Genomic DNA, 230686 nt, shown 5'->3' on the forward strand with positions numbered 1-230686 from the left:
CAGAATTTTGGAAATTATTGGTAATTTCTACGCTACCTATTTTCTTTACACGATTCAGCCGATTAAATTTAAATTTCTGCCGTTGATTGTCCTTTTATTGATAATAAATTGTTAAGTAATTGTTTTATTTTCACATTGGTTATACCAATTATCCCTCAACATCCCACTTACAGACCTCATCCGTTATAACGCAAAGTTTCAACAGTGTCTTAAAGTTATTTCGACATACTTGGCAACATATGTGACATGCGCGGCAGAACTTGGTAACACAGAACCAATCATGTTTACAGTAATGTAACCTTACCGTAAAATGCCCCTACACTTTAAACGCCACCAGGTCCCGTGGAATTGAGGTCGTTAAATGAGACTCAGGAAATACAATAAAAGTTTGGGATGGTTGTCATTAATTGCAGGCACTGCATTACTCAGTGGCTGTAATTCTGCGCTGCTGGATCCCAAAGGACAGATTGGACTGGAGCAACGTTCGCTGATACTGACGGCATTTGGCCTGATGTTGATCGTCGTTATTCCCGCCATCTTGATGGCTGTTGGTTTCGCCTGGAAGTATCGTGCGAGTAATAAGGATGCGAAGTATAGCCCGAACTGGTCACACTCCAATAAAGTGGAAGCCGTGGTCTGGACGGTGCCTATCTTAATCATCATTTTCCTTGCCGTACTGACCTGGAAAACCACGCACGCGCTTGAACCAAGCAAGCCGCTGGCGCATGACGAAAAACCGATCACCATCGAAGTGGTTTCCATGGACTGGAAATGGTTCTTCATCTATCCGGAGCAGGGTATCGCCACCGTCAACGAGATCGCCTTCCCGGCGAACACGCCGGTTTATTTCAAAGTGACCTCCAACTCCGTGATGAACTCCTTCTTTATCCCGCGTCTGGGTAGCCAGATTTATGCCATGGCCGGTATGCAAACACGTTTGCATCTGATCGCCAACGAACCCGGAACCTACGATGGCATCTCCGCCAGCTATAGCGGCCCGGGCTTCTCTGGTATGAAGTTTAAAGCTATCGCCACCAAAGACCGCGCAGAATTCGACCAATGGGTCGCAAAAGCGAAGCAGTCTCCGAACACCATGAATGATATGGCGGCGTTCGAGAAAGTGGCTATGCCAAGCGAGTACAACAAGGTGGAATATTTCTCCAGCGTGAAACCAGATTTGTTCAAGGACGTTATTAACAAATTCATGGACCACGGTAAGAGCATGGACATGACCCAACCTGAAGGTGGGCACAGCTCGCATGAAGGAATGGAAGGTATGGACATGAGCCACGCGGAATCCGCCAACTCCAAGGGTTGAGGAAGATAAGATGTTCGGAAAATTATCACTGGATGCAGTACCGTTCCATGAACCTATCGTCATGGTAACGATCGCTGCAATTATCGTCGGGGGACTGGCGATACTGGCAGCGATTACTTACTTCGGTAAGTGGACCTACCTATGGAAAGAGTGGTTAACGTCGGTTGACCATAAACGCCTCGGCATCATGTATATCATCGTCGCGATTGTGATGCTGTTACGTGGTTTCGCCGATGCCATCATGATGCGTAGCCAGCAGGCGCTTGCCTCCGCAGGCGAAGCGGGTTTTCTACCGCCGCACCACTACGATCAGATCTTTACCGCTCACGGCGTAATCATGATCTTCTTCGTGGCGATGCCCTTCGTTATCGGTCTGATGAACCTGGTGGTTCCGCTGCAGATCGGCGCGCGCGACGTTGCGTTCCCTTTCCTGAACAACCTGAGCTTCTGGTTCACCGTTGTCGGCGTTATCCTGGTTAACCTCTCGCTGGGCGTGGGTGAATTCGCTCAGACCGGCTGGCTGGCTTATCCGCCGCTATCGGGAATAGAGTACAGTCCCAGCGTCGGGGTCGATTACTGGATATGGGCGTTGCAACTCTCGGGTATTGGTACGACGTTAACCGGTATCAACTTCTTCGTGACGATCCTGAAGATGCGTGCGCCGGGTATGACAATGTTCAAGATGCCGGTCTTTACCTGGGCCTCTTTGTGCGCCAACGTACTGATCATCGCCTCTTTCCCGATTCTGACGGTTACCGTCGCGTTGCTGACCCTGGATCGCTATCTGGGCACCCATTTCTTTACCAACGATATGGGCGGCAACATGATGATGTACATCAACCTGATTTGGGCCTGGGGCCATCCGGAAGTGTACATTCTGATTCTGCCGGTCTTCGGGGTATTCTCCGAAATCGCAGCGACCTTCTCGCGTAAACGTCTGTTCGGCTATACCTCGCTGGTTTGGGCGACCGTCTGTATTACCGTACTGTCGTTTATCGTTTGGCTGCACCACTTCTTCACGATGGGCGCGGGCGCGAACGTTAACGCCTTCTTCGGTATCACCACCATGATTATCGCCATCCCGACCGGGGTGAAGATCTTCAACTGGTTGTTCACCATGTATCAGGGCCGTATTGTCTTCCATTCCGCAATGATGTGGACCATCGGCTTTATCGTGACCTTCTCGGTCGGCGGTATGACCGGCGTTCTGCTGGCGGTACCGGGCGCGGACTTCGTCCTGCACAACAGTCTGTTCCTGATTGCGCACTTCCATAACGTGATCATCGGCGGCGTGGTGTTTGGCTGCTTCGCGGGTATGACCTACTGGTGGCCGAAGGCGTTTGGCTTCAAGCTGAACGAAACCTGGGGTAAACGAGCCTTCTGGTTCTGGATTATCGGTTTCTTTGTAGCCTTTATGCCGCTGTACGTACTGGGCTTCATGGGCATGACCCGTCGCCTCAGCCAGCAAATTGATCCGCAGTTCCATACGATGCTGATGGTTGCCGCCGCCGGCGCCGCGCTGATTGCGCTGGGTATCCTGTGCCAACTGACTCAGATCTTCGTTTCTATTCGCGACCGCGATCAGAACCGCGATCTGACCGGCGACCCATGGGGTGGCCGTACGCTGGAGTGGTCAACCTCTTCTCCGCCGCCGTTCTATAACTTTGCCGTTGTGCCGCACGTTCACGAACGTGACGCCTTCTGGGAAATGAAAGAAAAAGGCGAAGCGTACCAACAGCCTGGACAGTATGAAGAGATTCATATGCCGAAAAATAGCGGTGCCGGTATTGTTATCGCCGCCTTCGCGACGGTATTTGGCTTCGCCATGATCTGGCATATCTGGTGGCTGGCGATAGTGGGTTTCGCAGGCATGATCATCAGCTGGATTGTAAAAAGCTTTGATGAAGATGTGGATTACTACGTGCCGGTCCCGGAAGTCGAAAAACTGGAAAACCAGCATTTCGATGAGATTACTAAGGCAGGGCTGAAAAATGGCAACTGATACTTTAACGCACGCGACTGCCCACGCGCACGAACACGGGCACCATGACGCAGGCCAGAACAAAATCTTCGGATTTTGGGTCTACCTGATGAGCGACTGCATTCTGTTCTCTATTCTGTTTGCTACCTATGCCGTTCTGGTGAACGGCACCGCTGGCGGCCCGACAGGTAAGGACATTTTCGAACTGCCGTTCGTTCTGGTTGAAACCTTCCTGCTGTTATTTAGCTCCATTACCTACGGCATGGCGGCGATCGCCATGCACAAGAACAACAAGAGCCAGGTTATCTCCTGGCTGGCGTTGACCTTCTTGTTCGGTGCCGGATTTATCGGGATGGAACTCTATGAATTCCATCACCTGATTGTTAACGGTATGGGCCCGGATCGCAGCGGCTTCCTGTCTGCGTTCTTCGCGCTGGTCGGCACGCACGGTCTGCACGTCACTTCCGGTTTGATCTGGATGGCAGTGCTGATGGTGCAAGTTGCCCGTCGCGGTCTGACCAGCACTAACCGTACCCGCATCATGTGCCTGAGCCTGTTCTGGCACTTCCTGGATGTGATTTGGATTTGCGTATTCACTGTTGTTTATCTGATGGGGGCGATGTAATGAGTCATTCTACCGAGAGCGGCGGCGCATCCCACGGCAGCGTAAAAACGTACATGACCGGCTTTATCCTGTCGGTCATCCTCACGGTTATTCCATTCTGGATGGTGATGACCGGCGCTGCCTCTCCGGCCGTTATTCTGGGATCTATCCTGGCAATGGCAGTGGTGCAGATTTTGGTGCATCTGGTGTGTTTCCTGCACATGAACACCAAATCTGATGAAGGCTGGAACATGACGGCCTTCATCTTTACCGTGCTGATCATCGCCATCCTGGTTGTGGGCTCCATCTGGATTATGTGGAACCTCAACTACAACATGATGATGCACTAAGAGCGGCGAGTATGATGTTTAAGCAATACCTGCAAGTAACGAAACCAGGCATCATCTTTGGCAACCTGATCTCGGTGATCGGGGGATTTCTGCTGGCCTCAAAGGGCAGCATTGACTATCCCCTGTTCATTTATACGCTGGTCGGGGTGTCACTGGTTGTGGCGTCGGGTTGTGTATTTAACAACTACATCGACAGGGATATCGACAGGAAGATGGAAAGGACCAAGAATCGGGTGCTGGTCAAAGGCCTGATTTCTCCTGGCGTCTCGCTGGTATACGCCACCCTGCTGGGTATTGCTGGCTTTATGCTGCTGTGGTTTGGCGCTAATCCTCTGGCCTGCTGGCTGGGGGTGATGGGCTTCGTGGTCTATGTTGGCGTGTACAGCTTGTACATGAAGCGTCACTCCGTCTACGGAACGCTGATTGGTTCTCTCTCCGGCGCAGCGCCGCCGGTGATTGGCTACTGTGCCGTAACGGGCGACTTTGACAGCGGCGCGGCGATCCTGTTGGCTATTTTCAGCCTCTGGCAGATGCCGCACTCTTACGCCATCGCCATTTTCCGCTTTAAGGACTATCAGGCGGCCAATATCCCGGTTCTGCCGGTGGTAAAAGGAATCTCAGTCGCTAAAAACCACATCACGCTGTACATCATTGCGTTTGCCGTTGCAACGCTAATGCTCACGTTGGGCGGTTATGCCGGTTACAAATACCTGGTGGTCGCCGCGGCGGTCAGCGTTTGGTGGCTCGGCATGGCGCTACGCGGTTACAAAGTGGAAGATGATAAGGTCTGGGCGCGCAAGCTGTTCGGCTTCTCTATCATTGCGATTACCGCGCTGAGTATCATGATGTCCGTTGATTTTATGGTGCCGAATTCGCAGAATCTGCTGACTTACGTCTGGTAAGTTCATCGTCACCTCTTCTATGCCGGATGGCGGCTTATGCCTTATCCGGCCTACAAAAGCACGTTACCTGTAGGCCGGATAAGCGACGTGAGTATCGCCATCCGGCATTTTTCGTCTCTCGTGGCCTACCCTCACCACCACAACATTTGTTAATAAAGCGCATATTTACCCAACCAACCTGGCGCTTTACACTAGGTGCGAATTTCATACAGAGGTGGCAATGAACGATTATAAAATGACGCCAGGGGAGCTGCGTGCCACATGGGGTTTAGGGACCGTCTTTTCGTTGCGTATGCTGGGCATGTTTATGGTTCTACCGGTACTGACCACATACGGTATGGCGCTACAGGGCGCCAGCGAAGCATTAATCGGCATTGCGATCGGCATTTACGGGCTGGCGCAGGCTATCTTTCAAATTCCCTTTGGGCTGCTGTCCGACCGCATTGGCCGTAAACCACTGATTGTCGGCGGACTGGCGGTATTTGTCGCGGGTAGCGTCATTGCCGCGCTCTCCCACTCAATCTGGGGCATTATTCTGGGGCGAGCGCTACAGGGGTCCGGCGCTATTGCCGCCGCCGTCATGGCGCTCCTGTCTGACCTGACCCGAGAGCAAAACCGTACCAAAGCGATGGCGTTTATCGGCGTCAGCTTTGGTATCACCTTCGCGATTGCGATGGTATTAGGGCCGATCGTTACCCATAGTCTGGGATTGAACGCGTTGTTCTGGATGATCGCCGCCCTCGCCACCCTGGGCATTCTTCTGACGATCTGGGTGGTTCCCAACAGTACCAACCATGTGCTGAATCGCGAATCCGGGATGGTCAAAGGCAGCTTCAGTAAAGTGCTGGCGGAGCCGAGGCTGCTCAAGCTCAATTTCGGCATTATGTGTCTGCATATTTTATTGATGTCCACCTTTGTCGCCCTGCCCGGCCAGCTTGCCGATGCCGGTTTTCCTGCCGCCGAACACTGGAAGGTGTATCTGGCAACCATGGTGATCGCCTTTGCCGCCGTCGTGCCTTTTATTATCTATGCTGAAGTCAAACGGCGGATGAAGCAGGTATTCCTGTTCTGCGTGGGGCTCATTATCGTCGCAGAAATCGTGTTATGGGGAGCGGGCCAGCATTTCTGGGAGCTGGTGATTGGCGTACAACTCTTTTTCCTCGCCTTTAATCTGATGGAGGCGCTGCTGCCTTCGCTGATTAGCAAAGAGTCGCCCGCGGGGTATAAAGGAACGGCGATGGGCGTCTATTCTACCAGTCAGTTTCTTGGCGTGGCGCTTGGCGGCTCGCTGGGCGGCTGGATAGACGGCACGTTTGATGGGCAAACCGTTTTTCTTGCCGGGGCCGTACTGGCGATGGTATGGCTGGCGGTGGCAAGTACCATGAAAGAGCCGCCCTATGTCAGCAGCCTGCGTGTGGAAATTCCAGCGGATATCGTTGCTGACGACAGGCTAAAACAGCGACTGTTGGCAATGAAAGGCGTAAGCGAAGCGCTGATCGTGGCGGAAGAGCATTCCGCTTACGTCAAAATCGACAGCAAAGTGACCAATCGCTTTGAAGTTGAACAGCTTATCAGCAAAGGATGAATGCAGCATTGCCGGATGGCGACGAAGCTCTATCCGGCATAACAACTTAATCGCGGAAGTTTTTGAACTGGAACGGCTGGCCCAAATCGCCGCCGCGAACCAGCGCCATTACCGATTGCAGATCGTCACGTGATTTGCCCGTCACGCGAATCTCTTCCCCCTGAATTTGCGCCTGCACCTTCAGTTTGCTGTCTTTAATCAGCTTGACGATTTTCTTCTGCACGGCGCTTTCAATGCCCTGCTTCAGCTTCGCTTCCACATACCAGGTTTTACCGCTATGCACGAACTCGTCCGGTACATCCAGCGAAGCGCCTTCAATACCGCGTTTAAGCAGCTTGGCGCGCAGAATATCGAGCAACTGATTGACCTGGAAATCGGACTCGCTCAGCACCTTGATGGTTTTATTGGCATCGTTCAGTTCAATAGTCGCCTCTACGCCACGAAAGTCAAAACGAGACTCAACCTCGCGAACCGCGTTATCCACGCCGTTACGCGCTTCCTGCAGATCAACTTCAGAAACAATATCGAAAGATGGCATCTTTTCTTCTCCCTTCATTTTCGTTGCGTTGCATAATACCTGCAACGAGGCTTAACGAGAAGCTTAGCTGATGACGCTATAATTAGCGCCATAACACCTGGCGCTGTTGCAGGTGAGGAGGAACAATGAAAATTACTGTACTGGGATGCGGAGCCTTAGGACAACTTTGGCTTTCGGCACTGTGCAAACACGGACATGACGTACAGGGCTGGCTACGGGTGCCACAACCTTATTGCAGCGTAAATCTGATCGATACCGATGGTTCCTTTTTCAACGAATCACTGACGGCAAACGATCCGGATTTTTTGGCGAAGAGCGAACTGTTATTAGTCACGCTGAAAGCGTGGCAGGTTTCCGACGCAGTACGAACTCTGGCGTCAACCCTACCGGTGACGTCGCCTATCCTGCTCATTCATAATGGAATGGGAACCATAGAAGAACTGCAAAATATCCAACAGCCGATGTTGATGGGGACTATCACCCATGCTGCGCGCCGCGACGGTAATATCATTATTCATGTCGCTAACGGTACTACGCATATTGGCCCGGCACGCGAGCAAGACGGCGATTACAGTTATCTCGCCGATATCCTGCAGGGGGTACTGCCCGATGTCGCCTGGCATAACAATATCCGCGCAGAGATGTGGCGCAAACTGGCGGTCAACTGTGTTATCAACCCGCTCACCGCGCTTTGGAACTGCCCGAACGGCGAGCTGCGCCATCATACTGATGAAATCAACGCGATTTGCGAAGAGGTCGCCGCCGTGATTGAACGTGAAGGCTACCACACATCGGCAGACGATTTACGCTATTATGTTGAGCAAGTGATTGACAGTACGGCAGAAAACATCTCATCCATGTTGCAGGACGTGCGCGCCATGCGCCATACCGAAATTGACTACATCACCGGTTATTTACTCAAGCGCGCCCGCGTGCACGGTCTCGCCGTTCCGGAAAATAGCCGCCTGTTTGAAATGGTAAAGCGAAAGGAGAGTGAGTATGAGCGCTCAGGCACTGGTATGCCTCGCCCCTGGTAGTGAAGAGACCGAAGCGGTCACCACTATCGATCTGCTGGTTCGCGGCGGAATCCACGTCACTACCGCCAGCGTCGCCAGCGATGGCAACCTGACGATTGTCTGCTCGCGCGGTGTAAAGCTGCTGGCGGATGCGCCGCTGGTTGAAGTTGCCGACGGCGATTATGACATCATCGTGTTGCCCGGCGGAATTAAAGGCGCCGAGTGCTTTCGCGACAGCCCGCTGCTGGTCGAAACCGTAAAACAGTTTCACCGCTCCGGGCGCATTGTCGCAGCCATTTGCGCCGCAGCCGCCACAGTGCTCGTGCCGCACGATATCTTCCCTATCGGCAATATGACCGGTTTTCCGGCGCTGAAAGATAAGATCCCCGCTGAACAGTGGCAGGATAAGCGTGTGGTGTGGGATGCGCGGGTAAAATTATTAACCAGCCAGGGACCGGGTACCGCTATCGATTTTGGCTTGAAAATCATCGACCTGTTGGCTGGTCGTGAAAAAGCGCATGAAGTGGCTTCGCAACTGGTGATGGCGGCGGGGATTTATAACTACTACGAATAAGAATGATTGCCGGATGGCGGCGTAAACACCTTATCCGGCCTACAAAACGGTACAGTCTGTAGGCCGAATAAGCGGCAGCGCCATCCGGCAGTTATTTTACGGGCGTTCGCCCTGCGCCAGACGCGCATTAATATGCGCAATCACCCCAGGTAAATCCGCCAGTGAATCCACCACGTAATGCGCCCCGGCGGCGTACAGCTTGCTGGCCGCGTGCTCGCGGCGGACCGCAACGTCCTCTTTCGACATTGTTTGATAGGCGTCCCATGTTGCGCCGAATTCGTTACCCGATACCGCCAGCCCCACCGTCCACATACCCGCGTTAAGCCCCTCGCTAATGCCCGGCGCGGCATCATCTACCTTCACACAGTGCGCGACCGCATCAATGCCCAGCGCAATCACGTTTTGCAGCGCCATCCACGGCCCCGGGCGACCACCCGCGGCCAGGTCGTCCGTTGCCACCCAATGATCCGGACGATAACCATGCTCAGCGGCGGCGGGGACCAGGCGCTCCATCACCGCTCGTGGGTAACCGGAGCAGGAGCCTATCTTAATGCCCTCGGCTCGTAGCGCCGCGATCGTGTCGATAACTCCGGCAATAGGAGAAGAAAAATCGACAACTTTAGCAATCTGTAACGGCATGAAGGCGGCATAGATGGCATCAATATCTGCTGCACTCATGGAGCGGCCAAACTTTGCCTGCCAGCGCGCGTCAACAGCAGGTAATTTTCCCAGCGCTTCAATGTGTTGCCATTTACCCAGCCCCATTGGCACGCGTGCTTCGGCGAGGGTGATCTCCACATCAAATGCCTGACGGAACGCCTCGACGAAAATTTGCGTCGGCGCGAAGGAGCCAAAATCGACGGTGGTGCCCGCCCAGTCGAGAATAACAGCGTGAATACGGTTCATCATGGTTCCTTATTTCGTCCAGTACATGGCGGTACGAATGGCGGTCAGCAGGGCAGTGATATCGGCGGCATATACTTCACCAATGTTGCCGATGCGAAAGCAGTCGCTTTGCGACACTTTGCCTGGATAGATAACAAAGCCCTGCTCTTTGAGGCGGCGATAAAATTCGCTAAAGCGATACTGCGGGTCTTCCGGTGAATAAAAGGCGGTGATAATGGGCGAATGAAGTTCGTCATCCAGCAGCGTGTTAAAGCCCAGCGCCCGCATTCCGGCCACCAGGCTGCGCTGATTTTGCTGATAGCGTTGATGACGTGCCGCCACGCCACCTTCTTCCGCCAGCTCTTTCAACGCCTGGGCAAACGCCAGGACGGTATGAGTGGGCGAAGTAAAACGCCATTTGCCGTGGTTATCCTCCATGCAGCGCCACTGGGCGTAGAGATCTAACGACAGCGAGCGGGAACGCCCTTTGCACGCGGCCAGTTTTTGCTCGCGGGCAATCACGAAAGCAAAACCCGGCACGCCCTGAATGCATTTATTGGCGGAGCTGATCAGATAATCGATGTGTAATGCTGCAATATCCATGGGGATGCCGCCGAAGCTGCTCATGGCGTCAACGATGTAGGTTTTGCCATAGCGATGCGCCAGAGCGCCCACCTCATCAATGGGGTTGAGCATCCCGGTGGTCGTTTCGCTATGCACCATGGCGATATGGCTGATCGTCGGGTCGGCGTTGAGGATCGCGTCGATCGCCTGCACGTCCGGGCGCGCAACTTCGCCGCAGTCGTAAGCGTGATGGGCGATACCCATAAGGCCGGCCATCTCGACCATTCGTGCGCCGTATGCACCGTTGCTGACGATCAGCACCTTATCCTGCGGCCCCAATGCGCTGCCCAGTACGGCTTCCACAGCATAGCTGCCGCTGCCTTGCAGCAGTACGGAGGTGTAGCCTTCGGAGGCCGTTGCCAGTGCGGTCAACTGCTGGCGGATCTGTTCTACCACGCCGATATTGTAATCATCATCCCAGGTACAGCTATCGAACAACATCGCTTCTTTCACGGTGCGAGAGGTGGTGAGCGGGCCAGGAGTCAGCAGCAGATAGTTACGCGAAGTCATGTTATTTACCTTTGGTCTATACCAGATTGCATTTATCATGACGATCTTTGCCGCGACGGGTCAAAGAGAAAATCGCGCTGCAACAAAAAATTCATCTCTGCTTGTATAATGGCGGCAGGCAAAACGGAAGCGAGTAAGCATGAAATCTATCCCGGGCGATATCCCGCAGTACCTGTTGATCAAGGCGCAGCTTCAGGCGCGTATTCAGAGCGGTGCGTTGAAAAGCGGTGATAAACTGCCGTCTGAACGCGAACTGTGCGCGATCTTCAACACCACGCGCATTACTATTCGCGAAAGCCTGGCGCAGCTGGAGTCCAGTGGGCTTATCTGGCGCGCCGATCGTCGCGGTTGGTTCGTTACGCCGGAACGCCTGTGGCTGGATCCGACCCAGAACACCAACTTCCATAAGCTTTGCCGCGAGCAGGGGCGGGAGCCAAAAACCGCGCTACTGAGCGGCGTGTTAACCACAGTGCCTGTCGAGGTCATGGAGCCCCTCCAGCTCCAGCCGTTTGATCAAATCTATCTGCTGACCCGTCTGCGTTACGCCGATGGCCGCGCCGTGTGCTACTGCGAAAACCATTGTTTGCCCGCCCGCGTGCCTGAGCTGCTGCAGTACGATCTCAACGGCAGCCTGACCGAGGTATACGAGTCGCACTACAACCTCGTCTATACCAGCATGCATCTGTCGTTCTACCCCACCGCCATGCCTGCGCAGGCCGCACAGGCGCTGGGAGTTATGGAAGGACGCCCGGCGCTGTTGCTGCGCCGTCTGAACTACGATCAACACGGGCGAGTGCTGGATCTGGATATCGAATACTGGCGTCACGACAGCCTGCGTATTGAGGTAGATACCCACTAGCGGATGCGCCGGATGTTGGCTGCGAGCCTTATCCGGCCTGTCAATCGTATCGTCTCACGGCTATCCGGATAAGCGCAGCATCCTCCGGCGTGGACTGATTTATTTCTCTTTCATCGTTTTGTCACATAAGCCGTTTAGCGTAAAAAGCAAACCTGGTATAGGCCAGAAAATGCAACGTACGCTATGAGGCTATTACGATGAAACTTTCCCGACTTACTCTGCTGTCTGTCTTCGCTCTCGCCAGCGCCCCGTCATGGGCGGAATCAGTGGTCACGGTGTACTCCATCGACGGGCTGCACGATGGCGATAACAGCTGGTACCAGGTGCAGTTTGACGCATTCACTAAAGCGACCGGCATTACCGTACGCTATGTTGAAGGCGGTGGTGGCGTGGTAGTGGAACGTCTGGCAAAAGAGCGTACGAATCCACAAGCCGACGTGCTGGTAACCGCGCCGCCATTCATTCAGCGCGCCGCCGCCGAAAAGCTGCTGGCGAACTTTAACACCGACGCCGCATCGGCTATCCCCGATGCCAACAACCTTTATTCGCCGCTGGTAAAGAACTATCTGAGCTTTATCTACAACAGCAAGCTGCTGAAAACTGCCCCGGCGAGCTGGCAGGATCTGCTTGACGGTAAATTCAAAAATAAACTCCAGTATTCCACGCCAGGTCAGGCCGCTGACGGCACGGCGGTAATGCTGCAGGCTTTCCACAGCTTCGGCAGTAAAGATGCCGGTTTTGCGTATCTCGGCAAGCTGCAGGCCAATAACGTCGGGCCATCTGCCTCTACCGGCAAGCTAACCGCGCTGGTTAATAAAGGTGAAATCTACGTCGCTAACGGCGACCTGCAAATGAACCTCGCGCAGATGGAACGTAACCCGAACGTGAAAATCTTCTGGCCGGCCAACGACAAAGGCGAGCGCAGCGCGCTGGCCATCCCTTATGTCATTGGCCTGGTCCAGGGGGCGCCGCAGAGTGAAAACGGTAAAAAGCTGATTAACTTCCTGCTGAGTAAAGAAGCGCAGACTCGCGTCAGCGAACTCTCCTGGGGAATGCCAGTACGCAGCGACGTGACGCCGAGCGACGAACATTACAAGGCCGCCACTGCCGCGTTAGAAGGCGTGCAGAGCTGGCAGCCCAATTGGGATGACGTAGCCGTTTCGCTGTCGGCAGATATTAGCCGTTGGCACAAAGTGACCGAAAGCGAGTAAGCCTGATGCTGATGAAAACGACCGCCGTTCACGCCCCTGCATCGCAGGGGACATCGGGGATAGTCCTCGACTCGCTGCGCGTTGCGTATCACGGCAACGTGGTGCTTAAACCGCTCTCTTTGACGATTGAACCTGGCGAAGTGCTGGCGCTGATTGGCCCATCAGGATCTGGAAAAACGACGGTGCTGCGTGCGGTTGCGGGCTTTGTGCAACCTGCAGGCGGTCGTATTCTGATTGGCGATACGGACGTCACCCATCTGCCACCCTATAAACGCGGGTTGGCGATGGTGGTGCAGAACTACGCCTTGTTCCCGCATCTGAAAGTGGAAGACAACGTCGCTTTTGGTCTGCGTGCGCAGAAGCAGCCAAAGGCGCTAATTAATGAGCGTGTCACGCAGGCGCTGAAAACGGTTGGCATGAGTGATTACGCCACCCGTTATCCGCATCAACTTTCCGGCGGCCAGCAGCAACGCGTGGCCATCGCCCGCGCGATTGCCGTGCGCCCGCGCGTGCTGTTGCTGGATGAACCACTGTCAGCGCTGGACGCACAGATTCGTCATAATATGGTGGAAGAAATCGCCCGTCTTCACCGTGAGCTGCCGGAACTCACTATTCTCTACGTTACCCACGATCAAACGGAAGCGCTCACCCTGGCCGATAAAATCGGCATTATGAAGGATGGCTCGCTGATTGCTCACGGCGAAACCCGCGCGCTATATCAGCATCCGCCCAATCGTTTTGCCGCCGAATTCTTAGGTCGCGCCAATATTCTCTCCGCCATTGCGCTGGGGATAACGGAGATTCCGGGGCTGGTGGACGTCAGCTGCGGCGGTGCGGTGATTCGCGCGTTCAGCCGGGGCAGCCACCACGGTTACAACAAACTGCTGTGCATTCGTCCTCAGCACCTCAGCCTGACGCCGCGTTCGGCCTACAGCAACCGCTTCACCGCCACACTGCAATCGGTGCACTGGCAGGGCGATTTAACCCATCTGTTGTGTGACGTTGCTGGCGAAACGGTGCGGATGGTGTTGACGCATGTCAATCCACTGCCGCGCGTGGGCGACAAGCTGGCGCTGTGGTTCGAACCGGATGATGCGGTCCTGATTGAGGTATAACCATGTCACTCATTTTACCACTGGAAAAACCGGCGCTTAACCTACGCCCGCTGCTGTGGCTGCTGCTCCCGTTGCTGGTGCTGGCGACGCTGTTTTTCTGGCCTCTGTCGCTCATCGTTGAACAGGCGCTACGCGGTGCCAATGGCGAGATCGGGCTCGAGACCTTCCGCCAGGTGGTCGACTCGAAACGCTTTGTCGGCGCGTTGCTGAACACGTTGCAAATCGCCTTTTTCGCCACCGCCGGTTGCCTGCTGCTGGGCAGCGTGATGTCGCTGATTCTGGTGTTTATTCCTTTCCCCGGCAGCGAGTTGATTGGTCGGGTCGTCGATACTTTTATTGCGCTGCCGACCTTCCTGATTACGCTGGCGTTCACCTTTATTTATGGGTCAGCGGGTCTGCTCAACGGTACGCTGATGAGCCTGTTTGCCTTTGAGCTACCGCCGGTAGATTTTCTCTACTCGATGCAGGGCGTCATTCTGGCGGAGATCACGGTGTTCACTCCGCTGGTGATGCGGCCACTGATGGCCGCGCTGCGGCAAATTGATAAAAGCCAGCTAGAAGCAGCCAGCATTCTGGGGGCGCACCCGTTACGGGTGATTGGGCAGGTGATTTTCCCGGCGGCGCTACCGGCGCTGATGGCTGGTGGCAGCCTGTGCCTGCTGTTGACCACTAACGAGTTTGGCATCGTACTGTTTATTGGCGCGAAAGGGGTTAACACCCTGCCGATGATGGTTTACAGCAAAGCGATTCTGGAGTCCGACTATACGGTCGCCTGCATGATTGCGTTGATTAACATTGTTTTGTCGCTGGGGCTGTTCTCCCTCTATCGCCTGGCGGCATCGCGTACCGGCGTAAGGAGCTAGCCATGCTAATTTGGTCACCTAAAGGACGCGCAGCGGCGGGCGTTGTGGCTAGCGTACTGTTTATCGTGTTCTTTTTCCTGCCGCTGGCGGTGATTCTGATGTCCAGCCTTAGCCAGCAGTGGAACGGTATTCTGCCGAGTGGCTTCACGCTGAACCACTTTGTTAACGCTCTGCACGGTGCGGCATGGGACGCCCTACTTGCCAGCCTCACGATTGGCTTTTGCGCCAGCCTGTTTGCGCTGCTTTGCGGCGTTTGGGCGGCGCTGGCGCTGCGTCAATATGGGGTGAAAACGCAGAAATGGTTAAGTATGGTGTTCTATCTGCCGAGTGCGATTCCGTCAGTGTCCGTGGGCCTGGGCATTCTGGTTGCTTTCAGCCAGGGGCCATTGCAAATGAACGGCACCCTATGGATTGTGCTGACAGCGCACTTTGTGCTGATTTCCGCCTTTACCTTCAGTAACGTGTCGACCGGACTGGCGCGAATTTCCGCCGATATTGAAAACGTCGCGTCGAGTCTGGGGGCATCGCCCTGGTATCGTCTGCGTCACGTGACGTTGCCGTTATTGATGCCGTGGATGATGTCAGCGCTGGCGCTGAGTTTATCGCTCTCCATGGGGGAGTTGGGCGCGACAATGATGATTTATCCGCCGGGCTGGACGACGCTACCGGTGGCTATCTTTAGCCTGACCGACCGTGGAAATATCGCCGACGGCGCGGCGCTGACCATTGTGCTGGTGGCCATTACGCTGCTGCTGATGATGAAGCTGGAGCGCATTGCAAAACGGTTGGGGCACAAATAAAACGGTAGGCCGGGTAGGACATAGCCGCCACCCGGCAAAGGAATTACGGACGATACACCTTCACATTGGCAAACCCCTGCTCGCGCAGATAGAGCGCCTGCAGGCGACTCATTACGCCGCGTTCGCACCATAGCAGCCAAGTTTTGCTCTGATCGAGGTCGCCAAATTTAGTACTCAGCTTGTAGAAAGGCAGCGAAACGACGTCGACGCCTTCCACTTTCAGCGGCTTGTCATCCTGCTCGTCGACAGAACGGATATCCAGAATCACATCGTTGGCGCCAAAACCGCTCACGGTTTCTACTTCCACCACCTCCTGCTGGGTCTGCTGGGCGATTTCACGAATATCGACGTTGTTCGCTTCTTCTACCACCTTATCGAGAATACTGAAGTCGAAATTTTCTTCTTCGGCTTCAATTTTCGCTTTAATGGCTTTCACCGTCGGACTTTTTGAAATCACGCCACAGTATTCCGGCATCGTACGGGCAAAATCTTCCGTACCAATCTGGCGCGCCAGGTTGATAATGTGCTCTTTATCGTAAGAGATCAGCGGGCGCAAGATCAGCGTGTCAGATACGTTATCGATCAAGCGCAAGTTGGTTAGCGTCTGGCTGGATACCTGGCCCAGCGCTTCGCCGGTCACCAGTGCCTGTACGCCGTAACGTTCCGCCACTTTCGACGCCGCGCGTACCATCATACGTTTGAGCACCACGCCCATCTGGCCGTCGTCAACTTTCTCCAGAATCTCGCCGACCACCGGTTCGAAGTTAATCGCCACAAAACGCACGCGATGGGAGCTGCCAAAGCGGTTCCACAGGTAATGCGCCACCTGGCGAACGCCGATTTCATGCGCCGCGCCGCCGAGGTTAAAGAAGCAGTAGTGTACGCGGCAGCCGCGACGCATCAGCATATAGCTGGAGACGCCGGAGTCAAAACCGCCGGAGATCAGCGACAGCACATCTTCCTGGGTGCCAATCGGGAAACCGCCAATACCTTCATAACGCCCTTTGATCAGCAGCAGGCGATCATCTTCCACTTCCAGATGCACCGTCACATCCGGGTTAGTGAGCTTCACGCGCGCCGATTCAATATGCTGATTTAATCCGCCGCCGACATAGCGCTCCACCTCAATGGAGCTAAACTCATGCTTACCGCGACGTTTTACGCGCACGCAGAAGGTTTTGCCTTCAAGCTGCTCGCGATACTGCGCCAACGCTTTCTCGAAAATGTCGTGCATATCGGTGAACGGCACATCTTCGACTTCAAGAATATGGTGAATCCCCGGAATGCGGGTCAGCGCGTCGCGAATCGCCAGACGCTGGTTTTCATCTTTGGCGCGAACTTCAATGTTATCCCAGTGACGGACAACCGCGAGGGTCTCATCGTAGTGCTTTAAAACGTTACGGATGTTCCCGGTTAAAATTTTTATAAAGCGCAAACGCACAGATTGGCTTTTGATAGTGATTTCCGGGAACAATTTAATGATAAACTTCATGGCGGCAATGGTTCTTTAGCAAGCTATCTAAGGCTTGTCGTGGAGAAATAGTACAGCAGCCCATACCTACGGCTGCATCCAGGCGCGGAAGTATATCACTATCACGGACATCTTGCGCATTTCCCCTTACCATTGCGCGTTATTTGCTTATCAGTGTGAGTCCGTTACCATAGACTTGTGCTGCCATTACAGAGAGTCAAACAGTCATCATGCCGAAGAAAAATGAGGCGCCCGCCAGCTTTGAAACTGCGCTGAGCGAGCTGGAACATATTGTTACCCGCCTGGAAAGCGGCGATTTGCCGCTGGAAGACGCGCTGAATGAATTCGAGCGCGGCGTACAACTGGCGCGTCAGGGGCAGGCAAAACTGCAGCAGGCGGAACAGCGCGTGCAAATTTTGCTGTCTGATAATGAAGAGGCTTCACCTGAGCCTTTTATCGCGGATAATGAGTAAATGGACTTTACGCAGCAGCTACAGGCTTGCGTAACGCAAGCGAATCAGGCGCTGAGCCGTTTTATCGCGCCACTGCCCTTTCAGAACACTCCCGTGGTCGAAGCCATGCAGTATGGCGCATTATTAGGCGGTAAACGCCTGCGGCCATTTCTGGTTTACGCCACCGGTCAAATGTTTGGCGTCAGTACGGCAACGCTGGATGCGCCAGCTGCGGCGGTCGAATGCATTCATGCCTATTCGCTGATCCATGACGACCTGCCAGCAATGGACGATGACGATTTGCGTCGCGGCCTGCCGACTTGCCATATTAAATTTGGCGAAGCCAACGCAATCCTGGCGGGAGACGCGTTGCAAACGCTGGCGTTTGCCATTATCAGCGACGCGCCGATGCCGGAAGTCGCCGATCGCGATCGTATCGCGATGATCGCCGAACTGGCGAACGCCAGCGGCATCGCCGGTATGTGCGGCGGTCAGGCATTGGATCTGGCGGCAGAAGGCCAGCGGATCACTCTGGACGCGCTGGAACGCATTCATCGCCATAAGACCGGCGCGCTCATTCGCGCCGCCGTTAGACTTGGCGCGTTGAGCGCGGGCGATAAAGGACGGAATACTCTGCCGATACTTGACCGCTATGCAGAGAGTATCGGCCTTGCCTTCCAGGTTCAGGATGACATTCTGGATGTGGTGGGCGATACTGCAACGTTAGGTAAACGTCAGGGCGCAGACCAGCAGCTTGGCAAAAGTACCTACCCTGCACTTCTGGGTCTTGAGCAAGCCCGGAATAAAGCCCGGGACCTGATAGAGGACGCCCGTCAGTCGTTACATCAGCTGGCCGCGCAATCACTGGACACCTCGGCACTGGAAGCGCTAGCGAACTACATAATCCAGCGTGATAAATAAACCCCATATCCAATGAGCTTGCGATGAGTTTTGATATAGCCAAATACCCTACCCTGGCATTGGTCGACTCCACCCAGGAGTTACGACTGTTACCGAAAGAGAGTCTGCCGAAACTCTGCGACGAGCTACGCCGCTACTTACTCGACAGCGTAAGCCGTTCCAGCGGGCACTTCGCTTCCGGGCTGGGCACGGTAGAACTTACCGTGGCGCTGCATTATGTCTACAACACCCCGTTTGACCAGCTAATCTGGGATGTTGGACACCAGGCTTATCCACATAAAATCCTTACCGGTCGTCGCGACAAAATCGGCACCATTCGCCAGAAAGGCGGTCTGCACCCGTTCCCGTGGCGCGGAGAAAGCGAATACGATGTGCTGAGCGTTGGGCATTCCTCCACCTCCATCAGCGCCGGTATCGGTATTGCCGTAGCGGCGGAGAAAGAAGGCAAAGATCGCCGCACCGTCTGTGTGATTGGCGACGGCGCCATCACCGCCGGTATGGCGTTTGAAGCAATGAATCACGCAGGCGATATCCGGCCCGACATGCTGGTCATTCTGAACGACAATGAAATGTCAATTTCGGAAAACGTCGGCGCGCTCAACAACCATCTGGCGCAGCTACTTTCCGGTAAGCTTTACTCTTCTCTACGCGAAGGCGGAAAAAAGGTCTTCTCCGGCGTACCGCCAATTAAAGAACTGCTCAAGCGTACCGAAGAACATATTAAAGGCATGGTTGTGCCGGGAACACTGTTCGAAGAGCTGGGCTTTAACTACATCGGGCCGGTCGATGGTCACGATGTCATGGGGCTTATCAGCACATTGAAGAACATGCGCGACCTGAAAGGCCCGCAGTTCCTGCATATCATGACCAAGAAAGGCCGCGGCTATGAGCCCGCGGAAAAAGATCCGATCACTTTCCATGCGGTGCCTAAATTTGATCCTTCCAGCGGATGTTTGCCGAAAAGCAGCGGCGGTCTGCCAGGTTATTCAAAAATCTTCGGTGACTGGCTGTGTGAAACCGCCGCCAAAGACAGCAAGCTGATGGCGATCACCCCGGCAATGCGCGAAGGTTCCGGCATGGTGGAATTTTCACGTAAATTCCCGGATCGCTATTTTGACGTCGCCATCGCCGAGCAGCATGCCGTCACCTTCGCCGCAGGCCTGGCGATTGGCGGCTATAAGCCCGTCGTGGCGATCTACTCTACTTTCCTGCAACGCGCCTACGATCAGGTCATCCATGACGTCGCTATCCAGAAACTGCCGGTCATGTTCGCCATCGATCGCGCCGGTATCGTTGGCGCGGATGGGCAAACGCACCAGGGCGCGTTCGATCTCTCCTATCTGCGCTGCATCCCGGATATGGTGATCATGACGCCAAGCGACGAAAACGAATGTCGCCAGATGTTATTTACCGGGTATCACTATAACGACGGCCCGACGGCAGTACGTTATCCACGCGGTAATGCGCAGGGCGTGGCGCTAACCCCGCTGGAAAAACTGCCTATTGGTAAAGGCCTTGTAAAGCGTCATGGCGAAAAACTGGCGATTCTGAACTTTGGCACCTTAATGCCTGAGGCGGCGAAAGTCGCCGAAGCGCTGAACGCCACGCTGGTCGACATGCGCTTTGTTAAGCCGCTGGACGACACGTTAATTCTGGAGATGGCCGCGCAGCATGACGCGCTGGTGACGCTGGAAGAAAACGCCATTATGGGCGGCGCTGGCAGCGGCGTAAACGAAGTGCTAATGGCCCATCGTAAACCTGTACCTGTGCTGAATATCGGTCTTCCGGATTTCTTTATCCCGCAAGGAACGCAGGAAGAAGCCCGCGCGGAACTGGGGCTCGACGCCGCAGGCATTGAAGCCAAAATCAAGGCCTGGCTGGCATAATCCCCTCTTTGCTCCTGCTATGCTTGAAGAGTGACGGGTATAACAGGAGCGGAGTCATGCAATACAACACGTTAGGAAATACAGATCTTCGGGTATCCCGCCTTTGTCTGGGCTGCATGACATTCGGCGAGCCGAGTCGCGGCAATCACGCCTGGACGCTTCCCGAAGAGAGCAGCCGTCCCATCATCAAGCGCGCCCTTGAGGGCGGCATTAACTTTTTTGATACCGCCAACAGCTACTCCGATGGCAGCAGCGAAGAGATTGTCGGCCGCGCGCTGCGTGATTTCGCCCGGCGCGACGAGGTGGTGGTAGCGACGAAAGTCTTCCATCGCGTCGGCGATCTGCCGGAAGGATTGTCCCGCGCGCAAATCCTGCGCTCTATTGACGATAGCCTCGCCCGTCTGGGAATGGAGTATGTCGATATCCTGCAAATCCACCGCTGGGATTACACCACACCAATAGAAGAAACTCTGGAAGCGCTAAACGACGTGGTGAAGGCGGGTAAAGCCCGCTATATCGGCGCTTCCTCAATGCACGCCTCACAATTTGCCCAGGCGCTGGCGCTACAAAAACAACACGGCTGGGCGCCGTTTGTCACCATGCAGGATCACTATAACCTGATCTACCGCGAGGAAGAGCGAGAGATGCTACCGCTGTGCTGGCAGGAAGGCGTTGCCGTGATTCCGTGGAGTCCGCTGGCGCGCGGACGCTTAACTCGCCCCTGGGGAGAAACCACGGCCCGGCTGGTCTCGGATGACGTGGGTAAAAATTTATACGATGAAAGCGATAAAAATGATGCGCAAATAGCGGAACGGCTGGCTGGCGTCAGCGAGGCGCTCGGCGCAACGCGAGCGCAGGTCGCGCTGGCCTGGCTGCTCAGCAAACGAGGCGTCGCCGCGCCGATTATCGGCGCTTCGCGTGAAGAGCAGTTAGATGAGTTGCTGAATGCCGTTGATTTAACGCTCAAACCGGAGCAGATTGCCGAACTCGAAACACCGTACAAACAACATCCGGTGGTGGGATTTAAATAATCTGCCATTGCCCGATGGCGCGGCGCTTATCGGGCCTGCGAAATCGACATATTGTTCGGGGAGAGGCCGGATAAGGCGTTTACGCCGCCATCCGGCAACCCCTTTAAATAATACCGAGCGGCCAGTGATGACCGATAAAATACAGTATGCCGGCGGATATCACCCCGGCGACGATATCATCGATCATTATCCCCGTGCCGCCGTGCACGTTGCGATCAAACCAACGAATCGGCCAGGGTTTCCACATATCCAGAATGCGGAAAATAATGAACCCGGCAGCCACCCACTGCCAGTCCGTCGTCGGCAACGCCATCAGCGTTATCCACATACCGATAAATTCGTCCCAGACAATACTGCCGTGGTCGTGTACGCCCATATCTTTCGCCGTCTGATGGCAAAGATAAACGCCAATGCAGATCCCAAACATCACGACCAGCGAATAAAGCTGCCACGGCAGAAACGTCATCAGATACCAGAAGGGGATCGCCGCCAGCGAGCCCATCGTGCCCGGCACCACGGGGCTCAGCCCGCTGCCAAAGCCGGTAGCGAGCAGATGCCACGGATTGCGCAAATTCAGGCGGCTTTTCGCAACATCTTTATGGCGTGGCAAAATGGTCATATCCTTTCCAGTCAAAGGTGACAGGCATTCCGTCACGTACAAAATTCAGCCCTTCAATATCTGCGCTCATTTGACCTATGCAGGTAAAGGGAACACCCAGTTGACCAATGGCGACATCCAGCGCGCCACGGTTCAGTTCCGGCACCGTAAAGCACAGCTCATAGTCTTCGCCGCCGGAAAGCGCCCAACGCAGCGCCTGCCCGTCATCAACATGGCGCATCATCGCATCGGATTTTGGCAGCGCATCAACTTCTACTCTTGCCCCACAGCCGCTGGCCTTGACGATATGCCCCAGATCGGAAATCAAACCATCGGAAAGATCGATAGCCGCGCTGGCGATATCACGCAGCGCCTGGCCGTGTAAAATCCGCGGCGTCGGGCGTAAATGCCGTTGAATTAAATAGTGAGCGTCTGTCTCCTCCGACACCTGTAGCCGGTTTTGCAAAACCGCCAGCCCGGCAGCGCTGTCGCCCGGCGTACCGGTGATATAAATCCAGTCGCCCGGCTTCGCGCCAGATCGCTTGAGCGCGCGCCCTGCCGGGATATAACCGTGGATACCCAGCGTCATCGACAGCGGTCCACGCGTGGTGTCGCCGCCAATGAGCTGCATATCGTAGTAATTCAATAGCGCAAACAGACTGTCGCTAAAAGCCTCCAGCCACGGCTCATCCACTTCCGGCAACGTTAACGCCAGCGTTAACCACGCCGGGTCGGCCCCCATCGCGGCCAGATCGCTTAAATTCACCGCCAACGCTTTATAAGCCAGATCGGCAGGATCGATATTGGGGAGGAAGTGGTTGCCCGCCACCAGCGTATCGGTACTGATCGCCAGGGTCTGCTTTTCAGGAATATTCAGGAGCGCGCAATCGTCGCCAATACCGGTTTCAACATCAAGACGAGAGCTTCTTACACGGTCAAAATAACGGGCAATCAGGGAAAACTCGCCACATGCCATACGTTATGCCTCAGCAGAAAAAAAGAAAAGGCCGGAGACGGCGGGTATCGAACGCCCGCTATCTTTCCGGCCTGTGAATCACTTTTTGTTAGGACGAATCACCGGAGCTGCTTTATCCAGTACGCCGTTGACGAATTTGTGGCTGTCTTCAGCGCCAAAGGTTTTCGCCAGTTCAATCGCTTCGTTGATGGCCACTTTATAAGGCACATCGCTGCGTTTTGACAGCTCAAACAACGCAATACGCAGCACGGCTTTTTCAACCTGTCCCAGCTCTTCAAGCAGGCGGGACAGATACGGTTTCATTAAACCATCCAGGTACGCGCTGTTAGTCGCCACCCCGGACAGCAGTTCACGGAAATAGAGAACGTCGACGTCTTTTACGTCCTGTTCCGCCAGGAACTGGTATTCAACATCAGCGATGTCGTTCTGGGACAACTGCCAGGAGTAAAGCGCCTGGACGGCACACTCACGGGCGCGGCGACGAGCAGCAGGTTTCACGGAATTCCCCTTACAAAAAATCAGGCCTTAATGGCTTTCAATACATTAATCATTTCAAGCGCGGTCAGCGCAGCTTCTGCGCCTTTATTACCGGCTTTTGTACCAGCACGTTCGATGGCTTGTTCAATACTCTCGGTGGTCAGAACACCAAAGGCTACCGGCACGCCACTGTCCTGGGCAACGCTTGCCAGGCCATTACTGGCGCCGCCTGCCACATATTCAAAGTGCGCAGTCCCCCCGCGAATCACGGTTCCCAGCGCAACCACGGCGTCATATTTACCGCTTTTCGCCAGCGCATCGGTCGCCAGCGGCAGTTCATAGGCGCCAGGCACCCACACTACGGTAATATTATCATCTTTTACCTGACCAATACGCGTCAGGGCATCAACCGCGCCATCCAGCAGGCTGTCGTTGATAAACTGATTGAAACGCGCAATAGTGATGGCGACACGAGCGTCAGGGGCTGCAACGTTAGCTTTAATAATGTTCATATTCTCTCTTCCAGGGTTCATTTGGCCCCGCAGGGGGGCGGATTTTATCATAATAATTTGAGCGCTGCTCCCCTTTCGACGGGAGAACTCATGCGCTCACCATATGCAGGCAAACATCCGGGCCGACATGTCGTATTTCGCTGAAGGTAAATTGCGGCGCGTCGGCGAGCCTCTCAAGCCCCGGCAATTCGCATAATCCCCGCGCCTGGGTTCCCAACAATTTAGGCGCGACATAGACAATCAGTTCATCCACCAGCCCGGCTTGCAGCAACGCGCCCGCCAGTCCCGGTCCGGCTTCAACCCATATGCTATTAATCTGCTGCCTGCCTAACTGCATCATCAGCACAACCAGATCCAAATGTCCGTTGTGCGCTGGTACGCTGATAGTACGAACCGCATCGGGCCACGCGCGGCTATCTTCCTGGGTACGCGCGATCCACGTTTCGCCAGGCTGCTGCACAATACGATGCGCAGGCGTTACCCGGTTTTGGCTGTCGATAACAATTCGCACCGGCTGGCGCAGATTTTCCTGCGGGTAAGACGCCTGCGTAGAAGCGTCTAACTCTGTCCAACGCACCGTCAAGGCCGGATCGTCAGCCAATACCGTCGCGCTACTGGTTAAGATAGCGTGGCTTTGCGCACGCAAGCGCTGAACGTCGCGCCGGGCCTGCGGCGAGGTGATCCACTGGCTTTCGCCGCTGGCCATCGCCGTCCGTCCATCCACGGAGGCGCCCAGTTTAAGCTGAAGATAAGGGAATCCGGTACGCATCCGCTTGAGGAAGCCTTTATTGAGCGCCTCCGCTTCACTCATCATTAACCCGTGGCTGACCGCAATACCCGCCTGTTGCAGGCGATACAGCCCGCGCCCGGCGACCTGTGGATTTGGGTCCTGCATCGCGGCGACCACGCGCGCGACGCCGGCCGCAATCAGCGCATCGCAACATGGCGGCGTTCGCCCATGATGGCTACAGGGTTCAAGCGTGACATAGGCGGTTGCGCCTTTGGCTTTTGCGCCCGCCATCCGCAGAGCATGGACCTCGGCGTGCGGCTCTCCGGCGCGATGGTGATAACCTTCGCCGACGATGTCGCCATTGTTAACAATGACACAGCCGACATTAGGGTTCGGGTGAGTGGTGAAACGTCCACGCTGCGCCAGTTTGAGCGCTCGCGCCATGTAAAACTCATCCTGCATGGCTTAGTCCTGTAGGCGAGCGATTTCTTCGCCAAAGTCTTTGATATCTTCGAAACTGCGATAGACGGAGGCAAAGCGAATATACGCGACTTTATCGAGTTTTTTCAGCTGCTCCATGACCAGGTTGCCAATCATCTTGCTGGGAACTTCACGCTCCCCAGTGGCACGTAATTGTGACTTAATATGGTTCAATGCCATTTCAACATCATCTGCGCTGACGGGTCTTTTTTCCAGCGCTCTCAACATGCCGCTACGCAGCTTATCCTCATTAAAGGGTTCGCGCACATCGTTGCTTTTTATCACGCGCGGCATGACCAGTTCAGCCACTTCAAAGGTCGTAAAGCGTTCATTACACACCAGACACTGCCGACGGCGGCGCACGGACGAGCCCTCGCCTACAAGACGAGAGTCAATGACTTTGGTATCTACGGCGAAACAAAATGGGCAATGCATACGGCGTCCTGACCAGATGATTTAGAAAACGCTATTTTACCCTGAACTGGCGCGACAACAAAGGCGGAGCGCTTTTGAGATAAAGGATCGGTGCCTTTGTGCGTATAGCGCACTACCATTACGCTATCGGACCACGAAGGAAATGATCGACATGACAAGACGTTACCTAAGAATTCTCCTGGTGGGAAGTCTCTTGAGCCTGACCGCCTGCGCGCCGCAGAGCGAAGTTCGCCAGATGCATCAAAGCATTAGCACCCTGAATAAAGAGATGACCCAACTGAATCAGGAAACGGTAAAAATTACCCAACAAAATAAGCTGAATGCGGAGTCAACCCGCGGCGTCTATTTGTTGCCTGGCGCCAATACGCCTGCCCGGCTGGAGAGTCAGATCGGTACGCTACGTATGACATTGCTGGAGATTACGCCTGTCGCAGACGGCGCTCACGCAACGTTACGCATTCAGGGCGAGTCCCGCGATCCGCTGCCGGCATTCAGCGCTACCGTAGAGTACGGGCAAATTCAGGGCACTACGGAGAACTATCAGGAGGTGAATGCACAGAGCCTTCTGGTAAATGCCCCTGCCAGCTTGCTGGCGCCCAGTGATGTCAATATTTCGTTACCGTTGAAGGGGATCACTCCGGCGCAGTTAGGCTTCATTCGCATCCATGATATTCAGCCTGTTAATCAATAAACGTTCTGGCGGAGCGTTTTGTGCGTTCCGCAACATCCCCCGCGCGACTTTTGTTGCCCTACTGACATTTTCGTCATTTATGACATAGATTGGTAATATTCATGAAAGACAGTACTGTCGCCGCACCTAAAATGCGCAAACGTGAACGCAATCGATTACGTAAATGATAGATATGTGAAACAAGACATATTTTTGTGAGCAATGATTTTTATAATAGGCTCCGCAGAAACACGAAATATTTAGAAACGCAAATTGCGTTCTTTTCACTCCCGTAAGGGATTTCAAACAGTGGCATACATATGAAAAAAACTTTACTCGCAGTCAGCGCAGCGCTGGCGCTCACCTCATCTTTTACTGCTAACGCAGCAGAAAATGATCAGCCGCAGTATTTATCCGACTGGTGGCACCAGAGCGTAAACGTGGTAGGCAGCTACCATACCCGTTTCTCGCCGAAATTGAACAACGACGTCTATCTGGAATATGAAGCATTTGCCAAAAAAGACTGGTTTGATTTCTACGGCTATATCGATATTCCCAAAACCTTTGATTGGGGTAACGGCAACGATAAAGGTATCTGGTCCGACGGTTCTCCGCTGTTCATGGAAATCGAACCGCGTTTCTCGATTGATAAGCTGACCGGCGCAGACCTGAGCTTCGGCCCGTTTAAAGAGTGGTATTTCGCCAACAACTACATCTACGATATGGGCGATAACAAAGCCAGCCGCCAGAGCACGTGGTATATGGGTCTGGGGACCGATATCGACACCGGCCTGCCGATGGGCCTGTCGCTGAACGTGTATGCGAAATATCAGTGGCAAAACTACGGCGCGTCCAATGAAAACGAATGGGACGGCTACCGTTTCAAAGTAAAATACTTCGTCCCCATCACCGATCTGTGGGGCGGTAAACTGAGCTATATCGGCTTTACCAACTTTGACTGGGGATCTGATTTAGGCGACGATCCGAACCGTACCAGCAACTCCATCGCTTCCAGCCATATCCTGGCGCTGAACTACGATCACTGGCACTACTCGGTCGTTGCACGTTACTTCCATAACGGCGGACAGTGGCAGAATGGCGCAAAACTGAACTGGGGCGACGGCGATTTCAGCGCGAAATCTACCGGCTGGGGCGGCTACCTGGTCGTGGGTTACAACTTCTAAACCTGCAAAAAAGGCCAGAGGTCGCCCTCTGGCCCGTTTCGGGCGCATGCTGCCATGCGGCGGCGAGTCGCGCCCACTTCACATTACTTCCGGCGATGCCACCCGCCTAAAAACAGACCTGTCGCAATCCCGACCAGCGTTGGTGCCGCCAGATCGTGCCAGATAGTAATGCTCAACTCTGTGAGCGTCATATTGCCGCCTTTGTTGCAATGGCAACGGTTCGCGGCTATCCTCAACTTGTCTGGAGTCAAGTTAGCCCCCGTAATGTTGCCGGTGAATACCGAACAATGTGCGGGGGTTTTCTCTTTCCAGCGACAAGGCCACCGGGGATCAAGCCCCCGCAACATTGCGCCTCACCGGGTTGCCCCGGCTTACCGCTGATTCTACTCTGCTCGCCAGTATCGGCAGGACTTAAAAACAAAAAAATCCCAACCTTGCGATCGGGATTCCAGTGACAATGTATGCGTTACAGGACGTTTGGGGCTGGCGACAAACTCCGAGGCTGAAAAAATGTCAGATTGCATCCGACCTACGAAAACCAATAATTCATTTATATTGCGGATTCCGTTGGGTGGAGCGAAGCGTAACCTAACATTCAACAGCACCAACAACTTTGTCAGCAGCCTGCTTATTTCTTTTTGTTCATCATCGCTTTCAGATCGGCAAACGGGTTATAAGTCGCCTCGCCGACATCTTTTTGCGCATCTTCCCCGGCAATGACCGTCGAACCATACTGATCGGCTTCGGTATATTTGGAATGCTCGTGATCGTGGCAGTAGAGGCACAATAGCTCCCAGTTGCTGCCGTCTTCCGGATTATTGGTGTGGTCATGATCGATATGATGCACCGTCAGCTCACGCAGATTTGAATACACAAACTCACGGGAACAACGTCCGCACACCCACGGAAACAGCTTCAGCGCTTTTTCACGATAGCCGCTTTCCAGGCGCGCGTAGTTTTTTGGGATGATAGCCATGATAGTTCCTCATGCAATCGAGTTTATTCTGGATAATAAAAAGCCGCAGCACCCTGCGATGTTGCGGCTTTTTTCAGTCATGTTAACGCCAGCTTACGGCAGAATGGACGGCTGATCCGCCCCTTCTTTTTCGACTTTCTGCTGCAGCATATGCTCGCGCTTCATACCGAGTTTCAGCGCCAGCGCCGATGCGACATAGATAGAAGATGCCGTACCAATAGAGACACCGATCAGCATCGTCAGCGAGAAGCCTTCCAGTACCGGACCGCCGAAGAGGTACAGCATCAGAATTACCACTAACGTCGTACCGGAGGTAATCAACGTGCGGTGTAGCGTCTGGGTCAGCGACACGTTAAAGATTTCGTAAGGCGTCCCGCGACGGATTTTGCGGAAGTTTTCACGAATACGGTCAGAGACCACGATACTGTCGTTCAGCGAGTAACCGATCACCGACATCAACGATGCCACAATGGTCAGGTCAATCTCGATATGGAAAAGCGACAGTATCCCCAGCGTAATGATTACGTCGTGCGCCAGCGCGATGACCACCCCTGCCGCCAGTCGCCACTCAAAGCGGAAACCGACATAAACGAGGATAGAGATCAACGCCACCAGCAGCGCCATGGCGCCGGTTTGCGCCAGATCGGCGCCCACGCTTGGCCCCACGAATTCAATACGCTTCACGGCCGCGTTCTGGTTGGTGGCTTCATTAATGATCGTCACCACTTTGCTACCCAGTACCTGACCGCCGGTTTCACCTTCGGTTGGCGGCATACGCACCATAATGTCGTGACTGCTGCCAAAGTTCTGCAACTGCGGCTCTTCATAGCCCGCTTTTTGCAGCGCTTCGCGCATCACGTCCATTTCAGCCGGTTTTTCCAGCGTGATTTCAATTACCGTGCCACCGGTGAAATCCAGCCCCCAGTTAAACCCGCGTACGCCCATAATGACAATGGCCGCGATCAGCAACAGCCCGGAGATGCCGAATGCCCAGAAGTCCCAGCGCATAAAGTCATAGACTTTACGGCCGTGGTTTAGTTGTTCAACAGTGTATTCCTGTGCCACATCGCACTCCTCAGATTGACAGCTTAGTGACGCGCTTGCCGCCATATAGCAGGTTTACGATAGCACGCGTACCGATAATCGCGGTAAACATCGACGTCGCCACACCGATACCGGTCGTAATCGCGAACCCTTTAATTGCCCCGGTACCGACAGCATACAGAATGATGACTTTAATCAGCGTCGTGATGTTCGCATCGAAGATGGAACTGAACGCGCCGGCATAGCCTTCGTTTATCGCCTGCTGTACCGTGCGGCCATTACTCAACTCTTCTTTGATACGTTCGTTAATCAGAACGTTGGCGTCGACCGCCACCGCAAGGGTTAACACGATACCCGCAATCCCCGGCATACTGAGCGTTGCCCCCGGCAACAGCGACATGATACCGACAATCAACACCAGGTTAGCCACTAACGCGCTGGTCGCAATCAGACCAAACTTCTTATAGAAGAAGATCATGAACAGGATGGAGACCACCAGACCGGCCAGACAGGCTTCCAGGCCCTGCTTGATGTTCTGCATACCCAAAGTCGGGCCAATGGTGCGCTCTTCAACGATCTGAATCGGCGCGATCAGGGCGCCCGCACGCAGCAACAACGAGAGCTGACGCGCTTCGTTCGGGTTGCTGATACCGGTAATACGGAAGCTGTTACCCAGCCGAGACTGGATGTTGGCAATGTTAATCACCTCTTCCTGTTTCACCAGTACAGCGCGACCGTTAGCGTCTTTCTTACCGCTGTCTTTATACTCCACAAACAGGGTCGCCATCGGTTTGCCGATATTGTCCTTAGTGAAGTTAGACATGATATTGCCGCCTGCGCTATCCAGCGAGATGTTAACCTGCGGTTGGTTATATTCATCCTGGCTGGACGTCGAGTCGGTGATATGGTCGCCGGTGAGGATCACGCGTTTGTACAATACCACCGGCTGACCTTCGCGGGTCTGTTTCACTTCGGAATCACCCGGTACGCGCCCGGCAGCAGCAGCGGCCTGGTCAACGTTGGTATTCACCAGACGGAATTCCAGCGTCGCGGTCGCGCCGAGAATTTCTTTCGCACGAGCGGTATCCTGGATACCCGGCAGCTCAACCACAATACGGTCTGCGCCCTGACGCTGTACGACAGGCTCCGCGACGCCCAGTTGGTTAACACGGTTACGCAGAATATTAATGTTCTGCTGAACGGCGTATTCACGCGCTTCGCTCAGGCGCGCATCGGTCATTACCGCGCGAAGTTGATTGCCGCTCTGGCTGGAAATCACCAGGTCACGATGACGCGGCGTCAGATAGGCGATCGCCTCATCACGCGCTTTGCTGTCACGGAACGTGATGCTCAGCCCATAATTATTTTCTTTACGAACGGTGGTATAAGGAATGCCTTTTTCACGCAGATCGCTGCGCAGGCTATCGATATTTTGTTCCTGGAGTTTACCTAACGCGGTATCCATATCCACTTCCATCAGGAAGTGAACGCCGCCGCGCAGATCAAGACCGAGCTTCATCGGATCGGCGTGAATAGCCGCCAACCAGCGCGGCGTAGCCGGCGCAAGGTTAAGCGCCACGACATATTTATCCCCCAGCACGCTCATCAGCGCTTCACGGGCGCGTAGCTGGGTATCGGTGGTGTCGAAGCGCGCAAGAATAGCGCCCTCTTCCAGTGCCACAGACTTAGCGGGAATTTTTTCTTCTTGTAACGTTTTCTGGACCTGGATCAGCGTTTGCTCACTGGCGGCGACGCCGCGCACGCCAGTGATTTGAACAGCCGGATCCTCACCATACAGGTTGGGAAGTGCGTAAAGCAGGCCGACGATAATCACGACGACCAGCATGATGTACTTCCACAAAGGATAACGGTTTAACACGGCAGTTCCCTTTGGGAAAACGAAATATTACAGCGCCTTCATGGTGCCTTTCGGCAGAACGGCAGCTACGAAGTCACGTTTGATAACCACTTCCGTGGTGTCATTCAGCGCGATGGCAATGTAGCCGGCTTCCGCTACTTTGGTCACTCGACCAACCAGACCGCCATTCGTCAGAACTTCATCACCTTTCGCAATGGAGTCCATCAGCTTTTTGTGCTCTTTGGTGCGCTTCTGCTGCGGGCGCAGGATCATGAAATAGAAAATCAGACCAAACACCACCAGCATTAAAATCAGAGACATCGGGCTGCCCTGCGCCGGAGCACCTGTTGCCGCTACCGCATCAGAAATAAAAAAGCTCATTCAAATTCCCTCATTATTAAAATTAATCAACGTTCAAAGGTGGAACGGGTCGCCCCTGACGTTGGTAAAACTCGGTTACGAAGCTCTCTAATTTACCCTCTTCAATAGCCTTGCGTAAACCCGCCATCAAACGCTGGTAGTAACGCAAGTTATGAATGGTATTGAGACGCGCACCTAATATTTCGTTGCAACGGTCGAGATGATGCAAGTAAGCGCGTGAATAATTGCGACAGGTGTAGCAATCGCACTCGGCGTCAAGCGGGCTGGTGTCGCTTTTATGCTTTGCATTACGAATCTTCACCACGCCGTCGGTCACAAACAGATGACCATTACGGGCATTTCGCGTTGGCATGACACAGTCAAACATATCAATACCGCGACGCACCCCTTCCACCAGATCTTCCGGTTTACCCACGCCCATCAGGTAACGCGGTTTGTCAGCCGGAATCTGCGGGCAAACGTGCTCCAGAATGCGGTGCATATCTGCTTTCGGCTCACCGACAGCCAAACCGCCGACAGCGTAGCCATCAAAGCCAATCTCTACCAGACCTTTCACCGAGATATCGCGTAAATCTTCGTAAACGCTGCCCTGAATGATGCCAAAAAGCGCATTCTTATTGCCAAGGCTATCAAAACGGTCGCGGCTACGCTTCGCCCAACGCAACGACATCTCCATCGAGCGTTTAGCATAGTCCCAGTCTGCCGGATACGGCGTACATTCATCAAAGATCATCACGATATCGGAACCGAGATCGTACTGGATCTCCATCGACTTTTCCGGATCGAGGAAAATCGGATCGCCGTTGATCGGGTTACGGAAGTGCACACCTTGCTCGGTAATCTTACGAATATCGCCGAGGCTGAAAACCTGGAAGCCGCCGGAATCGGTGAGAATCGGCCCTTTCCACTGCATAAAATCGTGCAGATCGCCATGCAGCTTCATGATTTCCTGACCCGGGCGCAGCCACAGGTGGAAAGTGTTGCCGAGAATAATCTGCGCGCCGGTCGCTTCCACTTCTTCCGGCGTCATGCCTTTCACGGTACCGTAAGTACCCACAGGCATAAAAGCAGGCGTTTCCACTACGCCACGATCAAACACCAGACGACCGCGACGCGCGCGACCATCGGTGGTATCTAACTCAAATTTCATTATCACTCCTGCGTCAGAAAAACAGTCCGACGTTTAACGACTCGCTACGGAATGATTCCATAGCTAATAAATTCCCGAAGGCGTCATCGGCGCAGCCAGTTTGGGGTCGACCAGCGCACAGCCACCGGAGCGTACACGCAGTACGTGAGGATGGCGAGCACTGCCCGGCGTCAAAATGGCAAGTGAGATAGCCTTCTTACGGACGCTCAGAAATAGCCTGCGGATTGTACGTGATAAACATCGCGTCCCCGTAGCTAAAAAAGCGATATTTTTGTTCTACCGCAGTCTTATAGGCATTCATGGTGTGTTGATAACCGGCAAATGCGGAAACCAGCATAATCAACGTCGATTCCGGCAGATGGAAGTTGGTGATCAGCGCATCAATCACTTTGTATTGATAACCTGGATAAATAAAGATTTGCGTATCGCCGAAGAATGGCTCAATCAAATCGCTTTTTGCCGCCTGCGCCGCGCTTTCCAGCGAGCGTACCGAGGTGGTGCCGACCGCAATCACGCGGTTGCCGCGCGCTTTCGCCGCCAGCACCGCGTCGACCACCTCTTGCGGCACCTCAGCATATTCGGAGTGCATGATGTGATCTTCAATGGTATCGACACGCACTGGCTGGAAAGTGCCCGCGCCTACGTGTAGCGTAACAAACGCCATTTCGACACCTTTCTCACGAAGCGCCGCCAGCAGCGGCTCATCAAAGTGCAGCCCGGCGGTCGGCGCGGCGACGGCGCCCGGTTTTTCACTGTAGACCGTCTGGTACAGTTCGCGGTCGGCGTCCTCGTCCGGACGGTCGATGTACGGCGGCAACGGCATATGGCCGATGGCGTTGAGAATATCCAGCACCGGACGCGGGTCATTAAACTCAACTTCAAACAGAGCGCCGTGACGCGCGGTCATGGTCGCGTGAATACTTTCGTCGTCGCCCAGCAGCAGTTCCGTACCCGGTTTTGGCGCTTTAGAAGCGCGAATATGCGCCAGGATGCGTTTATCATCGAGCATACGTTCGACCAGCACTTCTATCTTGCCGCCGCTGGCTTTACGGCCAAAGAGCCGCGCCGGGATCACGCGGGTATTATTGAAGACCAGCAAATCGCCAGGGTTGAGCTTATCGAGCAGATCGGTGAAAGTACCGTGCGTCAGCGCGCCCGTCGGCCCCTCTAATGACAGCAAACGGCAGCGACTGCGTTCCGGCTGTGGGTAGTGGGCAATCAGGGATTCGGGTAGTTCAAAGGAAAAATCGGTAACGCGCATGACTCTGACTCAGACTAAAATAAGAGGCGGGTAGTCTAGTGCCGGGGCGTTCCCGCTGCAACCGTTACCCGCTTTTTGGACAGAGAATCAATAATGAATTTTCTTGCTCACCTGCATCTGGCGCACCTTGCCGACAGCTCGCTTTCCGGTAATCTGCTGGCCGATTTTGTCCGCGGTAACCCGGCAACACATTATCCTCCTGACGTGGTAGAGGGTATTTATATGCATCGGCGTATTGACGTCATGACCGACAACCTGCCGGAAGTTCGTGAGGCGCGAGAGTGGTTCCGCCATGAAACGCGGCGCGTGGCGCCCATTACGCTGGACGTCATGTGGGATCATTTTTTATCGCGCCACTGGACGCAAATCTCTCCTGATTTTCCACTTCAGGCGTTTGTCGGCTACGCCCATGCGCAGGTCGCGACGATTCTGCCCGACTCCCCGCCGCGCTTTGTCAACCTGAATGATTATCTTTGGTCAGAAAAATGGTTAGAGCGGTATCGCGATATGGATTTCATTCAAAACGTGCTGAATGGCATGGCGAATCGCCGTCCCCGGCTGGATGCCTTGCGTGATTCCTGGTACGATCTGGACGCGCACTACGACGCGTTAGAAGAGCGCTTCTGGCATTTTTATCCGCGTATGATGGCACAGGCCGCCCGCAAAGCGCTGTGACGGCCTGATAGCGAGGGCGTGCGTCAGATCCGCCGTTGGCAGAAAGATGGTTCGCTGTCATAAAGGGGTCATCATTACGATTTATAATGACCCGATCGATAGGCAAAAGCTGTCTCATTGATTGTCAAGACCGCATTGTTTTGTCGCTTCGCCCTCCCTATACTGCCCGCGTTGCGTTCTAAAACCCTTAATATTGCAGGAGAATTATTATGGTATTGGTTACTCGTCAGGCCCCGGATTTCACCGCTGCGGCGGTACTGGGTAGCGGTGAGATTGTTGATAAATTCAACTTCAAACAGCACACCAATGGTAAAACAACCGTTCTGTTCTTCTGGCCGATGGACTTCACTTTTGTTTGCCCGTCTGAGCTGATCGCCTTCGATAAACGTTATGAAGAATTCCAGAAGCGCGGCGTTGAAGTGGTCGGCGTTTCTTTCGACTCTGAGTTCGTCCACAACGCATGGCGTAACACCCCTGTCGATAAAGGCGGCATTGGCCCGGTGAAATACGCAATGGTTGCTGACGTGAAGCGTGAAATTCAGAAAGCTTACGGTATCGAACATCCGGACGAAGGCGTTGCGCTGCGCGGCTCTTTCCTGATTGACGCTAACGGTATTGTTCGCCACCAGGTCGTAAACGATCTGCCGCTGGGTCGTAACATCGACGAAATGCTGCGTATGGTCGACGCGCTGCAGTTCCACGAAGAGCACGGCGATGTCTGCCCGGCGCAGTGGGAAAAAGGCAAAGAAGGCATGAACGCCTCTCCGGACGGCGTGGCTAAATACCTGGCTGAGAACATTTCCAGCCTGTAAGTCAGTGCATTGATAAAAGGCTCGCCATCGCGAGCCTTTTTTATGCGTGAGGTGTTACGAACCACCTCGCCTCAACGATTCATCCATACCGTCGCGGAAATCGCGGGTAAACTAAGTCTTCCCTTGCGGATGTCACCGCTCCCCGTTTTACATTGCCATCCGGCCACGTTCAGCAACGGCAACGCTTCCAGCACTACTTCACAGGCCTCGCCCCGGTTAATCGCCACCAGCGCCCGCTGCTGCTGATAAACTCGCACGAATACCACTACGTCACCTTCGGCATACAGCGCCTGGCATCCGCCACGACGCAGCGCCAGACTGCGCTGACGCAGTTTCGCCATACGCTGGTACAGCGCCAGCAAGTTGCCGTCCTGCTTGCGTTCATCCCACGGGAACGGTTTGCGGCACATGGGGTCATTTGCACCGTCCACGCCGACTTCATCGCCGTAATAAATACATGGCACGCCGGGCCAGGTAAACAGCCAGACCACCGCCAGCGGCAGGCGCGCCGCGTCTTTACCGAGCAAGGTTTTAAAGCGCGCAGTATCATGGCTGTCGAGTTGATTAAACATGCGTAGTTGTTGCTGATGTGACAGCCCGGCGCGGTAGTTATCCATCCACGCGATACAGGTCCGGGCATCGATATGCTGTGGTTCGTAAGCGATATCAGTATTGGCGAGAAATCCCCACAGCGGGAAGGTGAAGCCGCGATAATTCATGGCGGCATCTTCCGCATCGGCCTGTAGCCACTGCCGCGCATCGCCGAAATGTTCCCCCACAATATAGGCTTCAGGCTGCGCCTCTTTTGCCGCCCGGGTAATGCCGGCAACGTGCTGCAAATTATGGCGCGCCCCGCCCGCCTCGCCCAGCATATGTACGACATCCAGCCGCCAGCCGTCCATATTCCACGGAGCCTTTAGCCAGTGACGAACGATACTGTCCTCACCGCGATAGATCTCATCCACCAGCGTTTCTGATTGATAATCGAGTTTCGGCAGGCTCGGATAACCCAGCCAGTCCAGCGCCACGCCTTGTGGTGAAAAGGAGTACCAGTCGCGCCACGGCGAGTCCGGGTGATGGCACGCGCCGCCAGTGCTGCGGTTATGCCTGTCAAACCACGCATGCGAGTCGCCACTATGATTAAACACGCCATCCAGCACCAGTCTCATGCCCTGCGCCTGGGTTTCACGCCGCAGGCGTAGCAGTGCCCGATCGCCGCCAAATTGCGGATCGACATGGCGATAATCTTCCGTGTCGTACTTATGGACGCTCGGCGCGGTAAATACCGGATTCAGATATAGCGCTGTGGCGCCCAGTTTTTTCAGATACGGCAGCTTCTCACAAATGCCATTCAGACAGCCGCCGTAAAAGGTGGAACCGCCCGCCTGGGGAGTTAAAGGATCGTCCCAGTCGCGCAGCACAATCTCCTGACCCGCGGCATGGTGGTAGTACACCCGGTCCTGATCGGCTTCACGCGTCGCGCTGCGGGCAAAACGATCCGGGAAGATCTGATAAAAAATTTGATCGGCGACCCACTGCGGGCCGCTATCCGGCGCATCAACCGCAAATTGTTCCAGACGCGCAGGCGGAAAACGGCTAAATCCCTGTGGCGTAAACCAAAGCTGGCGGTCGTGCCAAAGCAATTTAAAGCTGTAACGGCGACGTGGCTGCCCTAACGCGATATTGAGCGTCGCTCGCCACGCCGTCACGCCCGGCTGCGGCTGGCGGCGCTGTTTGCGCATCGCCAGTGAGATTTCTTCATTATCGAATTCTGAGCGCAACGTCACGCGAGACGGCGGATTTTCTCCGCTCAGCCACAGCGTAATGGTTAATTTATCGTTATGTTGCTTCACAAATGGGGCAACCGGTAGGTGCCAGGCATTCAACATCTCGTATCCCCTCTACTGAAAATGGGGCCACCTTGCCATAGAGATTTAAAGGATAACTCATCATCCTGGGGTTTATTAGGGGAGGAGACTCCAGGAGGAGAAGCGGCTCCGCTTATCCGGCCTGCCGTTGCCTGCAGACCGGATAAGGCAGAGAAAAACGACTACGCCTGCGCCAATTGACGGTCGCGACGGCGTTTAAATATCCAGCCAATCAACAGCAGAACTATCCAGGCGAAGCCCACATACAGTGAGATGCGGGTATCCGGATGGTAGCCGATAAGCGCAATAATGAAGACCAGGAAAATCAGCCCAGCTATCGTCGTTACGACACCGCCCGGCACCTTAAACTTCAGCGCTTTTACCTCTTCCGGCGGTAAACGACGGCGGAAGGCGATTTGCGACAGCAGGATCATAATCCATACCCATACCGTCGCAAACGTCGCCAGCGAGGCAATCACCAGGAAGACGTTTTCCGGCATGATGTAGTTCAGGTAAACCGCAAACAGCAGCGCAATCGTCATCACCAGCACAGTGACCCACGGAATACCACGGCGTGACGTTTTGGCAAAGACTTTCGGCGCGCTCCCCTGCTCCGCCATACCATGCAGCATACGGCCTACACCAAACACATCAGAATTGATAGCGGAAAGCGAGGCGGTCAATACCACAAAGTTCAGAATGCTGGCGGCAAAGGTAATCCCCATATGCTGGAACGTCAGCACAAATGGGCTGCCGTTTGTGCCGACCTGATTCCACGGATAGATAGACATAATGACGAACAGCGTGCCGACATAAAATACCAGGATACGCATCGGTACTGAGTTAATGGCGCGCGGAATGGATTTCTCCGGGTCTTTCGCTTCCCCGGCGGTGATACCGATAATCTCAATCCCGCCGTAAGCGAACATCACCATTTGCAGCGACATGATCATTCCCAGCCAGCCATTGCTGAAGAAGCCGCCGTTGCTCCACAGGTTATGAATGCCGGTCGGCTGCCCGCCGTTGCCAATTCCCCACACAATGATGCCGATACCCGCGACAATCATGATAATAATGGTGGCGACTTTGAAGAAGGAGAACCAAAACTCCAGCTCGCCGAACACCTTGACGCTCATCAGGTTGATGGCGCAAATGATCAGCACCACGCTAAGCACCCAAATCCAGTGCGGCACGGCGGGGAACCAGACCCCCATATAAATGCCGAACGCGGTCACGTCGGCAATGGCGACGATCAGGATCTCAAAACAGTAGGTCCAGCCGGTAATATAGCCCGCAAGCGGGCCGAGGTTTTCCTGCGCATAGCGCGAAAATGAGCTGGCGGCAGGGTTGTGAACGGACATTTCCCCCAATGCGCGCATAATGATATATGCCGCGACCCCGCCAATAATATAGGCCAACAGCACGCTCGGCCCCGCCATTTTGATGGCGTCCGCCGAGCCGTAAAACAGGCCGGTGCCGATTGCCGAACCTAATGCCATAAAGCGAATGTGCCGGGTGCTCAGCCCACGCTTTAGCTTATTATTGCTTTCCATCAATTTCTGACCTATCAACACAATAAAAAACCACGGGGCGTTAAGCCCCGTGGTGTACACATATGTCAGCGATTTTAGTGAGCGCTGGAGGTCACCTGCCGACCCGCCGCGCGATCCCAGATAATCGCCAGGATCACCATCACCACCGTTGGCATCAACCACGCCAGTCCCTGTTCCGCCAGCGGCAAACGCTGACTCCAGGCTGGCAGCATATCGCCAAAGGCAGATGCTTTGATGCCGTCAAGGATACCAAAAAGCAGACTGATAAACATGGCCGGCGCGATGATGCGGGTGGAATTATGCCACCATGAGCGGGTAAAACTTAATACAACCAGTGCGATACACGGCGGATAGATAGCCGTCAGCACCGGAATGGAGATTTGAATCAGATGGCTCAGTCCAAGGTTTGACACCACCATAGAGAAGCCGCCGAGAATAAAGACCAGCGTGCGGTAAGACAGCGGAATATACTGCGCGAAAAACTCAGCGCAGGCGCAGGTCAGCCCCACCGCCGTCACCAGACACGCGATAAAGATCAGCGCCGCCAGCAGGAAGCTTCCCGCGCCGCCAAAGGTATGCTGAACGTAGGCATGAAGAATCGCCGCGCCGTTCGCTGACTGATCGACCAGCGTCGCGCTATCAGAACCTAAGCGGAACAAGGCAAGGTAAAGCAGCGTCAGCCCCACACCCGCCATCAGGCCGGCCCAGACCGTGTAACGCGTCAACAGGCGCGCTTCGGTAACGCCGCGAGAACGCGCCGCGTTCACAATAACGATACCAAACACCATCGCGCCCAGCGTATCCATCGTCAGATAGCCGTTCACAAATCCGTTAGAAAAGGCCGCATTCTGATAAGCGTCCAGGGCGTTGCTGATTGGACCGGCAGGCCAAACGATAGCCGCGACGGAAAGGATGACCAGCGCAATAATTTTCAACGGCGCCAGGAAATTCCCTACCGTATCCAGCAGCTTACCCGGATAGAGGGAAACCAGAATAACGATAGCGAAATAGACCACGCTGTAAATCAGCAACGGCATTGCAGAATCGCCGGTCAACGGAGCGATACCGACTTCAAACGACACCGTCGCGGTACGCGGCGTCGCAAATAACGGCCCGACGGCCAGATAGCAAACGGTCGCCAGCAGGAGTCCCGCCACTTTACCAATCGGCGTACTGAGGCTGTCTACCCCGCCGCCGACTTTCGCCAGCGCCACAACAGTAAGAACCGGTAGCCCCACGGCGGTAATCAGAAAGCCAATAGCGGCTGTCCAGACGTGTTCACCCGCCTGCAAACCGACCATAGGAGGAAAGATAATATTGCCTGCGCCAACGAACAGCGCAAATGTCATAAAGCCCAGGGCGATGATATCGCGCGATTTTAACTGATGGGTCATAAAGTCTTACTGCCTGTGGATGGTGATGTTGTAAACATTAAAATTTTTGCCTTTCCCGGAGGATTATAAAGCGGCGTTTTTTATCAATTTCAGCGGGAAAAGCTCCCGGACCGATGCGGCGAAGAATTGTTTTTCGATTTACCGCGCAAATGCAGTCGTAATGACAGCACCTGAAGCGCAATTTAAACGCTTATAACGTTTTAAAGCAAGGTGGGATCTAAAAACCAGATGAATATAGCGATATGAAATTTACAACCAGAATAAAACACCATTCTCATGAAAAAGTTATGGCTAATCATGCGAACAAAAAATCACCAAACGTTGAATGTTTCAACGAGCCCGTCTTAACTGCAAAGAAAATAAGCCAGCATCCGCTGGCTTATGGAAAGTTATACTTACGAAAGGCAATTAATCGCTATTTTTGGCAATTAAACGTTCCGGCAGCACAAAGCTAAATCGCGTTCCTTTGCCAGGCGAACTGTCGATTTCAAGGCGGCTTTCATGGTGATTCAACGCATGTTTCACAATCGCCAATCCCAGGCCGCTGCCGCCCGTTTGCCGCGAACGCGCTTTATCGACGCGGTAGAAGCGTTCGGTCAGACGAGGAATATGCTCGGCAGCAATCCCCGGACCGTTATCTTGAATGCAAAATTCAGCGCCATGCGCGGCACGTCGCCAGCTCACCGTAATATGCGTTCCCGCCGGCGTATGGTTTACCGCGTTATACACCAGGTTTGAGATCGCGCTACGTAGCTGCTCTTCATTGCCCAGAACGCTAAGACTATCGTCGACCTCAAACGTAAAGGTATGTTTCTGCTGGCTGAGCGTCTGCGCTTCACGCTCCACGACCCGCAGCATCATCGGTACATCCACTTTTTCATTTAATAACAGCGCCGGGGCTGCCTCAATTTTAGACAGCGTAAGCAGTTGTTTTACCAGCCCTTCCATACGATACGTTTGCTCGCGCATCGTATGCAGCGCTTTTTCTCGCGTTGCCCCTTCCAGCGCCTGTTCCTGCATCATTTCCAGATAGCCTTGCAATACCGTCAAGGGCGTACGCAACTCATGGCTAACGTTGGCGAAAAAGTTACGTCTGGCGCCTTCAAGCTGATGCATTTGCGTCACATCGCGCGCCACCATCAGGAGTTGTTTATCGGTATAAGGCATGACGCGGATCTCCAGGTGCCGCCCGGTATTGAGCACCAAATGAAGCGGACGGGTGAAATCACGCGTTTTTAAATACTGGGTAAACTCCGGATAACGCAGTAGATTGAGAATATTCTGCCCGTTGTCATCCGGCCAGCGTAGCCCCAGTATCTGTTGCGCCAAACCGTTACACCAAAAAATGCCGCCCTCTTCTGTGGTCAGTACCACGGCATCAGGCAGCGACTCCGCGCCGCTGCGAAAACGTTTAATCAGGTTCCCCAGCTCGCGGCGACGCTTCTTATTTCGCAACTGCATCTGGTGTAAACCGTATAACAGCGGTTCCCAACTTCCCCGTCCCGGCGGCGGCGTCATACTTCTGTCGACCCAAAGCCACCAGGAGAGGCGTAATAAATTCCAGAAATGCCAGACAAGCAGTCCCGTCACCGCCGCCAGTAAAAACCACGGCAGATAACCAAAAAAAGCGCTAAGGATAAGCGCGGGGATGCAACAGAGCACCAGCTCCAGCACCAGCCTTTTCCATGACAGCCGTTCCAGCACGCGTCATACTCCCTCAAGAATGGAAAGCCTTCCCCGCCAGAAACCTGTGTTCTACTGGCGGAAAAGGCATTAAAAGCGGGTCGAAAAACGATACCCTGTCCCGCGTACCGTTTGCACCATCCGGTCGTGGCCGCTGTGCTCCAGCGCCTTACGCAAACGGCGAATATGCACGTCGACCGTCCGGTCTTCAACGTACACATTGGTGCCCCAGACATGATTGAGTAGCTGTTCGCGGCTGTAAACCCGTTCCGGGTGCGTCATAAAGAAATGGAGTAATTTAAATTCGGTCGGCCCCATATCCAGCGGGCTGTCGCCGGTCATCACGCGGTGAGATCCAGGATCAAGGCTCAGTCCCTGCATCTCGATCACCTCTTCGACCGCCATCGGCGAAATACGCCGCATAACGGCTTTAATGCGCGCCACCAACTCCTTGGGGGAAAACGGCTTGGTAATGTAATCGTCAGCGCCGGTTTCCAGCCCGCGCACGCGATCTTCTTCCTCACCTCTCGCGGTCAGCATAACCACAGGAATATCCCGGGTCATGGCTTCACGTTTGAGATGTTTAATAAACTGTAACCCTGACCCGCCGGGCAACATCCAGTCAAGAAGGATGAGATCCGGCCAGGGTTCATTAAGTTTATTCACCGCACTGTCATAATCTTCGGCTTCTACGGGCTGAAAGCCATTTTGTTCGAGCACGAAGCACACCATTTCACGGATCGGCGCCTCATCTTCTACGACCAGAATACGTCTCGCCATAATTTGCCCTGTTAGTCGTTAGTTATCAATGCCGCGCCATTATGCGTCAGATTTATGACAGATTTATGAAAAAAAAAAGGCGGCATTGACAGCATGTTGATGATTTATGACACCGGTGAAACCGTGCATTACCGTGTACCGGCGGTAAATTGCGCCCAAAAATGGAGGGGATGACGTGTATAATCCCGTTCACGCTTTTTTTGCATGGAACAATTATGCGCATCCTCCACACCTCTGACTGGCATCTGGGACAAAATTTCTACAGTAAAAGCCGCGCCGCGGAGCATCAGGCTTTTCTGGACTGGCTGCTGGAGGCCTCGCAGGCCCATCAGGTGGATGCCATTATTGTCGCTGGCGATATTTTTGATACCGGTTCGCCGCCAAGCTATGCCCGAGAACTTTATAACCGTTTCGTCGTTAATTTACAGCAAACGGGCTGTCATCTGGTGGTGCTGGCCGGTAATCATGATTCCGTCGCCACACTAAACGAGTCACGCGACATTCTGGCGTTTCTCAATACAACCGTGATCGCCAGCGCGGGCTATGCGCCGCAGCTACTTCATCGTCGCGACGGTTCTCCAGGCGCCGTACTGTGCCCCATTCCCTTTTTGCGCCCGCGCGACATTCTTACCAGTCAGGCGGGATTATCCGGCAGCGAGAAACAGCAGCAACTTCTTCATGCGATTGCCGATTATTATCAACAGCAATATCGGGAAGCGTGCCAGCTACGCGGCGAACGAAAGCTGCCGGTTATCGCGACGGGGCATTTAACCACCGTCGGCGCCAGCAAAAGCGATGCGGTTCGCGACATTTATATCGGTACGCTGGATGCCTTTCCGGCGCAGCATTTCCCCCCAGCGGATTATATCGCATTGGGACACATTCACCGCGCGCAATGTGTCGGCGGCACAGAGCATATCCGCTATTGCGGCTCACCCATCGCCCTCAGCTTTGATGAGTGCGGCAAAAGCAAATGCGTGCATCTGGTGACCTTCGAGCAGGGGAAATGGCAAAGTACCGAAAGTCTGGCTGTCCCCGTGACTCAACCGCTGGCGGTTTTAAAAGGCGACCTGGCGTCAATTACCGAACAGCTTGAGCAGTGGCGCGGCGTGGAGCAATCACCCCCCGTCTGGCTGGATATTGAAATCACCACCGATGATTATCTGCACGATATCCAACGCAGAATACAGACGCTAACGGAGTCGCTACCCGTAGAGGTATTACTGGTGCGCCGTAGCCGCGAACAGCGCGAGCGCTCGCTGGCGAACGAGCGGCGGGAAACATTAAGCGAGCTTAGCGTGGAGGAGGTTTTTGCGCGGCGTCTGGCGCTGGAAGCGTTAGATCCCCCGCAGCGCGAGCGCCTGAATCAGCTCTTTTCCAGCACGCTCTACGCGTTGAATGAGGAGCATGAGGCATGAAAATTCTCAGTTTGCGTCTGAAAAACCTGAACTCGCTGAAAGGTGAATGGAAGGTCGACTTTACCGCCGAACCGTTTGCCAGTAACGGGTTATTCGCCATTACCGGCCCGACCGGCGCGGGAAAAACCACCTTACTTGACGCCATCTGCCTGGCGTTGTACCACGAAACGCCGCGCCTGAATACGGTATCGCAGTCGCAAAACGATTTGATGACGCGCGATACGGCGGAATGTCTGGCCGAAGTGGAGTTTGAGGTAAAAGGCGAGGCCTGGCGCGCGTTCTGGAGCCAGAACCGAGCCCGAAATCAGCCTGACGGCAATCTCCAGGCCCCACGCGTGGAGCTGGCGCGGTGTTCAGACGGAAAGATCTTTGCCGATAAGGTAAAGGATAAACTGGAGATGATCGCCACGTTGACCGGGCTGGACTACGGGCGCTTCACCCGTTCGATGTTGTTATCACAGGGGCAGTTCGCCGCCTTTCTTAACGCCAAAGCGAAAGAGCGCGCAGAGCTTCTGGAGGAGCTCACCGGCACTGAGATTTACGGGCAGATCTCCGCACAGGTATTTGAAAAACATAAATCAGCCCGTCTCGAACTGGAAAAGCTACAAGCGCAGGCCAGCGGCGTCGCCCTATTGGCGGACGAACAGTTACAGCAACTGGAAGCCAGTTTGCAGGCGCTTACTGACGAAGAGAAACGCCTGCTGGCCGACCAGCAGGGACAGCAGCAGCACCTTCACTGGCTGACCCGAAAAAACGAGCTCCACACTGAATTACACGCCCGACAGCAGGCGCTGTACGCGGCACAAGAGGCGCGAGAAAAAGCGCAGCCGCAGCTCGCGGCGTTGACTCTGGCGCAACCCGCTCGCCAGTTGCGCCCGCATTGGGAGCGCATTCAGGAACAAACCCGCGCCGTTGAGCGTGTTCGCCAGCACAGTGATGAAGTGAATGCTCGCTTACAAAGCGCGTATCGCCTGCGCCAGCGTATCCGCGCCTGCGCGCATCGACAATTCACGCAACTGAACGCCACAGGGCAGCGGTTGAAGACATGGCTGGCGGAACACGACGGCATCCGCGTCTGGCGCAGCGAACTGGCGGGTTGGCGAGCATTGTTAACACAACAATCCCACGACCGGGCGCAACTGAGCCAATGGCAACAGCAGTTGCTGAGCGATACGCGTCAGCGTGATGCGCTACCGCCGCTCACGCTCGACCTCACGCCACAGGCGCTAGCGGAAGCCAGAGCATTGCATACCCGGCAGCGTCCGCTACGCCATCGTCTCGCCGCGCTTCAGGGGCAAATTGTCCCGAAACAAAAGCGTCAGGCGCAGCTACAGGCAGCTATCGCGCGTCATCATCAGGAGCAGGCGCAATACACCCAACGTCTGGCGGATAAGCGCGTGAGTTATAAGACTAAAGCGCAGGAGCTTGCGGACGTTCGCACTATTTGCGAGCAGGAGGCGCGCATCAAAGATCTGGAAAGCCAGCGGGCGCACTTACAGTCCGGCCAGCCGTGTCCGCTTTGCGGCTCGACGACACACCCCGCCATCGCCGCCTATCAGGCGCTGGAGCTGAGCGCGAATCAAACCCGCCGCGACGCGCTGGAAAAAGAGGTCAAAACGCTGGCGGAAGAAGGCGCGGCGCTGCGAGGACAGTTAGATGCCTTAACGCAACAATTACAGCGGGATGAAAGCGAGGCGCAGTCGTTGTTACAGGAGGAGCAAGCGCTTACTGAGGAATGGCAAACGCTGTGCGCTACGCTGGGCGTTCAGCTCCAGCCGCAAGAAGACCTCGCGGGCTGGTTGACCGCCGCGGAAGAGCATGAGCAACAGTTGGATCAGCTCAGCCAGCGTCATGCTCTACAAACGCAAATCGCGGCGCATACTGAACAAGTAGCGCGCTTTACCGCGCAGATTGCGCAGCGTCAGGCCTCGCTGACGGCTGATTTGGCGCAGTATACGCTTTCCCTTCCTGCGCCAGAAAACGAGGCTTCGTGGCTGAATGAGCGCGCCGACGAAGCGAAAATATGGCAACAGCGTCAGACAGAGTTCGCGGATTTGCAAACGCAGATCGACAGGCTTGCCCCGTTGCTGGAGACGCTACCGCAAACGGATACCGCGGATTCCGACGACGACGTGCCGCTGGATAACTGGCGGCAGGCGCATGATGAGTGCGTGTCATTACAAAGCCAGTTGCAAACCCTGCAGGAACAGACGACGCAGGAACAGCAGCGCGCCGCCGAGGCGATAGCGCACTTTGATGCGGCGTTAAAAAATAGCCCGTTTGACAGCCAGGCAACGTTCCTGGCGGCGTTGTTGGATGAAGAGACCGTGACCCGTCTGGAAAAACAACAACAAACGCTGGAAAGTCAGCTACAACAAGCGAAGGCGTTAAGCGCGCAGTCCGCGCAGGCGCTGGCTGACCATGAGCAACAGCCGCCCGCCGGTCTGGACCCAACGTGTACGGCGGAGCAGCTCGCGCAGCGGCTGACGCAGTTGGCGCAACAACTGCGCGAGAACACGACACGCCAGGGGGAAATCCGCCAGCAAATTAAACAGGATGCAGATAATCGGCAGCGCCAACGCGCGCTGATGGCGGAAATGAAGCAAGCCTCTCAGCAAGTGGAAGACTGGGGCTATCTCAATGCGCTGATCGGATCTAAAGAAGGTGATAAGTTCCGCAAATTCGCCCAGGGACTGACGCTGGATAATCTGGTCTGGCTGGCGAATCATCAGCTCACCCGCCTGCATGGCCGTTATTTATTGCAGCGCAAAGCCAGCGACGCGCTGGAACTGGAGGTTGTCGATACCTGGCAGGCCGACGCCGTGCGCGATACGCGAACGTTATCAGGCGGCGAAAGTTTCCTGGTCAGCCTGGCGCTGGCGCTGGCGTTATCAGATTTGGTCAGCCATAAAACGCGCATTGATTCTTTGTTCCTCGACGAAGGCTTCGGCACGCTTGATAGCGAAACGCTGGACGCCGCGCTGGATGCGCTCGACGCGCTGAATGCCAGCGGGAAGACCATCGGTGTGATTAGCCACGTGGAAGCCATGAAAGAACGTATCCCCGTGCAGATAAAAGTGAAAAAAATCAATGGGCTTGGTTATAGCAAACTGGACAAAGCGTTTGCCGTGGAGTAACACGAGTGTCATCCTGCGCACAGCATACCGTCATGACATAGCATAATAATGAATACACAAAGACGGATAAGGAATGGTATTACCTCGCGCTTATCCGCAAGCTATACGTTGATTGGCTGTGACAATTCACAGCCACAGCGCGCAACATGCGCCTTTATTTTCGGCAGGTGGTATGAAAAAAGTTATTTTTTCTTTGGCGCTGGGTACGTTCGGACTGGGGATGGCCGAGTTTGGCATTATGGGCGTGCTGACGGAGCTGGCACGCGATGTCGGAATAACGATTCCCGCCGCCGGGCATATGATCTCGTTTTACGCCTTCGGCGTCGTGCTGGGCGCGCCTGTTATGGCGCTCTTTTCCAGCCGCTTTTCGCTTAAACATATACTGCTGTTTCTGGTCACGCTGTGCGTGATGGGCAATGCCATATTTACCTTTTCCTCGTCATATCTGATGCTCGCCGTCGGCAGACTGGTTTCCGGCTTTCCGCACGGCGCCTTTTTTGGCGTCGGCGCCATTGTCTTGTCAAAGATTACCCGCCCCGGGAAGGTCACTGCCGCCGTCGCGGGTATGGTTTCAGGGATGACGGTGGCGAATCTGGTGGGCATTCCGGTCGGCACTTACCTGAGCCAGGAATTTAGCTGGCGCTACACCTTTTTATTGATCGCGGTTTTCAACATCGCCGTGCTCACCGCGATTTTCTTCTGGGTGCCGGATATTCGCGACAAAGCCCAAGGCAGCCTGCGCGAGCAGTTCCACTTCTTGCGTAGCCCCGCGCCGTGGCTCATTTTCGCCGCCACGATGTTCAGCAATGCGGGCGTTTTTGCCTGGTTCAGCTATATCAAGCCATTTATGATGTACATCTCCGGTTTTTCGGAGGCGAGCATGACGTTTATTATGATGCTGGTCGGGCTGGGGATGGTGTTAGGCAATCTGTTAAGCGGCAAACTCTCCGGCAGATATACTCCACTGCGCATCGCGGTAGTGACTGACCTCGTTATCGTGCTCTCTCTCATGGCGCTCTTTTTCTTCAGCGGATACAAAACGGCATCGCTGACTTTCGCGTTTATCTGCTGCGCTGGTCTGTTTGCGCTCTCTGCGCCGCTGCAAATACTGCTACTGCAAAACGCCAAAGGCGGCGAACTGCTGGGCGCGGCAGGAGGACAAATCGCGTTTAATCTCGGTAGCGCGATTGGCGCCTGGTGCGGCGGACTGATGCTGACGCTAGGTTTTGCGTACCACTACGTGGCGCTTCCCGCCGCCCTGCTCTCGTTTTCCGCCATGTCGTCGTTGCTGGTATACGGACGTCTAAAACACAAGCAGCCATCGGTCACGCCGGTTGCCGGATGACACCATCCGGCTAGAAGCGTTACGCCAGCGGCCACAGCCAGGCCGCGCCGCGCACGCCGCTCGAATCGCCATGCCGCGCCTTACGTACCGGCGTCTCGCACTCGCCGCCAAAAACAAACGATTTCATCAGCGACGGAACCGTCTTGTACAGGCGCTCAACATTGCTCATACCGCCGCCCAGCACAATGACATCCGGATCCAGAATATTCACGACATGAGATAATGCTTTCGCCAGCCGCAGCTCATAACGGCTTAACGCCAGTTCCGCCACGGCGTCCTGCGCGTCGACCAGACGAATAATCTCATCGCCTTTTAGCGTGTTACCGCTCAAACGCTGGTAATCCGTGGCAAATCCCGTACCGGAAATAAAGGTTTCGATACAGCCTTGTTTACCGCAATAACAGGGAATTTCTTCGCGGTAACGCAACTCATCGTCATCCATCCACGGCAACGGATTGTGGCCCCATTCGCCTGCCGTACCGTTGCCGCCGATGTGCGCCCGGCCATTTAGCGCTACGCCCGCGCCGCACCCGGTACCGATAATCACCGCAAATACCGTTTGCGCCCCCGCAGCCGCGCCATCTACCGCCTCTGATACCGCCAGGCAATTGGCATCGTTGGCTAACCGCACTTCACGTTTCAGACGACGGCTCACATCGCTATCGAACGGCTGGCCGTTAAGCCACGTAGAGTTAGCGTTTTTTACCACGCCGGTGTAAGGCGAGAGAGAACCGGGAATGCCAATGCCGACGCTACCGGTCTGGCCGGTCGCCTGTTCCGCCATATCGACCAGCGTAGCGATGGTTTCTATCGTTTGCTGATAATCCTCCCGCGGCGTAGGCAGACGATGGCGAAACCGCTGCTCTCCTGCATCATCAAGCGCAATGACTTCCGTTTTTGTGCCGCCTAAATCGATACCAATACGCACATACCGCTCCTCATTTTTTGGGAATATCAACAGGGTAGAATTCACCGTTCTGATTGGCAATGCAAGCCTGCCGACAATTCGTTACTATACCGCCTGGATTTAACGACAAGGCCGTGGAAATTATCATGCTGTGGTTCAAAAATTTAATGGTTTACCGTCTTAGCCGCGATATCACATTACGCGCCGAAGAGATGGAGAAACAGCTCGCCTCAATGACGTTTACCCCATGCGGTAGCCAGGATATGGCCAAAATGGGCTGGGTTCCGCCGATGGGCTCTCACAGCGATGCGTTAACGCACACCGCCAATGGCCAAATTATTATTTGCGCGCGCAAAGAAGAGAAAATCCTGCCATCGCCAGTGATCAAACAGGCTCTGGAGGCGAAAATCCAGAAACTGGAAGCCGATCAGGGACGCAAGCTGAAGAAGACGGAAAAAGATTCCCTGAAGGATGAAGTGTTGCATTCGTTGCTGCCGCGCGCGTTTAGCCGCTTCAGTCAGACAATGATGTGGATTGATACCGTTAACGGCCTGATTATGGTTGACTGCGCCAGCGCGAAAAAAGCGGAAGATACTTTGGCGCTACTGCGTAAAAGTCTTGGCTCGCTGCCGGTCGTCCCGCTGGCGCTGGAAAACCCGATTGAGCTGACGCTCACCGAGTGGGTGCGCTCCGGTACGGTCGCTCAGGGTTTCCAGTTGCTGGACGAAGCCGAATTGAAAGCGATGCTGGAAGATGGCGGCGTGATCCGCGCGAAAAAGCAGGATCTGGTCAGCGACGAGATCGCCGTTCATATTGAAGCGGGTAAAGTGGTCACGAAGCTGGCGCTCGACTGGCAGCAGCGTATTCAATTCGTCATGTGCGACGACGGCTCCATTAAGCGTCTGAAATTCTGCGATGAGCTGCGCGATCAGAACGAAGATATCGACCGGGAAGATTTTGCCCAACGTTTTGACGCGGACTTTATCCTGATGACCGGCGAGCTGGCGGCGCTGATTCAAAGCCTGGTGGAAGGATTAGGCGGCGAAGCGCAGCGCTAACCAGAGGGTCCCTCTCCGCCGGAGAGGGGACTCACCGTTACAAATAGCGGCACAGATACGAGGTGGGCTCAGCGACCTGTAGATGAAACTCGCTGTGGCCAGGCACGTTAAACACCTCACCGGCTGTATACACTTTCCATTCGACAGTTCCCGGCAACAGTACCTTCAACGCGCCGCTCACAACCGTCATCTCTTCGGGTTCGGCGGTGCCAAAGGTATACTCCCCTTCCGCCATCACACCAACGCTGGCCCGGCCGGTGCTACTGCTGGTAAATCCAATAGACTTCACTTTCCCGGAAAAGTATTCATTGCTTTGTAGCATAATCAGGCCCCGTCTCATTATTAAATTAACACCCAATATAGAGTCCTGACGTTCGGCCTGTCACGTAAAATTAGACAAGCAGTTCTGAAGCTAACCGCGCAATCAAAACATTAGAGAGTAAAACCGGCACATCCAGCGCCTGCTGTAAAATATCCCGATGACGCTGATGAAAACCCAGACAATCCAGCATAATGACGTCCGCGCCTTGATCCAGTAGCGCCTGTCCGGCATCAATTAACTGTTGCTCAGAACCGTGAACCGGATTCGCCAGTGAATACACCGGCGGCATTTGCAATACCTGCCATTTTTTCTCCTGGGCCGCCAGAAGTTCTGCAACAGGCACAATCACGCCCACCTGATGCCCATCCACAATAGAGGCGACAAGCGGTGGAATAATACGCAGCGGTTCAAGCAAAATAGAATTACGAGCTGCCATACTTTTAATCGCCGCGGTGCTCATCAGTATAATGACGTCATAACCCTGGTTATCCAGCACCTCGACAACGCTCTGTAAATCTCGCTCCACCTTCTGGCGGGAAACATGGGCTATCTGGTTATCATTCAGCAACGTCAAAAGCGGATCGTCGCCAGGCTCTACAGCGTAATCCGCCATAACGTCTTCCCGGCTCATTTTTCCCAGCAGGCTATGATGGGTGATGTGTTGTTCGTCGATGTATTCCGTCAGAAGCGGTAACACTTCGCTCATTGGCACAACGCCGATTGTGAGGATTGCCAACGACGCACTCATTTTTATTCCACCTTATTACTTCGTCGTAATTCCCGGGCAAATATTCACACGCTCACCGCGCTACCTGCCCTACAAATCTCAGAAAGCGTAGCAGCAGATGAGCAACGTATTGTGTAAAGATTCCAAATAATTCCAATATTGTATTGTTATCGCTTAATTTACGGTTTTAGTTGCCAGTATAAATGTTTCAAGAATGTGATGGAGATACAATTTAGGGGTACCCGGAATCCCTTCCGAGTGGTTCATGCGTCTATGATTTATCCGGATCTTCGTAACGTTTTTTCGCATCCATCGCTTCTTCTGCGGTCGGATGCTCGCTGATGAGCGAATCAGGTTTCGGATGGTCAGCCCGTAGCTGATACCACGTCACCGTCTGGCCCGGCGTGCCTTTTTCAATGGTGACGATATAAGCTTCCCGCGGATAAGGTGGTCTGGTTGGCATAGCGTTTCCTTTATTCTGGGTGAGCGTTAAGTATAGACATCTCCCTGTAACCGTTGCGTCGACGGCGGCAACGCCGCAATAATTTCAGAAACGACCTGGGCCGGCGTTTTCGTCGCGTCAATAATGTAATGCGCCGTTTCGCGATACAACGCGTCACGCTGCTCAAGCACTTCCCGAACCTCTTCGCTCAACGGCTTGCCGGTGAGGGTCGGGCGCAGATCCGCTTCAGGTTCAGCCTCAAGCCGGTTAACCAGCGTGGATACCGGCGCGCACAGATAAATCACTACGCCAACATGGTGCATATAACGTCGGTTATACTCCGTGAGAATAATACCGCCTCCCGTCGCCACGACAGTCGAAGGCGCGCTTACCGCCTCCAGGGCCGCGGTTTCCCGAGCGCGGAACCCTCCCCAGCCTTCTTTTTCAACGATATCAGCGACGCTCATCTGCACGTGCGATTGCAGCCAGCGGTCGGTATCTGCAAACCGGAAACCGGTTGCCTGCGCCAGCGCCATACCGATGGTGGTTTTCCCACAGCCCCGCGGGCCAACAAGATAAAGAGGTTGCATCATAGCAGGCGTTCCCCCAGGAACTGCGCATACGCAGGATTTGATATCAGCAATGTTATAATCATATCATCTAACTAGTACAACGCATAAATGTAAACAATAATTTACATTAAAGTACTAAAGTCACAATATTAGTACTATAGCAAGAATCAGAAATGAATAAACTGTAAATTATTCATTACACGATTTATTTTTTACGCTGGCTTTCCAGCCACCACTTATCCAGCTCGGCGGCAAAATGCTGACGATCGCGCGGCGAGAGAGTGTTTGGTCCCCCCGTTTGTACGCCGCTGGCGCGTAGCGTGTCCATAAAGTCACGCATCGTCAGACGTTCGCGAATCGTGGCGTCGCTATAGCGTTCTCCCCGGGGATTAAGAGCCGCAGCGCCTTTTTCCAGCACTTCAGCCGCCAGCGGAATATCTGCGGTAATCACCAGATCGCCCGCTTCGCATTGACGCACAATTTCATTGTCCGCCACGTCAAACCCGGCGGCCACGCGGAGCGTGCGGATAAAACGCGAAGGCGGCACGCGCAAGGCCTGATTGGCAACCAGAATAAGCGGCAACTGCATCCGCTCGGCGGCGCGGTACAAAATTTCTTTAATGACATTCGGACACGCATCCGCATCCACCCAGATGGTCATAATGTCTCCCGTACGGTATACAATCTTTTATTGTCTCGCGCTTTTGCCTTTCATCAAAGTGCTGTTTCTCCTTCTGCCCGTTTTCAATCCGCGTTAAGCTAACCATTCCCCATAACACACAAACATAGGGAGTGACGAGATGGAGAAGAAAATCGGTTTTATTGGCTGCGGTAATATGGGCAAGGCTATTCTTGGCGGACTGATTGCCAGCGGTCAGGTACTTCCCGGTCAGATCTGGGTCTACACCCCCTCCCCCGATAAAGTTGCCGCCCTGCATGACCAGTACGGCATTAATGCGGCGCAAAGCGCGCAGGAGGTCGCTCAGGTCGCGGATATCGTTTTCGGCGCGGTAAAACCGGGCATTATGGTGAAAGTGCTCAGTGAAATCTCCTCCAGCCTGAACAAAGACTCGCTGGTGGTCTCTATCGCCGCAGGCGTAACGCTTGATCAGCTTGCGCGCGCGCTGGGACACGACCGTAAAATCATTCGCGCTATGCCGAATACGCCGTCGCTGGTCAACGCAGGAATGACCTCCGTCACGCCAAACGCGCTGGTCACACCGGAAGATACGGCTGATGTGCTGAATATTTTCCGCTGCTTTGGCGAGGCGGAAGTGATTGCTGAGCCGATGATCCATCCGGTGGTTGGCGTGAGCGGATCTTCGCCGGCCTATGTCTTTATGTTTATCGAGGCGATGGCGGACGCTGCCGTTCTGGGCGGTATGCCTCGCGCTCAGGCTTATAAATTCGCCGCGCAGGCCGTCATGGGATCGGCGAAAATGGTACTCGAAACCGGAAAACATCCCGGCGAACTGAAAGATATGGTGTGCTCGCCTGGCGGAACGACGATTGAAGCCGTACGCGTTCTGGAAGAACGTGGCTTCCGCGCTGCGGTAATAGAAGCGATGACGAAGTGTATGGAAAAATCAGAGGCGCTCAGTAAATCCTGAGGCCCGGCTGGACGTCATGCCGCCACTTCGGTGCGGTTACGTCCGGCATTCTTTGCTTTATAAAGCGCCATATCCGCAGACTTTAGCCATTCCCGATAATGACCGATTTGTGGCGTTAACGGCGCCACGCCCACGCTGATACGTAACATGACCTGCGGCGCGCCCGGCAAGCGTAAGGTATTTAGCCGTTCATGCACTCGCGACATGGCGGTAATCGCGCTGTCTGCCGGCGTTCCGCACATAATCACCGCAAATTCGTCGCCGCCAAAGCGCCCGATAATATCACTCCCGCGTAGCGTTATCTGTAATTGACGCGTCAGGGCGATAATAGCCTCATCCCCAACATCATGTCCCCAGGTGTCGTTAATGCTCTTAAAATGATCGATGTCGATAATCAACAATGTCGCCTCCCGATGGTGGCGTCGGCTGTGATCGAATTCATTACGTAATAAAATTTCCCAGTGGCGTCGGTTATAGACGCCGGTCATGCCATCCCGCGAGCTCATCGCCTGCAAGCGTCGCTTATGTTCCGCTAATTTAATGGCCGTTTGGTAACTTACCCAGGCGAACAGAAGCGGATACAACATAATGACGGGCAAAGAGAGCGTAACTTCCAGCGACGAGCTTCGCATCGCGACGGGTAGCCCGGTAAGCTGCAACGTCACCAGACATGACGCCAGCAAAAGCCCCATTCCGGCAGTGAATAGCCGCCGCCCGCCAGCCCCCATCAGATTCATGCTCATCATCATAAACAGCGCGGCGGCAGGCAACATATTGACGCCCATCAGCGCGATCCACATGCCGGAGAGGATCGCATCCACTTTCAGGTTGTAAATTTCCTGACGTAGCGGATCAAGGGCTTTCGCCGACCACTGCCACGCCAGATGCGGCCAGACAAAAGACCAGCCGACCAGCAACAGCCACCAGCCGCCAAAGACAGGTTGCGTCACTAACACGGCGGCCACCGGTAAAAACATCCCCCCTAACCCCACCGCGCGCGGTAGCCTGATGCGCCGGGCGAAGCGCAACCCGGAGCGCTGACGATCATCAGGAGAGTCAGGCGGCGCTACCGCCTGTTCAACCGCTTTTCGGTAAAAATTTTCATCATTCATTATTTTTGGGAACATTTAGAAACAATTTTCCCAAATTATAGAAACAGAGCGCATGGAGGGAGTATGAAATTTCGGGTGAGTGTTTTTCAGGGCTCACCCGATAGCACTACGCCGCTTTTTTCAGGCAGGCGCTCATAAACTTGCTACGGTCATCGCCTTTCAGGGATTGTTCCGTCGCCTGAACATTGCATTCACGCATTTTCTGCTGTTGCGGCGTCAGGCTTTTCTCGCCAGGGGCTGACTTACTATTTTTCAAGCAGTCGCTAAGGTAGGTTTTACGCGCATCGCCTTTCAACGCTTGCGCTGTCGCCTGCTGATTACAGGTCGTCATGCGCTGCTGTTGCGGCGTTAACGGTTTCTCGGTTGCGCCGACGGCGGTTAAAAAGACCAGGCCAAAAAGTAAAGTCACCAGTAATGTTATTTTCATAGCACCATCCTTTTGTCAGTGTACACATTACACGTTGTCCCTTTGGGAAATATCCCAGGGACTTTATATAAGTCTGGCTGTTACTGGCAAAAATACCACCCGGCTGTAAAAGTATTACTTACCGTGAGCAATAGATGTTTTATTGATTGACAAACCGTAGGCTAATGTGCAATTCGATTATCCACAGTCACACTGGCAGGATGCAGAAGAACAGCGCATAGCGTTACACTGTTATTACCATAGCCGCTTCGTTTTTATTTTCTTCTGGTTAATACAGAGCAAAATAAAAACGAAGCGGCCAGGGCTATTTTATAAAAGTAACGTTATAACAACTGTGTTGTTTTAAATACGATTAGTGCCGGGGGTGTCTCAGCAACTTTTTTACATATTGGCGCAGCAATTCCGTATCGTGATCAGGAACGCTGGCATCCGGCTTTACGCCTTCAAGTGCCCCCTCTACCTGACGTATCAACATCTCCTGCTCGTTTTGCGCCATGTTACGTAACATTGCTGTGACGATAATCTCTAACGCTTCTACCTGAGCAACCAGTTCTTTCGACTCTTCTTCTTTTTGGGCTAGCTTAAGCAACAACTCTGCTATGAGATTTTTCATGACCATATTTCCTTATTAGTTCCAGGGTGACGTTATCACTATGAAGAACCACTGCCTAGAGGCTGAAAGTACTATTTTTATGATACAGGAAGAACTTTACACAAATAATTATCACTGTCGCCGCAGCGAAACGTTTCTCAGACCGAAAACGAGACGATAATAAACCATCAAAAAACAATAATCACGCTATATCATAATTTAAGGTTATGCCATCTATAGAAAAACTTCACGGATAAAGAATATATCTTTTAATTTAAACCATATCGTAACGGCAGAAGCGCCGTTACGATGCACCGCTATTGGCCTTTCGCTTTTTGCGCGTTACGCCGACGACGTAACGCCAGGGTCAGTTGCCCAATATTGATCAACACGATCGCCGCCGTAGCGATAAAAACCCAGCGGAAACCGGCCATCGCCGATACCGTCGCGCCCATCAACGGCCCAACCACGTTGCCCAGGTACATAAATGACTGGTTGTAACCAAAAATACGTCCGGTAATTTGATCGCTGGAGTATTTCACCAATAACGTTTGTACGGCGGGTAACATCGCGCCATCGGCAAAGCCTAACAAGAAACGCAACAGCCCCAACTGGAACGGCGTGGTGACCCAGGACATCGCGAAGAAAAGCAGCACTGCGCAGATAAGCGTGGCCATCAGAATTCTTTCCGTGCCGATTCTGTCGCCAAGTTTTCCCAGGCGAGGCGCGGAGATAAGCGCGGAGATACCGGGCACCGAGGCAATTAACCCGCTAAGAAAGGCGATGTTATTACTGTCCGGCATCATTGATTTGATAAACAGCGCCAGGATTGGACTGATGGAACCATTACAGAGTTGAATGACCATCGTGGTAAAAAACAAACTGATCACCAGCGCAGGATAAGGTAACGACGCAAAAACGGCTTTACCGCTCAGGCGTTCGCTTTTCCTGATGACCGGACGTACGCCTTCTTTAATTAAAAATAGCGTGACCAGAAAGCTCACCACCAACAGCATGGCGGTAATCAGAAATACCGCCCGCAGCCCGATATGATCCGCGACAAAGCCGCCCATTAACGGCCCGCCGATAACGCCGCTGATTTGCGCGGTAGAAAGCGTACTGAGCGCCCAGCCGCTACGTTCGCGCGGTACCTGAGAGGCTACCAGCGCCATGGCATTGGGGATATAGCCTGACGTTAACCCCATGATTCCGCGCAGCAGGAAAAGTTGCCAGACATGGGTCGCGAATGCCTGCAGTAGAATAGCTATCGCCATCCCGAGCGACGCGCGCAATAGCATCAGTTTACGCCCTTTACGATCGGCGAGACTGCCCCACATCGGCGACACAATGGCGGAAATAAGAAACGTGATGCTAAACGTTAACCCGGACCACATTGATAACGCTTCATGGGAAGAGACGCCAAGCTGGGAAATATAAAGGGGTAAAAATGGCAGGATTTGGCTGATTGCCAGCCCGGTAAAAAAGCATCCAAACCAAACGGAAATTAGATTAACTTTCCAGGATTCCATAAGACTCGTAACGGTAAGTAGCTGAAAATACGCGTTAGCTTAGCAAGCTCTCATTTTCCTGGTGGTTCCAGAGGTGCGATACGTCACACTTTGCTATTTTGTCTCCCCGTTCATCATTTTTGTGAAACATATCACATTATATAGCCGCGCAAGGCAGACGTTTATGCTTTAACGACACACGCCGTAGCCCCGCATTCCAAGATGAAAATGGTTAGCATGAGCAGCGTTATAGTCAGGCCCGAGTCCATTGCCATAATAATGGCAACTGGCGTTTAACATAGCGCGTAACCAGGGCCCCGTCTCCTCACGCCCCCAGCCGCGCAGAACAGTGATTTTTCGGCCATCCGATAGCTGAAACCCGCTGACATCCAGCGCTTCTGCGCTGGCATGTTCACTGCGACGCGCATCCGGGCGGTGATAAATATTACGGCAGGCATAGCTGCCCAGATGTTCGATGCGGGTCAGGCGGCGCTTCATCCACGTTTCTGTTAAAGGTTTTGCCTGCTGTTCGACAAACAGCGCGGAGCGCAGCGCCAACGGGCAGGAGGCTAAAAAACTGCTGCTCAGTTTGACCTGGCCAAAATCTCTGACGCGCACAACATGGGACAAGGGACATTCACCAGTGCTATCCGCAACAGGTTGTGATGAAATTAATCCCTGTTGATTGGCCGCCGTCAAAAGCTCCCGGCACTGCGACAGCGTAAGGCGCTGTAGTTTGAAGGTAGTGATCCAGCCTGGCGGATCGGCAAGTTGTAGCGGAGCAAAAGGATTATAATAAGAGGGAAGATAACGATATCCCAGTCCGCCAATGCCGCCCAACAGCACAATAATCAGAAAACCCTTACCTCTCACGCGGCCTCCGTTCTCACATCCCATAAACATTATGGCAGAAGCCCGCGAAACCCGCGTTTTGTCGTGGTAATGTATACGCTTTGCATTCGATGGAATGGGTTTTTAAGATGGCGAAATTGCGGGTAGGAATAGTATTTGGCGGTAAGTCGGCGGAACATGAAGTGTCTTTGCAATCAGCGAAAAATATCGTTGATGCGATCGATAAAACCCGCTTCGACGTGGTGCTGTTAGGGATAGATAAGGCAGGACAATGGCATGTTAACGATGCGGAAAATTATTTGCAGAATGCAGACGATCCGGCACATATCGCGCTACGTCCTTCGGCAATCAGTCTGGCCCAGGTGCCTGGCAAACACCAACACCAGTTGATTAACGCCCAGAACGGGCAGCCGCTACCGACGGTAGATGTTATTTTTCCTATCGTCCACGGTACGCTGGGCGAAGACGGCTCATTGCAGGGGATGCTGCGCGTCGCAAACTTACCGTTTGTCGGTTCAGACGTGCTGAGCTCCGCAGCCTGCATGGATAAAGACGTCGCCAAACGACTGCTACGCGATGCAGGACTGAATATCGCCCCGTTTATTACACTCACCCGAACGAATCGTCACGCGTTTAGTTTTGCCGAGGTTGAATCCCGTCTGGGACTGCCGCTGTTCGTTAAGCCCGCCAATCAGGGCTCTTCGGTCGGCGTTAGTAAAGTCGCTAACGAAGCGCAATATCAGCAGGCGGTCGCGCTGGCTTTCGAATTCGATCATAAAGTGGTGGTGGAGCAAGGGATCAAAGGGCGCGAGATCGAATGCGCCGTATTAGGTAACGATAACCCACAGGCCAGTACCTGCGGCGAAATCGTACTGAATAGCGAATTTTACGCCTACGATACTAAGTATATTGATGATAACGGCGCACAAGTTGTCGTGCCTGCGCAGATCCCTTCCGAGGTGAATGACAAGATCCGCGCGATCGCGATCCAGGCTTATCAGACGCTGGGGTGCGCGGGTATGGCGCGTGTCGATGTCTTCTTAACGGCAGACAATGAGGTCGTGATTAACGAGATCAATACGCTGCCAGGTTTTACCAATATCAGTATGTATCCAAAACTCTGGCAGGCGAGCGGATTGGGCTATACCGATTTGATCAGCCGCCTGATTGAGCTGGCGCTGGAACGCCATACGGCGAATAACGCCTTAAAAACCACGATGTAATAGCGCACGCCCGATAGCGCAACGTTTATCGGGCGTCTTTTACCTCATCATCTTCGCGCCGGCGAATGATGAACCCCGCCAGCCAGAAGCTGATAATCCACGTTACCAGCCCAACGCCATAGGTTTGCCATCCTTTCGCCTCAAAACCCAGCAATCCTACGACGCCATTCAAAATAAAGATAAGGCCAATAGAGAAGGCATAGTAGTGCCAGTCACGACGAATTTTTACAGGCAAACGCATAACGACTCCGACGTATTAACAGCAACAAAAACGTATTTTTGCATACTTCTGGCGAGCGAGTCTGTGGGGGATACGGAATTTCTTAAATGTTAATTGATTTTGATAAAAGTGATCGTTTTGTGACAACTAACAAAAATTTACGCGATGGATACATTCCGTATGTGAAATTACCATGATTCTGATATTGACAAACACAATGACCTGTCAGACTTCACAGTAAGCCGATGGCATAACGCCAGATCGTAGCCGATCATCCTGGAGGTCTTTATGGCTGATTTCACTCTCTCAAAATCGCTGTTCAGCGGGAAGCATCGAGAAACCTCCTCTACGCCCGGAAATATTGCTTACGCCATATTTGTACTGTTTTGCTTCTGGGCCGGAGCGCAACTCTTAAACCTGCTGGTTCATGCGCCGGGCATCTATGAGCATCTGATGCAGGTACAGGATACAGGTCGACCGCGGGTAGAGATTGGGCTGGGCGTCGGGACGATTTTTGGCCTGGTGCCCTTCCTCACGGGCTGCCTCATTTTCGCCGTTATCGCCGCGTTTTTACGCTGGCGTCACCGTCACCAATAAACCTTAGCGCGCTGGAGAAAATATCCCAGCGCGAAATTTATCGCCCCATACACCGCGCCCGCCGCTCATCAACTCGTTTAGCAAACCAGGCGGTCGTCAGCTTGCGCGTGATCTTCGGGCTTTCCAGTTGAATACCGGGCAACATTTCCCGCGCAAGCGTCTTGCCCGTTTTGGCCTCGGCCAGTTTATAGACTTTCTTGTAGAGCGCCGTTTTTTCAAACGCCAGGCTATCGCCTTTCTCCAGTTGGCTGCGAATTTCGCGCTCACTCATTCCCAACTGCCCTGCCAGTTTGCGCACCGCTAACTCTGTTTTGCCCGGTTCCTTGCTGTTATAACGAATCAGATCGCCATCCAGCGCCAGTTTTACCCCACTGGCTTTACTGACGGCATTCTGGAACGCAGCGTTACGGCTGGCGTACCATCCCGCGTTGAAGTCGGCGAAGCGGAAAACAGGCGCGCTGTAGTTCGCCGGGTAATTCAGCAAATGGTAGGTTCCAAACCACAATCCGCCACGGCGCGTAAAGACCTCCTGACGTACCGTACCCGCCATCTTCCACGGATAACCTTTCGCGTGCTGTTCGGCAAAGGCAATGCTGACCTGCATCGGGCCGCCCGTATGCACCGGGTTATATGAGCCAAATAGCGTCTGCCCCATAGGAACCATATTGATAAAGTCGTCAAAAATAGCGCTAAGCTGTTTTTCGGTTTTTACCGTGTCCAGGCGTTCGCTATAGCTCTTGCCGTTAGGGGAGTTAATTTTCAGCGCGGTGTGCACCAGAAACAGCGGAATGTGTAGTCGTTCAGCACGGCGATCAATCTCCTGCCAGGCTATTTTACTTAGCCCCGGCACGACAGGATCCGCCTGATAACCGGACTCCTGCTGGGCGACAGCCAGCACCGAACAGATATTTTCTACCGTCGGCGCCAGCCCCTGGCTCTTAAACGTTGTCGCGATGTCTTTCGCCCAGGCCTCTCTGTCTTTGACACTGGCCGGCATTTTCTGACGTACTACGCTTGCCACGTCGACAGGCTTCTCGCCCTTGCTCACCGGCTGCCCGGATTGACTACTACAGCCAGCCAATATGGCGACCGCCAGAAAAGGCAGAGGATAAAGACGGGACGCCGTCGACATAACGTTTCCTTCTGTTAGCTAAAAGAGTGGCTCACTTCCTGAACTGGCTGACCATCCAACTGGCGTTCAAAGCTACGTAAACGTTTATAAATAGACATCAGCTCCACCAGAGTCGTCCAGGAGTTAATCAAATACTGGAACGAACCGCGCACCTGGCCAAACACGTTGGTGATTTGCGTCATCAGCCCCAGCGTAATCGTACCGGCAACAATGGAAGGAAACAGCAGGAACAAACCGAAAACGTTATCGACCTGCAAATAGAGAATGCGCGCGATGTTGAAATACATATAGTGAAAGTAGAGACGGAAGTAGTTATGGCGCACCGCGCTAAACAGTTCACGGACGGTTGGCGGCGTGGCGCGGCTGGCGTCATCTTCACCGTAGACCAGCTCCTTACGATAAGCGGCTTCCACTCGCTGATTTTTAAATTCCAGCCCCGGCAATTTGATCCCGACGACCGCCAGCAGGCCCGTCCCCATTAATGACCAGACTATGGCGGCAATGACCAGGCCGTAAGGGATATGCCCTACGATGGGTAAATCCGGCACATGCGCTGACAGGGTGACCAACACTGGCAGAAAGGCGATGAGCGTCATGATGGCATTGATAAAACTCACGCCCATATTCTCCAGTGTAGAGGCAAAACGCATGGTGTCTTCCTGTACACGCTGGGCGGCCCCTTCGATATGGCGCAGGTACTGCCAGTGCGCCATATAGTGCTCATTCATTGCGGTACGCCAGCGAAATACATAGTGGCTGACAAAGAAGTTGTTCAGCACACCGATCACCACGGCGATAAGCGCAATACCGAGAAACACCCCCACTTCATGATAAAATTGACCAAGAGTGACCTTGTGCGGCGAGCTGAGCGCCGTTTGAATCAAATCATAGAACGGCGCGTACCAGGCGTTAACCGCAACGCCAACCTCCACCAAAAACCAGGTGACAAAAATAATGAGCGAGGTGCCAAGTATCGACCAATACTGCCAGCGGTGCGGGCTATAGATGAACCAGAACGTTGCAAATAATCCCACACAAATCAGGTAATAAGCATAAAAAATCAGATAGTCCAGCGACCAGAAGCGCGCTGCGCTGATAGGCACTTCATCGGATGCCCCTACAAGTCGCGCCACCCAATCTCCTCCTCCCGCCTGCCAGAAAATGACGGCGATCAGCGCCCAAACAAACGCCGACATGAAAAACGGCCCTGGCTTTGGGAAAAAAGATTTAAACATCATGCTCTCCTGCTAACTTCTTCTCTTTATTACGGCTGCTGTAACGGCGGCAATATCACGCCATGCCCACGCAAATGAAAGGGCTAAACCAGGCATTGTGACCTACGTTGTGACGCTTAGTTCGCACTTCTGCTCAACAGAATTGTTTCGACGAGTTTCATTCTAAGCAGGCAGGCTGGCGCTATCAGGTTATCACAAGCGCTCTATCACAAAAGTAAACATTCTTCATCACGAAAACCCGCCGTTACGTTTTTTCACCCACTTTTTTCTCTTTAACGTTTTGCAATGTGCCGCCGGGTAGTATAAATACGCATAACCACCGTTATTTCACTTATGGACATCACCGTTGAAACGTAGTCTGCTTTTTACTGCCATGCTGTTTGCGGCATCACTTACTTCTGTCCAGGCGACTCAGCCGATTGCCGATCCGGTTTTTGCCTCTGATATCGTTGATCGTTATGCCGAGCATATCTTTTATGGTAGCGGCGCCACGGGCATGGCGCTGGTGGTGATCGACGGCAATCAACGCGTATTTCGTAGTTTCGGTGACACCAGACCGGGCAATAATGTTCGTCCACAGCTTGATTCGGTCATTCGTATCGCTTCGCTCACCAAGCTAATGACCAGTGAAATGTTGGTAAAATTGCTCGATCAGGGAACGGTAAAATTAAACGATCCGCTCAGCAAATATGCGCCTCCCGGCGCGCATGTCCCGACGTATCAAGGCACGCCGATTACGTTAGTCAACTTAGCGACCCACACCAGCGCGCTTCCGCGAGAACAGCCCGGCGGCGCGGCGCATCGTCCGGTATTTGTCTGGCCAACCCGCGAACAACGCTGGAACTGGCTCTCCACAGCAACGTTAAAAGTCGCGCCAGGCTCGCAGGCGGCCTATTCCAATCTGGCGTTCGACCTGTTAGCCGACGCGCTGGCGACCGCCTCCGGCAAACCTTATACACAACTGTTTGAAGAAAAGATTACCCGCCCGCTGGGAATGAAAGACACCACGTTTACCCCCTCTCCCGATCAGTGTAAGCGTCTGATGGTGGCAGAGAAAGGCGCAAGCCCCTGTAATAATACGCTGGCAGCCATTGGCAGCGGCGGGGTCTATTCTACGCCAGGAGATATGATGCGCTGGATGCAACAGTATCTGTCGTCAGATTTCTATCACCGTAGTCATCAGGCCGATCGTATGCAAACGTTGATTTATCAGCGCACACAGTTAAAGAAAATCATCGGGATGGACGTACCAGGTAAAGCCGACGCGCTCGGTCTGGGCTGGGTCTATATGGCGCCAAAAGACGGACGTCCTGGCATTATCCAGAAAACAGGCGGCGGCGGCGGTTTTATTACCTATATGGCGATGATCCCACAATATAATATTGGCGCTTTTGTGGTCGTAACCCGTTCCCCCCTCACGCGTTTTACCAATATGAGCGACGGGATTAACGATTTGGTTACTGAGTTAAGCGGCAATAAACCGATTGCTATTCCTGCATCCTGAGTCGTCGCGCCTCGCGCTATATCAGACGAGGCACAACATTTTTGTTAATATTCGGAGGGCAAACGGTTAATACTAATAAGTTTGCCTTTATTCATTTCAATGTAATTACCCTTACGCAGGGCCGCGAGAACTTCCGCCACCACCGATCGCGATACGCGCGTTCGTTGATGAATATAATTCATAACACCAATACGTGAGCGAAGTTCTTCATCCCACTCAATCATTGTCATTAACGTCGCACGAATCTGGTCGTAAGAATTATTACCAATGAGCTGCTTGTCACGAAGTTCCAGTACCTGGCTTTTCCATACTAACCAACAGAAGGCCTCACGCCACAGTTGGTTCTGCTCAATGATGGCGAGAGTTTGTGATGATGAGAGGCGATAACCGATGCAACCGCTCTCCGCAATTAATTTATATTGTGCCTCTTTTTTCGCCACACCATCGGCTAAGCCGAAAATAAAGGGGGCCTGCACAATACCAATAAGAACTTTATCACCCCGAACTAACGAAACAACCCCCTCTAAAATAACAAAGGTATGGGTATTACTTTCATCAGGTGAACAGATAATCTCTTTATCGTTAACAAACTCGAAACGCGTACCATGCTTAGAAAGGCATTTATCGAGTCTGTTGAATTCCTGTAGTGGCTTGCTTAAAGATAACATATGCATTCCTTGCAATAATGCCCGTCAAGTCCTTGACGGGCATTTTTAAGTTTAAATTACCTTTATTTCTCCTGAGAGAAAATGATTACCAGGTATATTTAACACCAACGTTTGCAGACCAGTCTTGATCAACATCACCGCCGCCGAGGTAGTTAGCATCGGTGTAGGCGCTGAAGTTCTTCGTGAAGCTGAACTGAGTACCCAGACCAACACGTACCGCAGAACCTTCTACGCCGTTGTCGATAGAGTCGCCGTTTACGTCAGCATCGTTGTTTGAGTCGTCGTAAACGTAAGCCAGTTTGAAGTACGGCGTCAGCGCCTGATCTTCGCTGTAAGTGAAGGTATAACCTGCATCTACACCGATTTCATAACGCATGCTGTCGTAGGACTGACCGTCAACTTTCATGTCGTTGCTCAGCTGGTAGTCGTCGCCAGACTGGAACAGACCGGATACGCTGCCGTAAGGCGTTACGTAGCCTGCATCACCCAGCTTCAGATCATAACCCAGTTTCAAGCCAAAGCCCCAGGCGTCAGAAGAGGTGTTGCCGTCAACGTAAGTACCGTCGCTCATGTTAGCAGACAAATCGTTGTTGAAGTGAGAGTAGCTCAAGTTACCATCAACAAAGATGTTGTTTGCGAAACGAGCGGAAGAGTAGATGTAGGCAGACTGGCTGTCCTGATCCACCTGACCGGTACGATCGCTCAGATCGCCTTTCGCGAAGCCTGCTGCCGCACCAACGATCCACTTAGCGTTGTTACCGTCAACTTTGGTATCAACACCGACCATGATGCCATTAACATCCTGATCGTAGTTAATGGTGCCGTTGTCGCCGTTGAAGTTACCGCCGAAGTAGCTTACCCATGCGCCGCCGTTATCCGCCAGGCCATGACGAGCGTTGGTCAGACGAGTACCAACGGTGTCTTGTTCCAGGTTCCAGATATTGGTGTTCGCAGAAGGAATGCTCAGCGCCATGTTAGCGTAGTCGGTCAGTTCCATCTGTTCCAGCACGACAGTGTTGCCTTCCTGCTTAGCCTGATAGGTGTAAGCACCCAGGTCAGCTTTGTTTGCTGCAGAGAAGGTAGCGTCGGTGTTTACGTCATTGACATAAATCAGCTCGTTGCCTTTGTAATCCGCAACAGAACCGGCACCAGTAGCGTTGTCGATGCGAACTTTATAGTTACCAGTGGCCGCTACAACATTATCAACAGAGCTGTTATCCAGTTCGTCGCCGTTGTTGATATCGCCATTACCGTTGATGGTCAGGTGACCGTCAGAGTTCATCGCGATAGTACCGTAACCATAGTTAGCCTGAGTGGTATCCCAGGTACGGTCGTTCACCAGGTCAGCATTCAGAACATAATCGCTGCTATGGATATTGAACACACCAGAAACAACATTACCGTTGTGATCAGCAGTATTGCCGCTGGTCAGTTCCAGTTTATCAGTGCTGAATACACCATTATCAAACTGATCAACGTTAACATCCAACATACCACCATTAGTTACAGTGATAGTATTGGCATACAGTGAATAATCACCATAATGAGTCACATCATCATTCAGCGCAACAGTACTGTAGCTATCGATAGTCAGATGATCAGTTGCTACCTGACCATCTTCACCGATATTCATACTAGAACCGTTGGTCAATCCAATGGTGTCTGATACCAGGGTAGAGTCTGTAACATTTACCTGAGAGCCATTATTTACAGCTAAGGTATCAATAACGGAAGTGTTGACAGTATCCCACTCAGAACCATTGTTTAATGCAACGTTAAATACTCCACTTTGGAATACTTTGTTGTCAATAACACGATCCCAATCGTTATCTTCAATAACCGCGCCAGGGGTAAGGCTATTATATGCAACATCGTACATATTAGCCGGAGCAATGGCATCGGCAGTAATATTAGCCGAACCAATCCATTTACTACCATTATCCAGAGTAATATTCAGCTCATCAACATTCTGACCGTCATCAATCCAGCCGCCGTTGGTATCCTTAACACCATCGCCGTTGCTGTCATAGCCTGTTGAATAGAAGAATTCACCATCATTATTCCAGTGGCTAGAAAACTCTACATCGCCCAATAAGGTAGAATGGTCGAAGTAAACATTGTTCTTCATGGAGTAATTAGAATCAGCGTTGTCAGAGAAAGACAGTGCTACATCATTTACACTACCATCACCATTATAGTCACTAGGTTCAGCAGAGTTACCAAAGAAGTATTTTGCTCCGTCATAGTCATCTTCCAACGGAATTTCTGAACCAGAAGTCACAGTAGAGTTGGAGACGCTAATATTATTGTCCCATTGATGGTACTCGGATGTATACGCAGTATTGGTTGTATCCCCCTGAGACAAAGCAATACCCGCAACACGAGAATTATTAGCAATATTGATATTGCTCTCTACGTTCAGATTTACTGCAACCCCTAAAGCCGTATAGAACGACTCATTAGTCGTTTTAGTTGTAGTACCATCATCGCCGCTCAAATAAGAGTCAGTGAAATAAAGCGCTTCATAATCATCATCAATAGTAGAATTTGAAATATTCAGCGTAAATACATCACCGTCGTACCAATTTGTATCAGTAATGGTAGTACCATTGTTAAAGGTATAACCATTATAAGTACGAGGGGTAATAACAGATCCAGTTACAGGGTCAATAGAAGCTGGTGTAATACCCCAGTAGCCGAAAGGCTGCTCTGAAGTAATTGAACCATGTATATTCGAATTCGTGATGTTCAGCGTGTTATCTGAATCAGTGGCATAATCATGGTTCAGATAATAGGTAGAAATCGTACCGTTAACAGTGTCACTGTTGAACGACTGATCGAAATCACCATTAGCGTTGTTGTAGTAAACAAAGCCGCTATAGTTTACATAGTTACCGTCGACTGTACCCGGAGCATCCATATTGGTCCAGTCAAGAGCCGTAGTAGGGTTATCAACGTAATTCCAGGTATCGTAAGTAGTAGCATTCGCCTGAGAAGTGATTGCCAGAGTGCAAGCCAATGCTAATTGTGAGACTACAAGTTTCTTTTTCCAGGAGTGCATTTGTCATCCCTCCTCAGGGACGTAATATAGTTGATCCATCAATTATCAATGCATAAAAACATATAGATGTTTAGCAAGGAGGATTATGCGGCGTCATTGCTAAAAGGTTCAATTATTCTTTATCCTCAGTCCGGATTCGGACATGAATTAAAAAGACGTAATAAAAGGAAAATGGATAATTAAAAATCATTCTTTTTCATGAGGTTACAAGAAAATAAAAAAATAAAATACATATGAGATAAATATGGATTAAAGAAAAATAAAATAAATATGAATAATGTTAAAACCCACATTTACTTAAATGACGATGAAATAAAACTAAAAACAACGTAAAACTAATTCTTATTTAAAATGATATAGTACCTGAGATATTAATCTCCGGTATATAAAAGAAGCGCCATGTTCTGCCGCCGCTGGGGCTGCGCCTGCTACGTTAAGGACCGTTTTCGTAAAACATCTGCCTGCAGATTCAGGTATACTGGGCCTTCGATTCCACAAACATCAGGCAGACCATGACAGACCTTATCCATCGCCCTCGCCGCCTGCGCAAATCCGCTGCGCTGCGCGCTATGTTTGAAGAGACAACACTTAGCCTGAACGACCTGGTGTTGCCGATCTTTGTTGAAGAAGAACTCGACGATTACAAAGCTATTGATGCCATGCCCGGCGTAATGCGTATCCCGGAAAAGCAGCTGGCGCGAGAGATTGAACGTATCGCAAATGCTGGTATTCGTTCCGTTATGACCTTCGGCATTTCCCACCATACTGATGACACCGGCAGCGATACCTGGAAAGAAGACGGCCTGGTGGCAAGAATGTCCCGCATCTGTAAGCAAACCGTGCCGGAGATGATCGTCATGTCCGACACCTGCTTCTGCGAATACACCTCGCACGGCCACTGCGGCGTGTTGTGCGAACACGGTGTGGATAACGATGCGACGCTGGCCAACCTCGGCAAGCAGGCCGTTATCGCGGCGGCGGCTGGAGCAGATTTTATTGCGCCCTCCGCGGCCATGGATGGACAAGTCCAGGCTATCCGCCAGGCGCTGGATGCCGCCGGTTTTACCGATACGGCAATAATGTCCTACTCCACCAAGTTCGCCTCTTCTTTCTACGGCCCCTTCCGTGAAGCAGCGGGTACCGCGTTAAAAGGCGACCGCAAGACGTATCAAATGAATCCGATGAACCGCCGTGAAGCGATTCGCGAATCACTGCTCGACGAAGCCCAGGGCGCGGATTGCTTAATGGTGAAACCGGCCGGCGCGTATCTGGACGTGCTGCGTGAAATCCGCGAACGCACAGAGTTGCCGCTTGGCGCTTACCAGGTGAGCGGTGAATACGCCATGATTAAATTTGCTGCTATGGCTGGCGCCATTGATGAAGAAAAGGTCGTGCTGGAAAGTCTGGGCTCGATTAAACGCGCCGGCGCCGATTTGATTTTCAGTTACTTCGCGCTGGATCTGGCTGAGAAAAATATTCTGCGTTAATTCTGTTACAGGGCGGCGCGCTGCCGCCCTTTCCCAACTTTACACCCCACTATTCAGTCGCTGACGCTAACCCGTTGCCGGACGCGGCTTATCCGGCTTACGGCTATTCCTCGATCGCCTGGCGAATTTGCTGCAACGACGCGGGATCGTCAATAGTTGTCAGATCGCCCGGATCGCGGCCTTCACAGATCGCCTGGATCGTGCGGCGAAGCATCTTTCCGGAACGCGTTTTGGGGAGCTGCGAAACAAACCAGACATGCGCCGGACGACCAAAGTGACCGATCTGGTTGTCCACCAGCGCCATAATCGCTTTTTCCTCGTCGCGCGCCGCCTCGCGATCCGCCAGCGTATCGCTCTGCTTCGGAATGACAAACGCCACCGCTACCTGCCCTTTCAGAGCGTCCTTTATCCCCACCACCGCCACTTCCGCTACGTTCGGGTAACCGGAGATACTTTCTTCTATTTCTCGCGTCCCCAGCCGATGGCCCGCAATATTAATCACATCATCGGTACGGCCCAGAATAAAGTAATACCCCTCGGCATCGCGGATTCCCCAGTCGAAGGTGGCATAAACCTGACGGTTAAACAGCGACCAGTAAGTCTTCACAAAACGCGCATCGTCGCCCCAAATAGTCTGAATACAGCCCGGCGGCAGCGGCCCCTCAATCACCAGCATGCCTTTTTCATTTATGCCGCAGGGGTCGCCGGTGACTTCATTGAGTAGCTGGACGTTATAACCGTACATCGGCACCCCCGGGCTTCCCAGACGCGACGGCCTGTCGTCCAGCGCGCGGGCCAGCGCCATGATCGGCCAGCCGGACTCCGTCTGCCAATAATTGTCGATAACCGGCACACCCAGCGTCTCCGTTACCCAACTGGCCGTCGGCTCGTCCAGCGGCTCACCGGCCAGATAAAGCGCCTCCAGCGAGGAGAGATCGTGATTGCGGATTTGCGCCGTCGGGAATTTTTTCAGCACGCGAATCGCGGTCGGGGCGGAAAACATCCGGTTAACCTGGTATTTCTCGACAATTTTCCACCAGACCCCGCAGTCCGGGTACGTCGGCAGTCCTTCGTAAACAATAGTCGCCATGCCTGCGAGCAGCGGCGCGTAAACGATATAGGAGTGGCCGACGACCCAGCCGATATCCGATGCGCAAAAGAATACGCCGCCCGCCTTGCCGCCAAAAATGGTGTCCATCGAGGTTGCCAGCGCCACCGCATAACCGCCGACGTCGCGCTGGACGCCTTTCGGTTTGCCGGTAGTGCCGGAGGTGTAAAGAATGCATGAGGTTTCATTGGATTCCAGCCACGCCACCGGCACGCTCGCGCCGAGATGCTGCTGGCGCAACGTGGCAAAATCCAGATCGCGCCCATCCACCCACGCCATTTTCGCCAGCCCTCTGTCCACCAGCAGAACATGTTTCGGCTGATGCTGCGCCTGCGCAATAGCGTCATCAAGCAGCTTTTTATACGGCAGGATTTTACCGCCCCGCGCTCCGGCATCCGCCGACACAATCAGCGCCGGTCTGGCATCGTCAATGCGCGCCGCCACGCTGTGCGAGGCAAAACCGCCAAAGACCACCGAATGGATCGCGCCAATGCGCGCGCAGGCCAGCAGGGTTATCTGCGCTTCGGCAATCATCGGCATATAGACCAATACGCGATCGCCACGCTGCACGCCCAGCGACAGCAGCATAGCGGCCACAGCGTTGACTTCATCATGCAACTGGCTGAAGGTAAATGCGCGCTCTTCATCGGTCTCTGATGAGACGGCAATCAGCGCCAGCGCCTCCGGCTGCTTATCCCGCCAGCGGTCGACGGCGTTATGACATAAGTTAGTGGTGCCGCCGCAAAACCAGCGGGCAAAAGGTGGACGGCTATGATCCAGCGTCTGCGTAAACGGCTGTCGCCAGTCGATACGCCGGGCCTGCTCGGCCCAGAACGCCTCCGGTTCGTTAATGGAACGCTGATAAAATTCGCTAAAAGACATCACGCTCTCCTGTTGAACTTACGCCTTACTGCTGGCTGGCTCAGATGACATATAAATCGAGGTATTCGTTAACCGGCATCTGCTCCAGGCGGGCTCTGTCCAGGGAGACATCCAGAATGCGTTGCTGCTGGCGAGTCGGGAACTGACGCGCCAGGTTTATTTTAAATTTTTCGATAAGCTTCGGAATACCGTCGGCGCGGCGACGCGCATGACCAATCGGATACTCCACGACAACCTCGCCAAAGCGTGAGCCATCAGTAAACTCCACGGTGATCGCATTGCCGATAGCACGTTTTTCCGGGTCGTGATAGTCGGCGGTAAAAGCCGGATCCTCATAACACACGATTTTCTCGCGCAGGGCGTCAATACGCTTGTCCTGCGCCACCTCGTCTTCATAATCCGCCGCGGTTAACCGTCCGAACAGCAACGGCACGGCGACCATATACTGGATACAGTGATCGCGGTCCGCCGGGTTATTGAGCGGGCCTTTTTTATCGATAATGCGGAGACAGGCTTCGTGGGTGCGGATGGTCACTTTCTCGATATCCGCTGCCGTTTTACCCGCGGCCTGCATCTGCTCATACAGCGTCATCGCCGCTTCGACGGCGGTTTGCGAGTGGAATTCTGCCGGGAAAGAAATTTTGAATAGCACGTTTTCCATCACGTAGGAGCCATAAGGACGCTGGAAACGGAACGTTTCACCTTTGAATGAAACGTCGTAGAAGCCCCAGGTTTTGGCGGTGAGCGCCGAGGGATAGCCCATCTCGCCGGTTTTCGCCATCAGCGCCAGACGTACCGCGCGCGAAGTCGCATCGCCCGCCGCCCAGGATTTGCGCGTACCGGTATTCGGCGCATGACGATAAGTGCGCAACGACTGCCCATCCACCCACGCCAGCGATACCGCGTTGAGGATCTCATCGCGCGTCAGCCCCAGCATTTCAGCGACCACCGCAGTCGAGGCCACTTTCACCAGCAACACATGGTCAAGTCCGACACGGTTGAAGGCGTTTTCCAGCGCGATGCAGCCCTGAATTTCATGGGCTTTGATCATCCCACTCAATACCTGTTTCATGGTCAGCGGCGCTTTGCCGGCGGCGACGGCGTTACGTGACAACCAATCCGCAATCGCCAGAATACCGCCGAGGTTATCAGAAGGATGGCCCCACTCGGCGGCAAGCCAGGTATCGTTAAAATCGAGCCAGCGGATCATCGCGCCAATGTTAAAAGCTGCCTGTACCGGATCGAGCTGGAACTGGGTGCCCGGCACGCGTGCGCCGTTGGGCACCGCCGTGCCTGGCACGATCGGCCCAAGCAATTTTTTACAGGCCGGGTATTCCAGCGCTTCCAGACCACAACCGAGCGTGTCGAGCAGGCAATAATGCGCGGTGTCGTACGCCACCTTTGAGGTGATGTCGTAGTTCATCACGTAATCCACGATATCGACGATTTCGCGGTCAAATTCCGGGCGGATGTTCAGTTCTTGGGTAGACATAGGGTACGTTTCCTGCGTTTTATTTTTAATAAGAGTGAGTTAGCAACGATCGTCTATCGAGACAAACGGACGATCTTCCGGCCCGGTATAGTTGGCAGAGGGGCGAATAATCTTGTTGTCCTGACGCTGTTCAATAATGTGCGCCGCCCAGCCGGTAACGCGGGCGATGACAAACAGCGGGGTGAACATTTCGGTAGGGACGCCCATCATGTTGTAGGAGACCGCCGAAAACCAGTCGAGATTCGGGAACATCTTTTTGGTTTCCCACATCACCGTTTCCAGACGGTCGGCGATGTGGTACATCTTCAGCGAGCCGCCTTCTTCTGAAAGCTGTTTCGCCACCCGTTTGATCACCTGATGGCGCGGGTCGGCGATGGTGTAAACCGGATGTCCAAAACCAATCACCACCTCTTTGTTTTCCACGCGTTTACGGATATCCGCCTCTGCCTCGTCCGGCGTTTCATAACGCTGTTGAATTTCCAGCGACACCTCATTCGCCCCGCCGTGTTTCGGGCCGCGCAGCGCGCCAATCGCGCCGATAATCGCGGAGTAGACATCCGAGCCGGTCCCGGCAATCACCCGGCTGGTAAACGTCGAGGCATTGAACTCATGCTCGGCATACAGCACCAGCGAAATATGCATCGCCTTTTCCCAGCTTTGGGTTGGCTTTTCACCATGCAGCAGATGCAGAAAATGGCCGCCGATGGAATCATCGTCGGTTTCCGGCTGAATACGTTCGCCGTTGTGGCTGTAGTGATACCAGTAAAGAAGGATAGAGCTGAGCGAGGCCAACAGCTTATCGGCAATATCGCGCGCGCCGGAGACGGTATGTCCCTCTTTTTCCGGCAGGGTGCAGCCCAGCGCGGAAACGCCGGTACGCATCACGTCCATCGGGTGCGAGGCCGCCGGTAACGCTTCCAGAACGGTACGGACATTGGCGGGTAATCCGCGCAGCGCTTTTAACTTGCTTTTATAAGCGTTCAGCTCGTCGCGGGTCGGTAATTTTCCGTGGATCAGTAAATGCGCGACTTCTTCAAATTCGCAGTGCTCCGCCAGATCGAGAATGTCGTAACCGCGATAGTGCAGATCGTTACCGCTTTTTCCCACGGTACACAGAGCGGTATTTCCGGCTGGTACGCCAGACAAGGCGACGGATTTTTTGGGCTTAATGACATGGTTATTATTTTGCAGGATCGTGGTGTCGCTCATAGTGTCCTCGTCATTTTTTTAATGTGTAGGGTATTGAGGCGTGTAAGCCGGATAAACGTAGTGCCATCCGGCATTGCCTGATGGCGGCTTCGCCTTATCAGGCCTACAGGCTACGATTTTTTATTCCTGTACAGCGCGTCCAGCTTCTCTTCGAACTGGTAGTAATTGATGCTTTCGTATAGCTCGTTGCGGGTCTGCATGATGTCGATCACGTTCTTTTGCGTCCCTTCCTGGCGCAGCACGGTATAGACTTTTTCTGCGGCGCGGTTCATGGCGCGAAACGCCGACAACGGATAGAGCGCCATCGCCACGTGTGCACTGCGCAACTCGTCGGTCGTAAACAGCGGCGTCGCGCCAAACTCAGTGATGTTGGCGAGGATCGGCACCTGCGCCACGTCGGCGAACTGGCGGTACATCGACAGTTCGGTGATCGCCTCCGGGAACAGCATGTCAGCCCCCGCGTCCACGTAAGCCTGCGCGCGATCGAGAGCCGCCTCCAGCCCTTCCACCGCCAGCGCATCGGTACGCGCCATGATCACAAAGTTCGGATCGGTGCGCGCATCCACTGCCGCCCGAATTCTGTCTACCATCTCCTCTTTCGAGACGATCGCTTTGTTTGGACGGTGTCCACAGCGCTTAGCGCCAACCTGGTCTTCAATATGCAGCGCGGCGGCGCCCGCTTTGGCTATGGACTTTACCGTCCGCGCGACATTAAAGGCGGAGGAGCCAAAGCCAATATCCGCATCCACCAACAGCGGCAGCGGGCAAACATCCGTGATGCGCCGGATATCGGTTAACACATCATCCAGCGTCGAAATCCCCAGGTCCGGCAGTCCAAGCGAGCCTGCCGCTACGCCGCCGCCAGAAAGATAGATAGCCTGATACCCGGCCCGTTGGGCCAACAGAGCATGGTTAGCATTGATCGCGCCGACAATTTGTAATGGATTCTCTTTAGCGAGCGCGGCGCGAAATGCCTGCCCCGGCGAATGTAAAGACATATCTCGTCCTCATGTTAGTAAATTGTTACTCAAGATGTATTCACCAAAGCAAAGGCTATGCCAGGCAAAGAGGCAGCGAGAAAATTAAATACAATGAGATTTAAAAACAGGTGATTACAGTCATTTCTGTTATGAATAAGCGCGATTAAGGGAAAAGAAAAACGTGTCAGCTAACGTTTCATGAAACGAATCGTTCCGTTTCATTGCAACATTTATGAAACACGTTTAAAACAAAAAATCGCCCCTTAAAGATGAACCTACTGCGATGACGACTGCCCACAGCGCTCCGCGCGATAATAGCGATAAACCGGTGATCTGGACGGTCTCCGTAACGCGTCTGTTCGAACTGTTTCGGGATATCAGCCTGGAATTCGATCATCTGGCGACCATCACGCCTATTCAACTCGGCTTTGAAAAGGCGGTGACCTACATTCGCAAAAAACTGGCGACCGAGCGCTGCGACGCGATTATCGCGGCGGGTTCGAATGGAGCCTATTTAAAAAGTCGCCTGTCAATACCGGTGATCCTCATCAAGCCCAGCGGATTCGATGTATTACAGGCACTGGCGAAAGCGGGAAAGCTCACCTCGTCTATCGGTATCGTGACCTATCAGGAGACCATTCCGGCTTTACTTGCCTTTCAGAAAACGTTTCACCTCCGTCTTGAACAGCGAAGCTATGTCACCGAAGAGGACGCGCGCGGGCAAATTAACGAACTTAAGGCCAACGGTATTGAGGCTGTCGTCGGCGCGGGATTAATTACCGATCTGGCGGAAGAAGCGGGAATGACCGCCATCTTTATTTATTCCGCGGCGACCGTTCGTCAGGCTTTCCATGATGCGCTGGATATGACCCGTCTGACACGGCGACAGCGCGTGGATTACCCATCCGGCAAGGGATTACAAACCCGGTATGAACTGGGCGATATACGCGGCCAGTCGCCGCAAATGGAGCAGCTCCGCCAGACGATTACACTCTATGCCCGCTCCCGTGCGGCAGTGCTAATTCAGGGGGAAACAGGGACCGGAAAAGAGCTGGCGGCGCAGGCGATTCACCAGACGTTCTTTCACCGCCAGCCTCACCGTCAGAATAAGCCATCCCCTCCCTTTGTCGCCGTCAATTGCGGCGCGATTACCGAGTCGTTGCTGGAAGCGGAACTGTTTGGTTATGAAGAGGGCGCGTTTACCGGTTCACGACGAGGAGGCCGGGCGGGGCTGTTTGAAATCGCACACGGCGGCACGCTGTTTCTGGATGAAATCGGCGAAATGCCCTTGCCGTTACAAACCCGACTTTTGCGCGTACTGGAGGAAAAAGCCGTCACTCGCGTCGGCGGACACCAGCCGATCCCGGTGGATGTCCGGGTGATCAGCGCTACGCATTGCGATCTGGATCGGGAGATAATGCAAGGACGTTTTCGCCCCGATCTCTTTTATCGCCTGAGTATTCTGCGTCTGACGCTTCCTCCTTTGCGCGAGCGGCAGGCTGATATTTTGCCGCTGGCGGAAAACTTTTTAAAACAGTCGCTGGCGGCGATGGAAATTCCGTTTACCGAATCGATACGTCATGGATTGACACAGTGTCAGCCGCTTTTGCTGGCCTGGCGCTGGCCCGGTAATATTCGCGAACTGCGTAATATGATGGAGCGCCTGGCGCTTTTTTTAAGCGTCGATCCCGCGCCAACGCTGGACAGGCAATTTATGCGGCAGTTATTACCTGAGCTTATGGTGAACACAGCAGAGCTGACGCCTTCAACCGTGGATGCGCACACGTTACAGGATGTACTGGCGCGCTTTAAGGGCGATAAGACCGCGGCGGCGCGTTATCTGGGGATTAGCCGCACCACTCTGTGGCGTCGTTTAAAAGCAGGTGCCAAAGACCAGTCGGGTAATTAAGACAAATGACAGCGTCCTGAATGCCTGATGGCGCTACGTTTACTGCAGGCCGTCATCCGGCAAAACGGATGCCGGTTGCCAGGAATAAATATACCCGCCGGAAACCCAGGCGGGTATTTTTATGATGCAACGCTTTTATTTCTTTTTATAAATATCAGCCGTACCATGAATTTTATTTTCTGTCTGCCCGGACGTCAGCACCACCACATCCGCCCCTTTTTCATCCGCCTTTTTGATTAAATCTTCTCTGGCGTCCAGCGGCGACATTTCCCCGGTGGTGGAAATCGTGCCAATTTTCGTGTATTCGGAGGCGACTTTATCAAAGTCCGTTTTTTTCATGATTTCTGCGGCATAAACGTTTGTCACGACAAACGCTAATGCGCCAAGCATAACCTTGTAGCCAGTTTTCATAGCAAAACCCTCGTTTTATTATTACGCCATCATCGCTTTATCAGAACAAAAAGGCCGTTCGGACTGATTAAATAAGTAGTGTAGATTGCTGGAAAAATCCAGTCAGCCCCCGCTCTGTCGGCGTAACAACGCGGATTAAAACGCCCCTGCTTTGTGATCTCACTCGCAATCATCTGGTTTGACTATTAATAAGATGAACGTTATTTCTTGAGGCTATGGGAAGAGTTGCCTATGGAGCCGTTTCATGCCGTTGTGCTTACCGTCAGTCTGTTTGTGTTAACCTTTTTTAATCCCGGCGCGAATCTGTTTGTGGTGGTGCAAACCAGCCTCGCATCAGGACGCCGGGCGGGAGTCATCACCGGCCTGGGCGTCGCCACGGGAGACGCCTTTTATTCCGGGCTGGGGCTTTTCGGTCTGGCGACGCTCATTACGCAATGCGAAGCGGTATTTTCTCTTATCAAAATTGTCGGCGGCGCCTATTTATTATGGTTCGCCTGGAACAGTATTCGCCACCAGGCGACGCCGCAAATGAGCACGCTCCAGACGCCGATTGCCGCCCCGTGGACAATTTTCTTTCGCCGGGGATTAATGACCGATTTATCCAATCCGCAAACCGTACTGTTTTTTATCAGTATTTTTTCCGTAACACTTAGCGCAGAAACGCCCACATGGGCAAGGTTAATGGCCTGGGCCGGAATTGTGCTGTCATCCGTTATCTGGCGTATTTTTCTCAGCCAAGCCTTTTCGCTCCCCGCAGTCCGCCGCGCTTATGGGCGAATACAGCGCATTGCCAGCCGTGTTATCGGCGCCATTATCGGGATGTTTGCGCTCAGACTTCTCTATGAAGGCGTGACGCACCGCTAATGTTTGCCCGGTAGCCTTTGCTACCGGACGATAAGCGTTATCAAAACGCCCATGAAACGCTGCCTACAATGCTACGCTCGGCACCAAAATAACAATAAGAGAGCGAATTACAGGCAGCGACATAGCGTTTGTCCGTCAGGTTATTTACGTTGAGCTGGGCGCTCAAGCCATTTAACCCAATGCTGGATAAATCATACCCTACCACCATATCGACCAGTGTATAGGACGGCAAGGTGTGGGTATTCAGGCGATCGCTGGTCACGCCGTTGACGTACCGGATGCCGGAGCCCAAAGTCAGCCCCTCTAACAGACCGCTTTTCACATCGTAACTTAGCCAGGCGCTGGCCTGGTTCCGTGGAGCATAAACCGCGCGCTTACCCTGCTCTTGCGGGCTACTTTTCTTATAACGGATATCAGTATAGGTATATGCCGCCTGCAAACGGACGCTATCCGACAAATGGCTAATGGCCTCCAGTTCAACCCCTTTAGACTCAATTTCACCAATCGAGCGGTACGGATCGGTAGGTTCTTCTTTGGTCGCGATATTGGTCTGGTTAATACGATACACGGCGGCGCTAAACTGGCTGTTCCCCCCCAGCGGTTCGTATTTTACCCCCGCCTCCCACTGCTTGCCTTTCATCGGTTCCAGCACATTGCCGTTTTCGTCGGCGAAGCTGGTTGGCGTAAACGCGGTAGAATAACTGAGATAGGGGGCGACGCCATTGTCGAACAGATAAAGCAACGCGGCACGGGTGCTGACGTTGTTTTTATCGAGATCGCTGCGTGAATCATGAAGTTTGTCGATGTTAGACACGCTGACCCGATCGTAACGACCGCCCAACGTAAAGCGCCAGCGATCCCATGACATCTGATCCTGTAAATAGTATCCGGTCTGCCGCAGCTTATGTTTTTCACGGCTATACAACGTAATGTAATCCGGCTGAGCGCCATAAACAGGGTTGAAAGCGTCAATCGGCGGAAACGCGCCATAATAGCCAGTAGTATGGTTACTGCGATCCTGATAATCGATCCCCACCAGCAGACGATGATTAATCGCCCCGGTATCCACGCTGCCGTCGAGCTGATTATCCAGCGCGATAGCCGACATTTTCTCCCCGGAGCCGGAATAGCCGCGATTCAGCGCCGTTTCATTCAACCAACCTGCGGCATAGACCTGATTCAACGTCACTTTGGTATGCAAATAGCGCAATTTTTGCCGTACCGACCAGCCGTTATCGAACAGATGCTCAATGTTATAACCCACCATATTTTCACGGCGATCGTATTTGTCGTAGTCATCTTCACCTTCAAAGAAAGTGTTAGAAATTTTTCCGCCGTTATAAGGTACAACCGTGCCTTGATAAGGCAGTCCGGAGTGGCTACCGCCTTCCGGATCACGGTGCAGATAGGCCATAAGATCAAGACGCGTCCGATCGGTAATTCGCCAGGTCAGGCTCGGCATCAGCGCATAACGTTCCTCTTTCAAGGGGGTAAACTGCGAATCGGCGTAACGTGTCATGCCGCTAAGACGCGCCGCCACACGTTCATTGTCATCCAGTGGGCCGGTCACATCAAAAGCCGCCCCGCGCTGGTTGTGATTGCCGGCAAACAGCTTCACCTCTCCCCCGGCATCAAACGCCGGTTTTCGCGACGTCAGCGCGACAATGCCGCCTGGCGATGAACGTCCATACAGAACGGACGCCGGGCCGCGTACCACCTCGATATCTTCCAGAAACCAGGGGTCAACCACCAACGAACTGTGCGAATTGGTGTCGCCCATCATTTTTAACCCGTCGAGATAGACGTTATCCAGACTACCGTCCGAAAAACCACGCAATACGATGTAATCAAAGCGGTTAGAGGCACCTATCTGATTACTGTATACGCCTGGGGTGTAGCTGACCGCCTGACGCACGCTGGTTGCGCCCTGCTCTTCAAACTGCTGGCGGGTAATAATGGATACCGACTGCGGCGTTTCAATATCTGGCGTCGCCAGCTTGGTCGCGCCACTCTGAACGGGCGAGGTGACAATGACGGTATCATTTTTTGTGGTTTCCTGGGCAGAAAGAGGAAAAGTCGCGCCGCCGATAGCTCCGCCTATCAATAGCGCCATACGCGTTGTCGCAAACATGAACATCTCCAAAGGCATCTTTATTGTAAATAAGAATTATTACCTTTTAGAGATAACGGACCACTATGCGTAACGCCAGATTGCCTATGCGCAATGATAAAAAATCACCCAAAGCGGCAGAAAACCGGGTTAGCGGCGGATATTACCGCTCTGGCGGGGCGCGTTACGCACAGTGGCGGGACGCCGTCAGAGACGCGTCACGCAGCTCGCCGGGCGAGCAGCCATAACGCCGACGAAATGCCGTCGCAAAGTTTGTGGCATGTTGATAGCCTGACATCCAGGCGGCCTGCTGCACGCTGTATCCCTCCATCAGATAACGACGCGCGCGCGCCAGGCGGCAATCGCGCAGATAATCAAACACGGTACACCCATAGGCATGGCGAAACTTGCACCGCAGACTACTTGGACTCATTGCCGCCCGACGCGCCAGTTCGTTCAGCGTGTAGGCTTTTTCCGGCGTCTGCTCCAGTAAACGCCGAATGAGCTCCAGCCGCTGATATTCACCGGTGACGGGAAGCCCGCGTTTTTGCGTTGCGGGCTGACATAGATTTAGCGCATAGCCCAGCAATTGCAGCATGATGCCTTCCAGCATTAACTGACGTGACGCCGTATGAGGTCCGGGCTGCTGCGCATAACGTAGCCCTGAAAGCAGAAACTCCGGCACCTGCCAGACCCTCGCCGAGGCCGCGCTATTTTCCCACTCGTCTGCCAGCGAGACAGGCAAACGCTCCCGCCATCCGCCGTCCGGGTACATTCCCAGCGATAAGGTGCGCAATTTACTGTCTGCGCCGTGATGGGCGCGTATCGTCTGCTGCTCACTCAGTTGCGAGCAAAACGCCATCCCCGCGCTCAACAAAAAGGTCTGCTCATTGACAGCCAGCGCAACGTTACCTTCCAGCACCACCAGCATATACAGCGGACTGCTATGGCGAGAGGTGGTTTCATAAGGTTGTAACACGTGAACATCCGAGCGTGTAATGCAAATCCCGCCGGGAAGCGCTATCTCTTCGATATCGCCATGAAGTACGGGACTACTCTGCGTATACTGCGGTAACGCAGGGAAGCGGTAATCAATGCCATAACGCTCGCCAAACGCGATGAAGTCGCTGACGGAAAAGATCTTTTTCATCGCCGGGGCGGCGGAAGAGTGACAGGAGATCGGAGACATTATCAATACCGTTTATCTGCGTTATACCAGAGCGTTAGCCACTGTGTAACCATATCACTGCGGCCCGGGAACGACAATAAAGATGAGAATAATTATCAACCGCTATTGAGGGGAGAGATAAGGCGAGCAAAGGTGATCGATAAACGCCGATCTGTCGATAAAAACGCGCTTTCGCCAGAGACGAAAGCGCGTCCGGGGGGTATCAGTCAGGAGCGAAATCCTGCGGAGGTCATGAGCAGTCTGAACAACATTCCGACGCCCGCCAGCAGAAGCACGCTGGCGCACCATATCGCGACCATCCATACGACTCGCCGCGACCATTTTTTCACTTTAACCATCAGTGATATCCCTCACCATGTCGCACTTTTCCACGGAAGACGTAGTAGCTCCAGAAGGTATAAGCCAGAATAATCGGGATGATTATCAGCGCCCCAACCAGCATAAAGCTTTGACTTTGCGGCGGCGCGGCGGCGGCATACAGCGAAATATCCGGTGGAATAATATTCGGCCAAATACTGATGCCTAACCCGCTGAACCCCAGAAAAATCAACCCTAGCGTGAGAATAAATGGACGCGCATGGGATTCTGGTTTTTTCACGCTGCGCCATAGCCAGATGCTAAAAGCCAGCACCAGCACAGGCACCGGCAGGAAGTAGTATAAATTGGGCAGCGTGAACCAGCGCTCGGCGATGTCGTCGTGGGTGAGCGGCGTCCACACGCTGACGCCTCCCATCACCAGCAACAAGACGATCAACAACGGGCGCGACAGCGCGCACATCCGGCTATGCAGTGGATCTTCGCTTTTCATAATCAGCCAGGTAGCGCCCAGCAGCGCATAGGTGACGACCAGACCGACGCCGCAGAACAGGTTAAACGGTGTCAGCCAGTCAAGCTGCGAACCGCTAAAGGTTCGCCCTTCCACCTGAAAACCGCTCACCACCGCCCCCACCACAACCCCCTGGGCAAAGGTCGCCAGGATTGACCCGACGATAAAGGATTTATCCCAGAACGCGCGATGCGACTCGGTGGCTTTAAAACGGAATTCAAAAGCGACGCCGCGAAAGATAAGACCAAGCAGCATAACCACCAGCGGGATAGTCAGCGCGTCGGTGATGACGGCATAAGCCAACGGGAACGCGCCAAAAAGCCCGGCGCCGCCCAGCACCAGCCAGGTTTCGTTCCCGTCCCATACCGGCGCGACCGAGTTCACCATAACATCGCGATCGTGTTTATCGCGAATAAACGGAAACAGGATACCGACGCCCAGATCGAACCCATCCATTACGATATACATCAGCGTGGCGAACACGATAATAGCAAACCAGATAACCGGAAGATCGATGGTCATTCGCGTTTCTCCTGCTCAAGCGATTCTCCCACGGCAGAGATAGGACGCGCTGGTCTGCCATCGGTTTCAGCGGTCGGTGTCTCCGCCGGCTGCGGCCCTTTCTGGATAAGGCGAATCATATAAATATAGCCAACCCCAAAGACCAGGGAATAGACCACAAAGAAGGCCAGCAAACTGATGCTCATCTGCAAGGTGCTGTGCGCGGAAACCGCATCACGCGTTCGCAGCAGGCCATAGACCACCCACGGCTGACGTCCTACTTCAGTCGTCACCCATCCGGCAAGGATGGCGATAAGCCCGGACGGCCCCATCCACAGCGCAAAGTGCATAAAGGGCCGCGAATGATACAGTCGGCGTCGGTAGCGTAGCCACAGGCTGGCCAGCCCCAGGAAGATCATCAGTACACCCATGCCCACCATCAGACGGAAAGACCAGAACACCACGGTAGAGTTGGGGCGATCCTCTTTGGGATAATCTTTTAGCGCAGGCACCTGTTTGTCCAGGCTATGCGTCAGGATCAGACTGCCCAACGCCGGGATCTCAAGCGCATAGCGGGTCCGTTCCGCCTCCATATCCGGCCAGCCTACCAGCGTAAGCGGCGTTGGCTCGCCGGGCGTATTTTCCCAGTGCCCCTCAATCGCGGCGATTTTGACCGGCTGATGCTTCAGGGTATTAAGGCCGTGCATATCGCCAATCAATGCCTGAACGGGCGCCACCACGACCGCCATCCATAACGCCATCGAGAACATACGGCGGATAGCCGGCGTATCGTTACCTTTCAGTAAATGCCAGGCAGCGGACGCGCCGACAAACATCGCGCTACTTAAAAACGCCGCAACGGACATATGCAACAGGCGATACGGGAACGACGGGTTGAAAATCACCGCGAACCAGTCCACCGGGACCACCTGACCGTTGTGAATTTCAAATCCCTGCGGGGTATGCATCCAGCTGTTAGACGCCAGAATCCAGAACGTCGACATTAACGTGCCCAACGCCACCATACAGGTAGACAAGAAATGCAGGCCCGGCCCGACTTTGTTCCAGCCAAAAAGCATCACGCCTAAGAATCCCGCTTCCAGGAAGAATGCGGTGAGCACTTCATAGGTTAATAAAGGCCCAGTGATACTGCCGGCGAACTGGGAGAAACCGCTCCAGTTCGTTCCGAACTGGTAAGCCATGACCAGACCGGAGACCACGCCCATCCCGAAGTTGACGGCAAAAATTTTGAGCCAGAACTGATAGAGCGAGCGCCAGACAGGATTACGCGTTTTTAGCCATAAACCCTCCAGTACCACCAGGTAACTGGCTAAGCCAATCGTAATCGCGGGGAAAATAATATGAAAAGAGACGGTAAAGGCAAACTGGAGTCTCGCTAAAAAGAATGCATCAAACTCCATATTCCCTCCCGTTTATATATAGTCACTTCGTGTAAAATATTCACTGTTCGCAACCAGGTTGAAACGAAACGGTTATTTTCCCCAAACGTAAAAACGTCGGGGAATATCCAGATAAATTACGATTTTTTTTGCGGCTGGCTGTCAGGCTTATCGCCCGACTCTGGCGCTTCGGAGGGGTCGTCTTTTTCGACAGCGAAACGGTAGTATCTATTTAGCATAACATGTCTCCCTTAGTTACATTCAATTGGCAATATCTACCTGGCCGTTATAAAAATAACGGCAAAACAAAAAAACAGCGTCCTCAAGACTATTTGCAATTTCAGCAAAATACGCTTAGCTGAAAGTTAAGAATAGACGTAAAACGATAACCTTCAAGTCAACGCGGTTTACGGGACGGGGGATTAGCACAGGGAGAATGACCGCAACGCTCGCTGCGCGGCGGCCATTTTATATGGTCTATCAAAAAGATAACCGTTAAGGTCCATTCAAACCCGTTAGTTTACCTTCCCCTCAATCAAACCATTGATCGTAGAAAATACCGCCGGCGCGCTGGTCGCTTCCGCAAACTCGACATTGATATTTTGCCGACGCAGCATATCGAAGAATTTACGTTGCGCATCAAGAATAACCTGATCGCCTACGCGCATATTTTCTGCTTTAGTTTCAACCAGTAAATAAACACTGTCGGCGTCCTGACGCTCAATACGGTACACAAAATCCGGCGTAGTAGAGCCCCCCGTATATTTGGGGATCTGAATGGCCCGCTTAGGCAGTTTGCCAAACACAGAAACCTGTTGCGGATAATCGTATTTTAATAGCGGCAATTCTGGATCGACGCTGTCATAACGCAACGGCGGTATTTGATAGAGAGAACGGGGATCGTCTATCGCATTCTCATCCACATTTTTCCCCACAATTTCAGCGCTAATCTCCTCTCTGAACTGCCGTGCCGTGGAATCAAATACCGACGTTGAAGCCTGAAAATCGAGAGGCAGATAATCGTGGCGCTGCGCAAAATGCGCATTAATCCGCGCCTGTAATGCGCGGGTCATATTGTCCAACGAGATCTCGCTTAAATAACGTGAATCTCCGTGCAAAACATCACGCAGCATCGCCATTAACACCGGGTGCAGGACGTTAACCGGCAGACTGGTACGTAACGCCAGTTGCTTAAGAAAATGGCCATATTTCATGCCCGCCATAAATTCGCTGGCGGCTAATTCGCCTTCCCGCTGCGCCACTTCAAAACGGCCATTATCTTCATTCGATACCAGCCGTTGTTGCACCTGGCTTGGCTTCTGGCGTATATACAGCGCCGGATCGCGCAGCACCTCGGCGGCAATCTGTTCCAAAGAAGCGCCGCTACGCTCGAATTGCAGCATATAACGGCGGGAAAACTGCTCCCAGATACTGCTAAGTTGTTCCCAATTCTCTTTGCGTAACCTGACTCGCAGTCGGGAGGCGGGCTTATTGTCACGAATGCGATCCGCTCGCACCCGCGCCTGCGTCAGCTCAGGATAGAACTCCAGTAGCCACGCAAAACCACTTTTAGTTTCCCCGTTAAGCGTTACGCTGGGTTTAAACTCATTACTCCGGTTGATCAGTTTTTTATCATCCAGATCTTCCAGCAAACGAAGCTCCGTAAACGCAGGATCGACTTTTTGTCGCTCGGTGACGATGAGTGTGATCATCGCCTCATCCAGTTTCTGCTCGTTAAGCTGAACTTTGCTGTCGCGATTAATCTCATCAACCAGCATACTGGCAAACGCTTTTTCATCATAACCAATCAGAAACGACAGCCGGGACGGCCACTCTTCCTGATGAACGCGATGGCCGTTTTCATCTACCGGTAGCCGCAGGCCGCGCCCCACTTCCTGAATTTTGCTCGACTCGCTACCGGAAGAACGTAATTTAGCAATGACAAAAACATTCGGGTTATCCCAGCCTTCGCGAAGCGTCCATTTTGAAAACAGAAAGCGGCGCGTTTCCCAGTTGCCGTGATGGTCTGAAAAACTGAGCAACTTCTCTTTATTTTTCAGAATATCATCTACCTCAGCCTGGATCGCCTCATCGCCGCTTCCGCGGTCTTCGCCAAAGTAACCAGCGTGGACGTTTTGGTTATCCGAGTGCAGGCTGGCGAGCGTGGCCTGCAGAAACGACAGATACTCCACTTCTCGCGGCAGGGTCTTGCGCTGATAATCGTCAATCAGTTGCATCAGTTTCTTTTTCAGTAAACACTCAAACTTCAGTTTCAACCAGCCTTCGTCATCACGATAGCTTTTAATACTGTCAATAAAGAAAAGGCTTAAGGTCTTAATACGCGGGGCATTATTTTCTGGCTCATTGCTGCGTAAGAAATTTGCCTGCTCGGTATCAAAATGCTTATCAATGGCGTCCTGAATAATCAGTTCCTGGTAGCTCGCGCCAAAGGTTCCTGGCACCAGCGCCATCCCTGCCTCCAGCTCCAGATCGTTCGACAACATTTTACTGCCGGCATATTCGATACTGCCTTCAAATCCTGCATCGACATCGGCGAGATTTTCGCCCACGCCAACCTCGGCAATTTTGCCCCCCCGTCGGAGGATTAATTTCTTTGCCGTGACGCTGTCAACGATATAACGATTGTTGGCCTGTTCTTCGGGGAGATTTGGGTAATAAATATCAATACCTTTCACCAAACCATCGTTAAAACTGTCCACCGCGTTGAGATCAAACTGCGGTTGCCGGCGATAGTAATCTTTACGTACACATTTATTTTTACCCTTACCTTCGACAATATCCGGGAAGGTAGCGCCAAAGCGGACGATCATTTGCGGCTGAATAGCCTGAATCGCTCGATAAAATTTGTTATCTCGCGCAAAACGATGCGGTTCATCAATAATGACCACCGGTCGCGTCATTTGCAGCCCTTTAACAGGCGACGTCAGCCCACCCAGGAGCGTTTGATCGTAATCGTCTCGCGTCATACTGGCGGAATTGAGCATTTGCGCATTGATCAGCAAAACCTGAATCGTATGGCTATCACGACGGCTGGCATCGGTAAAACTTAATAGCTGGGCCGGAAAATTTTTACGCCCCGACTTTACTTTAAAATCACCGGCGTTAATGGTGCAAAGTTCCATCCGCGTATTTTCGTAGAACTGTGAAAAATGCTGTCTGGCGTAATCGCTGGTGATAAAGTTCCGCGCGCCTTCTTTAATGGCTGGCGTCGGCACCACCAGCACAAATTTGAAGAGGCCGTAGTTCTGATGCAGTTCATACATCAACCGGGTATAGACATAGGTTTTGCCCGTCCCGGTCTCCATTTTAACGTCAATATTGGCCTTATCGTCGTAACGTTCCTTAATCAGCGGATTAGCATAGTGATTATGATCGGCCTGCGCGTGATCGATACCGGTGAAACTCGCCAGAATCGCCGCTAACGCCTGTTCCTGATGGGGAAGTTCTTCCAGTAAAATATTCATCATCATCCCCTCTTAATAACGCTTCACCAGGTTCACTTTTTGATCAAGCTGTTTTAAGCCGATTTCCAGTTCACGAATGGATTCAAGGTCGAAAGAGTAGCCGTAAATGACAATGGTCTGAACCGGAAGCTGGTGCGTACCAATGTGGTTGAGAAGATCGCGGGTCTGCTCGGTTCCCCATCGTTCATCAATCAGATACAGGCGCGTATTATCAACATACCTGGCGCAATAGCCGGAAAAATCAATGGCCTGTACGTCAATATCCATTTTATAACCATCGGCGACCAGCCATGTCGTTAATAAGGTCTCTTCGCCGCTTGCGCCGCCCGGCACGCCCAATCCTCTGGCGGAAAAAGGATTGATCATGTCGGTAAATCCTGACTCGGTGAAAGCGGCCAGTTGACCGCTGGTATTGATAAAATGGCCGGTAGCAATATCGAAGCTATCCAGATCGTCCAGCGTCTGCTGTGTCGGAGTGGCAAAACGATAATGTTTAAAACCGAGGTCGCTATTGGTCGTGGGATTGTTGGCGCGGATCTTCGCCGCAACGCGTGTAATTCGCTCACGGCTGATTTCATCAATAGTGTTATAACCTGCTTTTTTCGCGATAGTGTTATTGCTTAATGCCTGATCGATAGTACACAGAATAAACGTGCGCTGCCCCCCATCTTCTTCATTCAGCGCCATTACCGCATGGGCCGTAGTGCCGGAACCGGCAAAAAAGTCCAGAACGACGCCGTCTTTATCGATAGCGAGCTTGATGATTTTCTTCAATAATGCGGTCGGTTTCGGCGTATCAAAAACGTTGTCGCCGAAGAGATCCAGAATCTCCTTTTTCCCCTCTTTATTCGACGCGACGTTATCCCAGTAATTGGTCGTTGGCTGCCCTTTACTGTGATGCGCGTACATGACTCGCTGGGGAATACCGCCGTTATCTTTGCCAAAATAGACCAGATTATCGGCCACCAGTTTTTGGTAACTGGCTTCAGGATAAGCCCATAGTCTTTCGTGTACCGTACCGTTCGGCGTGGTAATTTTATAGGTATAGCCGCCGCCGCTCAGCCCTTTTGACACCGTTAACGGCACCGGGCGCCATTTCCCTTCTGGAAACTGTTCGGTCGGTTCTTTATAGGATTTCTGAATATACTCTTTAGAAAGCGGTTCTAAACGTAAAGCGCCCTGACCGGTTTTGGCGTAAACAAGAATGTATTCCCCCTGGATGGAAACGTTATCAGAGTCGTTAGAAATCTCTTTTTTGCGCTTCCACATCACATTGGTGACAAATCCGCCTTCGCCAAAAATCTCATCCATCATTAATTTAAGATTGGCGTACTCATTATCGTCGATAGAGATAAAAATAAATCCGGTATCTTTCAGGAGCTTCCTGGCCAGGAAAAGACGCGGATACATGAAAGATAACCACGCGGAGTGCGTCGATTTACCCTGAATGGATTTTAAACGTGCCAGTTCAGTATCATTAAGACCAAACATATCCTGCAGCGCCCGATCGCTATATTCAAAATGATCGGGATAGACAAACCCGTCCGACCCGGTGTTATAAGGGGGATCGATATAGATCATATCGACGGTATCGGCGTAATTATTTTGCAGATGGCGTAACACATCCAGATTATCTCCGGTCAGAAAAAGATTATGGCTGTTTTTATTTTCTGCCAGAGTATTGTGTTCCACGTCAGGAACGATAACGGTAACGGATTTTTCACCCGCCTGTTTTTTTGCGTAATCTTTGCCAATAAAATCAATCTGATAACCGCTAGTCAGCTCATCAATATTACGCGCTTTCAACGCGCGCTCAAATTTGGCGAGATCAAATCCGCCTTTCGCGATCAGTTCGCCCTGCTCGTTATAGCGATCGGCGGTAAAAAATTCCGGTAATGCACGTTGTAACTCAGACAGAAAGGCGCTATTCGGGGCAACAGACTCGTTGTGTTTTTGGTTATCTTTCAACATGATATCTTCGCTCCGTTGACAATTTTAAGGTCCAACAATCAATTTCTTATAAAGAAAAAAGTAAGCGATGATTGTAATGGTCACGAAAGGCAGATGCCATCATTAACCTTTGTTGTTCGTTGAAAGGGCGTGAAAACGACGGGGGGAAGGCGTGCTCCCGGCGACAGTATGCGCCAGGAGCGTAGTGTTTACGTGCGATGACCGACGGCCGACTCCGGGAGTGCGTCGCTATCTGTACCGGAGATGACGACTCCCCGGGTCTCGCGACCAAATGCCACAAATACACAGATTAAAATAGCCACCGCGCCAGCCACGATCGCCATTGCCAACCCGTAATTGCCACCATGCGTTTCCGCGATACGGGCCTGTAACGTCGCATTAACCGACGCCAGTAAATTACCCAGTTGGTAAACAAACCCTGGCAGCACGGCGCGCGCATTCGCCGGAACCAGCTCGTTCAGCCAGGTCGGCACGACCCCCCAGGCGCCCTGCACCATAAACTGCATCAGGAACGCGCCCAGGCCAATCGTGAATGATCCGCTGGAAAATGCCCATAGCGGGAGTACCGGAAGCGCAAGAAAGGCGGCGATCATGATCGCTTTTTTACGCCCAATACGTTCCGATAGCGTACCGTAGAAAATACCGCCGAGCATGGCGGCAATGTTATAAAAAATCGCAATGATACTGATCAGATGCGGATCAAAACCATGCTGCATCTTCAGGAAGGTAGGATAGAGATCCTGCGTGCCGTGACTGAAAAAATTAAAGAACGCCATGACCAGCACCAGATACAGACACAACTTCCACTGTTTGCGCAGAACAGGAAGCAGCGCGGTATTCTCTTTACGCGCTCTGGCCGCCAGCCAGACGGGGGATTCCGGCACTTTAAACCAGATATAAGGCAGCAAGACAACAGGCAGGGCGCCAATCAGGAACATACCGCGCCAGCCTACCATACTGTAGAAGAGGCCAAAAATAACCGAGGCGAACAGATAGCCGCAGGGATAGCCCGCCTGAAAAATGCCCGACATCAGGCCACGCGAACGATCGGGAATGGTTTCCATCGCCAGTGATGACGCGACGCCCCATATCCCGCCCATCGCCACGCCGTACATGACCCGAAAAATCAGAAATGCCATGAAGGTGGGCGACCAGGCGGAAAGCAGTTCAAATACCGTAAAGAACAGAATATTGAGCATCAGTATCGGTCGACGTCCATACTTTTCCGCCATTCGGCCAAATAGCAGCGCGCCAATGGGACGTACCGCCAGGGTCAGCATAATCGCAATGGAAACGTCCGATACGGAAGCGTGAAACCATTCGGCGAGATCGCTAAGTACAAAGACAAGGATAAAGAAATCAAACGCATCCAGCATCCAACTGGTAAAGCTGGCAAACGCCACATGTCGTTGTGTCGTCGTCCAGTTCAGGGGGGTGTACATAGGTAGTGTCCTGCATCAAAAAATAACATCAAGCTTTGAAGCGGCGAAACGCTGGAGCGCACCCGTCGTCAAAGCGACGTAACAAGGTAGCGTTGCGCTACTTATTTGTTATCTTTTTGTATATAGCAGGTAAAATGTTAGCAAAAATAGACAAATCATTACATATTATTAACAAAGCTTACTGGCACATGATTTGTCACATTTTTTATGGGGATTCTCTCATGCAAAGGAAAGCGAAGCGTGGCTAGCGTATCGCGACCGGCCTGTCGCCAGACCGATCGCCATTGCCGATTACCTTTCGCGCGGCGGGAAACCGGCCTTTTGCAGGGCGGCGGCAATCTGCTCCGCGGATAGCGACGTTTCAACGTCAACCAGACGCGTCGCCGGGTCGGTTCTCACCGTCGCATTAGCATCGAGAGTCAGAATCGTCTTTTTTACCGTACTGGCGCAGCCGCCGCAGGTCATGTCATCAATATGGAACTGCATGGTGAACTCCTTTTGTGTGGGAACTGTTGCCAGTCTGGGCCTTGCCAGTGTTGGAAGGTCAAGCGTAATCTCAGGACTTACAGACGCTTTGCCAGTCCGTGGCGACGAGGACGGCGCAATACCGCTCCGGTACGCGCCTCCGGCTCGCTATCGTCAGGTTGTCCAAGCGTATGCAGAATGGGGCAATCTGGCAGCGCGTCGCCGGCGCAGCAGTGAATCAGCGCTTTGAGGGTTTGCGCCATGTGCTGCATGTTCTGGATACGTCTGTCCAGTTCATCAATGTGCGTCTGCGCCAGGCGTTTGACGTCAGCGCTTTGCCGCGACTGGTTATTCCAAAGATTCAGTAAGTCGCTGATTTCAGCAACTGAAAAGCCGAGGTCGCGCGCGCGGCGTATAAAATGCAATTGATTAACATCAGCCTGGGTATAGGCCCGATAGCCGGAATCCGTCCGACTTGCCGCGGGAATCAGACCAATCTGTTCATAGTAGCGAATCATTTTGGCCGAGACTTTCGATGCTTTAGCTGCTTTACCGATGTTCATAACGCTCCTCCTCATGTCGTGGATGTGTCGGATGGGGTTGTCATCGGCGCCCGGAAACGGCGCAGCCGCAAAGCGTTGCCCAGCACGAACACGCTCGACATCGCCATCGCCCCTGCGGCGAATACCGGGGACAATAATATGCCCCAGACCGGAAATAGCACGCCTGCCGCGACAGGAATCAGCGCCGTATTGTAAGCAAAGGCCCAGAACAGATTCTGGTGGATATTGCGGATGGTCGCTTTAGACAGCGCGATAGCATTCGGCACGCCTTGCAGGTTGCCGGACATTAGTACGACGTCGGCGGATTCCACCGCCACATCGGTGCCGGTGCCAATCGCCAGCCCCACGTCGGACTCCGCCAGCGCTGGCGCATCGTTGATGCCATCGCCGACAAACGCCACCTGCCCATACGCCGCTTTCAGGCGCCGTATCGCCTCGACTTTCCCTTCTGGCAATACCTCGGCAACCACGTCATCAATTCCTAACTGTCTGGCGATAGCCTGTGCCGTGCGGGCATTATCGCCAGTGATCATGGCGACCTTAATGCCGAGCTGATGTAAAGCGTTAATCGCGGCGGGCGTACTGGGTTTGATCGGATCGGCCACGGCGATAATCGCCGCCAGTTGACCGTCAATAGCCGCATAGAGCGGCGATTTCCCTTCCTGCCCTAACCGTTCGGCGGTGGTGGCGAAGCCGCTAATATCCACGCCAATTTCGCGCATATAGCGATCGGCCCCCACGTCAACACGCGTACCGGCAACGGTAGCGTATACGCCCATCCCGGTCACCGATTCGAAGCCGCTCATGCCTGGTAGCGCGATCCCTTCCTCTTCTGCCGACACGACAATCGCACGGGCAATCGGATGCTCTGAACGCGATTCTACCGCCGCGACTTTCGCCAGCACCTCACGGCGTTCAAAGCCCCCTGCCACGTCGAGATCGGTCAGTACCGGGCGGCCTTCGGTAAGCGTCCCGGTTTTGTCTACGGCCACCACCTTAGCGTCTTTGAGTAGCTGTAACGCCTCCCCCTTACGGAACAGCACGCCCATTTCCGCCCCACGACCGGTTCCCACCATAATGGAGGTCGGCGTCGCCAGGCCCATCGCGCAAGGACAGGCGATAATCAGAACCGCAACGCCATTGATCAGAGCGAAAGTCAGCGCTGGCGACGGCCCAAACGCCAGCCATACCACAAAGGTCAGAGCAGCGATAAGCATTACCATCGGGACAAACCACAGCGTCACTTTATCCACGACGGCCTGAATCGGCAGTTTTGAACCCTGCGCCTGTTCCACCAGACGAATGATTTGCGCCAGCATGGTCTGTCCGCCGACGGCGGTCGTCCGCAGCGTGAGCGCGCCTTTTTGGTTTACGGTACCGCCCACCACCGCGCTTCCTGCGGATTTCTCTACCGGTATCGGTTCGCCGGTAATCATCGACTCGTCAACGAAGCTGCGGCCTTCGGTCACTTCGCCGTCAACCGGGATCCGCTCGCCTGGCCGAACCTCCACACAGTCGCCCAGCACAACTTCGTCGACAGGGATATCCACGATGCGGCCCTCGCGTAACACATGCGCGACCCGCGCCTGTAGCCCCACCAGACGTTTAATCGCTTCGGAAGTCCGCCCCTTCGCCCTTGCCTCCAGAAAGCGCCCCAGCAGAATAAGCGCGACAATCACTGCGGCGGCCTCGTAATAGACGTTTACCGTCCCTTCAGGCAACAGGTCGGGCGTAAAGGTCGCCACCAGCGAGTAGCCGAATGCCGCTGCGGTTCCCACGGCGACCAGCGAGTTCATGTCCGGCGCCAGACGCGCCAGCGCCGGGAACCCTTTAAGGTAAAAACGGCGACCGGGGATCGTCAGCACCAACAGGGTCAGTGCAAATTGCCAGTACCAGCTTTGTTGCAGGCCAATCGTTTTTATCACCCACTCGTGCATACCAGGAATAAGGTGCGAGCCCATTTCAAGCACAAAAACGGGGAGCGCCAGCACGCTGGCGAGAATCAGATCGCGCTTCAGCCTGACGCGCTCGGCCTCTTTTTTCTCTTCAGAGTCGTCTTCGCCCTGCCCCGCCGTCTCTACCGGTCGCGCCTCATACCCCGTTTTTTCAATCGCCGCGATCACCGCCTCCGCCGACGCCGTCCCGCGGACGGTGGCGCGCTCCGTCGCCAGATTCACCGTAGCGTCCGTTACGCCAGGCACAGCCTTAATACCTTTTTCAACGCGAGCGACACACGACGCGCAGGTCATACCTTCAATAAGTAAGCTTATCGTGTCGTGACGATTTTCTGACTGACTCATGACGACTTCCCCATCCTGACTATTCGGTATCAGAAAGCCTAAAGCTTGCCATTGTGGGAAGGTCAAGCGTATTCAGGCTGCACGGTTCGGCGAGAATGTGAGATGGCTCATAAAAGAGGATGATGCGAGACATTTACGCCACGATGCCGCCCCACGCCCCGTAAAAACCCGTCAGGAACGCTTGACCTTTCCTTCGTTGTAACGCCTAGCCTTTGCCAAAAATTCTGCGGCAGCGTTGCGGAATGGCCGACACGCTGCGGTAAAGAGGGAAACGACATGCGTAGAACATTCAAAATTATGTTGATAGCCGGCGTCATCGCCGCCATCGGGGGCGTGATTTACATGGCCGGCGAAGCACTATGGGATAAAGGCAACGCCGTCGGCCCACCGGCCAGCGCGCCGCCTCCACCGTCGGTACCGGTTGCTAAAGCCCTTAGCCGCACACTCGCGCCTACGGCGGAATTCACCGGTTTTCTGGCCGCGCCGGAGACCGTGGAGCTGCGTTCGCGCGTGGGAGGAACCCTTGACGCCGTCAGCGTTCCGGAAGGACGTCTGGTAAGCCGCGGACAACTGCTGTTCCAGATCGATCCGCGCCCGTTCGAGGTCGCCCTCGACACCGCCGTCGCGCAATTACGTCAGGCTGAAGTACTGGCCCGCCAGGCGCAGGCGGATTTCGATCGCATTCAACGACTGGTCGCCAGCGGCGCCGTATCACGTAAAAACGCTGACGATGTCACCGCCACGCGTAATGCGCGACAGGCGCAGATGCAATCGGCCAAAGCCGCCGTCGCCGCAGCGCGCCTTGAACTCTCCTGGACCCGTATTACCGCGCCCATTGCCGGACGCGTTGACCGCATACTGGTGACCCGGGGCAATCTGGTCAGCGGCGGCGTAGCGGGTAACGCCACGCTTCTGACGACTATCGTGTCTCACAATCCCATGTATGTGTATTTCGATATTGACGAAGCCACCTGGCTGAAGGCGTTACGGCATACCCGCTCCGACAAAAATCCACCGGTAGTCAACATGGGGTTAACCACCGATAACGGGCTGCCTTATCAGGGCGTACTCGACTTTATGGGCAATCAGATGAACCGCAGCACCGGCACTATCCGGGCGCGCGCCGTGATTCCTGACCCCGACGGAATGCTTTCTCCCGGCCTGTTTGCCCGAATCAGTTTGCCCATCGGCGAGCCGCGGGAAACCGTGCTAATTGACGATCTGGCGGTGAGCGCCGATCAGGGCAAAAACTATGTGCTGATCGTCGGCAAGGAGAATCAGGTGGAGTATCGTCCGGTTGAGTTGGGACAAATGGTCGATGGACTCCGCGTCGTTACACAGGGAGTACAGCCGGGAGAAAAAATCATCCTCAAGGGGCTGGTGCGTCCTGGCATGACCGTTGCGCCGCGTCTGGTGCCGATGCGGCAGAATGTGACCGATAAACAGACCGCGACATTGACTAAAGCGGACGGCGACAGCGCGTCGAAGGCGGTGCGCCAATGAAATTCACCCACTTTTTCATTGCACGCCCCATCTTCGCCATCGTCCTGTCGCTGTTAATGCTGCTGGCTGGCGCTATCGCCTTTTTAAAACTGCCGCTGAGTGAATATCCGGCCGTTACGCCGCCCACGGTACAGGTTAGCGCCAGCTACCCCGGCGCTAACCCGCAAGTGATTGCCGATACGGTAGCCGCGCCGCTGGAACAGGTGATCAACGGCGTTGACGGCATGTTGTATATGAATACCCAGATGGCCATTGATGGTCGCATGGTTATCTCTATCGCCTTCGAACAGGGAACCGATCCTGATATGGCGCAAATTCAGGTGCAAAACCGGGTATCCCGCGCGCTGCCTCGCCTGCCCGAAGAAGTCCAGCGAATTGGCGTTGTAACGGAGAAAACGTCCCCCGATATGTTGATGGTGGTCCATCTTGTCTCGCCGCAAAAACGCTATGACTCGCTTTACCTGTCTAACTTCGCCATCCGGCAGGTTCGCGACGAACTGGCCCGTTTACCTGGCGTCGGCGATGTTCTCGTCTGGGGCGCGGGCGAGTACGCCATGCGCATCTGGCTGGACCCGGCGAAAATCGCCAACCGCGGTCTTACCGCCAGTGATATCGTTACGGCGTTGCGGGAACAAAACGTACAGGTCGCCGCCGGTTCCGTCGGGCAACAGCCGGAGGCCTCCGCCGCTTTTCAGATGACGGTGAACACGCTGGGCCGCCTGACCAGCGAAGAACAGTTCGGCGAGATTGTGGTAAAAATCGGCGCTGACGGCGAGGTGACGCGTCTGCGTGATGTCGCCCGCGTCACGCTGGGCGCAGATGCCTATACGCTGCGCAGTTTACTGAATGGCGAAGCGGCGCCAGCGTTACAGATTATTCAAAGTCCGGGCGCTAATGCGATTGACGTTTCTAACGCGATTCGCGGCAAAATGGATGAGTTGCAGCAAAACTTCCCGCAGGATATCGAATACCGGATTGCCTATGATCCTACGGTCTTCGTGCGCGCATCGCTACAATCGGTGGCGATTACGTTGCTGGAAGCCCTCGTGCTGGTCGTCCTTGTCGTGGTGCTGTTCCTGCAAACCTGGCGGGCGTCCATTATTCCTCTGGTGGCGGTTCCCGTTTCGCTGGTCGGCACCTTTGCCTTGATGCACCTGTTTGGTTTTTCGCTAAATACGCTTTCGCTGTTTGGTTTGGTCCTGTCGATAGGTATCGTTGTCGATGACGCCATCGTTGTGGTCGAAAACGTGGAACGGCATATCTCGCAGGGCAAAAGTCCCGGAGAGGCGGCAAAGAAGGCGATGGATGAAGTCACTGGTCCCATTCTTTCTATTACCTCGGTGCTAACGGCGGTCTTTATCCCTTCCGCATTCCTGGCGGGCCTGCAGGGTGAGTTTTATCGTCAGTTCGCGTTGACCATCGCTATTTCGACCATCCTTTCGGCCATTAACTCGCTGACGCTCTCCCCTGCGCTGGCTGCCATTTTGCTAAGACCGCACCACGATACTGCGAAGGCTGACTGGCTAACGCGGTTGATGGGCACGGTCACTGGCAGTTTTTTCCATCGCTTTAACCGTTTCTTCGACAGCGCGTCGAACCGCTATGTTAGCGCCGTCCGTCGGGCCGTGCGCGGCAGCGTCATTGTGATGGTGCTCTATGCTGGCTTTGTGGGGCTGACCTGGCTTGGCTTCCATCAGGTGCCGAACGGGTTTGTGCCTGCGCAGGATAAATACTATCTCGTCGGCATCGCCCAGCTCCCAAGCGGCGCATCGTTGGATCGCACAGAGGCGGTCGTAAAACAGATGTCCGCTATCGCGCTGGCGGAACCCGGCGTCGAAAGCGTCGTCGTCTTCCCCGGCCTGTCGGTTAACGGCCCGGTAAATGTGCCAAATTCGGCGCTGATGTTCGCCATGCTGAAACCCTTTGACGAGCGTGAAGATCCTTCACTTTCCGCTAACGCTATCGCCGGAAAGCTAATGCACAAATTTAGCCACATTCCCGACGGGTTTATTGGCATCTTCCCACCGCCGCCGGTTCCAGGGCTTGGCGCGACGGGCGGCTTTAAATTGCAGATTGAAGATCGTGCGGAACTGGGATTTGAAGCGATGACAAAGGTGCAAAACGAGATTATGTCTAAGGCGATGCAGACGCCCGAACTGGCCAATATGCTGGCCAGTTTCCAGACGAACGCCCCGCAATTACAGGTGGATATCGACCGGGTGAAGGCGAAATCAATGGGGGTATCGCTCACCGACATCTTTGAAACGTTGCAAATTAACCTCGGCTCGCTTTACGTCAACGATTTCAACCGATTTGGCCGTACCTGGCGGGTGATGGCGCAGGCCGATGCGCCATTCCGTATGCAGCAAGAGGATATCGGCCTGCTTAAAGTCCGCAATGCGAAGGGCGAGATGATCCCGCTTAGCGCTTTCGTCACGATTATGCGCCAGTCGGGGCCGGACAGAATCATCCATTACAACGGCTTCCCCTCGGTAGATATTAGCGGTGGACCGGCTCCGGGCTTCTCCTCCGGACAGGCGACGGACGCGATTGAAAAGATCGTGCGTGAAACGTTGCCGGAAGGGATGGTCTTCGAATGGACCGATCTGGTTTATCAGGAAAAACAGGCCGGCAACTCCGCGCTTGCTATCTTTGCGCTGGCGGTGCTGCTGGCCTTCCTGATCCTGGCGGCGCAGTACAACAGTTGGTCGCTGCCCTTCGCCGTCCTGCTTATTGCGCCTATGTCATTACTCTCAGCCATTGTCGGCGTGTGGGTATCTGGCGGAGATAACAATATCTTTACGCAGATTGGTTTCGTGGTGCTGGTCGGCCTGGCGGCCAAGAACGCCATTTTGATTGTCGAGTTTGCCCGCGCCAAAGAACACGACGGCGCAGACCCGCTGACCGCCGTGCTGGAAGCGTCACGCCTGCGTCTGCGTCCTATCCTGATGACCTCATTCGCCTTTATCGCAGGCGTAGTACCGCTGGTACTCGCGACGGGTGCCGGCGCGGAAATGCGACATGCGATGGGCATCGCCGTGTTTGCCGGCATGTTGGGCGTCACGCTCTTCGGCCTGTTATTGACGCCTGTATTTTACGTGGTGGTTCGCAGGATGGCATTAAAGCGTGAGAACCGCATTGATTCGCATGATCAGCAAGCATAATGATGGGAATGGCATAATGAAGATCATTTTTACAGGCTATCGGCAGACCGCCACGCTGGCGACGCTTGCTTTCGTCACCACGCTTGCTGGCTGTACGATGGCGCCGAAACACGAACGCCCCGCATCGCCGACTGCGATGGTCTACCCCTACGCAACGTCAACCGTTTCTGGCGCGCCGGATGCCGCTGACATTGGCTGGCGTGATTTCTTCCACGATCCGCTTCTACAGGAGCTGATCGCGATCGCGTTACACAATAATCGGGATTTACGCAAGGCAGGGCTCAATGTTGAAGCCGCCCGGGCGTTATACCGTATTCAGCGCGCGGAGATGCTGCCGACGCTCGGCATCGCCACCGCCATGGACGCCGGTCGCACTCCCGCCGATCTCAGCGTCACGGACGAGCCTGAGATTAACCGACGCTACGAGGCGGCTGGGGCGACGACGGCCTGGGAACTGGATCTCTGGGGGCGAGTGCGAAGCCTTAGCGACCAGGCATTAGCCGCCTATATGGCGCTTGATGAGACGTACATTGCGGCGCGAATGAGCCTGGTTTCCGAAGTCGCCAGCGCCTGGCTGACGCTACGGGCTGACCGGGAGCTGCTGCGCTTAACCGAAGATACGCTGGCCGCGCAAAAAAGTTCATACACATTGACAACCCAGCTTGCCCGGACAGGCAACGCCACACAGCTCGATCTGCGTATGGCGGAGATCGCGCTGCGTTCTGCGGAAATCAATCGCGCGGCGTATACGCGACAGTTGGCGCGGGATCGTAACGCGCTGGAATTGCTGTTGGGCCAGCCGCTCACGCCTGAACTGTCGCGTCGACTAAACGAGGCGGTCACGCTTACGGAAGGCACGATCCCGACCACTCTGCCAGGCGGATTACCGTCAGATCTGCTGGTACGCCGCCCGGATATTCGCGCCGCCGAGTACAGGCTGCGTGGCGCAAACGCCCGAATAGGTGCAGCACGCGCCGCCTTCTTCCCGACAATCAGCCTGACAGGCACGGCGGGAACGGCCAGCGCGTCTCTTAGCGGGCTCTTTGAACCGGGATCGGGAAGCTGGCGTTTTCTACCGCAAATCACCTTGCCTCTCTTTCACGGCGGCGCATTACGCGCTGACCTGGACAGGGCGCATGTCCAAAAACAGATTGAAATCGCCAGGTATGAAAACGTTATTCAGCAAGCCTTTCGCGACGTGGCAGATGGTCTGGCGGGACAGCGTACGCTGAATGACCAGGTGCAATCAGAACAACGCGCGGTTGAAGCCAGCCAAATCGCCTATGAACTGGCCGGACTCCGTTTTCAGGAAGGCATCGATGACTACCTTACGCTGCTTGATACCCATCGTATGCTTTATGGCGCGCAACAGCGCCTGGTACGCACACGTCTCATGCAACAGCTGAATATCATTAATCTGTATAAAGCATTAGGCGGCGGTTGGCGGGAGTACAGCGAGAAAAAGCAAGGTTAGCCCAAATAGCGCGCGTCGCCAGTGCGGCGCGCGCGCTAAACAGGCATATATTGCCTGCAAAATAAGGTTAACGAGGGCAACGATAAACGTTCCCGCTTAACGTGACATTCGTTTGTTTGCTTGAGCCCGAACCGTGCCATGAACTTCCTGTCTGGCCTGCACGCTGGGTTAACAGGACTACCGTATTGCCGCCCATTTTATAAGCTTTGTTTTTCAGATCGTTACGGGCACCCGTTTCCAGGTTACTGTTGGAAGTCCAGCCACCGGTAAAGAAATTCCCCTGGCTGCCCGTGATATCTCCTAAGTAGCTGCATTCCTTACCTGGCTCGCTGGTCATCACCCGTACCTGTTCAGCGCCATAATTCAACGAATTAGCACTACATGCGGTTAAAGCCAAGCCGACGAAACATACTAAGATCTTTTTCATACTAATACCTGGTCTATTAATCATTAAATAATAACGCGTTCTTGCTTCTGAACGCCGTCAAGGAACTATATTTAAGATGTAACGAATGTCTTTCATTTGCTGAAGAAAAGTCTCTGTCATGATGCTATCATGTATGCTTGAGGCTATTTCTTGTTCAGTTTTTTCAATATGCTCTCTGAGCCTTATTTTTGTTTTTTCGTCAAGCGCCGAGATAAGTATCTTAATGGCAAGCAGCAAAGTAGGATTGATGCTTTCACACTCTCTCATCGTTAACTTTTTCATCTTGTTTGCTTCAAGCCTGATCGGCGTTTTTGTCTACACGGCAAATTTTAGATGCGAAGATATGGCGACTTCTTTGGTAAATAAATAGCAAATGGAAAAAGCGTTTGAAGCCATATTTACGACAGATACGCAATCTATGAATGTACAAAGTCTTACGACTCATGCCATAGCTACTGGCGATCTGACTCATCGACTTTTTATATAAAAAGTGCCATAACAACTCTTCCTCCTTTTTTGTCAACGGCGCAAGTTCACCGACCGCTACATCGTTTGCACAAGCGTATTTAATGAAATGCTCAATAAAAACAGGCTTTGCCAAATCGGGATCGATATCAGGATCTCTATCGCAGCCATGTGGATAAAGTTTTCCAATATCTCTGCGCGTGAGCCAGATCCGACGAGCATGTGGATAATGCTGCATGAGCGCCTTAAAACCTTTCCAGACCCCCTGAATCAAAACTCGTCCATCAATAATAATTATGATATCTTCGCTAGCTGATATCTGACACGAATTATATTCTCCATTGAGTGGGAACATAAAGCATTTCCCATCCTCAAAGAGTGAAGCGATGCCTAAATAAGTATAATAATCATCCGTTAAAACTATACCTATCGTTTTTAACGGAAGTTGTTCCGATAGTGAATTTATCATAATTTCATCAATAGAATAACGCTACGGTGAGTGTTTTATCTTCCTCTTAAGATTACCTGAGCGATCATAACCATCCCTATTCTGTAGCAGCGCCATATTATTTTTAATTCCTTGCCATAAACGTAACGCTTATACTTTTAATATCAGAAGCGATAACCTACGCTGACACCAAATGTATTGGTATCCACAGCGAAGAAACGACTGGCTTCCCATGATGCATCGATAGATATACTCTTAACTGGATTAAATATTACGCCAGCGCCGTAGGCAAAGGAGTCTTCTTTTGAGTGTTTATTAAATTTCATCGTCGCTATACCCGCATTGCCGTACAGGCTCACATAGTCATTAAAACGATATGTTGGTCCAAACATCAAAGAACCATAGTCCACAGAATCGGAACCATTTTTATGCAACTTCCCCTCTTTCCAGGTGTAGTTCTCCATTTCATTGCGCGTCGCGGTGAATGAGCCTAACATCCCCCAGGTCTCATTGAACTCGTAACGATATTTAAAATTAAAGCCTCGTAGATCTTTGCTATCGCTATTTTTCAATGAACTGAGATGAGTTTGTGCATAACCAAACGATACGGTGTGCTGATCGTTAGCCAAAGCTAAAGGTGACGCTAATAATAAACCTAAAAAAACAAGGAACGAAGACCGTCTTTTCATTAAAACCACTCCATTTTTGATATATAATTAAGGCGGTACCGGAACTTATGGCACACAAATAGCATTTAGATTAAGAGCACCTAATGCGCTTATTACCAGTCATGCCAACTGCGGAGGTAATATAACCTGATATATTCGATAATGGATATGAAATCAGTCTTACAGAGTTCTTACTTTTTTATTAATGGCGGATTCATAGTTGCTTCAGACCCGATCCTGGCATCACATCCGTCAGGCGGACTGCGAGAGGTTATCAGCGAGTATCAGTCACCTTCCCGAAGAGTCAAAAATTCATAACTAACTGTTTTATATACATTTTAATTAACATTCAAGTTAACCTTTACCCTTGCGGAGGGCAATTTCGCAACTCGCTTTCTGACGCATTCAGACAACATTCAGATCTACTGCGCGGTACAAACGTTATAAAGCTGCCGATTAAGAGAATAAAAAAAGGTTTTCTCACCCACTTTAGATATTCGAATCTCATTAGCCGCTTCCGGATGCAGAATCCGTAAATATGATAACAGATCGCCAGCCGTGTCCGTGGCAAAGACTTTTACCTGGGATACTTCGAACGTATAAACACCAGGCGCTGTTCGATGTAAATTTTTCATATACACGTCCCGGTATAATATTTTTATACCGTTATCTTTTGTTTTTATTTCATATTGAAGCGTAATTCTCTTCATCTTAAAATCAAGAACAAGACTGCCATCGGCATGGATATCTTTAGGCTGTATCGTCGTTACCGTTCTTGTCGTACATAAAAATTCATTAGTATTAATAGAACTATGGTTACTGTTTCGTACCCAAACTACCATCAGTACGACTGAAACAGCCAGCATACCAAGCGTCGCCACGCTTAATAACGTTCTTTTATGGAAATGCATTTCGGCTCCGCTATATCAAGTTGGTTAAGACACTGGACAAAAATATTTGTATTAGGAACGCGAATGTAATAAATGATTTTTCCGTTTTGTTTATGTATTTCATTACTCATCTCGGAGTACGCTTCAACGATATCCGTCAGATGGGTTTTATCATGCCCGACACTATAAAAAGTGTATCCATCATACGAACCCTGGAGGGTAAAGTAATCAATATTTTCACCCTTAACTTTATACATCATAAAAAACATCAGAAGCGCGGCCAGGCAAAAGTAGAGCCAATCTTTTTTATTCACAGCGCCCAGTATTGGGGTAATAATAGTGTCATCGTGTCGCACTTCAACCGTCGATAATTTTGTTTCAGCAACAGCAGGCAACGGCGTATTTTGCGCCTCATCACTCAACGGTTCAATGGAAACTGAGAGTAAAACACCCACGCGGGGACGAGTCACAACAGACGCCCCCTTAAGGCCTATTTTATCAAATGATCCTCGTAGCTGGTTAATCAGTTTATAATAACTGGCATCAGAGACCACGACACCTTTGCGCCCCCAGACATAGTTAATTAAATCATCTTTTTTAAAAAGGCCTTCATGAAAAGCGATAAGCAAACTGCGTTCCGATTCAGATATCGTTATCGACTCTCCGGCGCAGGAAAGCGTCATTCGTTCACAATCAAGAATAACTCTTTTGTCAATCAGATAATTGTTCTGACTCATAAAAATATCCGCCCCAGTGCTATCACGTTTCTTCACGGCATAAACATATTACCAGGATATATCGCGCTATTGAATTTTTTTCCGTAGCGAGCTCCTGTATTATTCAGCCACCAGGCCGCTCGCGGATCCGTTTTCCCCCTTGAGTAAACCATTTTGCCTCTGGGCCGACTTGCCAAGCCAGCTCATAAAGTCATTAGCCCCCATCGGCCTGGCATAAAGAAATCCCTGAACGAATCCTACCCCGTGGCTTAAGATGTAACGCAATTGGTGCTGGGTACTGACCCCTTCGGCAACCACATTAAGCCCCAGTCGCTGACTCAGCGTAATGATAGTATCCAGGACAGGAACATCATCGCTGCTGGTATCAATGGTATCGATAAACGTTCTGTCTATTTTAAGAGAGTCTACAGGTAATTGCTGGAGATAGGAGAGTGAGCAATAGCCGGTCCCAAAATCATCAATCGCTATTAACACGCCTTTTTCACGGAGCGTTGAAAGTTTTTCTGCGACCTGTGAAGGTTCTACAATCAGGCTACGCTCGGTGAGCTCCAACATAAGCGTTATCGTTCCCAAACGAGTCCTGAGCGCCTCTATATCTTGTATAAAACCGTCATCCATAAGATGCGCAGGCGATATATTTACGCTGATATAGAAATCATCCGGTACAGTCCAGTTTATTACGTCATGAGCAATCAGTTCGAACAGATGACGAGAGAGTGGAATAATCATGCCTTCATTTTCTGCGGCGGTAATAAAAATATCCGGGGTTATAAAACGGCCATCCGGTTGCGGCCAGCGCATTAGCGCCTCCACGCCGCCGCAACTACCGTGTTTAACATTAAAAACAGGCTGATAATGTACCGTAAACTCATTGTGCGTTATTCCCCTGGCAATCTCCCGGGCCAGAGATAAACGTTTTAAATACCAGCGCCTGTAGAACAACATCATCCCTACAGAAAGACACAATGACAGCGGAACAAAAATAAAAAGGTTTTGTAACCAGTATGCCGATAACGTTGAGAAAGGGGTTCGCACCATCAGCTGGATAGTGTGATCGGTTGAGGTGAACCGCTGCGTTAAAAACGCCTTACCGCGCAACGTCGCAGCGCTGGTAATCGCCTCCCCTGCGCCGAATGTCAGGCTAAAGGCTGATGCTCTCTCTGCAGCCAATATCTCCATGAGCTCCTGGACATACTGCGAGTCCACAATGACGAAGGCCGCTTTATTCGCTGCTACTTTTTTCACATAAACCACAACAAGGCGATTGGGTCCTTCGGCCATACTACCGATAGATCGCAACCACCGTTTCGGATAAGAAGCAGGTAAAGAAAGCCCTGCCAGCCGGGAAAAATGATAGCGTTCGGTTCCTGTGACAAAGGAGCAAGTGATATCACCATTTTCCAGAAACCCAATGTCACGGACATAAGGAGTGAAGGCCCGCGTTCTGGACAGTTCTTTCAGCGTGTCAGTACAGGAACTCTCAGCCAGTCTGGTGGCTTTTCCGGCGACTTGCCAGGAGGCGGCAGATATATCCGCGCTAAACCGCAGCAGCGTATTGGCGCTGACGGCGATATCTCGTTTTAGCTGGAAGATACCCGCGAGTAACCCCACCAATATCATGACGATCAGTGGAACGGCAATAAACAACATCAGAAATAGCTTTCTTACTTTCAAATCATTGCCCTCTTACCGGCCTTCCTTTTGCCACTGTATGCTTTTATAAGATAACTAAAGTAACATTAATATAGAAAAGCAATATTGAGAGATAGGTTATACGTTCTTAATGATAGCAAGATGGCACTCCCTGTGCCGAAAATAGACAAGAAAATATCAATACCCAACAGGTGCAGGATACTATCGTTAAAATAAGCGATAGCAGATATCCAAAATACAGACGCATTCAATATGTTAGCCTGATACCAGGTTCGCTGCCTGATGAGGCATAACCATCACGGAACGAATTCCCATCAATACAGGAATTATTGGCTACAACTCAACGTTACTACTGGTGGTACACACATTATACAAATGCCGATTAAGCGAAAACATGTAGGTATTTTTCCCAATTTTGACCATCTTTAACTCATTAATCGTACCAGGCTGTAACAGTCTCAACCAGGAAAACAAATCGCCAGCAGTATCAGACTCAAAAGTCTTAACTGAATTAACTTTAAAAGTAAATGTTTTCATACCCGTTCTGCGCAGTTTGCTGATGCAGATGTCACGAAAAAAAAGCCGTTTTTCTTTCGTATCGGTAGTAACATCGTAGTGTAGGGTAATCCTGCCGGATTTAAGATCCAGCACAAGTCCACCATCCATGTACAATTTTCGTGGCGCAATATACGCTTCTGATTTTGTCGTGCATATAAGATTATTGGTTCTATAAGAGTCACGATTTACCCACTCAAGCGCTATTACCGATCCGATTGCGACAATGGCGATAAATATTACAAATATAATCAGTAACGTTCTTTTACTGTAATACATTTTGGCACCGCCATTTCAACAGGATTTAAGCATTGCAGAAAAATATTCATGTTAGGCTCCCTGATATAATAAAGATGGCGTCCATTTTGCCGGTAAATTTTAATTTTTAGAGAGTTAAAAGCAAAAACTACTTCACTTAATGTGACCTTATCCTCTTTTGTTTTATAGATTGCATAATCGTTATATTCGCCAAGATATGTAAAAAAACTATCAGAGCTGTTACGAACAGGCGCTTTATATATAGTAAATACACCATAGAGCAATGCCAGAAGAATGGCTCCTGTTAATACCACAAATACGCTGTGACGTTTAATTTTGTAAAATATGTTCTCCCGAGTCGGGGTGCCCTTAACGTTTTCATCACTCACCTTTAGGGAGGTGATTTTTTTTATAGGTTCAATGGCAACAGACAGCGACACCCCCACCCGAGGGCGAGTTACGATATCAGATGGCTGTAGACCGATGCTACTAAAATCATTTCTCATTTGATTAATGAGTTTATAGTAACTTGATTCTGAGACGCAGCCTCCACGATTTTCCCAAACAAAATGAATAATATCTTCTTTTTTGTAAAGACCATGCCAAAAAGCAAGAAGCAGATGGGTCTCAGCTTCTGATATTCTGATTATCTCATTACCATGCGATAAGGTCATCTTCGTACTATCAAATACAACACGCTTATCAAGTAAAAATATGCTTTCATTCATGACAATCCTAAAGGTAACTGCATCCATCATTCAGACGACATATTATCATGCTCAAAAAAGAATTCAGCCCCCTAATTAACCTGAGTTTAACTTATAAGTCTCACTTATAGTAAACAATAATTGACACAAGTATTACCCGCACATTACAAATCAAACAGTTATAGGTAAATCTGAACACTTTTCTTTACCTTAACGCAAACTCAGGAAACTTCTGAAAGGCCAAAAGTAAGAAAAAAGTAAGACTAATTATACTGTTTCAGAAGCACATTTCAGAAAATTTACCTTAATCTCACCATCGTATTATCCATCGGGAGGTTTAACTGATGCGGATTTTACATAGCAAAAATGTGCAGGTTTGTATTGCAACATAGTCTATCTATTCAGACGCGGAGAGAATTGTTATCGGATTACACTCAATCAAATGATAACACTATCAGTTGTACTAATGAGATGTATGGACGAAAGCGCTTATCGCTCTATTTCATGATAAGAGAAATAAGTCTGTTTGTTTTATATCGCATTATCAATAGTCAGGAGGGTATAGCTCACATCCAAAAATAGAGTTAATGATCGTTATTTTTACCACTCCTCCATAAGCACGAAACATTCGGGCGAATTGCACTCGTCCTGAAAAAGTAAAGATTAATACAGGAACATTATCATATGTCTATGAAAAAATATTTAGCAATGATCACAGGCTCGCTTCTTGTCTCCAGCAGCGCGATGGCTGTTTCTGATAACACCATCACCTTTCAAGGGGAAGTCTCTGATGAAACATGCTCTGTCGTGATTAATGGTAATCAGGCTAAACCCGTCGTGTTATTGCCAACAGTAAGTACTAAAGATTTATCAGAACAAGGGAAAACTGCGGGGCCAATAACGTTTGATATTGGGCTGTCCGGGTGTACCGGCTCTAAGGACAAAACAACAAAAATTTCCACTGTCTTTGTCGGTAATCAGGTCACCAGTAACGGTAACCTGGGTAATACTGGCAGCGCGAAAAATGTTGAAGTCCAATTACTCGACACTTCAGGGGAGCCAATCAATCTGACCGGCGGCTTTACTGGCGACGGCGACCTACAGCTGGAACCAAATGCTTCTGAAGCGAGCGCGACTTATACCGCGCGGTATTACTCTACCGGGAAAGCAGAGGCTGGGACAGTCGCTGCCACCCTTCAATACGCCGTTTCGTATAAATAATTGTCGCTACGGTCTGGCGTTGAAACGCCAGACCATTTTCAATCGCCAGGGAGTTGTTGAGATGAAAATGGATACCCGACATTCCGCATTATATTACTTAATAGTTTTTCTATTGCTGGCCCTACCCGCCACAGCATCGTGGGCGAGCGTTACTATTTTGGGTAGCCGAATAATTTACCCATCAACAGCCTCCTCCGTAGATGTGCAGTTAAAAAATAATGATGCAATACCTTATATCGTACAAACCTGGTTTGACGATGGCGATATGAATACCAGCCCGGAAAATAGTAGCGCGATGCCGTTCATTGCCACGCCGCCGGTATTTCGTATTCAACCCAAAGCAGGCCAGGTTGTACGCGTAATTTATAACAACACGAAAAAATTGCCGCAGGATCGTGAGTCAGTATTCTGGTTTAACGTATTACAGGTACCACCAACGAATATTGGCAGCGACGGCGGGCAAAATAAAATGTTGGTGATGCTGCGCTCAAGAATAAAACTTTTCTATCGTCCTGACGGGCTAGGTAAACCTGATAATCTGGCGAAAAAACTACAGATTAAAACGGTAAATAAGGGTTCCGGAAAAAGCGGTATTGTTATTGTTAATCCGCAGCCCTGGTTTGCCTCTTTAAGTAACCTGAATGTAAAAGTGAACGGCGCTTCGTATAACCTGGATGCTGACATGATTGCCCCTTTTTCCAGTCAAACCTGGTGGCTGCCGGGCAAACGGTCACTCAAATCCTTCTCCGGTACAGTCACCGTTACTTTGGTTAACGACCTGGGCGCAAGGATAAGCGAGAGCTACGATGTCCCCCACCATTAATTTGAACCGCAAAAGCCTTGCGCTATTGATCGCCATAGTTTGCTCAGGCTCCGCGCAGGGTGAAGAGTATTATTTTGATCCTGCGCTACTTCAGGGGGCCACTTACGGACAAAATATTGCCCGTTTTAATGAACAGCAAACGCCTTCCGGAGACTATCTTGCCGACGTTTACGTTAATGGCACGCTGGTAACAGCGAGCACTAATATTCGATTTGATGCTGTAAAAGAGGGTCAACAGACGGAACCCTGCCTGCCCTTATCGGTGATGAAAGCGGCACAGATAAAATCACTTCCCGCGACCGACGCTGCGACCGAGTGTCGCCCGCTCAGGGAGTGGGTACCTCATGCCGGTTGGCAATTTGATAGCGCCACGCTTCGCCTGTTGCTGACGATTCCAATGACCGAACTTACGCACAAACCGCGCGGTTATATCTCCCCTTCAGAGTGGGATAGCGGCGCGCTGGCGCTGTTTTTACGCCATAACACAAACTGGACCCACACCGAAAATACCGACAGCCATTATCGCTACCAATACTTATGGAGCGGTTTAAACATGGGCGTTAACCTCGGACTTTGGCAGGTCCGTCATCAAAGTAATCTGCGCTATGCCAATAGCAACCAGAGCGGAAGCGCCTGGCGCTATAATAGCGTTCGAACCTGGGTGCAAAGACCTGTCGCGTCTATTAACAGTATTCTGTCGCTGGGCGATAGCTATACGGACTCCAGCTTATTCGGCAGTCTGTCTTTTAACGGAGCTAAACTTGTCACCGACGAGCGGATGCGCCCGCAGGGCAAACGCGGTTATGCGCCGGAAGTTCGGGGCGTAGCGGCCAGTAGCGCGCACGTGGTAGTAAAACAACTGGGGAAAGTGATTTATGAAACCAACGTTCCGCCGGGCCCATTTTATATTGACGATCTGTACAACACCCGTTATCAAGGCGATCTGGAGGTAGAGGTTATCGAGGCCAGCGGTAAAACCTCACGTTTCACCGTGCCTTATTCTTCCGTGCCGGATTCGGTTCGCCCCGGTAACTGGCACTATTCGCTGGCCTTCGGCAGGGTTCGTCAGTACTACGATATTGAAAATCGTTTCTTTGAGGGAACGTTCCAGCACGGCGTTAATAACACCATTACCCTCAACCTCGGTTCACGAATTGCGCAGCGTTACCAGGCATGGCTGGCGGGCGGTGTCTGGGCCACCGATATGGGCGCGTTCGGCCTTAACGCCACCTGGTCGAATGCGCGCGCAGAGCATAATGATCGCCAGCAAGGCTGGCGCGCGGAACTCAGTTACAGCAAAACGTTTACCACCGGCACTAACCTGGTACTGGCGGCTTATCGTTATTCAACCAACGGCTTTCGCGATCTTCAGGACGTGCTCGGCGTACGCCGGGAAGCAAAAACGGGGATTGATTACTACTCCGACACGCTGCATCAGCGCAATCGCCTGTCCGCGACGGTAAGCCAGCCGTTAGGACGGCTTGGCACGCTTAACCTCAGCGCCAGCACCGCAGACTACTACAATAACCAATCGCGTATAACACAGCTACAAATGGGGTATAGCAACCAGTGGCGGAATATAAGCTACGGGGTGAATATCGCACGACAGCGCACCACCTGGGATTACGATCGCTTTTATCACGGCGTTAACGAACCACTGGACGTGAGTAGCCGACAAAAATATACCGAAACCACAATGTCGTTTAATGTCTCTATACCGCTGGATTGGGGCGAAAACAGAACGTCTGTCGCCATGAATTATAACCAGTCCAGTCAAAGCCGTTCCTCAACCATATCCATGACCGGCAGTAGCGGTGAAAACAGCGACCTGTCATGGTCGGTTTATGGCGGCTACGAGCGTTATCGCAATAGTAATAGCGATAGCAGCGCGCCAACGACGTTTGGCGGTAATCTACAACAGAACACCCGGTTTGGCGCACTTCGCGCCAACTATGACCAGGGTGATAACTATCGTCAGGAAGGGCTGGGCGCGTCCGGCACCCTGGTACTTCACTCTGGAGGTCTGACGGCTGGCCCCTATACCAGCGATACCTTTGCGCTTATTCATGCCGATGGCGCGCAGGGCGCGATCGTACAAAATGGCCAGGGCGCTGTGGTTGATCGCTTTGGTTACGCCATTCTGCCTTCGTTATCTCCTTACCGCGTCAATAACGTTACGCTCGATACCCGTAAGATGCGCAGCGATGCCGAACTGACGGGAGGAAGTCAGCAGATTGTGCCCTATGCTGGCGCCATCGCGCGTGTCAATTTCGCCACTATCAGCGGCAAAGCGGTGCTGATCTCCGTGAAGATGCCGGATGGCGGCATACCGCCAATGGGCGCTGATGTTTTCAACGGTGAAGGCACAAACATCGGCATGGTCGGCCAGAGTGGGCAGATTTATGCCCGTATCGCCCATCCGTCGGGTTCTCTACTGGTGCGCTGGGGAACAGGGGCAAACCAGCGTTGCCGGGTTGCCTACCAACTAGATCTTCACACCAAAGAACCGTTTCTCTATCTGAACAAAATCTGCGAGAAGGAATAGCACAATGCTTTTTAGTTTCCGAACGCTATTGTTTATCACCAGCCTGTTCGTCAGCGCCGGAACATGGTCGTCATGTATCAAAGTCACCAATAAGAGCGCGCTCTCTGACGCGGCGATAAAAGCGGGCTACACGGCGCAAAACTGGATCGGCGCAACTGACACGAATACCGGTAATATCGGTTTGCCAACGGTGATTAGCATCAGTAATAGTGAAACATTTCAACCCTCCGGCACACTATTGGCCAGTGGGATCGGTAACTTCCTGACGGCCGCCACCGGAACGCCCTATTCCAGTAAGCAGGTACTTTACCGCTGCGATTCCGCCGATGCCGGGAAGCTCTATGAGATGTATTCGACAAATGGCGATAGCGCTTTTGCGGGGGCATTTTTTACTCCCGAAGTAGAAGGCGCCTATTATGATGTGGAGCGTAATGTTGCTGTCCGTATGACAAACCTCAGTACCGGCGAATATTACAGCCGTTTCTGGAAAGAACGCCAACTTACCGCAGACAGTTGGTTTCAGGATGACAAATATATTTATATTCCTGCCAGCGCGTTTAGCAACGTGTTATATGAGATGTTTAAAATTGACTCAAGAAAATATTTTGCCTACCAGAATCCAATGGACCGAGATACCTGGACGCAGCCTCGGGGTTATATCGCCTTTAAAGGCCCAGGCTTGATTACCGAGCGGATCCAAGCGGGACTGGATCATGCCAGCGATTATTATGGCTGGCCCGGCTATTGGCCCGGGGCATGGAGTACATATAATAGCGTCACCTATGTTCGCGGCGCGTTATGTAAAATCACAGATTATCCTGCGATCGTCAAAATTCCCCCTGTCGCCGTCGGCATATTAGCCGCCGGAGGCAATAGCCAGGCGCCTTTCCACGTCAGCCTGGAATGTGAGTCCGGTGCCGTGTCCAGTGCCCTCCCGTCCACCAGCGCCGCTAATGTCGCAATGGGGTTTGTCGTTAATCAACCCACCGCCGTGGCGGCGGCGCGTCGCCTGGGGCTAACCACATCCGCAGGCGGTCTGTCGTGGCTACTGGACACCCATTATGGCGAACCTGGCGTAGCTTCCGGAGTGGGTATCCGCATCTATAACGATGCCGGTACGCCGATTAACCTGTTACCCGATCGGATCAAGACAGGCACTGGCAACGCCCGAGGCTGGTATGGCTATAAAGATTTAACTACACGGGTATCATCCGGTTCAGTAGAAACCTACAGCGGTGATTTTACTGCCTCGCTTGAGGCGATCGGCGGACAAACAGTAACGGCAGGAAGCGTGAATGCGCAATTACAGGCAGTGGTTAGTTTTCAGTAAAGTCATATTAACGCTACTTGGATTGACGGGATGGTATGGCCCGGCACAAGCTGCCGTTAATATTGACAGAACCCGAATTATTTTTGCTTCAGATGAGGTCGCTCAATCGTTGACATTATCCAACGATAATACAACGCCGATGCTGTTACAGGTATGGACCGACGCCGGAAACATTGACGCCTCTCCGGATAACAGCAAAACGCCGCTGGTGGCGCTGCCGCCGGTATTTAAAATGCAGCCAGGAGAACTGAGAACGCTTCGCCTGCTCCTGAGTTCCCGCCAGCAGCTGGCAACGGACCGGGAGAGTCTCTTCTGGCTAAACATTTATCAGATACCGCCACTCCCCCATGACATTAAAAACAACCCGCGAAAACTGGTATTACCGCTTCGTTTGCGGCTAAAAATTTTAATTCGCCCGACCGGGCTAAAAGCGCCAACGGAAGCGGAGGAGAAAAAATTACGTTTTATTGCTAAAGAGAATACTATACGGATAGTTAACCCCACCTCGTGGTATATGAGTTTAACGCTAACGACGGATGACAAGAAAAGTATCGGCGATATCATGGTTGCGCCGAAAACAGCACTTGATGTGCCGCTAACACGCTCGCCAACGCCGGGAGCATCGATAAATTATGCAGTAATCAATGACTCCGGGAACTGGCGACAATATACCGCCATACTGGAAAAATATATTAGTAAGAGTGATTTTATTCCTGAGTTTTGATGGGAAATATTCAGGGATACGGTCGTATCCCTGAGACAAGCCAGAATTCAGCATGTACCATTGTCAAAAATAGCATTAAGCTGATATTTTTCTTTTTGCACGGCATCTTTGTTCTGTTGAGTTCCCTTCTCCTCAACAGACATATCCCATACGTTTTCATTATCTGACTCAATTAATGTGTAGAACGTATTATTATTACGCATCATATAACCGCGAAAATTATTTTCGATGCCCGTTGTCACAGGCTTAGCAGCCCCTGAGAATAACGAAAGGCATACCATGCAGAACGAATGCTTTCCGGACTGACGTCCTCATAGACATCTATACCATGCAAAACAAGTACGCGAGAAAGAAAATGAGAAGATTGTTATGAAAGAAAAGTTTGTAACTACTTGATTGAGATGGTGCCGATAATAGGAACAAATCAGAAAAGCAATAGCATGATAAATAATAACTTTTTTATAAATAAAACAAAAAATGCCCCCAAAAATGCCCCCATCAATGAAGGCTGCAAACTATCACTGTAACTTTATGCTCCTATACACATTAAGGCACAATTGATAAATGAAGGTGTCATACCGTCCTCATGTATGACACCTTTAAAACACTCAAAACCACATTTTTAGCAATTATATCTACTAAACTTTACTTATGATATTTATCAGTTTTTAATCGCTTGGTTACAATAAGGGTGAGTCAACTGACCATTATCACTACTTCCAACCCCTCCTTCCCTAACTCTAATGACATGATCGTATGACACTGATTTGGTGGTATCCAAATAACCTTTGCAAATAGGGCACTTTATCGCAGAAATTAGTGCTGCATTAATAAATATCTTACTTTTCTGATCATCACTGAACTTCTTCGATTTTGATGCAAGATCCCCAGCAACAATCTTCCCTTGAAGACCAGCAAGTTGAATTAACTCTGCTTCAGTAACCTCATCACTCAGTTCTAATCTTTTTATTAACTTATCCAAAAACTCTTTATATTTAACATCCCTTGCTCTATGGCTATTCTTCTGAATAATCATAGAGATCAACTCTTTATCTTTAACTAAAATAGACTCTAAATCAGATCTAACAGCTGTGAATCTTTTGAAAAATCCTTTATCATTATTATTTAGTTTTTCAGCAATTAAAGCTGAAGTACCTAAAAACATGGGACTGGTATGCCTACCCGTTGGCCCATAAAAATATACTGCTGGATGTAAACCTAAGCTACCATCACCATTTCCTGTAATAACCTCTGCCAGTTTAATTGCATTAGTCAGCGACTGGATAGTTGTAGCCCCCAATTCATCATCATCCTGTTTATCTAAAGATTTAGGATTACCTTGCTGATCTCTATTTGCAATAAGAATGAAATCGATAAGTAATTGAATAGCAACCCTTACTCCTCTAGCCCCCCCTAGTGGTAAGTCAAGAGTCTTAATAGGAGTATTTAAATCAGGATCAAACAATATAGTATGAAGTTTTTTAGCAGCCTTTTCTATTTTATCTGAATAATCTTGACTGAATGCAGACCAATAACGATGTCCTTTCCCTGCTCGAATTACCGCTCGTGCCGATATAGATGTAGGTTTATGTCTGTTTTTTAAAAGTAATTCCTCTACCTCATCAAGAGGCGTACCCTGCATATTGATATTAAAGAATGAACTTTCTGCCTTATCGGCATTTCCTTTAACCCATTGGATTGTTAATCCTCTAGTCAAAATATTTGTTATTTTATTCCTTTCAGTTGCAGATATATCTTCATCTAATAACCGTTGTTTAAAGTGACTCCAACTTCCGACTCGCTCATTAATAAGTTTTCGGGTTTTGTCTGCAATACTTCTTTGCTCTTTTGAAATTTCAGAGCCAAAATACTTTAATGACAACGGACCATCACCATAATCATCTTCAATCCAGGCCTTCAAAACACTTAGCCTATGACCTCCGTCAATCACGAATATATATGAACTTTTCCATAGAATCACTGCCGGTATCAAATCACCATTTACATAACTTTCAAGCATTGATACCACTTGATTAGGTGACCAGTGATTTGTCTCACGTTGAAAATCAGGCTTTCTTAAAATAGCAGTGAAATCATTCAAATCTCTAACCGAAATACTATTTATTGTATCAAAAGTCGTTTCGTCATCAGTCTCAGCAGCAAAATCTGCACGCTTAATCATTGCATCCAAATTTACTAAAATAGCTTTGCTCGCCATGCCTTCTCCGTAAGCCCCAACAGTGACTAAGTTGATGAGTATCTTCCTTAAAATCATGACACTTAACCCGACACTATTGCAACAAGGCTGTTAGGTTAAATGTGATCGAGTTTTTTGTTTTTTAGCAATTTATCAAAAATTTTTCTTCTCGACCAAAATCGCACTACACCGCACCCGCCTGCGGTTTTCATATCACTAAAATTTTTCAGTTGTGTTTTTTTACAAACGATACCGCCAGCCCGCGCCCGTGCTGGGGATGCACGGCGAGGCAGGAACTGAAAAGAATGAAAAGAATTTCAGCTTTTTTCAGTTTTACTATCCGTAGTATCTATGACCTGAATACGCAACCCTATGATATTAAATAGATAATTAATTTTAGGTGTGTGATTTTATGAAGGTTTGTGAAACATGAAAAACATAACAATCTGAAAAATAATAATTTTATGTCCGTATAAACTGAAATCCTGTGTTCAGATTTCGGGAACGGATCGGCCATTCCCGACGCATACTTTACCCATTCTTTTGCGCAGCCAGCAGCAACTTTAAAGCCTTTTCCCGTTCCTCGGGTGGAATTGCATCAATTAGCTCTTTAACCCTTCCCTGCCCGTTCAGCGCGCTTGGACTAACGGAATGGGAGAAAGCAACATTCATCACAAACGAGTGACCGCACTCCACATTAGAGCAATAGCAGTACACATCGTACAGTTGTGGGTGTTTCCTGTTTGTTTTACCTATCCGCGCTACTGCCTGACATGTGGGGCAGTACATTCTCATCATCTTCATCGTTCTGTGCCCTATACTGTTGCCCGCCAGAAGAAGGGATTTGGATCCCTACCTCTTGTTCTGAACGTGTAACACTGGTAACACGTGTAACGCTATTGATTTAAAAGGATTTAATCTGTTACCAGTTAGCATAATCAAGAGGTAACGCGTGGTAACACACCATTTTTTGTTACCAGTGTTACCAGTCAGTATTTTTGACTGGTAACACTGAAGAACCGCATCAGTAATGGGTGTTACCTCTGTTACCAGTGTTACCTCATAAAAATAAGACTCACGCGATGATTACTCAGGTTCGGCGCTCCCCAGTACCTGTGTATTGAACTGGTACACACGTTTAAGCCCTATTTCTGGCAGGCGAATGCTGTTTTGCGTCCGGCCATCTTCACCGGGTTTCAGCCAGCCCGCGTCCACACACAACCTGGCCACCTTACGCGAGTCAAATCCCTTACAGATCTCCTTCCAGCCTGACGGGAGCACGTAGAACGTCACAACCGGCTCGGTCACGTTGTCTCCTTTATCGACTTTTCTGAATCCCATCATTGAAACAGGCCGGTTCCTGTCGTCATTCCAGTCAGCAAACCGACTGAACTGATTACGCGTCATGAAGTCCCGTACCTGTTCAAGTGCCGCTTTATCTTCCTGATTAGCTGTATGGCCCCGGTCAGCCATCCATGCAGCCAGGCAACTTTGAGCGGCACGAAAGGCCTCTCCCTCCGGCCATCCTGTGATGCCCGCTTTTGTGGCCAGCTCCCCGGCCATCGCAACCAGAGCAAAACGGGTAACAGCCCGGCCAACCTGATTCCCGGCATTTTCCGGCGTCAGCCTTCGGGTGTACTCTTTCAATAAGGCTTTCGCCTGACTGGTCAGTTCCGGCAGATCAGCGGTCAGGCAATGCAGCCAGTCGCGGAATGGTGCACCATGATAATGCGCTACGTGCTGCTCAAGATGCTCAGCCAGGGTTTTCCCGCTACTGAAACCATGAAGTTCTTCAAACACGCCATATTTGCCTGAATCACTTGGGATCTGGATCATTCTGACCTCAACCCCGGCATACGTACGTTCCCCGGCGCTTGCCGCATGTTCCACCAGTGACAGTTCCCCGGTGGACAGAAACAACAGATTCCAGCGGTTGGTTTCCCTTACCGAACCATCTGTTCTGGCTCTGGCTTTGCCCTGCCCGTTAGCCAGCATATAAGCGATATTCCCCGCCTCCCTGCCGTCAACCTCCCGGATTTCATCCAGCATCAGCGTGGCATCATTGCGGCGGCTCGCTGTTCCTTCTAATGCATTCCCCGTCGCCCTCCACGTATGCCAGAAATCTGTTCCACCACATACTGATGCAGCCACTTTCATCGTCGTGGTTTTACCATCTGTTGATTCCCCTTTGAGGTGATAACCTCCACCGCCGATACCAACCAGTTTCAGAAGGGGGGCAGCAAATGCCAGACTCACCGCAAAGGCAAGACGGGCATTATTTATGCAGTAACGGCCTATATTTTCACGCCAGTCCTCTGATGTGCCGCTGACACGAAAATCACGCCCCTGCACGCTCGATGTTTGTAAGATGACTGACTGGGCTTCGCGACCTATCACTTCATCCTGGAGAACGTAAACCCCGCCGTGCCAGCCCGTTTTATTTACACAGGTAACTTTTCTGTCCGGTTTACACAGCGAGATATATTCCATCAGGAATGCTCTGGCCATACCGTTAATGTTGATGTAAGAAAGCCCGTTAACCAGCAGAACGCGGCGCAGTTCTTCCCCGCTGCCACCCAGCATCTCCATCGGCATTGCCCATTTACGGCTGTTTCCGTTGGTATCTTCCCATTCCAGCAAACGCCCGTAATTACTCCCATCAGCATCACTGGTGATTGCCGTCACCCGCAACGGACTGGAAATTTTGATATTACGTATCTCCGTATCGCCATCAGACTTATTAACCAGCTTGTCGTACCACAAATATTCTTTTGTCAGCCGGAACCCTTCTGGTAAACGGGTCTGCCCTTTACCATGCAGCGTCATTTCTTCCCGAAAGGCATCTCTCGCCCGTTCTTTCCCCACTTCCTGCCGATAATCATCCCAGTCAGCCTTATGGCGTACCGGAGGGAGCGTTACCCAGCCATCCACCGTTTTGGCGGCTTTCTCTGCCTGAATACGCCCGGTGTTTTCTTTCCCGTCAGCCAGATCATTATCTCCGGCCAGAATGATCCGGGTTTCCGGCCAGCGTTTTCGGATCTGCTCCGTCACCTTCAGTAAATTGGTGGCAGCGACAGCCGCCACGATCCATCCTTCAGTCAGCAGACTGACGGTAAGCGCCGTGGCAAAACCCTCAGTTATAATCACCTGTTCAGGTGTTTCAGCGGGTATATCGGTCAGGGCAATGAATGAGCCAGACAGCTGGCTACCTGGCAGCAGACTTTTATCCCCGTCAGGATTGATAAGCTGACCACCGGTAATATTCCCGGAAATATCCGTCAACGGCAGCAGTAATGAACCGGAGGAAAATGTTATTCCGGCCAGATTCAAAGGCTGTGACAGCAAGGGAAGTGAATACCCGTGTAAGCCCTTGTTTGTCAGATAGACCGGCTCACCATTGCAGGACTGCTGTCTGAGTCTGGTATATCGCTCCGCACCCGCTTCTTTTCCTGCGGCCTTTTTCCTGGCTGGCAAAGCGGGCTTCTCCTGTATTTCGGGTAATGCAAGCGCCTCAGATACCATCCCGGCGGCTTCTTTTATCTTTCTTCCTGTCACCAGACGAACCAGATCAAGACCATCGCCATGACCGCACTGATTACAAAACCACGTCCCACGCCCCGCTTTATCGTCCAGTCGAAAGCGATCTTTGCCACCACAGGCAGGGCAAGCCCCATGATGTCCTGCGGACGGTACTTTGATACCTAATGCTGACAGGATATAAGGCCAGCGCCCAATCGCAGCCCCGGAAATCGTGGATACAGACTGTGTTTTCACAGCAGCACCTCCTGACCTTCCGGCTTCACAAATTCAAAACCTTCGGGTAGTTCGCCATCAGGTGCACCGAAAATAATATCCCGGTAAACCTCACGCATCTCTGTGACACCAAAAACTGACAGGCGAATATTTTCTGACATAAAGCCTGGTTTAAGCATTTTTTCCAGTTTCTCTGCGGCCAGTATGCAACCAGCATCAGCCCCAAACTCATTCACCCACGGCATTTCAATATGGTAAATAATATTGCTCACCACTTTTTCGTGGGTGAGTTCTATTCGTTCGCCATCTTCAATATAAACAGGTTCATTATGAACACGCTCCATTAAGGAAATGAATGCATCAGCAATGTAGTACCGTAAGACCGCTGTTCGTAAAGCATGCGCCTTTAAATTTTGATTATTATTCATCGCGCATCTCTCCCTTAATTGTGCTGGTTTCCTTAACAACGCCATCCAGTTGTTCGGCAATACAGGCCACTAAAGCCGCAGCGCCTTCTGCTGAAACAGTTCTCGCGCCATTCACTGTGGGAACGGACAGAACTTCTGCAAGAAACTCACTGGCCAGTGCCGCCCGTAACAGACGACTCTCCCCCAGTTCACTCAATATGCAGCCTTGCTTAAAATTCATGGATTTCATGCAACCACCTCCCCGGCGTTTTTCACAGGGATACGGGCAGCAAAGCTCAGGATAAATTCAGTGGCAAGTTTAAGGCGTGCAGCATGCTCGCAGTCTGCGATTACACGCACAGGACGTGGACGGGCATCACAGTCTGTACGGCGGACAGCCAGAAAGACAAAGGTAAATTCAGGGTGAGATAAAGCAGGGACTGTAGCCATAATGGCAACCTCCGTTAGATAGCGGGTAACGCTACCACCGGAGTTTCCACGCTCATGGGTGGTAGCCCAGACGGGGGTGGAAATACCGGCTCTAACGGATACCGGCCTGACCGAGGTCAGCCCCGCCTGAGCCACCATTACACGATAGCTACAACAGTAAAGAAACCGCTGTACAGGTAACAGGTGCACAAAGGCAAAGACACAAAAAAAGACGCATGGCGCGTCTGGTGTCGCCGTTAGATTACTCGGGTTTCCACGCCCGGCTGCCGATTTTGCGGCAACCTTTAAACTATATCCCGCGCATTCCTGGTGAGGCAAGAAATTTATAACCGAAAACTGATCATTGCCTGGATTAATTAACGCTGGCATGCTTAAGCCTCTGCTTAAAAATAGTTCTTCATTTTTCCTGATGCTGTAAACGAGACCCGCCTCTGAGCGGGTCTTTCTGTCGCTAAGTCAATCCGCAAACGTCAGGGCGCTCTCATCGACAGCCGCGTACAGTTCAGGTTCACCGAGTGCATAGCCTTCATTGCGCAGGTAGGAATGCACGTATTCGCTGTTTTCATCATCAAACTCAGCACGAAACCAGCGTGTTATCGCCTGGGTGTAAATATGCAGATTATCCAGCGTTGTTACTGCCAGACGCTTACCCGGCATAAACGGGGGAATAAACGCAAAGCGGCCAGCAACAGAACTTGTAGCCATCTGTGCAGCATTCACATCAGCCGGGCGGTCTGCGGCATTAAATAACTTCAGGCGTTGATGTGCTGCCAGCTCTGCCCCAACCAGTACAACCAGACGGGGATCTTCATGAAACTGCTCAGCAATAAGCTCTGTAATCAGATGGTTGGCCAGCGCATCAATATTTTTCCAGGTGCCAGACTCTCCCAAAGTGACAGGCTCAGAGATGATTTGCTTCCCGTTCCCGTAGGCTTTCGCCAGTGCATGCCAGCCAATATTGACATCCTCTCCTTTTTTATTGATTTCCGGGTTTGTAGTATTTGCAATCGACACACCATTGAAACCGACCCGCAGCATGTCCAGCGCATATGCCTGGGCAAAAAAGCTCTCAACCGTTTTCTCAAACTCATCCGGCACGCCGGTATGGTAAATATGAGACATATCGGAATAGCTGATCCGGGCGCAGGTATCCGTCTCTGTCAGAAAGAACTCCGTACCATTGACTGCCATTTTTTTGTGGAAACGGCCACCATCCACACGTCCGGTATGCAGTTCACTGGCACCAATATTGACGGCATTACCTGACACGGCGTTAACATCACGTAGCGTGATATTTTTAATAAGCCACCCGGATTCCAGAATTGAGGTACGCAGTATATTTTCAGTGGGTTCGCTTAATGCAAAGCGTCTTTTTGATTCCTCCTGATAGTTAGTGCCAATAACGAATTTATTATGATAACGACGTGCTGCGTCCGGCCTTTCAGTTTTGAAGGCATACATAGTTTCTCACCTTTTTTAGTATTTAAGAAAAGATTTTATTTTTGTACTCAGTAACCCGATTGTATTTCATTACATGCTCAACATAATCCCGGTCACTTACGACTGAACGTAATACATAATTATCTGCTCGATAGTACTCCCTGTAAGCCATAGTTCTTGCCATTCCACCGTTATTTAATACATAACGATCAGTTGGAACGCTACAACGGCTAATAATTTCATTCACAGAATCAGACAAAGATTTGAGTGCATCTGTAATAAATTTAATATCACGAACAACGTCACCGTCATTAAACACAGAAATAAAATCAGCAGGGATCTGGCCGGATTGAGGAAATATGCTCAGTAAACGCTTCTCAACTCCCTTACCAATGTAGTTAACTTCATCGGCCAGTACGCCCGGTAAAAGCTTGATTGTGCTCAGTCGGCTATGTTGCTCATTCAGCCGGGAAACAGCCAGATGGTAACACCGTTCAGCATCCGCTCGTTCAGCATGCCCCGTTTTATTCGTTTTGGCTTCAGCAATGCTACTGACGCCGTTTTTTGAGAATGTGCTTTTCCATGCAACTTCCGCATTTGTCACTTCACGCTGCCGGAAAGATAACTTTTCCTCTTCCTGACGACACAACTGGGCATAACGGGTCAGGAGTAGGTTGATCTCATTCGCCACAGCTTCCGTATCAGGTACTGTTAACCCCGTAAGTGAATACAGCTTTTCACCTTTAGTGCGCAGCTTATTCAGTGAAAATATTTCAATAATACGCACAATACAGGCCGTGTCGCTATGAGTCTCTTTAAACGGGCTTACTTTATAGTTCCCTAACACGGAAACATATTCATTCTTAATTGGAAGGGATATGTATTGATTCCCCGCCGGTTGTAGACGGTAATTCATATAAACTCCTCATAAATACGTCTAACACTAATGTTTTTACTCTGAAGAATGACTATCACGCCAAGCATAGTAGTCACCAGCACGCCATCGAGACATACGACCTAACTTGATTGGTTTAGGAAAACGTCCCAAAGAAATCAGTTTATAAATCCATTTATCAGTAAACAGACAATCAGATGTAATGAATTTCATATCAATGAGCGAGTCAGCAGATGGACGATTATCAGTAAACCCCATAATGAGTTCCTCTCTATGTATCAATCTATATCAACGAAGAGGATTAAAACATCGTTCAAAAACATAAAAAAGGCGAGTAAGAAAAATTTCCTTACTCGCCAAAATCGTTAATTTTTTGTAAATGAGGGTTTCTTGAATATAGATGATATTAGTTTGCTAATAATTTGGTGTGATAGCGGAGGCTCTTTTTTATCAGGCCAAAATTCCTCAGCCCGACTAAAGATAAGGTCAGCAAGGGCTGCTGCATTTTCCTTTCGGTATGCCATGTCCTCTTTATAAAGATATAATGCTACACTTAGAATCTCATTTCTCTTGGTAGCATGTCTTTCTTGCTGTGCAATTGATAACGATTTATATTTATCATTAGAAACATCATCATTTAATATTAGATGCAATTTCTTTACATCTTCCCGTTCCAGGTACGCATCTCCCTCATATCCAAATCCATCATCATTTTTCCAGTCAATTTGAATATATTTGACCATTTCAGAATAGGTGGCACCAGCAGGAGACAACAATGATGGGTACTCCGGGAACTGCCCCTCATAAAAAACGAAATCACTTTTAACTTTTGGTGGCATTTGGAAATAGCCTTTTGTACTCGCCAGCACCAGTTTTTTATCTTTTTTAACTTCATTAATCTTAATCAAACTAAACTCAGATATATAACTAAAACCATCTTTGTCCTTTTTCAAAGAGTTTATATTCTGAATAAAAGAGTCCACATCTCTTACTTTATGCTTTGAAAAAGACCATCGCCCACACATTCTTAGAGACAATGGAATGTCTTTTTCATCCGCAATATAAATAACATCTTGCTCATCGCAGCCCAATATTTTAGCGGTCTCACTAATGCTATAATGAGTTCGATGAAGCTTGAGAGTATTATTTGCCATTACTCAAGACTCCGTTCCACCAATAAAATCACTGTACCATTGCATCATTTCCCGACGCCCCTCAAGATACTGAGCATGATTGTATATCCCCCGAATAGCATTTTTATCCAAATGTGCAAGCTGGGTTTCAATCCATGCGCTATTGAAGCCTTTTTCATGCAAAATAGTGCTCATTGTGTGTCTGAAGCCATGGCCAGTAACACGGCCAGCATATCCAATACGCTTAAAGACCTGATTAATACTGGCCTCACTCATGCACTTACTTGGATCGTTACGCCCAGGAAACATCAAAGGATAGTTTCCAGTCAGTTCTTTCAAGGTTTCAAGATGGACTAATGCTTGATTTGAAAGCGGCACAATATGAGCACGTCGCATTTTCATACGTTCTTTGGGAATCTCCCACACCGCATTATCAAAATCCACCTCACGCCACTCACCTGCTCTTAGCTCTCCTGTTCTTAGACCCGTCAGGATAAGTAAATGTGCCCCCAGCAATACAATTGGGCTTCCTGAATAAGCGTTAAGGGCAGTAAAGAACTCCGGCAGCTCGTTGGCTTTGAGGAATGGATAGTGGACTGCTTCATGTCCTTGCATCGCACTGGCAAGATCCGGTGCCGGATTGTAGATTGCTCTACCCGTTACGATGGCATAGCGGAAAACTTCCCCGCATCGCTGACGGACTTTCTTCGCTTTCTCCATAGCGCCTCGTGCTTCTATCAACCTCAGAACTTCAAGCAGTTCAAGGGGCTGAATATCGGCTATAGGTCTGTGTCCAATATGCGGGAAAATGTCTTTCTCAAACGCCTCAATGATGTCTGAAGCATAGCCCTCAGACCATTTGGGAGATTTCATTTTGTGCCACTCTAACGCCACTTCTCTGAATGGGTTAAGTGTCTCGATCGCTGCGTTTAAAGCATGCTTCTTTGCTTTTTTCACTTCGCCAGGATCTTCACCAGCGACGAGTAGTTTCTTTGCGTCTTCGCGTTTTTGTCTGGCATCGGCGAGGGTGACTGTTGGATAGACACCAAAGGACAAGCGCTTCTCTTTACCAGCAAAACGGTACTTCATACGCCAGTAACGCGAGCCATTAGGTTCAACCTGAAGGTACAGGCCACCTCCATCAGATAGCTTATAGCTCTTCTCTTTTCCTTTAGCGGCTTCAACCTTGCGGGCATTCAGCATCATTGGGGGCACATTTCCTAGACCGAACAGAACATGCCCCCGATTGTGCCCCCAATTGTATGTTGATTTCAAGAGATAGGGGTTGACGTCAAATGACGAAGAATCGCGTGATATCTATGTTTTTAAAGGGTTTTGTTGATTTGAGATGACTTGGAAATACTAAGGGATGGTGCCGATAATAGGAGTCGAACCTACGACCTTCGCATTACGAATGCGCTGCTCTACCAACTGAGCTATATCGGCCCTGAGAAGGGTGTGTTCACGCGGGTGAATCACGGGATAGAAGGTTAAAACTAACCGGGCGGTGCGTCAATAGCCTTGCTACTCAACCGGCTATTTTTGCACCGCTCGACATTAATTACGCACGAATCGTACCATCGCCAAAGCCGATCCACTTATAGGTGGTAAGCGCTTCAAGCCCCATCGGACCGCGGGCATGTAATTTCTGCGTGCTGACCGCCACTTCTGCGCCAAGCCCAAACTGCCCGCCATCGGTAAAACGGGTAGAGGCGTTGACATAAACCGCAGCGGAATCCACTTCGTTCACGAAACGCGCAGCATTATGCATATCACTCGTCAAAATCGCATCGGAGTGCTGAGTACCATGTTCGCGAATGTGGGCGATAGCGCCATCCATATTTTCGACCACCACAACGTTCAGATCCAGAGACAGAAACTCGTTATCCAGCTCTTCCGGTTTCAGCGGCACCAGTTTGGCAGGGCCATGCAGTGCCTGCATGACGGTTTCATCCCCATGCAACGTTACGCCGCTCTCCGCCATCTGCTTGCTCAGCACAGGCAAAAAGCGTTCTGCGATGTCCTGATGCACCAGCAAGGTTTCCACCGTGTTACAGGTGCTCGGGCGCTGGGTTTTGGCGTTGACGATAATCTTCAGCGCCGGGGCGATGTCTGCGCTGCTATCAACAAAAATATGGCACACGCCAATCCCGCCGGTAATCACTGGGATTGTGGATTGCTCGCGGCACAGTTTATGCAAGCCTGCGCCGCCGCGCGGGATCAGCATATCGATGTACTTATCCATACGCAGCATTTCATTGACCAGCGAACGATCCGGATTATCAATCGCCTGAACCGCTGCCTCCGGTAAACCGCAAGCTTTCAGCGCCTTCTGAATGACACGAACGGTTGCGGCATTCGTGCGATGCGTCTCTTTCCCACCGCGTAGAATCACCGCATTACCGGTTTTCAGACACAAAGAAGCCACATCAACGGTAACGTTCGGACGCGCCTCATAGATAACGCCAACCACGCCCAACGGCACGCGGCGGCGCTCCAGACGCAGGCCGCTGTCCAGCAGACCGCCGTCGATCACCTGCCCGACCGGGTCGGCGAGATTACAGACCTGGCGCACATCGTCAGCAATCGCTTTCAGACGCGCAGGGGTCAGCGCCAGGCGGTCCAGCATCGCTTCGCTCAGGCCGTTGGCTCGCGCCTGCTCAACATCTTGTACGTTCGCGCTGAGGATACTTTCCATTTGCGCTTCCAGTTCATCGGCTATTTTTTCCAGCACGCGATTTTTTTCGCAGCTGGAGAGCAGCGCCAGCTTATACGACGCCGCTTTAGCAGCAATGCCCATTTGTTCCAGCATATGCCTGTTCCTTATCGAGTAATCATGTCATCACGATGAACAGCGACCGGGCCATATTCATAGCCCAGAATCGCATCGATTTGTTGAGAGTGGTGGCCGGCTATCCGCCGCAGAGCATCACTGTTATAACGGCTGACGCCATGAGCGATATCACGCCCTTGCAGGTTACAAATTCTGATGACCTCCCCCCGCGAGAAATTGCCCGTCACGCTTTTGATGCCTTTTGGCAGAAGTGAACTGCCACGTTCCAGCATTGCCGCGGTTGCGCCTTCATCAACCGTAATTTCGCCTGCCGGCGGCGCGCCGAAGATCCAACGTTTGCGGTTCTCCAGCGGCGAGGCTTGCGCATGAAAACGGGTGCCGACGGAAATCCCCTCCATCACATCGCCGATCACGCCCGGTTTACTGCCTGAGGCAATAATCGTATCAATACCCGCGCGACAGGCCACGTCTGCCGCCTGAAGCTTAGTGCTCATACCACCGGTCCCCAGTCCGGAAACGCTGTCTCCCGCGATAGAGCGCAGCGCATCGTCAACGCCATACACATCTTTGATAAGCTCCGCCTGCGGATTGCTACGCGGATCGGCGGTAAATAATCCTTGCTGATCGGTCAGCAGCAGCAGTTTATCCGCGCCTGCCAGGATCGCCGCCAGCGCGGAAAGGTTATCGTTATCGCCCACTTTAATTTCCGCTGTCGCAACGGCATCATTTTCATTGATAACCGGCACAATATGGTTATCCAGTAATGCACGCAGCGTATCGCGGGCGTTCAGAAAGCGCTCTCTGTCTTCCATATCCGCACGCGTCAACAGCATCTGCCCGATATGGATACCGTAAATTGAAAACAACTGCTCCCACAGTTGAATCAGGCGGCTTTGCCCTACCGCCGCCAGAAGCTGTTTAGAGGCGATCGTTGCCGGCAGTTCCGGGTAGCCGAGATGTTCACGTCCGGCGGCAATCGCGCCAGAGGTAACAATAACAATACGATGTCCCGCGGCGTGTAGCTGCGCGCACTGGCGGACAAGTTCTACGATATGGGCACGGTTCAGGCGGCGCGATCCGCCTGTTAGCACGCTGGTGCCGAGTTTTACGACCAGCGTCTGGCTGTCACTCATGATTCTCTGCCGTTCAAAATAAGAAATAAAGACCAAATGAACGTTTTAGCAGGACTGGCTCCGGTTGCCAACAACCTGTACGCGTAGCGTGAAATTTTGTTGCGCAGGATCAGCAAGCGTAGCGGCAGAATTTGACCATTTTATTACCGCAACAATTAAACATATTTTTTTAAAAAAATTCTCACTTTGTCATAAATCTTTCATTACCGAACGTTAAAAACCTTCCTGTTTTTTACCGGGTCTCCCGACAAATCATAGCGCGTAATTAAAACAGGAATGGAAATGAATAAGAGCACTCTGGCAATAGTGGTGAGTATCATCGCATCAGCATCTGTTCACGCCGCCGAGGTTTACAATAAAAACGGTAATAAGCTTGATGTGTATGGAAAAGTTAAAGCCATGCACTATATGAGCGATTATGACAGCAAAGATGGCGATCAAAGCTACGTTCGTTTTGGTTTTAAAGGCGAAACGCAAATTAACGATCAATTGACCGGCTACGGGCGCTGGGAAGCTGAGTTTGCCGGTAATAAAGCCGAAAGTGATTCGTCCCAGCAAAAAACCCGCCTGGCCTTTGCTGGTCTGAAATTAAAAGATATCGGTTCTTTTGACTATGGACGTAACCTGGGCGCGCTGTACGATGTTGAGGCCTGGACGGATATGTTTCCCGAATTCGGCGGCGACTCTTCCGCCCAGACCGATAATTTTATGACTAAACGCGCCAGCGGGCTGGCGACTTACCGCAATACCGATTTCTTCGGCATCGTTGATGGACTGGATCTTACCTTACAGTATCAGGGGAAAAACGAAGATCGCGATGTGAAAAAGCAAAACGGCGACGGCTTCGGCACATCCGTGAGCTATGATTTCGGCGGCAGCGATTTTGCCGTCAGCGGCGCTTATACTCTCTCCGATCGCACCAGGGAGCAAAATCTGCAGCGCCGCGGTACGGGCGATAAAGCCGAAGCCTGGGCTACGGGTGTAAAATATGACGCGAATGATATTTATATTGCGACCTTCTATTCAGAAACCCGCAACATGACGCCAGTTTCCGGCGGATTTGCCAATAAAACCCAAAATTTCGAAGCGGTTATCCAGTATCAGTTTGATTTTGGTCTGCGTCCGTCATTAGGCTATGTGCTGTCAAAAGGCAAAGATATTGAGGGCGTCGGCAGTGAGGATTTGGTGAATTACATTGACGTTGGCGCAACCTATTACTTCAACAAAAATATGTCCGCGTTTGTAGATTACAAAATCAATCAGCTTGATAGCGATAACACGTTAGGCATTAATGACGATGATATTGTGGCAATAGGGTTGACCTACCAGTTCTGATAAGTCGCATTGTGCCTGATGGCGCTACGCCATCAGGCATGGCAGCAGGGTTATGCCGACAGTTTTACCGGCTCGTCGTTGAAATCGTCAGACGGCTCCAGCGCCAGCTCCATAGAAATCAGCAGGTCGCGTAGCTTTTCATGAAACTCGCGTAGCGTGTATTCCAGTCGCTCCACCACTTCGGTTTCGTTAATCGGCACTGCGGTCCAGTTGCCCTCTTTATCAAACAAACCAAACTGATAACGATAAGTGAAGCGTTTCTCTTGTGCTTCCAGCTCCATCCACCAGCCCCAAAATTCACGCTTCTCTGGCGCGGGCTTCACGTTGACGCAAACTGCCAGGCAATCGAAAAAAAAACGATTGTCTTCGCACTGCCCTTCCCGGATATAGGGGCCAAGCGCGGTAAATTTCTTGATCAATCTACTTTTCGGGTGTCCACTCGGTAACGTCATTGCGATCTCCTTTAATGAAGCAACTGTTTTACCAAATCAATAGAATTTATCAATCTATTAACACAATCTATGATTAATCCAGTCGGTAATTTCTTGCAGCGCGTGGTCAAAATTGCGGTACACCGGGTTAAAAGGGATCTCTATCAGCTTACCGTCTGAAGATGATGTTGTAATTAAGCGAGACTCTTCTTCCGGGCTGAAAGGATCGTTTTTCCAGAAGCCGGAAAGCATTGGCGTAGGACAACGTCTGCCCAGTAGCCCCTGTACTTTCAACGAATAGCGATTGAGCTCCACACGTAGCGCCTCATCCGAAGCATCATGCATACCCAGACGGCTGGCCAGAACATCCAGATACATCTCCGGCACCGTGCTCTGTCGTTGCGGATCGCTAAGTAGCGCATGGACCACCGGCCCCAGGCAAGCCACCGCTTTCAAACGCGGCGCTTCCAGATAGGCCAGACGCACCGCAACGTTGGCGCCAAAACGGAAACCAAACGCCGCAACACGGGTATGATCCACCCAGGGGACATTAGGAAGCGCTTTTAACACATGCTGGTGGAGCAAGCTGGAATCCTGGGTTAATTTCCACTTTGATGAAAATCCAACCGAAGGCATATCAAGCGTTAACATCGCGATACCGCGCGGCGCGAAATAGCGTTCATACAGGGTGTAATAGTCGGTTTGCATGGCGTCCAGGCCGCCGCACATGAGCACCGTCGGAAACGGACCATCCCCTTTCGGCATATGTAAAAACGCGGTGACAGGCGAACCGCTAGGAACGGCAAATTCCATTTCACGTAACGAGCCGGGCAACCGCTGCGCGGCCTCTTCATAGGCGCGATTCGCCAGCGCCTGCGCCTGCTCCGCCAGCTCATCGCCCTTCAAATGTGGGTAGGCGGCAATGTTATAGAGCGTTGAGGCATGAAGCCAGTAGCGTCCACTGCGCATGGCGTCCTGTTCCTGACAGGCTTTCTGCTGCCAGTCCATCGCCTGCTTTGCCCACTCATAAATCCAGTTGCCGCCGCGGTAACCGATGACCGTATCGTATAAATCATCATCCGTTCGCTCTGCGTCGCTCATCACAATGCGCGCCTGCACATCAAGGATTTCTCGTGGGTCAACGCCGCGCCAAATCCACATCAGGCGGTTTATCATGCGATACCAGTGCGGGACGTTCTTACCGTCCAGCGCGGATTGCATGGGCGGCTGCGACCCACGATTGAACCGACGGACAAGGGTAGACGTTTCAGTATGTTTAAAGCGGGGTTTGAACAGGGTTTCGCTGAGGTTAGCCTGTGTCATTCGTGCAGCCTCCTTGGATACTCATAGAGGCTTATTGTAACCAATAAAACAGCGCCCGGCATTGCCGGGCGCTCTGAAAAACTGCTGATTAACGACCTGAAATCGGCGGTACAAATACCACACCCATATCCCAGGGCTGCTCAATCCAGGTGTTCTGAGGAATATCAATAACATAATCATCAACCAGCGGACGGCCCGCCGGTTTAGCGAAAATCGTGACGAAATGCGCTTTAGGGTACATTTCGCGAATCGCGACGGCGGTGCCGCCGGTATCGACCAGATCGTCGATGACGATAAAGCCTTCGCCGTCGCCTTCTGCACGTTTCAGCACTTTCAGTTCGCGCTGGTTATCGTGATCGTAGCTGGAGATGCATACGGTATCGACATGACGAATGCCCAATTCACGCGCCAGTAGTGCGCCCGGTACAAGGCCGCCACGACTTACGGCAATAATGCCTTTCCATTGTTCTGAAGGCATGAGGCGGCTCGCCAGTTTGCGTGCGTGAATCTGCAACATGTCCCAGGTGACGACGTATTTTTCGCTCATGTGAAGTGTCCCAGCCTGTTTATCTACGGCTTAAAAAGTGTTCGAGGGGGAAATAGTTGCGCGAGATTATAGAGACCTGACGCGCTAAAAACCAGTGTTTAGCGGAATCCACGCCTCTTTTTGTATGCTTTATACTACCCGCAGGCGGAGAAAGTGGTATTCTCAGTCGCATCTCGTAAGAGTTATCAATTCCGCTAACCCTGTGGCCTGTAAGAACGTTTTTCAGACCACCGCCAAGGAGACTTATCGTGTCTGAACTGTCTCAGTTATCACCACAACCTTTGTGGGATATTTTTGCCAAAATCTGTTCTATTCCTCACCCGTCCTATCACGAAGAGCAACTCGCGGAACATATTGTGAGTTGGGCCAAAGAGAAAGGCCTTTACGTGGATCGCGACCAGGTCGGTAATATTCTGATCCGTAAGCCCGCCACTGCAGGTATGGAAAATCGCAAGCCGGTCGTTTTACAGGCGCATCTGGATATGGTGCCGCAAAAAAATAGCGACACCGTTCACGACTTCACTACAGATCCTATCCAGCCTTATATTGATGGCGAATGGGTTAAAGCGCGCGGTACTACGCTCGGCGCCGACAATGGTATTGGAATGGCTTCTGCGTTAGCGGTACTGGCTGATGATAATGTCGTCCACGGCCCGCTGGAAGTGCTGCTGACCATGACCGAAGAAGCCGGCATGGATGGCGCGTTCGGCCTCCAGTCCGGCTGGTTGCAGGCCGACATCCTGATCAACACCGACTCTGAAGAAGAGGGTGAGATCTATATGGGCTGCGCAGGCGGCATCGATTTTACCTCTAATCTGCCGTTGACCCGTGAAGCTGTACCCGCAGGATTTGCATGCTTTAAGCTAACCCTGAAAGGCCTGAAAGGCGGCCACTCCGGTGGTGAAATTCACCTCGGCCTTGGCAATGCCAACAAATTGCTGGCGCGTTTTCTGGCCGGGCACGCAGAAGAGCTGGATCTGCGTCTGATCGATTTCAACGGCGGTACGCTGCGTAACGCGATTCCGCGCGAAGCGTTCGCTACCCTCGCCGTTGCCGCAGACAACGTAGGCGCTCTGAAAACATTAGTGAACGCTTACCAGGATATTCTGAAAAACGAACTGGCGGAAAAAGAGAAAAACCTGACGCTGCAACTCAATGAGGTTGCCAGTGATAAAGCCGCATTGACCGCGCCGTCACGCGATACCTTTGTGCGCCTGCTGAACGCAACGCCGAACGGCGTGATCCGCAATTCAGACGTGGCGAAAGGCGTAGTGGAAACATCGCTGAACGTTGGCGTGGTCACAATGTCTGATGCGAATGTCGAAATTCACTGCCTGATTCGCTCTCTTATCGACAGCGGTAAAGATTATGTGGTGAGTATGCTGGATTCGCTGGGCAAGCTGGCTGGCGCGAAAACCGAAGCAAAAGGCAGCTATCCTGGCTGGCAGCCCGATGCGAACTCGCCGGTCATGCACCTGGTGCGGGAAACCTACCAGCGTCTGTTCAACAAGACACCGAACATCCAGATTATCCACGCCGGCCTGGAATGCGGTCTGTTTAAGAAACCCTATCCGGATATGGATATGGTCTCTATTGGACCTACCATTACCGGACCTCACTCTCCGGATGAGCAGGTACATATCGAAAGCGTCGGCCACTACTGGACTCTGCTGACCGAATTGCTGAAAGCGATTCCTGCGAAGTAAGAAAGCGCTAAAATGCCCGTCTCATTTCTGGACGGGCTATCAATATGGAATATCGGGTATCCATTGCCAGATAAGCTCTCCTGGATGCGCTGAATAGCGCTGCGGCTACACGCGAATAGCCAGACAGCCCGATAACAGCGCTGGTAGCACCGAATTATTGTGGCGTAAACGCCATTCCTTTAAATATCCGCAGCGGATTGCCGCGCTCAATCTGATGATGGAACAGACGCCTTTCAGACTTCAACGCCGCACACTCATTTTGCCGTTGCTGTTCCAGCCGCCAGGCAATCAGCAGCCGGGCCAGACGCTTATTCGCATGTTGACTGCGCTCCGACTGAACCTTCACGCTAATCCCGCTCACCAGGTGCGTGGCCCGCACTGCCGAGTCGGTTTTATTAACGTGCTGCCCACCCGGGCCGGAAGAGCGCAGAGTCTCGAAACGAATCTCATCAGACTGTATGTGTTCGTCGGCGGAAAAGCGCCCAATGCCGACGTACCAGTTTTTTCGCCCATGGTGCGGGCGATACGGGCTGGTACAAATCCACAGTAACGTGCCGCACCAACGTTCACTGAAAGCCATAGCTTTTTCGCCGTCCAGCGAGACCAGCGCGGAACGCAGCGTGTCTGGTAATCGTCCCGGCTCCGTTTCAAGTCGCGTCAACGATACCTTTTCTCTGGCGGCTTCTTTCGTCAGACAATCCAGCGCTTTTTTTACCGCCAGACAACACTCGTCCGGTCCCTGTGCGGAAGAAAGTTGCAGTAAGATCATGCGCTTTTCTCCCCTGAGGTTTTCAGCGTCAGCACCGGACGCAGGCAGGCAACTGGCGTAATCAGTCCGGCGTCTGCCAGACAATCCACAACGCTATCGATGGATTTATACGCCTGCGGCGCTTCTTCATAAATGAGCTGGCGATCGCGGCAAATCACCCGGCTACCCATCCCGGTACGGCAGAGCTGTCGTGGGGTAAATTTTGCCGATAACCGGTCTTTACACTCGGTACGCATCCATTTGCGCCCCGCGCCATGCGCCAGGGAGAAGAGGCTCTCCTCGCTGACGACGGGTTTCACCAGCCAGCTATAATCGCCGCGCGAGCCGGGGATAATCACCAGTCCCTGCCCATCTGGCGTAGCGCCTTTACGATGCAGCCACCCCGCCTCACCCGCGACAGTACAGGGTTCAACGAAGTTATGCGCCACATCCAGCCGCGGTTCGCCCTCAGCCTTGAGCTGTTGCAGTATCCGGCGGGCAATCAGCGCGCGATTACTGCGGGCAAATGCCAGCGCATCGTCATGTTCTGCAAGGTAGCGGCGCGCATCGTCGCTATCTTCCGGCAAACCGTTATGCGAAAACGCCTCCACATGACGACGCAGGATAGCTTGCCCCAGACCGCGTGAACCACTGTGTACCAGCAGTAATAACTGCGCTTTTTGCAACCCCGACAAAGCGAACGAATCAGCATCGACGATGCGATCGACCTGCTGCAGCTCGGCAAAATGATTGCCGCCGCCAATGGAACCCAGCGCAGAGCGCCACGAATGATGCTGCATTGCGGCGGGGACATTCTCCTCCAGCCACTGCGCGTCCGCCACGTCAGTCAGCGACGCCAGCCGCTTCTCCAGTTTATCGGCGTTATATTTACGCCCTAAAATATCCGTTTGCCATAACGCCATGCCGCAGCCGATATCGTTGCCGACCAGCGCCGGATAAAAACGTCCACGCGAGAAAAAGGCTGCGCCAATAGGGTAACCGCGCCCCGGATGCAGATCTGGCATCCCGATAACGCGTCTCATACCGGTTAACTTAGCCGTCGTATATAATTGTTGGATCGCGGAATCTTCGATCCACAGGTTATCTGATGCGATAGAAAATACCACATCTGATAAAGGACGAATATAATTGCCCATATACCATTCCATATATGAATTAAAAAATCAGGAAATGGCAGACTAATCCAGAGCAATAAGAGAAAATTAATCCTGGAAATGTCTGCAAAGTGCGTTCAGAGAATAAAGTGTCATGATGAACCTCCTTTGCAGTTATTGAGAATGAGAAAACGCGGGTATAGTAATACTGAAATTTAGATGGCGCAATCGTAATAGTGATAAAATCTTAATGGCCTGACTTATAACCCTAACACCAACTGTCGTTCCAATTGAGGGTCGAGCAGCGTTACGTGTAGCCCCACCAACCGTACGCCGCGCTCGCCGCGACGCTCGTCCCAGGTTTTACGGGCGGTGGTAATTAAGTCTTCTTTATTTAATTGCGGCCAGACATGTTCCTGAGTGGTTTGCTGAAAATCATTAAATTTTAATTTAACGCCCTGTCGGGCAATCAGTAAATCGGGCTTCACTATAGCCAGACGACGCTCCAGCTCCGGATATAAATGCTCAATAATGGCCTCGCAGTCCGACCATTCATGAATATCCTCCGCCAGAGTACGCTCAACGCCTACCGATTTACGCAGCCTTTCGCTGTTAACATCACGCTCGTCAATACCCTGACTACGCTCCCATAATACCCGGCCAAATTTACCAAAGCGTTTGAGAAGCATCGCCAGATCGCACTGTTGAATATCCCCGCAGGTTCTTAACCCCATATTTTCCAGTTTGGCGGCGGAAACTTTCCCCACGCCTGGAATTTTGGCTAACGGCAACGTTTTAAGAAAGTCGGGTACATCGGCTGGCGTAATAACATATTGCCCGTTCGGTTTATTGAGATCGGAGGCGATCTTCGCCAGAAATTTCACTGGCGCAACGCCGGCAGAGGCGGTGAGTTGCAGTTCATTGAAAATAGTCTGACGAATCTCCCTGGCGATCAGAGTCGCCGATCCATAACAGTGCGGGCTGTCAGTCACATCCAGCCAGGCTTCATCCAGCGAGAGCGGTTCAATCAGTGAAGTGTAGCGGGAAAAGATGTCACGTACATGCCGCGAAGCCTCTTTATAGGCGTCAAAGCGGCCAGGCAGTAAGGTGAGATGGGGGCACAGCTTTAGCGCCATGGCAGTCGGCATCGCGCTGCGTACGCCAAACTGGCGCGCAGGATAGTTGGCGGTACTGATAACGCCTCTTCGCTCACGACTCCCGCCAATGGCAATGGGAATATCGCGTAACGCCGGATTATCACGCATCTCTACCGCGGCAAAAAAACAGTCCATATCAACATGTATGATTTTGCGCATCGCTCGCCCCCACAATACTGTTTAAGTGTACAGTATGTTTTATTGCGCGCAAAGATACATTCGCGTTAAAAATGCGACATATTCGAAGGTATGACGACGAAAGCGGCGGGAAAATTGTAAACGTACACACGGGGACTTGCGAAAAACTGCCGTGGTGCTAATGTGAGCGCTCCAAATCCAGATTACTCCGATTTGGGGACTCTTTTGCCGTTCTGGCGTGTGTAACCGTTTTATCAAGGAACAAGCAGTATGCGTAAAATCGCATTTTTTCTTGCGATGCTTCTGATGCCGTGCGTCTCATTTGCCGGTTTGCTGAGCAGCAGCAGCCCCGTCACGCCGGTCAGTAAAGAGTATAAGCAGCAGTTAATGGGCTCACCGGTCTATATTCAGATTTTTAAAGAAGAGCGCACTCTTGATCTCTACGTCAAAATGGGTGAGCAATACCAGTTGCTTGATAGCTACAAAATTTGCAACTATTCCGGCGGGTTAGGCCCGAAACGCCGTCAGGGCGATTTTAAAAGTCCGGAAGGGTTTTACAGCGTTCAGCGTAATCAACTCAAGCCAGACAGCCGTTTTTATAAGGCCATCAACATTGGTTTTCCCAATGCCTACGATCGCGCGCATGGCTATGATGGTAAGTATCTGATGATTCACGGCGCCTGTGTTTCCGTCGGCTGCTATGCCATGACCGACAACGGCATTGATGAGATTTTCCAGTTTGTCACCGCCGCGCTGGTCTTTGGTCAGCCGAGCGTGCAGGTGAGTATTTATCCGTTCCGGATGACCGACGCCAATATGCAGCGTCATAAATATTCTTATTACAAAGATTTCTGGGCGCAGCTAAAACCCGGCTACGATTATTTTGAACAGACGCATAAGCCGCCAACTGTTTCTATCGTTGATGGACGTTACGTCGTGAGCAAACCGTTGAGTCACGAAGTCGTTCAGCCACAGCTGGCCTCAAATTATACGCTCTCCGAGGCAAAATAACGCCCATTCGCCTGGCATAATCTTTTGCCAGGTTTCATTCCCCGTTAGCGGCTGGGTAGCAATCACGGTAACCACGTCATTTGGCGTGGTCTGTGAACTGAAATCAATTTCCATATCCTGATCCACCAGCGTGGCTACGCCAAACGGCGCCCGGCGAGTGATCCAGTGCAAATGGGTTGAGCAAAACGCCATCACATATCGCCCATCTGACAGCAGCATGTTAAAAACGCCTTTTTCACGTAATACCGTCGCCAGTGTCGCAATATATTTAAATACCGCTGTCATGTTGCCCGGCGTGCGGGGATAACGCTGCGTTAATTTATGCAATAGCCAGCAAAACGCTTTTTCGCTGTCGGTTTCCCCCACCGGACGAAAATTACCGGTTTCCAGCGACTTATAACCGTTGAGCTGACCGTTATGAGCATAAGTCCAGTTGCGTCCCCATAATTCCCGGGTAAAAGGGTGCGTATTTTCCAGCGCCACTTCACCGCGATTAGCCTGACGGATATGGGCGATAACCGAGCAGGACTTGATCGGGTAATTCTGTACCAGTTTCGCAATCGGCGAATGGTAGCTCGGTTGCGGATCTTTAAACGTGCGACAGCCCTTTCCTTCGTAAAAGGTAATTCCCCAGCCGTCTTTATGCGGCCCGGTTCCGCCGCCACGCTGCACCAGTCCGGTGAAGCTAAAGCAGATATCCGTCGGCACATTGGCGCTCATCCCAAGCAGTTCGCACATACATCACCTCCACAAACGCCTTAAGCGGGAAGGCGTAATTTTTACAGCCAATCAAAACTCAAAATATCAAAGAAAACAATATGCTATACCCTAAATAATTCGAGTTGCAGGAAGGCGGTAAGGGAGGAAATCCCCAGGAACATAGATAACTATGTGACTGGGGTTTCTGAGCGCAACCAACGCACCTGCAGCTTGAAGTATGACGGGTATAGTTATTTAACCATCTCTTTTTCGATCAACTGAATCAGGATATGAATCACTTTGATATGAATTTCCTGAATACGATCGGCATAACCGAAGTGCGGTACGCGAATTTCAATATCCGCCGTTCCCGCCATTTTGCCGCCGTCTTTGCCGGTCAACGTGATCACTTTCATGCCTTTTTCACGGGCCGCGGCAATCGCTTTAATCACGTTACCAGAGTTACCCGACGTCGAGATCCCTAACAGGACATCGCCTTCGCGCCCTACCGCTTCAACGTAACGAGAGAAAATATAGTCATAGCCAAAATCATTACTGACGCAGGATATATGGCTAACATCAGAAATCGCAATTGCCGGGTAGCCCGGACGATTTTCACGATAACGACCTGTCAGCTCTTCAGCAAAGTGCATCGCATCGCAATGGGAGCCGCCGTTACCGCAGGAAAGTACCTTACCACCCGCTTTAAAACTGTCAGCCAACAGGACCGCCGCGCGCTGAATAGCGTGAATATTGGCGTCATCTTTTAAAAAATTAGCCAGCGTTTCCGCCGCTTCGTTCAGTTCGTTACGAATAAGATCCTGGTACATGAGGATATCCTTCAGCATGAATGTAAATGACAGTATGCAGTGTACCGGATAGCAGTACAGGCGAGAAGCATAAGCCGAATTAACGCCTCACGCTTTTGATTTTTCGTGCCCCCAAAAACGGCAACAATGTGAGCTTTGTTGTAATTATTTTGTAAACACATTGCTAAAAAATTTTACATCTACTACAACCTAATCATCACAAGTGGTCAGACCTCCTACAAGCAAGGGAGCTTTCGTTATGATGATTTTGAGTATTATCGCTACGGTTATTCTGCTCGGCGCATTGTTCTATCACCGCGTGAGTTTATTTCTCAGCAGCCTGATTCTGCTCGCCTGGACCGCCGCACTTGGCGTCGCTGGCCTGTGGTCCATCTGGCTGTTGGTTCCTCTGGCCATTATCCTCGTGCCGTTTAACCTCACACCGATGCGAAAATCCATGATTTCCGCACCGGTGTTCCGCGGCTTCCGTAAGGTCATGCCGCCGATGTCGCGCACCGAGAAAGAAGCGATTGATGCCGGTACAACCTGGTGGGAAGGCGATCTGTTCCAGGGCAAGCCAGACTGGAAAAAACTGCACAACTATCCGCAACCGCAACTCACTGCCGAAGAGCAAGCGTTTCTCGACGGTCCGGTAGAAGAAGCGTGCCGGATGGCGAACGATTTCCAGATTACCCATGAACTGGCGGATCTGCCGCCGGAACTGTGGGCTTACCTGAAAGAGCATCGTTTTTTTGCGATGATCATTAAAAAAGAGTATGGCGGGCTGGAGTTCTCCGCTTATGCGCAGTCCCGTGTACTGCAAAAACTGTCCGGCGTCTCCGGGATTCTGGCTATCACCGTCGGCGTTCCAAACTCACTCGGCCCTGGCGAGTTATTGCAGCACTATGGTACGGAAGAGCAGAAGAATCACTATCTGCCGCGACTGGCGCGCGGCCAGGAGATCCCCTGCTTTGCGCTGACCAGCCCGGAAGCAGGTTCTGATGCAGGCGCCATTCCGGATACCGGCGTGGTTTGCATGGGCGAATGGCAGGGCCAGCAGGTGCTGGGTATGCGCCTGACCTGGAACAAGCGTTACATTACGCTGGCGCCGATAGCTACCGTGTTGGGCCTGGCGTTTAAGCTTTCCGATCCGGATAGATTGTTAGGCGGAGAAGAAGAGCTGGGTATTACCTGCGCCCTGATCCCCACCTCAACGCCGGGTGTGGAAATTGGTCGTCGCCACTTCCCGCTTAACGTTCCGTTCCAGAATGGTCCAACCCGCGGTAACGATATTTTCGTGCCTATTGATTATATTATCGGCGGCCCCAAAATGGCCGGACAGGGCTGGCGTATGCTGGTGGAATGTTTGTCGGTAGGACGCGGTATTACCCTGCCGTCCAACTCCACTGGCGGGGTGAAATCCGTCGCGCTGGCAACCGGCGCCTATGCTCACATTCGTCGTCAGTTCAAAATTTCTATCGGCAAGATGGAAGGTATTGAAGAACCGCTGGCGCGTATTGCAGGTAACGCTTATGTGATGGATGCCGCCGCATCGTTAATCACCTACGGCATTATGCTGGGCGAAAAACCGGCGGTACTGTCGGCTATCGTGAAGTACCACTGCACCCACCGCGGCCAGCAGTCCATTATCGACGCGATGGATATCACTGGGGGTAAAGGCATTATGCTGGGCGAGAGCAACTTCCTGGCGCGTGCTTACCAGGGCGCGCCTATCGCGATTACCGTGGAAGGCGCGAATATCCTGACCCGTAGCATGATGATCTTTGGTCAGGGCGCCATTCGCTGCCATCCTTATGTACTGGAAGAGATGGCCGCAGCGCAGAATAATGATGTCAATGCCTTTGATAAACTGTTGTTTAAACATATTGGTCATGTCGGCAGCAATACCGTCCGCAGTTTCTGGCTTGGCCTGACCCGCGGATTAACGAGCCATACGCCAACCGGCGACGCCACGAAGCGTTATTACCAGCATCTGAACCGACTGAGCGCAAACCTGGCACTGCTGTCCGACGTGTCAATGGCGGTACTGGGCGGCAGCCTGAAACGCCGCGAGCGTATCTCCGCGCGTCTGGGCGATGTGTTGAGTCAGCTTTATCTGGCCTCAGCCGTACTGAAGCGTTACGACGACGAAGGTCGCCACGAAGCCGACCTGCCGTTGGTGCACTGGGGCGTACAGGATGCGCTGTATCGTGCTGAACAAGCGATGGACGATCTGCTGCAAAACTTCCCGAACCGCGTCGTGGCCGGATTGCTCACCGCGATGATCTTCCCGACTGGCCGTCATTATCTGGCGCCGTCTGATAAGCTGGATCACGCCGTGGCGAAGATCCTGCAGGTGCCGAACGCCACACGTTCACGCATTGGGCGCGGTCAGTATCTGACGCCCGCCAAACATAATCCGGTCGGTTTACTGGAAGAAGCGCTGCGTGATGTCATCGCTGCCGACCCTATCCACCAGCGCATCTGCAAAGAACTGGGTAAAAATCTGCCGTTTACTCGTCTGGATGAACTGGCGCGCAATGCACTGGCGAAAGGGTTGATTGATAAAGATGAAGCCGCCATTCTGGCGAAAGCGGAAGAGAGCCGCCTGCGCAGTATCAACGTTGATGATTTTGAACCTGAAGCGCTGGCGACCAGGCCGGTAAAGCTGCCGGAGAAAGTGCGTAAAGTCGAAGCCGCATAATCAGTCTCGTGTCTTTCCTGCCCCGCTTTCGCGGGGCTTTTTCTTGCCGCTTTTTTATTATTGCTCATGCTACAGTGTAAAGACGCTGTTCAATGAGGAGCTCCGATCGTGTCTGGTTTGAAAATTACTCTGTTGCAACAACCTTTAGTCTGGATGGACGGCCCGGCAAACCTGCGTCATTTTGACAGACAGCTAGAGCTCGTATCTGGCCGGGATGTGATTGTTCTGCCTGAAATGTTTACCACCGGCTTCGCGATGGAGGCCGCTAATAACTCACTTTCGCAAGATAGCGTGATTACGTGGATGCAGGCCAAAGCCCGACAAACTGACGCTCTGATTGCCGGCAGCGCGGCGCTACAAACTGAGCGCGGCGCCGTAAATCGCTTCTTACTGGTTGAACCGGAAGGTAAGGTTCATCTCTATGATAAGCGCCATCTGTTTCGTATGGCGGATGAACATCAACATTATGCCGCAGGCGATAAACGCATCATCGTGCAGTGGCGCGGTTGGCGCATCCTGCCGCTGATCTGTTACGATCTGCGCTTTCCGATATGGTCGCGCAACCGCAATGATTACGATCTGGCGCTGTATGTAGCGAACTGGCCTGCGCCGCGCTCGCTACACTGGCAAACATTACTGACAGCGCGCGCTATTGAAAATCAGGCTTATGTCGCAGGCTGCAACCGGGTTGGCACCGATGGCAACGGGTTACATTATCGCGGCGATAGCCGGATCATTAATCCCCAGGGTGATATTATCGCCACCGCCGAACCACACCAGGCGACACGTATCGATGCCGATCTTTCTCTCGTCGCCTTGCAGGACTATCGCGAAAAATTTCCAGCCTGGCGCGATGCCGATCCATTCACCTTGTAAGCAACCTGCCGCTCACCGCGGCGGGATTGTTTCACTCCGTAACTCTCCGTAAAACAAATTCGCGTGGCGTAATGTGGCAGGCAACGTATTCTGACTAAGAGCCTATCCCATTAGGGCTATTTTACTTGCCATTTTGGACCTGGGCAGTGCTCAAAATCCTCACGTACTACGTGTACGCTCCGGTTTTTGCGCGCTGTCCGTGTCCAAACTGGCTGCGCCAATAACGCCTACTGGGATAGGCTCTAAGATAATTGCTCGCCATTCGTGGGTAATAAAAACGGTTAATCACTCCCTTATCAGGATATCTTCATGAAAAACTTTGTACGCACAACTTTACTGGCAGCGACTCTGGCGGGCGTTTCTTTTGGCGCTTTCGCCACCGCTGTCCCCAATCCTCCCCTGCCCGCCCAGGATCCTATTGTCCAGCATCTGAAGCTGACAAACGATCAGATTACCCGGATCAAAAAACTTCACCAACAACTGGAAACCGACGTCAGTCAGATTTCTATGAAGGGAATTAAAGACGGTGCGCTGATAGAGGTGATTAAATCCGGTAAATGGGATGACGCCGCCGTAAAACAGCAGCTTGCAGCCTTCAGTAACATAGAACAACAGGCTCGCTATTATCGGGTTAAATATTATTTTGATTTAAGCAAAGTCTTAACACCAGAGCAGCGTCAACAGGTACAACAAGATCTCGCCCAGGCACTTGAGTAAATATTTTTGCCCGTTATTTCTGGATAACGGGCTTTATCCAGGTCGGGTACAAATTCATCTTCATCTTTTTCTTACAGCATCGCTCTATCTAACACTACCCGTTACATAACGTAGAAGTGAAACCGTACGTGGGGCAATTTGGCGAGGAGATGGATTTCCATACCGACGATTATCGTATTGTTATTTAAAATTTTCATCTCATTTTTTACCCGCTTACAGAAAACCCAGCGTTACAATAGACCGTTTTTTGGGCTTCGTTTATGTAATCGTTATATCACACCCTATACCGTGAAACTTGTCTTTTAGCCCAATGTTAAAGCAGGTTCTGAAATGAAAAACTTTTTCGCAGTCTGCATCATTCCCCTTGTGGTAGCCTGGTCCGCTACTGCATCAGCAAAAGAAGGGATCTATATCACCGGGAAAGCGGGGACATCTGTAGTAAATGTCTATGGAATCAACTCAACCTTCAGCCAGGATGAGATAGTCAATGGTCATGCAACGTTACCTGACCGTACCAAAGGCGTTTTTGGCGGCGGGGTTGCTATCGGTTATGACTTTTATGATCCATTCCAGCTTCCAGTACGTTTAGAACTGGATACCACTTTCAGAGGTGAGACGGATGCTAAAGGCGGGCAGGATATTATTGCATTTGGTCAGCCAGTACACATAAATGTAAAAAATCAGGTCCGAATGACCACTTACATGGTTAATGGCTATTATGATTTTCACAATAGTACGGCGTTTACACCCTATATCAGCGCAGGCGTTGGCCTCGCTCATGTGAAGCTAAGTAATAACACCATTCCTGTTGGTTTTGGTATTAATGAAACTCTGTCTGCTTCAAAAAATAACTTTGCCTGGGGCGCAGGTATCGGTGCAAAATATGCTGTAACAGATAATATTATGATTGACGCCAGTTATAAATACATTAATGCAGGCAAAGTAAGCATTTCAAAAAATCACTATGCTGGTGATGAACATACCGCTTATGATGCAGACACAAAGGCTGCCTCCAATGACTTCATGCTCGGCATTACTTACGCCTTTTAAACACTATCGGTAAAATAGCTGGTCCTGTGGGTTCCCGAAGGCGCAATGGAGGATATCAGTAATGAATACTCCTGCGCCTTCAGAAAATCGTTGAACAGGTGCAACCTGGCGCCATTTTTCAGTACACTGCAACGTTTCTGGTATGGGCTTAACTTCCGGCTGCCCAAAAACAGCCCCGTCCTGTTGTATGATCTCTAAATGTGAATGGCACGATTATGCGAGATACTTACAAGTGTCTGGTATGAAGATATACTGCGAACGCCGATGTAAACGGCGCGCGTAACATTTTAGAGCGGGACACGCCGTGCTTGCCTGTGGAAGGAGCGTGCAGTCAGGCAGCCCGTTGGAGCAGGAACCCACGCCCTTCAGGACGTGGAGGATGTCAATGCACAAGAATTGGGGAATCTTTAGCAGAATTTATTATCTCTACAGTAGCATCTCTCTTGTTCCCGTCATAAATAACCCAATGCCTCCAGAGCTGAAGCCGCCTTCAGCATGAGCACTGGCTGCAAATAACACCAAATAAAATAATAATATAACAACTACCGAGACAAAAAACACCTCTCTAAAGTATTTAGAATTCATACAGTCAGCTCATTTAAATTTAACGTCACATGCAACCATGCATGCGTAAAACAAGAACCACACTCATATTAATAATGATTAGTAATGTGAGTGTGCGTATAACGAGATACAGATGTATATTCCTTAATGTAACGGAACATCATCAATGCAAATAGCAACCATCGATATATTAAACTAAAATAATACATCTAGTGCATATATAAACCATTCGTATGGTGGCTGTAATAAACTTGTTGATAAACGGTCACCCCCTAAACTTCCAGCCTCCCCACCACACGAACAATGATGTTCTTTATATTTAATCGTAATAAAAAACAAAACAATAATTAAACAAAAAATAAATAAGATATTTTTGATTCAAATTTTCACTCCTTCTGTTATATACACCAAGTTTCATTTTTTTTATGATCCCGAAAGAAAAAACCGTCATATGACGATGGCCATTGCATTCCATACATGTAATCAACTTCGTTCTGGTACACGGCCCTCTGTTCTACATCATTTATATCCCCGACAAGAATCTTTTGGAACTTATGATAATGATAAACACTACTAATAAAATTAGGATCACGAGGCACTACGCAAGCCTGAAAAAAGAACCCAAGGTTTTTAATTTCACTGGAATAAGAATGTTTACCACAAAAATCAAACCAAACTTCCATACCATAATCTCTGCGACTCCTGATGTACTCGCTCAGAAATTTGTGGTTGTTATTAAAGTCAACAGAAACAGCAAATAACCCGACGCTATTTAATTTACTGATCCTTTCCATATGTATGAGCACAAATTCCCAGGGAATCCTGAGTATATATTTATTTAACCCATATTTATGGTTGAATAAATTAAATGACTTTTGTAACTCTTCAAAAAACATCAATGACTCAATTATGTGGTTTTCGCCTTCTTTCCAGAAGGGTTCAACGAAATAAATATCAGTAACATCATCTGTTTTAATGCGGTTTTTTGTTACATGCACGGGGTGATATTTAACCATGTGATATTCCGCTGTGTTATTCTGTGCCGCTTAATTTCACCACTGCTGATTAAAATCCTTGTTCAACAGCCGCAATCTGCCGTTGTTGTTCCGTAAGAAGGATAATAATGTATTAAATCAGTAAGTACACATCACACTTTCACACTGGCAGTTCGTTTGTTTCTTTTATTTGCTCAAGAACAAAGCTCGATGCAGATCCACTAATTGAAGAATTAGTTAATATTATTTTCTCATAAAAACTATAGTAATCGTTCATATCTGTAAATACTGTATGCATTAAATAATTAAATGATCCAGAAATTCGATAAAAGGCAATAACCTCACGCATTGACTTTATTTTCTCAGAAACACTAGCGTATTGCTCCTCAGATATGTTAATCATAATAAAGACATTAAGTGAAAGACCTAGTTTTTCTTTATCCAATAAAGCGAACTGACCAATGATAACCCCCCTGTCTTTAAGTTTTTTTAAACGCTTGAAACATGGTGTGGGCGTAAGTCCCACTTTATATGCAAGTTGCCATAAAGTTTGCGCACAATCTTTTTGGATTTCTTTCAATAATTCTTTATCTTTATCATCTAAATACTCAGTCATAGGAAAGCAGAACCTCACGCATTGATTTTCATAAGTGAATAGATTTTCTTTATTAAATAAAGCAAGTATATAAAGAGAACTCTGATTTAAAAAACCATATAAGAAAGATATCAATAAAATAAATAATTACTGTCAGGGGGTTTGTGTTCCCATCAGCATTGTCACTGTCAGCGTTCCCTGATATTCACCAGAACGCTTCTCCCTGATGTTAAAGGGTTGTGTTGTCAGGGTAAGGGGCACTGGCACACAACGTACCGCCTGCCGTTGCCCGGGAAGTAGCACCGGACGCGTTGCTGCTTTATCCACGTTATCCAGACTGAACTCCACGCCACGGGTGACAGGAATACTTCGTCCCCCATAATTCATACTGACCGCATAATCAATCGTATCAGCAGAATCGCTCTTTATAACCTGAAATCCCGTACCTGACTTATTGCTTCCTTCTATCTTCATCTGTAATGAACGGGCTTTCACACCTCCGTCATACAGACACATATCCAGATTAGCCCTGCCCGACATTTGTGAGGCATTCAGCCGGTGAAGATTCAGGTCAACACGAGGGGTTGCAGTACCAAACTGCGGAAAGTAAATAGCCGCATTTTCTGCAAAGTGGTCTGTTACATTCAGCGTGATATCTGTAGTTGATGTGCCTAAAGGATCGTCTCCGCCCCATTGTAAATAATCCAGGACTAACGTTGCTTTCCATGTTCCGCTTGTAGGTATCTTCGCAAGCTCTTCTGAAGGTATCCTAAGTTTCAGCGACCTACCCCATTGACATGCAGCAGCGTTCATGTGCACGACACCAGTATAACAGGCATTACGAACACTGCCGAGCAGTATGAGCGTGATTTCAGCATGGCTGATTTGTTCTCTGAAACGCAGACGAATTTTTGAATAAGCTTCAAAAGAATACCACCATACCAAATGTGTTTCTTCACACGCCCCCTCATTTTCATTCCTGTTTGAACGACATACCCATCCCCCCAACACATTTGCTACACTCCATTCTTGGGACCAGACAGGAGTGATGACCGGTACATTGTTCTTGTCGTAATTCAGGTCGACGGTAATCGCATCGGCGACTTGTGGCAGTGTAGCGCCAGCCATCAGCAGGATGGCAATTATCCTTGCTGGATAAACATATTTTCGGATGAAATTAATAATTGCTGACCAATGGGCTGTCATACTTGTCCACTTCATTTTATTCTTCATACTATCGCCTTTATCTTTATGTCAGGCTTCCTGAACGGAATGGCGCAGCAAACCTGCCACGTTCAGCAAACGGATGACCCGCGGCGATATTTGCAACGCCTGTGGCAGGGCATCCACGTCACTTAATTCACACCGCACATCACCCACTACCTGCATAACATCCCGACGTTTATGTACTGACATCGGACAACGCAGGATCCTGTTTTTAGACAGCAGCCACAGGCTGGATTCTTTATGCTCGCTCTGCAGGCTAAATCGCCCGGAAGGTCCCAGCGACAAAAATGGATGGTTCAGTGGCTGTGCGTCCAGCAGCGGTCTGCCATCCTTGTCCAGTACGCGGCCAACGTACAGTCGGCTCATACTGGCGCTGATGTTGTGAACCAGCAGATGCCCGGGTGTCAGGAAGTAACGCCTGCTTCCCCCTCCCGCTTTTACGTCTGCCATACCCTGTGAACTAACCCCTGCATCCTCAATGGTCACCTCCGTGGCGTTATAGCCTTCCATCAGCAACAGCGACTGCTGACCAAAACCGAGACTGAACGGCTGGCTGCTGCCACGAACGCTGACTACTTTCCCGCTACTACCCTCGTCCCCCTCTGACTCCACGTTCACCGCCATGCCAGAGGCCGGTTCACCGTCCTGACCACCTCCCCAGAACAGTCCATTACGGGATAACGCCAGAGACGAGCTGTAGCCAGCGGTGAGTGAACTGGCGCTGCCCGCATTACGTTGATGGGAGTTACTGATAGTGGCGCTCAGTTCACCCATACGGCCGCTCATGCGTCCGCCGAGACTCCCGCTCCAGCTGTCGTCGTTATAACCGGAGAAACCCACCGACAGTTCACGATACAGATCCTGCTGCCAGGATCTCACATGGTTCACATTCCAGGACGTCTGTGTTTTTTGATTCCGGCTACTGTGAATATCGGTCCCGGCTGAGGTATACCCATTACTGCCAGTCATTGTCGGTGGTTGAGAGGCATATGACACACTGACACTCATAAACAAGCCATCATCATTCACTCCGTCATTTCGGGTTCGCCATACTCCCCCATGGGTATTAATATTCATGCCAGCCATATTAAGGTTGTACGTTGCACTAGCCTGAGCAGATTCGCGGTGAGAGGCAGGGATGTATGCCTGTCGCCAGAACACATTTTCTTTGTCACTGTTATCATCATATCCCCGGTAAACCGGCCGACCTTCTGTCCTGCTGGTACTGTATCCCAGCAGGGCATACCAGTTCCCCACCGGAACCGACAGGGAGGCGTTCATCGAAGTCTGGCAGGTCATACTGGCATGCACTGACTGTGGATGACGACCACTACAGGCATCACTTTCCGTATGGTTACGCCACAGACTCGCGGAAAATCCGTCGTTGTATGTCACCTGCTCAGTGTTACCGCTCGTGCTGTCTGTCCCATGCAGTATCCCGGCAGAAAGGTCCAGCGTGCCATCCAGCACTGCATGCTGTGAATTCAGTCGGGTTTCACTGTACCAGGCCTCATGTGCCAGAGAGATACCTTCGGTCAGACTGATATTTTTCCGCAGCCCAGTTCGGAATCCGGCAGCCATGACAGTCTCACCGTCATAATGGCTGGCTTTATCCCCGGTATCTTCCTGCCCGCCCTGAATAAACCACTGGGTCTGTGCACTGAAGCTATTACCCCCCTTACTGAAGGGCTGGCTCTCCGTTCGTCGCAGAATTCCATCCTCATATATCCGCAACGCCAGAGGATAGCTTCCCGGTGGAAGAGAGTGAGTATCCAGGGTATGCATTCCCGGGGTCAGGAACTGACTCCCCAGCAACTCGCTGCCACGATAAATATCAATACGGGCATTTCGGGTAACCTGAACCATAACCGGAGTGGCATTCTGGTCCACCTCATGGTTAACATAAGCTTGGGTGGTCCCGGTTCGTAATCCATCAAACCGGCTCAGGGGAAGCAGACTGAACCCAAAATCCCCCCCCGTGGCGCTGGACAGATTCCGCTGATCCATCCGACCAGCCTGGAGATAATACTGATTGCCGAGATCCTGACGGACAAACAGATTGTCAAACCAGGTCTGACTGTTATTGTAATGTTCTGACTGATTCCAGATAGCTGCCCAGTTGCCTCCCAGATAACGACCGTCACCAAGCCCCAGGGCACCGCTACCATTCAGTGTCATATTACGACTGTGGAGATCATCACTCAGATACAGCGTCTGGCGGTGAATAAATGCGCTGACACCCTCCGGGGTCGGAGTCAGCCAGCGTTTATCACGTCGTTCTTCATCCGGCAACCAGTCCCGGTTAAGAAACAAAGATAACTGACCGTTGTTCTCATCAAAAATAACCGCAACATCCTCTTTATCTGTTGCCACGTAACCACACTCGCTGCTGTCTTTTGCTTCTGAGACACCACAGACCAGATTGCTGTTACGTAGCAACGGACGGCTGAGTGCAGCCAGCGCTTTTTGCCGTTCTGCGGCCGGCAACGCGGCAAGCCCACTGCTTTCAAGTACCATCAATGGGGACATAAACTGCACGGTGTCCGGTTTAACCACCACCGGAAATAATCCCAGTGAATGCCCTGGTAGCAACACTTCAATTTGCTCAGTCTGTCCTTCCAGCAGAGATTCAAATCCAGGAGGGGGAATAAGAGTTGCCTGGCTGGTAAAACTGCACAATCCCAGTAAATAATACATCCAGAAATAACGACTCACGTAAAGAGACCTGAATTGCAATGAATAATAAGATCAATACCGGATCCGGTTCAGGTACGAACGGTGACACCCCAAAACCGGATCAGATGAAGAGCTAATAACCGGTTATTAGCCGGCAGTGACGGCCTGTGAAATCACCAGACTGACCAATCCGCTGTATTCACCGGCAGGCAGGTTTTGTAAGGCTGCTCCAGCCTTCTGACCAATATCCAGGTTCAGCGGAGCTGAAGCATCGCCAGTTTTTCCGTCCGGGAACAGGGTTTTAGCTTCCAGTACAGAATTGGTGGTGGTCAGTGACCGTCCTCCCAGAGTCACTTCCATATCAATGGTTTTGGTGGGATCCAGGACGTTGATAAGTTGTGGAGCATTCAACAGTTTTACATTAACCGACTTGGTCTGATCGTTGCTGTAAAGGCGGGTCTGGAGTGATTTATGGACCAGGCCCTTACCCGGCATGAAATCCAGCTTCATAGTCGACGGGAGGGATGAACCATCGGCCTGCAGCAGTTCAAGTGTACTGTCAATATTGGCAGTGACGGTAATATCCTTCTGAACCGCAGAAACAGAAAAAGAATAAACGGTGGCCAATGCCACAGCTGCGGCAATAAAAGATGTTTTCATGTTCATAAAAAATAACCTTGCTTTGTTGTTTATTACAGTGATATATGTACACTCGGTATACATCCGCTCCCCCTGAGAATAAATGTAGGGTATAGCGTACGCTCCGTGTGTTTTTACTTTCCGGCTGCTGTTAAATCAGCAGAGATTACCGGTGAATTTGCACCCGTACGATATTCCACACGAAATGCATTACTTTTTATTCCGGCCGGAATATCAGCACTCCCGCCGGGATAAATACTTTTGTCTATATTCTGCCAGTGGCATGTGGTGTCGCAGTTGCCGGCCCGAATAAGAGAAAGCCGGGTATTTCCCGTATTCAGCAGGTGGTGACCGTTCGTTACCAGCGCAGGCCTGGGGTCTGACGGAGAAACACGCAGCAACACCCCCCAGACAAGATTCACACTTACGGATGAATTTTGCTTTCCACCTGCCTGTGGATCATCTTCCAGTTCAGGAACAGCCTCGAAGTATACCCGCCAGGCTTCCTCTCTTTCCGGTGCCTGAGTACTGATAACACGTATTGTTTTTTTTGTTCCCGGGGAAAGGGCAAATTTCTCCGGGGAGACAACAAGTCCTGTCTCTATATCATTCCCTGCTGGTACCTCCTTCTCCTGTGGCATACCAGGATGTTCAATACGCATGATTCTTGTTCGAATATATTGCACATGATCTGATTTAGAATAGACGAACAGCGAGGTGGCCTCTTCGCGGCTACTATTAATTTCTGCCGCCATGGGATAAACGAGCATATTCGCCCTGGCATGACCACATGCAAACATAGCGACACAGAGAAACACCCCGGGAAGAGTATCTTTAAAATTCATACCAGATTTTACCGTATAAAAGTCATCTAAATTTTAGTATTAGCATAGACAGAAAGTTATCAGCATAAAGAAGCAAATTACGATTCAGTGTTAATACATTTTGTGTGGAGGGCATCATACGGAATAAAATTTTTCGCTCAATACCTCTGTTTTTTTCAGGAAAGGAAAAATTAGTAAATAAAAGTCCACGGATTTCATTCACCAAAAGCGAACGACAGATCTGTAAGAATCGCTGAACAATTAATAACGCCGCAGTAAAAATTTTGGAAATTCTTCATAAGAAAGTTGTTACTGTGTACCTGACTTACTCAGATAAATGGAACTGCATTTCCCCCTCCTTCAAAGCAACAAATACGTAACATAACAACGTAGGAGACAGAGAATCTAAAGAAAGCCCTCCAGGAGGGAGATACAATTCAGACTACAAAACCAAATAAACCTTAAACAAAGCCACAAATAGACTGATCATCATGAGGTTTTACAAAACCAGGTAAAAAAAAGTAAGCAAAGTAATTAATTTAGAAAACTAAAGTTACAGTTAGATCAGATTTACTTGCTCAATATCTGTTAAAAATATGATATCAGCAAACAAAAACTTATATACATCATATGGTTACACTTGATGTTTACACCTCTCCAGCAAAGTGTAATCAATATAATACACTATTTTTAGATGAAATATTGGTTAAATATTCCATAAACAACAATATAAAACAGAACAATTCACCATGAAAATACAATTCACCTTTTAAAACATAATGTTATAAAAAACACCATTCAAATTGATGCCAGTCCCTTACCTGTCAATGTTGTTTACGGTTCCTTTCCCCCTTTTGTGCGAGTAAGCAACATGAATGTACAAGTCTTAACGACCAATGCCTCTGTCAGCCCAAAAATAAGTCGACATTCCTGTGCATGGCGCTGCAGCAGGAATAGAACGGCAGACATCAGCGCGGAATGGAATCCCGGCTGAAACAGGCTCGTCTGCCATGAGTCAAAACGCTGGAGCAGTTCGACTTCAGCTTCCAGCCAGGCATCGATCATAAGGTCGTCCGGGAGTTGGCCGGTCTGGCGTTCGTGGAGCGCTGCGTGAATGTGATCCTGCTGGGGCCCCCGGAGTGGAGAAAACCCACCTGGCCGCTGCCCCCGGTGTGAAAGCGGCAGATGTGGGCCATCGGGTGTTGTTCATGCCGCAGGACAGGTTGGTAGACGCTGATGAAAGCGAAGCTGGAAAACCGCCTGAAGCGCCAGCTACAACAACTGAGCTATGCGCGGGGGCTGATCCTGGACGAAGTAGGTTACCTGCCAATGACCAGTGAGGAAGCCAGTCTGTTCTTCCGACTGCTGAACCGACGGTATGAAAAAGCGAGCATTATCCTGACGTCAAACAAAGGCTTCGCAGACTGGGGAGAGATGTTCGGTGATAACGTGCTGGCAACAGCGATCCTGGATCGGCTACTGCATCACTCAACCACACTGAATATCAAAGGAGAAAGTTACCAACTGAAGGAAAAACGCAAAGTCGGGGCGCTGACCAAAAGCGCAACGCCAATCAGTGAAGATGAAATGGCGGAAAGCGGACAGCAGAAGTGATCAAACAGCGGATATTAAAAATAGCGAAAAACGACCATAAATCCTGGCGTTGACATCCTCAAGATTTAATATCAGAAGCTTCCATGCCGCCGCATCCAGACTTCCAGTTGTCCCTGGTGGCTTCAGAAATACCGGCCTCCCGGTAGACATCTTTAACAGTCCGTCCGGATTCAACTGATCTAATCACAGCGATGATCTGGTGCGCAGTAATACGGGCATTACGCACAGCGATCTCCTGCGTTGGCAGATTGATTATGCCGGATGATCTCTAAATGTGAATGGCTCGATTATGCGGGATACTTACAGTGCAACCTGGCACCATTTTTCAGTACACTGCAACGTTTCTGGTATGGGCTTAACTTCCGGCTGCCCAAAAACAGCCCCGTCCTGTTTCCGGGTATTATCATTTCCGTCAGTCGGCATCATGTTTTGTATTGGGCATCGTCAAAAGACGACTGGCTGACCAGTCGCATATCTCGATGCCTCAATTCAGTCATCATCATGTGGGTTTAAGTCAGGAACGTGTCAAAACCATTCCAAACGGGTTAATCATCATTCAGAAAATCAATTTGTGGGCGATTATTCCATTTATCTTCAATAAAAGACAGAAAGCGTTGAAATAAAGGAGAATAATACTGACGATGACGCCATACAAGATAAATGGGGAGATCTGGGACCCTCCATTCAGGAAGTATAATTTCAAGTTCATTATTTTTTAAGTATTTGGTGGCAAGCCAGGCCGGAGTCATGAGGTTGATACCCTTTCCTTCTAAAACCAAATTAAGAACACTCAAAAGATTATTGGAAGATAAATGAACATTAACAGCGCCACTAATAGTGTATGATTCATCTTGACGGAAAAGAGTAAGAGGTCCGGAAAGACCATGGTTGTGAAGACCCACAATAATGTGATTTTCCAAATCGCCAGGATGTGAGATCCTGCCATATTTTCTAATATATTTCGGACTCGCACAAAGAACCAACTTTAAAGGGCTTATCTTTCGATACACGAGATCCTCACTTTCGATTATGCCACTTTTAAAAACCAGCTCATCAAACTCCAGGGATTTACTAAAAAAATCGCTACGCTCTCGTGAATCCAGGTAGATTTTTGTATCCGGATAGCTAGCTGTAAATTCCCATATCCACTTATTGGCAAGAAACTCACAGACAATAGCCGGAGCCGAAAATTTTATACTCCCTCTGATAATTTTATCCGGATTTCGCAATTCATCCAGCAAGGACTGAAAGGAAGATGTTATCCTTTTCATGCTTGCATAGGCTGTCTGACCAGCTCCAGTCAGTTCTAAGTGATGTGAATCGCGCCGAAGTAAAGTAACCTCAATAGAATTCTCAAGGCGACTAAGCGATTTACTGACAGCAGAAATGCTAATATCTAATTCCCGTGCAGCCCGGGAAAGATTCCCTACTTCCGCCACTTTAATAAATATCATCCAGTCTCGCATACCACGATTATTGATCAGTTCCATCATTATCTTCCGTTGATAAAAGAAATTCTTATATTAAAGGAGCTATCAACGACTTACTGATGCGTCATTGTGTGCCTCAATGTCCTTGATATCATCATAATAAAAAATCTATTGGCTGCAAAATAGCATCTGAATCGATCATGATTTTGCATCCATCTCCGGTTACTAATTGAACCTGTTTACCACTCAGTGTAAATACCCTATCTCAGAAGTGATCGTCAAGGTTGTCGCCGAACCAGATACCAATAATAAAGTGGTTCATTGTCATGCGCCCGTTCTGCAAAGGCATTGTCCTTTTCTGTGACGCAGTCTGGAACGCATTAATTGTATCGTTCACCTAACAAAGTATCCCGTGGAAACAAGCAAAACATCGCCAGATTATTCTTACTTGAGTCCCCCCCACCCGGCTCGACATTATTTGTGAAAGTGGAGGAAAAAGAACAGACGGTTTAAATAAGACGCTTACTCAAAACATAAACCTATGTGCAGGCTCCTCTCATTTCGTCGCGTCGCTGATATCCAGCTTTACTGGCGCCAGGGGAAGATATCTGCGCAAGGCAATAATTCCGGCGCAACAACAACCACTCCCGCTGGGCCTCTGTACATTCAAAATCTCCCATGACCAAAAGCCAGCGGGTAGAAGCCCTGCGCCAGTGACCTGCGGCCTCCAGATTCTGCGCAACCGGGTCTATCACGGCCTCCGGTGTTATCTTATTTCTGCTCAAAATCAGCACCATCATTTGGGATATAGCCTACAACCCCTGCCCGCCGATGATGGGGGAGGATTCGGTATGCAGCACTTTCATCCTGGTCTCCGGCTCAGTCAGCTATCCGACGTGCCCCCTTATGCCGGGCCAGCAGCGAAGAAAATCCGGGCGTGGTGTGATAAAACAGACGACGTTTCAGCCAGCCCACATTCTTTCGCTCCTTTGTGTTGATACGACCAATACGCTGTGAACCGATGACTGGATTGTTCATACGCCTTTCTGTGGTATACAGGTATGTGAACCCCAGCTCTTCAGCCACATGAATATAGTCAGAACAATACCAGCCCTCAGGCCAGCACAGATGCTGACTGCAGTAACCCAGCATCTCCCTCATCCGCTTACGACTAAGAAGAATATCGACACGAAGCAAATCCGACGGATTACGGGACACAGGTTTCTGGTCCCAGCGTCGGTGGGTGTGCGTGTGCGAGTGAAACTCAACAAGGCCACTGAGGTGCATCTCCCGGACCTCTGACCAGCGCAGCATGACCTCATCAGCCCGGCCTTGTTTAACCAGCATCTGACACTCATCATGAGAGTACACCGGTTCGCCTGCAGGAATACGGACCGGTCCGTCACTGATCAAACTGGTCACAAGAAAGAGATGCGCATGCAGATTAAACTCCTGCAGCACCGGAAAAACCTGCAACCAGTTATCCAGCCAGCCGCCATCAAAGGTCAGCATGACGCTTTTACGAGGCAATCTTGCACCATGATAAAAAGCTTCCACCTCTGCTGCGGTAACGGTTTTCCAGCCAGATTCAGCCAGCCATTTCATCTGCGCCCGGAACGTACGGGGAGATAAGGTTATCTGTCCGGGTTTATCACTGACATGGTGATACATTAATACCGGTAAATGTCGTGCATAAGACATATGCTTTATTCCTTTATGTAAAAAATAAATTATTTTTACGCCTGAGGGGACAAGAAAAAGCCCCCTAAACATAAAATCTTAAATATCACATATGAATACCTGACAGATAAACAAACCTTATACCAAGGGCTTATAAAGACCCGTTCACAAAAGAGTGAATCAAACAAATCCACAAAACAGAAAATAATAAAGGCATCAGTGTCTGTTAAATTATTTTACGAAACATAATATTCCTCTCCCTACAAAAAAGATGAATTTCAGATTTTAAAATAAATCAGCAATTGATTTTTCTGCAATGAAGATTGCTAACCATATTTGCCTTGAGTAAATTTTCAATACATCCTCGAACCTGATATACAGTATTCGCCTTATTCACTTATACAGGAAGTATGAGTGGAACAGACGGCTACGTATCCTCCTGCGCCAATGCACAGGCCTTAAAATCCAGCGTCCAGGTGTCCGCAGGCACTTCCTGATTGCCATCAACGACCACACTGAAACTGGCGTTATCTGCAGCGGTTCTTAAAATGGCGCCACGACCACTCACCGTATCTGGTTGCCACCCCTCGCCCTCCAGGCGAACCTGAATGTGATGGCGAGGATCCTGTTGCCCGCTCAGCAGCAATACGGTAGGCGTGTTACCCGCCTTTTGCTCATCGCTCCATACCCGAAACCCGCTGTGACTGCCGTGATAAGTCACCCAGCCTTGCGCAAGCACCATCCCATCTGGCACGTGCCCAGCCCGAAAGTAAGTACCTACACGTAGCGTTGTCTGAAGTTTTTCTGCGGCGTTCGCTATCGGCACCAAGCTACTGGCAGTGACCAGTAAGCTTACGCTATAGATAACCGTTTTCACTCGCTGTATTTTCATCCACATTATTCTCTCCTTCAGAATCGGCTATCTGCAGAGACCGCTCATTTGATACAAGCCCGCGATTCCCTTGTGGGCAGGTAGCTGGTAGTTAACCCGACATTGCTGTGCTCCCCATTTCACCGTCAGTTCGCCCTTATCCGCCAGACCAGTGAGATAAACCTGGCTATCAGTATCCACCAGAGCAGCACTGCCATCCTGCCCATTGACTGTAACCTGCGCCCCGAAAGGAATGGCGCTACCATCTTCCCGTTTCAGCGTCATCAGTGCCCTGGCCCCGATGCGAGTGTGAAACTTCGCTTCCACCACCGCCCCTTCGGTTGGCACCACGCGCACATCGGTTTGTGTGACCTCTGCGTCATCCGGTAGTCGCGACGGATCGAGGCTGACTGTATTCTCCTGATAGACGTTCAGGTTGCCCACTGTGGTGTCGCCACGAAAATCCGTCTTAACGCCAGGCCAGCCGCCAACTGGCACCCCCGAGGCCCCTGGCGCTTCAACCAGCGCCACTGAGCCTTGCAAAGGTTGCCCCAGCGTCACACCATGATGGTGGATAACTATACCTCCCGCGATATTGACTCCCATCTGGCTCATCGCCCGGCTGTAGCTATAGTCACCACCTAACAGGCCGTAAGCCCCATTCCATGCCAAGTGCAATGCGCTGTTATTACCACCACCTGGCGGGGCATCGGCACGGTAACTCTGACGCACCTCCCAATCCAGTTGCTGACTGAATGCCTCTCCGTTGACCCCCACTTGTTGCGTCTGACCACCGTGTGATGGTGAAGTCATCTGCCAACTGGCACTTACATTATTCCCCGTCCAGCGGCTTAATGGCATACTGAACCCCAGGCTGGTTATGTTCTCTTTACGGTGCGCGCCATTGCGCCACAGCGTTCTGTTTTGATTCCAGTTCAATGACAGCGAGCCCCCTCCGATAGAGGTTCCCCAACTCAGTCCGTAGCTGTCATCATGACCGGGGCGATTACGCCAGTCGGTACGGGAACCGGTTAAACTCAGATTGCCCAAATGCCTCCCCCATGACTGACTCAACATCAGGGTGGTACGCGAGCTCGGCTGCAAATTATCTCGCCACGACCATAGACGGTTGCCATCATGTCGATAACTGTCGAGCACATCGGATAAGGTGTTATAGCCCTGCGAGGCATACTGCCATCTCGTCAGAAAAAAATTTGTCCCCGTCGCAGTCAGCTGGTTGCTGTAACGCAGTCGCCAGGAGGCTCCTTGCTGTACCGCCTCCCCCTGACGCTGACTGTGTGTGTCGCTTCCATCGACAGATAAACTCCCCCATCGCCCGAGAGATCCCCCCAAACCAAGCAATGCAGCTTGATAGTGCGTTGCACTCTGTATACCGCCGTATGCAGTGAGATTCCACGGCAGACCATACATCAACGTAGCCTGCGCGATCTGCGCCTTATCCGTTGCAGAGTCTGACGATCGGTATCGGCCCGCCAACAGGCTGTACTTCAAATATCCCTGGTGCAGTGCTATCGCCGGGGTCTGATACGGCACCACAAACATTTGTGTACTGCCATCGGCCTCCCACACGGTGACATGCAGATCACCACTACTGTCTGTTACCGACAGATCCCGCAGTGCAAACGGTCCGGGCGCCACGGTGGTGTTGTAAATGGTGTAACCATTCTGTTTGACCTCCACCCGAGCCTGCGTGCGGGCAATCCCACGCACTACTGGAGCAAACTGCCGCTCACTGTAGGGCACCATGTTGTCATCCGATGCCAACATCACACCGGTAAATGGCACACTATCAAATATCTCCCCCTGCGAAGTCTTTTGCCCCAGAGTCAGACGACTTTTTAGTGGGTACAGTCCACGCTCAGCATAGGTATATGCTGCCTGCCACTTCCCCGACAGTTGACTACTCCGCTGCCAGCTGGTCGCATTGCGGACACGCCACGCACCTATATTGATTCCCGGTTGCAGTTGTACCCAGGAAGAGTTGTCACGCCTCTCCATATCCATTTTGTAATCCGTCTGCGTTGTCCTCGCACTGTAGTTCATCAGAAACGCCGGAATACCATCATCCCAGAGATCTTCAGGAGCGATCCCCTTAAATTCCGGACGCAACGCCAACTGCGGAATACTCAGTTGCAGTTGCTGATTATTGATATCCAGTACCGCTTTAGCCTGTGGAATGGCGGTCAGATCCGCACACTCATCTGGGGTCTTTGCTGCTTTCCACAACTGAGGGTAATCTTCCGTTTTTACGCCGTAGCGTGAAAGCTGACTGACCGTCAAACAAGGAGCCAGAAAAGGCGTTCCTTGCCCATCCTTTTCCAATTTGAACACCACATCACGGGTGTCGACACGTTTACCATTCACCATCACGTCCACTCGATAAGTCCCTGGCTGTTGTACCCCCTGGTTAAAGAGCGACATATCAACCCCTTTCGCTGCATCGCCCAACATTGATGCATCGAATGTGTAAGCGTGCGCATTTGCGCAATGAACCACTCCCGCGATGAACAGTAGCAAGGCAGGTTGTTTGAACTTCATTTTCTGCCGCTAAATCCTTGAATTTATTTAAAAACGTAGTGGAACGGATGACTTTCACCACCTAAGTCTGTAATAATTTTCCACTCGACATCACCACGAGTGCCACCTGGCATATTTAGTGTTTTGTCAGCAAAGGGGGGGATATACTCAAGCCCTGTAATGGGCTTTCCCCCTACTGTGACAGAGGCTAAATTCATGTAAAACGGGGTGGGGTTCTCTACCTTAAGTTTGTTGCCCGTCTCCACCCATCTTAAATTTCCTGCAACATCTTCCGGCGTCCCCTTCACGGCATCCGGGCGGAAAATCAGCTTGTCACAGGTGCTGATGGACAAATTGAGGTCAAGGGTCGCGCCCTTAGCCTGTGTATCCGACTGTTCATTTTCGGGTGGTAGCGCCTTTATACAGACCCACTGTAAAGTCTCGCGATCCGTTGGCATGTCACCACCAGTACGGATAATACGCAGTTGACTCTGCTGGTTCGCTTCTAAACGAAATAGAGGCGGCATCACCATAAAGGGGGCTGGCGAATTTTTGTCTTCTGCTTTGACTGAAGACTGAACCAAAATAGGGTAATTCTGCGGGTTGCTCACCGAGAGCGTCGCGCTTGGTGTACCAGCGTGATAAATCACACGTGTAGCTCCCAGCTTCACGCTGAATGATTTAGTGGCTGAATTTAATTGCTGCCTGGCGGCATATACTGAAACCATAGAATTAGAGGCGAACAAAGCTGCCGCCATTAAAACAAAATTAATTGTTTTCATATCAAAAATTGTAAAAGAAAAATGAAAAACTTGATGTGTATTACGCCTTAAACAAGGCGCAATACACTAATAGTTGTTTACTATTAAGGCTGATATCCCACTACGTCTACAGTCAGTGGGTACGTATCAGGTGAGATATCCTGACCCGCTACTGCAATAATATCAATTGGGACATTGGTATCAAAGGTGAGCCATTTTCTCCCATTCCACATTACCGGGACATGAGTTTTGTTTAGATCATAATCTGAAAAGCGCACAATGATTGGGTTGCCACCATTTTTACCAGTTATTTTCCATTCACTGCCAGCATCGTTCATTAGCGTGCCAGAAATCCCCCTGACCCCGAACTCTTTAATAGAAGTAGAATCAACTGTAAGCTTCGCAATATCCATATCCTTAGCATTCTTCCCAGCCATTAAGCCTGGCATCTGATCAAACGATATGGTTAAATGTTCGGGAGCGGCAAAGCTAATATCCACTGATTTCTGTTGCTCTGTGTTTGGCAAAACTGAAGCATAACAACTAGCAGCCATCATGCTCAACGCACTTGCGATAATCAATTTTTTTATGCTTTTCATTTGAATAACCACCTTTTTTAAACCAAATTAAAATAATCCAGCACATCCAGAATACATAACGCCATACCAAATCTTACCGTATGGAAAAATCCGTGGCTGGTAATAACAGCTTGTACTTATTGGTATTTGTTACCAATTCAAATAAGTAATGTTATAAAAATCTATATATCAGAGCACCTCTTAATCTGAAAAAAATTGCGTTATTGCCAATATAAACAGTGTTGATGTTAACATCGTGTTGTCAGGGTGGAATAGAATACTAGTCAAAAAGCAATTATACCTTCCATTTACATTCAAGTGATAACATTACAATGACACCCACCACACTGGGTGTGGGAAACTTATCTTCGAAGAGAGGATAATTATCAGGCATCGTTGCAACATTGTTTATATTTAAACATACATCTCCTAACTCGACGGTAAGATTATTAGTTAACTTTTCCTCGCAGGGAAGATCTTTAGTGGAAAATCTTGTTTTCCGAAACGGAAAAGCAATTATAACGCTCCAACGAGAGTCTCAACACTAAGAGCTGACTGACACAGGCCAGACTGATTATACAGGCATGAAAAAGCTCTCCCCTTCCTTTCAGTTCTTGCTGGATTATGCAAACGTCGCACCACCTCCCCGTGAACATGGCACATTAATTTGAAGCAGCTCTCATCCGGTATCGTTTTTCAGTGCAGCGAAATTCATCGCAGGTGCCCCTGTAAATAGACCCGTTTTAGTTCCATGCATTTTTAAGATTCCGGCCAGATAATGTTGTTAGCGGTATTCCTTCGGTATCATATTGTTCCGCGATTCATATGGACGTTCGCAGTTATATTCTGATAACCCTTTATCCGCAATTTCCCGCACCTCATTCAGCGTTCTGAACAGATAAGAATTGAGTATTTCTGTACGGTATGTCCGGTTAAAGCGCGCGATGAAAACGTTTTTCTTCGGCTTACCCGGCTGGATAAACGCCAGCTTTACTGCATGTTTCTTTGCCCATTCAGCCAGTGCCAGCGAGATAAATTCCGGTTCCTTATCCATACGCAGCATGGCCAGATAACCGCGGTTGCTGTAATCCTGTCGAGTACACGGACCACTCGCAGAGCTGGCAGATTCAGATCGATTTCAATCGACAACGCTTCACGATTACAGTCATCAACAACATTGAACGTGCGAAAACGACGCCCACAGACCAGCTCTGGTTCAGCGCTTCCGGCGTGACCAGTGGCGAGGGATTGCGTACCGGCAGCCGTTGTTTACCCTTACGGCGAAAATTCAGCTTGAGCAGACAGTAAATACGGTGGAGCCTTTTGTGATTCCACGCGTATCCCTGCCGCCGTATCCAGACTTCCAGTTGTCCCTGGTGGCTTCAGAAATACCGGCCTCCCGGTAGACATCTTTAACAGTCCGTCCGGATTCGACTGATCTAATCACAGCGATGATCTGGTGCGCAGTAAAACGGGCTTTACGCACAGCGATCTCCTGCGTTGGCAGATTGATTATGTCGGATGATCTCTAAATGTGAATGGCTCGATTATGCGGGATACTTACATACTCACGCATTGAGAGACTTTCAGTTCGTTTGTACGGTGAATGGATGCCGCAGGCGGGGTTTATTAACGGGATGCCCGTCAAGGTGCGGGTAATGAGGGATTGCATCGTGATCACGCCGCAGCATACCCACGGACTCTTTGTCTGTATTGAAGGGATGGGCGTAACCCGCATTAATAAACGGAGTGCAGAACAGTGGTTAAAAAAATTTCTGGGGGCGCTGAACAATACCGGAGATATTCCGGTGATTAAACGCAAAAGAACGGAACAGGAGTTAATGAGTAATTGATAATAAAAAGCCGGGAAAAGATAACCCCTCCGGCTTTTACACATTATTCCTCCGGTTCCAGATGTTTTATTTCAATCCTTTTGGTTTTATTTCGGGATGTTTTTCATATAATGGATTCATTATTTTAATAAGCATTTCACCCATGATCAAACCAACCGCTTCTCGATATACCTTAAATTCATCCTCATCACAACGGGACTGAACAACAGCAACAGATTCATCAAGTTCCTTACCGAATCTCAACATTAACTCACTAATTAATACAGCTGTATCCTTATCGTTAACCATACTTATTCCTGTAGTAAAAAAATCAATAGCCTTGATTTCCTTTACATTCGTCAACACAATTCCAGCAAGCAAATCCGTTACTTTTTGTAGGTAAAGACATAAATGAGTATTCACTAATGCAATTATTTTCAACCATTATTCATCTTAATAACGTGCCAGGATCACCTCTATCAGTACCACAAGTAATAAGACCAAGAAGATTACTATCTGTAATAGGATTCAGAGGATAATGATATCGGTTCCATCCCCCTTTCAGCCCTATCGGGTCCTGACTGACGAACCAACCACACTCCGGTGCATAATATCTGAACAGATTTTAATGCAGCCCCGTCTCGTCGTCAAAATACTGTCCCGGCAGCCGGTTGCTCATCACTGGCCGGCTCCCGGGGCATCGTCATGTAGTCGTTGTCGTCATACGCAAACTCGCGCTGATACTGTGCCGGATTTTACCCACTGTGAGTTCTATTCATGGGTTGAGGGACGTTCAGTTCGTTTATGCGGCGAATGGATGCCGCAGGCCGGGTTTATTAACGGGATGCCCGTTAAAATTCGGGTGATGAAAGACTGCATCGTGATCACGCTGCAAAATACCCGCGAACTGTGAGGCTGTATTGAAGGGATGAGCATGACTTTTATTAATCAAAAGAAGGTGAAAGCGTGGCTGAAAACCTTTCCGGGGGCGCTGAACGATACCGGAGATATTCCGGTGATTAAGCGGAGCAGGCTCGAAGGCGGGATTTGATGGGGGTTAAATAATAAAAGCCGGGAAGATTTGAGGATCTGTCCCGGCTTTATCTTCAGATATTATTTAATAGCTTTTTAATATCAAAATCACCATATGGACTTAACTTATGATATTTTAGAGATTCCTCTTTAGATATGGAAATTTCATTACCAAACACATCAACTCTTTTACATAAACTTTCAAGACCGTATGTAAAATATACATTTTCAACATCTATAGGGGAAAAGTTACTCTGATGACAAATAACTCTCCAGTCACCATCTTTGTATACCTTTTTATCAAACAAGCCATAAGTATCAATTACAATGGGCGAATAAATTCTTTTTACCTTATTAATCTTTTTTTCTGTAATTTCTGGAGCGGCTGACATATAATCAAATAACTCAGCAACATGCCCAGTTATTATTTTAGATATTATCCTGCCAAAACAATATCTATCTCCATCTAATTTAAAACAAAATATGTCTCCGAGCTTCACAAAGCGCAACATCGTTCTCAGCTTCTTATCCCAGTCCCAAACTTTAAAATAACTCATCCGCATTTCCCCCTATAGGAGCCAACTCCCTTACTATTTTAAGAGTTTTTAAATGCTTGTGCGCTGGGATCTGTTCGCCCATGATCAAATGAATTATATTTATTCTCTCTATTTGTTGAGGAATTTTTTTCACCTATGGTTCCGGTTCTGGTTTTATATTTCTCTATATAATATTGCTCGTAACCTCTGACTTTCCATTAGATTACATTTTCATCAAGTGGCAGCATCCTTCCATTTTCTTTTGATAACCTGCCAGTGCTTTAATGCTCGGCCCTTCGTCGATCCATATCATTAGTAATACCAATGTAATAAGGTTTATTTGCTCCAGGAGCAAATAAACCATAAACACTATAACCTGTCGCATCAACTGGATTCAGGTCTAGCGGATCTATCCAGGTTAATGGGTTATGCTATCTTCCCGACCTCAGAGTTGCTGTTTCCCCTGCCAGACAATCGTGCCATCTTCGGCTAGTAACGCCTAAATACAGGCAACTATATCGCTAAAGAGCACTCACGCTTTATTTAATGGTTGAACATACAATCAAATCACCATGATCATTTTCACATATAAGCCAAGATAGTTCATGATCTGCAACATAATATTCAAAATATCTGCAATTTTCTATAATTTCAGGCAGGGAGTTAAGAGGAACGTTATATACATATATTTGCTCATTATCTTCATCAGCAATCAAAAATATATGTTTGTTGATTACATTGCTTTCATTGAGTTGTTTGCTTACTATTTGTGATATGTTTTTATATCCAGAATTATCGGTATAAGAAAAGACATATTGTCTATGTTTTAATGATAACCACCAGGTTCTAGGATTACCATTAACATATATCTCTTTTATCTCAGAAACGATTTGTTCGGGTTTATCGACACGATAGTCATGAATACCGAGATTTTTAATCGCATTCTCCAGTTCGATTCTAAGTTCAGACATATTTGAATTTAACATTTATCATCTCCCTTAGAGTCAGAGCGATGCGGATGTTGTGGGCCATCATAAGTAATATTACCTCTATTAGCTCCTCCGGAACCTCTTTTTCCTGCGGATTGCCAACCAACATGTGGTTTATCATGCCCTGCTGTCACATCCATATCTGCATGAGGTGCATCATAAGCAACTTTAGCCCCATTTGGACCTTTAAACTCAACAACAGTACCAGTTTTGGGATCGACTTTCGAGAAAGTGACATCCTCAGGGTTTGTCATACCCGCATTTTCAAATCCGGTTCTCCTTGCCGCATCAAAATTAGATTGATGCTCCAGGATAGCAAGTCCTAAAGGATCGATCCATCTAATCGGATTCGGCGCATACTGATAAAGGTTTAACCCGCCCCTTAACCCAATCGGATCCTGACTGACGAACCGTCCACACTCCGGTGCATAATATCTGAACAGATTGTAATGCAGCCCCGTCTCGTCGTCAAAATACTGCCCCGGCAGCCGCAGCGGCTGGTGAAAGTACGCCCCGCTGTTGCTGATGTCCGCCGCATTCTCTCCAAACCCCCTGATATACCCCGCCCACACCAGCGTCCCGTCCGCCACCGTCACCTCCTGCGGCGTGCCCGTCACGTCCGTGTGGTAATACCACACCTGCCTGCTTTCTCCCCGCCCCGTCACGCTCGCCACCGGCGTGTACGGCTGTTCCGCATCGTACAGATAGGTCCGCCAGCCCTGCTGCTGCACGTTCTCCTGCAACAGCCTGAACCCCTCCCACACAAAGTCCGTCCGGCTCCGCGCCGTATGGCTCGTGTGCCGCCCGTACGTCGCCTTGCGGGTTCGCCTCCCCAGCGCATCGTAGCCGTAGTGCGTCTCCGTGTTGCCGCTGATGACCCGCGTCAGCTGCCCCTGCGCGTTCCACTCCAGTTGCTGGTCGCGCCGCGTGGTCAGCTCGCCCCACTCGTTATAACCGTAACGGTCACGACCACAGCCTGGCAGCCGGTTGTTCATCACCGGACCCTGCCCTTCGTTATCCAGCAGGTTGCCCGCCTTATCGTAATAATAACGGTCATGGTCATACATCTGACCTGAGCGCCCGGTCAGGTAACCGCTTCTGTCATAGCTGTACACCACGCTGCCACGCAGGCCGTCGTCAATCGTGCCCACCTCGCCGTGGTTGTTCCAGTAATAGTCCCTCGACGTCACGCAGCCCTGCCGCGCCGGGCGCTGGCCGGGAAGAACAGGGGCACTGCCGGGCGCCAGACTGCGCTGCCAGCTCAGCAGCCCGTCGTCGTCGTAGCCGCTGTACGTCGCAAGCTGCCCCTGCGTGCGCATTATCTGACGGTGCAGGCTGTCGCGCTCATACTCGCTCACCGTCAGGCCGTCCAGCGCCGTCTGTAACAGATGCCCGCTCCCGTAATACAGATGCGTCAGGTGCTGCCCGTCCGGCAGCGTGATGTCCGTCGGGTTGCCCAGCGCGTCGCGCTGATAACGTATGCTACCGTTCCCCGCGTGCTCCGCCGTCAGCCAGCCGCTGCGGTCATACTCAAAACGCACCGTGTCGGCCTGCATCCGGTGCTGCTGTTGCCCCGCCTCCGTGGGCGTGAGCGTCACTGCCGTTATCTGGTCCAGCCGGTTGTAGCTGAACGTCCGCTGGCCGTGTTCATTCTCCGTCCGTAACAGACGGCCCAGCGCATCCCGCTGCTGCGTCTCCCGCCGCACGCCGCCCTGCGTGCCCGTGGTCTGTATCGCCGTCAGATAACCGCTGTCGTCCAGGATAAAAGTACGGCTCAGTCCGTCCGGGCGCACCTCACGCACCAGCCTGCCGTCCGCATCGTGACTGAACCGGTACTGCGCCCCGTTGCCGTTGGTCAGCGCGGTCACCCGGCCTTCCGGCGTGTACTGCCAGCGCGTCTCGCGCTTCTCCTCATCCGTGTGCGCCGCCAGCAGACCGCGCGGCGTATACCGCCAGCTCTCCACGCTCCCCGTGATGCGCCGGTGGCTGCTCATCAGCCCCAGCGCATTCCAGGTATACCTGTCCTGCTGTTTCCCCGGTGAGTTCACCGTCTCCGGCAACCCAAGTCGGTTGTAACTGATGCGCACCACCTTCCCTTCGGCGTCCGTCACCCGCGTCAGGTTGCCGTCCTCATCGTGGTCATATCCGGTGCTGCGCCCTGAACAGTCGGTGTACCGCGTCATCTGCCCCCGGCTGTCGAACGCCGTCACCACCGTGCCGCCCGCCGCATCCGTCCGGCTGCACATCTGCCCCTGTTCATCGTAAGCATACTGCGTCACCCGCCCTTCCGGGTCCGTCTCCTGCACTGGCTGGCCGTGGGCGTTGTACTGCGTTTTCCAGACAGCGTCATCGTCCAGCGCCGTGCGCGTGATTTCGTCGAACTCGCCGTTCCACTGCGTCTGCGTCACCCGGCCTTCCGGATCTGTCGTCTTCACCACCCGGTTCTGGATGTCATATTCATACGCCACCGTGCGACCGCCGGGCAGCTCAATGTTGACAGGGAAGTGGTCTTCGTTGTACGTGAAGCGGTACATTCCACCGCCCGGCGTCCGGTGCGCGGTGATATACGTCTCCCTGTCGTACCACCACTGCCATGACTCCCCCTGCCTGCCGGTGACGGTGGTGGTGCCTGCGGCAAAATCATAGTCAAAGCGGTAATGTTCGCCGTCACTGGTGTCGTGCTCCGTCACGCGCGGCGCGCCGTCGAGTTCCTGCCAGCAGTAGCGGCAGGTGAACCCCGCCGCATTGCTGTGCGCCGTCATCAGCCCGTTTTCATAAGCAAACTGCCGCACCAGCGTTCCCGCCCGGTTCACCACGCCGGTCAGTTGACCGTTATCGTCATACCGGTACTCTACCAGGTTGCCACGGGTGCCGCCCTGCACCAGTTCAATTCGCGACAGCCGCTCCCCTGCCGGGGTCTGTGTGCGGTGCAGTAACAGGTGATGCCCGCTGCTGGAGGCTATCCGTACCAGTCTGCCTCCTTCGTGCCCGAAGACAATGCGCTGGCGGTGCGGCGTCTCCATAAACAGCAGGTATGCCATGCCGTCACTGTCAAAATCACCAAATACGTAATAGCTGCGATCGGTGTAATGCAGCACGTAACGCCCGTCATGCAGGCGGCTGAGGTATAACTGTTCTTCCGGGTCAAATATCTGGTGGCCGGGCGTCAGCATCGTTTTCGGGTAACACAGTTCCCGCCCCTGTACGCCGGTCAGCGTGATGTGTTCATCGTCCTCGCGCAGGCTGGTTTCCCAGTTCAGCCGCCAGCCCCGTCCCAACAGTCCCACGGTTTCCAGGTGGCTGGCGTAAAAACGCGAGCAGGTGACCGGCAGGCGACCGGGCAGGGTGAAGTCCGTTTCCGGCAGCAGGATTTTCTGCCCGGTGGTCACATCCACCGGATTGCTGAACAGCCCGCTGATAGCCTCACCCACGGCCATCCCGGCAAGCTCCCCGCCGATAAACTTAGCGGCACATTTAGTGCCAAATTTCGTCCCCAGCTTTGCCGCCTGCCGCCACGCCCCGGCCAGCCCGCCGAGCAGACTCGCCACGACAAACAATACATCCACCACCTTGCGCAGCCAGTCCGGAATTTCAGAACTGATTTCCAGTACCGTCTGCGTACCGCCGCCCAGAAACACATTCGGCGAACCGTCTTCAATCACCGCGTCGCATTCGGTGTGGTCATCCTTACGGGCGGCGGGCTGGCTGTTAATGTAGATATTTTCCGACCCCTGGGCGATGCGTTTTTCTGCGATATGGTTATCGCATTTCACCGTACTCAGTACCGCGCGCGCCGCCGGGCGACTGTTGGTGCTGACATTCTCCGAACCGGTGAGGATTTTTCCTGCCGTGTGGTGGATGGAGCGCCCGATGGCTTCGCCCAGTTGCAATACCCCGGAGGCTATTTGATCGGCCATAAAACCCAGAATCAGCCCGGCAAGAAAACCGCAGCTAAAGAAGGCAAAGGCGGCAAGCGCGATAATGGCGATGCCGATGATAGCGCCGATAAGAAACCCGGCGAGCGCGCTGGTGTGGTAGATAGGATCATCCACACGGGCTGCTTCATACATGGTCACACCTCCGTGTGATTATTCGTTTTTATCCGGCTGAAAGCCTGCCAGCCAGGTGTTCCAGAGTAGGTCTGCTTTATCATCAAAAGGACGGGGACTGGTCAGGGTGAAGACCAGTACCTTGCCAGGGGTTGCAATAAACCCGGCCTGACGCTGGTACACTTCCGTTTTCCCGGATTTATGGGTGGCGGCAATTTGTTCCCCCATAAGGGCATTATTGCCCGTTCCTGCCTGTGCAGGCGCTCGCGACAATACCCGGTGCTGACCGAGATTTTTTTTCATCAGCGCAATCTGGCGGTCAATATAGGCGGGCAGGTCTTCATCAGGTTTTAGCGTATCGCGGGAAATATTCAGACTGGGCGATGTTCGTTCATTGCCCTCCAGGATAAAAATATTAACGCTGCGATCCGTAAATGTTTCAGGCAGGACAAAACACCCTTCCTGTATGCGGTATGGTCGATCCATGAGAACTCCAGGTTTAATTCAGATCATTCAGAGGTGGGAAGGGGGGCAATATCATCGGCGGTTACGGCTGTGCCGCCATCCGGGTTCATATCAATACCTTTACCAATCAGTTGCATGACATCGCTGGTATGTAACATCAGTTGCTTGCCACAAAACTCAATGGAGCCGTCCTTATGTAAAACAAGCGCCGCATTGCCGCAGCGAAGCGTGAATTGATCGCCAACATCTAAACGATAAGTGGTACCGATATTGATCGTCTGCGCCAGTTTTACGGAAAGGCCGTCATTCTTCGTTACCGTGGTGTTTCTGTCCTCACCAATACTGTTGGTTTCATTTTTAATAATGGTTTTAGTGCGATCCACCATAACCGTATGCGTTTCATTATTCTTCACCGTGGTGTTGAGATCTTTTTCCGCGTGGAACTTCACTTCCTCCGCGCCGGTTTTGTCGTCAAAACGCAGCATGTTGCCGTTCGTTGGCCCGCCATACAGCGAGTGGCTGAAGATCCCGCTCTGCGACGCCATTCCCGGCAGTCCCCACGGCGGCATGGTGTCCTGGTTGTAGGTACGCCCCACGATGATCGGCAGATCCGGATCGCCGTTTTTGAAATCCACCAGCACTTCCTGGCCGATACGCGGGATCTGGATCATCCCGAAGCCTTTGCCCGCCCATGGGTAGCTGACGCGTATCCAGCAGGAGCTGTTTTCATCCATTTTGCCGTAACGGTCCCAGCCAAACTGCACCTTTACCCGCCCGTACTGATCCGTCCAGATTTCCTGGCCCGCCGGGCCGGTGACGATGGCGCTCTGCGGCCCTTTGGTGTGGGGTTTGCTCACCGTCCGCTGCGGGCGGAACACCTCACGGGTCGGGTGCAGTTCAAAACGGGTGGAAAAGGTAAAGTGCTGGTCCTGCCCGCTGTGCTGCGCGTTGTCCTGCACAAACAGCGTAGTCTGCGCCAACAGATATTCCTGGTTGAGTTCTGCCGTAGGGTGATTCATCAACGCAAAGGTGTAGCCAGTCATCAGCGTACGGATATTCCCGGCACCGTGAACCCGGCTGCCAGGGCTGCGCTGCGCTTCCATACGAATGCGCGTCAGCATTTCGCCTTCGCCCTTGTCGAAATAATCGCCCGGCCATTCGTAGTGTTCGTAACTGGCATGGCCGGTTTCACGCGGGTTTGCCACTGTGTTCGCCAGCCGCGAGCGCGGTTTTTTAAAGTCAAAATCATCCAGTACCCACTGCCCGGTACGCAGACTTTCATTGGCTATAATGGTGTGGATAAATGCTTTATCCAGCTTTAACCCTTTTTGATGCCATTCTACCTCCGGTGAATCCGGGCAGGCGTGATGTGTACTGATGGCATCCGCCAGCACCAGCGTGTGGCTGTCCTCGCTGTGCTCAAACCACCAGTAGATGCCCCACTCCTGCATCAGTCGCTGAAGAAAATCAAAATCAGTTTCACCGTACTGTACCTGCCAGGTGCGTACCGGGTAGCTTTCCACCAGTCGCTTTTCCACCGGATACGGATACTCAGCCAGCACTTCATCGAGAATGTCCACCACGGTTTTATTCTGGAATGCCTTGTAGTCGCTGGTGTGGGTCAGCAGTTTTACCCACGGCTCCATACGCAGCTCATAGGTAACAGAACGCCCTTCATGGCCCACCACCCGCGCCGCCGTGACCAGCCCGCTGATATGCCGTTTGCCGCCGCCATCCAGTTCGATGTTGACGCACAAATCTTTGCCCACCATGGCTTTAAGCGGCAGGTTGGCTGCGGGGGAGACATAGCCCAGATTCAGGGTGTCGGGCGTTTTTAGCTGTACGATGTAGGTAAACAAGCTACCGAGAGCTTCCGAGCCGTTCAGACTGGAAAACAGCAGCATCTGCGGTGGAACTGCGCTGCCGCTGACCGTCACGTTATGTGCGCCCGGCCCGCTGGTTGCACCAGAAATTAGTGCCGATATCACATCCTGCGCCGCGCCCGCCGCTGCCGCAGCCTGTGCCGCCGCAGCCACCGCTGCTTTCACCAACCCCGACGGTTCAGGCAGGTCGCCCATCAGAGATCCCAGCGCCTGTTCCACTGCCGCTTCTGCGGCTCCCGCCACGCTTCCGGCAACCGAACCTGCTGTAGTTCCACTGTTTTCACCTGTTATCGGCGGCGTGGTTGTCGTCAGCCCCCCCATACCGGATTTATTATTTGTGGATACAAAACTCATGGTATTTGCTCCTTTAATACTAAATTTAAGCGCAGTATTTGGCAGTCGGAAATAACATTCCACTGGCACAAACATATTTTAAAAAGCACAAAAAAGCGCTTACGTTTCAAAAAAAATGCAATGCTTATCTTATTTTTTTGAAAGCCAGCAAAATAAGTGGCATACAAATTAAAAAACCCACAACTGAAACAATGAACACATAATTATGATCCGATAAGAGTTGTCTGGCAAACCAGACACACTGGGACGAACTAAAATCCCCTCCCATGCTCATCGTTTCCGAGTAGTTCACTGCAAATATAATATTAAAATAAAAAACAACAATATAATAAATGGCAGAGATAAATAAAATAATCCCCCAGCGTATCCAGAATTTATTTGTCATTGTATGAACTCCCCAGAGAACCGCCAGATGTACCACCAGAATATGGCGACGAGGTACCTGATGAAGCAGAACTTTTTGCTCCCACCCCCATCAGTACAGCGCTCAATCCCTGTGCTGCTCCACTTTTATCACCAATATTAGGATATTGTTGCCTGAATTCACTGGTCATATTCATTACTGACATTGATGAAAAATCAGAACTTTTCTCAATAAGGTATTGTTGTAATGAGAAAGGGATCGTGAAATCTATCTCTGTGTCAACTGTTAACTGTGGCGAAGCAGATACCCCAAATGATGACTGTATAGAAGGTAATATATATTTTGTCTCAAATATTTTCGAACCAGAATATTTAATCCCCTCAACGGAGTGTGTCGTACAATTATTTCCGGTTACATCATAAATATCAATTGTACGCCCCCGCAACTTTACCCTGTCCGTCATTGATTTTGTAGGAACAGGTGGTTTTGCTGCATTCCACAATTTTTCAAAAAATTCACGAACCAATATCGGATTAGCATCATTTATTTCAAACACATGTGCTTCCATCTGATATAGCTCATAACGATAATAAGATCGGGCATCTTCATCTTCAAAGAAGTTTAAAATACCATCTCCGACAGTCGCACTAGAGCCAGTCCTTCCATACCGCCCGTAAGTGTACAAATAAACAGAATTATCCATATGTACAGAGACAAAAGCATGACCCGCACCTGTGGTTTCAACCCACAAAAATACACCGTTTAACAACAAATTATCTTCTGGCTTACAGGTTGCAGCGAAACTATTTTGTTCTTGCGTGTTCAGTGCTGTCTGCCATAAGTCTTTCACTCTTCCCTCCTGTTATTCTCCACCAGTCGCAGCGCATCCACATACCGCCCTTCACTGTTCTGCTGCCAGAACCAGCCTTGCCCCGGTGTTGCCTGCCCCAGCGTCTTACCCGGCCAGCCCGGCCACGGCAGATAACGCACGCCCGGCAGTTCTACTACCGGTGCTTCATCCGGCAGCCCGGTCAGTTCCCGGCTGCGCTGCGATGTACGTCGTAACCCACGCAGCCACTGCGCCCACCACGGCCCCGGCTGCCACATCGCCCATAGCTGGTCCACCTGCTCCGTCAGCCGCCCGCGCCGCATCGTGTCCGGCGTGATATGCTGCGCCGCCAGCCTCGCCAGCCAGTACAGCCAGCCCTGCGTCTCCTGCAAACTCTCGTCCAGCCACTCCCGACCGCAGCGCTGGTAAATCACCAGCGGCCACGGGCGTCCCACGCTATCCCGTGACGCCATCAGCACTCCGGTCAGCCAGTCAGTCGTCCCACCCATCGGCAAAAATCCCGGCGACATTACAAAGCTCCACGGCAGCGGATGGTGTTCCGGCGCGGGCATATCATGTTCGCCACGCGGCGACAGGTGCATCCAGCCGTCACGCTCTTCATCGGTCGTCTGGCCTTCAGGCAACACGATATGCCGCCCGCTGCCCACCCACGTCTGGCGGTTCAGCCAGTCCTGCCATATTCGTCCCTCTTCAGCGCCCACCCGCCAGCGCACATAGTCGCGCTGGTCCGGCAGCCTGCCGAACATCGCCGGGGCTGATACCACCGCTGGCCGGCGCATTACAGCGCCCTCGCCGGGCAACTGAAGTTCTGCAACAGCTCCCGGCTGACCGGGTTAAAATCCCGCCCGGCGGTGATTTCCAGCACCACCCGACGACCGTCAAAATCATATTCCACCAGTTGCCGCCCCCGCACCGCCGTTTCCTGTACCATTCCGGCGTCCAGCAGATGAAACAGCGCCCACGGCCCGCCGGTCAGTAGCGTTGAGGTGTCCTGGCGAATACGCGGGCTGGCGGTGATTTCCGCCATCGAGCCGTTGCGCGGTCCCGGCCACGTCACTTTCAGGGGCCGGTCCGGACCATGGGCGTAGCGCAGCACCTGGCCGTCGATATCAATCACCAGTTCCGTGATGGCCGGGTCCATATCCACCACGCTAATCTGCATCGACCAGGAAAATTTTTTCCCGCCCTCGCTGTTAAAAAACACGCTGCGGATCTGCTTCGCCTGCTGAAACGGCGTTAAATCCGGCCCCTGCAACGTCATGTTGCCTTCGGTCGGTTTGTAGCGCCACGGGTCGCTGGCGGTGTCCGCCAGCGGAGCCAGTTGTTTGCTCCAGAAAGCATCCAGTACGCCACCGCTGGCGAAGATGCGGTTAAAGTCCTCGGCGCTGACCTCCTGCGGACTGTCGGCGAACGGATAGCGCCCGTCGATGGCGTCACGGCAGTCGTCGCCCATCATCGCCTCCATCTGAGTGTTCAGCACATCGCCGGTCCCGGCGTTGATTTTTCGCGTTCCCTGCTTCGTCAGATCCAGCAGGATGTTTTTCAGCGGCGCGGGCAGTTTCGCCGCCTCCAGTTGCAACTTGTCTGCGGCAGTAATGCGCGCTGGCAACGTCCCCGCTGCCAGCGCGCTATCAGCAATGGTCAGTTGGGTGTAATACTCGTTGAGCATGGTCAGCAGCGAAGCGATCTGCATCGTCCCACTGCCGCTCTGTCCGCCGTCCGTCCGCCCGGCAATGACCTCGCGCAGCGCGGCGAAACGGTCATCCACCAGCGTTTTTTCCAGCCGTTCTTCCGGGTGAATATCCTGGAACAGTTTTGCCGTCTGTACCACTTTCCCCGCGTTACCGGATGCGCGCTGCGCCAGTTGTTTCTGTCTGGCCTGCGGGTCCGGCGGCGGCACCAGCGTGGTCTGCTCCACCACCGCTTTTCCCAGCCGCATCAGCGGTGAGTCCGGCGACGCCAGGGTGCGCAGCACCTGTAAATCATAGGCCAGGCCGGAACTGCCCTCTTCCCCGGCACTGTTGATACTATGGATACTGTCCAGAAAATCCTGCCAGCGGCGGGCATATTCCGTCAGGTACAAACGGCGGACTTCGCGGGCGACAGACTGCTCCTGCCCCGGTATCTGGCTGCGCAGGCTGTCAGTCAGCTTTTTTGGCGTACTCTCCCGGCCCATCACCCAGCCATCGTTCGCCGTCGCCGCCGCCACAAATTCCGGTAATCGTTTGTCGAACAGCTCCCGGTATCCTTCACGGGTAAAAATACCCGGCACGCCCCGATCCAGCGGCGCGCCGTTGCTACGCACAAACACCGTTCCCGCATCCGCGCCGACGGCGCGTACCAGCGTGAACTCCTGCGGCGCTTCGCTCTCCATTGCCGCCAGCGCCCGCGCGTAGATACGCTCGGTACTGGTGTGACCGTCGAGGAATGCCCGCGCCTGGCGGATCAGCGCCTCATCTTTCTCATACGGTGAATGCACCACCCGGCTGCCGTCAAACAGCGCTTCGATATGCGTCAGCACGGCGGCGCGCCCGCCGAACCCGGCCACGCTGTCGCTGTTCCCCAGATCGTTAATCACCCACGACTGGATCCCCGCCGCGTTGTATTTATCTTCGTGATCTTTATCCAGATTCAGTAGCAGATAGATGCGCAGGGCATCGTAGGCCGCTTTACTGTCCTGACGGGCAATGGCGTCCGCCAGCACATACTCCATCCGTTTCACCAGCGGCGGCAGCAGCAGTTGATCCAGCAGACGGTTGTACAGCGACGCCACGCTGTCGGTTACCGGCGGTACGCTGTACAGGCCGTAGCGCCAGGTCAGCGGCGGCGCGTCCGGGTCCAGTTCCGGCCAGGCGGACAGTTCCCTTGCGCTGTCCAGCAGTGCCGGGACGGGAGCCATCGCCGGTTTACCGGTGTAGGCTTTCACTTCACCATCCAGCCGGGTCGCGCGGGCGCTGATTTCATTCAGATAGTCGCCGTTGGTCTGCTGGCTGGTCTGCATCCCCTGCCACAGCAGGAATGCCAGCACCAGTACCAGCAGGTGCCCGCCGAGGCGCAGCAGGCGGTAACGCCAGGCCCACTGGAGGTTTGGCTCCACCAGGTGCGCTTCACGGAAAATAAACTGCGTCAGCAGGTCATGCAGAAAGTAGCTGCGGTTGCCGTCCGGCAGAGCGTGTGGGAGAGAGGTGGAGGATTCGCCACGGGCGGTTTTTATCGCCCGGACAAAGCGCTGCCAGATACTCAACTGGTCGGCCACGGCGTCGGCCTGCGCCTGCGCGGCGCTGGTGAAAAAGACCCCGCGCAGCGTGTTATTCAGTTGCGTGGCATCGAATTTTGAATCGAGGAAGATCTGTTCAATAGCCTCCAGCAACGGCTCGCCGAGGGCGGCGAACTCACGCGGGAAGGTATACAGCCGCTGGCGGCTTTTAAGGTCGTACTCTTCCTGTAACCGGGTATCCAGTCCCTGATCCAGCCGCAGCGTCAGGCGTGCCAGCTCCTGCGCGCAGGCGGCGTGCAGCGCCTGCGGGTCGCCCGCTTTTCGCCTGCGGCTGTACGGCAGCGAGAAGCCCCAGATTTGTGCGCGAAGATGGCTGGTCAGCGTGCGAAAATAGTCACTGAAGCCCGGCAACAGATCCATTTTGGTGACCACCAGATAGACCGGGAAGCGAATGCCCAGCGTCTCACGCAAATCGGCCAGCCGTGCACGTAAGGCAGCGCAGGCCGCCAGGCGTTCCGCCGGTGACTGCGCGGTTAAATCCGCCACGTTTAGCGTCAGGATCACGCCGTTAAGCGGCGCGCCGGGGCGATGTTTACGCAGCAGACCGAGAAAGCCCTGCCACTCTCCGGCGTTACGCTGCGCGGCGCTCACTTCTCGGCCGTCATCGTGGCGGGCGTAGCGTCCGGCCGTATCAATCAACACTGCTTCGTTGGTAAACCACCAGTCGCAGTGTAGCGTGCCGCCACCCGGCACCGTCAGGATGCGCGAGGTCTGCTCCATTTGCTCCGCCAGCGGGAACTGCAATCCGGTGTTCAGCAGGGCCGTGGTTTTGCCATCGCCGGGACTGCCGACCACCATGAACCACGGCAGCTCATACAGAAAGCGTTTTCCCTCGAAGATTTTACGCCAGCCGGGCATGTCCACCCGCAACTGCCGCAGTTGCCGGATGGCCTGCGTGACAATATGGTTGACGGTGCGCAGGTCGGCTTTGATCTCGCCAGCCACCGGTACCTCTTCCCCGCGCGGATGCAGGAAGCGACGCAGCAGTTGTTCATCCATACGCAGCGCACGCCACAGCCGGTACAGGCCGTACAGCGCGTACATCAGCAGGATGAAACCAATTAATGTCAGGCGGACCCACAGCGGCGCAAACGGATGGACATCGCCCAGGGCCAGCAGCGGTGTGACGAAGCCAATCGCCAGGCACAGGACACTGATGCCGATGATACTCATCGACCAGTTGACCAGCCACAGTACCAGCAACATCAGCAACAGGGCAATGGTCACTACCCGGCTACCCACGGAGGCCAGCGGGCGCAGGGTATCAAATGACACCAGCGGCCCGACAAACCAGACCAGCAGCGCCAGAACCAGAACGCCCACAACTGCCAGCGCGCGCCGGGAAAAAAGCAGACTAAGAAATTTTTGCATTATATTTCGACTCGCCACCCAATAATCAATATTTTAAAATCCCCTGGATAAAGTAATATAACCATTAAATCTTACAGAACACTCATCAGCATTCATGAAGCTGGATGCAATGAAAATATCTTTTTCTTTATCTTTGTTAATATAGGTATATTTTGCCACGATAGATTTAACCTGATTTTCATAGTAACTATCGGAATAGGATTTTTTATCTAATATTGCCACTTTATTTTTGGCCTTATCTTTTTCATAATCCATCCTGGCCAGAGATTCTGCATAGACCTTAGATACACTTTGTTTTATCCTTTATAATAGTAGCGACATCTATATTCAGGTCATTTTTTATGGCATCAAATAACGATGACTCCATTGATGCTCCAACCGTAGCACACCCATAATCCTGCGCATAAGAAATGGCAGGAATACCCACCAACAGACAGACCATCACCTTAAACATATCAATCCCTTACCACCAAGACTTTACCACCAATACTTTATCTGAACTGGCAGCGATAACATTATTACAGGGTATACCTGTCATACTTCAGGCTGCATGTGCGTTGGCTTTACTCGCTCACCCCAGTCACGAACTAATGTACGCTCCTGGGGATTCATTCCCTTGCCGCCTTGATGCAACTTGAATGATTTTATATATTACAGGGATACTCTATTAATTTATTTATGATAAGTTCAGCCGCGCGAGAATTCAGTTCCTCATTGGTTTTATTTTTAAGAGAAACATAGACAATTTCATTTAATGTTAGCGTCTTAAATAAATCGTATCCACACCATAGTTTTTTCTCCGTTGCATCCTCCACGCCAAGCAGATAGATACCCGCCCTGAGTTTATCCAGTTGATTACCAGATACCCAAAATTTAAAAAAGTCATTACCTGAAAGATTAAGCGCATCCGGCGTCAGGGATAACACAGGAGATGACCGGGAAGCAATTTTTACGGAGGGTTCAGTCCCCTGACAGGGGAAATTTTTAACTAATGCTTCCTCTATCAGCACCGAAGCTCTTGCATCAGGCTTTTTCACAGAGTACCGATCAAGCCAGGCCAGCACAGTATGGTTTATTGTTATACTGTCAACCTGACCATATCCACACCACGTCTTACCTTCTGTGGCATCCGCTACCCCCAACACATACATCAGTGTATTGTCTTTTTTCTGTACGTTGTCAATGGCATAAAATTTCAGAAAATCCTGCGTACTGAGATTGACATTATCGGGGGAAATGAATCCTGCGTTAATCAGGGACCCGGCAAAAACGCCACCGGGTAATAAACAACATAAAATGATCAAAAAAACACGGATAGATCGTTTTATGTGATATGTCGCTGAGATCCGATAATAATCCCCCGTCACGCCACATATTGCCGAATGATGAGACACATCATAGGTCGATTTTTTTATCATTCATTCACTCCACTACCAGAATTTCCACCCGACGGTTTTTCGCCCGCCCGGCTTTACTGCCGTTATCCGCCACCGGCACCGTATCGCCCTTGCCGACGATATGTACCCGTCCGGCAGGTACGCCGCCGGAGGTCAGCAACGCCGCAACTTCCGCCGCCCGTTTTTCCGACAGCACCAGGTTGGATGGGAATTCAGCCGAATGAATGGGCTGGCTGTCAGTGTGACCCGTTACAGTGACTGCGCCGCCCACGCGGGCGATTTCCCGCGCCGCTTTGTTAATCACTGGCCGGATTGCGTCACTCACCGTTTTTTGTCCCGGTACAAACATGGCGTCGCCACGGAAGACCACCCTACTGTGCTGGTCATCTTCGTCCACGGTCAGCAGGCCACGGGCGATTTCGTTTGCCAGCAGGATTTTCAGCCGCAGCTTATGAACCGGCACGGGCGGCGGCGGCAGTTTTATACCAATCGCATCAATATGCTGTTGTACGGTGACGGTCTGCACATCCATCCGGTGGCTGTAAAGGCCAAACAGCGTCAGCATCGCCAACAGGGCTATCCCGGCGCTCAGCCAGACCGGCACCCGGCGCATCCGCCGCAGTCGTCCGCTTATCGCCCCCTGAAAGTCAGGCGAGAGCGCGGGCATGACCGGATCGCGACGCTGTGAAAGCTGTGTCAGCAGTTGCTGACGAATATTGTCCAGTTGCTTACGCCCGTCTGGCTGCACGCTGTAGCGGCCTTCAAATCCCAGCCCCAGCAGGTGGTAGATAACCTCCAGTACGTTGCCATGTTCCTGGAAGCTGGCCGCCAGACGCCCGATGATCTGGAAAAGTTTTATCCCGCCTTCGCTTTCACCATGAAATGTTACCAGCAGGCTTTTTCCGGCCCAGACGCCGCGCCGTCCCCAGGTTGTGTTATTGGCGGCTTCATCAAGCGCCGTACACAGGCAGTAACGTACCGCCAGTACGTGCTCGCGCCGCAGGTTCGCCTGATCGCATAATGTCTGGTACAGATGCATCTCGCGTACCAGCAGATTACGGTAAGGCTCTACCAGGGCCGCATCCAGTTTAGCGGGCATGGCTGCGAGAGCGCACAATAAAGGCCGGGCAGCGGCGAGCAACGGGTTAGCCGCCGCGCTGATTTCAGCCAGCCGGAGTTTGCTGTCCGGACCGTCTTCAACGATGACATTGAGTTCCGTGCGCTGGCTGGTGTGTACCGGCGTTTCATATTCACTGTCCTTATGTTCCGGCGTGGTGGACAAAAAGGACATCATGTCCGCCGCTGGCGGCGTCAGGGTACTGTCTGTCATTTATCGCGCACTCCCCACAGTTCTGTCTCCAGCCCCGGAAATTCCCCGGCGGTATGCATGGCCATCCCGCCGTAACGGGCAATGTGTTCCCACAATGCTCCCTCGCGGCGGATGTCGTAATAGATGTATCCGGCCTGAAACGGGATTTGGCGCGGTGGTACAGGCAAAACCTGCAAAGCCAGCCCCGGCAGATGCGAGCGGATCAGTTCCGGCAGGCGATCGGATGGCCCGATTTTGGTCTGGGCGGCAAAATGTTGCAGTAGCACATCGGTCGGCATTGAAGCCTTTATCGCCAGTACCAGCGTGCTGAAATCGGCAAGATCGGAAGGCGCCACCACCGCATTCAGGATGCCGTAAGTCCCCTCTTTCAGCTCGATGCGCTGCGCGCCCCGGATCAGTACTGCATTCAGCAGGAACTGCACCTCATCAACCAGTGATTTCAACCCGGCATAGGGCGTCAGGTGTTTGTACTCTTTGTATTCAGCGGGCCGTCGCGTTTGTGGACGCACATAGGTGGAGAGTTCCCCGGCCAGTTCGGACAGGTAGCGATACAACACTTCCGGGGCCAGCGGGGTTTTCGCCAGGTGAATCAACAGCGGCTCAAAGCGATTGAGAATTTGCAACAGCAGGTAATCGGAGACCTCCGCTGCTTCATGGCCGTGGTTGTCGCTGCCGGTCAGCCGTTCCGCCAGCGAATCGGCCCGCATCCGGATGAGATCGTTGATCCACGACAGCCAGGTACACATCAGTGAACTGGCCTGATAATTAATGATGGGCGGGATCAGGTCGTGGTCGATATCTATCCGCCCGTCAGGATTCAGCCCGATGATGCGGGTCAGCGGCAGGCCAATCCAGGCGCCCGTCACCGCCTTTTCCGGCAGCAGCCGCAGGCGCAGGTGACTGAGCTGTAATAACTGCGCGCCACGTCCCAGCGAGTTGGCGTCGCGGATGTCGTGTTCGTGTACCGAGAAACGCGCCAGTGATTCCGGGTTATTGTCAAACGTAGTTTCTTCGCTGTTCGGCGCGCGTACCGGTACCGCCAGACAAATCTGCTGGTTCAGGTGCTCCGGCAGGATGGTCAGCGGCGGCGGCAGCGGGGTATGGTCCGGTGCGTTAAACGGCGTACCGTCAGGAAAAATCCCTGATGCCTCTTTCAGTATCAGTTTACCGATGTTCAGCGCTTCGCCATCAATATTGTAGTGGCTGAATCCCCAGAAAAAGGGGGTCAGCGGCAGGCTGCGGTAATGCATGACGTGTTCCAGATAACGCTCTTGCTGCTGAAACATCTGCGGCAGTAAAAATTGTCCTTCACTCCAGACTACGCGGTCATTCCAGCTCATAATTCATTTATCCCGTTCCGTAATTACAATAGCGCTTTGTTCCAGTTCCGCATCCAACTGCACTTTTCCTTTCCCCGGTATAAAGTTGCTGTACCAGGCTTTTTCCGGGGCTTCCGGGATTTTGTAGGTTACCCGCCAGACCGATTTGGCCAGGTTACGATATCCGGCCAGTACGCCGATTGCCGTGGTCTGCGCATTCAGCGGGCGACGCAGTTTTTTCTCTTCGCCGGGACGCAAAATAAAGCTGTCGCGACGCACTAAATCGTCGGTAAGGACGGATTTGTCGTTGTCATGGAGCGACCAGTAATCGGCTGTCGTGAAAGCGGCGTCATTTTTTAGTTCATAAACACGTATCTCAATGGGCGCGGCCTTCTTCTGATTGTCAGGATTCACCTTATCAGAGGCTTTCACGCTCAGGTCGAGTCGCTGTGATTCGAGGTCAGGTAACGCATCGCTACTGCCGCATCCGGAAAGCAGGAGCAGTGCAAAAGGCATAGCTACCGCACATAACCGCCGAGTGGGGTTACGCCATTTATTCACTGTAAATTCCTTTAAAATCAAAACAATAAATCCGGCCAGATATAAATCTGGCCGGAAAAACAACCGTTAAATTTCTTTGTTGGCCTTGAAGTCGTAGCCTGCGGTGATGGTGCCGCCGCTGCCGCCCTGCTGGTTCTGCACCACGTATTCCTGCTTCACGGTGCTGAAAGAGAGTTCAATTGATTCGCGAGACGCAATTTCCCCTCCCTGGCTTCCGCTGGGCGATACCATTGCAATAATCAGATCTGTGAAGGTGTACTTGAGGTACTCCAGCGGATTGCCGCCAGCCTTACGCATAACCAGAATGGCCTGCGGAATGTGCTTGCCAGAAGAGCAGTATTTGAACAGGTTCGGGCTGGCGCGATCGATGTAATGTTCAAATGAAAGATGAGTAACAGATACTTTACCGGAACCGAGACCGCTACCGGCGTGCATGGTGGATTCCTGATGGATATTCCAGCGCCAGCTCAGTACTTCAATTTCATTTTTGTGTTTGTCATCCATCGACTCACCGTCGATGCCGTCAATTTTCAGAAAAATATCATAAGACATATCTACTATCCTTTTAACTACCTAAATAAAGCCCTGATTTATCTGCTTTATTAGGTGAACAGATTAACTATTACTGTACAGCTCTCTATTACCCATAAATTCATCAGAGCAAGAGAACATATGCTTTTAATATCTTTGAATTTTACTTCTCGACACGCCTTTCAATTAATTCATTTAACTCACTGTCGTGGATAAAATCTATGCACTTCATGGTATTAAAATCTGATGATATCGAGCCATTATATTTCAACCCTGAATATTTTTTCGCAATCTCATCAATTTCATGATAAATCTCCACAGATTGTTTACCATATTCAAGGTAAGCACTGGCCGTAGCTCTGGCATCGTTTTTAACGACATCATCTTTGTATACTAATGCCAGACAATGACTCAGCGCCCAATTTTTTAAGAGTTCCGACTGTGAATATTGTGTGGTCAATGCTTCTTGTGCAAAAGATGGCTGCCATACCAGCATTCCACTTATGCTGAAAGTAACTAATATTAACCATTTCATGGCAGTATCCACAGAGTCCCAACTTCAGGAACAAATGGTCCATTATCTGGGTCATTTAATAAGTGGCACTGATCTGAACAGATACTGCCATTCCATAATGTAACGTGTCCTCTGGCATTGCTCCAGCCATGCCCTTTTACTACGATAATTCCTTTCTTCCCTATAAAGTCACTCTGTTTCGGATTATTAACAATAAGATCAGGCTTGCCCATATTATGAGTAAGATGATCAATCATATCATTCACGCGATAAATATAGAATTTATTATCGGCACCACTAACCTTTGCATACGGGGAGTTACGGGCTATTGGGAATCCTGTCGCATTCAAAACATAGCTCATTCGAATAGGACAGGCATTTTGAAAATAACCACCAGTTATATTTTTCCCAACGTTTCCACCAATAATGCTACCCACATCAGCGACGGAATGATTCACCTTCCTAAAAGCCAGCCACGCTTCATTGAATGAAGGTCTGTTCATTTTGCTTACCCTCTAAAAATTCTGTGTAGCTCATTAATTCTCAACACGTATCTTCATGGACGCCGCTTTCTTCTGATTGTCAGAATTCACCTTGTAAAACGCTTTCACGCTCAGGCCAGGCCGCTGCGATTAGGGGTCAGGTAGCGGCCGCATCCGGAAAGCAGGAGCAGTGCAAAAGGCATAGCTACCGCACATAACCACCGAGTGGGTTACGCCATTTATTCACTGTAAATTCCTTTAAAATCAAAACAATAAAACCAGCCAGACATAACATCTGGCCGGAAAAACAGCCGTTAAATTTCTTTGTTCGCCTTGAAGTCGTAACCTGCGGTGATAGTGCCGCCGCTGCCGCCCTGCTGGTTCTGCACCACGTATTCCTGCTTCACGGTGCTGAAAGAAAGCTCTACCGTTTCACGGGAGGCGATTTCACCATTGTGGCTGCCGCTCGGGGAAACCACGGCGACAATCAGGTCGGTGAAGGTATACTTGAGGTACTCCAGCGGATTGCCGCCAGCCTTACGCATAACCAGAATGGCCTGCGGAATGTGCTTGCCGGAGGCGCAGTATTTGAACAGGTTCGGGCTGGCGCGGTCGATATAGTGATCAAAATCCAGGTTGGTGACGGAGACCTTACCGGAGCCGAGGCCGCTACCGGCGTGCATGGTGGATTCCTGATGGATATTCCAGCGCCAGCTCAGTACTTCAATTTCATTTTTGTGTTTGTCATCCATTGACTCGCCATCAATGCCGTCAATTTTCAAAAAAATGTCATAAGCCATTTTTATATCCTTATTAAGTTTTACTTAAAATAAACCTGATTTTATCTATATCTTTTTGTTTATAGATAAATCATTGCCGTACAGAATCCTTCCCCAATAACTTCAGGAGAACAGAGGACTGTATATTTTTCCGGTACCGATAATGTATTTAGTTATTTTATGAATTTGCATTATTTAATGCATATAAATAATGCTTCATAACTTCCGATAATAAAAACCATAACCTGTACTGAAATTTTCACGTCTCAAATCGCTAATTACAGATAAAAGATACAGACTGGTCTTCTGGCGATCCCTCAAAATTACGAGTCTTACAGCGAGTAGAAGAAGCAGGTATTGGTTGCGTCAACCATATCTGTTCATGACCATAAATACACGAAACCCAATAGCGATCGGTTTCTTTATCGCTAACACGTTCTGTTTCCCATACAGACCAATTTTCACCGTTTACTTTTTTAGTCTCTGGTTTGAGATCCATCAGGTTTTCAGGTTTACCCTGCGTTACCCCAATACTACTTAACCATAAACGCGACATATATCGGGGAGAAAGCTGCCACGCCGCTGGGACATCAGACTTCAGGCCCACAGCAGAAGACTGAGTATCAATAACAGCCGGGCAACTGACTTCCCAGGCTACAGCATATTGTGAAAAGAGCAGAACAATACCAGGTAACAGATGAAAAGTTGGGCTTATGGTCATAATATGTATTTCCTACTCAATGATATAAAAAGCTTCGGCATTGTTACTGGCATTCGGATATGTGTCATCATTACGTACCCACCTTTACGAGACCGTGGGCGAGACGAAATTCTTTTCTTCATATCCCTCTTTATATTCTCTATCTTCTCTGACTTCACTCGCTTAAACATTCACAAAATAAATGCATCAGGCATTGCCCTGCTTCACTGACGGCAGTTTTGTCACCAGGCGCAGCGATCCCGTCAGCCCTTCAAGCTGGAAATGCGGACGCAGGAAGAATTTCGCGTCGTAATAACCTGGATTGCCTTCCACCTCTTCCACCACTACTTCAGCGGCAGCCAGCGGACGACGGGCTTTAGTTTCTTGCGAGGAGTTAACCGGATCGGCGTCGACGTAATTCATAATCCATTCATTTAGCCAGCGCTGCATATCCTCGCGCTCTTTAAAGGAACCGATTTTGTCGCGGACGATACATTTGAGGAAGTGCGCGAAGCGCGAGCAGGCGAACAGGTACGGCAGACGGGCAGACAGGTTAGCGTTGGCCGTCGCGTCCGGATCGTAGTATTCCTGTGGTTTTTGCAGCGACTGTGCACCGATAAAGGCGGCATAGTCTGAGTTTTTACGGTGGATCAACGGGATAAAACCGTTTTTCGCCAGTTCAGCCTCGCGGCGGTCAGAGATGGCGATTTCGGTCGGGCATTTCATGTCCACGCCGCCATCGTCAGTCGGGAAGGTATGGCAGGGAAGATTTTCCACCGCACCGCCTGATTCCACACCGCGAATCAACGTACACCAGCCGTAGTGTTTGAAGGAGCGGTTGATGTTTACGCCCATCGCGTAGGCCGCGTTGCTCCAGACGTATTTGGTATGGTCAGAACCATCCGCATCTTCTTCAAAATCAAACTCGTCCACCGGGTTGGTTTTTGCGCCATACGGCAGGCGGGCAAGAAAACGCGGCATCGTCAGGCCAATATAACGGGAGTCTTCGCTAGCCCGCAGCGAGTTCCACGGCGCATATTCCAGGTTCTGGGTGACGATTTTGGTCAGGTCGCGGGGATTCGCCAGCTCCTGCCAGGAGTCCATTTGCAGTACCGAGGGGGAAGCCCCGGCAATAAACGGCGCATGGGCCGACGCGGCGACTTTGGCGATAGAGCCAAGCAGATCCACATCGGGCGGTGTATGGTCGAAGTAGTAATCCGCAATGATACAGCCATAAGGTTCGCCACCTAACTGGCCGTATTCGGCTTCATACAGTTTCTTGAACATCGGGCTTTGATCCCAGGCGATGCCCTTGTAACGCTTCATGTTGCGCCGCAATTCATCTTTTGACAGATTCATGAAGCGGATTTTCAGCTTTTCGTCGGTCTCGGTGTTGTAAACCAGATGCTCCATACCGCGCCAGGAGGATTCCAGCTTCTGCCAGTCGGGATGTTGCAGAATCAGTTTGATCTGTTCGGTCAGTTTAAAGTCGATCTGCGCAATAATAGCGCTGATGCTTTTATAAGCGTCATCGCTGACGGTGATCGTGTTCGCCAGCGCCTGTTGCGCCAGCGTCTGCACCGCGGCTTCCACGGCTTTTGCCGCCTGGGTAGTCTTGGGTCGGAAGGCCTGATTCAGCAACGCATCAAATTCACCGGATGCGGAGACGGTATCCTGAGCAACCGCGTCGGTTGCCTGCATATTACTGTTTGCCATGAAAATTCCTTAAAAATTCGACGTTATTCCGCTGATTCATTATCCGCTGACACACCTTGCTGGGTAGCGGCCGGTTTCGGCGCATTCGCCAGCGTTTTCAGCAGGGTCGGGTCCTGCAACAGTTTATTGACCAGATTTTCCGCCCCGGCCTTGCCATCCATGTAGGTCTGGAGGTTCGCCAGTTGAGTGCGGGCTTCCAGTAACTGGTTCAGGGCGTCCACCTTGCGGGCAATCTGTGCCGGCGAAAAGTCGTCCATATTTTCCAGCGTGATATCGACCATCAACTGACCTTCACCCGTCAGCGTATTCGGCACAGCGAACGCCACGCGCGGCGCAATGGCTTTCATGCGCTCATTGAAGTTATCAATATCAATATCGAGGAATTTGCGATCCGTCACTGGCGGCAGTTCTTCCCGCGGTTTCCCGGCCAGATCGGCCAGCACCGCCATCACGAACGGCAGCTCGATTTTTTTCTCGGAACCGTAAATCTCTACGTCATATTCAATCTGCACGCGCGGCGCGCGGTTGCGCGCGATGAATTTCTGCGCGCTATTGTTGATAGCCATACTCTTTCATTTCCTTATCAATCTACCGACGACCGCCCGGACAGCGGTGCAACGGCACAGTTTAAAAATCATACTCAGAGAGTTTTTTTATAATCTCTTTGTTTTCTTTGTACTTTTCCCGTAACCCAGGAAGTGCTTTTTTCGCCGGAGCGCACCAGGTATTAATGCCCTTTTCTATGACTTTTTTATCCTCTTCCGGTAAAGAACTGTCCCATTCGCCGGCCAGATGCTGGCACATCTCTGCATTGCTCAGAAAATGCTGCACATCCTGTGGTAAAGGCGGTTCGCCATGAACACTGAAAGCGAACATCATTAGCAAAGGAGTCAATAACGCCGGGTAACGTAATGTCATATTTAATGCCCATCAATTGACCAGTGGGGTTTATCTGTATTTCCGCCGACAAACTTAGTCACGCCATAAACCCACTGCGCACCACTTAACTCTTTTGGCATATTCCCTCCTGCGAGGTTGTCTCAAAAACAATCTGCTCATCACCATTAACGCCGATATCAATCTGCCTGATAGCGGCTTTTTCCGTCATGGCCTGCAACCAGTAGCGCGACAGTCGTGGCAGAATGTGCTGCTCGATGTAGCCAATCAGCAACCGCGCGCCCGTTTCATGCATTGGACAGCACGCCACAATATGTGCGACCAGTTCCTCGCTATACGTCAGCATCACGCCGTGCTGTTCACCCATCCGCGCCACCAGTCGGTCAAGGTGCAGACGGGCAATCACGCCACGCGACGTTTCGTCCAGCGGCAGGTAAGGGATCACCGTCACGCGGCCCAGAAATGCCGCCGGGAAATGCTTGCGTAATTCCGGCATTAGCGCCTCTTTAAGCCCCGTAGCATCGGGCATTAAAGCCGGATCTTCACACATCTGGCTGATGAGGTCGGAACCCACGTTGGTGGTGAGTAGTAGCGTGGTGTTTTTGAAATCGACATGTGTACCCTCACCGTCCTCCATCCCGCCCTTGTCAAACACCTGATAGAAGAGTTCATGGACGTCATGGTGCGCTTTTTCGATCTCGTCGAGCAGCACTACGCTCCAGGGGTGGCGACGCACCGCTTCCGTCAGCACACCACCCTCGCCATAGCCCACATAGCCGGGCGGCGCGCCTTTCAGCGTGGAAACTGTGTGAGCCTCCTGGAACTCGCTCATATTGATGGTTACCAGGTTTTGCTCACCGCCGTAGATAGCCTCCGCCAGCGCCAGCGCGGTTTCGGTTTTACCGACACCGGACGGCCCGGCCAGCATAAACACGCCCACCGGTTTGCGTGGATCGCCCAGTCCCGCCCTGGCGGTCTGAATACGTTCACCAATCTGCGCCAGCGCGCCGTCTTGCCCGGTAACGCGTTGCGCCAGTCGGGCAGGCAGTTCCAGCACCTGGCTGGCCTCATCTTTCACCATGCGCCCGGCAGGAATACCGGTCCAGTCGGCGACAATCGCCGCGACCACCGCCGCGCTGACTTCCGGGAACACCACCGGCGCGTCGCCCTGCCACTCCCTTAGCGCCGTTTCGGCCTGTTGCAGCGTGGTTTTGTCATCAGCATCAGACTCTGCGAGACGCAGTTTCTGCAACGTATGTACCAGTTCCAGCTCCCGCTGCCAGCGGGATTCGGATGCAGTCAGTTCATCGTTGAGCGAGAAAATTCGCGCCGTCAGCACATCGCGCCGCTCATCTGACTGAATCCCCATTTTTTCCTGCTTCTGCAACAGCGACCGTTCCATTTCCGCCGCTTTTAGCTGCTGGCGCAGGAACTGTACGCTGGCAGGCGGCGTGTGCAGCGTCAGCGCCACGCGGGCCGCGGCGGTATCCAGCAGGCTGATGGCCTTATCCGGCAACTGCCGGGCGGGAATATAGCGGTGAGAAAGCTGTACCGCCGCACGTACCGCCTCATCCAGAATCAGTACGTTATGGTGTTTTTCCAGCGTATCCACCAGACCACGCACCATTTCCATTGCGGGGATTTCTTCCGGTTCGGCAATCTGCAACACCTGAAAACGCCGGGTCAGTGCCGGATCTTTCTCAATATGGCGCTTGTATTCGCTCCAGGTGGTGGCGCCGATAGTCCGCAGGGTGCCGCGCGCCAGCGCCGGTTTCAGCAGGTTAGCGGCATCGCCCGTGCCGGATGCGCCGCCCGCGCCCACCAGAGTGTGAACTTCATCAACAAACAGAATAACCGGCTGCGGCGAGCGCCCGGCCTCTTCCAGTAACCCTTTCAGACGCGATTCAAACTCGCCTTTCATGCTGGCTCCGGCCAACAGAGCGCCAACGTCCAGCGCCAGCAGCCGTGCTTCCCGCAGCGCGGGCGGCACTTCCCCCTGCGCAATCGCCAGGGCAAAACCTTCGACGACCGCCGTTTTCCCGACGCCCGCCTCACCAGTCAGTAGTGGATTATTCTGGCGACGGCGCAGCAGAATATCCGTCATGGTGCGGATTTCATGCTCACGCCCCGTCACCGGGTCGATTTTGCCGTCGCGCGCCTGTGCCGTCATGTCCTGACAGTATTTTGCCAGCGCGGATTTACCGTCCTGCCCGCCGTTGGGAATCGCCTGACTGCTTTCACCGGGAATGGCTGATGCCAGGCCGGAGCCGTCGTAAGGGCGCTCCTGCGCTTCCGGCGATGTTTCGATCAACGAGGGCAGTATTTCAGTCAGTTCATCAACCGGAAGCGTGGCCAGCGGCGCGCAGATACTGCTCAGTACCCGACGCAGTTCTGGCGTGGTCAACAAGGCCAGCAGCAACCAGCCGCTGCGAATTTTGTTATCGCCGTAACGGACGCTCGCCAGCATCCAGGCCTTTTCAACGCTGAGATCGATATGGTGAGAAAAATCACTAATGGCGCTGGCCCCGGCGGGCAGCATATCCAGTTGCCGGAGTAACGCTTTCTCCACATCAGAAAGAGGGATCTGGTAATGCCGAAGAACGTGGAGAATATCGTTATCGGGCTGCTGTGTTAACTGGTGCAGCCAGTGAGTCAGCTCAACCCAGGGATTAGAGCGTAGTTTGCAAAATGCCGTTGCCGATTCCAGCGACCGGAATAGTGGGCCGGCCAGTTTTCCATACAACGCACTGCGTGAAACAGGAGTTTCCATGTGTTATGCCTTGTGACATAAAAATTCATAAAAATAATGCATCAATGCATATAAATATATAAACAATTCTTTATTGATAGCATCGAAAAAATATCGAAACAAAACAATGATACAGATCAGGGACTAATTAGCAACTAAGCCGTTAATATTAAATAATCAATGAACAGCAAGATAAAAATCGAAATTGCAGAATTAAAAGAAATAATATTTCAAAAAAGACATCTATGCATACAACAATTCATTCACGACGAAAATAATAAAAAGGGTGTCATCAATAATGACTCCCTATGAATTTAGTTAAAATTATTTATGAATTAAAACTCCCTAAACGTTTCCTCCAGAAAAATAAATACATTTAAGGGACATAATGAAACAAGACATGTGGGAATTACGGAAAATACAGTCGCAGGGTATAACGGATAACGCACAGTATCCCGCAGGGACATACATCGTATTTACTGCCGCCGCCCCCTACATTCCGCTTTTTGAGCAACATGGGAAAGACGATATCGCGCTCAGTCTTGTTCGCCACGAAGAGGCGTGGTGGATTGTTAATCACTCTGATGAACTGTGCTGTGCCGTCAATGAGCAGGTGATGGAACCTCATCACCGTATGCGGCTGAATGATGGAGATACGATTGAATGGGGTCTGTCATCCTGGTGCCTTGCCCGCACCAATGATGAGTCCCGTCCCGATGTTTCGTTTCCTCAGTTGGTTCAGTCATCTGAATCCGTTGCTGAGTACCTGGATCTGGACTGGTTTAAACAACAACAGCTCAATCCGCAGAACCCGTTCGATATTATTCCCGTCCGGGAAACCGCGCCCTCTTACACCGGCCATGAAGCGGATAGCACGCTACACCAGCTTTACCAGGAATATCAGCAGGCATTGCGGCCCTCCGGGCAGGAAAAGCCCCTCCGTGATAAACCGTTTCCCCGAAATGAAGACGCTGTCACCCAGGATTTGACGTCGTTATACGATAAAAAGGGCGACACCGACACGTTACAGGATATGGTGGCAGGCGCGCCCGGTATTGATGCCATTCTGGATACGCTGGACACGACCGGTGAGGGTGAAATGCACTGGCTGGCGATGGAATCAATGCCCGATATCCTACAACTGCTCTCGCCGGAACTGGGGGGGAAAACCGCACATAGCGAGATACTGCCCGATCTGACCCGCCGCGAGCATCGTATTATTGGCATCGATAGCCACTACCGAATCACTCCGACACAGAAAAATGGAAATACCGCCTATGAAAAAAACTGACACGCTTCCTGCTACCCTGTCCGCGCTGCTACAGGAATACTCTATTGCGGAGGGGATTCAGATGGCGGAGCAGAAGGTTCGGGAAAATCCGGCGAAGGCGCTCTGCCGCCACAGCCTGTTTCAGTTGCTGTGTGTGGCCGGAGACTGGTCGCGGGCGCTACACCAGCTTCAGCTATGTGCCAGGATGGAGGCCAATTATACCCAGGAGGCCCGGCTGTACCGGGAGCTGGTTCGCTGCGAAATGTTCCGCCACACCGTTTTTCAGGGTGAACAACGACCCGGTTTTCTTCTGCCGCAGCCCGTTTGGGTGGAGTCACTGCTGGCGGCACTCGCCTGTCATGACGATACCGGTGAGGTTGATAAACACCGTAATACCGCACTGGAAGCCATAACAGACACGGGCGGGCAGTGGAACGGCGGCGCATTTGACTGGGCGAGCGACAGCGATTCCCGCCTTGGCCCGGTACTTGAGCTGGTCACTGGCGGCGTGTATATCTGGCTGCCGTTTTCGCAAATACGCTCGCTGGAATCGCCGCAACCGGCACGCCTGACCGATCTGCTGTGGAAACCCGTTAATATCACCCTGGTGAATGGCGATACGCACGGCGCCTGGCTCTTTACCCGTTACAGCGGTTCGGAAAGTGCATCTGACGCCCTGCGTCTGTGCCGGGAAACCGCCTGGCAGGACGGCCCCGGCGAAACCACCGTGCGGGCGCTGGGGCAGAAAGTGTGGCTGACCAGCCACGGCGATATCAGCCTGCTGGACATGGCCCATTGTACCTTTCATGCTCAGGAAAACGATGGCGCATGAGCACGTCTCGTTTTACACCCGCTAACCACCTGCTGCCCACCCTATTTGATCGGCTGTGTGACAATGCTCCGTATCAGAAAATTGACCGGGATATCAGCGTCACGCCGGTACAACTGAAGGAGATCATTCGTCGGGATCTCTCCTTTTTGCTCAATACCATTAGCCACGAGGGTGACATCGACGCCCGGCGCTATCCGCAGGCGGCGGCGTCAGTGCTCAACTATGGCCTGCCGCCGCTGGCGGGCAGCTTTATGTATGAGCATAAGTGGGACGATATCAGCGAGGCGATCCGGCGCGCCATTATTCGTTTCGAACCCCGGCTGAACGCCGCCACACTCAGGGTCACGCCATTGCTCGATAAAACCCGGCAGGGTAGCTATAACACGCTACAGTTTGAAATTCGCGGACAAATTCTGACGCAGCCGTATCCCACGGAGTTTATGGTACGCAGCGCGCTGGATATGGAACTGAGCCGCATTACGTTCTTTTAATACAGGGCATTATTCATGGATCCACGGCTACTGGAGTATTACAACCGCGAACTGAGCTACCTGCGGGAGACCGGTGCTGAGTTCGCCACCCTCCATCCCAAAATTGCCGCCCGACTGGGGATGCAGGGAAGCGATATTGCCGACCCGTATGTGGAACGCATGATCGAGGCGTTCAGCTTTCTGAGCGCCCGTACTCAGCTAAAAATTGACGCCGAGTTTCCCCGCTTCACACAGCGGTTACTGGAAGTCGTCAGCCCCAATTACGTCACCCCCACGCCATCGATGGCAGTGGTAAAGCTGTATCCCGATACGCAGGAAGGCGACCTGGCGAAAGGGGTCACCGTGCCGCGCGATACCGCGTTCGTTTCCCCTATCCCGGAAGGCGAAAATACCGCCTGCCAGTTTCGCAGCAGCCAGGACGTCACGCTGTGGCCGCTGTCCATCGAGGAGGTACGCCTGACCGCCGCGCCACCGGATATGCCCGCCCTGCACCGCTATCTGCCGCCTAATATTCATGTCGCCGGGGCATTGCGCATCACCCTGCGAACCTTCGGGGAACTGACTTTCAGCGAGCTGGCCGGTCCGGCACGGCTGCCCTTTTACCTCTGCGGCGAAGAACGCATTGCGTCACACCTGTTTGAGCTGCTGCATACCAGCGCCGTCGCCACACTGGCCGGTGAACCCGGTCACTTTGACGGCGAACTGAATGTGAATCTTCAACACCCGGTGGCGCACGAAGGGCTGGAGCCAGGGCAGGGGCTGCTGCCGCTCGCCTGGAACGTGTTTCACGGCCATAATCTGCTGCATGAATTTTTCGCCTGTCCGGAACGGTTTTACTTCTTCACCCCGACCGGATTGTCTGCCGGGTTACAAAAGGTGCAGGGCAATGTGGCGGAAATTGTCATACTGCTTAATCGCCTGCCGCCGGACTGGCTGATTCATCAGACGGACGCTGCACAGTTCAGCCTGTTCTGTACGCCGGTGATCAACCTGTTTCCCCGCACCACCACCCGGATTGAAGTCACTCACAGCGTGACGGAACAGCATCTGGTAGTGGATCGTACCCGTCCGCTGGATTACGAGGTGTTTTCTGTTCAGGAAGTCGAAGGCCTGGAAGCGGAAACCACACGGAAGATGATTTTTCGTCCGCTGTATCACACCCGTAATAATGACGAAGGCAACCACGGGCGTTATTTTTCACTGCGTCGTGAACCGCGCCGCTCGTCAGAAAACGCCCGCCGCTATGGCACCCGAACCCCCTATACCGGCTCGGAAATCTTCCTGTCGCTGGTTGATCAGCATGAAGCGCCCTACCCGGAAAATCTACGCCATATCACCGTCACGGCAATGGTGACTAACCGCGATCTGCCCTGCCTTATTCCACGTAATGGCCGGGATGATCTGACCGTAGATGCGGCGATCCCGGTGGCGGGCGTGGGTCTTATCAGACCGCCGCGCCCGCCGCAGCCGCCGCTGGCTGAACGCGAAATGGCCTGGCGGCTGATCCGGCAGTTGTCGTTTAATTATCTGCCGCTGGCCGATCTGGATCACCGCACCGGCGGCCAGGCGCTGCGCGATCTGCTGAATCTGTTTATTCCGGCTCACGACAGCCCGCAGTCGCGCCAGGTGCGCAGCCTGATTGGCTGCAAAACCACCCCGGTGACCCGCCGCCTGCCCGGCTCCGGTCTGTTGGTCTATGGCCGGGGCGTCAGTTGCGAACTGACCGTGGACGAAGAAGGATTTTCCGGTATCAGTCCTTACCTGTTCGGTCTGGTGCTGGAACACTATATTGCCCGCCATGTTTCCATTAATACCTTCTCGCAGATGACGCTGCACTCGATGCAACGCGGGCATGTCATGACCTGGCCGGTAAGAACCGGGCAACGGGGGAGCGTATGACCGGCGCTCTCGACCAGGCGCAGAAAACCCCATGGCGTTACGGATTCCTGAACCTGATGCGGTGCGTGGATGCCCAGCTCTGTGATACTCCGGCAGGCAGTATCTGGCAGCCACGGATGGAAAAATTCCGTCTGGGACAGACGCCGACGATGACCTTTGCGCCACGGGAAATCGCCCAGGTCAGCTGGCAGGATGGACGCCTGCACCTGAGCCTGTACAGCCTCGGACTGTGGGGGCCAAACGGCCCGTTGCCGCTGCACTATACCGAGCTGGCGCTAAATCGCTCAGAGAGCCGTCACGATCCGACGCTGGTTCATTTTTCCAATATTTTTCACCACCGCTGGCTGACGCAGTTCTGGCAGGCATGGCGCAGCGCCCAGTCCGCTGGTGGCGGGCTGGACAAACCGGAACACGACCGTTTTGCGTTTTATATCGCCAGTCTCAGCGGGCAGGATCTACGGGAAAGCGCCGAAAGCCCGCTGTCAGATCATGTTCGCCTGGCGGCCTCCGCCCATCTGGTACGCGAATCGCGCAATCCTGACGGGCTGGCCGCCACGCTGGCGCACTATTTCAGCGTGCCTTTTGCGGTGAAAGAGTTCGCCCTGCACTGGATAACGGTGGCGGACGATGAAATCACCCGTCTGGGCACGCCCGCGCAGTCCTCGGTGCTGGGCAACGGGGCGCTTATCGGCCAGGCCGTACCGGATATGCAGTACAAATTCCGGCTAATTATCGGCCCGCTCACGCTGGAGGATTACCTGCGTTTTCTGCCCGGCGGCAACAATCTGCCCGTGCTGACAGAACTGGTGCGTACGTTCATCGGTTTTGAATATTGCTGGGAAATTGAGCTGCTGTTGAAGCCCCATGCCGCACCGCCTGCGGTGATCGGCGGCGCGCAGCGGCTTGGCTGGACGGCCTGGGCAGGTAAAGCCATGCATGACCGTCCGGTGACCGGCATGATTTTTGAACCTGAACACGGCTTAACCCACTGAGAGTAATGATATGGATATGTCCCTGACTAAACCGGTAAGCGCGGAACAACCCTGCGGCCCCGATCCGGAGTACGATCCGGAATACCTGCTGCTGTTCAGCCGCGCCGCCCCCCAGGCGGAGGCGCAATATGGTGATTTTGTCAGTACGCCGGAAGCCGTGAACTGGCCGGAAATTGAGCGTGATGCGCGCCGTCTGCTCACGCGCAGTAAGGATATCCGGGTGTTGATCCTGCTGCTGCGCAGTCGCATCCAGCAGGCTGGCGCACAGGGACTGGCGGAAATGCTCACACAACTGGCAGAACTGAGCGTAATCTGGTCTGATGCACTCCATCCACAGCTGCTTACCGGCGAAGGCGCATCCGCAGAATCTATTGAAGATGCGGCGCTGGCGCGCAGTAATGCCCTGGCGGCGCTGCTGGATCACGAAGGCGTGATGGCAGACATTCGCGGTATCACGCTGTCAAACAGTGCCGCCCTGCGCCTGCAGGTACGGGATGTCGAGCGCGCGTTATCCGCTCCCCGCCCGGCTGATGCGCTGGCCCCCGAATCCGTCCGCCAGCAACTGGCCGACCTCGAAGCCCGTGGGGCATTACCGCTGGCGGCGTTTCGCGAAGCGCAGGAAAGCGCAGAACGCCTGCAAGTGTGGGCGCGTGAGACATTAGGCGATCTGGCTCCAGATTTTTCACGCCTGCGGCAGTTGTTGGCGCTGCTGCCTGACGTGGTACAGACAACCACGCCGGAAATCCCTCCGTCGCCAGCGCCAGACCCCGCAGGCACGGTTATGGTTAATGCCGTTCCGGCACGGGCAGAGGATGTGCCGCCTGTCAACACGCCCCCCGGTATATCCCTCCCACACAATGCTGAACCGGGGCCAATTCGCGATCGTAATGATGCGCTGGAACGCCTGCGGTGCATTCGTCGCTGGTTTGAGAGCAGTGAACCCAGCAGCCCGACCATCCCACTGTTACGCCAGGCTGAAAGACTGGTGGGAAAACGGTTCTCGGAGGTGATCAATGAGATCCCGGTGGAGTTGCTGGAGAAGTGGGATGCCCTGGAATGATGATGCGCATGTCTGGCGGTTCTCCGTGATTATCTGAGTGACATCAACATTACGCAGTCTGCTTCTGCGCTGAACATGTCCCGATCCCGGTTAAGCACCGCCATGAGGCCGCGCCTTAAATGTCAGTGGGATCAAAATAACCATGGCAGTGAAAGAAGTGGCGGTAATATCCTGTTCGTCATCCAGGCGTAGGCCCATTTGCGTCAGATTCCACGATAGACGGAGGAACTTCTTGAAGACGAAAAAAAACCGTATCCCTTTTACAGGGATACGGTTTTTTTACTTCACAGGATGTATAAAAACACCCTGAGATTTGTATCTGGCGGAACGGACGGGACTCGAACCCGCGACCCCCTGCGTGACAGGCAGGTATTCTAACCAACTGAACTACCGCTCCGTTATGTTCCCGCTGGGAACGAGGCGAATATTACGGTTTGCGGTGTCGCCCGTCAACGCTTTTTCTCACCTTTTGAATCAGTTGCTGCAAAAATCGCCCGAAGGATGATTTTTATAGCCTAAAAAGGAATAAATTACGCCCGCCAAAGGCAACTTCCGCCCTTTTTCTGCACCAGATCAAGCCGCGATTCATGCGCAGCCAGCTCTTCATCAGAGGCAAAAACGACCCGTAACCGGCTGGCCTGGCGAACGATTCGCTGAATGGTCTCTTCACCTTGCTGCCGTTGCGTCTCTCCTTCCATCGCAAACGTCATGGACGTTTGCCCGCCCGTCATCGCCAGATACACTTCAGCAAGGATCTGGGCATCGAGCAATGCGCCGTGCAAAGTACGTTTGCTATTATCTATCTCATAACGCGAACACAGCGCATCAAGGCTGTTACGCTTGCCGGGGAACATTTTCCGCGCCAACGCCAGGCTGTCGGTAACTTTGCAGAAAGTATTGGTTTTAGGAATATCGCGTTTAAGCAGACCAAACTCATAATCCATAAAGCCGATATCGAACGATGCGTTATGGATCACCAGCTCCGCGCCGCGGATATAATCGAGAAACTCATCGACCACATCAGCAAAAACCGGCTTATCCAGCAGAAACTCATCGGCGATGCCGTGTACGCCAAACGCTTCCGGATCCACCAGCCGATCCGGCTTCAGGTAAACGTGGAAGTTATTACCGGTCAGACGACGGTTTATCACCTCAACCGCACCGATCTCAATAATCTTGTGACCTTCATAGTGCGCGCCTATCTGGTTCATACCGGTGGTTTCGGTATCGAGGACAATCTGTCGTGTAATTGCAGTGCTCATATCGGTCATTTATGTCAGACTTGCGTTTTGTTATCGATTTCAATTACAGGAAGTCTACCAGAGATGCTTAAACAGGTAGAAATTTTCACCGATGGCTCTTGCCTGGGGAATCCAGGGCCTGGTGGTTATGGCGCTATCTTACGCTATCGCGGTCATGAAAAAACGTTTAGTGAAGGTTACACGCTGACCACCAATAACCGTATGGAACTGATGGCGGCGATCGTCGCGCTTGAAGCGTTAAAAGAACATTGCGAAGTGACATTGAGCACCGACAGCCAATATGTGCGGCAAGGAATTACCCAATGGATTCATAACTGGAAGAAACGCGGCTGGAAAACAGCGGAAAAGAAACCCGTAAAAAATGTCGATCTCTGGAAACGTCTCGATGCTGCGTTAGGTCAGCATCAGATCAAATGGGTATGGGTCAAAGGCCATGCAGGCCATCCCGAAAACGAGCGTTGTGATGAACTGGCGCGCGCCGCGGCAATGAATCCCACGCAGGAAGATAGTGGCTACCAGGCGGAAGCTTAGCCATCCGGTTTGCGATATTGCCGGGTGGCGCCAACGGTCTGGCGGATAGGGGTTTTACTTTTATTATGTCGCAGCGGATTAAGCGTAAGCGGGATGGTCCGCTTACGGGCCACAATAAGCTGTAAACAGCCCAGCGCCGGGATATGCGTATTTAAAAGCCGCCCTCCCTGCTTTTTCCAGGGTAAGACATGAAAACGGCTATAATGTAGCACTTCGAAATTGAGTAAAGACAGCCAGTCCAGTTGCCGCATAAGGGTAAACATCCGACTATTATAGGGCGGTGTTTTACGTAAAACGGGTACCAGTTTACGTAACCCCATCAAACTCAGCGGGTTAAATCCACTGATGACCAGCCAACCGTCATCAATCAATACGCGGTCGGCTTCCCGTAATAAACGGTGCGGGTCGGTACACCACGGCAAAGTATGCGCCAGCAGACAAACATCGACGGATTTATCCGCAAAAGGAAGATGTAGCGGATCGGCCAGAACCTGCATCGGCGACCCCTGCGATGAAACATTCACCTGATGGGAGACCGCGCACGCTTCGGAATTGATTTCTGCGCTTAAATTACCGATTTTAAGCAAATGGAAACCATACATTTTTGCAAACCACGGATTGAGCTGCTGTTCCAGCGCCTCACGGTAGTAATTGCCCCAGGGCAACTCACCCCAACATCCGGGCGCAACGACAGTTTGAGAGAGCCTTGCCGGTTTCATCGCAACCTTCCGCTAATTATTTGAGAGGTAATATATGAATCTTAACAGTATTCCCGCGTTTCAGGACAATTACATCTGGGTGCTGACCAATGATGAAGGCCGCTGTGTGATTGTTGATCCCGGCGAAGCGGCACCCGTCTTAAAGGCCATTGCTGAACATAAGTGGATGCCGGAGGCGATTTTTCTGACGCATCACCATCACGACCATGTTGGCGGAGTCAAGGAGCTGTTGCAACACTTCCCGCAAATGACGGTTTATGGACCGGCGGAAACACAAGACAAGGGAGCAACCCATCTTGTTGGCGATGGCGATACTATTCGCGTTTTAGGCGAGAAATTTACTCTTTTTGCCACGCCGGGCCACACGTTAGGACACGTCTGTTACTTTAGCCATCCTTACTTATTCTGCGGCGACACGCTGTTCTCTGGCGGCTGTGGTCGACTGTTTGAAGGCACGCCATCACAGATGTATCAGTCACTTATGAAAATTAATTCTCTGCCTGACGACACGCTCATTTGCTGCGCTCACGAATACACTTTAGCTAACATTAAGTTCGCATTGAGCATACTTCCGCACGATTCGTTCATAAATGAATATTATCGTAAAGTTAAAGAGTTACGTGTAAAAAAACAAATGACATTACCCGTTATTCTTAAAAATGAGCGTAAGATTAATCTTTTTTTAAGAACTGAAGATATTGATTTAATTAACGAAATAAACAAAGAAACAATATTGCAACAACCAGAAGCGCGTTTTGCATGGTTAAGGTCAAAGAAAGACACGTTCTGATAATTCTTACTTGTCATTCGCTAACTTCGCCGTTATGATCGGTCGTCTTTTAAGCAACTATTGACACACACATGAAGGCAAAAGCGATATTACTCGCCTCTGTCCTGCTTGTGGGGTGCCAGACGTCTCAGAACACTGGCAACGTCCAACAGCACGCACAGAGCCTTTCTGCAGCTGGTCAAGGGGAAGCAGGAAAGTTTACGAGTCAGGCACGATGGATGGACGACGGAACGTCTATCGCGCCAGATCAGGACTTGTGGGCTTTCATTGGCGACGAGCTAAAGATGGGAATTCCGGAAAACAGCCGGATTCGCGAACAGAAACAGAAGTATTTACGCAATAAGAGCTATCTCCACGATGTAACTTTACGGGCAGAGCCGTATATGTACTGGATAGCGGGGCAGGTTAAGAAACGTAACATGCCTATGGAGCTGGTACTACTACCCATAGTGGAGAGCGCTTTTGATCCTCACGCAACGTCTGGCGCCAATGCCGCAGGCATCTGGCAGATCATACCGAGCACAGGGCGCAATTATGGTTTAAAGCAGACCCGTAATTATGACGCGCGTCGCGATGTTGTAGCCTCTACGACCGCCGCGTTAGACATGATGCAGCGTCTGAACAAAATGTTTGACGGCGACTGGCTGTTAACCGTTGCAGCGTATAACAGCGGCGAAGGCCGTGTTATGCGGGCAATTAAAGCAAACAAAGCGCGTGGAAAACCAACGGATTTCTGGTCGCTTTCTTTGCCCAGGGAAACAAAACTCTACGTACCTAAGATGCTGGCATTGAGTGAAATTCTCAAAAACAGCAAACGCTACGGCGTACGTCTGCCAACAACAGATGAAAGCCGAGCGCTGGCTCGAGTTCGTTTAAACAGTCCAGTTGAAATGGCCCAGGTTGCGGATATGGCGGGCATGTCTATCAGCAAGCTGAAGACGTTTAATGCCGGTGTAAAAGGGTCTACCTTAGGCGTAAGCGGTCCGCAATATGTTATGGTGCCCAAAAAGCATGCCGAGCAGTTGCGTGAGTCGCTGGCTTCCGGTGAGATTGACGCCGTTCAGTCCCAACTGATCGCCGACAATACGCCGTTGAATAGCCGTAGCTATAAGGTGCGCTCTGGCGATACGCTTTCCGGTATTGCTTCGCGGCTTGGCGTAAGCACGAAGGACTTGCAGCAGTGGAACAACCTGCGTGGTTCGCGCCTGAAAATCGGGCAAAGCCTGACCGTAGGTGCTGGCAGCAGCGCGCAACGACTGGCAAACAATAGCGATAGCATTACCTATCGTGTCCGTAAAGGCGATTCGCTTTCCAGTATCGCCAGACGTCACGGGGTGAATATCAGAGATGTAATGCGCTGGAACCATGATACGGATAATCTACAACCGGGCGATCAGCTTACGTTGTTTGTGAAGGACAATAGCACGCCAGACTCCTGATATTGTCCGACGAAAAAGCCAAAAGGCGCCGCTTCCCCCGGCGCCTTTTAAATTGCTATACCGCTTTATGCGCTTCCAGCATGATAGTATCGCTGCTAAACGAGCCGTCATCCTGCAACTCAAAATAACGCTTCACCTCTACCGGGGCACTCGCCTGATATAATCGAATCGCTTCAACCAACGGCGCTGGCGTACGCATCCGCGTTACCCATGAGCGAAACTCCAGCGATAAACGATCGGTTATCACGGTATTCGTTACCAGCATCGCGTTATTGACCATCGCCAGCCATTCGCCACTGGAATAGTTACGGACATGCGACGTGTCGCGTAACGCCTCCACCGTTTGCAGCCAGATATCGCGTACAGGATGTCCAGGCGACATGACATCCATGATAATCAGCACGCCGCCGGGTTTTAATACACGATAAACCTCACGCAATGCCTGACCAACGTCGTGCCAGTGATGCGCGGAATAGCGGCTAATCACCACCTCAAACGATGCATCTTCAAAGGGCAGTTTTTCGGCATAGCCTTGCCGGAGAGTAATATTACTTAAATGTCTTTCTTCCGCCGCTCCAGCGACAACCTCAAGCATGCTGGCGGATAAATCGTATGCCACGACCGAGTTGGCATGTTGCGCAGCGACAAAACTCGCGTGTCCAGCCCCACATCCCATATCCAGTACGTTCGCGTGGGAAAAATCAGACAACCTTTGCGCCAGCCGCGCTAAGTCACGACCCGCTGCGTGAACGGCGCTATGTAAATAGGCGTTCGCCTGTGAACCAAACTGCTTTTCAACATTGTCATGGTGGGAATGCGTTGTCATGGTAGTGCCCTTCTGTTATGAGAAAAATAGAGGGCAGCACCCGCAGAGGCCTGCCCCACGGCAGACCTGACGCACCTTTATTGCTCAGGTTTGCCGGGACTGAATTCAACGAGTAGCGGATTGTGATCGGAAGCGCGCGTCACCAGTACGGAGGCTTCATTCACGTTTAACCCACGATAAAAAACAAAATCCAGCGGTCGTCCAAACGCACGACGGCGCTGATCGTCAGTGAAACGCACCTGGCGCAGCGACATCTCACGTGCAAAGCGGTACAACGCATTCATACGTGGACGGCTCCAGGCATTAAAATCACCCGCCATAATGACAGGGCCGCTATGGTGCGCAATCTGGTCGCCGATCGGAAGTAACTGCTTACTGTATACGTCCACGCCCAGACTAAAATTTACCGCATGAACATTTACTACCATTAATAAACGGGTATCCGGCAAGGGATATACCGTCACCAGGGCTGATTTCGCCAAACGTAAAATCGGTTCTCTTTCCCGTAAAGGGCAGCAGTAAACAGGATGGGCGGCAGAAAGCGTCATGACGCCAGACGGATGCTGAGGTAATACAAAAGCGGGAACCTGATCGGCGGCAAGATAGTTAGCGGTGGCAAACTGTACCAGTTCAGGCGTCGTCTGCGCCTCCTGCAACAGGACCAGATGCGCATCTTTGCCGTAGTTCTTCAGCACCGATAACCATTCGGCTCGCTGCTGCTTGAATATATTCCACACGAGGATACGGATCCGCTCTTCACTGCTTAGCGGTTCCCCGGCGGGCAATGCCTGGCCGATGCTCGCAAACGACCCGGGCGGCAAAATCCGCTCGGCGGGCTGTCCGGCAACATAGCGCATCGCATAGGTGTTTTTTCGCACTTTTGACTTTCAAACCTCTGTAACGTCAACCAGTCCTCAACCGGACTGGTTCTTCTGTTATAGGGATTTTAGCACTCACTTTCAACGAACAATTGCAGTTTGTTTTGTAAGTAGGCGCTTACATCAATAATTTACTCCAGAGCAATGCGTACAGGTTTATCAAGACGTCCGCTGACACCCATCAGCAGGAAAGCCACCAGAACAATGAGGGCGCCAATCCACGGCGTCTGCGCCAAACCGTAATGCGCCACCGTTTGTCCGCCAATCACGGAGCCCAGCGCAATACCAATGTTAAACGCCGCAATGTTCAGACCTGACGCCACATCTACCGCATTGGGCGTAAATTGTTCCGCTTTCTGTACCACATAGACCTGTAACCCCGGTACGTTACCGAAGGCAAAGATCCCCATCACCAGAATAGTGACCAGTGCGGCGTACTGAGTAGACGCGGTCACCTGGAAGACCATCAGCAGAACAAACAGCGCGGCGAAAATGAATTTCAGCGCCGGCACGGCACCATGCTTATCCGCCAGTTTACCGCCCCAGATATTGCCGATAGCCACAGATACGCCATACCCCAGTAGGATCCAGCTTACCGCTGCCGGGGAGAATCCCGCCAGATCCTGCATCATCGGCGCCAGAAAGGTGAATGCCGTGAATACCCCGCCGTAGCCCAGCGCCGTAACAGCGTAAATCAGCAACAGACGAGGATGAGTCAGTACTTTCACCTGGTCACGAATGCTGGCGGCCGCCCGACCGGGGATATTGGCCGGGATCAGCAATTGACTACTCATCAGCGCAATCACGCCTAACAGTGATACCGCAAGGAAGGTCTCACGCCAGCCAAAATGCTGACCGATAAATGTGCCCAGCGGAACGCCCGTGACCAACGCGACCGTTAAACCACCAAACATAATAGCGATCGCAGAAGCCGCTTTCTCTTTTGGCACCAGACTTGTCGCGATGGTAGAGCCAATCGAGAAGAACACGCCGTGCGCCAGGCCCGTCAGCAAACGGGCAGCGATTAATGTCATATAGCCCGGCGCCTGCCATGCCAGCAAATTCCCCACCGTAAACAAGACCATCAGCGCAACCAGTAACTGCTTACGCGGCAGGCGTCCGGTCAGAGCGGTCAGCACCGGCGCGCCAATAGCCACCCCCAGCGCATAGATTGAAACCAGCATTCCGGCGGAAGGTAACGAGACAGCCAGTTGTTGTGCAATGGTCGGCACCAGGCCGACAATCACAAACTCAGTCGTACCGATAGCGAAGGCACTTATTGTCAGTGCAAATAAAGCGAGAGGCATACATAACTCCATAACAACAGTAATCAGATGACACGCAGTATGCCTGGATGTTTTAATGACAAAAATAGCCAAAATATCAATTTAATTTTGCTGCAGGAGCAAAAATGAAAGCCACCTCCGAAGAACTCGCAATTTTTGTCGCTGTCGTGGAAAGCGGCAGCTTCAGCCGGGCGGCAGAGCAGCTTGGACAGGCCAATTCCGCTGTCAGCCGGGCAGTTAAAAAGCTGGAGATGAAGCTCGGCGTCAGTCTGCTTAATCGTACGACACGACAGCTGAGCCTGACTGAAGAAGGAGAGCGATATTTCAGGCGCGTGCAGCAGATACTGCAAGAAATGGCCGCCGCAGAAACGGAAATCATGGAGTCGCGTAATACCCCGCGCGGCTTACTGCGTATCGATGCGGCAACGCCGGTAATGCTGCATTTCCTGATGCCGCTGATTAAACCTTTTCGTGAACGATATCCGGAAATAACGTTGTCTCTTGTCTCCTCAGAAACGTTCATCAATCTTATTGAACGAAAAGTGGATGTTGCGATACGCGCAGGCACGTTGACAGATTCAAGTCTGCGCGCACGCCCGTTATTTACCAGTTATCGTAAGATTATCGCTTCACCGGATTATATTGCCCGTTTTGGCAAGCCAGAGACCGTTGAAGAGTTAAAACGGCATCTGTGCCTGGGGTTCTCAGAACCTGTTTCGCTCAATACCTGGCCGATTGCCTGTAGAGATGGGCAGCTCCATGAAGTCGAATGTGGGATTTCTTCCAACAGCGGGGAAACGTTAAAACAGCTTTGCCTGAACGGTAACGGCATTGCATGTCTTTCAGATTATATGATTGATAAAGAGATCGCGCGGGGAGAATTGGTGGAACTGCTGGCCGATAAACGTCTGCCGGTAGAAATGCCTTTCAGCGCCGTTTACTACAGCGATCGCGCCGTCAGCACACGCATTCGGGCATTTATCGACTTTTTGAGCGAATATATAAGAACAGCCCCCGTAGGAGCTGTGAAAGAGGGGGTAAAGGGTACAAAGGGTCAGGCAATTAATCCCACTCAGGGGCCAGACCTTCCGGACTAACCAGGCGGTCGTTGCAATCCAGTGCCGCGATCGCATTTTTATCTTCGGCATCCAGATGCAGTTCCAGTGCCAGCAGGTTGCTTGCCAGGTTTTCACGCCTGGTGGATGAAGGGATCACGGAGTAACCTTCACCCATTGCCCATGCCAGAATAACCTGCGCCGGCGTCGCATTATGTTTAGCCGCAATGCGCGCAATCACTTCATCTTTCAGCGCTTTGCCGTATGCCAGCGTCATATAAGAGGTGATGTGGATACCGTGCGCTTTCGCCCAGTCAACCACCTTACGATTCTGCAGATACGGAGATAGCTCAATCTGGTTGGTGGCGATATTGTCTACGCCCACCGCGGCAATAGCCTTTTCCATCAACGGAATGGTGAAGTTTGAAATGCCAATTTCGCGAGTCAGCCCTTGTTTTTTAGCTTCAAGCAATGCCTGCATAAATTCTTCGACAGACACGGCATCACCCGGAGATGGCCAGTGGATCAGCGTCAGATCGACATAATCGGTACGCAGTTTTTTCAGGCTCTCTTTCAGGCTTGGGATCAGCTTGTCTTTGCTAAGGTTTTCAATCCAGATCTTAGTGGTGATGTACAGCTCATTACGCGGTACGCCGCTCTCAGCAATCGCCTGTCCAACAGCAACTTCATTATCATAGATTTGCGCAGTGTCGACAGCACGGTAGCCCAGTTCAAGCGCCGTTTTCACAGAAGCGATAACCACGTCGTCTTTCAGGCGAAAAGTACCTAAACCGAATGCAGGGATAGTCATAGAATTCCTCTTTTTAATCACTATGTTCGTTAACTGAGGGGATTATGACCTTCAGCGCTTTGTAGAAAAAGAGCGAGAAATGCAGAGGATTTTTGCGAATTGAGCAATAATTAAATGACAGGCAAAGAAATAAATATCCTCCGGCATAGCCGGAGGTTTTTCAGATGCGCCTGTAAGGCTCTCTTACCAGCCGCGCCCTAACAGGCGCATACGATCTGACATTTGCATCAAACTTCGTTACTTACGGCCCGTAAACGGGCTGCCCGGATAAGGGATCGATAATTGCTCACCCATTTTATCCTCTTCAAGCTGGTGCTTTATGTAGTCCTGTATCTTCGCCGTGTTCTTACCCACCGTATCGACATAGTACCCTCTGCACCAGAACTCCCTGTTCCTGTATTTGAATTTTAGATCCCCAAACTGCTCGTAAAGCATCAGACTACTTTTACCCTTCAGATATCCCATGAAGCTCGACACACTCATCTTCGGCGGGATCTCCAGAAGCATGTGAATATGATCTGCACAACATTCCGCTTCCAGAATTCGTACGTTTTTCCATTCACACAATTTTCTTAATATGCTGCCTACTGCCCTACGCTTCTCTCCATAGAACGCTTGTCTTCGGTATTTGGGCGCGAAAACTATGTGATATTTACAGTTCCATCGGGTGTGCGCTAAGCTCTTTTCGTCCCCCATTGGGACCCCCTTTTGATTTCTTGTTGAACTTTTGCAGTTGCCAGACCGCAAGATGTTTTAACAAATCAAAAGGGGTTTTAATAACTGGCTTAAAGCTGAAAGCTTTCCGGAACCCCCAGCCTAGCTGGGGGTTTTCCATAGACAAAAAGCCCTGAGCTAATGCTCAGGGCTCTTAATAAGTGGCGGAACGGACGGGACTCGAACCCGCGACCCCCTGCGTGACAGGCAGGTATTCTAACCAACTGAACTACCGCTCCACCGAATTCTTTTACAACCACCGGTTTATGACCGGCTTACTGCTTAATTTGATGCCTGGCAGTTCCCTACTCTCGCATGGGGAGACCCCACACTACCATCGGCGCTACGGCGTTTCACTTCTGAGTTCGGCATGGGGTCAGGTGGGACCACCGCGCTAGTGCCGCCAGGCAAATTCTTTGTGCTCTGTCCTGTGTCTTTTACGCTGATACGGCGTTGGCTGCTCTTGCGAACGTCAGTCACATACTTCTGTATGCTCCTTCCGTCGCCGCGTTTGCCGCCTTGTCTCAGCGCAAAATCCTTCGGACTCTGAATCTGAGCTGAAAATTGTTGTCTTCTCAACCGCCAAAACATCTTCGGCGTTGTAAGGTTAAGCCTCACGGTTCATTAGTACCGGTTAGCTCAACGCATCGCTGCGCTTACACACCCGGCCTATCAACGTCGTCGTCTTCAACGTTCCTTCAGGAGACTTAAAGTCTCAGGGAGAACTCATCTCGGGGCAAGTTTCGTGCTTAGATGCTTTCAGCACTTATCTCTTCCGCATTTAGCTACCGGGCAGTGCCATTGGCATGACAACCCGAACACCAGTGATGCGTCCACTCCGGTCCTCTCGTACTAGGAGCAGCCCCCCTCAGTTCTCCAGCGCCCACGGCAGATAGGGACCGAACTGTCTCACGACGTTCTAAACCCAGCTCGCGTACCACTTTAAATGGCGAACAGCCATACCCTTGGGACCTACTTCAGCCCCAGGATGTGATGAGCCGACATCGAGGTGCCAAACACCGCCGTCGATATGAACTCTTGGGCGGTATCAGCCTGTTATCCCCGGAGTACCTTTTATCCGTTGAGCGATGGCCCTTCCATTCAGAACCACCGGATCACTATGACCTGCTTTCGCACCTGCTCGCGCCGTCACGCTCGCAGTCAAGCTGGCTTATGCCATTGCACTAACCTCCTGATGTCCGACCAGGATTAGCCAACCTTCGTGCTCCTCCGTTACTCTTTAGGAGGAGACCGCCCCAGTCAAACTACCCACCAGACACTGTCCGCAACCCGGATCACGGGTCCACGTTAGAACATCAAACATTAAAGGGTGGTATTTCAAGGTCGGCTCCATGCAGACTGGCGTCCACACTTCAAAGCCTCCCACCTATCCTACACATCAAGGCTCAATGTTCAGTGTCAAGCTATAGTAAAGGTTCACGGGGTCTTTCCGTCTTGCCGCGGGTACACTGCATCTTCACAGCGAGTTCAATTTCACTGAGTCTCGGGTGGAGACAGCCTGGCCATCATTACGCCATTCGTGCAGGTCGGAACTTACCCGACAAGGAATTTCGCTACCTTAGGACCGTTATAGTTACGGCCGCCGTTTACCGGGGCTTCGATCAGGAGCTTCGCTTGCGCTGACCCCATCAATTAACCTTCCGGCACCGGGCAGGCGTCACACCGTATACGTCCACTTTCGTGTTTGCACAGTGCTGTGTTTTTAATAAACAGTTGCAGCCAGCTGGTATCTTCGACTGACTTCAGCTCCATGAGTAAATCACTTCACCTACGTGTCAGCGTGCCTTCTCCCGAAGTTACGGCACCATTTTGCCTAGTTCCTTCACCCGAGTTCTCTCAAGCGCCTTGGTATTCTCTACCTGACCACCTGTGTCGGTTTGGGGTACGATTTGATGTTACCTGATGCTTAGAGGCTTTTCCTGGAAGCAGGGCATTTGTTGCTTCAGCACCGTAGTGCCTCGTCATCACGCCTCAGTGTTAAAGTGAACCGGATTTACCTGGAACACACACCTACACGCTTAAACCGGGACAACCGTCGCCCGGCCAACATAGCCTTCTCCGTCCCCCCTTCGCAGTAACACCAAGTACGGGAATATTAACCCGTTTCCCATCGACTACGCCTTTCGGCCTCGCCTTAGGGGTCGACTCACCCTGCCCCGATTAACGTTGGACAGGAACCCTTGGTCTTCCGGCGAGCGGGCTTTTCACCCGCTTTATCGTTACTTATGTCAGCATTCGCACTTCTGATACCTCCAGCAACCCTCACAGGCCACCTTCACAGGCTTACAGAACGCTCCCCTACCCAACAACACCTGAGTGTCGCTGCCGCAGCTTCGGTGCATGGTTTAGCCCCGTTACATCTTCCGCGCAGGCCGACTCGACCAGTGAGCTATTACGCTTTCTTTAAATGATGGCTGCTTCTAAGCCAACATCCTGGCTGTCTGGGCCTTCCCACATCGTTTCCCACTTAACCATGACTTTGGGACCTTAGCTGGCGGTCTGGGTTGTTTCCCTCTTCACGACGGACGTTAGCACCCGCCGTGTGTCTCCCGTGATAACATTCTCCGGTATTCGCAGTTTGCATCGGGTTGGTAAGCCGGGATGGCCCCCTAGCCGAAACAGTGCTCTACCCCCGGAGATGAATTCACGAGGCGCTACCTAAATAGCTTTCGGGGAGAACCAGCTATCTCCCGGTTTGATTGGCCTTTCACCCCCAGCCACAGGTCATCCGCTAATTTTTCAACATTAGTCGGTTCGGTCCTCCAGTTAGTGTTACCCAACCTTCAACCTGCCCATGGCTAGATCACCGGGTTTCGGGTCTATACCCTGCAACTTAACGCCCAATTAAGACTCGGTTTCCCTCCGGCTCCCCTATACGGTTAACCTTGCTACAGAATATAAGTCGCTGACCCATTATACAAAAGGTACGCAGTCACACCCCAAAGGGTGCTCCCACTGCTTGTACGTACACGGTTTCAGGTTCTTTTTCACTCCCCTCGCCGGGGTTCTTTTCGCCTTTCCCTCACGGTACTGGTTCACTATCGGTCAGTCAGGAGTATTTAGCCTTGGAGGATGGTCCCCCCATATTCAGACAGGATACCACGTGTCCCGCCCTACTCATCGAGCTCACAGCACATGCGCTTTTGTGTACGGGGCTGTCACCCTGTATCGCGCGCCTTTCCAGACGCTTCCACTAACACACATGCTGATTCAGGCTCTGGGCTCCTCCCCGTTCGCTCGCCGCTACTGGGGGAATCTCGGTTGATTTCTTTTCCTCGGGGTACTTAGATGTTTCAGTTCCCCCGGTTCGCCTCATTAACCTATGGATTCAGTTAATGATAGTGTGACGAGTCACACTGGGTTTCCCCATTCGGGTATCGCCGGTTATAACGGTTCATATCACCTTACCGGCGCTTATCGCAGATTAGCACGCCCTTCATCGCCTCTGACTGCCAGGGCATCCACCGTGTACGCTTAGTCGCTTAACCTCACAACCCGAAGATGTTTCTTACGATTCATCATCGTGTTGCGAAAATTTGAGAGACTCACGAACAACTTTCGTTGTTCTGTGTTTCAATTTTCAGCTTGATCCAGATTTTTAAAGAGCAAAACTTCGCAGTGAACCCTTTCAGGTACACTCTGAAGTATTTTTTCGTAAACACTCACGAGATGGTGGAGCTATGCGGGATCGAACCGCAGACCTCCTGCGTGCAAAGCAGGCGCTCTCCCAGCTGAGCTATAGCCCCATCGTGTAGTCAGAACCTCTTACCTTTGATTCGTTTCCGGGCGCGGCGTGGTGAAGCGAAGCATACTGAAGTATGCGAACTTTGCCACAACAAAGCACGGGAGCGAATCTGGTAGGCCTGAGTGGACTTGAACCACCGACCTCACCCTTATCAGGGGTGCGCTCTAACCACCTGAGCTACAAGCCTGTAGAGGTTTTACTGCTCGTTTTTCATCAGACAATCTGTGTGAGCACTGCAAAGTACGCTTCTTTAAGGTAAGGAGGTGATCCAACCGCAGGTTCCCCTACGGTTACCTTGTTACGACTTCACCCCAGTCATGAATCACAAAGTGGTAAGCGCCCTCCCGAAGGTTAAGCTACCTACTTCTTTTGCAACCCACTCCCATGGTGTGACGGGCGGTGTGTACAAGGCCCGGGAACGTATTCACCGTGGCATTCTGATCCACGATTACTAGCGATTCCGACTTCATGGAGTCGAGTTGCAGACTCCAATCCGGACTACGACGCACTTTATGAGGTCCGCTTGCTCTCGCGAGGTCGCTTCTCTTTGTATGCGCCATTGTAGCACGTGTGTAGCCCTGGTCGTAAGGGCCATGATGACTTGACGTCATCCCCACCTTCCTCCAGTTTATCACTGGCAGTCTCCTTTGAGTTCCCGACCGAATCGCTGGCAACAAAGGATAAGGGTTGCGCTCGTTGCGGGACTTAACCCAACATTTCACAACACGAGCTGACGACAGCCATGCAGCACCTGTCTCACGGTTCCCGAAGGCACAAATCCATCTCTGAATTCTTCCGTGGATGTCAAGACCAGGTAAGGTTCTTCGCGTTGCATCGAATTAAACCACATGCTCCACCGCTTGTGCGGGCCCCCGTCAATTCATTTGAGTTTTAACCTTGCGGCCGTACTCCCCAGGCGGTCTACTTAACGCGTTAGCTCCGGAAGCCACGCCTCAAGGGCACAACCTCCAAGTAGACATCGTTTACGGCGTGGACTACCAGGGTATCTAATCCTGTTTGCTCCCCACGCTTTCGCACCTGAGCGTCAGTCTTTGTCCAGGGGGCCGCCTTCGCCACCGGTATTCCTCCAGATCTCTACGCATTTCACCGCTACACCTGGAATTCTACCCCCCTCTACAAGACTCAAGCCTGCCAGTTTCGAATGCAGTTCCCAGGTTGAGCCCGGGGATTTCACATCCGACTTGACAGACCGCCTGCGTGCGCTTTACGCCCAGTAATTCCGATTAACGCTTGCACCCTCCGTATTACCGCGGCTGCTGGCACGGAGTTAGCCGGTGCTTCTTCTGCGGGTAACGTCAATTGCTGCGGTTATTAACCACAACACCTTCCTCCCCGCTGAAAGTACTTTACAACCCGAAGGCCTTCTTCATACACGCGGCATGGCTGCATCAGGCTTGCGCCCATTGTGCAATATTCCCCACTGCTGCCTCCCGTAGGAGTCTGGACCGTGTCTCAGTTCCAGTGTGGCTGGTCATCCTCTCAGACCAGACCAGCTAGGGATCGTCGCCTTGGTGAGCCGTTACCTCACCAACAAGCTAATCCCATCTGGGCACATCTGATGGCAAGAGGCCCGAAGGTCCCCCTCTTTGGTCTTGCGACGTTATGCGGTATTAGCCACCGTTTCCAGTAGTTATCCCCCTCCATCAGGCAGTTTCCCAGACATTACTCACCCGTCCGCCACTCGTCAGCGAAGCAGCAAGCTGCTTCCTGTTACCGTTCGACTTGCATGTGTTAGGCCTGCCGCCAGCGTTCAATCTGAGCCATGATCAAACTCTTCAATTTAAAAGTTTGATGCTCAATGAATTAAACTTCGTAATGAATTACGTGTTCACTCTTGAGACTTGGTATTCATTTTTCGTCCGAGGACGTCAAGAATCCGTATCTTCGAGTGCCCACACAGATTGTCTGATAAATTGTTAAAGAGCAGTGCAACGCGGCTTTCGCTCACCGTCGCGAGGTGGCGTATATTACGCTTTCCTCTTTCAGAGTCAACCCTGAATTTCAGGATTTTTCTCTTCAACCGACCGGCTGTTTGTGTGAAGTGATTCACATCCGCCGTGTCGATGGAGGCGCATTATAGGGAGTCGGTTCAGGAAGACAAGCGGAAAAATGCATTTTTGTTTTAACCGCTCACCTTTTATCCATAACGCTTATTTTTGCTGCTTTTTTATCGCCGATGGCAGATCGGCAAGGCTGTTTAACACCCAGTCCGCCGCGTTTTCTGCTTCTGCCGTGATCGGTTTGCCCGTACGCACCAGCACTTTTGTCCCGACATTTGCCGCCGCAGCCGCCTGCATATCTTCCAGCTTGTCTCCCACCATATAAGAGGCCGCCATATCGATATGCAGGAAATCACGCGCTGAGATAAGCATTCCTGGATGCGGCTTGCGGCAATCACATACCTGACGGAACTCTTCTATGCTGCCCTGCGGATGGTGAGGACAATAATAGATGCCGTCCAAATCAACATCGCGATCCGCCAACGACCAGTCCATCCATTCGGTTAACGTTTCAAACTGCGCCTCGGTGAATTTGCCGCGCGCGATTCCGGACTGGTTCGTCACCACCACCAGCGCATAGCCCATTTTTTTTAGCTCGCGCATCGCGTCAATAACACCGTCTATAAACTCAAATGCATCGATTTCATGTACGTAGCCGTGATCCACATTAATGGTGCCGTCACGGTCGAGAAAAATTGCGGGTACAGACTTTGCCACCTTTTATAGCTCCTGAGTAAAGCAAGTGGCGCTAGTATCGCATGTTTCAGCAGGCAAGAAAGTGCTCATCGTATAAAGCCTGATTGATTTAGACGTCTGGATGCCTTAACATCCATTCTGTTGACGGCGTTGACCGTATTAGACAGACGAAAATGCCACGGCTAACTTAATTACGATAATAAATAACCAATGATTAAACTTTCGAATATTACCAAAGTGTTCCAGCAGGGGACGCGCACCATTCAGGCGCTAAATAATGTCAGCCTGCACGTCCCTGCCGGGCAGATTTATGGCGTCATTGGCGCCTCCGGCGCCGGTAAAAGTACGCTTATCCGCTGCGTTAACTTACTTGAACGCCCAACCGAAGGCAGCGTTCAGGTCGGCGGTCAGGAGCTGACAACGCTTTCAGAGTCTGAGTTGACCAAAGCTCGCCGTCAAATCGGCATGATTTTCCAACATTTTAACCTGCTCTCTTCCCGTACCGTGTTTGGCAACGTCGCGTTGCCGCTGGAACTGGATAACACACCAAAGGAAGAGATCAAACGCCGTGTCACAGAGCTGCTGGATTTAGTCGGTCTTGGCGACAAGCACGACAGCTATCCGGCAAATCTTTCCGGCGGTCAGAAACAGCGTGTCGCGATTGCCCGCGCGTTAGCCAGTAATCCAAAAGTATTGCTGTGCGATGAAGCCACCAGCGCGCTTGATCCTGCGACGACCCGTTCGATTCTGGAATTGCTGAAAGATATCAACCGTCGTCTGGGGTTGACGATTCTGCTTATCACTCATGAAATGGATGTCGTGAAACGTATCTGCGACTGCGTTGCCGTTATCAGTAATGGCGAGCTTATTGAGCAGGATACGGTCAGCGAAGTCTTCTCGCATCCTAAAACGCCGCTGGCGCAGAAGTTTATTCAGTCCACTCTGCATCTGGACATTCCGGAAGATTACCAGGCGCGTTTGAAAGCGTCGCCGGAAACTGACAGCGTGCCGATGCTGCGCATGGAATTCACCGGGCAGTCTGTGGATGCCCCGCTGCTTTCTGAAACCGCGCGTCGTTTCAACGTGAACAATAATATTATCAGCGCGCAGATGGATTACGCGGGCGGTGTGAAGTTCGGCATTATGCTAACGGAAATGCACGGCACACAAGAAGAGACGCAAGCCGCAATTGCCTGGCTGCAGGATCACCATGTGAAAGTAGAGGTACTGGGTTATGTCTGAGGCAATGATGTGGTTACTGGTTCGTGGCGTTTGGGAAACGTTGGCGATGACCTTTGTCTCCGGTTTCTTCGGTTTCGTGATTGGCCTGCCGGTTGGCGTATTGCTGTATGTTACGCGCCCGGGGCAGATTATGGAGAACGCCAGGCTGTATCGCTCCCTCTCTGCGGTGGTCAATATTTTCCGCTCGATTCCCTTTATCATCCTGCTGGTGTGGATGATTCCTTTTACCCGAATAATTGTCGGCACCTCCATTGGTTTGCAGGCCGCGATTGTACCGCTGACCGTCGGCGCCGCGCCTTTTATCGCCCGTATGGTGGAAAATGCGTTGTTAGAGATCCCTGCCGGGCTGATTGAAGCTTCGCGAGCGATGGGCGCCACGCCGCTGCAAATTGTACGTAAAATCCTTTTACCGGAAGCGCTGCCTGGTCTGGTGAATGCGGCAACCATTACACTGATCACCCTGGTCGGTTACTCCGCAATGGGCGGCGCCGTCGGCGCAGGCGGCCTCGGTCAAATCGGCTATCAGTACGGTTATATTGGATACAATGCTACCGTGATGAATACGGTGCTGGTATTACTTGTCGTTCTGGTTTATTTAATTCAGTTATCCGGCGATCGCATCGTCAGGGCTGTCACGCATAAGTAACGTTAAACACAACACAAATACTCATTAAGGAAATAAGCATGGCGTTCAAATTCAAAACCTTTGCGGCAGTGGGTGCTCTGATTGGTTCTCTGGCACTTGCGGGTTGCGGTCAGGATGAAAAAGATCCGAACCATATTAAAGTCGGCGTAATCGTTGGCGCAGAGCAGCAAGTTGCCGAAGTCGCGCAGAAAGTCGCGAAAGAAAAATACGGCCTGGACGTGGAATTGGTGACCTTTAATGATTATGTTCTGCCTAATGAAGCGCTGAGCAAAGGCGATATCGATGCCAATGCCTTCCAGCACAAACCGTATCTGGATCAGCAAATCAAAGATCGCGGCTACAAACTGGTTTCTGTAGGTAAGACTTTTGTCTATCCCATTGCAGGATATTCCAAAAAAATCAAATCACTGGATGAGCTCAAGGACGGTTCCCAGGTCGCTGTGCCTAACGACCCGACCAACCTTGGTCGTTCCCTGCTGCTGCTGCAAAAAGTAGGGCTGATTAAACTGAAAGACGGCGTCGGTCTGCTTCCTACCTCGCTGGATATCGTGGAAAACCCGAAAAATCTGAAAATTGTTGAGCTGGAAGCGCCGCAGTTGCCGCGTTCGCTGGATGACGCGCAGATCGCGTTAGCGGTCATTAATACGACTTACGCCAGCCAGATTGGCCTGACGCCAGCGAAAGACGGTATCTTCGTTGAAGATAAAGATTCTCCGTACGTTAACCTGATCGTGACGCGTGAAGATAACAAAGACGCCGAGAATGTGAAAAAATTCGTTCAGGCTTACCAGTCTGATGAAGTGTACGAAGCCGCAAATAAAGTTTTTAATGGCGGCGCGGTGAAAGGCTGGTAAGTTTTAGGCTGATTCCACAATCTGTAATATTATTCAGGACGGGCTATTGCCCGTCTTGTCATTTATGCAAGCTCCTGATTCAATATCTGGCAATTAGAACATTCATTGAGGAAATATTATGCGTGCTTTACCGATCTGTTTATTGGCACTCATGCTGGGCGGTTGTTCCATGCTAAGCAGATCCCCTGTTGAACCCGTTCAAAGCACCGCAACCCCGCCAAAAGCGGAGCCGGAGAAACCTAAAGCGCCGCGTGCCGCTCCCGTCAGGATTTACACCAATGCTGAAGACTTAGTCGGCAAACCTTTCCGCGATCTTGGCGAAGTTAGCGGCGAATCCTGCCAGGCGACAAATCAAGACTCTCCGCCTAACATTCCAACTGCGCGCAAGCGTATGCAGATTAATGCATCTAAAATGAAAGCCAACGCCGTCCTGCTGCACAGCTGTGAAATTACCAGCGGCACGCCAGGCTGCTACCGTCAGGCGGTTTGTATCGGGTCCGCCCTGAATATTTCGGCGAAATGAGCAGCTTTCAGTTTGAACAAATCGGCGTTATTCGCTCCCCCTATAAAGAAAAATTCGCCGTTCCGCGCCAGCCTGGTCTGGTCAAAAGCGCCTGCGGCGAACTGCATCTGATAGCGCCTTACAACCAGGCCGATGCCGTTCGCGGCCTGGAGGCGTTCAGCCATTTGTGGGTGCTTTTCGTTTTTCATCAGACGATGGACGGCGGCTGGCGGCCAACAGTTCGTCCGCCCCGTCTTGGCGGTAACGCCAGAATGGGCGTTTTTGCCACGCGCTCCACGTTCCGCCCCAATCCGATTGGCATGTCGCTCGTTGCGCTAAAAGGTATCGAGTGCCGGAAAGAGAGCGTAATTCTGAAATTAGGCAGTCTGGATCTGGTGGATGGCACGCCGGTGGTGGATATCAAACCGTATTTACCGTTTGCCGAGGCCTTACCGGACGCCGCCGCCAGCTATGCGCAACAGGCGCCGATAGCTGAAATGCCCGTGAGTTTTACCGCTGAGGTGGCTCAACAGCTTACGACGCTGGAAAGGCGTTATCCGCAGCTACGGACATTTATTTGCGATGTGCTGGCGCAAGATCCTCGCCCGGCTTATCGTAAGGGTGAAGAGACGGGCAAAACCTATGCCGTCTGGCTGCATGATTTTAACGTGCGCTGGCGTGTGGTTAGCACTGGATTTGAAGTGTTTGCGCTGGAACCACGGTAATTTCACGCCCTTCTCTTTTGACATCTCTTGCACGCTGGTAAACTAAATCACTTTTTTTGTATCAGGCTCACATTGAGCCTGTTCGATCGTTCAACTGGAACCGTAACAACATGCGTACTAGCCAATACCTGCTCTCCACTCTGAAGGAGACACCTGCCGACGCCGAGGTTATCAGCCACCAGCTGATGCTGCGCGCCGGGATGATCCGCAAGCTCGCCTCCGGGTTATATACCTGGCTGCCGACCGGCCTGCGCGTCCTGAAAAAAGTCGAAAACATCGTGCGTGAAGAGATGAACAACGCCGGTGCTATCGAGGTGTCGATGCCAGTCGTTCAGCCAGCCGACCTGTGGCAAGAGAGTGGTCGTTGGGAACAGTACGGTCCGGAACTGCTGCGTTTTGTCGACCGTGGCGAGCGTCCGTTCGTACTCGGCCCGACCCACGAAGAAGTTATCACCGATCTGGTGCGTAATGAACTCAGCTCTTATAAGCAGTTGCCGCTGAACTTCTTCCAAATCCAGACCAAATTCCGTGATGAAGTGCGTCCGCGCTTTGGCGTGATGCGTTCGCGCGAATTCCTGATGAAAGATGCTTACTCTTTCCACACCTCTCAGGAGTCGTTGCAGGAAACCTATGACGCCATGTACGCCGCGTATAGCCGTATCTTCAGCCGTATGGGGCTGGATTTCCGCGCGGTACAGGCCGATACCGGTTCTATCGGCGGCAACGCCTCGCATGAATTCCAGGTGCTGGCGCAAAGCGGCGAAGACGATATCGTTTTCTCTGATGTTTCTGATTACGCGGCTAACATTGAACTGGCAGAAGCTATCGCGCCGCAAACGCCGCGCGCAGCGGCGACGCAGGAAATGACTCTGGTCGATACGCCAAATGCCAAAACCATCGCGGAGCTGGTGGAACAATTCAACCTGCCAATTGAAAAAACGGTAAAAACGCTGCTGGTGAAAGCGGTGAAAGACAGCAAGTCTCCGCTGGTGGCTCTGCTGGTTCGCGGCGATCATGAACTGAATGAAGTTAAAGCGGAAAAACTGCCGCACGTTGCCAGCCCGCTGACCTTCGCTACCGAAGAAGAGATTCGCGCCGTGATTAATGCCGGCCCTGGCTCCCTCGGCCCGGTCAATATGCCGATTCCGGTCATCATCGATCGTACCGTTGCCGCCATGAGCGATTTTGCCGCTGGCGCCAACATCGACGGTAAACACTACTTTGGTATTAACTGGGATCGCGATGTGGCGACGCCTGTTGTTGCCGACATCCGTAACGTAGTCGCCGGCGATCCGAGTCCGGATGGTCAGGGAACGTTGCTTATCAAACGCGGTATCGAAGTGGGTCACATCTTCCAGTTAGGTACCAAGTACTCAGAAGCGCTGAAAGCCTCCGTTCAGGGTGAAGATGGCCGTAACCAGATCCTGACAATGGGCTGCTATGGTATCGGCGTAACACGTGTCGTTGCCGCGGCTATCGAGCAGAACTTTGACGAGCGCGGCATTGTATGGCCTGACGCCATTGCGCCTTTCCAGGTCGCTATTCTGCCGATGAATATGCACAAATCCTTCCGTGTGCAGGAGCTGGCGGAAAAGCTGTACAGCGAATTGCGCGCGCAGGGCATTGAAGTGCTGATGGACGACCGTAAAGAGCGCCCGGGCGTGATGTTTGCCGATATGGAGCTGATTGGTATTCCACATACTATCGTGATTGGCGATCGCAACCTGGATAACGACGATATTGAGTATAAATACCGTCGCAGCGGTGAAAAATCGCTGATTAAAACCGGCGATATCGTTGATTATCTGGTCAAGGCGATTAAAGGCTAAACGACATTTTGTTGGGATTGCCCGGCGCCACCCGGCAGATATGTAAAGGCCTCGCATCCTGCGAGGCCTTTTATTAGTGAGTGCAATCTTTACCCGGCGCAAACTTCGCGTTTTTATCGGCTATTAGCATTTTTACCGGCTCGCCCGTGTCCGGGTTCGCGGCAAACACAAAATGCCCTTCTACCGTCAGCAGCACCGGTTTTTCCGCTTCACCTTTCGCCGTCAGATAGCCGCGCTCAAGCTGGGCGTTACTGGCGACCGGCAGCCGTTTTCCGGTCGCACAATCGGTAAAGGTCGCCGCATCGGCCCTGTATACATACATACCACGCAACGGCATTGGCGTTACCGGCAGGCTGGCGGTAACAGGCACAAGCGTATAATTAAGCTGCGAAGCCACCGGATTGCCTTCTCTGTCGAGCATCTCCAGCGCATTGCCTTTCGCGCGATAATACGATTTCTCGCCATTGCTGTCGGTTAACACCAGTTTATCCGCCGTCCGCGCCCAGGTACCGTATGACGCAAAAGAGGAAGGTTCTTCGCGCACGCCCTGATAACGCTCGTTCATCACCCATGTGCCGTCTTTTTCCAGAAACAGTGACGTTTCAATACCTTCACAATCCGCACAGGGCAGCACGCCGCGCCAGCTTTGCTGCATGGGTTTTAATTCCGCCGCCTGCGCAGGTTGCAGGGCGTCAACTTCCGCACGGTTATTACACCCTATCAATGCAAATAGCGTACAGGCTGCCGCTACTGACAATATTGCTGTTCTCACCATAAAATCCTTATGAAATTGCTATTCCTGCCCGTCAATCCAGTGGACGACGAACTTTGCCGCGAAGCGCCTTTACAGAAGATTTTTGCGCCTTTGAGGACAAACGGCGCTCTTTCGAGGCACGCGTCGGACGGGTTGCGCGACGGCTTTTCTGCTCTGCGGTTAATTCTTTTATGACGGCAACCAGCCTGGCGATAGCCGCTTCCCGGTTGAGCTCCTGGCTCCGGAACTCCTGCGCCTTAATGATAATGACGCCATCATCGCTTATCAGATGGTGGCTGGCCGTCAGCAAACGCTGTTTGTAATACTCTGGCAGGCCAGAGGCCCGAATGTCAAAGCGCAAATGAATCGCGCTAGAGGTCTTATTTACGTGCTGACCACCCGCGCCCTGCGCGCGAATGGCCGTAATTTCCAGCTCATTATCGGCTATGGAGACCGTCCGGGAGATGGCAATCATGAGGGCTGTTGCCAGGCGGTTAGCTGTATTTCCAGATTATTCCGAGCATCAGAAAGCCAGATTGCGCCGTCCTGAATCGTCGCCTGTAGCGTCATGGTACGATCGGCAAATTCACTGAGTTGCGCCAGTTGCCCGTCATCCAGATACCAGACGGACAGGTTAGCGAACTGCGCGCACTTGCTTAGATGCTGCTGCCACCAGATTTGCGCCGCCCGGGAGTTATAAGCAAAGAGCGCGACGTCGCTCGCCTGAGTACAGGCTTTCTTAATACGGCGCTCATCCGGCAGCCCCAGCTCTATCCAGAGATCGATGCCCAGATGATCGTTGCGCAGCCAGGCCTCCGGCTCATCTTCCGCGCTGAGCCCGCGTGTAAACTGCAACCGTTCATCAGCATATTTTATCCATGCCAACAGGCGCAGCATCATGCGCTCCTGCGTTTCAGAAGGGTGACGCGCCAGCGTCAATGCCGCATCCAGAAACCGGTTGCGATCAAGGTCAGCCACATTGACGACGGCTTTATAAATTGTCGCTTTAAGCGCCATGAGAAAACTCCTTTCGAATCAGGCGCCCATTGTAGCGAAAACCGCGCTAAAAGGCTGTTAACGAATCTTTTACCCACTCGCGTCAGGCGCTGATATTGCGCAAATGAGTATGGTATAGTCACCTTGCTAAACAAGATTTAACTTCGTAGGCTTAGACTTGCATCCACGGTTAAGTCAGAATGCTGACAGGAGGGCATGTGGAAAAATATTGTGAGTTAGTACGCAAGCGGTATGCGGAAATCGCCAGCGGAGACTTAGGGTATGTCCCGGATGCGCTGGGTTGTGTATTGAAAGTGCTTAATGAAGTGGCGGCAGATAGCGCCCTTTCAGAGTCGGTCAGGGAAAAGGCAGCTTATGCTGCCGCGAACTTACTGGTGAGCGATTATGTCAATGAATGAAACGTATCAACCCATTAATTGCGATGACTACGATAGTCTTGAGCTTGCCTGCATGCATCATTTAATACTGACGCTAACGTTAAAAGATGGCGAGGTTTTGCAGGCAAAAGCGAACGATTTGATCTTACGTAAAAACGTAGAGTATCTGCTTGCCGAGATTTCCGGCGAGTCTTGTGAACTTCGTCTCGATAAAATCGCCAGTTTCAGCCACCCGGAAATTGGTACCGTGGTAGTTAGCGAATCCTGAGTATTTTGTTGCCGGATGGCGGTGCAAGCACCTTATCCGGCCTACGTTCCATGCGATACGTAGGCCTGATAAGCGCAGCGCCATCAGGCATGCCAAACCAGACTCACCCCTTCTTTATCTTCTGCTGCTCCCTCACGCGTCACAAAAACACCCGCAGCCGCAATCAGCGTTTCGCCGTAAAACAACAGCGGCGTGGTATCTCGTCGCCAGGGCGGGATCCCCTGCTCCTGCCAGATTTTCTTTAATTTACGTCCGCCGTTACGCCCGACAATATGTAACACGCCTGGCGCTTTAAAACGAATGCTGACGGATTCTTCCTCTCGCGGTCGGCGCAGTTCGCCCCCAGGAACGAGCTGTACCGTCCCTAAGCCGGCAGGCAGCGCCAGCGGTGTTTGCCAGACGGGCCAGGCGACCGTCGTTTCGTGTTGTCCGGCCACGGATTTAATCCACCACAGTTGCGACTGATAACGGCGAATCTCGTGATCGCCAAAGCGTAAACAGGGAGAGGCATCGTCGCGCGCCAGCGCCACCTCCTGCCAGATACGTTCCAGCGCGTCGCGAGAGGGCATCGGCGCATTACGCATCGCCAGCCAGCGACGCAAAATCGCCGCCCGCCGTACATCGCTCATCGACATTAATGGAGAGAGCCGCAATGTTCCCTCCGTCGTGATACAGTCCGTAAGATCGCTGGCCAGAAGCTCGTCCAGCAGCCTTTCTTGCTCGGCGCAGAGCGTCGCGCTACGGGCTACCGCCGCAGGAAAATGCGGCCAGCGCTGCTGCAACAGCGGAAGCGCGCGCAGGCGTAAAAAATTGCGATCGTAGGCGTCATCCTGATTGCTTTCATCTTCAATCCAGCATAAGCCATGATGCACAGCCCACTGTTCCAGCGTCTTCCGCGTTTCTCTCAACAGCGGGCGAAGAAGCAGAGTTCCGGCAAAAGGCGAGCGTTCTCCCATCGCGGAAAGTCCGGCCGGACCGCTGCCGCGCTTTAACGCCAGCAGGAATGTTTCACATTGATCGTCAAGGTGCTGCGCGGTTGCCAGCACTTCGCCAGGCAATAGCGTCTGTGCGAATGCCCGGTAGCGCGCTTCACGCGCATGGGCCTCGATACCCAGGCCATTATCCGCCAGCGTCACCCGCTTCACTACCAGCGGAACCTGCCAGCGTTCGCATACGGTTTCGCAATGCCGCACCCAGCTATCAGCATGAGGGCTTAAACCGTGATGAATATGGATAGCACGCAGCGTAACGTCAGGGTGGCGTTCTCGCCACAACACCAGTTGATGCAACAGCACCGTAGAATCCAGGCCGCCGCTAAAGGCAGCCAGAATACGGCGAGAAGAGAGTAACGAGGTATTCAACGTGAGAGTGGTCATGATCCATGCTTATAGTGACTTAGCCCGGCAACGTTACCTGGCGAGCGTCTTAATGACAAGCCTTACTGCTCATACAGCTCAAGCGGTAAACCGTCCGGATCGTTGAAAAAAGTAAAGCGCTTCCCGGTATACGGATCGATGCGTATCGGTTCGCACTTAACCTGATGCTTTTCCAGATGCGCAACGGCGTTTTCCACATTTTCCACGCTGAAAGCCAGATGGCGCAGGCCGCAGGCTTCAGGTCGGCTTGGACGCGCCGGAGGGAAGGGAAAAGAGAAAAGCTCAATCACATACTGCCCGTTTAGCGCCAAATCGCCCTTCCACGAGTCACGCTCTTCCCGCCAGACTTCGCTTAACAGATCGAACCCCAGAATATCGCAGTAAAACGCCTTGCTCACCGCATAGTCTGTCGCAATGATCGCGATGTGATGAACCTGTTTTAATCCCAGCATAGCGTCTCCTTTATTGATTATCAGTACGTTACTCGTCACATTCCCGTCAGGCAAGCTAACAGGCGTGTTTTAAGACTCGTACCTGGTACACCCCGTCTTCATTCCGTTTCGCGCCGTGAATATCCGTTTCAAAACCGGGATAATGCTGGCCAATCGAGCAGAGCATTAGCAGAAAATCGAGCACGGCCCGACTCTGTTGCGTGATCCTCTCGCCGGGCATCAACAGCGGAACGCCTGGCGGATAAGGCAGGATCATATTCGCGGAAACGCGCCCTGGCAGTTGATCGAGCGCCACGGTTTCCACCTCGCCTTTGATCTGACGCTGCCAGGCCTGGTGCGGGGTCATGATCATCTCCGGTAAAACCTCGAACGCCCGCAACATCAGCCCCGGAAGATCGTGCTGGCGGATCAGTTTATGGATCCCCTGCGCCAGATCCTGAATGCGCATATTGCGATAAAAATCCGGATCTTCCGCATACAGATCCGGCAACATATTTTTGACGCGCAGGTTAAGATCGTAGGCCCGTTTAAATTCCGTCAGCCCGCGCAGCAGCCCCATCGCACGGGTCTTATCAATCCCTATGCTGAACAAAAACAGCAAATTATACGGCCCGGTTTTTTCCACCACCACGCCTCGCTCATCAAGGAACTTCGCCACCAGCGCGGCGGGTATCCCCTCTTCGCTCATGTTGCCCTGTTCATCCATCCCCGGCGTCAGGATTGTCACCTTAACCGGATCGAGGAACATATGATCGTCATCAGCATCGGTGAAGCCATGCCAGGTTTCTCCCGGCGTGACCGGCCAGCATTCGGCCTCATCAACCTCTTCCGGCTGCCAGATATCAAAGAACCAGCTATCGGACTCTTCACGTAACCGCTGTACCTCTTTACGAAAATGGAGCGCCCGCTCCACCGAACGATTAATCAATCTTTTCCCTGGATTGCCGCGCAGCATCGCCGCCGCGGTCTCGATAGAGGCGACAATGGGATAGCTCGGCGATGTGGAAGTGTGCATCATAAACGCTTCGTTAAACGTCTCTTCGTCATATTCCCCTTTGATATGAATAAGCGATGCCTGCGAAAAAGCCGCCAGCATTTTATGGGTGGATTGCGTTTCGAAAATCACTTTTCCGGGCACCCGATCGCCGCTCATCCCGCTTTTCCCCTGGTAGATCGGATGGAAATGGGTATAGGGTACCCAGGCGGAATCAAAATGGATCGAGGGAACGTCCAGCATCTGCTTGATCCAGTTAGTGTTATACAGCAGACCATCGTAAGTCGAATTGGTGATAACCGCATGAACCGGCCATTGCGCCTGCGCGGTTTCCGCCACCTTACGCGCAATGCTGTCGCGGGTAAATTCACGCTTAGGAATACCGCCAAGAATACCGAGCGCATTGCGCGTCGGCTTCAACCAGAGAGGCACCACATCGCTCATCATCAGCAAATGCGCCAGCGATTTATGGCAATTACGATCAATAAGTAGCGTACTTCCCGCAGGCGCGGCATACATACCGACAATTTTATTCGAGGTCGACGTACCGTTCGTCACCATATAACTCTGCTCGGCGCCAAAAGTACGGGCGATATACTCTTCCGCTTCCAGATGCGGCCCGGTGTGATCCAGCAGCGATCCCAGTTCAGTCACCGAAATCGACACATCGGCCTTTAAGGTATTGCCGCCAAAAAAGTCATAAAACAGACAGCCTGGCGGGCTTTTCTGATACGCCGTTCCCGCCATATGACCCGGCGTACAAAAGGTATATTTTCCTTCTTTGGCGTAGGTAAACAGCGCTTTGGTAAACGGCGGCGTAATATTATCGAGATATTCGTTTGTATATTGATGAATGCGCGTCGCGATATCTTCAGCCAGCCCCAATGCATACTCAAAAAACCACAGCGCCATGCGCATATCGTGAACGCTAACGTCCAGCGTGGAGTTGGTATTGATAAAGGCATAGAGAGGAAGGTATTCATTTAGCTGGTTGATTTCGCTACAAAGGTCGAGACTGTATTCATCCCAGTCAAAAATAACGCCGCAGATGCGCGGGTTATGTTCAATAAACTTCAACAAGTCAACGCTATTTTGCGGCCAGATAATTTGAAATCCCAGGGATTGTAATGCACGCTCAAGCTCCTTGATGGGTTCATCTTTATAATAAACCCCGTGCGGCCCCATAATGGCGATGATGTTCATGCTTTCTCCTGAAAAAACCTGAGATAAGCATAGTAACAATCCTGCCGATGCAAAGCACCGACAGGATTTATCTTATTACAATGCGTTCCATGCATCGGCCCAGGCAATCCCTACGCCGGGCTCATAGTAGGCAGGCGCAACATTACACCATGAGCCTTCCGGGAACGGTTTGCACTGGTACAATGCGCCATTACTGTTAACGATGTCGCCCGGATTCCATTTCTGGCTGCTGCTCCAGGCAGGGTAGCTGGCGGTCTTATCTTCGTCATCCGCAGCGGCGACCTTCGCTTTCACATTCAGCGTATAAACCGCAGTGCTGGAGAGCGTACCGTCGCTAACGGTCAGATTCACCACATACTGGGTGTTCTGAGTGACATCCGGCGCGTTGAAAATCACAACGGCTTTATCCTGGCCGCTCAGCGTTTTGCCATCCTGCGACATCCAGGTATAGGTGAGCTTGTCGCCATTCGCGTCGGTCGATCCTTCCGCGCTGAGTGAAACCGGGCTACCGGCTTCCACCGCCCCGACCGGCCCGGCAATGCGCGCGACTGGCGCCACGTTTTCATCCGTCACTGGCGCCGGAGTTGGCGTGACATCCGGTTCAGTGGTTCCGTTATCATCGACGACATTAACGTTGAAATAATGCTGTACACATTTCGTGTAGTCACCCTCTTTAAAGGCGGTATACGGCGTCTGATATCCCACTAACTGGCAGGAATAGGTTTTACCGTCCGCAGTATCGGCGCTCCAGCCCCAGTCTTGTTCCCAATAGATCGGTAACGCGCCAGCGCCGCCTTCATCGAACTGCTTCATCTTTTTACAGCCCAACACTTCGTCCGCCGGCACCGGCACTTTCAGGTAGTTGGCAAACTCTTTGTAGTAGGCGATACGGTTAAGCGACTGCGCATTCTCATCTGCGCCGCCGCACTCCACGCCGCCATTGATGATTTGAATGGTGACGCCGAAACCTGATACCAGGCCGTTTGCTTTATCGCGATCGTTTGGCTGCCAGGTACCGTCAATCACATGTAGCATAGACGGCTTCGGCGGCTGCGGATACACAAAGAAGAAGACGGCGCTCGCCAGGTTCATCCAGGTATCCGCCACCAGCTCGGGTTTATCCAGCAGAGGGCGAACGTCACCATACATCGCGTCAGAGAAAGGCCCATAGTTGTAGTTATAAGAAAGCTGTTTTGCCCCGCGACCAAAATAGCTGAGGAAATCGCCGTCCTTATCTTTACCGCACGGCCAGGTCTGGCCCTGCCATACATCCGGGTTACATTCGCCGTTGTAGCCGCCTTTCTGCCCTTCTGTCCAGCCGACTTCGCGCAGATAGACCAGCGCCTGACGCCATTCCGGAATGTCACGCCAGCTTTCGTGACCGCCCGTCTCCTGGGCAAAATGCGCAAACATAGTAGCCAGGGTTTTACGGCAGATAGCGTCGCTATCGCGTCCATCGGTGTAGGTACCACAAACCGCCGGGAATTTACCTATCGCTTTCAGGAAGTTAGAGTAAGTGTATTCCGGTGCGCGCATCGGGAACAGATAATCCCAGTCGGCCTCTTTCAGAATACTTTCAACGCGTTTTACGTTTGCCGGGTTAGCGGCGCGCCCCGGTTCGATTTGTTCGACCGCGCTGTTATCTAACGTCTGGATAGAGGATTTCACTGCCTCCATTAACGGAAAATCCGTCAGCGCTTTCTCTTTCGCCGCCAGATCGCTGGCGTTAATGGTCATTGGCTCACTACTGCTAAGCAGCGGCGCGGCCTGCGCACCGGATAAGCTCAACATGATCCCTGCCGCTACGGCGCTGAGCGCCAGTGTTTTTTGCAATCCCATAATTTTCTCCTTGAAGGGTAGTTCACTGCCTGCCCTGGCCACACGCCTGGCAGTTGATACAGTGTCAGGGAGAACATGCCGTTGCGTTTAATCACATCAACTCATCGGCGTCTCATTTTTCCTCGTCCAAAAAAAAGAGGCCGGATTATCCGGCCTCCTGAGAAAAATGAGGTAAATGATTAGGCGTAACCGTAGCTCATCAAACGCTGGTAACGACGGTTTTTTAAATCATCGGTGCTTAACACATCGAGATCGGCTAAATCTTCCAGCAGCTGCGCTTTTAGCGATGCCGCCATCGCTTCCGGATTACGGTGCGCGCCGCCCAGCGGCTCCGGAATGATGGAATCGATTAGCTTCAGCTCTTTCAGACGCGGCGCGATGATGCCCATCGCTTCAGCAGCCAATGGCGCTTTGTCGGCGCTCTTCCACAAAATAGAGGCGCAACCTTCCGGGGAGATAACGGAATAGGTGCTGTATTGCAGCATATTCACTTTATCACCCACGCCAATCGCCAATGCGCCGCCGGAGCCGCCTTCGCCAATCACGGTGCAGATGACCGGTACGTTCAGACGAGACATCTCACGCAGGTTGCGGGCGATAGCTTCAGACTGACCACGCTCTTCCGCGCCCACGCCAGGGTAAGCGCCCGGGGTGTCGATGAAGGTGATAATCGGCATGTTGAAGCGTTCAGCCATTTCCATCAGGCGCAGCGCTTTGCGGTAGCCTTCCGGCGCAGGCATGCCAAAGTTACGACGAATTTTTTCTTTGGTTTCACGACCCTTCTGATGACCAATGATCATCACCGGTCGCCCTTCCAGACGCGCGATACCGCCGACGATGGCTTTGTCATCCGCATAGGCGCGATCGCCCGCCAGCTCATCAAAC

At 51.8% G+C, this 230686-nt stretch carries 204 protein-coding genes, 5 tRNA genes, 3 rRNA genes and 15 pseudogenes (1 of these 227 only partly in view); 70 read left to right on the forward strand and 157 right to left on the reverse strand.

The window, feature by feature from the left end:
• The first annotated feature begins 361 nt into the window (after positions 1-361).
• From cyoA to OLG56_RS16285, 6 genes are all read left to right on the forward strand, one after another.
• Positions 362-1318: a cytochrome o ubiquinol oxidase subunit II gene (cyoA, locus tag OLG56_RS16260; protein ID WP_023219736.1), complete on the forward strand. Its 957-nt coding sequence runs from the start codon at positions 362-364 to the stop codon at positions 1316-1318.
• 10 nt (positions 1319-1328) lie between these two features.
• Entirely contained in the window at positions 1329-3320 is a 1992-nt protein-coding gene (cyoB, locus tag OLG56_RS16265) for a cytochrome o ubiquinol oxidase subunit I (RefSeq protein ID WP_000467162.1), read from the forward strand.
• Entirely contained in the window at positions 3310-3924 is a 615-nt protein-coding gene (locus tag OLG56_RS16270) for a cytochrome o ubiquinol oxidase subunit III (protein ID WP_000179833.1), read from the forward strand. Before cyoB ends, OLG56_RS16270 begins: the two co-directional genes overlap by 11 nt.
• Complete coding sequence (locus tag OLG56_RS16275; protein ID WP_000019878.1) at positions 3924-4253, forward strand: cytochrome o ubiquinol oxidase subunit IV; 330 nt, start codon at positions 3924-3926, stop codon at positions 4251-4253. The genes OLG56_RS16270 and OLG56_RS16275 overlap by 1 nt, the downstream gene beginning before the upstream one ends.
• Positions 4254-4264: 11 nt before the next feature.
• Positions 4265-5155 carry a heme o synthase gene (cyoE, locus tag OLG56_RS16280; RefSeq protein ID WP_000971352.1) on the forward strand — a complete coding sequence of 297 codons (891 nt, stop codon included), beginning with the start codon at positions 4265-4267 and terminating at the stop codon, positions 5153-5155.
• Positions 5156-5375: 220 nt separating this feature from the next.
• Positions 5376-6740 carry an MFS transporter gene (locus tag OLG56_RS16285; RefSeq protein WP_001000935.1) on the forward strand — a complete coding sequence of 455 codons (1365 nt, stop codon included), beginning with the start codon at positions 5376-5378 and terminating at the stop codon, positions 6738-6740.
• Positions 6741-6786: 46 nt separating this feature from the next.
• Here OLG56_RS16285 and OLG56_RS16290 read toward each other — a convergent pair whose 3' ends face one another.
• Positions 6787-7278, reverse strand: a complete 492-nt coding sequence (locus OLG56_RS16290; RefSeq protein ID WP_001138913.1) for a YajQ family cyclic di-GMP-binding protein — start codon at positions 7276-7278, stop codon at positions 6787-6789.
• 125 nt (positions 7279-7403) lie between these two features.
• On the opposite strand from OLG56_RS16290, the gene panE reads away from it, so the two are divergent.
• Both panE and yajL read left to right on the forward strand, forming a co-directional pair.
• Positions 7404-8315, forward strand: a complete 912-nt coding sequence (gene panE / locus OLG56_RS16295) for a 2-dehydropantoate 2-reductase (protein ID WP_000705816.1) — start codon at positions 7404-7406, stop codon at positions 8313-8315.
• On the forward strand, positions 8278-8868 hold the full coding sequence (gene yajL, locus OLG56_RS16300; RefSeq protein ID WP_001275807.1) for a protein deglycase YajL: 591 nt from the start codon (positions 8278-8280) through the stop codon (positions 8866-8868). The genes panE and yajL overlap by 38 nt, the downstream gene beginning before the upstream one ends.
• Positions 8869-8876: 8 nt before the next feature.
• On the opposite strand, the pseudogene OLG56_RS22355 reads toward yajL, so the two are convergent.
• From OLG56_RS22355 to phnW, 3 genes and pseudogenes are all read right to left on the reverse strand, one after another.
• Positions 8877-8959, reverse strand: a pseudogene (locus tag OLG56_RS22355) (hypothetical protein); the annotation flags it as partial.
• Positions 8960-8964: 5 nt separating this feature from the next.
• Positions 8965-9774 carry a phosphonoacetaldehyde hydrolase gene (phnX, locus tag OLG56_RS16305; protein ID WP_001530701.1) on the reverse strand — a complete coding sequence of 270 codons (810 nt, stop codon included), beginning with the start codon at positions 9772-9774 and terminating at the stop codon, positions 8965-8967.
• 9 nt (positions 9775-9783) lie between these two features.
• Positions 9784-10887, reverse strand: coding sequence for a 2-aminoethylphosphonate--pyruvate transaminase (gene phnW / locus OLG56_RS16310; RefSeq protein WP_000203956.1), 1104 nt, complete (start codon positions 10885-10887; stop codon positions 9784-9786).
• A 139-nt stretch (positions 10888-11026) separates the two neighbouring features.
• On the opposite strand from phnW, the gene phnR reads away from it, so the two are divergent.
• The 5 genes from phnR (at position 11027) to phnV (ending at position 15735) form a co-directional block, all read left to right on the forward strand.
• The gene (gene phnR / locus OLG56_RS16315) at positions 11027-11746 is read left to right on the forward strand and encodes a phosphonate utilization transcriptional regulator PhnR (protein ID WP_000836268.1); all 720 of its coding nucleotides are present in this window, start codon (positions 11027-11029) and stop codon (positions 11744-11746) included.
• Between the two features lie 197 nt (positions 11747-11943).
• Complete coding sequence (gene phnS / locus OLG56_RS16320) at positions 11944-12957, forward strand: 2-aminoethylphosphonate ABC transporter substrate-binding protein (protein ID WP_207011569.1); 1014 nt, start codon at positions 11944-11946, stop codon at positions 12955-12957.
• Positions 12958-12962: 5 nt separating this feature from the next.
• A complete protein-coding gene (gene phnT, locus OLG56_RS16325; RefSeq protein WP_000928797.1) occupies positions 12963-14072 on the forward strand; it encodes a 2-aminoethylphosphonate ABC transport system ATP-binding subunit PhnT in 1110 nt (369 codons plus the stop codon).
• Positions 14073-14074: 2 nt separating this feature from the next.
• Positions 14075-14935, forward strand: a complete 861-nt coding sequence (phnU, locus tag OLG56_RS16330) for a 2-aminoethylphosphonate ABC transporter permease subunit (RefSeq protein ID WP_000052716.1) — start codon at positions 14075-14077, stop codon at positions 14933-14935.
• Positions 14936-14937: 2 nt separating this feature from the next.
• On the forward strand, positions 14938-15735 hold the full coding sequence (gene phnV, locus OLG56_RS16335; RefSeq protein WP_000909790.1) for a 2-aminoethylphosphonate ABC transport system, membrane component PhnV: 798 nt from the start codon (positions 14938-14940) through the stop codon (positions 15733-15735).
• Positions 15736-15778: 43 nt separating this feature from the next.
• Here phnV and thiI read toward each other — a convergent pair whose 3' ends face one another.
• A complete protein-coding gene (gene thiI / locus OLG56_RS16340; RefSeq protein ID WP_000668648.1) occupies positions 15779-17227 on the reverse strand; it encodes a tRNA uracil 4-sulfurtransferase ThiI in 1449 nt (482 codons plus the stop codon).
• 209 nt (positions 17228-17436) lie between these two features.
• Between thiI and xseB the strand changes: the two genes are divergently transcribed.
• The 5 genes and pseudogenes from xseB to OLG56_RS22360 form a co-directional block, all read left to right on the forward strand.
• Positions 17437-17679, forward strand: coding sequence for an exodeoxyribonuclease VII small subunit (gene xseB, locus OLG56_RS16345; protein ID WP_001124944.1), 243 nt, complete (start codon positions 17437-17439; stop codon positions 17677-17679).
• Complete coding sequence (gene ispA / locus OLG56_RS16350; protein ID WP_000348074.1) at positions 17680-18579, forward strand: (2E,6E)-farnesyl diphosphate synthase; 900 nt, start codon at positions 17680-17682, stop codon at positions 18577-18579.
• A 23-nt stretch (positions 18580-18602) separates the two neighbouring features.
• Complete coding sequence (dxs, locus tag OLG56_RS16355) at positions 18603-20465, forward strand: 1-deoxy-D-xylulose-5-phosphate synthase (RefSeq protein WP_000006777.1); 1863 nt, start codon at positions 18603-18605, stop codon at positions 20463-20465.
• Between the two features lie 56 nt (positions 20466-20521).
• On the forward strand, positions 20522-21496 hold the full coding sequence (locus OLG56_RS16360; RefSeq protein ID WP_023197725.1) for an aldo/keto reductase: 975 nt from the start codon (positions 20522-20524) through the stop codon (positions 21494-21496).
• Between the two features lie 7 nt (positions 21497-21503).
• A pseudogene (locus OLG56_RS22360) lies at positions 21504-21592 on the forward strand (hypothetical protein); the annotation flags it as partial.
• Positions 21593-21599: 7 nt separating this feature from the next.
• On the opposite strand, the gene pgpA reads toward OLG56_RS22360, so the two are convergent.
• The 6 genes from pgpA to nrdR all read right to left on the reverse strand — a co-directional run bounded on the left by pgpA (position 21600) and on the right by nrdR (position 25704).
• Positions 21600-22115: a phosphatidylglycerophosphatase A gene (gene pgpA / locus OLG56_RS16365; RefSeq protein WP_207011568.1), complete on the reverse strand. Its 516-nt coding sequence runs from the start codon at positions 22113-22115 to the stop codon at positions 21600-21602.
• A complete protein-coding gene (thiL, locus tag OLG56_RS16370; RefSeq protein ID WP_000752147.1) occupies positions 22093-23070 on the reverse strand; it encodes a thiamine-phosphate kinase in 978 nt (325 codons plus the stop codon). Before thiL ends, pgpA begins: the two co-directional genes overlap by 23 nt.
• 78 nt (positions 23071-23148) lie before the next feature.
• The gene (gene nusB / locus OLG56_RS16375) at positions 23149-23568 is read right to left on the reverse strand and encodes a transcription antitermination factor NusB (protein WP_000801129.1); all 420 of its coding nucleotides are present in this window, start codon (positions 23566-23568) and stop codon (positions 23149-23151) included.
• Positions 23569-23588: 20 nt separating this feature from the next.
• Positions 23589-24059: a 6,7-dimethyl-8-ribityllumazine synthase gene (gene ribH, locus OLG56_RS16380; RefSeq protein ID WP_001021370.1), complete on the reverse strand. Its 471-nt coding sequence runs from the start codon at positions 24057-24059 to the stop codon at positions 23589-23591.
• Between the two features lie 88 nt (positions 24060-24147).
• Positions 24148-25251 (reverse strand): bifunctional diaminohydroxyphosphoribosylaminopyrimidine deaminase/5-amino-6-(5-phosphoribosylamino)uracil reductase RibD, encoded by a 1104-nt coding sequence (gene ribD, locus OLG56_RS16385; RefSeq protein WP_061377231.1) that lies wholly within the window; start codon positions 25249-25251, stop codon positions 24148-24150.
• Positions 25252-25254: 3 nt separating this feature from the next.
• Entirely contained in the window at positions 25255-25704 is a 450-nt protein-coding gene (gene nrdR / locus OLG56_RS16390; RefSeq protein ID WP_000543533.1) for a transcriptional regulator NrdR, read from the reverse strand.
• A gap of 151 nt (positions 25705-25855) precedes the next feature.
• On the opposite strand from nrdR, the gene OLG56_RS16395 reads away from it, so the two are divergent.
• Together OLG56_RS16395 and OLG56_RS16400 are read left to right on the forward strand one after the other, a co-directional pair.
• A complete protein-coding gene (locus OLG56_RS16395) occupies positions 25856-26395 on the forward strand; it encodes a SadB/YajI family lipoprotein (protein WP_000198486.1) in 540 nt (179 codons plus the stop codon).
• Positions 26396-26694: 299 nt separating this feature from the next.
• Entirely contained in the window at positions 26695-27558 is an 864-nt protein-coding gene (locus OLG56_RS16400; protein ID WP_000752021.1) for a nucleoside-specific channel-forming protein Tsx, read from the forward strand.
• 83 nt (positions 27559-27641) lie between these two features.
• Here the strand turns inward: OLG56_RS16400 and OLG56_RS22235 are convergent, their stop codons facing one another.
• The 7 genes from OLG56_RS22235 to queA form a co-directional block, all read right to left on the reverse strand.
• Positions 27642-27749: a type I toxin-antitoxin system toxin Ldr family protein gene (locus OLG56_RS22235; protein WP_207011567.1), complete on the reverse strand. Its 108-nt coding sequence runs from the start codon at positions 27747-27749 to the stop codon at positions 27642-27644.
• Between the two features lie 437 nt (positions 27750-28186).
• Entirely contained in the window at positions 28187-28534 is a 348-nt protein-coding gene (yajD, locus tag OLG56_RS16410; RefSeq protein ID WP_000974818.1) for an HNH nuclease YajD, read from the reverse strand.
• A gap of 93 nt (positions 28535-28627) precedes the next feature.
• Positions 28628-29599 (reverse strand): protein translocase subunit SecF, encoded by a 972-nt coding sequence (gene secF, locus OLG56_RS16415; protein ID WP_000046629.1) that lies wholly within the window; start codon positions 29597-29599, stop codon positions 28628-28630.
• A gap of 10 nt (positions 29600-29609) precedes the next feature.
• On the reverse strand, positions 29610-31457 hold the full coding sequence (gene secD, locus OLG56_RS16420) for a protein translocase subunit SecD (protein WP_000934811.1): 1848 nt from the start codon (positions 31455-31457) through the stop codon (positions 29610-29612).
• A 27-nt stretch (positions 31458-31484) separates the two neighbouring features.
• A complete protein-coding gene (yajC, locus tag OLG56_RS16425; protein WP_000007628.1) occupies positions 31485-31817 on the reverse strand; it encodes a preprotein translocase subunit YajC in 333 nt (110 codons plus the stop codon).
• A gap of 22 nt (positions 31818-31839) precedes the next feature.
• Positions 31840-32967 (reverse strand): tRNA guanosine(34) transglycosylase Tgt, encoded by a 1128-nt coding sequence (tgt, locus tag OLG56_RS16430; protein ID WP_000667305.1) that lies wholly within the window; start codon positions 32965-32967, stop codon positions 31840-31842.
• A 196-nt stretch (positions 32968-33163) separates the two neighbouring features.
• Positions 33164-34228, reverse strand: a complete 1065-nt coding sequence (queA, locus tag OLG56_RS16435; RefSeq protein ID WP_001266530.1) for a tRNA preQ1(34) S-adenosylmethionine ribosyltransferase-isomerase QueA — start codon at positions 34226-34228, stop codon at positions 33164-33166.
• Positions 34229-34321: 93 nt separating this feature from the next.
• On the opposite strand from queA, the gene acpH reads away from it, so the two are divergent.
• A complete protein-coding gene (acpH, locus tag OLG56_RS16440) occupies positions 34322-34903 on the forward strand; it encodes an ACP phosphodiesterase (protein ID WP_001009858.1) in 582 nt (193 codons plus the stop codon).
• Between the two features lie 209 nt (positions 34904-35112).
• Positions 35113-35715 (forward strand): peroxiredoxin, encoded by a 603-nt coding sequence (locus OLG56_RS16445; RefSeq protein ID WP_000244731.1) that lies wholly within the window; start codon positions 35113-35115, stop codon positions 35713-35715.
• Positions 35716-35786: 71 nt separating this feature from the next.
• Here the strand turns inward: OLG56_RS16445 and malZ are convergent, their stop codons facing one another.
• The 5 genes from malZ to phoB form a co-directional block, all read right to left on the reverse strand.
• The gene (gene malZ / locus OLG56_RS16450; protein ID WP_061377232.1) at positions 35787-37604 is read right to left on the reverse strand and encodes a maltodextrin glucosidase; all 1818 of its coding nucleotides are present in this window, start codon (positions 37602-37604) and stop codon (positions 35787-35789) included.
• A 161-nt stretch (positions 37605-37765) separates the two neighbouring features.
• Positions 37766-39136: a proline-specific permease ProY gene (gene proY / locus OLG56_RS16455; protein WP_001555879.1), complete on the reverse strand. Its 1371-nt coding sequence runs from the start codon at positions 39134-39136 to the stop codon at positions 37766-37768.
• A gap of 74 nt (positions 39137-39210) precedes the next feature.
• Positions 39211-40530, reverse strand: a complete 1320-nt coding sequence (brnQ, locus tag OLG56_RS16460; protein ID WP_000149625.1) for a branched-chain amino acid transporter carrier protein BrnQ — start codon at positions 40528-40530, stop codon at positions 39211-39213.
• Between the two features lie 408 nt (positions 40531-40938).
• The gene (gene phoR / locus OLG56_RS16465; RefSeq protein ID WP_000893642.1) at positions 40939-42234 is read right to left on the reverse strand and encodes a phosphate regulon sensor histidine kinase PhoR; all 1296 of its coding nucleotides are present in this window, start codon (positions 42232-42234) and stop codon (positions 40939-40941) included.
• Between the two features lie 69 nt (positions 42235-42303).
• Positions 42304-42993, reverse strand: a complete 690-nt coding sequence (gene phoB, locus OLG56_RS16470; protein WP_000113921.1) for a phosphate response regulator transcription factor PhoB — start codon at positions 42991-42993, stop codon at positions 42304-42306.
• 215 nt (positions 42994-43208) lie between these two features.
• On the opposite strand from phoB, the gene sbcD reads away from it, so the two are divergent.
• The 3 genes from sbcD (at position 43209) to araJ (ending at position 48893) form a co-directional block, all read left to right on the forward strand.
• Entirely contained in the window at positions 43209-44411 is a 1203-nt protein-coding gene (sbcD, locus tag OLG56_RS16475; RefSeq protein ID WP_061377233.1) for an exonuclease subunit SbcD, read from the forward strand.
• Positions 44408-47548 carry an exonuclease subunit SbcC gene (gene sbcC, locus OLG56_RS16480; RefSeq protein WP_061377234.1) on the forward strand — a complete coding sequence of 1047 codons (3141 nt, stop codon included), beginning with the start codon at positions 44408-44410 and terminating at the stop codon, positions 47546-47548. Before sbcD ends, sbcC begins: the two co-directional genes overlap by 4 nt.
• Before the next feature lie 172 nt (positions 47549-47720).
• A complete protein-coding gene (gene araJ / locus OLG56_RS16485; protein ID WP_061377235.1) occupies positions 47721-48893 on the forward strand; it encodes an MFS transporter AraJ in 1173 nt (390 codons plus the stop codon).
• A gap of 19 nt (positions 48894-48912) precedes the next feature.
• On the opposite strand, the gene mak is transcribed toward araJ, so the two are convergent.
• Positions 48913-49821 carry a fructokinase gene (gene mak / locus OLG56_RS16490; protein WP_001219279.1) on the reverse strand — a complete coding sequence of 303 codons (909 nt, stop codon included), beginning with the start codon at positions 49819-49821 and terminating at the stop codon, positions 48913-48915.
• A 125-nt stretch (positions 49822-49946) separates the two neighbouring features.
• Between mak and rdgC the strand changes: the two genes are divergently transcribed.
• The gene (gene rdgC, locus OLG56_RS16495) at positions 49947-50858 is read left to right on the forward strand and encodes a recombination-associated protein RdgC (RefSeq protein ID WP_000964305.1); all 912 of its coding nucleotides are present in this window, start codon (positions 49947-49949) and stop codon (positions 50856-50858) included.
• Between the two features lie 37 nt (positions 50859-50895).
• On the opposite strand, the gene ppnP is transcribed toward rdgC, so the two are convergent.
• From ppnP to OLG56_RS16520, 5 genes are all read right to left on the reverse strand, one after another.
• Positions 50896-51180, reverse strand: coding sequence for a pyrimidine/purine nucleoside phosphorylase (gene ppnP / locus OLG56_RS16500; RefSeq protein ID WP_000941953.1), 285 nt, complete (start codon positions 51178-51180; stop codon positions 50896-50898).
• A 70-nt stretch (positions 51181-51250) separates the two neighbouring features.
• On the reverse strand, positions 51251-51928 hold the full coding sequence (locus OLG56_RS16505; RefSeq protein ID WP_001276437.1) for an AroM family protein: 678 nt from the start codon (positions 51926-51928) through the stop codon (positions 51251-51253).
• Positions 51929-52178: 250 nt separating this feature from the next.
• Positions 52179-52370, reverse strand: coding sequence for a protein YaiA (yaiA, locus tag OLG56_RS16510; RefSeq protein WP_001143161.1), 192 nt, complete (start codon positions 52368-52370; stop codon positions 52179-52181).
• Positions 52371-52396: 26 nt separating this feature from the next.
• Positions 52397-52942, reverse strand: a complete 546-nt coding sequence (gene aroL, locus OLG56_RS16515; protein ID WP_017441687.1) for a shikimate kinase AroL — start codon at positions 52940-52942, stop codon at positions 52397-52399.
• Between the two features lie 184 nt (positions 52943-53126).
• Positions 53127-53582: a YaiI/YqxD family protein gene (locus OLG56_RS16520; RefSeq protein WP_000158137.1), complete on the reverse strand. Its 456-nt coding sequence runs from the start codon at positions 53580-53582 to the stop codon at positions 53127-53129.
• A gap of 139 nt (positions 53583-53721) precedes the next feature.
• Here OLG56_RS16520 and proC point away from each other — a divergent pair, with 139 nt between their 5' ends.
• Positions 53722-54531, forward strand: a complete 810-nt coding sequence (gene proC, locus OLG56_RS16525; RefSeq protein ID WP_000412193.1) for a pyrroline-5-carboxylate reductase — start codon at positions 53722-53724, stop codon at positions 54529-54531.
• Positions 54532-54545: 14 nt separating this feature from the next.
• Here the strand turns inward: proC and adrA are convergent, their stop codons facing one another.
• The 5 genes from adrA to OLG56_RS16550 form a co-directional block, all read right to left on the reverse strand.
• The gene (gene adrA / locus OLG56_RS16530) at positions 54546-55658 is read right to left on the reverse strand and encodes a diguanylate cyclase AdrA (protein ID WP_079980912.1); all 1113 of its coding nucleotides are present in this window, start codon (positions 55656-55658) and stop codon (positions 54546-54548) included.
• 91 nt (positions 55659-55749) lie between these two features.
• Positions 55750-56070: a phosphate starvation-inducible protein PsiF gene (psiF, locus tag OLG56_RS16535; RefSeq protein WP_000705162.1), complete on the reverse strand. Its 321-nt coding sequence runs from the start codon at positions 56068-56070 to the stop codon at positions 55750-55752.
• A gap of 352 nt (positions 56071-56422) precedes the next feature.
• Positions 56423-56683, reverse strand: a complete 261-nt coding sequence (gene iraP, locus OLG56_RS16540) for an anti-adapter protein IraP (RefSeq protein ID WP_001518423.1) — start codon at positions 56681-56683, stop codon at positions 56423-56425.
• 296 nt (positions 56684-56979) lie between these two features.
• The gene (locus OLG56_RS16545; protein WP_000446772.1) at positions 56980-58191 is read right to left on the reverse strand and encodes a multidrug efflux MFS transporter; all 1212 of its coding nucleotides are present in this window, start codon (positions 58189-58191) and stop codon (positions 56980-56982) included.
• A gap of 168 nt (positions 58192-58359) precedes the next feature.
• Positions 58360-59073, reverse strand: coding sequence for an extensin-like domain-containing protein (locus OLG56_RS16550; RefSeq protein ID WP_000480786.1), 714 nt, complete (start codon positions 59071-59073; stop codon positions 58360-58362).
• Positions 59074-59150: 77 nt separating this feature from the next.
• Here OLG56_RS16550 and ddlA point away from each other — a divergent pair, with 77 nt between their 5' ends.
• Entirely contained in the window at positions 59151-60245 is a 1095-nt protein-coding gene (gene ddlA, locus OLG56_RS16555; protein ID WP_001096588.1) for a D-alanine--D-alanine ligase, read from the forward strand.
• 25 nt (positions 60246-60270) lie between these two features.
• On the opposite strand, the gene OLG56_RS16560 is transcribed toward ddlA, so the two are convergent.
• Positions 60271-60486 carry a DUF2754 family protein gene (locus tag OLG56_RS16560; protein ID WP_001239240.1) on the reverse strand — a complete coding sequence of 72 codons (216 nt, stop codon included), beginning with the start codon at positions 60484-60486 and terminating at the stop codon, positions 60271-60273.
• Between the two features lie 267 nt (positions 60487-60753).
• On the opposite strand from OLG56_RS16560, the gene OLG56_RS16565 reads away from it, so the two are divergent.
• On the forward strand, positions 60754-61062 hold the full coding sequence (locus OLG56_RS16565; protein WP_000763139.1) for a YaiY family protein: 309 nt from the start codon (positions 60754-60756) through the stop codon (positions 61060-61062).
• 37 nt (positions 61063-61099) lie between these two features.
• On the opposite strand, the gene yaiW is transcribed toward OLG56_RS16565, so the two are convergent.
• Both yaiW and sbmA read right to left on the reverse strand, forming a co-directional pair.
• Positions 61100-62194, reverse strand: a complete 1095-nt coding sequence (gene yaiW / locus OLG56_RS16570; RefSeq protein WP_079839869.1) for a surface-exposed outer membrane lipoprotein YaiW — start codon at positions 62192-62194, stop codon at positions 61100-61102.
• A 14-nt stretch (positions 62195-62208) separates the two neighbouring features.
• Complete coding sequence (sbmA, locus tag OLG56_RS16575) at positions 62209-63429, reverse strand: peptide antibiotic transporter SbmA (RefSeq protein WP_000477022.1); 1221 nt, start codon at positions 63427-63429, stop codon at positions 62209-62211.
• Between the two features lie 346 nt (positions 63430-63775).
• Between sbmA and ampH the strand changes: the two genes are divergently transcribed.
• A complete protein-coding gene (gene ampH / locus OLG56_RS16580; protein WP_079972209.1) occupies positions 63776-64933 on the forward strand; it encodes a D-alanyl-D-alanine-carboxypeptidase/endopeptidase AmpH in 1158 nt (385 codons plus the stop codon).
• A 44-nt stretch (positions 64934-64977) separates the two neighbouring features.
• Here the strand turns inward: ampH and iprA are convergent, their stop codons facing one another.
• The gene (gene iprA, locus OLG56_RS16585) at positions 64978-65601 is read right to left on the reverse strand and encodes a hydrogen peroxide resistance inhibitor IprA (protein ID WP_000950236.1); all 624 of its coding nucleotides are present in this window, start codon (positions 65599-65601) and stop codon (positions 64978-64980) included.
• Between the two features lie 85 nt (positions 65602-65686).
• On the reverse strand, positions 65687-68662 hold the full coding sequence (locus tag OLG56_RS16590) for an autotransporter outer membrane beta-barrel domain-containing protein (protein WP_079980913.1): 2976 nt from the start codon (positions 68660-68662) through the stop codon (positions 65687-65689).
• 512 nt (positions 68663-69174) lie between these two features.
• Here OLG56_RS16590 and hemB point away from each other — a divergent pair.
• Positions 69175-70149: a porphobilinogen synthase gene (gene hemB, locus OLG56_RS16595; RefSeq protein WP_000130724.1), complete on the forward strand. Its 975-nt coding sequence runs from the start codon at positions 69175-69177 to the stop codon at positions 70147-70149.
• Positions 70150-70252: 103 nt separating this feature from the next.
• Here the strand turns inward: hemB and prpE are convergent, their stop codons facing one another.
• From prpE to prpB, 4 genes are all read right to left on the reverse strand, one after another.
• Positions 70253-72139: a propionate--CoA ligase gene (gene prpE, locus OLG56_RS16600; protein ID WP_079980914.1), complete on the reverse strand. Its 1887-nt coding sequence runs from the start codon at positions 72137-72139 to the stop codon at positions 70253-70255.
• A gap of 40 nt (positions 72140-72179) precedes the next feature.
• On the reverse strand, positions 72180-73631 hold the full coding sequence (locus tag OLG56_RS16605) for a bifunctional 2-methylcitrate dehydratase/aconitate hydratase (RefSeq protein ID WP_000107074.1): 1452 nt from the start codon (positions 73629-73631) through the stop codon (positions 72180-72182).
• A 39-nt stretch (positions 73632-73670) separates the two neighbouring features.
• Complete coding sequence (gene prpC / locus OLG56_RS16610) at positions 73671-74840, reverse strand: bifunctional 2-methylcitrate synthase/citrate synthase (RefSeq protein ID WP_001285878.1); 1170 nt, start codon at positions 74838-74840, stop codon at positions 73671-73673.
• Between the two features lie 110 nt (positions 74841-74950).
• A complete protein-coding gene (prpB, locus tag OLG56_RS16615) occupies positions 74951-75838 on the reverse strand; it encodes a methylisocitrate lyase (RefSeq protein WP_000052221.1) in 888 nt (295 codons plus the stop codon).
• A gap of 265 nt (positions 75839-76103) precedes the next feature.
• Between prpB and prpR the strand changes: the two genes are divergently transcribed.
• Positions 76104-77729 carry a propionate catabolism operon regulatory protein PrpR gene (gene prpR, locus OLG56_RS16620; protein WP_001527305.1) on the forward strand — a complete coding sequence of 542 codons (1626 nt, stop codon included), beginning with the start codon at positions 76104-76106 and terminating at the stop codon, positions 77727-77729.
• 135 nt (positions 77730-77864) lie between these two features.
• Here prpR and yahO read toward each other — a convergent pair whose 3' ends face one another.
• Entirely contained in the window at positions 77865-78140 is a 276-nt protein-coding gene (gene yahO, locus OLG56_RS16625; protein WP_000848026.1) for a DUF1471 family periplasmic protein YahO, read from the reverse strand.
• 231 nt (positions 78141-78371) lie between these two features.
• On the opposite strand from yahO, the gene OLG56_RS16630 reads away from it, so the two are divergent.
• On the forward strand, positions 78372-79004 hold the full coding sequence (locus OLG56_RS16630) for a LysE family transporter (RefSeq protein WP_000433131.1): 633 nt from the start codon (positions 78372-78374) through the stop codon (positions 79002-79004).
• Between the two features lie 40 nt (positions 79005-79044).
• On the opposite strand, the gene foxA is transcribed toward OLG56_RS16630, so the two are convergent.
• From foxA to golT, 13 genes and pseudogenes are all read right to left on the reverse strand, one after another.
• Positions 79045-81153 carry a ferrioxamine B receptor FoxA gene (foxA, locus tag OLG56_RS16635; RefSeq protein ID WP_001127738.1) on the reverse strand — a complete coding sequence of 703 codons (2109 nt, stop codon included), beginning with the start codon at positions 81151-81153 and terminating at the stop codon, positions 79045-79047.
• 145 nt (positions 81154-81298) lie between these two features.
• Positions 81299-82303 carry a ferrioxamine uptake transcriptional regulator FoxR gene (gene foxR / locus OLG56_RS16640; RefSeq protein ID WP_000074602.1) on the reverse strand — a complete coding sequence of 335 codons (1005 nt, stop codon included), beginning with the start codon at positions 82301-82303 and terminating at the stop codon, positions 81299-81301.
• Positions 82304-82398: 95 nt separating this feature from the next.
• A pseudogene (locus OLG56_RS16645) lies at positions 82399-82591 on the reverse strand (hypothetical protein).
• Positions 82570-82641, reverse strand: a pseudogene (locus OLG56_RS22240) (DUF2474 family protein); the annotation flags it as partial. The pseudogenes OLG56_RS16645 and OLG56_RS22240, both read right to left, overlap by 22 nt.
• Entirely contained in the window at positions 82641-83651 is a 1011-nt protein-coding gene (gene cydB / locus OLG56_RS16650; protein ID WP_000151045.1) for a cytochrome d ubiquinol oxidase subunit II, read from the reverse strand. The gene cydB and the pseudogene OLG56_RS22240, both read right to left, overlap by 1 nt.
• Entirely contained in the window at positions 83648-85051 is a 1404-nt protein-coding gene (locus tag OLG56_RS16655; RefSeq protein ID WP_000393711.1) for a cytochrome ubiquinol oxidase subunit I, read from the reverse strand. Before OLG56_RS16655 ends, cydB begins: the two co-directional genes overlap by 4 nt.
• A gap of 116 nt (positions 85052-85167) precedes the next feature.
• Positions 85168-85269, reverse strand: coding sequence for a small effector SsaA (gene ssaA / locus OLG56_RS16660; protein ID WP_000934834.1), 102 nt, complete (start codon positions 85267-85269; stop codon positions 85168-85170).
• Between the two features lie 276 nt (positions 85270-85545).
• Positions 85546-88518 (reverse strand): type III restriction-modification system endonuclease, encoded by a 2973-nt coding sequence (locus OLG56_RS16665; RefSeq protein WP_077905330.1) that lies wholly within the window; start codon positions 88516-88518, stop codon positions 85546-85548.
• 9 nt (positions 88519-88527) lie between these two features.
• Positions 88528-90486, reverse strand: coding sequence for a site-specific DNA-methyltransferase (locus OLG56_RS16670; RefSeq protein WP_207011566.1), 1959 nt, complete (start codon positions 90484-90486; stop codon positions 88528-88530).
• Positions 90487-90674: 188 nt separating this feature from the next.
• Entirely contained in the window at positions 90675-91928 is a 1254-nt protein-coding gene (locus tag OLG56_RS16675; protein WP_000288504.1) for an MFS transporter, read from the reverse strand.
• A gap of 291 nt (positions 91929-92219) precedes the next feature.
• On the reverse strand, positions 92220-92414 hold the full coding sequence (golB, locus tag OLG56_RS16680; protein ID WP_001159470.1) for a gold resistance metallochaperone GolB: 195 nt from the start codon (positions 92412-92414) through the stop codon (positions 92220-92222).
• A 77-nt stretch (positions 92415-92491) separates the two neighbouring features.
• Positions 92492-92956 carry an Au(I) sensor transcriptional regulator GolS gene (gene golS, locus OLG56_RS16685; RefSeq protein ID WP_001020583.1) on the reverse strand — a complete coding sequence of 155 codons (465 nt, stop codon included), beginning with the start codon at positions 92954-92956 and terminating at the stop codon, positions 92492-92494.
• A gap of 11 nt (positions 92957-92967) precedes the next feature.
• Positions 92968-95256: a gold/copper-translocating P-type ATPase GolT gene (gene golT / locus OLG56_RS16690; protein WP_079900412.1), complete on the reverse strand. Its 2289-nt coding sequence runs from the start codon at positions 95254-95256 to the stop codon at positions 92968-92970.
• Between the two features lie 276 nt (positions 95257-95532).
• Here golT and mdsA point away from each other — a divergent pair, with 276 nt between their 5' ends.
• The 3 genes from mdsA to mdsC are packed head-to-tail and all read left to right on the forward strand — an operon-like array spanning position 95533 to position 101397.
• Positions 95533-96759, forward strand: a complete 1227-nt coding sequence (gene mdsA / locus OLG56_RS16695; protein WP_001254860.1) for a multidrug efflux RND transporter periplasmic adaptor subunit MdsA — start codon at positions 95533-95535, stop codon at positions 96757-96759.
• The gene (mdsB, locus tag OLG56_RS16700) at positions 96756-99923 is read left to right on the forward strand and encodes a multidrug efflux RND transporter permease subunit MdsB (RefSeq protein ID WP_079900413.1); all 3168 of its coding nucleotides are present in this window, start codon (positions 96756-96758) and stop codon (positions 99921-99923) included. Before mdsA ends, mdsB begins: the two co-directional genes overlap by 4 nt.
• A 16-nt stretch (positions 99924-99939) precedes the next feature.
• The gene (gene mdsC / locus OLG56_RS16705) at positions 99940-101397 is read left to right on the forward strand and encodes a multidrug efflux transporter outer membrane subunit MdsC (RefSeq protein ID WP_114060597.1); all 1458 of its coding nucleotides are present in this window, start codon (positions 99940-99942) and stop codon (positions 101395-101397) included.
• A gap of 67 nt (positions 101398-101464) precedes the next feature.
• Here the strand turns inward: mdsC and OLG56_RS16710 are convergent, their stop codons facing one another.
• The 9 genes and pseudogenes from OLG56_RS16710 to OLG56_RS16750 form a co-directional block, all read right to left on the reverse strand.
• The gene (locus OLG56_RS16710) at positions 101465-101824 is read right to left on the reverse strand and encodes a DUF4156 domain-containing protein (protein WP_000722978.1); all 360 of its coding nucleotides are present in this window, start codon (positions 101822-101824) and stop codon (positions 101465-101467) included.
• A 57-nt stretch (positions 101825-101881) separates the two neighbouring features.
• Positions 101882-102106, reverse strand: coding sequence for a membrane protein (locus OLG56_RS16715; protein WP_000737124.1), 225 nt, complete (start codon positions 102104-102106; stop codon positions 101882-101884).
• A 10-nt stretch (positions 102107-102116) separates the two neighbouring features.
• Positions 102117-102758, reverse strand: a complete 642-nt coding sequence (locus OLG56_RS16720; protein WP_000610824.1) for a helix-turn-helix transcriptional regulator — start codon at positions 102756-102758, stop codon at positions 102117-102119.
• 143 nt (positions 102759-102901) lie between these two features.
• Positions 102902-103426, reverse strand: coding sequence for an Ail/Lom family outer membrane beta-barrel protein (locus OLG56_RS16725; RefSeq protein ID WP_000830237.1), 525 nt, complete (start codon positions 103424-103426; stop codon positions 102902-102904).
• A 401-nt stretch (positions 103427-103827) separates the two neighbouring features.
• Positions 103828-104316, reverse strand: a complete 489-nt coding sequence (locus OLG56_RS16730; RefSeq protein ID WP_079900415.1) for a hypothetical protein — start codon at positions 104314-104316, stop codon at positions 103828-103830.
• Positions 104289-105032, reverse strand: coding sequence for a winged helix-turn-helix domain-containing protein (locus OLG56_RS16735; protein ID WP_079980916.1), 744 nt, complete (start codon positions 105030-105032; stop codon positions 104289-104291). Before OLG56_RS16735 ends, OLG56_RS16730 begins: the two co-directional genes overlap by 28 nt.
• Before the next feature lie 99 nt (positions 105033-105131).
• Positions 105132-106706, reverse strand: a complete 1575-nt coding sequence (locus OLG56_RS16740; RefSeq protein WP_000868297.1) for an EAL domain-containing protein — start codon at positions 106704-106706, stop codon at positions 105132-105134.
• A gap of 512 nt (positions 106707-107218) precedes the next feature.
• Positions 107219-107519: pseudogene (locus OLG56_RS16745) on the reverse strand (hypothetical protein).
• On the reverse strand, positions 107492-108226 hold the full coding sequence (locus OLG56_RS16750) for a winged helix-turn-helix domain-containing protein (RefSeq protein WP_001005861.1): 735 nt from the start codon (positions 108224-108226) through the stop codon (positions 107492-107494). Before OLG56_RS16750 ends, OLG56_RS16745 begins: the two are co-directional and overlap by 28 nt.
• Positions 108227-108889: 663 nt before the next feature.
• Here OLG56_RS16750 and OLG56_RS16755 point away from each other — a divergent pair.
• The 5 genes from OLG56_RS16755 to stbE all read left to right on the forward strand — a co-directional run bounded on the left by OLG56_RS16755 (position 108890) and on the right by stbE (position 114848).
• A complete protein-coding gene (locus OLG56_RS16755; RefSeq protein ID WP_000062033.1) occupies positions 108890-109426 on the forward strand; it encodes a fimbrial protein in 537 nt (178 codons plus the stop codon).
• 61 nt (positions 109427-109487) lie between these two features.
• Complete coding sequence (stbB, locus tag OLG56_RS16760) at positions 109488-110249, forward strand: fimbrial biogenesis chaperone StbB (protein ID WP_000781489.1); 762 nt, start codon at positions 109488-109490, stop codon at positions 110247-110249.
• Positions 110233-112794, forward strand: coding sequence for a fimbrial outer membrane usher protein (locus OLG56_RS16765; RefSeq protein ID WP_000075321.1), 2562 nt, complete (start codon positions 110233-110235; stop codon positions 112792-112794). The genes stbB and OLG56_RS16765 overlap by 17 nt, the downstream gene beginning before the upstream one ends.
• 4 nt (positions 112795-112798) lie before the next feature.
• Positions 112799-114124: a fimbrial usher protein StbD gene (gene stbD, locus OLG56_RS16770; protein ID WP_079980917.1), complete on the forward strand. Its 1326-nt coding sequence runs from the start codon at positions 112799-112801 to the stop codon at positions 114122-114124.
• On the forward strand, positions 114090-114848 hold the full coding sequence (gene stbE / locus OLG56_RS16775; RefSeq protein WP_079980918.1) for a fimbrial biogenesis chaperone StbE: 759 nt from the start codon (positions 114090-114092) through the stop codon (positions 114846-114848). The genes stbD and stbE overlap by 35 nt, the downstream gene beginning before the upstream one ends.
• A gap of 47 nt (positions 114849-114895) precedes the next feature.
• Here stbE and OLG56_RS16780 read toward each other — a convergent pair.
• The 15 genes and pseudogenes from OLG56_RS16780 to proB all read right to left on the reverse strand — a co-directional run.
• Positions 114896-115117 (reverse strand): annotated as a pseudogene (locus OLG56_RS16780) (hypothetical protein); the annotation flags it as partial.
• Between the two features lie 392 nt (positions 115118-115509).
• A complete protein-coding gene (locus tag OLG56_RS16785) occupies positions 115510-117066 on the reverse strand; it encodes a GmrSD restriction endonuclease domain-containing protein (RefSeq protein ID WP_006762600.1) in 1557 nt (518 codons plus the stop codon).
• A gap of 510 nt (positions 117067-117576) precedes the next feature.
• Entirely contained in the window at positions 117577-117849 is a 273-nt protein-coding gene (locus OLG56_RS16790) for an Ogr/Delta-like zinc finger protein (protein WP_000783295.1), read from the reverse strand.
• Between the two features lie 282 nt (positions 117850-118131).
• The gene (locus tag OLG56_RS16795; protein WP_061377238.1) at positions 118132-120819 is read right to left on the reverse strand and encodes a DUF927 domain-containing protein; all 2688 of its coding nucleotides are present in this window, start codon (positions 120817-120819) and stop codon (positions 118132-118134) included.
• Positions 120816-121226 carry a DUF5375 family protein gene (locus tag OLG56_RS16800; RefSeq protein ID WP_001063903.1) on the reverse strand — a complete coding sequence of 137 codons (411 nt, stop codon included), beginning with the start codon at positions 121224-121226 and terminating at the stop codon, positions 120816-120818. Before OLG56_RS16800 ends, OLG56_RS16795 begins: the two co-directional genes overlap by 4 nt.
• Positions 121219-121455: a hypothetical protein gene (locus OLG56_RS16805; protein ID WP_000839712.1), complete on the reverse strand. Its 237-nt coding sequence runs from the start codon at positions 121453-121455 to the stop codon at positions 121219-121221. Before OLG56_RS16805 ends, OLG56_RS16800 begins: the two co-directional genes overlap by 8 nt.
• Complete coding sequence (locus tag OLG56_RS16810; RefSeq protein ID WP_024140129.1) at positions 121452-122024, reverse strand: host cell division inhibitor Icd-like protein; 573 nt, start codon at positions 122022-122024, stop codon at positions 121452-121454. Before OLG56_RS16810 ends, OLG56_RS16805 begins: the two co-directional genes overlap by 4 nt.
• Before the next feature lie 87 nt (positions 122025-122111).
• Positions 122112-123116 (reverse strand): P2 family phage major capsid protein, encoded by a 1005-nt coding sequence (locus tag OLG56_RS16815; protein ID WP_006762596.1) that lies wholly within the window; start codon positions 123114-123116, stop codon positions 122112-122114.
• A gap of 22 nt (positions 123117-123138) precedes the next feature.
• A complete protein-coding gene (locus OLG56_RS16820) occupies positions 123139-124011 on the reverse strand; it encodes a hypothetical protein (protein ID WP_023209378.1) in 873 nt (290 codons plus the stop codon).
• Positions 124012-124047: 36 nt separating this feature from the next.
• Positions 124048-124248 carry a helix-turn-helix transcriptional regulator gene (locus OLG56_RS16825; RefSeq protein ID WP_000507057.1) on the reverse strand — a complete coding sequence of 67 codons (201 nt, stop codon included), beginning with the start codon at positions 124246-124248 and terminating at the stop codon, positions 124048-124050.
• Positions 124249-124355: 107 nt separating this feature from the next.
• Positions 124356-125144 (reverse strand): hypothetical protein, encoded by a 789-nt coding sequence (locus OLG56_RS16830; protein WP_006762594.1) that lies wholly within the window; start codon positions 125142-125144, stop codon positions 124356-124358.
• 3 nt (positions 125145-125147) lie between these two features.
• Positions 125148-126329 (reverse strand): tyrosine-type recombinase/integrase, encoded by a 1182-nt coding sequence (locus OLG56_RS16835; protein ID WP_006762593.1) that lies wholly within the window; start codon positions 126327-126329, stop codon positions 125148-125150.
• 164 nt (positions 126330-126493) lie between these two features.
• Positions 126494-126569 (reverse strand) — tRNA-Thr (locus OLG56_RS16840).
• A gap of 115 nt (positions 126570-126684) precedes the next feature.
• Positions 126685-127935 carry a glutamate-5-semialdehyde dehydrogenase gene (gene proA / locus OLG56_RS16845; protein WP_000893218.1) on the reverse strand — a complete coding sequence of 417 codons (1251 nt, stop codon included), beginning with the start codon at positions 127933-127935 and terminating at the stop codon, positions 126685-126687.
• Positions 127936-127946: 11 nt separating this feature from the next.
• Positions 127947-129050: a glutamate 5-kinase gene (gene proB, locus OLG56_RS16850; protein ID WP_001285275.1), complete on the reverse strand. Its 1104-nt coding sequence runs from the start codon at positions 129048-129050 to the stop codon at positions 127947-127949.
• Between the two features lie 282 nt (positions 129051-129332).
• Here proB and phoE point away from each other — a divergent pair, with 282 nt between their 5' ends.
• Entirely contained in the window at positions 129333-130385 is a 1053-nt protein-coding gene (phoE, locus tag OLG56_RS16855) for a phosphoporin PhoE (protein WP_001043667.1), read from the forward strand.
• A 50-nt stretch (positions 130386-130435) separates the two neighbouring features.
• Here the strand turns inward: phoE and crl are convergent, their stop codons facing one another.
• The 3 genes from crl to gpt form a co-directional block, all read right to left on the reverse strand.
• On the reverse strand, positions 130436-130837 hold the full coding sequence (crl, locus tag OLG56_RS16860) for a sigma factor-binding protein Crl (RefSeq protein ID WP_000174693.1): 402 nt from the start codon (positions 130835-130837) through the stop codon (positions 130436-130438).
• A 57-nt stretch (positions 130838-130894) separates the two neighbouring features.
• Positions 130895-132139 carry an esterase FrsA gene (frsA, locus tag OLG56_RS16865; protein ID WP_079778760.1) on the reverse strand — a complete coding sequence of 415 codons (1245 nt, stop codon included), beginning with the start codon at positions 132137-132139 and terminating at the stop codon, positions 130895-130897.
• An 88-nt stretch (positions 132140-132227) separates the two neighbouring features.
• Positions 132228-132686, reverse strand: coding sequence for a xanthine phosphoribosyltransferase (gene gpt / locus OLG56_RS16870; RefSeq protein WP_001292018.1), 459 nt, complete (start codon positions 132684-132686; stop codon positions 132228-132230).
• A 248-nt stretch (positions 132687-132934) separates the two neighbouring features.
• Here gpt and pepD point away from each other — a divergent pair, with 248 nt between their 5' ends.
• A complete protein-coding gene (pepD, locus tag OLG56_RS16875) occupies positions 132935-134392 on the forward strand; it encodes a cytosol nonspecific dipeptidase (protein ID WP_001292977.1) in 1458 nt (485 codons plus the stop codon).
• A 154-nt stretch (positions 134393-134546) separates the two neighbouring features.
• On the opposite strand, the gene prfH is transcribed toward pepD, so the two are convergent.
• The 3 genes from prfH to dinB form a co-directional block, all read right to left on the reverse strand.
• Entirely contained in the window at positions 134547-135161 is a 615-nt protein-coding gene (gene prfH / locus OLG56_RS16880; RefSeq protein ID WP_000602087.1) for a peptide chain release factor H, read from the reverse strand.
• On the reverse strand, positions 135158-136297 hold the full coding sequence (locus OLG56_RS16885) for an RNA ligase RtcB family protein (RefSeq protein ID WP_079900548.1): 1140 nt from the start codon (positions 136295-136297) through the stop codon (positions 135158-135160). The genes prfH and OLG56_RS16885 overlap by 4 nt, the downstream gene beginning before the upstream one ends.
• 218 nt (positions 136298-136515) lie before the next feature.
• On the reverse strand, positions 136516-137571 hold the full coding sequence (dinB, locus tag OLG56_RS16890; protein ID WP_001226198.1) for a DNA polymerase IV: 1056 nt from the start codon (positions 137569-137571) through the stop codon (positions 136516-136518).
• 249 nt (positions 137572-137820) lie between these two features.
• Here dinB and dpaA point away from each other — a divergent pair, with 249 nt between their 5' ends.
• The gene (gene dpaA, locus OLG56_RS16895) at positions 137821-138561 is read left to right on the forward strand and encodes a peptidoglycan meso-diaminopimelic acid protein amidase (RefSeq protein ID WP_061377241.1); all 741 of its coding nucleotides are present in this window, start codon (positions 137821-137823) and stop codon (positions 138559-138561) included.
• Here dpaA and OLG56_RS16900 read toward each other — a convergent pair.
• Positions 138532-139299, reverse strand: a complete 768-nt coding sequence (locus OLG56_RS16900; RefSeq protein WP_000333387.1) for a class II glutamine amidotransferase — start codon at positions 139297-139299, stop codon at positions 138532-138534. The two genes, dpaA and OLG56_RS16900, sit on opposite strands and share 30 nt — an antisense overlap.
• 212 nt (positions 139300-139511) lie before the next feature.
• Positions 139512-140090, reverse strand: coding sequence for a D-sedoheptulose 7-phosphate isomerase (gene lpcA / locus OLG56_RS16905; RefSeq protein WP_000284051.1), 579 nt, complete (start codon positions 140088-140090; stop codon positions 139512-139514).
• 238 nt (positions 140091-140328) lie between these two features.
• Between lpcA and fadE the strand changes: the two genes are divergently transcribed.
• The 4 genes from fadE (at position 140329) to pagN (ending at position 145416) form a co-directional block, all read left to right on the forward strand.
• Positions 140329-142773 carry an acyl-CoA dehydrogenase FadE gene (gene fadE / locus OLG56_RS16910; RefSeq protein WP_000973034.1) on the forward strand — a complete coding sequence of 815 codons (2445 nt, stop codon included), beginning with the start codon at positions 140329-140331 and terminating at the stop codon, positions 142771-142773.
• 108 nt (positions 142774-142881) lie between these two features.
• A complete protein-coding gene (locus OLG56_RS16915; RefSeq protein ID WP_000015789.1) occupies positions 142882-143649 on the forward strand; it encodes an amidohydrolase in 768 nt (255 codons plus the stop codon).
• 309 nt (positions 143650-143958) lie between these two features.
• Positions 143959-144366, forward strand: a complete 408-nt coding sequence (locus OLG56_RS16920) for a Spy/CpxP family protein refolding chaperone (protein WP_000788200.1) — start codon at positions 143959-143961, stop codon at positions 144364-144366.
• A gap of 330 nt (positions 144367-144696) precedes the next feature.
• Complete coding sequence (gene pagN, locus OLG56_RS16925) at positions 144697-145416, forward strand: adhesin/invasin protein PagN (protein WP_000787605.1); 720 nt, start codon at positions 144697-144699, stop codon at positions 145414-145416.
• A 3-nt stretch (positions 145417-145419) separates the two neighbouring features.
• Here pagN and OLG56_RS16930 read toward each other — a convergent pair whose 3' ends face one another.
• Positions 145420-145608: a hypothetical protein gene (locus tag OLG56_RS16930; RefSeq protein ID WP_031603649.1), complete on the reverse strand. Its 189-nt coding sequence runs from the start codon at positions 145606-145608 to the stop codon at positions 145420-145422.
• 56 nt (positions 145609-145664) lie between these two features.
• Here OLG56_RS16930 and OLG56_RS16935 point away from each other — a divergent pair.
• Positions 145665-145777, forward strand: a pseudogene (locus tag OLG56_RS16935) (hypothetical protein); the annotation flags it as partial.
• A 601-nt stretch (positions 145778-146378) separates the two neighbouring features.
• Here the strand turns inward: OLG56_RS16935 and tioA are convergent.
• From tioA to OLG56_RS16970, 7 genes are all read right to left on the reverse strand, one after another.
• On the reverse strand, positions 146379-146996 hold the full coding sequence (tioA, locus tag OLG56_RS16940) for a protein TioA (protein WP_000241747.1): 618 nt from the start codon (positions 146994-146996) through the stop codon (positions 146379-146381).
• A gap of 139 nt (positions 146997-147135) precedes the next feature.
• Positions 147136-147591, reverse strand: coding sequence for an Lrp/AsnC family transcriptional regulator TinR (gene tinR, locus OLG56_RS16945; RefSeq protein WP_023136372.1), 456 nt, complete (start codon positions 147589-147591; stop codon positions 147136-147138).
• Positions 147592-147723: 132 nt separating this feature from the next.
• A complete protein-coding gene (gene tcfD / locus OLG56_RS16950; RefSeq protein ID WP_023136373.1) occupies positions 147724-148803 on the reverse strand; it encodes a fimbrial protein TcfD in 1080 nt (359 codons plus the stop codon).
• A gap of 21 nt (positions 148804-148824) precedes the next feature.
• Positions 148825-151512, reverse strand: a complete 2688-nt coding sequence (gene tcfC / locus OLG56_RS16955) for a fimbrial outer membrane usher protein TcfC (RefSeq protein ID WP_001632496.1) — start codon at positions 151510-151512, stop codon at positions 148825-148827.
• A 108-nt stretch (positions 151513-151620) separates the two neighbouring features.
• Positions 151621-152139, reverse strand: coding sequence for a fimbrial protein TcfB (gene tcfB, locus OLG56_RS16960; protein ID WP_001056553.1), 519 nt, complete (start codon positions 152137-152139; stop codon positions 151621-151623).
• A 107-nt stretch (positions 152140-152246) separates the two neighbouring features.
• On the reverse strand, positions 152247-152957 hold the full coding sequence (tcfA, locus tag OLG56_RS16965; RefSeq protein ID WP_001009507.1) for a fimbrial chaperone TcfA: 711 nt from the start codon (positions 152955-152957) through the stop codon (positions 152247-152249).
• Between the two features lie 813 nt (positions 152958-153770).
• Complete coding sequence (locus OLG56_RS16970; protein ID WP_000564357.1) at positions 153771-154001, reverse strand: hypothetical protein; 231 nt, start codon at positions 153999-154001, stop codon at positions 153771-153773.
• Between OLG56_RS16970 and OLG56_RS16975 the strand changes: the two are divergent.
• A pseudogene (locus tag OLG56_RS16975) lies at positions 153993-154550 on the forward strand (ATP-binding protein). The gene OLG56_RS16970 and the pseudogene OLG56_RS16975 sit on opposite strands and share 9 nt — an antisense overlap.
• A 64-nt stretch (positions 154551-154614) precedes the next feature.
• On the opposite strand, the pseudogene OLG56_RS16980 reads toward OLG56_RS16975, so the two are convergent.
• From OLG56_RS16980 to OLG56_RS22365, 11 genes and pseudogenes are all read right to left on the reverse strand, one after another.
• Positions 154615-154776: pseudogene (locus OLG56_RS16980) on the reverse strand (transposase); the annotation flags it as partial.
• An 80-nt stretch (positions 154777-154856) separates the two neighbouring features.
• Positions 154857-154976, reverse strand: a pseudogene (locus OLG56_RS16985) (hypothetical protein); the annotation flags it as partial.
• A 119-nt stretch (positions 154977-155095) separates the two neighbouring features.
• Positions 155096-156043: a LysR family transcriptional regulator gene (locus OLG56_RS16990; RefSeq protein WP_000970302.1), complete on the reverse strand. Its 948-nt coding sequence runs from the start codon at positions 156041-156043 to the stop codon at positions 155096-155098.
• A gap of 496 nt (positions 156044-156539) precedes the next feature.
• Positions 156540-156777, reverse strand: a pseudogene (locus tag OLG56_RS16995) (PerC family transcriptional regulator); the annotation flags it as partial.
• 82 nt (positions 156778-156859) lie between these two features.
• A complete protein-coding gene (locus OLG56_RS17000) occupies positions 156860-157681 on the reverse strand; it encodes a polysaccharide deacetylase family protein (protein ID WP_000119391.1) in 822 nt (273 codons plus the stop codon).
• Between the two features lie 406 nt (positions 157682-158087).
• Positions 158088-158558: an AfaD family invasin gene (gene afaD, locus OLG56_RS17005; RefSeq protein ID WP_000266941.1), complete on the reverse strand. Its 471-nt coding sequence runs from the start codon at positions 158556-158558 to the stop codon at positions 158088-158090.
• A 21-nt stretch (positions 158559-158579) separates the two neighbouring features.
• The gene (locus OLG56_RS17010; protein WP_000669620.1) at positions 158580-161090 is read right to left on the reverse strand and encodes a fimbrial biogenesis outer membrane usher protein; all 2511 of its coding nucleotides are present in this window, start codon (positions 161088-161090) and stop codon (positions 158580-158582) included.
• A gap of 23 nt (positions 161091-161113) precedes the next feature.
• Positions 161114-161851, reverse strand: coding sequence for a pili assembly chaperone SafB (gene safB, locus OLG56_RS17015; RefSeq protein ID WP_001530955.1), 738 nt, complete (start codon positions 161849-161851; stop codon positions 161114-161116).
• 83 nt (positions 161852-161934) lie between these two features.
• A complete protein-coding gene (locus OLG56_RS17020; RefSeq protein ID WP_023136374.1) occupies positions 161935-162429 on the reverse strand; it encodes a Saf-pilin pilus formation protein SafA in 495 nt (164 codons plus the stop codon).
• 763 nt (positions 162430-163192) lie between these two features.
• Positions 163193-163763, reverse strand: a pseudogene (locus tag OLG56_RS17025) (integrase core domain-containing protein); the annotation flags it as partial.
• On the reverse strand, positions 163697-163894 hold the full coding sequence (locus OLG56_RS22365; protein WP_001224041.1) for a transposase: 198 nt from the start codon (positions 163892-163894) through the stop codon (positions 163697-163699). The pseudogene OLG56_RS17025 and the gene OLG56_RS22365, both read right to left, overlap by 67 nt.
• Positions 163895-163946: 52 nt before the next feature.
• On the opposite strand from OLG56_RS22365, the gene OLG56_RS17030 reads away from it, so the two are divergent.
• Positions 163947-164261 (forward strand): SymE family type I addiction module toxin, encoded by a 315-nt coding sequence (locus OLG56_RS17030; RefSeq protein ID WP_023892102.1) that lies wholly within the window; start codon positions 163947-163949, stop codon positions 164259-164261.
• A gap of 66 nt (positions 164262-164327) precedes the next feature.
• Here the strand turns inward: OLG56_RS17030 and OLG56_RS17035 are convergent, their stop codons facing one another.
• Entirely contained in the window at positions 164328-164606 is a 279-nt protein-coding gene (locus OLG56_RS17035) for a hypothetical protein (protein ID WP_077906417.1), read from the reverse strand.
• Positions 164607-164736: 130 nt separating this feature from the next.
• Positions 164737-164910 (reverse strand): annotated as a pseudogene (locus OLG56_RS22370) (RHS repeat-associated core domain-containing protein); the annotation flags it as partial.
• 147 nt (positions 164911-165057) lie between these two features.
• Between OLG56_RS22370 and OLG56_RS22375 the strand changes: the two are divergent.
• On the forward strand, positions 165058-165153 hold the full coding sequence (locus OLG56_RS22375; RefSeq protein WP_023136376.1) for a SymE family type I addiction module toxin: 96 nt from the start codon (positions 165058-165060) through the stop codon (positions 165151-165153).
• A gap of 193 nt (positions 165154-165346) precedes the next feature.
• On the opposite strand, the gene OLG56_RS17050 is transcribed toward OLG56_RS22375, so the two are convergent.
• The 24 genes and pseudogenes from OLG56_RS17050 to tssH all read right to left on the reverse strand — a co-directional run bounded on the left by OLG56_RS17050 (position 165347) and on the right by tssH (position 192406).
• Entirely contained in the window at positions 165347-165829 is a 483-nt protein-coding gene (locus OLG56_RS17050; protein WP_000120036.1) for an Imm26 family immunity protein, read from the reverse strand.
• On the reverse strand, positions 165816-165962 hold the full coding sequence (locus tag OLG56_RS17055) for a hypothetical protein (RefSeq protein WP_000723740.1): 147 nt from the start codon (positions 165960-165962) through the stop codon (positions 165816-165818). The genes OLG56_RS17050 and OLG56_RS17055 overlap by 14 nt, the downstream gene beginning before the upstream one ends.
• Positions 165963-166347: 385 nt before the next feature.
• Entirely contained in the window at positions 166348-166794 is a 447-nt protein-coding gene (sciX, locus tag OLG56_RS17060) for a protein SciX (RefSeq protein WP_000935097.1), read from the reverse strand.
• Positions 166788-170867, reverse strand: coding sequence for a polymorphic toxin type 47 domain-containing protein (locus tag OLG56_RS17065; protein WP_023136378.1), 4080 nt, complete (start codon positions 170865-170867; stop codon positions 166788-166790). Before OLG56_RS17065 ends, sciX begins: the two co-directional genes overlap by 7 nt.
• Positions 170868-170885: 18 nt before the next feature.
• Entirely contained in the window at positions 170886-171332 is a 447-nt protein-coding gene (locus OLG56_RS17070; RefSeq protein WP_000375833.1) for a DcrB-related protein, read from the reverse strand.
• A 23-nt stretch (positions 171333-171355) separates the two neighbouring features.
• Complete coding sequence (locus OLG56_RS17075; RefSeq protein ID WP_000011516.1) at positions 171356-173548, reverse strand: type VI secretion system Vgr family protein; 2193 nt, start codon at positions 173546-173548, stop codon at positions 171356-171358.
• Positions 173549-173922: 374 nt separating this feature from the next.
• Complete coding sequence (locus OLG56_RS17080) at positions 173923-174762, reverse strand: hypothetical protein (protein ID WP_000654209.1); 840 nt, start codon at positions 174760-174762, stop codon at positions 173923-173925.
• Positions 174759-175541: a TagF domain-containing protein gene (locus OLG56_RS17085; protein ID WP_001254131.1), complete on the reverse strand. Its 783-nt coding sequence runs from the start codon at positions 175539-175541 to the stop codon at positions 174759-174761. Before OLG56_RS17085 ends, OLG56_RS17080 begins: the two co-directional genes overlap by 4 nt.
• On the reverse strand, positions 175541-179410 hold the full coding sequence (gene icmF, locus OLG56_RS17090) for a type VI secretion protein IcmF (protein ID WP_207011565.1): 3870 nt from the start codon (positions 179408-179410) through the stop codon (positions 175541-175543). Before icmF ends, OLG56_RS17085 begins: the two co-directional genes overlap by 1 nt.
• A gap of 33 nt (positions 179411-179443) precedes the next feature.
• Positions 179444-179852: pseudogene (locus tag OLG56_RS17095) on the reverse strand (Shiga toxin A subunit).
• Positions 179853-180054: 202 nt separating this feature from the next.
• Positions 180055-180828 carry a Rap1a/Tai family immunity protein gene (locus OLG56_RS17100; RefSeq protein ID WP_000592732.1) on the reverse strand — a complete coding sequence of 258 codons (774 nt, stop codon included), beginning with the start codon at positions 180826-180828 and terminating at the stop codon, positions 180055-180057.
• Between the two features lie 4 nt (positions 180829-180832).
• Positions 180833-182137 carry a type VI secretion system protein TssL, long form gene (gene tssL, locus OLG56_RS17105; protein ID WP_000132483.1) on the reverse strand — a complete coding sequence of 435 codons (1305 nt, stop codon included), beginning with the start codon at positions 182135-182137 and terminating at the stop codon, positions 180833-180835.
• The gene (tssK, locus tag OLG56_RS17110; RefSeq protein WP_000118727.1) at positions 182134-183477 is read right to left on the reverse strand and encodes a type VI secretion system baseplate subunit TssK; all 1344 of its coding nucleotides are present in this window, start codon (positions 183475-183477) and stop codon (positions 182134-182136) included. The genes tssL and tssK overlap by 4 nt, the downstream gene beginning before the upstream one ends.
• A 3-nt stretch (positions 183478-183480) precedes the next feature.
• On the reverse strand, positions 183481-184017 hold the full coding sequence (tssJ, locus tag OLG56_RS17115) for a type VI secretion system lipoprotein TssJ (protein WP_001045934.1): 537 nt from the start codon (positions 184015-184017) through the stop codon (positions 183481-183483).
• A 66-nt stretch (positions 184018-184083) separates the two neighbouring features.
• Positions 184084-184569, reverse strand: coding sequence for an Hcp family type VI secretion system effector (locus OLG56_RS17120; RefSeq protein WP_000119439.1), 486 nt, complete (start codon positions 184567-184569; stop codon positions 184084-184086).
• A gap of 142 nt (positions 184570-184711) precedes the next feature.
• Complete coding sequence (locus tag OLG56_RS17125; protein ID WP_000379083.1) at positions 184712-185095, reverse strand: type VI secretion system amidase immunity protein Tai4; 384 nt, start codon at positions 185093-185095, stop codon at positions 184712-184714.
• Entirely contained in the window at positions 185080-185565 is a 486-nt protein-coding gene (locus OLG56_RS17130; RefSeq protein ID WP_001081548.1) for a type VI secretion system amidase effector protein Tae4, read from the reverse strand. The genes OLG56_RS17125 and OLG56_RS17130 overlap by 16 nt, the downstream gene beginning before the upstream one ends.
• 42 nt (positions 185566-185607) lie before the next feature.
• A pseudogene (locus OLG56_RS17135) lies at positions 185608-185791 on the reverse strand (type VI secretion system lipoprotein TssJ); the annotation flags it as partial.
• 67 nt (positions 185792-185858) lie between these two features.
• Positions 185859-186344 carry an Hcp family type VI secretion system effector gene (locus OLG56_RS17140; protein WP_000312803.1) on the reverse strand — a complete coding sequence of 162 codons (486 nt, stop codon included), beginning with the start codon at positions 186342-186344 and terminating at the stop codon, positions 185859-185861.
• Between the two features lie 253 nt (positions 186345-186597).
• Entirely contained in the window at positions 186598-187044 is a 447-nt protein-coding gene (locus OLG56_RS17145; RefSeq protein WP_024148392.1) for an STY0301 family protein, read from the reverse strand.
• Between the two features lie 186 nt (positions 187045-187230).
• A complete protein-coding gene (gene tssC, locus OLG56_RS17150; protein ID WP_000013884.1) occupies positions 187231-188739 on the reverse strand; it encodes a type VI secretion system contractile sheath large subunit in 1509 nt (502 codons plus the stop codon).
• Between the two features lie 23 nt (positions 188740-188762).
• Positions 188763-189305, reverse strand: a complete 543-nt coding sequence (gene tssB, locus OLG56_RS17155) for a type VI secretion system contractile sheath small subunit (protein ID WP_000996815.1) — start codon at positions 189303-189305, stop codon at positions 188763-188765.
• Positions 189306-189366: 61 nt separating this feature from the next.
• Entirely contained in the window at positions 189367-189657 is a 291-nt protein-coding gene (locus OLG56_RS17160; RefSeq protein WP_079822013.1) for a hypothetical protein, read from the reverse strand.
• 85 nt (positions 189658-189742) lie between these two features.
• Positions 189743-192406 (reverse strand): type VI secretion system ATPase TssH, encoded by a 2664-nt coding sequence (tssH, locus tag OLG56_RS17165; RefSeq protein ID WP_079822014.1) that lies wholly within the window; start codon positions 192404-192406, stop codon positions 189743-189745.
• Between the two features lie 367 nt (positions 192407-192773).
• On the opposite strand from tssH, the gene tagK reads away from it, so the two are divergent.
• Genes tagK through OLG56_RS17195 form a run of 6 tightly spaced genes read left to right on the forward strand, consistent with a single transcriptional unit; the run spans position 192774 to position 198929 of the window.
• Complete coding sequence (gene tagK / locus OLG56_RS17170; RefSeq protein WP_000806675.1) at positions 192774-193676, forward strand: type VI secretion system-associated protein TagK; 903 nt, start codon at positions 192774-192776, stop codon at positions 193674-193676.
• A complete protein-coding gene (locus OLG56_RS17175; protein WP_079822015.1) occupies positions 193663-194487 on the forward strand; it encodes a type VI secretion system accessory protein TagJ in 825 nt (274 codons plus the stop codon). The genes tagK and OLG56_RS17175 overlap by 14 nt, the downstream gene beginning before the upstream one ends.
• The gene (gene tssE / locus OLG56_RS17180; RefSeq protein ID WP_000108008.1) at positions 194484-194978 is read left to right on the forward strand and encodes a type VI secretion system baseplate subunit TssE; all 495 of its coding nucleotides are present in this window, start codon (positions 194484-194486) and stop codon (positions 194976-194978) included. The genes OLG56_RS17175 and tssE overlap by 4 nt, the downstream gene beginning before the upstream one ends.
• A gap of 15 nt (positions 194979-194993) precedes the next feature.
• Positions 194994-196877, forward strand: coding sequence for a type VI secretion system baseplate subunit TssF (gene tssF, locus OLG56_RS17185; RefSeq protein ID WP_060633396.1), 1884 nt, complete (start codon positions 194994-194996; stop codon positions 196875-196877).
• Positions 196874-197869 (forward strand): type VI secretion system baseplate subunit TssG, encoded by a 996-nt coding sequence (gene tssG / locus OLG56_RS17190; protein ID WP_207011564.1) that lies wholly within the window; start codon positions 196874-196876, stop codon positions 197867-197869. Before tssF ends, tssG begins: the two co-directional genes overlap by 4 nt.
• Positions 197870-197879: 10 nt before the next feature.
• Positions 197880-198929 carry a type VI secretion system protein TssA gene (locus OLG56_RS17195; RefSeq protein ID WP_000367618.1) on the forward strand — a complete coding sequence of 350 codons (1050 nt, stop codon included), beginning with the start codon at positions 197880-197882 and terminating at the stop codon, positions 198927-198929.
• A gap of 320 nt (positions 198930-199249) precedes the next feature.
• On the opposite strand, the gene OLG56_RS17200 is transcribed toward OLG56_RS17195, so the two are convergent.
• Together OLG56_RS17200 and dnaQ are read right to left on the reverse strand one after the other, a co-directional pair.
• Positions 199250-199326 (reverse strand) — tRNA-Asp (locus tag OLG56_RS17200).
• 133 nt (positions 199327-199459) lie between these two features.
• Positions 199460-200191 carry a DNA polymerase III subunit epsilon gene (gene dnaQ, locus OLG56_RS17205; RefSeq protein ID WP_001562201.1) on the reverse strand — a complete coding sequence of 244 codons (732 nt, stop codon included), beginning with the start codon at positions 200189-200191 and terminating at the stop codon, positions 199460-199462.
• Positions 200192-200254: 63 nt separating this feature from the next.
• Between dnaQ and rnhA the strand changes: the two genes are divergently transcribed.
• A complete protein-coding gene (gene rnhA, locus OLG56_RS17210; protein ID WP_000917872.1) occupies positions 200255-200722 on the forward strand; it encodes a ribonuclease HI in 468 nt (155 codons plus the stop codon).
• Here the strand turns inward: rnhA and OLG56_RS17215 are convergent.
• Complete coding sequence (locus OLG56_RS17215) at positions 200719-201441, reverse strand: class I SAM-dependent methyltransferase (RefSeq protein WP_000801238.1); 723 nt, start codon at positions 201439-201441, stop codon at positions 200719-200721. The two genes, rnhA and OLG56_RS17215, sit on opposite strands and share 4 nt — an antisense overlap.
• A 34-nt stretch (positions 201442-201475) precedes the next feature.
• Between OLG56_RS17215 and gloB the strand changes: the two genes are divergently transcribed.
• Together gloB and mltD are read left to right on the forward strand one after the other, a co-directional pair.
• Positions 201476-202231, forward strand: coding sequence for a hydroxyacylglutathione hydrolase (gene gloB / locus OLG56_RS17220; RefSeq protein WP_001052773.1), 756 nt, complete (start codon positions 201476-201478; stop codon positions 202229-202231).
• Positions 202232-202302: 71 nt separating this feature from the next.
• Positions 202303-203670: a murein transglycosylase D gene (gene mltD / locus OLG56_RS17225; protein ID WP_079822018.1), complete on the forward strand. Its 1368-nt coding sequence runs from the start codon at positions 202303-202305 to the stop codon at positions 203668-203670.
• 55 nt (positions 203671-203725) lie between these two features.
• Here mltD and OLG56_RS17230 read toward each other — a convergent pair whose 3' ends face one another.
• The 3 genes from OLG56_RS17230 to OLG56_RS17240 all read right to left on the reverse strand — a co-directional run bounded on the left by OLG56_RS17230 (position 203726) and on the right by OLG56_RS17240 (position 206681).
• Positions 203726-204496 carry a class I SAM-dependent methyltransferase gene (locus OLG56_RS17230; protein WP_000207221.1) on the reverse strand — a complete coding sequence of 257 codons (771 nt, stop codon included), beginning with the start codon at positions 204494-204496 and terminating at the stop codon, positions 203726-203728.
• A 77-nt stretch (positions 204497-204573) separates the two neighbouring features.
• Positions 204574-205374, reverse strand: coding sequence for an endonuclease/exonuclease/phosphatase family protein (locus OLG56_RS17235; protein WP_001230970.1), 801 nt, complete (start codon positions 205372-205374; stop codon positions 204574-204576).
• Positions 205375-205505: 131 nt separating this feature from the next.
• Complete coding sequence (locus OLG56_RS17240) at positions 205506-206681, reverse strand: MFS transporter (RefSeq protein WP_001127552.1); 1176 nt, start codon at positions 206679-206681, stop codon at positions 205506-205508.
• A gap of 104 nt (positions 206682-206785) precedes the next feature.
• On the opposite strand from OLG56_RS17240, the gene yafC reads away from it, so the two are divergent.
• Positions 206786-207757 (forward strand): DNA-binding transcriptional regulator YafC, encoded by a 972-nt coding sequence (gene yafC / locus OLG56_RS17245; protein ID WP_000648532.1) that lies wholly within the window; start codon positions 206786-206788, stop codon positions 207755-207757.
• On the opposite strand, the gene dkgB is transcribed toward yafC, so the two are convergent.
• The 9 genes from dkgB to gmhB form a co-directional block, all read right to left on the reverse strand.
• Complete coding sequence (dkgB, locus tag OLG56_RS17250; RefSeq protein WP_000154887.1) at positions 207723-208526, reverse strand: 2,5-didehydrogluconate reductase DkgB; 804 nt, start codon at positions 208524-208526, stop codon at positions 207723-207725. The two genes, yafC and dkgB, sit on opposite strands and share 35 nt — an antisense overlap.
• 237 nt (positions 208527-208763) lie before the next feature.
• Positions 208764-209222, reverse strand: a complete 459-nt coding sequence (tnpA, locus tag OLG56_RS17255) for an IS200/IS605-like element IS200F family transposase (protein ID WP_000502119.1) — start codon at positions 209220-209222, stop codon at positions 208764-208766.
• Between the two features lie 180 nt (positions 209223-209402).
• Positions 209403-209479, reverse strand: a tRNA-Asp gene (locus OLG56_RS17260).
• 53 nt (positions 209480-209532) lie between these two features.
• Positions 209533-209648: ribosomal RNA gene (gene rrf / locus OLG56_RS17265) — 5S ribosomal RNA — on the reverse strand.
• A 195-nt stretch (positions 209649-209843) separates the two neighbouring features.
• Positions 209844-212749 (reverse strand): 23S ribosomal RNA (locus OLG56_RS17270).
• Positions 212750-212931: 182 nt separating this feature from the next.
• A tRNA-Ala gene (locus OLG56_RS17275) sits at positions 212932-213007 on the reverse strand.
• A gap of 109 nt (positions 213008-213116) precedes the next feature.
• Positions 213117-213193: transfer RNA gene (locus OLG56_RS17280), tRNA-Ile, on the reverse strand.
• Between the two features lie 69 nt (positions 213194-213262).
• Positions 213263-214809, reverse strand: a 16S ribosomal RNA gene (locus OLG56_RS17285).
• The 16S, 23S and 5S rRNA genes sit together here with 3 tRNA genes alongside, the layout of an rRNA operon.
• A 368-nt stretch (positions 214810-215177) precedes the next feature.
• Complete coding sequence (gmhB, locus tag OLG56_RS17290; protein WP_001140156.1) at positions 215178-215744, reverse strand: D-glycero-beta-D-manno-heptose 1,7-bisphosphate 7-phosphatase; 567 nt, start codon at positions 215742-215744, stop codon at positions 215178-215180.
• Positions 215745-215933: 189 nt separating this feature from the next.
• Between gmhB and metN the strand changes: the two genes are divergently transcribed.
• The 6 genes from metN to proS all read left to right on the forward strand — a co-directional run bounded on the left by metN (position 215934) and on the right by proS (position 221521).
• On the forward strand, positions 215934-216965 hold the full coding sequence (gene metN / locus OLG56_RS17295) for a methionine ABC transporter ATP-binding protein MetN (protein WP_000594021.1): 1032 nt from the start codon (positions 215934-215936) through the stop codon (positions 216963-216965).
• Positions 216958-217611, forward strand: coding sequence for a methionine ABC transporter permease MetI (locus OLG56_RS17300; RefSeq protein WP_001287486.1), 654 nt, complete (start codon positions 216958-216960; stop codon positions 217609-217611). Before metN ends, OLG56_RS17300 begins: the two co-directional genes overlap by 8 nt.
• Before the next feature lie 38 nt (positions 217612-217649).
• Entirely contained in the window at positions 217650-218465 is an 816-nt protein-coding gene (gene metQ / locus OLG56_RS17305; RefSeq protein ID WP_000874215.1) for a methionine ABC transporter substrate-binding lipoprotein MetQ, read from the forward strand.
• Positions 218466-218583: 118 nt separating this feature from the next.
• On the forward strand, positions 218584-218988 hold the full coding sequence (gene rcsF / locus OLG56_RS17310) for an envelope stress sensor lipoprotein RcsF (RefSeq protein WP_001202315.1): 405 nt from the start codon (positions 218584-218586) through the stop codon (positions 218986-218988).
• The gene (gene tsaA, locus OLG56_RS17315; protein WP_000093989.1) at positions 218985-219692 is read left to right on the forward strand and encodes a tRNA (N6-threonylcarbamoyladenosine(37)-N6)-methyltransferase TrmO; all 708 of its coding nucleotides are present in this window, start codon (positions 218985-218987) and stop codon (positions 219690-219692) included. The genes rcsF and tsaA overlap by 4 nt, the downstream gene beginning before the upstream one ends.
• Positions 219693-219802: 110 nt before the next feature.
• Positions 219803-221521 (forward strand): proline--tRNA ligase, encoded by a 1719-nt coding sequence (proS, locus tag OLG56_RS17320; protein WP_001260683.1) that lies wholly within the window; start codon positions 219803-219805, stop codon positions 221519-221521.
• A gap of 73 nt (positions 221522-221594) precedes the next feature.
• Here the strand turns inward: proS and nlpE are convergent, their stop codons facing one another.
• The 3 genes from nlpE to OLG56_RS17335 are packed head-to-tail and all read right to left on the reverse strand — an operon-like array spanning position 221595 to position 223292.
• Positions 221595-222296, reverse strand: coding sequence for an envelope stress response activation lipoprotein NlpE (gene nlpE / locus OLG56_RS17325; protein ID WP_000252576.1), 702 nt, complete (start codon positions 222294-222296; stop codon positions 221595-221597).
• A gap of 31 nt (positions 222297-222327) precedes the next feature.
• Positions 222328-222750 (reverse strand): alternative ribosome rescue aminoacyl-tRNA hydrolase ArfB, encoded by a 423-nt coding sequence (arfB, locus tag OLG56_RS17330; RefSeq protein WP_000560527.1) that lies wholly within the window; start codon positions 222748-222750, stop codon positions 222328-222330.
• Positions 222747-223292, reverse strand: a complete 546-nt coding sequence (locus tag OLG56_RS17335; RefSeq protein ID WP_001602272.1) for a YaeQ family protein — start codon at positions 223290-223292, stop codon at positions 222747-222749. The genes arfB and OLG56_RS17335 overlap by 4 nt, the downstream gene beginning before the upstream one ends.
• 197 nt (positions 223293-223489) lie before the next feature.
• Between OLG56_RS17335 and OLG56_RS17340 the strand changes: the two genes are divergently transcribed.
• Together OLG56_RS17340 and rof are read left to right on the forward strand one after the other, a co-directional pair.
• Positions 223490-223690, forward strand: a complete 201-nt coding sequence (locus OLG56_RS17340) for a YaeP family protein (protein ID WP_001518678.1) — start codon at positions 223490-223492, stop codon at positions 223688-223690.
• A complete protein-coding gene (gene rof / locus OLG56_RS17345; protein WP_000062329.1) occupies positions 223677-223937 on the forward strand; it encodes a Rho-binding antiterminator in 261 nt (86 codons plus the stop codon). Before OLG56_RS17340 ends, rof begins: the two co-directional genes overlap by 14 nt.
• A gap of 83 nt (positions 223938-224020) precedes the next feature.
• On the opposite strand, the gene tilS is transcribed toward rof, so the two are convergent.
• The 5 genes from tilS to accA all read right to left on the reverse strand — a co-directional run.
• Positions 224021-225313, reverse strand: a complete 1293-nt coding sequence (tilS, locus tag OLG56_RS17350; protein WP_039513814.1) for a tRNA lysidine(34) synthetase TilS — start codon at positions 225311-225313, stop codon at positions 224021-224023.
• A 62-nt stretch (positions 225314-225375) separates the two neighbouring features.
• Positions 225376-225765 (reverse strand): VOC family protein, encoded by a 390-nt coding sequence (locus OLG56_RS17355; RefSeq protein WP_000901088.1) that lies wholly within the window; start codon positions 225763-225765, stop codon positions 225376-225378.
• 55 nt (positions 225766-225820) lie between these two features.
• The gene (gene ldcC, locus OLG56_RS17360; RefSeq protein WP_001021044.1) at positions 225821-227962 is read right to left on the reverse strand and encodes a lysine decarboxylase LdcC; all 2142 of its coding nucleotides are present in this window, start codon (positions 227960-227962) and stop codon (positions 225821-225823) included.
• Positions 227963-228037: 75 nt separating this feature from the next.
• Positions 228038-229801 carry a chitinase gene (locus tag OLG56_RS17365; protein ID WP_039513817.1) on the reverse strand — a complete coding sequence of 588 codons (1764 nt, stop codon included), beginning with the start codon at positions 229799-229801 and terminating at the stop codon, positions 228038-228040.
• 179 nt (positions 229802-229980) lie between these two features.
• Positions 229981-230686: the 3' portion of an acetyl-CoA carboxylase carboxyl transferase subunit alpha gene (gene accA / locus OLG56_RS17370; RefSeq protein ID WP_000055753.1), read on the reverse strand. The gene runs 254 nt beyond the window's last position; the window shows 706 of its 960 coding nt (coding positions 255-960); the start codon falls outside the window, past its right edge; it ends in the stop codon at positions 229981-229983.

Origin of the sequence: Salmonella sp. 2018103, assembly GCF_026247685.1 — a bacterium.
In the GTDB taxonomy this organism is placed as follows: Bacteria; Pseudomonadota; Gammaproteobacteria; order Enterobacterales; family Enterobacteriaceae; genus Salmonella; species Salmonella enterica.

What these genes read in the sequence shown, in the direction of transcription:
- aroL (WP_017441687.1), bottom strand. Translation starts at nt 52,942, where the DNA reads ATGATGCAACCTCTTTATCTTGTTGGCCCGCGGGGCTGTGGGAAAACC.
- prpC (WP_001285878.1), bottom strand. Translation starts at nt 74,840, where the DNA reads ATGAGCGACACCACGATCCTGCAAAATAATAACCATGTCATTAAGCCC.
- mltD (WP_079822018.1), top strand. Translation starts at nt 202,303, where the DNA reads ATGAAGGCAAAAGCGATATTACTCGCCTCTGTCCTGCTTGTGGGGTGC.
- OLG56_RS16730 (WP_079900415.1), bottom strand. Translation starts at nt 104,316, where the DNA reads ATGCATTTCCATAAAAGAACGTTATTAAGCGTGGCGACGCTTGGTATG.
- OLG56_RS17010 (WP_000669620.1), bottom strand. Translation starts at nt 161,090, where the DNA reads ATGAAGTTCAAACAACCTGCCTTGCTACTGTTCATCGCGGGAGTGGTT.
- OLG56_RS16290 (WP_001138913.1), bottom strand. Translation starts at nt 7,278, where the DNA reads ATGCCATCTTTCGATATTGTTTCTGAAGTTGATCTGCAGGAAGCGCGT.
- ispA (WP_000348074.1), top strand. Translation starts at nt 17,680, where the DNA reads ATGGACTTTACGCAGCAGCTACAGGCTTGCGTAACGCAAGCGAATCAG.
- OLG56_RS16755 (WP_000062033.1), top strand. Translation starts at nt 108,890, where the DNA reads ATGTCTATGAAAAAATATTTAGCAATGATCACAGGCTCGCTTCTTGTC.
- ppnP (WP_000941953.1), bottom strand. Translation starts at nt 51,180, where the DNA reads ATGCTACAAAGCAATGAATACTTTTCCGGGAAAGTGAAGTCTATTGGA.
- OLG56_RS16825 (WP_000507057.1), bottom strand. Translation starts at nt 124,248, where the DNA reads ATGGGGTTTACTGATAATCGTCCATCTGCTGACTCGCTCATTGATATG.
- tssG (WP_207011564.1), top strand. Translation starts at nt 196,874, where the DNA reads ATGACCGGCGCTCTCGACCAGGCGCAGAAAACCCCATGGCGTTACGGA.
- mdsB (WP_079900413.1), top strand. Translation starts at nt 96,756, where the DNA reads ATGAAATTCACCCACTTTTTCATTGCACGCCCCATCTTCGCCATCGTC.
- arfB (WP_000560527.1), bottom strand. Translation starts at nt 222,750, where the DNA reads ATGATTGCCATCTCCCGGACGGTCTCCATAGCCGATAATGAGCTGGAA.
- gpt (WP_001292018.1), bottom strand. Translation starts at nt 132,686, where the DNA reads ATGAGCGAAAAATACGTCGTCACCTGGGACATGTTGCAGATTCACGCA.
- safB (WP_001530955.1), bottom strand. Translation starts at nt 161,851, where the DNA reads ATGAAAACAATTAATTTTGTTTTAATGGCGGCAGCTTTGTTCGCCTCT.
- cyoE (WP_000971352.1), top strand. Translation starts at nt 4,265, where the DNA reads ATGATGTTTAAGCAATACCTGCAAGTAACGAAACCAGGCATCATCTTT.
- tssE (WP_000108008.1), top strand. Translation starts at nt 194,484, where the DNA reads ATGAGCACGTCTCGTTTTACACCCGCTAACCACCTGCTGCCCACCCTA.
- phnU (WP_000052716.1), top strand. Translation starts at nt 14,075, where the DNA reads ATGTCACTCATTTTACCACTGGAAAAACCGGCGCTTAACCTACGCCCG.
- OLG56_RS16835 (WP_006762593.1), bottom strand. Translation starts at nt 126,329, where the DNA reads ATGATGCTGAATGCCCGCAAGGTTGAAGCCGCTAAAGGAAAAGAGAAG.
- OLG56_RS16900 (WP_000333387.1), bottom strand. Translation starts at nt 139,299, where the DNA reads ATGTGCGAACTGCTTGGGATGAGCGCCAATGTGCCGACGGATATCTGC.
- adrA (WP_079980912.1), bottom strand. Translation starts at nt 55,658, where the DNA reads ATGTTCCCAAAAATAATGAATGATGAAAATTTTTACCGAAAAGCGGTT.
- xseB (WP_001124944.1), top strand. Translation starts at nt 17,437, where the DNA reads ATGCCGAAGAAAAATGAGGCGCCCGCCAGCTTTGAAACTGCGCTGAGC.
- OLG56_RS16285 (WP_001000935.1), top strand. Translation starts at nt 5,376, where the DNA reads ATGAACGATTATAAAATGACGCCAGGGGAGCTGCGTGCCACATGGGGT.
- thiL (WP_000752147.1), bottom strand. Translation starts at nt 23,070, where the DNA reads ATGGCATGTGGCGAGTTTTCCCTGATTGCCCGTTATTTTGACCGTGTA.
- nlpE (WP_000252576.1), bottom strand. Translation starts at nt 222,296, where the DNA reads ATGGTGAGAACAGCAATATTGTCAGTAGCGGCAGCCTGTACGCTATTT.
- golB (WP_001159470.1), bottom strand. Translation starts at nt 92,414, where the DNA reads ATGCAGTTCCATATTGATGACATGACCTGCGGCGGCTGCGCCAGTACG.
- dnaQ (WP_001562201.1), bottom strand. Translation starts at nt 200,191, where the DNA reads ATGAGCACTGCAATTACACGACAGATTGTCCTCGATACCGAAACCACC.
- OLG56_RS16790 (WP_000783295.1), bottom strand. Translation starts at nt 117,849, where the DNA reads ATGAAGATGATGAGAATGTACTGCCCCACATGTCAGGCAGTAGCGCGG.
- cydB (WP_000151045.1), bottom strand. Translation starts at nt 83,651, where the DNA reads ATGACCATCGATCTTCCGGTTATCTGGTTTGCTATTATCGTGTTCGCC.
- OLG56_RS16885 (WP_079900548.1), bottom strand. Translation starts at nt 136,297, where the DNA reads ATGGGCAATTATATTCGTCCTTTATCAGATGTGGTATTTTCTATCGCA.
- OLG56_RS16800 (WP_001063903.1), bottom strand. Translation starts at nt 121,226, where the DNA reads ATGAATAATAATCAAAATTTAAAGGCGCATGCTTTACGAACAGCGGTC.
- phnV (WP_000909790.1), top strand. Translation starts at nt 14,938, where the DNA reads ATGCTAATTTGGTCACCTAAAGGACGCGCAGCGGCGGGCGTTGTGGCT.
- OLG56_RS16605 (WP_000107074.1), bottom strand. Translation starts at nt 73,631, where the DNA reads ATGTCTACCCAAGAACTGAACATCCGCCCGGAATTTGACCGCGAAATC.
- OLG56_RS16275 (WP_000019878.1), top strand. Translation starts at nt 3,924, where the DNA reads ATGAGTCATTCTACCGAGAGCGGCGGCGCATCCCACGGCAGCGTAAAA.
- OLG56_RS17365 (WP_039513817.1), bottom strand. Translation starts at nt 229,801, where the DNA reads ATGGGATTGCAAAAAACACTGGCGCTCAGCGCCGTAGCGGCAGGGATC.
- iprA (WP_000950236.1), bottom strand. Translation starts at nt 65,601, where the DNA reads ATGTTATCTTTAAGCAAGCCACTACAGGAATTCAACAGACTCGATAAA.
- OLG56_RS16735 (WP_079980916.1), bottom strand. Translation starts at nt 105,032, where the DNA reads ATGAGTCAGAACAATTATCTGATTGACAAAAGAGTTATTCTTGATTGT.
- stbD (WP_079980917.1), top strand. Translation starts at nt 112,799, where the DNA reads ATGCTTTTTAGTTTCCGAACGCTATTGTTTATCACCAGCCTGTTCGTC.
- tssH (WP_079822014.1), bottom strand. Translation starts at nt 192,406, where the DNA reads ATGGAAACTCCTGTTTCACGCAGTGCGTTGTATGGAAAACTGGCCGGC.
- OLG56_RS17065 (WP_023136378.1), bottom strand. Translation starts at nt 170,867, where the DNA reads ATGTATGAAGCAGCCCGTGTGGATGATCCTATCTACCACACCAGCGCG.
- pgpA (WP_207011568.1), bottom strand. Translation starts at nt 22,115, where the DNA reads ATGACCATTTTGCCACGCCATAAAGATGTTGCGAAAAGCCGCCTGAAT.
- OLG56_RS17020 (WP_023136374.1), bottom strand. Translation starts at nt 162,429, where the DNA reads ATGAAAAGCATAAAAAAATTGATTATCGCAAGTGCGTTGAGCATGATG.
- OLG56_RS16630 (WP_000433131.1), top strand. Translation starts at nt 78,372, where the DNA reads ATGGAGCCGTTTCATGCCGTTGTGCTTACCGTCAGTCTGTTTGTGTTA.
- thiI (WP_000668648.1), bottom strand. Translation starts at nt 17,227, where the DNA reads ATGAAGTTTATCATTAAATTGTTCCCGGAAATCACTATCAAAAGCCAA.
- dxs (WP_000006777.1), top strand. Translation starts at nt 18,603, where the DNA reads ATGAGTTTTGATATAGCCAAATACCCTACCCTGGCATTGGTCGACTCC.
- phnS (WP_207011569.1), top strand. Translation starts at nt 11,944, where the DNA reads ATGAAACTTTCCCGACTTACTCTGCTGTCTGTCTTCGCTCTCGCCAGC.
- tagK (WP_000806675.1), top strand. Translation starts at nt 192,774, where the DNA reads ATGAAACAAGACATGTGGGAATTACGGAAAATACAGTCGCAGGGTATA.
- yaiA (WP_001143161.1), bottom strand. Translation starts at nt 52,370, where the DNA reads ATGCCAACCAGACCACCTTATCCGCGGGAAGCTTATATCGTCACCATT.
- ddlA (WP_001096588.1), top strand. Translation starts at nt 59,151, where the DNA reads ATGGCGAAATTGCGGGTAGGAATAGTATTTGGCGGTAAGTCGGCGGAA.
- tioA (WP_000241747.1), bottom strand. Translation starts at nt 146,996, where the DNA reads ATGGTTAAATATCACCCCGTGCATGTAACAAAAAACCGCATTAAAACA.
- rof (WP_000062329.1), top strand. Translation starts at nt 223,677, where the DNA reads ATGTCAATGAATGAAACGTATCAACCCATTAATTGCGATGACTACGAT.
- OLG56_RS16725 (WP_000830237.1), bottom strand. Translation starts at nt 103,426, where the DNA reads ATGAAAAGACGGTCTTCGTTCCTTGTTTTTTTAGGTTTATTATTAGCG.
- ribH (WP_001021370.1), bottom strand. Translation starts at nt 24,059, where the DNA reads ATGAACATTATTAAAGCTAACGTTGCAGCCCCTGACGCTCGTGTCGCC.
- tgt (WP_000667305.1), bottom strand. Translation starts at nt 32,967, where the DNA reads ATGAAATTTGAGTTAGATACCACCGATGGTCGCGCGCGTCGCGGTCGT.
- cyoA (WP_023219736.1), top strand. Translation starts at nt 362, where the DNA reads ATGAGACTCAGGAAATACAATAAAAGTTTGGGATGGTTGTCATTAATT.
- yajL (WP_001275807.1), top strand. Translation starts at nt 8,278, where the DNA reads ATGAGCGCTCAGGCACTGGTATGCCTCGCCCCTGGTAGTGAAGAGACC.
- tinR (WP_023136372.1), bottom strand. Translation starts at nt 147,591, where the DNA reads ATGACTGAGTATTTAGATGATAAAGATAAAGAATTATTGAAAGAAATC.
- iraP (WP_001518423.1), bottom strand. Translation starts at nt 56,683, where the DNA reads ATGAAAAATCTCATAGCAGAGTTGTTGCTTAAGCTAGCCCAAAAAGAA.
- OLG56_RS16360 (WP_023197725.1), top strand. Translation starts at nt 20,522, where the DNA reads ATGCAATACAACACGTTAGGAAATACAGATCTTCGGGTATCCCGCCTT.
- OLG56_RS17140 (WP_000312803.1), bottom strand. Translation starts at nt 186,344, where the DNA reads ATGGCTTATGACATTTTTTTGAAAATTGACGGCATTGATGGCGAGTCA.
- pagN (WP_000787605.1), top strand. Translation starts at nt 144,697, where the DNA reads ATGAAAAACTTTTTCGCAGTCTGCATCATTCCCCTTGTGGTAGCCTGG.
- OLG56_RS16990 (WP_000970302.1), bottom strand. Translation starts at nt 156,043, where the DNA reads ATGATGGAACTGATCAATAATCGTGGTATGCGAGACTGGATGATATTT.
- OLG56_RS16560 (WP_001239240.1), bottom strand. Translation starts at nt 60,486, where the DNA reads ATGCGTTTGCCTGTAAAAATTCGTCGTGACTGGCACTACTATGCCTTC.
- sbmA (WP_000477022.1), bottom strand. Translation starts at nt 63,429, where the DNA reads ATGTTTAAATCTTTTTTCCCAAAGCCAGGGCCGTTTTTCATGTCGGCG.
- panE (WP_000705816.1), top strand. Translation starts at nt 7,404, where the DNA reads ATGAAAATTACTGTACTGGGATGCGGAGCCTTAGGACAACTTTGGCTT.
- dinB (WP_001226198.1), bottom strand. Translation starts at nt 137,571, where the DNA reads ATGCGCAAAATCATACATGTTGATATGGACTGTTTTTTTGCCGCGGTA.
- stbB (WP_000781489.1), top strand. Translation starts at nt 109,488, where the DNA reads ATGAAAATGGATACCCGACATTCCGCATTATATTACTTAATAGTTTTT.
- dpaA (WP_061377241.1), top strand. Translation starts at nt 137,821, where the DNA reads ATGCGTAAAATCGCATTTTTTCTTGCGATGCTTCTGATGCCGTGCGTC.
- OLG56_RS17145 (WP_024148392.1), bottom strand. Translation starts at nt 187,044, where the DNA reads ATGACCATAAGCCCAACTTTTCATCTGTTACCTGGTATTGTTCTGCTC.
- dkgB (WP_000154887.1), bottom strand. Translation starts at nt 208,526, where the DNA reads ATGACTATCCCTGCATTCGGTTTAGGTACTTTTCGCCTGAAAGACGAC.
- yaiW (WP_079839869.1), bottom strand. Translation starts at nt 62,194, where the DNA reads ATGTCGACGGCGTCCCGTCTTTATCCTCTGCCTTTTCTGGCGGTCGCC.
- golT (WP_079900412.1), bottom strand. Translation starts at nt 95,256, where the DNA reads ATGAGTCAGTCAGAAAATCGTCACGACACGATAAGCTTACTTATTGAA.
- OLG56_RS16970 (WP_000564357.1), bottom strand. Translation starts at nt 154,001, where the DNA reads ATGATCGATGCCTGGCTGGAAGCTGAAGTCGAACTGCTCCAGCGTTTT.
- acpH (WP_001009858.1), top strand. Translation starts at nt 34,322, where the DNA reads ATGAATTTTCTTGCTCACCTGCATCTGGCGCACCTTGCCGACAGCTCG.
- crl (WP_000174693.1), bottom strand. Translation starts at nt 130,837, where the DNA reads ATGACGTTACCGAGTGGACACCCGAAAAGTAGATTGATCAAGAAATTT.
- malZ (WP_061377232.1), bottom strand. Translation starts at nt 37,604, where the DNA reads ATGTTGAATGCCTGGCACCTACCGGTTGCCCCATTTGTGAAGCAACAT.
- OLG56_RS16920 (WP_000788200.1), top strand. Translation starts at nt 143,959, where the DNA reads ATGAAAAACTTTGTACGCACAACTTTACTGGCAGCGACTCTGGCGGGC.
- gloB (WP_001052773.1), top strand. Translation starts at nt 201,476, where the DNA reads ATGAATCTTAACAGTATTCCCGCGTTTCAGGACAATTACATCTGGGTG.
- tssK (WP_000118727.1), bottom strand. Translation starts at nt 183,477, where the DNA reads ATGAGCTGGAATGACCGCGTAGTCTGGAGTGAAGGACAATTTTTACTG.
- OLG56_RS22375 (WP_023136376.1), top strand. Translation starts at nt 165,058, where the DNA reads ATGCCGCAGGCCGGGTTTATTAACGGGATGCCCGTTAAAATTCGGGTG.
- sbcC (WP_061377234.1), top strand. Translation starts at nt 44,408, where the DNA reads ATGAAAATTCTCAGTTTGCGTCTGAAAAACCTGAACTCGCTGAAAGGT.
- OLG56_RS17075 (WP_000011516.1), bottom strand. Translation starts at nt 173,548, where the DNA reads ATGAGTTTTGTATCCACAAATAATAAATCCGGTATGGGGGGGCTGACG.
- mdsC (WP_114060597.1), top strand. Translation starts at nt 99,940, where the DNA reads ATGAAGATCATTTTTACAGGCTATCGGCAGACCGCCACGCTGGCGACG.
- sciX (WP_000935097.1), bottom strand. Translation starts at nt 166,794, where the DNA reads ATGTTAAATTCAAATATGTCTGAACTTAGAATCGAACTGGAGAATGCG.
- OLG56_RS17195 (WP_000367618.1), top strand. Translation starts at nt 197,880, where the DNA reads ATGGATATGTCCCTGACTAAACCGGTAAGCGCGGAACAACCCTGCGGC.
- tcfA (WP_001009507.1), bottom strand. Translation starts at nt 152,957, where the DNA reads ATGAATTTTAAAGATACTCTTCCCGGGGTGTTTCTCTGTGTCGCTATG.
- yahO (WP_000848026.1), bottom strand. Translation starts at nt 78,140, where the DNA reads ATGAAAACTGGCTACAAGGTTATGCTTGGCGCATTAGCGTTTGTCGTG.
- foxA (WP_001127738.1), bottom strand. Translation starts at nt 81,153, where the DNA reads ATGCCTTTGGAGATGTTCATGTTTGCGACAACGCGTATGGCGCTATTG.
- OLG56_RS17240 (WP_001127552.1), bottom strand. Translation starts at nt 206,681, where the DNA reads ATGCCTCTCGCTTTATTTGCACTGACAATAAGTGCCTTCGCTATCGGT.
- frsA (WP_079778760.1), bottom strand. Translation starts at nt 132,139, where the DNA reads ATGACACAGGCTAACCTCAGCGAAACCCTGTTCAAACCCCGCTTTAAA.
- tcfD (WP_023136373.1), bottom strand. Translation starts at nt 148,803, where the DNA reads ATGAAGAATAAAATGAAGTGGACAAGTATGACAGCCCATTGGTCAGCA.
- OLG56_RS16590 (WP_079980913.1), bottom strand. Translation starts at nt 68,662, where the DNA reads ATGCACTCCTGGAAAAAGAAACTTGTAGTCTCACAATTAGCATTGGCT.
- prpE (WP_079980914.1), bottom strand. Translation starts at nt 72,139, where the DNA reads ATGTCTTTTAGCGAATTTTATCAGCGTTCCATTAACGAACCGGAGGCG.
- icmF (WP_207011565.1), bottom strand. Translation starts at nt 179,410, where the DNA reads ATGCAAAAATTTCTTAGTCTGCTTTTTTCCCGGCGCGCGCTGGCAGTT.
- OLG56_RS17120 (WP_000119439.1), bottom strand. Translation starts at nt 184,569, where the DNA reads ATGTCTTATGATATTTTTCTGAAAATTGACGGCATCGACGGTGAGTCG.
- OLG56_RS17030 (WP_023892102.1), top strand. Translation starts at nt 163,947, where the DNA reads ATGGCTCGATTATGCGGGATACTTACATACTCACGCATTGAGAGACTT.
- lpcA (WP_000284051.1), bottom strand. Translation starts at nt 140,090, where the DNA reads ATGTACCAGGATCTTATTCGTAACGAACTGAACGAAGCGGCGGAAACG.
- OLG56_RS16400 (WP_000752021.1), top strand. Translation starts at nt 26,695, where the DNA reads ATGAAAAAAACTTTACTCGCAGTCAGCGCAGCGCTGGCGCTCACCTCA.
- OLG56_RS16445 (WP_000244731.1), top strand. Translation starts at nt 35,113, where the DNA reads ATGGTATTGGTTACTCGTCAGGCCCCGGATTTCACCGCTGCGGCGGTA.
- OLG56_RS16655 (WP_000393711.1), bottom strand. Translation starts at nt 85,051, where the DNA reads ATGGAGTTTGATGCATTCTTTTTAGCGAGACTCCAGTTTGCCTTTACC.
- OLG56_RS16750 (WP_001005861.1), bottom strand. Translation starts at nt 108,226, where the DNA reads ATGAATGAAAGCATATTTTTACTTGATAAGCGTGTTGTATTTGATAGT.
- foxR (WP_000074602.1), bottom strand. Translation starts at nt 82,303, where the DNA reads ATGTCTCCGATCTCCTGTCACTCTTCCGCCGCCCCGGCGATGAAAAAG.
- psiF (WP_000705162.1), bottom strand. Translation starts at nt 56,070, where the DNA reads ATGAAAATAACATTACTGGTGACTTTACTTTTTGGCCTGGTCTTTTTA.
- tcfB (WP_001056553.1), bottom strand. Translation starts at nt 152,139, where the DNA reads ATGAACATGAAAACATCTTTTATTGCCGCAGCTGTGGCATTGGCCACC.
- OLG56_RS16395 (WP_000198486.1), top strand. Translation starts at nt 25,856, where the DNA reads ATGACAAGACGTTACCTAAGAATTCTCCTGGTGGGAAGTCTCTTGAGC.
- phoE (WP_001043667.1), top strand. Translation starts at nt 129,333, where the DNA reads ATGAATAAGAGCACTCTGGCAATAGTGGTGAGTATCATCGCATCAGCA.
- OLG56_RS17085 (WP_001254131.1), bottom strand. Translation starts at nt 175,541, where the DNA reads ATGCGCCGGCCAGCGGTGGTATCAGCCCCGGCGATGTTCGGCAGGCTG.
- OLG56_RS17000 (WP_000119391.1), bottom strand. Translation starts at nt 157,681, where the DNA reads ATGTCTTATGCACGACATTTACCGGTATTAATGTATCACCATGTCAGT.
- ribD (WP_061377231.1), bottom strand. Translation starts at nt 25,251, where the DNA reads ATGCAGGATGAGTTTTACATGGCGCGAGCGCTCAAACTGGCGCAGCGT.
- afaD (WP_000266941.1), bottom strand. Translation starts at nt 158,558, where the DNA reads ATGTGGATGAAAATACAGCGAGTGAAAACGGTTATCTATAGCGTAAGC.
- proB (WP_001285275.1), bottom strand. Translation starts at nt 129,050, where the DNA reads ATGAGTGACAGCCAGACGCTGGTCGTAAAACTCGGCACCAGCGTGCTA.
- OLG56_RS16665 (WP_077905330.1), bottom strand. Translation starts at nt 88,518, where the DNA reads ATGATGAATATTTTACTGGAAGAACTTCCCCATCAGGAACAGGCGTTA.
- OLG56_RS17050 (WP_000120036.1), bottom strand. Translation starts at nt 165,829, where the DNA reads ATGAGTTATTTTAAAGTTTGGGACTGGGATAAGAAGCTGAGAACGATG.
- OLG56_RS16785 (WP_006762600.1), bottom strand. Translation starts at nt 117,066, where the DNA reads ATGGCGAGCAAAGCTATTTTAGTAAATTTGGATGCAATGATTAAGCGT.
- tilS (WP_039513814.1), bottom strand. Translation starts at nt 225,313, where the DNA reads ATGACCACTCTCACGTTGAATACCTCGTTACTCTCTTCTCGCCGTATT.
- OLG56_RS16550 (WP_000480786.1), bottom strand. Translation starts at nt 59,073, where the DNA reads ATGTTTATGGGATGTGAGAACGGAGGCCGCGTGAGAGGTAAGGGTTTT.
- sbcD (WP_061377233.1), top strand. Translation starts at nt 43,209, where the DNA reads ATGCGCATCCTCCACACCTCTGACTGGCATCTGGGACAAAATTTCTAC.
- metQ (WP_000874215.1), top strand. Translation starts at nt 217,650, where the DNA reads ATGGCGTTCAAATTCAAAACCTTTGCGGCAGTGGGTGCTCTGATTGGT.
- yajD (WP_000974818.1), bottom strand. Translation starts at nt 28,534, where the DNA reads ATGGCTATCATCCCAAAAAACTACGCGCGCCTGGAAAGCGGCTATCGT.
- mdsA (WP_001254860.1), top strand. Translation starts at nt 95,533, where the DNA reads ATGCGTAGAACATTCAAAATTATGTTGATAGCCGGCGTCATCGCCGCC.
- OLG56_RS17070 (WP_000375833.1), bottom strand. Translation starts at nt 171,332, where the DNA reads ATGGATCGACCATACCGCATACAGGAAGGGTGTTTTGTCCTGCCTGAA.
- OLG56_RS16830 (WP_006762594.1), bottom strand. Translation starts at nt 125,144, where the DNA reads ATGGCAAATAATACTCTCAAGCTTCATCGAACTCATTATAGCATTAGT.
- OLG56_RS17300 (WP_001287486.1), top strand. Translation starts at nt 216,958, where the DNA reads ATGTCTGAGGCAATGATGTGGTTACTGGTTCGTGGCGTTTGGGAAACG.
- OLG56_RS16270 (WP_000179833.1), top strand. Translation starts at nt 3,310, where the DNA reads ATGGCAACTGATACTTTAACGCACGCGACTGCCCACGCGCACGAACAC.
- cyoB (WP_000467162.1), top strand. Translation starts at nt 1,329, where the DNA reads ATGTTCGGAAAATTATCACTGGATGCAGTACCGTTCCATGAACCTATC.
- prfH (WP_000602087.1), bottom strand. Translation starts at nt 135,161, where the DNA reads ATGATCTTACTGCAACTTTCTTCCGCACAGGGACCGGACGAGTGTTGT.
- phnT (WP_000928797.1), top strand. Translation starts at nt 12,963, where the DNA reads ATGCTGATGAAAACGACCGCCGTTCACGCCCCTGCATCGCAGGGGACA.
- OLG56_RS17175 (WP_079822015.1), top strand. Translation starts at nt 193,663, where the DNA reads ATGAAAAAAACTGACACGCTTCCTGCTACCCTGTCCGCGCTGCTACAG.
- phoB (WP_000113921.1), bottom strand. Translation starts at nt 42,993, where the DNA reads ATGGCGAGACGTATTCTGGTCGTAGAAGATGAGGCGCCGATCCGTGAA.
- OLG56_RS17130 (WP_001081548.1), bottom strand. Translation starts at nt 185,565, where the DNA reads ATGAACAGACCTTCATTCAATGAAGCGTGGCTGGCTTTTAGGAAGGTG.
- rdgC (WP_000964305.1), top strand. Translation starts at nt 49,947, where the DNA reads ATGCTGTGGTTCAAAAATTTAATGGTTTACCGTCTTAGCCGCGATATC.
- nrdR (WP_000543533.1), bottom strand. Translation starts at nt 25,704, where the DNA reads ATGCATTGCCCATTTTGTTTCGCCGTAGATACCAAAGTCATTGACTCT.
- rcsF (WP_001202315.1), top strand. Translation starts at nt 218,584, where the DNA reads ATGCGTGCTTTACCGATCTGTTTATTGGCACTCATGCTGGGCGGTTGT.
- OLG56_RS17160 (WP_079822013.1), bottom strand. Translation starts at nt 189,657, where the DNA reads ATGACATTACGTTACCCGGCGTTATTGACTCCTTTGCTAATGATGTTC.
- ldcC (WP_001021044.1), bottom strand. Translation starts at nt 227,962, where the DNA reads ATGAACATCATCGCCATTATGGGGCCGCACGGGGTTTATTATAAAGAT.
- queA (WP_001266530.1), bottom strand. Translation starts at nt 34,228, where the DNA reads ATGCGCGTTACCGATTTTTCCTTTGAACTACCCGAATCCCTGATTGCC.
- OLG56_RS16545 (WP_000446772.1), bottom strand. Translation starts at nt 58,191, where the DNA reads ATGGAATCCTGGAAAGTTAATCTAATTTCCGTTTGGTTTGGATGCTTT.
- OLG56_RS16815 (WP_006762596.1), bottom strand. Translation starts at nt 123,116, where the DNA reads ATGTATGCCTTCAAAACTGAAAGGCCGGACGCAGCACGTCGTTATCAT.
- OLG56_RS22235 (WP_207011567.1), bottom strand. Translation starts at nt 27,749, where the DNA reads ATGACGCTCACAGAGTTGAGCATTACTATCTGGCACGATCTGGCGGCA.
- prpB (WP_000052221.1), bottom strand. Translation starts at nt 75,838, where the DNA reads ATGTCTTTACATTCGCCGGGGCAGGCATTTCGCGCCGCGCTCGCTAAA.
- OLG56_RS16810 (WP_024140129.1), bottom strand. Translation starts at nt 122,024, where the DNA reads ATGCCAGCGTTAATTAATCCAGGCAATGATCAGTTTTCGGTTATAAAT.
- OLG56_RS16520 (WP_000158137.1), bottom strand. Translation starts at nt 53,582, where the DNA reads ATGACCATCTGGGTGGATGCGGATGCGTGTCCGAATGTCATTAAAGAA.
- OLG56_RS16715 (WP_000737124.1), bottom strand. Translation starts at nt 102,106, where the DNA reads ATGAAAAAGTTAACGATGAGAGAGTGTGAAAGCATCAATCCTACTTTG.
- OLG56_RS16675 (WP_000288504.1), bottom strand. Translation starts at nt 91,928, where the DNA reads ATGTACACCCCCCTGAACTGGACGACGACACAACGACATGTGGCGTTT.
- ssaA (WP_000934834.1), bottom strand. Translation starts at nt 85,269, where the DNA reads ATGCTAAATAGATACTACCGTTTCGCTGTCGAAAAAGACGACCCCTCC.
- OLG56_RS17215 (WP_000801238.1), bottom strand. Translation starts at nt 201,441, where the DNA reads ATGAAACCGGCAAGGCTCTCTCAAACTGTCGTTGCGCCCGGATGTTGG.
- fadE (WP_000973034.1), top strand. Translation starts at nt 140,329, where the DNA reads ATGATGATTTTGAGTATTATCGCTACGGTTATTCTGCTCGGCGCATTG.
- OLG56_RS16820 (WP_023209378.1), bottom strand. Translation starts at nt 124,011, where the DNA reads ATGAATTACCGTCTACAACCGGCGGGGAATCAATACATATCCCTTCCA.
- hemB (WP_000130724.1), top strand. Translation starts at nt 69,175, where the DNA reads ATGACAGACCTTATCCATCGCCCTCGCCGCCTGCGCAAATCCGCTGCG.
- tssC (WP_000013884.1), bottom strand. Translation starts at nt 188,739, where the DNA reads ATGGCAAACAGTAATATGCAGGCAACCGACGCGGTTGCTCAGGATACC.
- proY (WP_001555879.1), bottom strand. Translation starts at nt 39,136, where the DNA reads ATGGAAAGCAATAATAAGCTAAAGCGTGGGCTGAGCACCCGGCACATT.
- proS (WP_001260683.1), top strand. Translation starts at nt 219,803, where the DNA reads ATGCGTACTAGCCAATACCTGCTCTCCACTCTGAAGGAGACACCTGCC.
- metN (WP_000594021.1), top strand. Translation starts at nt 215,934, where the DNA reads ATGATTAAACTTTCGAATATTACCAAAGTGTTCCAGCAGGGGACGCGC.
- tssL (WP_000132483.1), bottom strand. Translation starts at nt 182,137, where the DNA reads ATGACAGACAGTACCCTGACGCCGCCAGCGGCGGACATGATGTCCTTT.
- phnX (WP_001530701.1), bottom strand. Translation starts at nt 9,774, where the DNA reads ATGAACCGTATTCACGCTGTTATTCTCGACTGGGCGGGCACCACCGTC.
- OLG56_RS16765 (WP_000075321.1), top strand. Translation starts at nt 110,233, where the DNA reads ATGTCCCCCACCATTAATTTGAACCGCAAAAGCCTTGCGCTATTGATC.
- OLG56_RS16670 (WP_207011566.1), bottom strand. Translation starts at nt 90,486, where the DNA reads ATGTTGAAAGATAACCAAAAACACAACGAGTCTGTTGCCCCGAATAGC.
- yajC (WP_000007628.1), bottom strand. Translation starts at nt 31,817, where the DNA reads ATGAGCTTTTTTATTTCTGATGCGGTAGCGGCAACAGGTGCTCCGGCG.
- OLG56_RS16710 (WP_000722978.1), bottom strand. Translation starts at nt 101,824, where the DNA reads ATGAAAAAGATCTTAGTATGTTTCGTCGGCTTGGCTTTAACCGCATGT.
- OLG56_RS16565 (WP_000763139.1), top strand. Translation starts at nt 60,754, where the DNA reads ATGGCTGATTTCACTCTCTCAAAATCGCTGTTCAGCGGGAAGCATCGA.
- proA (WP_000893218.1), bottom strand. Translation starts at nt 127,935, where the DNA reads ATGCTGGAACAAATGGGCATTGCTGCTAAAGCGGCGTCGTATAAGCTG.
- proC (WP_000412193.1), top strand. Translation starts at nt 53,722, where the DNA reads ATGGAGAAGAAAATCGGTTTTATTGGCTGCGGTAATATGGGCAAGGCT.
- brnQ (WP_000149625.1), bottom strand. Translation starts at nt 40,530, where the DNA reads ATGACCCATCAGTTAAAATCGCGCGATATCATCGCCCTGGGCTTTATG.
- prpR (WP_001527305.1), top strand. Translation starts at nt 76,104, where the DNA reads ATGACGACTGCCCACAGCGCTCCGCGCGATAATAGCGATAAACCGGTG.
- tnpA (WP_000502119.1), bottom strand. Translation starts at nt 209,222, where the DNA reads ATGGGGGACGAAAAGAGCTTAGCGCACACCCGATGGAACTGTAAATAT.
- phnR (WP_000836268.1), top strand. Translation starts at nt 11,027, where the DNA reads ATGAAATCTATCCCGGGCGATATCCCGCAGTACCTGTTGATCAAGGCG.
- OLG56_RS16805 (WP_000839712.1), bottom strand. Translation starts at nt 121,455, where the DNA reads ATGAAATCCATGAATTTTAAGCAAGGCTGCATATTGAGTGAACTGGGG.
- stbE (WP_079980918.1), top strand. Translation starts at nt 114,090, where the DNA reads ATGCGCAATTACAGGCAGTGGTTAGTTTTCAGTAAAGTCATATTAACG.
- OLG56_RS17230 (WP_000207221.1), bottom strand. Translation starts at nt 204,496, where the DNA reads ATGACAACGCATTCCCACCATGACAATGTTGAAAAGCAGTTTGGTTCA.
- OLG56_RS16505 (WP_001276437.1), bottom strand. Translation starts at nt 51,928, where the DNA reads ATGAGTGCGTCGTTGGCAATCCTCACAATCGGCGTTGTGCCAATGAGC.
- golS (WP_001020583.1), bottom strand. Translation starts at nt 92,956, where the DNA reads ATGAACATCGGTAAAGCAGCTAAAGCATCGAAAGTCTCGGCCAAAATG.
- phnW (WP_000203956.1), bottom strand. Translation starts at nt 10,887, where the DNA reads ATGACTTCGCGTAACTATCTGCTGCTGACTCCTGGCCCGCTCACCACC.
- yafC (WP_000648532.1), top strand. Translation starts at nt 206,786, where the DNA reads ATGAAAGCCACCTCCGAAGAACTCGCAATTTTTGTCGCTGTCGTGGAA.
- tssF (WP_060633396.1), top strand. Translation starts at nt 194,994, where the DNA reads ATGGATCCACGGCTACTGGAGTATTACAACCGCGAACTGAGCTACCTG.
- tsaA (WP_000093989.1), top strand. Translation starts at nt 218,985, where the DNA reads ATGAGCAGCTTTCAGTTTGAACAAATCGGCGTTATTCGCTCCCCCTAT.
- OLG56_RS17355 (WP_000901088.1), bottom strand. Translation starts at nt 225,765, where the DNA reads ATGCTGGGATTAAAACAGGTTCATCACATCGCGATCATTGCGACAGAC.
- rnhA (WP_000917872.1), top strand. Translation starts at nt 200,255, where the DNA reads ATGCTTAAACAGGTAGAAATTTTCACCGATGGCTCTTGCCTGGGGAAT.
- araJ (WP_061377235.1), top strand. Translation starts at nt 47,721, where the DNA reads ATGAAAAAAGTTATTTTTTCTTTGGCGCTGGGTACGTTCGGACTGGGG.
- OLG56_RS16720 (WP_000610824.1), bottom strand. Translation starts at nt 102,758, where the DNA reads ATGATAAATTCACTATCGGAACAACTTCCGTTAAAAACGATAGGTATA.
- OLG56_RS17100 (WP_000592732.1), bottom strand. Translation starts at nt 180,828, where the DNA reads ATGATAAAAAAATCGACCTATGATGTGTCTCATCATTCGGCAATATGT.
- OLG56_RS17335 (WP_001602272.1), bottom strand. Translation starts at nt 223,292, where the DNA reads ATGGCGCTTAAAGCGACAATTTATAAAGCCGTCGTCAATGTGGCTGAC.
- tssB (WP_000996815.1), bottom strand. Translation starts at nt 189,305, where the DNA reads ATGGCTATCAACAATAGCGCGCAGAAATTCATCGCGCGCAACCGCGCG.